Below are 230686 nucleotides of genomic sequence, written 5' to 3' on the forward strand. Positions count from 1 at the left end.
AGTATCTTTTCAAATAACTCTTTTACAGGAATAAGTGGTTTGAAAATACTATGTGAGTAACTGGCCAGGATATGGTTACCTTCCAAAGAATCGACCAATGTACAAACCAATTTAAACAGACCATTGTTTTCCGAAAAATGTGCCATGGTTTTCCTACCTGGAGGTACCCGATACCATGCAAATGGAGCCCCTGCATATTTATAGTTGGTTTTTGCAAAACGTACATCACGGGCAATAAGCACATTCCCTGAATATTCGGGGTCGTTGTGGTCATTAGGTCCCGCATGGCCTCCTGCAAAAGTATTATCGTCTGCCTCAATATGGAAGGGTTCTATAAAATTTACCTGTTTTTCACTCAATATTTTCATAATGAATGTGATAACACAAGCTCCGGTATCAGCTTCGGGTACTAATACGGATTTATTTTTATTTATTGAAGGGTGATAAAACCCTGGGCGTAATCCAATCAACTTGAACATTGCCGGGTCGAGGTCGTTGAACACCATTGCATCAATTTCGTTTTTTTCAATAATCCGGGCAAGCCCAATTGAAGCCCTTACTGATTCAAAGAATTTGTTTTTATCAACATCATCGCCTACACGGTAGATAGAAGTCAGCTCGTCTTGATAGCTTTTTACATCGGCATCGGTTACAGCGGCAATCTCGTCCGCAAGAGTGGTATAAGCTAAAAACTTCATTTCCGGTCCAACTCGTGTAAACAGGTTGAATGGGTCGATATAAGTGGACCACATCAGGGGATTGTAATTTGCTAGTAACCCAAAGGTTGATTGTCGTAATACACTCCTGACTTTTGCTGCTCTGGAGAAAACTAAAACTTCTTCCAGTAACTCGTCCCTGGTTCCCATTACTATTTTGATATCCTTCCTTCCTAAACGTGGAATAGAACCTGATGCCTCCAATGAACCCACAAGAGTACCGGAGCAAAGGAAATCGACAAAATCATCTTCGTTAATAGTATTTTTAAACGTCATTTTACCCTTCATGGGATTTACAAAAATCATTGGAATTGTAGGCATATCTCGCAAAAAACGAATCCAGGCAAAGTCCTCAGACCATGAAAGAAATTCAATGATTAAAAAATCTACTTTTCCAACAAAAAAAAGATTAATCGCATCTTCCATTTCTTCACGGCTATACACAATTCCTGGATTAACTAAATCCAAAGATTCTTGAAGTGATTCAGTGATATTTTCCACATCACCTTTTTTACGGTCTCCATATGTGCCACGACTCAATCCTTCTCCTAAATTTTTAAATCGAGGAGAAGCTATCAGCAATAAACCAGCTTTTGTTTTTTCGAATTTTTTATTTTTGTAATCCATCTGTTTTTATTTATTCATGACCGTGAAGCTTATTGTAATCTATATGATAAGAATATTTGTAGGCGCAAATCAGTAAACCTATAACTTCCTATTTGTATTTTGGATATGTCTTCATATGTTTTTTATCGCGTGTACATAAAATAGTACTGGTTTTAATGTGGAATAATTTTTTAATCACGCTATTTTAAATTACCGGCACGTAATGTATGGTGTAGTGTGGTGTAAACATATTTATATTTAATTATATATGCAACAAAATAATTTTTAATTTTATATGTGAATATATTACATAAATCTTCTTAAGAACAAACAAGTATTCTCATGAAACACACAATTAAGCTGATATAAATTCTCGGATACTGCGCAATCCATTTAAATACATAAGTTTAGCTACTCAGCTTGACGAGACAGTATTATTTTTTCTAAAGCTTTAGCTACTCTTAAGCTACGTTAGCTTTTTTGGCTTGCTTCAAACTCTTGTACTATTAATTGGGTAAATTGTTGGTTCTCTAAGTAAGGTTAATTGTAAATCAGAGGGAATAACAACTTCTACTTACTTTTAATATTTTGCACAATCTCTAGATAGGATATAATTCTTTATGATTGGCTATAATTAGCAATACTCCCAACATTTTGGAGAAGATATGAAATTCCCAGTTCTTCAGCTAGATTTCTTTTATCCTCTCGTTGATAACTTAAACGAACAGCTTAGGATTTAAATTATGGTTGATAAATTCGTTTTTTTTAATACTTCAAGGTATTTATTATGCCTTAAAATCTGTATGACCTGTCCTTTTATAAACATGTATTCCAGCGAGGCTAATGTCGAATTAGGTTATTTTAAGGATTGTTTTTTTGTAATTTATAAACAATTGACAAATTAATTGTACAAATATAAATTATTATTATATTTGACATCACACCACACAACAGTATTGCATGTTGTTTGATTGTCATGTGGTGCACCATTCAATCATAGAGTTGAGATATAGGTTCGGAAGGTTGATAAAGAATTTGGTACATGAAAAATTTGGGATAGGAATAATAGGAGTGATTTTACCTTATTTGATAATTGGCTAAATGATAGTAGAGCTACAACATAGATTTAAGAAACAAACAGGTTCTTTCCCTCAAGTAGATATTAATTCAAACGAAATTATTTCTATACAAGATTAGAATCCTGGATACTAAAATTTTTTAAAATATGTATAGAGGGAGATTTATAACTCCCTTTGTTTTGAAATTGATAGTGATTGATGGTATAGGTGTTTCCGTAACACAATGGAGTTTAAAAGAAAATAACAAGTATGATAATTAAAAAAGAGATTAATAGCCAAATAGTATATATTTTTTCGCTCGGAATATTTCGGAGGCTCCTAGGTGTTATTATCACAAGGAGATATTTTTCTTTAAAGTGTTTTTTATTCTTAATCCTTTCCCATGCAACTTTTACACCAAGTTTTGCACACACGAATGATTCACTCAGGTATGTTAGTGCTGATGAGTTTTTGTTGATAGGTAAAGGGTTTAATGATACAAAAACTCGGTATGAAAGGCTTCCTGCGTATCTTGAAGACAAGACAAGACCAGCCGTTTGGGACAGATCCAAATATTGTAGCGGACTTGCAATTCGTTTTCATACCAACGCTACTATAATCAGTGTTAAATGGGAGGTCACAGAAAATATCCATAAAGCCTATTTTGCCGAGACTGGATTCAAAGGCATTGATTTGTATAGCTTGGAAGACGGGGAATGGATTTTTGCGGGAATAGGGATTCCTGGAGGTGATAAATTTACTACCAATACAATTGTAAAAAATATGGATGGTAGGGACAGAGAATTTATGTTGTATCTGCCACTTTATGATGGTATATCAAATCTTGAAATAGGGGTTAATTCAGATGCCATACTTGAAAATCCAAGGATTAATTCACCGAAAAGAGAAAAACCTGTTGTTTTTTATGGAACTAGTATTACTCAGGGTGGATGTGTAATGCGTGCAGGAATGTCTTATCCAAATCGTTTGTCTCGCATGCTTAATAAGGAGATAATCAACCTAGGGTTTACAGGTAATGCTAGACTGGATTATGAAATCGCTGAAGCAATGACCCAAATCGACGCTTCTTGTCTTGTAATAGATTGTTTGCCTAATGTAACTTCAGCAGAGATGAGAGAACGATATGTCAACTTTTTGGCAATTCTACGTAAGAAAAAACCTTCAATTCCTATCCTCTTAGTTGAAAATATCCTTTACCCTCACATGGTTTTCGATCAGGTACAAGCGGCAATGGTAACCGAGGAGAACACTATCTTAAGAAAAGAAATTTATGAAGTCTTGAAAAAGAAGGGTGATAAAAATTTACACTACATTAAAGCAAAAGGATTGATAGGCGACGATGGAGAGGGGACAGTTGAAGGTATTCACCCCACTGATTTAGGGCATTACAGAATTTCAGAAAAATTATTTCCGGTAATTAGAAAATTAATAAAATAACTATCAAAATGAACAAATTAAGAATTCCAGTATTTTTTAGTTTTATATTTTTCATTAAAATATTTTGTATTTATGCCCAAAATGATACAAAAGAAATTGAAAGTAATTTACCAAAAGACAAGAAATGGAAACTTGTTTGGAATGATGAGTTTAATGGCCATGAGCTTGATTCAACGAAATGGGGATTCCGTTTGCATATTATGCAAAACCGATATAATACTTATACTACAGAAGGTGTTGAAGTGAAAGAAGGGTTGTTATATCTCAATTTAATTGAAAAAGACGGCCAATATTATTCATCTCAACTGCAAACAGGACAGAACTTTTTAGACAGACCAGGTTCACCATATACAGATGGTTTAACCTGGCCAATTGCGGATTTGCAACCTCCCAAGTTTGTCCATAAGTACGGTTATTACGAAATAAGATGTAAACAACAGGAGCAACCCGGATGGGGGGCAGCTTTTTGGTTACAATCACCTGTGATTGGTTCCAGTTTGGATCCATCAAAAGCAGGAGTAGAATTAGATATCATGGAAGACTATTCCCGTGATGGAAAATTTGATCAAAATGTTCATTGGGGTGGATACGGAAAAAACCATGAGACCGTAGCTTCTGGACCAATTAAGTTGCCAGAGAGCGAAGATGGTTTCCATACTTTTGGAATGCATTGGAGTAAATCCGGTTACATTTTTTATGTAGATGGAAAAGAAACTTGGCGTGTAGATGGCCCCGTTTCTGATGCCGAACAATTTATTTTAGTTTCAACAGAATGTAAGGGGTATAGACATGGTTCTCGTGACCAACCTTCCCCCGAACTTAAAAAGGCCATATTACCAGATGCATTCATAGTTGATTATGTAAGGGTTTTTGACGAAGTAGAATAATTCGGAATCATTTAATTAATGACAGGACAGGGAAGGTAAACAAGCGTTTCGATTTATTAAAGTACGACATATGAAATAAACTTTCATTGATTGTCATATTAGGTTGTTTTACCTAGTATTACTATGTTAAAAGTGTTAACACAAGGCGTAATAATTATGAATTAATAGTTTACAGTTTTAAAAGCAATTCTACTATTTTTTCATCCGTAATGGTGATGTCACATTGGTTTCGAGCCTTAACATTAGGGGCGGGGACTTGGGCGAGATTACAAGAAAATCAAAACAATTTGTCGAAGAAATAAAACAGTGTAAAACATGAAAATGGGATTGGGAATAAAGTCACATCAATGGAGTGTTGATAAACTAAAATTTGCTAGGCAGCTCGGTTGTGAGAGTATTGTGGCATGGGTTCCACTACCAGAAGGAGATGGGGTATGGCATAGGAAGGACATGGAAAACCTTAAAAAACAGGTCAATAAATATGACATGGAGTTGACTGCTATCGAAAATTTCCATCCCGCACATTGGGACCATATTGTGCTAGATGAAGAGGGTAAAGAAGAACAAATGGAAAACATTTGCAGGACAATAAGAAATGCTGGGGAAGTAGGAATAGAATGTTTTGGATATAGTTTTAGTGCATGCGGAGTTCAGGGTTATTTCAGTGAAGAAGGAAATACAGATGGACGCGGTAATTCGAGTATCAAGAAATTCAAGACCTCCTATATCAACAATAGTCCTCCCGCAAACCAAGAGTTTTGGTTCAATACAATAATAGAACGACGCAGTCCCAAGGGATTTTTACCTCCAGTTAATAAACAGGAAATGTGGTCACGGTTCCATTGGTTTTTATCTAATGCGCTGCCTGTTGCTGAGAAAGCTGGAGTTAAATTATGTGCCCACCCTGATGATCCACCTTTACCTTATTTGCGGGGAATTTATCGGCCTCTTCATAATGTTGAGGGCTTAAGAAAACTTGTCAACCTATTCGATAGTCCCTCAAACTGCCTAGAATTTTGCCAGGGTACTATTTCCACGATGAATAATGTTAACGTTTACCAAGTCATTGAAGAGTTTGCTTCAAAACAGAAAATCGGCTATATCCATTTTCGAAATACAAGCGGGACATTACCTGAATATTCGGAAGTGTTTATTGATGACGGTTATGTTGATATGACAAAAGCAATGGGGCTATTTATGAAACACGGATATAATGGGACCATTATCCCTGACCATACGCCCATAGTTTCATCGCAGGAGCCATGGGATGCTGGTATGGCATTTGCCCTAGGGTTTATCCGAGGTTTAATTAAATCAAAAAAACACTAAAAAGAAAGTATTAAAGAAGAATACAATTGTTGAATGGTCAACATGTGGGATGTTATTCCTTGGAAGTTCCGTACATCTAATACGGAGATTAAAATAATGAAAGATTTTTTATTGGCTCAATATCATCTATGCTTCTTGTATTGTCAAAAACAATGATTGGATTAAGCTAAGAAAATTATATGCTTTCAAAAATTTGGCTTTTATGCATGATACAATTAATTATTGCATCACGGTTTACTTATGTTAGGGATTCATTAAAATCAAATAAAAAATAATTTGATAAACAAAAAAATAACATAGCGATGAAGAATTTAAAAATATTAATTTGGTGTTTATCATTAATTGCAGTCACATCACTATTGTTCTTATTGTTAAAGAATACTTTCTCGAATGAGGCTAAATCTCCCGAAAATCATACAGAAAGTGCTAATAAGAGTATTGTACGATATCATACAAGGCATATCCCTGAAGAACACCTCAATTTAGGCACTCCTATGGGTAAGGGGGTAAAAGAAAATGGCCTCTGCGATGTGCTGGAAGAGCCATACCTTAGCGCAATGAAGGATTACGGTATTGATGTAATTGAAACAAGGCTTGTTTGGTGGGAACTTGAAAAAAATAAAGAAACTTATGATTTTAGTCGATTAGAGCGGGATATGGATTTAATTGAGAGCAATGGCTTTGAGGTAGGAGTTTTCCCCTGGTTCCAACATCCGCCCAAATGGGAAAATAGTATGACAAGAGCTGCCTGCCTGGAACATAATATTAAATCTTCGATACCAAGTTTATGGGACGAAAAATTATTAGCGCAATACAATTTGTTGTACAGAAAGCTAGCAGAGAATTATGGAAGCAGGATAAAGTTTCTGTATGTTGGGGTTTATGGGGATTATGGTGAAACTGCATATCCGGGTGGGGTTGAACATTATAAGTTTTCTTCTCCACACAGACATCATGGATATTGGAGTGGAGATAATTTAGCGCGGGAAAATTTCAGGAAATACTTGACTAGGAAGTATAATAATATTGAGCATATGAACAATGCTTGGAAAACAGATTTTAATTCTTTCGATGAAGATCTTATGCCACTCTTGCCCTTTAAGTTCAATACTTTTAGCAGGCGACTCGATTATATGAATTGGTACACAGAATCATTAATGAGTTTTACTGATAAAGTTTGTAAAATTGCTAGAGAATACTTTCCTGATACAAAATTGGGACTACCGGTAGGTTTTGTTCATGAAGATTTGGAAACTGGCCAGATCAAGAGTTCTGTAGCCAAAATCGCTACTAGATATGACATGGTGACAAGATGGACGGGGCTTGCTCACCAGAAAAATTATCCATTGTCTAACGTTAGTGCACGCCGATTGTCGTCATCAGTTAGGTTTTATGGTGGAAATTTTGGAGTTGAGGCCGCCTTAAAATTAAATGAAGATAATGCAACAAACGCCATATATGAGGCATTGTCGAATTCAACAAGTATTTTTCATAATGATCCGGGTAATATTTTAAGAGCCAAAGATATTATGAAAAAATACAGAAACATACCAATTAATTTGCCCAAAAAATTTAGTGATGTAGCTGTTTACTATCCTGTTGAGGCTGAAATGTGCCTGGCTGCTGATATAGAATCAGTTTTTAATGAGTTTGCAAAATTGAGAGAACATTGTGATTACGAAATAGCAGATAGTAATATGATAAAAGATGGGGTACTTGATTGTGTTAAAGAAGTCGTTCTTCCGAGTGATTGTCTCATTCCTGGCGACATCGTTGATGTTTTGTCGGAATGGAGTGAGAAAGGTGGTCTTCTATGGTATCCCGAGGGTCATGTCCCAAGAATTTTAGAAACGAATCAAGTTTTAGAAATCGGACAGGGTCTTACTAACTGGGCACAATTCGGAATAGACGATGGCTTTTTTTATACAGATCATATTGATAGTATTTCAAAATATTATCCCAAAGATAATTCCATTAAAATAAGTAAAAAGTAAAATATAATATTTGAATTATATAAAGGATAATGCATAGTACAAAGCTATTTCGCTACTTTTTTAGAATCTTATTATTCTTGTCAGAAAATTTATAAGTTTAGGATTTTAATGAATATTTGTAAAACAATCTTAAGAAGAATATCACTCATCCAATCTAGCTAATAGATACTATATTTTTTCTCTTGATTATTTAGGCCTTAAATTTTGGGTAATTTATGTGCTTTAAGACAAGCGCTTTCTGATTATCCTCAAAAGAATCACTGAAATGATAAAAACCATTCTCCTCACGAACAGACAAAAGGAGCTTTAGATTTATAATTTTATCTTCACTGTTGATTTGAATTTCCTTGGTGGGATTGGATTTTTCAAAGAGTAATAGTGTCCACTTTGCATTAATTTTGAAAAGAATCATGGTAGACCCGAATTATTTGAATTCAGTTTTATATTCCCTTTATTACTTATTTGAAAATAGGAATACGCAGTTACAAGGCAGAAATAATTAGGCTCACAAATTTTTTACTGTATTGATGAATATAAATTAGTAGTAGTAAAAAACAATAAAATAATATATCCTTTAAACCATTTTAAGGTATTCAATCCTATTAAATTACGATGATTTATTTTTCTCATAATTGTACGGTTCATAAAAAGATTAGAATATGAGTAGGATTATGAATAAGGTCTAATTCAAATCCATCTTATGATTAATACTGTCAACCATATTTTTATGGTTTTCGAAGATTTTTAAGTTCCCATGGATCTCGCGTGCTCTCCTGAAATCTGTTTAGTTTGATCACTAATGAATCAAAAATTTGTTTGTAGTTAGGATTTTCGTATATATTATTGATTTCATCAGGTTCGTTAATTAAATCATACAATTCATATTCATTATGATATACTATATCCTCCATTTTACGCTTCCCGTACATTATTCCACCATCTTTAATCGCGCCTAACCAAGTAGAATGATATTGTCTTGCTGCTGGGTCATCCAGTTGGAAAGTAATATTTCTTATTAGCTTATATTTATCCGTTCTAATCATCCTTCTAGGGTAATACCAAGTTTCTAAGTGAAATGTTTGGGAACCGTATACTTCGTTCCATCCACTTGGATTCTCAATTTCCAGAATTTTATTAAAAGATTTTCCATGTAAGTTTAGTGTATCAACATTCAATCCTGCCATTTCCATAATTGTTGGTGCCAAATCCACGAATGAGACCATAGCGTTGTTTTTAATTCCTTTTTTCTTTAAAAATGGGCTCCGTACAATTAAAGGTAGATGTATGCCACTGTCGTACAGTGTAGCTTTTGCACCAGGCATGGCATGTCCATTGTCAGAGAGAAAAAAAATGATGGTATTCCCGTATTGACCAGTTTCTTTCAGCATTTTCACCAGCATGCCTAGGCCTTGATCTAATCGGCTCACGGATTGATAATACTCTACTAGTTCCGCTCTGGTTTCAGGAACATCTGGTAAATATGATGGTACTATTACTTCATCTTTGGAATATTTGATGGTTTCAATACCGGGATACCCTTCGTCCCTATTACCAAATCTATCTGGCATGTATAATGAGTTCTTAACTTTCCCTCCACCAACATGAGGATCTGCAGTATTATAAAAAACTAGAAAAGGATCATCGGATTTTTCAATAAACTGCCTAACGTTTTTCGTTAATTCTTGATGATTCCTGCCTTTTTCTTCGTTTAGTTCATCGAATTGGTAAACATCTTTAGGGCCAACATGATATTTTCCAAAAAGACCAGTTTTATATCCACTTTTCTTTAAATATGTTGGGAAGGCAATGACATCATCAAAGGTACTGAAATTGTGGGGCTTAGGATTTAAGCCGTACATTCCATTAGTGTGGTTTTGTAACCCTGTCAATATTACAGATCTATTCGGACTACAACTGGAACTATTCGAGAAATTATTAGTAAACATTACGCCTTCAGCGGCTAATGCATCAATATTTGGTGTTTTTATTACATCATTTCCATAGCAACCGATAGATTCTATACTTTGATCATCAGTAATAAATAAAATTATATTAGGTTTTGTAATATTAATGGATTCGTCCTTTCGCAAATTTTTGTTTTCCTTTGAGCAGGAAAGGACGAATGTTCCTGTTATAAGTTAAAAAAGTATATTCTTAAACATAATTAAAAAATAATCTGTTAGATTTTTAGAATCCCTGATTTTGATCTCCTTTACATAAGGAAGGATTCGTATCAATTTCCGATGCTGGAATGGAAATTGAATAATTACCATCAAAATAGGATACAGAACCGTTGTTGGTTCCTTTGACAACTATTGTAGCTCCTGCCGACGGTATTCCAGTATTATCCTTGATAAATCCAAATATTTTTGTGTTTTGCGAATAGCCATATTGAATGCCTAGTACAAATACAAACAATACTAAAATAATCGTCCAATAAATCTGATGCTGTAGGAATGAATTTGTTTTCTTCATTTTTAAGGTAGTTTATATTCGATTTTTATTTCACACACTCAAGTGTTGTGTAGTTTAGATATAATTATTTTTACATTTACAAATAAGTGTAAGTTCACATATAGCCAATTGGTGCAAATTAATTACTTTTTTCAAATATTAGAAATCGTATGGAATTAGGCTCAAGTAGAGAATTTTTCTTTACCTTTTGTTTTGAAGGATGATGCGAACTTTTATGCTTGTAACCCGATACCTGTATTTCAAAATTCCGGTTTTCAATCTCATTTTTATTCCATACAACCACTCCTAATTCATCATCATTAGTAAAACCCCTTGCTATGACATCTTTGCCTTTAATTGTAATGCCTTCATCGCTTATAAATTTGCCGCGTTTTAGAAAATTTCCATGCGTATTTTTAAATTCTATCAAACTGTGCACATAATTAGCGGACTCCTCCATTGACATTGACTGCATTTTACTTATATCTGGAGGATAGTTCACATTCCAATAACTATCTTCATTAGGTGTCTTTCCCTTAATAATATATTGGACATCGGCGGTATACCTTATTTCCACTTCATATTTCAAACCATATAACAGGGCAAAGTTGGCATCCGTCTTGGTAAGAAGGGGGTTAGGGTTGCGCTGTGTAGCCATCAACTCGGGGAAAGTGTATCTATACAAATCAGGGAATACATTGTTCGAGGGGGCATAACCAGCACCTACACCATGTGTATAGTCAATTTCGCGTAATACGCTATTATTGCTTGCTTCCGTCATCACGACAAAATCGGGATTTCTTGCCTTCAGATCTTCTCTTATCTCCCTCATCATTTGTAGTCTAAATGGTGAATCACTTTGGCCGGGTTTATGGTCATGATAGGTTGAATAGCAAAGTTCTGGGGAATACACCCCTATCTGATCATATAAAATTCCATCGGCCCCCAAAGAATGGGCTTGAAGTGCCAAATCATGCATGGTTTCCCTCCACAATTCGGATCCTGCACATGCCAAGGTGAAAATCACAGGTGATAAATTATTGTGTTTCACATAAAATGACATTCTTGGTTTTTTATCAGCTCCAAAAGCGATAGTCTCAATTCCTCTGTACTTGTAATAGTCAGTGGAGGTGTCGATAAGCTTTCCATTAGCATATATTACAATTTTAATACCTCTAGCATGAGCTCTTTTTATAGCTTCTTTTAATTCCCTTTCTCCACCCATTAATGGATCTGGCAAATAATTGGGATACAAACGGTCATGTCCACCAATGGCCCATCCGAATAGCCCTATAGTGGTTAAATTAAACCTTTCGGCTATATCACACAGTTTGTCTATATCCCTGTACGGCCACATAACATTGCCGTTCTGCTGTTTAAGAATCGCTAATAGCCAACCTGTATCGTTAATGACCCAATCGGGGCCATTAGCTACTTCGAAATTTTCATCGTACCAAGACCTATAGAATTGGGCTGCATTGTGCCATGAACCTTCATATAATTTAACCACAAATTCTGGCATTATATATTCCTTTTCATTGATAGGAGTATTTATTACGGTTTCAAAATCATTAGTATTCTCAATTCGGGACAAGGTGATATTTGTAGTATGCTGAGTTGAATCATGAGCACCAACGTAAATACCGATATCATCAGAGTTAATTGTGTACCATGGCATGGTAGCGCTCCTACTTGGGTAATCTAAAGTTCTTGATTCACCAAACTCTACAGCACTATTGAATTGTAGGCCCAAACCATCTGACCAATAGATGTTTGATTTATTTCCTCCTAATTTAATGTTAGGTAGTTTTGGGTATTCTAACGACTTGATAATCCAGTCTTCAGAGCTACTGCTCAAGTTCCCATAAAAATAAAATGCATCATTTTTCACCTCAATAACGAACTCAGCACTTACAGAAGTCGGAATGTCGACCAATTTTATTTCATTGGCATAAAATTTTATCTTTTGATGTGACTTTTCCGTCCGAAATGAAGACTTATTATCTAGAACAAGTTCATTTCGTCTATTTGACTTATTGACCAGTGTTATAGTCCATAAATCCTGAACATTAAGTTCTAGATGAACTAAATTTTTATTGTCTGATATGCTTATATTATTTCTATCATTAAGTGTAAGTGTTGCTTTGGATGTTTTAATCACAAAATCACTTCCTGCTTGAGAATACAAATTAGCATTTAGAAAAAGTAAAAAAATAACTATGAATTTATTCATGCAAAAAAAATTAGAATGGTTTGTAATATTTTTAATTAAATTATGTGGGATTCGATTTTTAAACAATGACTTTTTAAGATAAACATTCAGCATAGGTAATCATTCTGACATAGTTTAGTTCATTAAAAAAGTAGCTGATTTATTAAAATTTAGTTGATTTTTTTAAATAATAGAAACCGTATAGAATTAGGTGCTAATAGTGAGTTTTGTCTTACATTTTGATTTAATGGATCATCGGCTCTTATATACTTATAATCAGGTACACTTAATTTAAAGCTTCGTTCTTCAGTTTCATTTTGATTCCAAACAACCACACCCATTTCATCATCATTATCATTAGTAAAACCCCTTGCTATGACATCTTTGCCTGTAATTGTGATGCCTTCATCGCTTATAAATTTCCCTCGTTTTAGAAAATTTCCATGCGTATTTTCAAAATCTATCAAACTGTGCACATATTTTGCGGACTCCTCCATTGTTAAGGATTTCATTTTATTTATGTCAGGGGGATAGTTCACATTCCAATAGCTATCTGCATCAGGTGTTTTGCCTTTAAGGAGGTATTCTACATCGGCGGTATATCTAGTTTCCACTTCGTACTTCAAGCCATACAACAGCGCAAAATTGGCATCTGTCTTGGTCAGCAAGGGATTGCCATTGCGCTGAGTAGTCATAAATTCTGGAAAGGTATATTTATATAGATCTGGAAAAGCATTGTCCGATGGAGCGTAAGCTTTCCCCCAGCCATGTGTATAGTCTATTTCTTGTAGTACACTAGTATTGCTAGCCTCGGTCATAACAACAAAGTTGGAGTTCTTTTCTTTGAGATCTTCCCTTATTTCCCTTATCAATTGCAACCTATATTTGGAATCACCATGGCCAGGTTTATGGTCATGATAGGTTGAATAACAAAGTTCAGGGCGAAGCACGCCTAGTTGGTCAAACAAAATACCATCAGCTCCTAACGAATTGGCTTGTAATGCCAAATCGTGCATGGTTTTTCTCCAATAGCCTGACCCAGTACACGCCCAGCAAAAAATCTCGGGTGATTTGTTGTTGTGCTTTACATAAAAATCCATTCTTGGTTTCTTATCGTTACCAAACATCATGGTCTCCATTCCCCTGTACCTGTAATAATCTGTGGATGTATCTATAAGTTTTCCATTGGCATATAATATTATTTTGATGCCCCTGTCCTGGGCCCTTTTAATGGCATCCTTCAATTCCTTTTCACCTCCCATCAAGGGGTCTGGCAAATAATTTGGGTAAAGATGGTCATGCCCCCCAACAGCCCATCCGAATAAACCAATAGTGGTTAAATTGAACTTTTTGGCAATGTCGCATAGTTGGTCGATATCCCTGTACGGCCACATAACATTGCCGTTCTGTTGCTTAAGAATAGCTAATAGCCAACCGGTATCGTTAATGACCCAATCGGGGGAGGAGGCAATTTTGAAATTTTCGTTGTACCATGACCTATAATATTTGGCAGCATGGTGCCAAGTGCCTTTATAGGGTTTTACAACAAATTCCGGCATAGTGTAATCCGCTTCATAAATAGGGGTATGGATATTGGAAATAAAATCAAATGTTCCGTCCATGGCGCCCAAAGTAATATTTGCATTATGTTGTAGTGGATTATGTACCCCAACATATACACCATAATTTCCCGAATTTAAAGTGAACCAGGGCATGGTTCCCCATCCACTAGGGTAGTCCAAAGATTTTTTTGTCCCGAATTCAGTGGGGCTATTGAAAAGTTGACCCAATCCATCCGGCCAATAAATCTTTGTGTTTTCCTTTCCGACTTCCATTTTAGAGAGTCTGGGATAGTCCAATGATTTGATAATCCATTCTCCAGTGGTACAGCTAATATTTCCAGAAAAAAGAAATGAATCATTTTTCACCTCAATGGTGAATTCAGCGTTGACAGTAGTCGATATGTCATCTATATACAGCTCCTTCGCATAAAATCGTAACTTTTGTGGGGAAGTTTCGGTCCGAAATGCCGATATATCGGTTAGGGCGCGTTCTTTTCTTAAATTATGCTTGTTTACCAAGGTTATGTCCCATAATTCATTAACACGCAGTCCTATTTTAGCTTCGTCTTCTGCCTTGGAGGTTATCAGTATTTCACCTTCATCGTTCAGCTCTAGTGTTGCCACTGAGGTTTCCATTTGGAATTTATCAGTACTTTGGGAATGAATTCCAGTGACTAGAAAAAAGAGAATCAAGAAAAAATTTAGTAGCTTCATATGTGTCAATTTTAAAATTGTTTAAAGATTTTATCTATATATTTAGATTATGCGTAACTCTTAATAAATTGAATAATCCTATTGATTTCTTTATAAGGTTCATTCAAGTTACGCTCAAATACCGTTTACTTTCAATATACCAGCCATTACTTCTTCGAAGTATATTAGGTATTGTGCTTTACTTTTTCTTAAATACTATAAGTCTTACAGAATTGGGTTTTAGTTTCAAATTATTATTTACGATTGATTCGGACGGTTCGTGGGAACTCACATATTTGTAACCCGTTGTACTTATTTCGTAACTTCGGTTTTGAGTTTCATTTTTGTTCCATACAACCACACCCATTTCATCACCATTGGTAAAACCCCTTGCTATGACATCTTTGCCTATAATTGTGATGCCTTCATCGCTAATAAATTTCCCTCGTTTTAGAAAATTTCCATGCTTATTTTCAAAATTTATCAAACTGTGCATATATTTTGCAGACTCCTCCATTGTTAAGGATTTCATTTTATTTATATCAGGAGGAGAGTTCACATCCCAATAGCTATCTGCATCTGGTGTTTTGCCATTAACCAGATATTTTACATCTGCAGTATACCTAGTTTCCACTTCGTGCTTTAAACCATACAACAGCGCAAAATTGGCATCGGTCTTGGTCAGCATTGGATTGGGGTTACGCTGAGTAGTTATGTATTCAGGAAAAGTATATCTATATAAATCGGGGAATCCATTGAGCTCAGGTGCATATCCAGCACCTATGCCATGTGTATAATCTATTTCTTGTAGAACACTAGTATTGCTACCTTCTGTCATAATTATAAAACTAGAGTTCCTTGTCTTCAAATCTTTCCTTATCTCCTTTATCATTTGCAACCGATATTTAGAATCACCATGTCCAGGGTTATGGTCATGATTAGGGGAAAAGCAAAGTTCAGGGGGTAAAATTCCCAACTGGTCATACAAAATTCCATCAGCCCCCAACGAATTGGCCTGTAATGCCAAATCATGCATGGTAGTTCTCCAATACTCAGACCCAGTGCATGCCCAACAAAATATTACTGGCGATTTGTTGTTGTGCTTTACATAAAAATCCATTCTTGGTTTCTTATCGTTACCAAACATCATGGTCTCCATTCCCCTGTACCTGTAATAATCTGTGGATGTATCTATAAGTTTTCCATTGGCATATAATATTATTTTGATGCCCCTGTCCTGCGCCCTTTTAATGGCATCCTTCAATTCCTTTTCACCTCCCATCAAGGGGTCTGGCAAATAATTTGGATAAAGATAGTCGTGTCCCCCAATAGCCCATCCAAATAACCCAATAGTGGTTAAATTGAACTTTTCGGCTATATCACACAGTTTGTCTATATCCCTGTACGGCCACATAACATTACCGTTCTGCTGTTTAAGAATAGCTAATAGCCAACCGGTATCGTTAATGACCCAATCGGGTGAGGAAGCTATTTTGAAATTTTCATCATACCATGATCTATAATATTTTGCCGCTTGATGCCAAGTACCTTTATAGGGTTTTACAACAAATTCCGGCGTAGTGTAAGCTGCATCGTATATATTGGTATTGATACTGGAAATATAATCATTAGTACCATCTATTTGGGTCATGGTAATATTTGTTGTATGTTGCAAAGTGTCATGTACTCCTATATATACTCCATAATCTTCTGCATTTAAAGAGAACCACGGCATGGTCCCCCAATGACTTGGGGTGTTTAAAGATCTTTTAGAACCAAATTCAGAAGGGCCATTGAAAAGGCGACCCAATCCATCCGGCCAATAAATCTTTGTATTTTCCTTTCCGACTTCCATTTTAGAGAGTCTGGGATAGTCCAATGATTTGATTATCCATTCTCCTGCGGAAAAGCTCATATTACCAGAAAAAAGGAACGCATCATTTTTCGCCTCAATGGTAAATTCGGCGTTGACAGTTGTCGATATGTCATCCAGATATAGATCCTTCGCATAAAACCGTAACTTTTTAGGGGAAGTTTCGGTCCGAAATGCCGATATCTCGTCTAAGGTGCGTTCTTGTCTTAAATTATGTTTGTTTACCAAGGTTATGCCCCATAATTCATTCACTCTTAGTCCTATTTTAGCTCCGTTTTCTTCCTTGGAGGTTATAAGTATTTTATCCTTATCATTCAGAACGAGTGTTGCTACCGAGGTTTCCATTCGGAATTTATCGGTACTTTGAGAGTGAATTCCAGTGACTATAAAAAAGAGGAAAAGGAATAAAGTTTGATTTTTCATATGTTAATATTGTTTTTAATTATTGTTGTTATTTTGAATAGTGCAAATACTGATATAAAATTTAATAGACTAAGGTCTATATTTTAATTCTCCATTTTAAAATCTTTAATCTTGATTTCAAAGTACCCTATAAATCTAATTTACATTCAATGTGCTAATATCTAACATCACCATTTGCCGACCACTCTCTCCTACTACTATGTCAATGATTATTTTTTTGCCATCTCGTGTTTGACGCGGATGCATATCTACTCGCCATTCACCCTTATACTCCACAGGAAGGTAAAAATTGCCTAAAACTATTTTCTTCTCTGTTGTTGTATTGAAAAGATAGAGTTCCATCTCACGATTTGCATTCGGATAGGAATCGTTCAATATCCAATCCTGGTTTTGTAAATAACTACAGTGACCATCTTTAGTCATTATTTCTTGGCCTATAATATTATACTGTCTCTCAGAGGCCTGGACATCATCAAATAAATAGAAATGATTACCGGAATTAAAATTATCGCCATTTTCCGGCCGATTGGCATATGCCAAAATCTGATTCGAATTTTTCCACCAAAAATGAGAGGTCATCCGTGAATCGTTGACCACAGTGAGGTTTCCGCCATCGGTAGAAGCGGTAATCATACGTGTGCCCAATGGGGCTATACGTGCACCTTCGGTAGGGTTTACCCAACGGTTAAGGAATACAAATCGACTTCCATCCTCATTGATATCCAAATGGTTAAAATAATGTTTAAATGGCTTAAGGTCCTTAAGGAGATAAGGAATATCCACTACTTCATCCATAGAAACCAATAATTTTTTAGTCCCATCCTCCAACGAAACCCTAAATATTCCAATGTCTTCAGGAGCCAAGACGTCTTTATGGGAATCAGGTAACCCGGGATAACCATATCCTGCGCGTAAGTCCTGAATTCTTTCAAAACTTGTGGAAAGCCCAAACATTCCATCCGAACTCACTGTATAGATTGGAACGGGAAGCTTCCGATTTTCCATCGTTTTAATGTTTAAAATATGGCACACAAAACGGTCGTCTTCCCTGTCATTCCATAATACTTCTTCATCGCTCCCCGGTCGCCATTGTAGCATACAACCCTGTTGCCAGTTCCAAGCCCTTGTAGTTCCTAGTTCAATCCATTTATTTCCATTATGCAAATCGATCATCCCTATTTTAATTACATCTTCTGGTCCCGGGGAACGATTCTCGAAATCAGATTTCATAGAAAGTACATATCTATCCGAAGGGTCGGTCTGTAACTTGTCATAGTAACCAAACCAATGGTAACTGGGGCCTTGTGTCAATACCTCGTAGGGAACATTGATTTTCGATTTTTCGATGAATTGTTTCTGAGAAGGGCTAATTTTAGTTGATAGGTCTTCCTTTTTCTTCGAATTGCATGAAAAAAGTAAATTAAAGGTCAAGGATAAGGTTACTATTTGTTTAGTTAGATGAGTGATTCTTTTGATTTTATCAGTCATAATTACTTTCTGTGTTAATTCAATTATAAACTTTCTGTACTTGTTTACTTTTTGGAACAGGTTTGCCAAATACAATTAATCATTAATTTATTATAAATGCATTAAGATGTTTATTTGCTAAAAATCAAATCATGTTTTCGACATTTTCGTAAATATTTGTAAATATATATAATTATTATATATTTGAACCACACCACACAACACATCATATAGTTATTTTTGGTTATAAAGTCTTAAAACTTTGTTCAGGCTAATAGATATAAATTTTAATATGAAAATTAAAAACACCAAATCAGATTCTTTGACTCGTCGATCCGTTTTAAAGACAATTAGTGGGTCGGTAATTTTTTCAGTCTTGCCAATTTCTGTTGCGATAGCCAATGAAACAAGGAGAATTGTTAATTCCGAACAAAACAAGATGTGTAATTCATTAGGTTATATAAGTATTTATCCCGAAGATACAGGTGAAGCACTTATAAACCCTGGAATGGGATGGGTTACGCATTATTATTCAGGAAGGACAGGTAATTACGGATATAAATTGGAACCGTCAGATTCATTGGACTGGTTCCCAGGTTGCTCTGTAATATATATGCGTATTCCCTGGGCATATATTGAACCGGAGGAAGGTTTTTTTAATTGGACTGTACTTGATACTCCGGCACAAAGATTTATTGCAAAAGATAAAAAAATGGCACTTAGAATCAATCCATGTGAACACTGGCTTGCATTCGCCACACCAAAATGGGTTAAGGAAGCAGGTGCTAAAGGTGTAAATTTCACACATGGGGAAGGACCGTCTGAAAAAGGGCAATTATGGGATCCAGATTATTTAGATCCGATATTTCTAAAAAAATTCGAGAATCTTATTAAGGCATTGGCTAATCGTTATGACGGCAACCCTAACGTGGCCTGGGTAGAATTAGGTATAGGTCTTTGGGGAGAAGGGTGGAAAATCTATTCAAGCCCATCACGTGAAGTAAATGATCAAATTGTGCGAATACAAATTGATTTATATGTAAAGTATTTTAAAAAAACTTTGATTTGTATAAACGATGATATGCTTGGTTCAAAGCCGTCAAAAAGAAATATATCATTAATAGATTATGCCTTAACCAAAGGATTAATATTTCGGGATGATAGTATTTTAGTGAATAAATATCCAAAAGCCTGGTATTCAGAGGATCTTGCGGCTATGTTTAGTGAAAAAGAAAGACCTATAATTCTTGAAACAGGACATTATGGTATGTTAAAAGAAAAAGGTACATGGGAAGAAAATAGATTAATGGAAGCAGTTGAAACTTTTCGCTGTAGTTACCTTTCTCTTCATTGGTGGCCTCATGAGTTCTACAAAGATAACAAGCGTATAATTGAAAAAATTAATAAAAGACTTGGCTACCGCATACTTCTTTTGGAATTGAAATATCCAAAAGAAGTAGGAATTGGGGAAAGGTTTATGATCAATTGGAAATGGGCAAATGCCGGAGTTGCTCCATGCTATCATGGTGGGTTTCCAGCCTTAACTATAAAAGATAAAAAGGGTGGAATTGTTTCTCTTCTAGTTGATGATAGAATAGATTTAAGATTATTACAATCAGGAACTTCCGATAATATACCAGAAAAGGAATTTACTAGCAATTTTAGTATTGGTTTTTTGAATCCGAAAGAATTTTTTAATGATTTTACATCCGAAATGGAACAACGCCCTGGAAGCGAATTTTATGCTGCTCCTGTAATTCCAAGAACTGAACCTGGTACATATGAAATATTTGTTTCTGTGGGAACTAAAGATGGAACACCGGTAATTGCCCTTCCTTTAATAGGGAATGATGGTCAGCGTAGGTATAAACTCGGAGAATTAATAGTTAAGAAACCTTTGCTGCCAGGTTTTATTTTAGGCGATAGATACAAAGATCATTAAACTTTTGAATTCCAGGGAAGTAAACGGTAGTTGCAGGCATTAGTCAAAGTTTAATAAGATTTATAAATAGTCAATAAAACCCAAAAAATGGAACGAAGAAAATTTTTCTTGATGGCATCTACAGGAGCTGTAGGGATAACCCTGGCCCCTTCTTGCCAAAGATCAAAAAAAGAGATTGACCTATCCAGTTCAAAAGAACCTGCAGGCATAGTATCAGGTGAGGAACCTCCCTACCGAAAAGTTATCAAACCGTCTTTTAGTAGTGGAAAAATTATAAGTGCCAACGATACAATAGTCGTGGCCCTTATCGGAGCAGGCTCCTGGGGGTCACATTTGATTTTACAGGCAGCCGAAACAGGCGAAAATTTCAAGGTCAAGTATGTCTGCGATGTAGACGATACCAGGGGGGGGCATGCGATTTCAGAGCTTGAAAAGAAGCAGGGGTTTAAGCCTACAAGGGTCAGGGATATGCGTAAAGTATTTGATGACCAAGAAGTTGATGCGGTATTTATTGGAACACCTGAGCATTGGCATGCGTTGGCCACCATCTGGGCCTGCCAAGCCGGGAAAGATGTTTATGTGGAAAAATGCATCTCGCACAATATTTATGAAGGGCAAAAGATGATCGAGGCTGCCATGAAATATGAGCGGATTGTACAATGCGGGACGCATAACCGAAGTGAAACGGGGGCCTTTTCGGCCAGGGATTACATTGATAGCGGGGAACTTGGGGATCTTGTTGCCGTCCATGTAAAAAGTATGTTGCCCGGGCCGATCCCTTTTAATGAAAAAGAAGACTCGGATGCACCGGATACCATAGATTGGGATATGTGGCTGGGACCGGCCCCAAAGGTCCCGTACAATATTTCAAGGAACAAGTCATGGCATTATTACTGGGACTACGGAGGGGGAAATGCGATGAGCAATGAAGTGATCCACCAACTGGACATGGCAAGACTTATATTGGGCAATCCCGGTTTGCCGTCTTCGGTATATAGTACCGGGGGCAGGTACTTTTTTAACGATAACAGGGATTTTCCGGATTACCAAATGGTCACGTATGATTTTGGTAAATATGTAATGACCGTTGAGGCCGGGGATTGTGCACCCTATCTGGGGAAGTCAGGTGACGATATCCGTTTTGGCAGCGATTTTCCCAAATGGAGCCATAACGGTACCCGTGTGGAAATACTCGGAACAAAGCGAATGATGTACATCGGGCGCATGGGGGGTGGTTGGCAAGTCTTCGATAAGGGAGGGGAGATTGTCGCACAACAACCAGGACTATATAATCTTAAAGGGCACATTCAGAATTTCTTCGATTGTGTCCGTTCCAGGAAACAGCCGAATGCCGGTATAGTTGAAGGCCATAAAAGCTCGATATTTATTCAACTTGCAAATCTGTCATACAGGGCCGGCTGCAAACAATTACTTTTTTCCCCTGAGTATGAAACAATATTAAACGACCCTAAGGCGCAGGAAATGATTAACGGCCAATACCGTAAAGGGTTTGAAATTCCGGGGAAGGTCTAATAAAAACTATACAAAGAGATGAGATTGAAAAAGTTTAGAGCCAAGTTAGCGGTTATTTTGCTTTCCGTATTATTTGTTGCAGGTTGTTTTATATTTGTTGCCTATGCCCAGACCTGGGGCAAAACCGATTTAGAGTTCAAAATACATATTAATGAACAACTGATATTACAGTCGGTTTTTGGGGAATCGCCAACATTCGCTATATGGATCGAAAACCCTGAAACGAGAGAGATCCAAACAATATTTGTTACCAACCGGGCCGGATTGGATGACTGGGAAGGGAAGGCCGATGTTCCTTCCGCCCTTCCCCAATGGGATAAAGAAAGCAAGAAGGAAAAGCAATTAGTTAATGAGGCAATGGATATTGACGCAGTTTCGGGGGCCACCCCGCTACCGGGATATTTCACGACCAGGGTTCGGGTAGAACCAGGGAGCAATTGGGTCTGCTGGATAGAAATGAACCTTTCCGGAGATTATAATGAGCATTATCCGGAATACGATGAGCAAATTAAAAAGACAGATGAATATGGCACAGGACAGCCTGCATTAGTTTACAAAGCTAATATTAAGGCCGTAGAGGGCAATATTGTTGTCCCCAGACCTGTTGGCATGAGCATTTTGAACAAGGACGGAGAGATTCGGCCATTGGAAGGCATTACAACGGCACTGGATGTTTTTGACGAGATAACGATTTCAGTAGTAAAACCTAATCCTAAAATACTATAGGGTCGTCACTTAGGTTGGATACCTTATCACAAGCCTTGTTTTTCAATGAACCAATGTATCACGATTGCAAATAAGATATTTTGAATATATGAGAATCATTATCATGGCGAACGACATCGAATACCTTAAAAAACAATAAATAATGATGATATGAAAAGAAAGACCTTTATCAAAACAACGGTTTTGGGCAATGCAGGGGTCATTCTGGCCCCAGCCAATCTTCTGGGAACAGAATGGAACGGTGCTAACGGGAGCGTTAAAAAAATCAAAATAGGGCAGATTGGAATTAGCCATGAGCATGCTTCAAAAATTACATCTTTGAAAAAATTGCCGGAGTTATTTGAGATTGTCGGAGTAGTTGACGACCGGAATTCAACAGCGGCAAGATTTGCAGGAAATAACCTGGAACCGTTTAAAGGTATTAAATGGATGACTGAAGAAGAACTATTTAGGACCCCAGGTCTTCAGGCTGTTACAGTTGAAACCGCGAACACCGATCTGGTCCCCACTGCAATGCGTTGCATGGAGCACAACCTGGCGATGCATATGGATAAACCGGGGGGCGAAGACCTTGAACTGTTCGGTAAGCTGCTCAATGGGTGCAAAGAAAAAAACTTGCCATTTCAGATGGGCTACATGTTCCGCAACAATCCGGCGATGCTGTTTTGCCAGAAAGCGGTCCGCAAGGGATGGCTTGGCGATATATTTGAAGTCCATGCGGATATGAGCCATGATTACGGCGGTGAAGACTATCAACGGTACCTTAGTAATTTTAAAGGCGGTATAATGTTCAACCTGGGCTGCCACCATATTGATATAATCGTTTCGATCCTGGGAAGGCCCGAAAAGGTTACTCCGTTTTTGAAGTCTACACCTGGAGCGGTAAACGGGGCCAAAAATAATTGTTTGGCAATATTGGAATATCCTCACAGCATTGTGTCCATATCGGCATGTGGTCTCAAACCTGAAGGCCTGAAAAGCCGGCGTTTTAAAATTAGTGGTTCCAAAGGCACGATTGAATTTAGCCCGCTGGAACGTTTCGATGGCGAACCTTTGCAAATGGAATTAATTTTGCTTGAAGGCAATGAAGAATATACCGCCGGATCCCATATCGTTGATTTCGCCGTTAAGTATGACCGTTATGAAGCCCAGTTCATCGAACTGGCAAAAATCATCAGGGGAGAAATGGTGAATCCGTATACTTACGAGCACGATTATCTAACTCAGGAAGTTCATATGGCCGCCTCTGGATATTTGAAATGGCGTAATTAAACTATGCTGGATTAAAATGCAAACTAACTAATTAATCAATACCAATGCAAGTTAACAGAATCGTCATTTCTGCACTTTTAATATTGTTTGTGTCGGCACTCGGTATTATGTCATGCAAACGCAGTTCTTCGGGAGATAATAACCTAACAGATGTAATTACTGCTAATGATTTTGGTAAAGGAGCTTACAAAGACTTTGTAGAAGGAGAATTCCCATTTATTACTACCGTACTGGATGCCAGGAAACTTGGAAATGGTTTTTCCGACTTTAACGTTGTAGCGCGAGGATTGGCAATTCAACTTGGAAATGATTCTTACTCCTGTTTTGATATGGATTTGTTGCGTTGGTCAGTAGCATGGTCCGGGGAGTTTATGTCGATGGTACTCCCGGCACAGGTCTCATATAAGGATTACTTCAAAAGAAATAGTAATGAGCTGCCGATAATATTGGGAGATCCAAAAATCGCAAATGGAATGTATGCAGGTTGGTCTGTTGAAAATCCAAATTTTATGGAAGTTAGACCAGAAACCCAGCAGGTGGAAGGAATGTATTGGGGGCCGGTACCGGAAGAGTTGGGAAGGTGGAGCGGCACCTATATTTATGGTAATTCGGTTATACTCTCTTATTCCATAAACGGAAGCCAAATATTAGAATTGCCAGGTAGTAAAATTATCAATGATCAACTTGTATTCAACAGAACTTTTAAAGTTGGTAGAACCTCCAAGAATCTTATTTTAAATGTAGCAGAAGTTTTACAAGCGGTTGGCGGTACAGTAGACCAATATTCTGGGTATTTGATACATCCTAATCGCGACAGTATAACAGCTGTGGTATTAAATGGAAAGGAAGGTCAGGTCAAAATAGTGGACAATCGGTACCTTACCGTTGAAATTGAACCATCCAATAAGGAAAGAGAATTTACAGTGTCCATTTGGACTGGTAAAGCTTCGGAATTGGAGAAGGTAACAGGGCAGGCCAGATCGATAGTAATAAAAATCCCGGACATCAACAGACCTCCATCGAATTGGGAGGAAAAGATTCTCACAAAGGGGAGAATGTCCCCGGATACGGCAGCCTTTGTTACAGATATGCTCACATTGCCTGTTCCTAATCCATGGGGAAGAAATGTAAGGGTGGCGGATGTAAGTTTCTTTTCAAATAGCAAAGCGGCCGTTTCTACATATGAGGGGGACATCTGGCTGGTGGAAGGAATCAATAAAGAGTTAGAATGTATGACTTGGAAAAGATATGCTTCGGGACTGTATGAACCGATGAGTATAGAAATTCATAACGATCAGCTTTATGCCTTTGGGAGAGAAGGGGTTGTTCGTTTTCATGACGTGAATGATGATGATGAGGCAGATTTTTATGAAAATTTCTGTAATAAAATGCAACAATCCACAGGTACCAGGGAGTGGGCTTCGGATATGGTTTTTGATCATAAAGGGAATATCTATATAGCAAAGGGCGGCCATGTAACGAACTATTCTGGTGTGTTGCCCCTATTGTCTAATGTCGAGGATGGTACAAAATGGAGGGCAAGTACAAATCAAAGTGGATCGGTGCTTAAAATAGACCCAACGGGTAGAGAATTAAAGGTAATTGCTACAGGTCTCAGAATGCCTTATTTAGGTATCAATAAAGAGACAGGTGAAGTATCAGCTTCTGATCAGGAGGGAAATTATGTTCCTTCCTCGCCCGTGTACCTAGTTGAAGAAGGGGATTACTTCGGAGTACCTTTAACCAAGCATAGAAATGATAATCCTGAAATCAAAAAAGCACATACCTGGATTCCACATGGCGTTGACAGAAGCTCCTCTGGGCAGGCATGGATCAATAGTAATGAAATGGGTCCACTGAACAACCAAATGGTTCATTTTTCATTTGGTAGGCCGGGAATATTTAAGGTGTTGTTTGATACTGTTCAGAACAAAACCAATGGAGGAGCAGTACTACTAGATGCCAATTATCCTGCTCCAGTTCTCAAAGGAGAAGTAAACCCTACTGATGGTCTGTTGTACTTTACCGGATTTAACAACTATGCTTCTAACTCAAACGGCATAAGTGCATTGATGAGGCTGAGATACACAGGGAACCCAAGTTATACCGTAAAAAATTTCCATGCCGATTCAAAAGGACTGCTGATCTCATTTGATGAACCTGTTCTGGTCAAAGATGGAGCGAGTAACTTTACAGTAAGAGCCTGGAATTACAAGCGTACGGAAAAATACGGATCTGGTTATTATAAATCTGATGGAAGTGCCGGTCATGAAGAGCTTCATGTAGCAAAGGTCTACCAACCTTCGCATAGAGGCAGTGTTTTCCTTTATATTCCCGAGATGATGGAAGCTGATCAAATCGAGGTCAACTATCAGGTAGGTACGATTGAAGGAGAAGTGATCCAGGGAAGTCTTTGGTTGACCGTTCATGAATTGAAAGAACTGGATTTAGCGGAATTGGGATATTCAAATATTGATTTTAATAAGGCATATGCAGAAAAGCAAGAACCTAGGAATGAGTCCAATAGTCTAATCTCCGTTGAGAAAGGTAAGCAGTTATTCAATAGTGCTGGATGTTTTGGATGCCATGCAGTCCGTGGAGTAGGTGAAGGAATGTATGGTCCTTCCTTTGAAGGGGTTTTTGGAGCCAAAAGAAAACTAGTTGATGGAGGTGAAATAGTTGTGAATGAAGATTATTTAAGAGAATCGATCTTAGACCCTGGAGCAAAAGTCGCAGTTGGAAATAATCCCGAAATGCCCTCTTTTGAAGGGATACTTACAGAGGAAGATATGGCCTCTCTGATCCTTTATTTAAAGACATTATAAATCAAAAATAGTAAGGATGAAAATTTCATCGTCAAAGGAGTAAAAATTTAAGCAATATCCATAAAATTTATAATTATTATGATTCCATGGTACTTTATCAGTTAATTGTTATTTGAAAACTTTAGGACAGATTATAAATATATGAATTACGTTTTATGGAACAGTTCCCGTACAGGGAATCTTGCCGTACTGATTTAAGGAAGGTCAGGGAAATGCAGGGCGCAGTTTGTAAGAAGTGTACCAGTAAAAAAACGACATCCAAGACCCTGAAAGGGGTGTTTATTGTCATTGTGAACGCCAAAAGGACTTGGCGAGGAATGTACCATAAGATAAAAGGCAATTACCTTGACGAATTCTGCTACAAATTCAACATAATGTACTTTGGGGAAAGGCTTTTCGATTGGCTGGCAATCGTAGCTGGAATCTCTACTTACATTTGAAGGGATAAGTAAAAAATTTTCTTGTTTATCATACTTTACATATTTAATTATACAAATTTTTATACTCAGGTGTAGTGTAGTTCAATATTTAAGTATATTTACGTCATAATATAATTTTTTTAGAAAAAAGTAATCTTGGAATTAGGGATGGAGGAACCAAAAATTGAAGTGAATTTAGAATCTAAACAACCTATTTACAAACAAATTGTTAATAGTATTCAGCAGCATATTGAGACTGGGGAACTTAAGGAAGGTGACTATATCCCTTCGTTAAATGATTTGTCTGCTGATTTAGGAATCTCTAAGGAAACTGTAAAAAAAGCGTATTCTATTCTTCGGAAAAATGCATTCATCGAGTCCTCTCAGGGAAAAGGATACTTTGTTTCTATGAATAGAAATAGCAAAATAAGAATACTTTTGTTATTTGACAAACTGAGCACATACAAACAAGTCATTTTCAATGCCTTTGTTACAGGTTTAGAAGATTCCTCTGAAATAACAATTAGGTTGCACAATCAGGATATCGACGTTTTTGAGAGTTTTATTGAAAATGGACTAGATAAATACGACCATTATGTAATTACTTCTCATTTTCCATTAATTCCAAAAATACAGGCTCGAGCTTTACTGGCGCTGGGTAAAATTCCGAATAGGAAATTATTAATATTGGACCATAATGTAAAGGATTTACCAGGCAATTTTTGCGCAGTATATCAAGATCCTGAAAAGGATGTTTATAATGGATTATTACAGGGTTTACACAGGTTACGTGAATTTGATAAATTAAACATAATGTCATCACCTGGCAGCCTTTACTCTAAATTTCTCATAAAAGGAATAGACAAGTTTTGCGTCGAACATAATATCAATTATGAAATACATTATATTATAAAGAAGGAAAAAATAAAGAAACGAGAAGTCTACTTAATTCTAAATGGTCAATTAGATATTGAACTAATAAATCTTATCAAAGTTGCAAAACTAAAAAATTATATAATCGGGACAGATATTGGGATCATCTCCTACAATGAATCGCCAATTAATGAAATCATATTAAATGGTTTAACCGTTCTTTCTACCGATTTTGAACAAATGGGGAGAATAGCGGCCAAAATGATATTGAAAAAAACTATTAAAAAGGTGCAATGTAAATTTAATTTAATAAGAAGAAGTACTTTTTAATCTGCTGTGAATCAATATTTTTAATGTAATGTTTTTGGAGACAATGTACAATTCCCGAATGTGCAACAATCTGCATCAATCTCCACAGGGTTAGTTGATTATTACTGATAATAAAGGTATTTGTACTCCAATAACATGTAGATTTATCAATTTGGTGTTGTATAGTTTATCAAAGAACCTTGTTGTATGGGCTAAATATTTGCTGGTATTAAAACTCATTCACTTCTTATAAAATTTCCAACTATTGTTTTGTGCATATTAGAATTCTCATATCGGACATAACCTTAACTAAATTATTAGAATAAATGTGTGGGGTTTTAGTAACAGAATCATAGAAAATTTTCTTGATAAATCAAATCTATTTGTAAAAAATAAAGTACATTTAACACCACACCACACAACACTTAATTCATGTGAAAATTAGATGATGTACTTGCAAGGTTATTAAAGAGTACTAGCTAACTAATTGTGAAGGTTGCCATGTCGTCCTTAGGAGGTGTCTACATAGAGGTTATAAATTATGGTAATATGTAATCAATTAGTAATTAAAGAAAATCATTTGTAAGATCAAGCGAATAAATTAAAGTAGAGTAAAATTGGTGAAATTGAAATGAATAGGAAAAAGTTTTTAACATCTGCATCAATATTTACTATCGCTTCACTCACTGGTAGCCATTTATTAAATGCAGAGATACTTGAAAGTAAGAAACTACTACCAATAATTGATACCCATCAGCATCTTTGGGATGTCAAACGTTTTAAAGAGGACTGGTCTAAACCTCCAATCCCAGGGAATTATAGTATGGAGGAATATCTCGCTGCAACGATAGGATTGAATGTAGTAAAGACTGTTTACATGGAAGTGGCCGTTCCTCCTAATCAACGTCACAAAGAAGCTCTTTATGCGATAGAACTTTGTAAGGACAAATTGAATCCCATGGCGGCTGCGGTTATAGCCGTTGATCCAAATAGGGATGACTTTGCCGAATATATGTCTGAATTTGAAGACTCACCCTACATTAAGGGCATTCGATATTTCTTTAAATCTCAGGAGGAAATTTTAAAGGAACAGATTATTAATAATATTCGCGTATTAGGCCAAATGGGAAAACATTTTGAATTTTCAATACCCGTGAAATGGCTCCCTTCTATGACTGAATTGGTAAATCTATGTCCAGATACTCTGTTTTTTGTACAGCATTGTGGAAATGTAGACCCAAAAGCGTTTTTCAAGCCCAATGAATTGTTGGATAAGCCTGATCACGAAGCGGAACAATGGATTATCGATATGAAAGTTATCGCGTCTAAAGTTAATGTTGTATGTAAAATTTCAGGCGTCATAACCCATGCGCCCGGCTATTCTTTGACCGCGGAAAATCTTGCTCCCTCGATCAATCAGTGCATTGATATTTTTGGCCCAGACAGGGTCATGTTTGCGAGCGATTGGCCTGTTTGTCTGAAAAGCATGGAAATGGAAAACTGGGTAAATATTTTAAAAAGAATAGTTTGGAAGAGATCATATGTCGATCAAAAGAAATTGTTTTACGATAATGCTGTAAATTATTATAATATTTAGGTATGCTTTTTATTAACCGTTTTTTATATACACTTATTTTGTTTACCACATATATAGCTAGCGTATTCGCTCAGGAAAAGAGATCGTTTAAAGTATTTCAATTTCCATCGGACCTGATTCCTACAATTGATGGAAGAATGGACGATTGGGCTATAGTTCCCGAAGATTACTGTGTAGGTATGAATCAACTATTTGATGATAGAATTGATAGTAACAGGCACCTTGCTGCTGATCCAAAAAACTTGGACGTAAAAGTAAAAGTTGGGTGGGTAAAAGGCATGAATAGATTGTATTTTCTTTATCAGGCTAATGATGATTATTGGGACTTTTCATTGCCTGATTTGCATAATGATATTTTTGAAGTCGTTGTTGATGGTGACCAGTCAGGTGGTCCTTTTATCAGTCCCTTTCATCCGAATAAAGATTTAGATCCAATGGAAGCTTTTCTTTCTTTCCAAGGAGTTCATGCGCAAAATTATCACATTTTTACTCCACCGGAGGGTAAGGAGTGGGCTTATGTATGGGGCAATCAACAATGGATTAAGAAGCTGCCTTATGCCAATGCTGCCTATAATTATAATTTTAATCCAGGGGAATCCGGGGTTTTAACATTGGAATTTTGGATAACAGCATTTGATTATGCTGGCGCTGAAGGTTCTAGTAAAGCAGTTGAATCTAAATTCTTTGAAAATAAATTCATTGGTCTTAGCTGGGCAATTCTTGATTATGACGATGTTGATGCCCAAAAATATAATGGTTTTTGGAATCTTAGTAAAGAGCGGACAATGTATGGAAATGCGTCCTATCTCCTTCCATTCCGTTTAATGCCATTAGAAAGTCGATTTATAAATTCTATCGAAGCAAAATGGACGTTTGAAATTGCAGACGCGAATCGCCGAATGGTCTGTTTTGTTGATAAATCAAATGGAGTTATTTCCTCTTGGAAATGGGATTTTGGGGATGGCCAATTTTCCACCCAACAACATCCTGTTCATTTTTATGAAAATAGTGGCCTGTATTCTGTTGTTTTATGGATAGAAGGCCCTTCTGGTATTTCACGTATGGCCAAAGTATGGGAAGTTGTTGTTAAATAGAAGTTGTATATAATAAGGAAATATGATACTTATTTAATTTCAGCATCTTGAAATTTGAATAATTATTTTATAAAATAAATTGATGTAAGCAATAAAGGACAGTATGAATTTTTATAACCTAAAAAATTTAGTCAATGATCAAACGGAACAAGAAAGCACCTTCGTTATTGGATGAAAATTTATCTGGTGAGACTTCTAAACATCAAGAAAAGGATAATATGTATCGTCCAAATAAAACATTAAGAAAAAAGATATCGTCCATGGAAGAAAATCAGAACCGAATTAAGCGTCGGAGGTTTCTAGGTATCAGCTTGTTCGGATTTGTTGGGGCAACGATACCATCATTATCTGCGATAACCCATACAACCAAGAATAAGCTAATTAATACAAAAGTAGGCGATTTTGTAAATAGGTTAGAAAAAAAATATTGGAATCGCACTGAAAGGTTTGAAGAGAAGATGAACTTACTTCAATCCGCATGGGAAGCGAAAAACTATCGTGTGGTAAGAGCGTTGACGAATTCCTTAAGGATTTCTTGCATGCAGGCCCAAGTGGAGGAAGAAAACCCGGGAGTCCCACTTTTAGGATCATCTCAATTCGACGAGGTAGAATTACTTCCAGACCTATTGAAGATTTGGGCCAAAGGGTGGCGGTATTATAAAACTATCGACATTGAAGTGACAGGCAATGAACAAAAGCCAAGTAGAGAAACATCAATGCTTGGATATCCTTTGAGATCAACTCCTAATGGTGATTTTATTAGCATGGAGCCAATTGAGGTTTTACTGGCATTTCCAAGCAATCAAATTAACTCTCCTAACCGGGAAATTCGTGTTGCTCGGTTGGAGAATGGTATTTTAAAAGAAGTTACTTCCCAAGTATTTGACGAAATGCGACGTGGTGAAGAATGGTTTTGTAAATTAATTTTCCTTGCTCAGAGTAGAAAAAATCAAACTTTCCTTGTGTTTTATGGAAACCCTGACGCTGAATTACCAGAGTATTCGAGTGATTTGGTGACAACAGGGGAGGGGTTTGGACTGGATATTGAAAATGATTTTTTTAAAGCATCGTTATCAAGACAACATGGGCAACTTGAAAAGATGACTTTAAAGCGAGAGCATGGGACACATCTTTATGCCGGAGGTGAAGGACATGGTGAACCTGCTGGTATTGATTGGTCTCATGACTACGTAACTGAAGGATCATATCAGAAAATGAGGACTACATTATGGGATGAATGTCCTGATTTTGAGGTAGTCAAAGGTCCTGTATGCACTATCGTTAGGCGATGGGGGTTCCCTTACTCGCCTGTTCATCCATTATTTTCACCAAGTAGACTTAATATGGATATCGAATACCGATTCTATGCAGGATTACCATATTTTAATAAGTCCGCTCAGATGACTGCACTAAAAGATTTCGAGGCAGAAGCCCTTCGGGATGATGAATGGGTATTCACAGGTCAAAGTTTTAACGATATAGTTTGGATGGGACCTGACGGTAAGGTCAGAATAGGTGAAGTGGACCCAGAATTTAAAGATGACATATGGGGTGTTGGATTTTATCATAAAGACACAAAGGATTCATTTATCGGACTATTTCTTGAACATTCAGCTGAAGGAATCCCTGAACTGCGGCATTCGGCACGAAGCTGGACTAATTACAAATGGCATGGTGCTGTATGGGCACGTTACCCGTTATATGCCAAATTAGTGCCTGCTGGCACGGTATTGCATCAAAAGAACGCATACGTCGCGCTTCCTTTTACTAAAATAGACGGACCGCCCATGATTGAAGAATTACATCGTCGGTTTAAGAGTCCATTAGTTGCAAAATCTGGTACTAGGATAACTAAAAATTTTGCAACAAAGAAACCTGCAACCCAATTGGCACGACGGGGAGAAGGAGGAGACAGTACAATATCGAAAAAGCTGTTATGGGAAGCGCTGCAAAATGTAAAGGATCCCCAATTGTATACTGCTGATATAAGCATTGTGGATCTTGGATTAGTTTATGATATAAGGGTCCAAGGTGATTTAGTAAAAGTAGTTCTGTCGATGCCACATCGCGGTCGGCCGGTTAGTACCTATTTTGAATATGGTTCAAATGCAGCGCATGCTAAAGTTTCCATGAGTATACCTGACGCATTACGAAGAGTGCCCGGAGTGCGTGAAGTGAAAGTGGATCAGACTTGGTATCCCTTATGGGATTCGAACCGCATCACAGCTGAAGGAAGACAAAAATTGGAACTATTATAAGACTTTTTAATTTGTTGATACAACATTGTTTAAACTAAAATGCTATATCCAATTTTAAAAGAATTTCGAAGTAATGATAATTAATTATCATGTAAAGTATTTAATTATGCGAGAAACAATAGTCAAAATGATTCTTTGGTATAAATATGTAACTATTACAACAAGTGTTTGTGTATTCCTTATTTCATGTAGTGAAAAGGTGCGAGACAAAGATTGGAGTGTTTATGGAGGGGATAAAGAACAAATAAAATATTCCCAATTAAATCAAATTGATACTAGTAATGTTAAAAACTTAAAAGTAGCATGGACTTATAAAACGCTAGATGCTGATGCATCTAGTCAAATACAGGTAAACCCGATCATTGTTGACAATATACTTTACGGTGTTTCACCTCAATTGAAGCTTTTTGCAATAGATGCCGCAACAGGAAAAGAGAAATGGGTTTTTAATCCATCAAAATTTGATGAAAGTTTAAATCTTCCTGATACTCTGGCAAACCGATCTGGAGGTCACTTAAACTACGGAATCAATGCATGCCGGGGAGTTACTATGTATAAAGGTAAGAATGATGAAAGCAGGATTTTTTATACAGTAGCCTCCTTTCTGTATTGTATAAACGCTTATACAGGGAAACCCATGTTATCTTTTGGGAAAAACGGGAGGCTGTCCCTATACGACCATCTGGAATCAAATAGGGATATCCAAAATCTACGTGTTACATCAACAACACCAGGTATTATTTATAACGACTTGATAATTGTCGGTACAAGCCTTTCCGAAGGCGAAGAAGCCGCGCCAGGGCATATTAGAGCGTATAATTTACATACGGGCGATCCTGTGTGGATTTTCCACACGGTACCAAAACCTGGTGAGGAAGGCCATGAAACATGGGAAGATACTGAAGCTTACAAATATGTTGGTGGCGCAAACGCATGGGGTGGTTTCAGCTTGGATGAAGAAAGGGGAATCGTGTTTGCTGCAACTGGCACTTCGAATCCAGATTTTTATGGAGGTAAACGTAAAGGCGATAACCTCTTCGCTAACACTATTTTAGCGCTGGATGCAGCTACAGGTAAAAGAATATGGCATTTTCAAACAATACATCATGATCTTTGGGATTGGGATTTGCCCACGGCTCCTATTTTAGTGTCTGTTAAAAAGGAAGGAAAGAGGATTGATGCAGTAGTACAAGTTTCAAAACAAGGATTCATATATATGCTTGATAGAGTAAATGGCGAGCCCGTTTATCCTATAGAAGAAAGAGCAGTTCCGGCAGAAAGTGAGCTTCTAGGCGAACAAGTCTCGCCAACGCAACCGTTTCCAACATTTTTCGAACCATTTGTGAGGCAGGGTATTACAGAAGCTGATCTTAACAAAAATCTTCCAGATTCATCCTATCAAGATATTAAACGAAGGTTTTCAACATATAAATCTGGAGAAATATTTACCCCTCCAACTTTAAGAGGAACTGTTACTTTACCAGGCTTTGATGGAGGCGCAAATTGGGGGGGACCCTCGTTCGATCCAGTTACAGGAACATTATATATTAATGCAGCTGAAATGCCTTGGATAGTGACTATGGAGGAAACTAAGGAAAAAAATGAACTAGCATATACTCAGAATCAGACTAATTTACAAATAGGGAAGGCCTTATATAGAACTAATTGCGTGGGGTGCCATGGTTCGGAACTAAAAGGCGTGGGGGATTTCCCATCGTTGGTTTCCCTGAAAAGTAAATATACAGAGATAGAGTTTAAAAGTATACTTACCTATGGAAGAAGAATGATGCCATCTTTCAAATATTTAAGTGAGGAAGAAAAAACGGCTTTGGGGTCATATATTTTGAACATAGAAACCAAACAAAGTGAAAAATTTACAAAGGTTGCCCAAAAAAAGCATCCCTTTTACAAAGCACCTTATAAGCTAAAGGGTATTGAACAATTTCTTTCCAAAGAGGGATATCCGGCAATATCACCTCCATGGGGTACTCTAAGCGCTATAAATTTGAACACAGGAAAAATAGTTTGGAAAAATACTTTAGGGGATTATCCTGAATTGAAGGCAAAAGGTATTCATTCTGGAACACCAAATTTTGGCGGATCAGTTGTAACCGCTGGGGGATTAATATTTATAGCAGCAACAAGGGATGAGAAATTTCGAGCTTTTAATAATAAAACTGGTGAATTATTATTTGAAACAACATTGCCATACGCCGGTTACGCAACTCCCTCAATTTATAGTGTATCTGGGAAACAATATGTAGTCATAGCTTGTGGAGGTGGTAAGATGAAAACTAAGTCAGGAGATGCTTATGTAGCTTTTACTGTGCCCGACAATATCAGTGAATAATCAAATTTACCTAAAAATTTATTGTTAAAAAATTATTATATATGAATCAGAGAAAAATAAAAAATTACCGGTGGGTCATTTTAACCTTATTAGTTACGGCCACCATAATAAATTATCTTGATCGCCAGTTAATTGGGTTACTAAAGCCGATACTTGAGGTTGAATTCGATTGGTCCGAAACGGATTATGGCTATATAATAATGGCTTTTACAGGTGCCTACGCTATTGGTTTAGTTTCGTGGGGCTGGCTTACGGATAGAATAGGTGCTAAATTAGGTTATACCCTTTCTGTTGCATCCTGGAGTATTATGGGAATACTTCATTCACTTGCAAGAAGTACTGTGGGGTTTGGTTTAGCCAGAATTGGTTTAGGTATTACAGAGGGTGGAAACACCCCTGCAGGTATGAAAACAATAGCTGAATGGTTTCCTAAAAAAGAGCGGGGTTTGGCTGCTGGTATGTTCAATGCAGGAACGAGTGCGGGGACAATTCTCGCCTTACTTTTAGTGCCATGGATTTTAAGTGTGTATGGCTGGCATGAGGTCTTTATAATTACAGGATCATTGGGATTTATCTGGCTCATATTTTGGTTGTTCTTTTATGATACCCCCGCTAAGCAAAAACGCTTAACCACCGAAGAATATTCCTTAATTCATGAAGGTCAACCACTTGAACCAGACGCCAGTCAAGAGGCGAGTTCCACGAGATGGTTAAAACTATTTACCTTCCCTCAAACGTGGGCATTTATTACTGGTAAAATTTTGATTGATCCAATTTATTGGTTTTTCATGTTCTGGTTGCCTTCTTATTTTTCTTCTATTTTTAACTTGGACATGTCAAAGTTAAGTCTTGAGTTAATAATCATTTATACAGCAACTATAATTGGAAGTGTTGGTGGCGGATATTTTTCATCATGGCTAATAAAAAGGGGTTGGTCGACAATAAAGGCAAGGAAAACAGCCCTATTAATTTTTGCTGTTTTGGCATTAACACTCTTTTTTACACCTTTCGCCACAAACGTATGGATAGTAGTTGGTATTATCAGTTTTGTGTTGGCAGTACACCAGGCTTGGAGCGCCAATATGTTCACCCTTGTCACTGACATGTTTCCCAAGCAGGCCGTCAGTTCGGTAACAGGTATAGGTGCCATGTCCGGTGCTATAGGAGGAATGTTTTTTCCGATCTTGGTTGGTTATGTATTGGACATTTACAAAGAATCTGGAAATTTAGCTGGAGGCTATAGTATATTGTTCTTCGGTTGCGGACTAACTTATCTAATGGCTTGGATAATTATTCAATTATTAACCCGGAAATCAAGTGTAGTAGAATTAAGTGATTTGACTTGAAAAATAAAAAAAAACGATATATCAATGGGCAAAGAAATCAGAAATCAAATTGGGATTATTACGGGAGCTGCATCTGGCATAGGCTCAGCAATAGCGCTTAGACTATCTGAAAAGGGAGTAAAATTAGCGCTATTTGACTGCGATAAAAGCGGGTTGAAAAAGATAAAATCATTATTAAGCACTGAATGTGAGACATATATCGTAGACATTACCGACGAAAAAGAGGTTGCAAAGTGGATTAATAAAGTAGGAGAACGATTTGGTAAAATTGATATATTGATAAATAGTGCTGGAATTACAGGTGAGACGAATATTAAAAGCCATGAAGTCAATTCGGATGACCTTCGCCGTGTATTTGAAGTAAATTTTATGGGTTCGTACTATACATCAAAGTATGTGCTGCCCTGGATGCTTAAAAATAATTATGGACGGATACTGCACATTGCATCTATTTCAGGCAAAGAGGGAAATGCAGGTATGCTGGCTTATTCTGCGTCCAAGGCTGCTGTAATTGGTATGGCAAAAGTACAGGGCAAGGAATATGCCGAAAAAGGTATAACGATAAATACGCTTGCTCCTGCTGTTATAAAAACGGCTATGGTGGATGCTTTGCCCAATGAACAAGTGAATTACATGACAGATAAGATACCCATGAAACGATGTGGTACCTTAACTGAAGTAGCGGATATAGCTACTTTTATTGTTTCCCCTGAATGTAGTTTCACATCGGGTTTCACATTTGACCTTTCTGGAGGAAGAGCTACGTATTAGTTTCACATTTATTCATAAAGTATGGTTAAATATATTTTACAAAATTAAAATTCTTATAATTATGATTTGGGATCAACTCACAACGAAACAGTTAGCGAAGCTGAATAGAAATATTCCGGTTCTGCTTAATATAGCGGCTACTGAGCAGCATGGCCCTCACCTTCCATTAGCAACGGATAGAATTATCGGTGAACATTTTGCAGCTTTGCTTAATAAAGAAATGAATGATAATATTTTAATACTCCCTTCAGTTCAGGTGGGATGTTCGGATCATCATATGGGGTTTGTAGGAAGCTTAAGTTTAAGCCATTGTACGTTTTCTGCGGTTGTAAAAGATATAATCACATCAGTTTTAAAACATGGATTCCGAAAAATTATACTTCTAAATAGTCATGGAGGCAACCAAGGTATAATGCAGGTGATTACAGAAGAACTTGGGTATGCAAACCCGAACGCAAACATCATAGGAATAACCTGGTGGAATCTTGTCAAAGATGAACTAAGAAATATAACAGAAACAGGTCCTGGTGGTACAGGCCATGCTTGTGAATTTGAGACATCCCTTTTATTAGTAATAGCCCCAGATTTAGTGGGTAAAACCCAAATAGAAAATGGAGCTAATGTTGCTACCTTTGATTGGGCTGAGGGAGATATGTTGCACGCTGGTAAGGCCTCTTATTATCGCACTATGAAATCAATGACTTCAAATGGTGTATTTGGTGACCCGACTTTGGCTTCGGCTGAAAAAGGTGTCAAAATATCGGAATGCGTTATCTTAGCTTTAAAGCAATTAGCGATGGATGTTTATAAAATGGAAGGAAATTCTTACTGATAATTATTGGATGGAATAGGATTTTAAGCTTGGTTTCTCTGGTTCTGTTCGGGCTATTTAAAGGTAGCAGTAAAATACTTTGTCGAGAAGGTAGTGAGCGGTGCATTTGGACGAAATATTCAAACAAGATAATCGTTGTGATCGAGTAAAATAATAAAATTTTAATGAGAAATCATTAAATAAGTCAAAATCGTTTTGGGAAGAATGATATGGTGGCCGAAGGAGAATCGCTTGTTTATTGTTTTCTGATATTCAAAAAAGCAATTAGAATATAGAAGGTCATCTTAATATATATGTTTATTTGCCGGATATAAGTAAAGAAGTCTTGTTTGGTACAGAAAGATTTGGCTAGGATGAAGTTTATTAATTTATAAATAATGTTATGAAACGGAGAGACATCTTTAAAATATTACCGGCCTTGCCTCTTTTAGGAGGCTTGACTGCACATGCAATTCCTCTAGAAGCAAATCTAGTTTCTTCCTTCTCGAAACAGGACTTAATCAAAGATCTAGGTCTGCGTCCGTTTATAAATGCTGCAGGCAACTATACCTTTATGACTGGGTCAATAATGCCTGAAGATGTGATGGAAGCTATTAAGGTTTCTTCTAGTAAATATTTGATGCTAGATGAGGTACAAGATAAAGTGGGTGATAGAATTGCCTCTTTGTGTCGCGCAGAGGCAGCGACGGTGACTGCAGGGTGTTGGTCGGCGATGGTGCTAGGTATGGCAGGAGTATTAACAGGAATGGATAGTAGTAAAGTAGGACTTTTGCCTCATTTGGAAGGAACCGATATGAAATCAGAGGTCATCCTTCAAAAGAGTCATTCCGAAGTGGAACTTGCGCTTAAACAGGCTGGGGCAAAACTTATCCTGGTAGAAACAAGGAAGGAACTGGAGGATGCAATCAATGAAAGAACGGCCATGTTGTATTTTCTTAACAAGAAAAGCCCGAAAGGGCTAATTAAAGATGAAGAATGGGTTGCGATTGGGCAGAAATATAATTTGCCAACTATGATAAATATAGCAGCCGATGTGCCTCCGGTTGAAAATCTTTGGAAGTTTAACGATATGGGATTTGACTTAGTAGTTATTTCTGGGGGAAAAGCCATGTGTGGACCGCAAAGTACAGGGATACTGATGGGGAGGAAAGATTTAATTGCCGCAGCACGTTTGAGTGCGAACCCAAGAGGCGGAGTAGGTCGGGGCCAAAAGGTAAATAAGGAAGAAATTCTGGGAATGTATGTTGCTCTTGATCGATTTATCCATCTCGATCATGCCAAACAATGGGCGCAGTGGGAGGATGCAATAGCCTATATTGATTACCAGATCAAATCCATTAATGGGGTCACGACAGAGGTAGTGATACCTCCAACGGACAATAATATGCCTTTCTTAAAAGTTTCCTGGGATCCGCACAAAATAGATTTAACCAGCGCTCAAATGGATGAGAACCTTACTCTTGGTACGCCATCTATTAAAGTAATATCGTGGGAGTTGGAAAACCATATACGGATAGGAGTGCATACTCTTTTTAAAGGGGAAGAAAAAGAGGTAGCCAAGCGTGTAAAGGAAGAATTGTTGAAAGCTTCTTAAAAAAATGATCAAGGAGAATTAATTTCTTATTCTAAAATTCTTTCTGCTGTTGGACATTTTTTTAGGCTATATTTTATTACCATCTTTAAGAGGCGGACACCTAATCGATTCGAGCTCAGCCTAAATGCCGTAGCCGGGATATGGGAAATCTTATCCAGTGCTTTTACGAGGAAGTTAGGTCTAGAGGGTCTCGTAAAATTGCTATAAATCATAACTATTAAAGACTCCTGATGGTCGGCAACATTAAAATATGAAAAACCTATGATGAATTTAGGACTACGCAAGAATCATTATTTGCTAAATTACTTTTTAAAATAGTTGACTAGTAAAAAATAATTTTATAATCATCCTGAAACATCATTATATGAAATAGAACTAAACTTTTAGGCAGGTTTTGTAGGAACTTTTTATAGTCATACATCTGTTCAAGATCTTTAAAGGCAATTAGTTTCCGAAGCTTTTTGATTGTTTTAAATAGTGCACAATTTGGATTGAAATTAAGTCCTTCTTTAATACTTTACAAGAGGCTTACCTTCGCTTATACAGGTAACCTGTACACGAGGATTTACTTCTTTTGGCCCATCACAATTGAACGATACCTTATTTTTTCCTGACTTGAGCAGTACACTTCCTATGGGCACAACATCTCTGAGAAATTCTCCTTTTGGTCCATATAATTTGCAATCCTTAGCAGACTTGTATTCTAGGTACATTCCAGATTCCATGCTTACGGGAAAAACAATTTGTTCTCCTCCAATAGTTATGGAAGGGTTTCTGATAGTGGTAGAAACTAACGGTATAGCTTTTATTGGCCCAATCATGACATTTACTTTTATTCCGATTGGTAGGTTGTTGTACCATATTTGCAGTTTATCTATTTTATTAAACGATACCACATTCCGATAAGTATTGTAAACATAAGAACCCGGGTTAGAGTAAGAAGGGAGCGGCCAGATGTATTTGCTGAATTCAGAAGATTCAATTTCGATTAATTCAAAATATTTCCATCCTAAAAAGTCGATTTTGATAAAATGGTCGCCCCAGGCACCATGTGAAATATTATAGGGACTTTCCAGTCTTAAATTAAGTAATTGTCCGTTTCCGTCACCTTTTACCCAGACGCCAAGACCCTGATTTTTTTCAAGATTGAGTATCGGATCAAACTTTTTTTCCATTTTTTTCCATGATGCGTCCTGTGGTGAATCACCGTTGCTGGTAGCATGAAAACTGACAGAAGGTAATCCTGAAGTTGTTTTTTCCGAAGATGTGGCCAATCCGCCCGAAACGCCATTTGCCGCTTCCTGTGTAAAATCCATGGGCATGGTGAAATCAGTCAGTGTTACATTGGAGGGGTCATCAAAAGCCTTTACTGACATCAATGGTTCGATCCGTAGTTTTACATGTTGGGTACCATATTCATTAAGTACCGTCCAGTTGGCAGATTGGTGTGAGAGCCCTGCTACTTTGTGCTTATGATATGTAGCGGGGCGAAAATTCCAATTTTCATCCTCATCTTGAAAAAGTGTAAATTCTTTACCTGTTTCACGGAGTTGTTTACGTATAGATTCGTCAAAATAATCCGATTGGCGTAAATTTTCATACTGCCGAATTATACTGTTCAACCTTTGGAAAGCAGGTATTTCTTCTAGGGTTTTTTGATCGAAACCACCTATCATGGAAAGCCCAGCATTATTCCCAATCATTTTTGCTCCCAGATACTCTATGTCATCTGGAAAAGTGGGTTCAACTTGGGGTGGATTCCAGCTTTGATGTGCCCACCAGCCAAGTTCGAGGGGAAGCAGAAGCCCGCCATTTTTGGAAGCAGCTAACTTATTGATTTGAGCCGTGTTACCTCTCCATAGGCTATGCTTATTACGTCTGTCCTTCATCGATGCCAGATGAATATCAATGAACCGCTTATATCCCCTAGTTGGACGATCCCAAGCCTGCCAGCTAGAACGGTAATGCCACCAGTGATGGGTCATTGTACTCATCCACATTCTTACAGGCCGCTTTAAATGCTTTGCAACTTCCAGGACGAATTTCCCTCCATAGTACCAAGAATTTTCTTGGCCGGCCACTAGATCGCTTCCATCTATTGCATCAAAATAGATACCGTCAAAATCAACCTGATCTACAATTTCGGCGGTTCGTTTGGCAATTTCAGTAAACAGAGGAGTGTCTGGCCCAGGTAGAAAAAGACCAAACAATTCACGGAGATGATAAGCCTTTTCACCGGGCATGTAACTGGATGTTGTTGTCCCATGCATTCCTCGCTTACAGCCAGTAAACTTATAAGGCGGTGTTTTGGTAACTCCACTAAATTCAATAAGCTCTTTGCCTATCCTGATAGTGCGGCTATTCCTTACAGCAAAACCTGTTGTCATCGTGATATCTGCTGTGGATTCCTTTATGGTAATTTCCGTTCCTTTGGTATTAATTGGTTCTTCTAATGTAAATTGGTTGAAATAGCCAAGGTCTTCCCGCGGAACCGGTGTTACGTAGCGTGATTGCTTGTCTATAAAAAAAGCGTAGGTATGAAAAATGGAAGATATGCCCTCATCATGCAATTGCTTATTTATCTGTTTGAAATTATCCCAACCGCCGGGCCATTTTATAGAATCCAATTCAAACCCTCCAAACTTAAAAAATTTTTGGCCTCCATGGTTATATATTTGATTGAACCCAAGGTCTTTACACATTTGTACCCACTCTGGCACTGTTTCTTTAGTTAGGGTTCCAAAATTCATTAAGTAGGACCCATAGTTCTCTTTTGAAAGCTTTGCCCATGCGCCACCCTTAGAAGATAAGGGAAGGTCCTCTGCATTGCTCATAACATTACGGATTGCGGGCAATATTTCTTTTTGGGGAACGCCTAACATGGTCACCTCGGACTTTTCAATTCCAAAACGCTGGTATGACGTAGCTTTTAAGTGAGTTTGTAAAGCCGGCAGCTGAAAAACATGGGTGCGAAGGTTCATGGATAGTACACAGGCAGCGAATTGATCGGAGGGCAGTCCTTCTATGGTCAGGGGAACGTTGATAAATGTAAAGTTTTCAACTTCGCTCTTCATTGCAATGACGGTGAAAACAATATGGTCTTCAGCTATGGTGAGCCTAAGGTCTGCCGTGATGGAGGGATCCCCGAACTCGTAATGTAGCAAACCATTATCCAAGGTGGCCTTTGTAACTTGAATCTCTTTTCCTTCTTTCATGACCGATGCGGAAAAGGAATGTTCTTCCATATCAAGATAATCAATACCGTTTATTTTATCTGTAAAATAAAGGTTTTTGCCGGTCGAGCCGATTCCATATTTGAAACTATTATTCTCGATTATGATGTTCTCATCTGGGATCTGGCAGGAAGCAAACTGAATAAATAGTAAAAAAAGCATTGTCAGCCTAGAGGTAGCTGTTATAGAGTACATTCTTAAGAGTATCATGAATAACATGTAAAATTTTAAATCATGCTGTAGTGTGGTGTAATATAAGTATTTAATTATCTCGTAACAAATTTTTTATCATACTATAAGAAATATGAGAATTAGTGATATAGATATCAAATTGTGAAATATATTTAGAATCTCGATACCTTACTTTACAAATAAATCTTCAAAATTATTCATTACTTGATCGATATAGTGGGATTTAGTAAAGGGGATAACCCTTCTTTAAATGATTTAGCTTTGCATTTAATACATCTAAAGAAATCATAAGGAGAGTATTTCGTTCTTTGGAGAAATGCTTTCAATGGGTTCATAAATGACAAATTAAAAACATAGCTAAAAGAGTACATCCTACACCTATAGTTTTTGGCAATTTAATACCGATTTAGTTGATAGTTTTATCGCATATTCCTTTCAAAAAATTAAGCATAGAATCAAGTTTGTGAGAAAAAATACTATACAATTAGCTCCATTTTGCTTCATCCTTAAGTCGAACACAGGTTAATAGTTAATGTAAATGACAATAGCTGTTTTGACCCCGTAGGCAGAAATCTAACATATCCTACAATTGCTTTTACGGAAAAATAAAATAATGTTATGAACTAATACCCTGAATTGGGTATTAAATTCTCCAACTTGAATGTTCCCAATTTAGCTAACAACTAGATATTTATAATTTTAATTAAGGTTATTTTTATATAAAAACTCTTTTCCTTGGGTTTATTTTACGACAATTTTTTCCTTAGAATAGTATAACTTTATTTTAAAATCTTCTCTGAAATGTTCAACTCTGCTGCAATATAATTGAAAGATGGAAAAAGGTCCCTAGGCTTATAAATCAGATTCTATTGGCCAACAAGCGGAGTTTCTCCATGGACTCAAGAATGATATCAATTCTCATCATCATACTTCTAATTATTATGATTTGATGTACTAATTATAATTAATTGTTGAAATAAAATATAAAACCTTGCAGGATTATTATTTTGTTATATATTTGAAACCACACCACACCACACTATAAATAAGGATTGTTTTAAAATTAAAATTGCGATTACCAAATTAATAACTAAAAAACAGTAAGTTAAAACTAATACCAATAAATCAATTTTATATGAAAATCATAAATATTTTTTCAGTCTCATGTTTGTTTTTGCCTCTTTTACTTCTAAAACCAGTAGTATTGGATGTTTCGAAATCAGATGTTAATGAAAGAGAGTCACCTGTAATAACGAGGGATATTGATGTTGCCAAAACCTTTCGTGAGTTTCCAAATCTTACTGGGTATTGGAATACATCAATTCAAAAGACACCAGCACCTATACTCGCTAAAGTTGCTGAGGAAACCCTTGGTAAAGCTAAAATAACGAAGTGTTGGCTTAACTTAGATGAGATGTGGGATTATAGGGACAAAGAATTCGAATATAACCATAAACTTGGTGTTGACAAGTATAAAAAGGTCGAAGAAAAGTGGCGAGAATCATGGGATTGGCAAGAGGAATCGCCATCTACCTTTTATCAGTATATGGACGCCTTTTCTAATAGCAGTGAAGAAATAATGCTTACTATCCGTAGGTATGAAAGAGATGTGTTAGATGGGAAATTACCTATTTCTTTAGAAGATTGGAAGATGGTTTTTAAAGCAGGATTAAAGCATTATAAGCAAAAGTATCCCAAGATTCGATATGTTGAAGTAGGAAACGAATATGCTGTAGGGGCCTTTATGGATGGAACTGCAGAGGAATATTTTACATTCTATCGTTTAGGTAGTCAAGCTGTCGTAGAAATCAATGAAGAACTGGGACTCCAAGAAGAAAATAAGATTTTGGTGGGAGGTCCTGTTGTTACAGGTCACATTTTGGACAAGATAGATAAGTTTCTCCAGTTTTATTCTGAAGAACCTACTTCAAAAAGACGTTTGGATTTTGTTGCCTGGCACGATTACGATAAGAGTATTGAAACATCTTCAAATCGTCAGGAAGAAATTATTGAATTACTCAAGAAGTATGACATACCCCATAATTTGCCGCTTTTTATGACTGAGCACGATCCGTATCATTTCAGGGAAGATAAGCCAGAGTATCATTTTATGAACGCTGCTTATTTGCCGAAATCATTGTATTTCAGTAGCATTAAGAGTCCTAGGGTTCGAATTTTCCCATGGGTGCTTTTTCATAACAGTGAAATTCAAACTAAGTTCATGTGGTTTGATGGTCCAAATGAGGTCGATACCAAAGCAAGTGAGATTCGCACATTGCCAATTGGGTTTTCCATGAAACTTTTAAGTATGTTGAGAGGAAGGGAAGCAGTTGTAAATAATATAGTTGATGGAAAAGATTTGGTACTAGCTACTACAGAAGGAAACAGGCTGGTTGTTGAAGCCATAAACTACTCAGGAGAACGACAGGTGAAATTGAACATTGAAAATTTACTGAGTATTTTTCCTGGAATGAAAGGAAAGAAAGTGCAATTAAAAAAGTATGTGATTGACAGTAGACATAATAATAGCCTTTCTAAGGAATATAACAGCAAGAGCCTTTTTAAACCAACGGAGGTCCAAGAAATTGAACTGACTGATAAATTGGTTTTAGTTCATGACAAGCTGGAGGATAAAGGAATAGTACTTTGGGAACTAGTAAAATAATTACCCATTTAATCATAAAAGGCTTTCTTCTTAGCGGAAAGACCACCATTAATTAATCAATTTAAAGGTAGTTTTTGGATGGAAACTGACTTACTGACAAGGTCTTAATTATAGTATATTCAGAACCTTGTTTGGTGCTTTATCATATTTTTGTGCCCAAAATAGTTGATTTTCAATCTATTTTGGGCACAAAAATAAAATTACAATGCACCCGCGATAGAGTCTCAGATAATTCTATTGATTTTAATTTTAGATGAAAATTTCATAAATGAGCTTTAATTTGTCCCATAAACCCTAGTGCATATTGGGCTATAACACGATAAGATCCCCTCTGTAAAAGATTTATATCACCAGCATTATGTTGTGTAACATTTTTCAAAAATCCATCTGGTGTAGTACTATTTAACAGCCTCATGTAAACATGATTTAAATCTGATTTTGAAAATTCTGGAAGCCAACCTATTCTATTTCCATTAGCAAATGCAGCAGCAATGCCTGCGGTGGCGGTACTTTCAAATCCAGTCGAAGGCTGATCTAAATATGCACCCCAACTATAATCTGGTCTTTGAAAGCTCAATGCAAGCTCCGAATAATGCCTGAATGTTTCTTTCATTTTGTTAACTTTAGAATGGTTTTTAAATAGGCTTTGACTTTGTAATATTTCCGCAGATTTTACGATTCCAAGTAAAAACCATGCATATCCTCTTCCCCAATTTCGACGCTCGATTGTTTTACCTTTTGTAATACTTCCTATATTATAAACACCAGTTTCATCAGCTAGGTAATTTATACGTTTTTCTAATTCTATGATTGCTAGTTCAAATAGTTCTGGTTTATTTAGAATCTTTCCTAATTGGACCAAAGGATATGCAAGAGTATAACATCCTTCCGTACTTAAACCATCAGGAATATAGTTTCCCTCCGCATCGAAATTGTTTTTACAGTAGTCTACAAACAGATTAATTGAAGGGTGTTGAGGTCGGTGTTGCGCAATTGTAGCAAAGGGTAGCCCTGCCTCTAGATTAGTAAACGTATTGTCTTTTGGCCGAGCAAATAGGTCTGAATAAACAAGTTGTTTTTCATCAATAAGATATTTGTCAAGATGACTTTGAATCGCTTGAAGAGCCTGTTTGTTATTCTGACGTAAATATAATTCTTGTAAACCATCTAATGTACACCCTTCGGTCCATCCAAAAGGTTGAAGTGAACGATCCGAACAGAGCATTTGCATCCAATTTGAATCATCGGTTTTTTGTGTTTGTTCTGCTAACAATAAATGAGATCCATTATCATCCATAGTGGAATAGAAATACATTGTATTTTTACCATGATACTGTTTTAAACGAAGTCCTTCAGCTTTAAGCAAAGTTGGGTCACAATCAAGTAAAGTTTGAAAAACCTGAAGCCCAGTTGGATACCATATTGATAGATGACCAATTTTTTTATTAGACCTGCCTAAATAAACCTCAACTTCATCCTCCATCCTAGTGTCAATAGCAACCTGTAATCTTAAATAAATATCTCCTTTGTAATTTGAAGGTAAGTTGTTGCAATTTAGATGCAGGCCATCCGGTGATGCATCCAGCGAAAAATAAGTGTAGTTAAAAGCAGTGCGATGTCCTTTGGGCACAGGGAGTTTAGATTTATTGCTTTCGCTTGGATCAATCGGGACATATTGTAAATGAACTTTATCAAAATTTGGTATTTCTATAAAATCATTTGCTAAAAGCAAAGATGAGGTTCCTAAAAGGGCTGTCGAGCAAAAATTTCTACGATTTAGCATTATTTATAAAATTTTAGTTAAACAAGACAATTAGTTAATCCGCTGTGTATTTAGTGTTTAAATTGAAAAAGTACTACAAACTTCTAAAAAAAAGTAATTTATTTTAATTTAGTACAATTTTATATGAACAGTGGGTGATTTAACAATTAAACATTATCGAGCCTAGAAGGAACTATGGTTGGTGCCATAGGGAAGGCGACCATCAAATTGAACTATCTTCTTTCAATACGGTACTTCTAATTGCTAATTAAGGAGAACAATATGAGGGGCCCCTCGTTCAATTTCATTATTATGCTGTATCTGCAATCTGTGGGGCTTATCAATTTATGGGGTCTATTGAAGCACTAAGGCATAAATATATAATTGGAAACAAGTTATTGGAGAAATATTCTAAACAGGGCTTCCTTTCGAAAAGCAAGATTTAAATACAATTTATAGTATTGGTTTATAAAGGCAAAACTATAAAAAGGAAGGAAGTAATTATAAATATCTTTAAACTGTCCTACAGATGGGGAGTAGTGTAAGAATAAGTTGGATGTAATTATTAGAGTAGTAAATGGTGTAAGTAATCAATAAAATTTAAGTTCCATATGAATGCTATTTTAATTGAATCAGATAAATCCCTAGTTTGGAGTGAAGTCCCAGACCCTATTAGAAGGAATAATGAAATTATTATGGAGGTTCATGCGGCGGCGCTGAATCGAGCAGATTTGTTGCAAAGAGAAGGGAATTATCCTTCGCCAAAAGATTGGCCTGAATGGATGGGACTCGAGGTTTCAGGTATAGTCCTTGAAGCACCCGAGAGTGGTCGCTGGAAAAAAGGAGATAAAGTTTGCGCCCTTCTAGGTGGGGGTGGCTATGCCGAAAAAGTAGCTGTTCCGGTTAATCTGGTTTTGCCAGTTCCAGAAGGATTATCTATGGTTGAAGCAGCGGCTATTCCGGAAGTATTTATGACTGCATACTTGAATTTATTCATTGAAGGAGATTTGAAATCAGGGGAAACTGTTTTTGTACAGGCAGGGGCAAGTGGACTTGGTACCGCGGTCATACAATTGGCAAAATTAATTGGGGCGAAAGTTATTACCACAGTGGGTTCGGATAAAAAAGCAGATTTCGTTCAAGGATTAGGCGCAGATGTGGTGATTAATCGGAAAAAGGAAGATGTAGCCAGTATCCTGAACCAATATAGGGTCAATTTAGCTATTGATTGTGTTGCAGGGCCAGCTCTTGGGGATTATTTAAAATCAATGGAGAGAGGGGGGCGATGGATAGTTCTTGCAACTTTAGGTGGAGATATTAGCAAAATAGATATGACAGATTTTTTTAAGAGGGGTGTAAGGTTAATAGGTAGTACCTTAAGAAGTCGATCATTGTCCATGAAAGCTAATATTTTGTCAAGATTGGAAAATGAACTATGGCCAAAATTTAGCTCAAGAGATCTTCGTGTAATCATTCATGAAGTACATCCGATTCAAAATGCTGAAGAGGCACAAAACAATTTGAAACAAAACAAGAATATAGGGAAAGTGGTTCTAGTAAATAATGGTTATATAATATGATTTCGGATAAAGGTCATTGAATATAAACTATGCGCATTTCTGATGTCGTAAAGTGGTATTTTGCATGGAGCAACCAAACATTGCCACTGTTGTACCTTGGTTAATAACAACCAATATGATATTTGCTTAAAAAGCTATATTGGTTGACCTTAATTCCAGAATTCTTATGTCCTTGGTATGTAGAATTGTATTTTTATTGGCATCATATTTTAAATCGATATAAATCTTTTTGAGTAACATGACTAGGTCAAAAACACGAACATTTACTAACCAATTAATTTTTATTCGCACCCTCTTTAGTAAAGTAATTACCAATGGTGAAGTGGATAGGAAATATTATTCATTTGTTGGAGAGTGGGAAAAAATAAAATAACATCCGTCCATAAAATCGGATTGACTAGAATTGAAATTTTAAAGATAGAAGATTTGAAATAGGAATAACAAACAAGTATATGGAATACTAGTATTTTGTGGCTATTATCTCTTTATTTTGCTTGAATCAGAATTTCTGATGTGTTAGAAGTGAAATGGTCTGACTTTAAAGATGGCCGTTTCTTGTATTCGATTTACAATAATGAAAAACCTGTTAGTCTTAAGATACCTTAAAAGGCCAAAAGGATCCTTAATATATGAAGCGGAGTAGGTCCACAGATTATATCTTTATGTTTTTGAATGATTCAAAATCCAAAAAGTGAGTTTGAGAAATTTACAAACACTAATAGTCTGTTTGATAAGTATCTAAAACGAATTGTAAAGAAGTGTAATATGGAAAAGAACTAGTCTAACCATATTACCCGTCACTGTTTTGAAAAATATCGCAAGAGATTCTATTAACCTTCATGTGCTTCAAAAGACGTTCCGTCAGAATGATCTCAAAACCACCATTGGAAATTAAACCAACCATATTCATAGGGAAAAATATGACGCATTGAATGCTGTCATTAAATGTCAAAAATCTTGATTTTGCGTCGAAGGTTAGTAGATTATTATCAAAAACTTTTGCAGCTCACGGGTTTATAGTTACATTTTATTTTTTTAAGGATTTTTCAAGAATCATTGGTCCAGCCAGTTTTCCCATTTGAGCAAAATTGATAGAAAGTGCTTTCAAGCCCTCGAGTATAATCTCATTAATATATCAATCATTGAAAGACATGATTCCTTTATCATTTTCCAATGAAATGGTTCATATGCTTGGTTACCATTGCAAGCTCTTTTAATTGCTCACCTAAGTAATCATTTGGAATTAGAAATATTTCATTTCATCTAATCCCGTCATATCTAATTTCATTATGGAATTCGGAGCCTATGCAATAATATAAACAAAACTTTTTTATTGCTTTATGTATGGGATCTAAAGACTACAAGCCATAGATAAAACATTCTATTTTTTTATTACTCTGAAAGTATCCTTCACCTTGTGTAGATTCTAATTCAACTTTTTCCCTTAAAATGACAAAAGCATTTTCTTACATTCTTCTATGAAGTGTTCAAATCTTCCGCTAAGTCATTTTAAGAGGGCTATAGGTCCCCAAGTTTATATATGTCAATTCTATTAAGGGTAATATGTTACCAGCAAAGGGTTTATTAAAAGCGCCTTGGATTCAAGATTAATATCAATTCTAGATTTCATATTGCTAATTATCCTAATTTATTGGCCGATTACAATTTATTTTTAAAAAACAATAAAAAAGTTTGCGGAATTCATAATTTAATATATATATTTGACACCACACCACACCACAACCTAGGTCATGTAAGTTATTTTTGGCATCAATCGTATGATTACAATATTAAAAACTAAAAAAATATAAAAAGTAAATAGTAATGCCATTAAGTCAATTATATATGAAAACCCTTAATTTTATTTCAGTCTCATGTTTGTTTTTGCCTCCTTGATTTCTAAAATCGGTAACATTGAATTTTCCAAATCGGGTTATAATAATTTTACACCACACCACACTATAATTATTAAATTAAAATCGTTTTAAACCAAAATTTGCCAATTATGAAAAAAATCAATCTTTACTTGCTTTACGACAAGTTTCATTATAATCGCAAAACATCAATTGCTCTAGTTTTATTTGGGCTCTTATTTTGCATAAATACGTCTGCACAACATTTGGTAAATGGCAATGTGGTTGACTTAAATGGAACACCTCTTCCTGGTGCGAATGTTGTTGAAAAGGGAACTGTTAATGGTGTTACCGCTGACTTTGATGGCCAATTTAGCATTGAGGTAGCAGATAAAAATGCCATACTTATTATTTCTTATGTAGGATTTTCAACAAATGAAATGCCATTGATGGGAAAATCCAGCATTTCCGTAAATATGGTGGAGGATGCTGACGGCCTTGATGAAGTGGTGGTAGTTGGATATGGAACGGTAAAAAAGGCTGATTTAACTGGTTCAGTTTCTTCTGTTGATGGAGATGATCTTTCACGCAATAAGTCATCGTTAAAAATAACGGATGCTATGCAAGGGTCTATGGCAGGGGTTACAGTTTCCAATGACAATGCTGTTCCTGGATCTGTTGGCTCTATTAGGGTAAGAGGGGTAACAACTATAGGTGATAGTAATCCTTTGATAATTATTGACGGTGTTCCAGGAAGTCTTTCTAATATACGATCGACTGATATTGAAAGCATTTCTGTTTTGAAGGATGCGGCCGCTGCCTCCATTTATGGTTCAAAAGCTGCAGCTGGGGTTGTTGTAATTACGACCAAAAGGGCAAAATCTGGGGAGCTAAGCTTTTCCTATGATGCTGTATCTGGTTATAGTAGGCCAACAAGATTACCTACATATTCAGGTGCAACAAGGTATATGGAAATGGTCAATGAATTAATTTGGAATGATGCCGGTAATGTAGGGACAGAATATCCCAGATTTGCTCAAGAATATATTGAGAATTATGAATCACTAAATGCTTCTAATCCAAATTTATATCCAGATTCGGATTGGAATGATTATGTAAATGACTTTGCCCTTCGTCAAAGTCATACAATAAGTTTTTCGGCAGGCCAGAATAAGGTTTCTACACGAGGTTCAGTGTCCTATGACTCTGAAGAGCCTGTTATGGGTAGTAACCCGTATAAACAAATTACTGCGAGAGTTAATAATGATATAGTTTTTAATAAGAAATTGACGGCTCACCTTGATATTCAATACATGAATTCTAATGTCAAACGTCCGCAGAATACTATTACTGCATCTCTTTTGGCGAATGAGCCAACGGAGATTGCATATTGGTCCGATGGAAGAGTGGCCAATTACAGAAATGGGGAGAATTATATAGCAAGAGCATTAAGCGGTGGTACAAATGAAATTTGGACTAATGAAGTTAGTGGAAGACTTGCCCTTGATTTTACTCCTATTGATGGGTTGAAAATTTCTGGGATAGTCGCTCCTAACTTAGATTTTTATAAGAGTAAGGATCATTTTTTGGCACTTCCAATGACCACTTGGGAAGATCCAAGTATAATTACGGGATATGTTAATGGTGTTCAAAAAACAAGTCTTAGTGAGCAGAGAAATGATAGTTATAGATTAACTACGCAGTTATTGATCAATTATTCCAAAGCATTTGGAAATCATTCGTTGAATGCACTGGGAGGTTATGAAAATTTCACTTCATTTAACGAGCAGCTTAGTGCTTCTAGGCAGCAATACGATCTTGATAATTTTCCGTATTTAGATCTAGGTCCTATCGATTTAAGAGATAATTCGGGAACTGCTTGGGAATATGCCAGTAGATCGTATTTTGGAAGGATTGATTATAACTACAAATCTAAATACCTAATTCAGGCGAATGCCCGATATGATGGATCTGCCCGTTTTGGTAAGGGGCATAGATGGGGTTTATTTCCATCTCTTTCAGCTGGCTGGGTAGTTTCGGAAGAATCTTTCTTGAAAGACTTTACACCTATATCATTTTTAAAGTTTAGGGCATCCTGGGGAACCTTGGGAAATGAAAGAATTGGGAATTATCCTTATCAGGCAACCCTTGCATTTACCAATGCCTTATTCTATAATGGATCAAATGTATCAGCGAGCCAAGCGGCTTATGTCCCAAGATTTGTTGTTCCGGATATTTCATGGGAAACAACTCGTACAGTTAATTTTGGTATTGACGCTAGTTTTTTAGATAACAAATTGTCTATAGTCGCTGATTATTATAAGAAAAAAACGAGTGACATGTTACTACCCTTAGAGATACCCGATTATATTGGGTTGGATAATCCTAATCAGAATACTGGTTTAATGGATACAAAAGGATGGGATTTGGCTATAAGTTATAATAATAATATTGGTGATTTTTATTATAAATTTTCTGGTAATGTTTCTGATTCTAGAACCAGAATGGGAGATTTGGGTGGGACCCAATTCCTTGGAGATCTGGTGAAATATGAAGGAAGTGAATTTGATGAATGGTTCGGGTATAAAGCTGAAGGCCTGTACCAAACAGCGGATGAAGTGGCCAATTCGGCAACAATTAATAATAGAGTTCAACCTGGTGATGTCAAATATACCGATATTAGTGGTCCAGATGGCATACCAGATGGAGTTATATCACCAGAATATGATAAAGTATTATTAGGTGGTTCCTTACCTCGATTTGAATATGGTGGAAATCTTTTTTTAAGATATAAAAATTTTGATTTTAATTTGGTTGTCTATGGCATTGGACAACAAAACAAATATTTGAACACTTTGGTAGTTGAAGGTGTTAGGGGTGGAGCATTGGGATCACCTGCTTTTGTTGACGGAAATTATTGGAGTACATATAACTCACCTGAGGAGAATGCAAATGCTTTTTATCCAAGATTATCTTCGGTAGCTGCGGGAGGAACAAATAGGAATAATGGGAATAATTATGTTACATCTGATTACTGGTTGATCAATGGCGGTTTTCTTCGAGTGAAAAACCTCGTTTTAGGTTGGTCATTACCTGATTCAATTATTGAAAAGCTGAAGATTCAAGATTTCAGAATTTATGGAAACGTAACTAATCCTTTTTCCATTGATAAATTCCCCGAGGGTTGGGATCCTCAGTTTTCGTCATCTGGATATTTTGTTACAAAATCTTTTGCATTGGGTATTTCTATAAAACTTTAAATATAAAAATTTTGCGATATGAAAAGTATAATTAATAAAATAAATGGAGCTTTATTAATAGTTTTTCTATTAATGGGGTGCGATGATAGTTCTCTTGATCTAAATCCTTTGGCGGAGGTTTCAAGTGAAACTTGGTTTTTAAGTGATCAGGAAGTTGAAACATCATTGAATTATTTGTTCGATATTAGATTTTGGAATCCCAATCCAGACCCCCTATATTTCGAAGGAGGTGGTTGGCTAGATAGTTTTTCGGATGATTGGGCCAATAGAAACACAGTAACCTCTGTTACCGGGGGTACCATCAATGGTCAAACTTCTTATGTGGAAGATTGGTGGTCTTTTTACTATAAAGGCATTTCCGCTGCGAATCGGTTATTGGAAAACTTAGATTCCCCGAAGTACGAGATTACGGAAGACAAGTTAAACCTTTATAAGGCCAATGCCAGGTTTGTAAGGGCTAGTATGTACTCAAAATTAATATTCTATTGGGGAGATGTTCCCTACATAGATAGTACATTGAGTATTGATGAAGCCTTCGCTATTGGCAGAATTGACAAAATGGATGTTTTGAAAAATATATACGCCGACTACGATTATGCGGTGTCGATATTGCCTGAAACCTATTCTGGCACACAATATGCCACCAAAGGTGCTGCTCTTGCTATGAAATCGCGTATTGCCCTTTACATGGAGGATTGGGTGGCGGCCCGGGATGCAGCAAAGGCATGCATGGATTTAAGCCAGTATGGTCTTTATCCCGATTTCGAAGAACTTTTCCAATCCAAAACCCAAAATTCCATTGAATCCGTTTTTTCTATTGCACAATCGGTGTCTTTGGGTAGTTGGCAAGAAGGAGATTATATGAGACCGGAGAATGCAAGACATGTTTCTCCGCGTAGTAATGGGGGCAATATGTTCGTATGGCCCTCTTGGGATTTGTTTAACTCTTTTCTGTGTGAGGACGGTTTGCCGATTGATGAATCCCCTCTGTACAACCCTCAGAGACCATTTGACAATCGGGACCCTAGATGTACCGCAACGATTATAGAATTTGGAACCCAACATGGAGGGACAATCTATCAACCTCATCCCGATTCACTTCAAACAACAAATTACCTTACCGGGGAACGTGTTCTCAATTCTGATTCTAGAGGAGTTATTCAATGGGCATCGTTCAATGGTATAGGATGGAAAAAAGGATATGATTCAGATTGGTTCGATGATTTTAACGTGGCACCGGAACATCATGTAATACGCTATGCCGATGTTCTGCTTATCTACGCCGAAGCTATGATCGAATTAAATGAAATAGACGCGTCGGTACTTGAGGCGATCAACCGAGTTCGGGCTCGTGCCTATAAAGTAGACTATACCCAAACATCAGATTATCCTGCACTTACTTCTACGGACCAATCACAATTGAGGAGGTCGCTAAGAATTGAAAGGCGGATGGAGTTTGCATGGGAAGGGTTAAGACATGCGGACATTGTTAGGTGGAGATTGGCTGAAAAGGTACTTAATACCAAAAATTATGGTATGATCGATCCACCTGAACAAAGAATAAAAATAATTGAACCAGGGTTATGGTTTTTTCCTGAAACTCCCCCTATTGATGAAGATGGCGTAACCGATTTTACATCGATGTTCAACAAAGGCTATATTAAAATTCTTACCGAAAGGTATTTTGATAAGAATGTCCATTATTTATGGCCAATTCCTTCAAAGGAAATCCTAATTAACCCGAATATGAAACAGAACCCGGGATACTAAGTAAAAAAAGGAGTGCATCTGGTTAAAAATTGCCAGATGCAATCCATTATTAATTTTCTGTCTGAAGATGGTTTTTAGGGTCTAGTGGTAATTCTTTTTTTATATAATAAATTGGTGGTGCTAAATAAATCCGACGTTAAATTTTAATAAAGGCGAGACCTGTAAATTTTCATTGTAGTAATTATTAATATAATTATTTAACTTTTAATTTTTCAAGAATTAATCAGCTCTATTCTTAGTTGCATAATTACAGGTTTTTTAGAGGAAGTTAGAGCAATAGTTTTATCTCCTCCATATTAATGAAAAACGGACTTTAAATAGTTATCCATTTTTAGTAAATGCCTAAGCAAACTTATCAATGCTGTTCGTATGCAAGATATACTAGTGTTAATAATCTAAAAATATTAATTATGCGCATCGGAATTTATATTAACATTCTGATTTTGATAGGTGTTTTATGTACTACAACTTATAATTTATATGCATCTTCCCAAGTACATGAATTGAAAACAACTAATGCCACACTGAGCATTGACCAACAAGGGAACCTCAAGATTTTTGAAACAAAAAGTAAGACCATTATAGTAAATAGCTCTATTTATGATCTGTGGAAAGTCACAATCAAGAATAGTGAGACAGGGGTGGAAAATGAGTTAATACCTGATGAAAGTGTACAGGTAAAAATTATTGAAGGAGTAATACATTTAGTCAAAAATAATTTTTCAATTGATAATAATCAATTGCCTATAAATGTTGATTTCACGATTTCCGTTAAGAACGATGCGTTTAGTTTTTCAGGCTCTTTGAAAAGTAGCCATAAAGATTTCGTAATCAAAGAATTAGCGTATCCGAATCTTGCTGGTTTGAAAACTGGGAATAAGGATTGTGCAATTTATTGGCCGGTAGGCCAAGGTCAACGTTATAAAAGTGCTACTGAGTTTGGTAGTAAAACTTTGAATTATCCCGGTTCAAAGGGAGGGGCTATGCCGTGGTTTTCTATCAATTCCGATGAATCGGCAATATATGTAGGGGGTCACGATTCTGAATTTAAAATGAAAGATATTAATTTAAGCTATTCAAGTGTTGATGAGACTTACATGACATCGTGGCTTTTTCCTATTAATACTACCCAGTATACCGTTCCTGATGTTGTTGTAAAGCCATACAAGGGTAATTGGTATGAGGCGGCCAAGTTTTATAGGGCATGGTATGATCGGAATTTTAACCTAGCAACGGTTTCAAATTGGACAAAAGAAGTGTCTGGTCTTATGCTTACCATTTTGAAGCAGCAAAATGGTAAGGTAATGTGGGAATATAAAGATATGAACGAACTCTGTGATATTGCTGAAAAGAGAAATATTGATTTAATAGGATTGTGGGGCTGGGGAGTAGGAGGACATGATCGTTTGTACCCAGATTACATGCCCGATAATTTACTTGGTGGAGTTCAAGATGTTAAAAAAGCGATTGAAGTAGCCCAAAAGAGAGGGTTTAAAGTAATAGTTTACTCGAATGGAACACTCATTGATTCATCTACCGATTATTATCTTAATAACGGCATTGAGACGATAAAATTGGAAGAAACGAAGAGAGGTCCCAAGGTAGAGACATACCTCAAATATTCAAATACTACACCAGTAATTCATGTGCAAGCTTGTTATGGCTCTTCTTTATGGAGAAAAACAATGTTAGACCTAGCTTTGAACGCTCAATCTCTCGGTGTTGATGCTTTTTACATTGACCAAGTGGCGGTTCGTAGCGCCTCAATGTGCTACTCTACGCATCATGATCATAAATTACCTCAGGAGGCAGATGCTCAATATAAGGTTAAAATGATGAGCGATATTCGAAATAAATTAAAAGAAATAGACCCCGAGTTTAGCATTATTACAGAAGGAATTTCAGATCATTTACTAGGTGATGTTGATGTATTTCATTCGTTAAGCCTTCACAGTCAGCCTAATGGATTTCCCGAATTATTAAGGTATACATTTCCCGAAGTTAAAGTGTTAAATGTAAATTCAAGTCCTGCGCTGAGTAGAACTGTTGCAAACTACGATGCTTTATATGGTTTTATGCACGAGATAATGATTAGATATATGCCAGATGTTGAATATTTGAAATCTGGAGCTATACCAAGTAAGGAAAGTTATACAAGCAACCATGTTAATTACTACCCACAAATTAATACGATGACCGAGGATTCAGCTGAAGAAACTGCATCCTATGCTCATGATTTAATAAAATTCCAAAAGGACAACGCTTCATTTCTTAAGGAAGGTAAGTTTATTGACGAAGATGGTATAAAATTTTCGGGTAAGGATATTTTGGCCAAAGGGTTTTTAAGTGAAAATAAAGTGGGTGTTATAGTTTGGAACCAGAATATAGAAAATACTAATAAATTTTCGGTTGAGGTTCCGGGTTATCGTTTCGTTAAAGCCACGGCACCTAGAAATTTAAAAGTAAAATTATCGTCTCCTTTAGAATCAAACTCTATTCGACTTCTCATTTACGAAAAAAACTAATAAATGATTTTCTCAATAATTGAAGAAGGCTCTGCGAAGAAAATTATTTCAAGGATAAAGTTCATATTTATCAAATTGTTTTAACTATAAATTAAATTCATATGCTTATTTCAAAAAAAATATATACGAAAAAAAAATTAAGGAGTTTTCTAGAATTTTTTTCAATTATTATTTTGTTGTGCGGTGTGTCATGTGTTGAGATAAATCAAAAAAATGAAATCGAACCTGAAATATCCAAAGTAAATATAATTCCAAAGCCTGTATTATTAAAGAATGAACCAGGTTCTTTTAGGTTGACCTCAGATGTTAATATTTCAGGGAACCCCGAAGTGGATGATATAGTAATAATGTTGTCGGAACAATTATCTGCGGTTGGGCTAAAATTAGATGTAAATAAGTCTAGTTCAGATGGAGTTAGCGAAATTCAGCTAGTTATGAATAAAACGTATGATAGTAAGTTGGGGGATGAAGGCTATAATCTTCAAGTTAAATCAACCGGAATAATTGTTAATGGCAATACACCAGGTGGTATTTTTTATGGTGTACAGTCTTTAATCCAACTTTTGCCTATTGAAATAGATAACAGGGAAATTTCAATACCCTGCGTAAATATAGAGGATTACCCCCGTTTTGCTTGGAGAGGGTTATTATTCGATGCTGCACATTGGTGGTACGAGATGGAAGATCTTAAGAAGTTCATTGACGAAATGGCCAAATACAAATATAATAAATTAACACTTCATCTGACTAACGATCAGGCATGGCGAATAGAGATTAAAGCATTTCCTAAACTGAACGAAATTGGAAGTTGGAGAGTTCCACGAACAGGACGATATCACTCCTTTGAACCGCCTCAAATAGGGGAGAAAGCTACATACGGGGGGTACTATACTCAGGAAGAATTAAAAGAATTGGTAAAATATGCCCAGATAAGGAATGTGACAATTATTCCAAAAATCGAATTACCTGGCCATATGGGAGCACTAATCGCTTCTTATCCTTCAGCATCCTGCACAGGTCTTAAGTATGATGTAAATCCAGGCAGTCCACGAAAATACGGGGAGATACCCTATGAAATGTGTGCTGGTAACGAAAGTAACTTTGAGATGCTTGATAAAATTCTAGACGAGTATGTAGAAATGTTCCCAAGTGAGTACATTCATATCGGTGGTGACGAAGTGAATAAAAGTTTTTGGAAAACATGTTCTAAATGTCATAAAAGGATGGCTGAAGAAAATTTGGAAAATACGGACGAGTTGCAAAGTTATTTTATCCATAGGGTTGAAAAGATGTTAACGGATAAGGGAAGAAAGCTCGTAGGTTGGGATGAAATATTAGAAGGAGGGCTTGCTCCGAGTGCAACTGTAATGAGCTGGAGAGGAGTTAAGGGTGGAATTAAGGCCGCCCAAATGAAGCACGATGTTGTAATGGCACCCAATACGTTCACCTATTTCGATTATAAGCAAACTGATCCTAATATTATTCCGGAGACTTATTCTCGAAGCTTATTGCGTTTGAGTCAAACTTATAACTGGGAACCAGTACCGGAAAGCGTAGATCCTCAATATATTATCGGAGGTCAGGGTCAGCTTTGGACTGAATATATGCCTCATATCAGAGAGATTGAATATATGACCTGGCCAAGAGGGTTAGCTCTTTCAGAAGTACTTTGGTCGCCCAAAATTGAGCGTAATACAGATGAATTTTTAGAACGAGTTGAAGAGCATTTTCCTCGATTTGAGAAGGCACAAGTAAAATATGCCAAAAGTATATATGACCCAATTGTTACACGTTTAAAAACAGAAGAGGGCTCGGTACAACTTCAGTTTTCAACCGAAGTTAAGGATCTTGACATTTATTATACATTCGACGGCACAATTCCTGATAATTTTTCACCAAAATATGAGGGCCAAGCTATTGATATCCCTAAGGGGGCAACCTTATTGGGGGCTGTTACCTTTCGTAACGGTGACCGGGTTGGTAAATGGCTGTCAATTAGTATTAAGGAGCTTCAAAGCCGATTGCCAGTAGATTACACAATTTCTCCTCCGAAATACTAAATATAAATATGGATAATCACTATAAATAAAATGCACATGCTTCTTTTAAACAATTTATATTCTAAAAGGAATTTATGGCAGCTTTTTAAAATATTTTTATTTACTATTTCACTATGTGTAGTATCATGTGCGGAGGTAAATCAAAAAAGTGCAGAAGAATCTGAGTTAATATCTAAATTAAATATAATCCCAAATCCTGCAATAATAAAGAGTGAGCCAGGTTCCTTTAAATTGACCTCGGATGTTAAGATTGTTGCTCTGCCAAGGAATACCGAGATGGATAATAATGTAGTGACGTTATTGCACCAATTATCTGCGGTTGGTGTAAAATTAGATGTAAACAATTTAAGTTCAGACAAAGTAAATGAGATTCAACTTGTTTTGAATAAGGTGTATGATAGTGTGCTTGGAGCTGAAGGTTATGTTCTCGATATTAAACCTTCGAAGGTTAATATCCAAGCCAACAAACCAGCAGGTGTTTTTTATGGTATACAATCATTGATACAACTTTTGCCTAATGGAATTGAGAATAAGGAAGTCTTAATACCCTGTGTTTATATTGAGGACTTTCCAAGGTTTGCTTGGCGTGGATTGCTCATAGACCCTGCACATTATTTTTTGCCTAAAGATGTAGTAATGGAATACATAGATCAGATGGCGAAGTACAAGTACAACATATTGCAATTACACCTAGCCAATGATAATGCATGGCGGATAGAGATTAAAGCATTTCCAAAACTAACGGAAATCGGAAGTTGGAGAGTGCCACGGACCGGTGAATGGCGGACCTTTGAAGAACCTCAGCCTGGAGAAAAGTCTACATACGGTGGTTATTATACCCAGGAAGAATTGAAAGAACTGGTAAAATATGCCCACAAAAGGAATGTTACTATTGTTCCTGGTATTGAAATTCCTGGGCATAGCCTTGCGATGATTGCCTCATATCCGTCGACTTCATGCACAGGAGTTCAATATGATGTTAATCCTGGTAGCCCGATACCAAATGATATGACTACTGCATTATGCGCTGGAAATGAAAGTAACTTTGAAATGCTTGATAAAATTTTAGACGAATATGTGGAGATATTCCCGAGTGAGTATATCCATATTGGAGGGGATGAAGTGAATAAGAAATTCTGGAAAACCTGTCCGAAATGCCAAAAGAGGATGAAGGATGAAAATTTAAGCAATGAAGACGAATTACAAAGTTATTTTATCCATAGGGTTGAAAAGATGTTAACGGATAAGGGAAGAAAGCTCGTAGGTTGGGACGAAATATTGGAAGGAGGGCTTACCCCTGACGCAACAGTAATGAATTGGAGAGGTATGGAAGGCGGAATAAAGGCTGCTCAAATGAAACATGATGTTGTTGTGGCTGATAAATTTTATACATATTTTGATAAAAGGCAAACGGATCCGAAAATAATGCCTATTCCCGCCAACGGTCTAGTTCGTTTGAGCCAGGTATATAAGTTTGAACCTGTACCGGATAATGTAGACCCCAAATATATCCTCGGCGGCCAAGGATGCCTTTGGGGAGAATATATAAGTACCAAAGGCAGGCTGGAATATATGACCTGGCCAAGAGGTTTTGCACTCTCCGAAGTTTTATGGTCGCCAAAAGGTAAACGTGATTTGGATGAATTTATAACACGTGTGGAAGCTCAATTTCCCTCACTTGAGCGTTATCCTATCAATTATAGCAAAAGTATTTATGACCCAATAATTACTCCTGTTAAAAATAAGGATGGTATTATGAAAATAACGTTTTCATCGGATGTCAAAGGTCTTGATTTCTTTTATACGTTAAATGGTACAAGACCTGACGATTTCTCGAATCGGTATAAGCAACAGCCCGTTGATATTCCTAAGGGAGCTTCTCAGGTCTGGGTTGTAAGTTACCGTGATGGAAAACCTTGCGGCGAATCACTTTCAATAAGTATTGACGAATTGCGACGACGTTTAAATACACGTCAATTTATAGATCCCTCCTGAAGTAAGAATACTTAAGTCAAGAGTAAATCATATTTCTCCAATTAGAAAGACGGAACGCCATAATTTAAATAGAAAAGATGAAGATTAAACGAAGAAGCTTTATACATAAAACAGTTACAGGTTCGACTGGTATTTTATTAGGTGGGATGGGAATGTATGCTGGAAGTTGTAGTAATAGTTTTATAGAAAATAACAATATAAACTGTAGTATAATCAATGAAAACGGGGAAGCCAAAGTAAAGATTGAGAATAAAGTCTTTGATCCAATGGCCTTTAGATCTTTCAGTCCAGAACCCTATAATATAAAGGATTTCTATAATTCGGGGGTACGTCTAATGGGCATTCTTCATTCGGGTATGCCCTGTACTTTGGGAGTGCCCTATTCCCAGTATGGCGAGCATTGGATTGGTCCAGGGAAATATGATTTTTCAAAAATCGATGACCAAATGAAGGTTTTCCTTGACAATGCTCCTGAAGCGTATTTTAATATTAAGTTGATGTTAGATACCCGCCCTTGGTATTTGAATGAGAATCCAGGATGCCGCAATAGTTATCGAGAATTAAGCTCAATGGCTGGTAATGAAAATTGGAGAAAGGATGTTGCCAAATATCTCAAGGACGTTATTGGTTATCTAGAGAAAAATTACGGAGATAGAATATATGCATATACACTTATGGCGGGGAGTTCCACGGAATGGTATACCGAGCATAATTACGCTGCTAAATCAAATATATATTACGAATCAGATGGCAGCAAACCACCTCTATTAAAAATTGATATAGACCGAAATTCTTTGAAGGAGGAGGCATATGGAAAATGGTTAAATAAACCAGATGTTAAACTACCCCCACTCGATTCCCTTGAACATACATCTCATGGGGTGTTTAGGGATATTTCTGTACAGAAGGATAAGGAGGGTTTTGATTATTGGCAATTTCAAAGTAAGATTGTTGGTGACGCCGCCTGTTATTTTGCGGAAATTGTTAAGAATATAACTCAGGGTAGAAAACTAACTGGGTTGTTTTATGGATACCTCACCCTATTAACAGGAAGAAGGTCGTTATGTAATGGTCATCTTGGTTTTGAACAGGTTTGGAATTCCCCGCATTTTGATATGATTTATGGTCCATGCCGATACGAGACACGTCAATTGACAGATGCAAGCGGTTATCTTGTTCCTGTAGATTCTGTGACCTTAAGGGGGAAATTGTACTTTCAGGAGATAGACTATCGTTTTGCCGTTGGGGATAAACGGATTCTTGAAAATGGACATGACCTTGGTCGCACCCACACTCCCGAGACACCCATCAATGTATCCAAGAATTGTATCAGACGAGAGTTTGTAAATACACTTGAAAAAAGGACAGGCATGTGGTGGTTCGATTTTTTCGGGTACAATTATATCGATCCGACTTTAATAAATGAAGTAGTGGATACAATGTCCGTGAGAGAAAGGTTAAAGGAGATTGATATAGATAAAATAGCCGAAATAGCCATATTCACGGACACCGAATCACAATTTTACCTGAATCAGGATTCAGATGTCGACGATAAAAATATAGCTAGGCAAATAACTGAATTCTCCTTTTTGGGTGCGCCACATGACTCTTTTACTTTCAGTGACCTTGAAAGAGCTTGTGATAAAAAAAAATACAAACTTATTTTTTTTCTGAACACCTTTAAAATCCCTGAAGATAAGTTGACTTACATTGAAACAAAGCTAAAAAAGGACGGAAGGACTTTAGTGTTTCTATATGCTCCTGGTTATATAACGGATGATGCATTTTCTGTGGATAGAATGGCATCTGTCCTTGAGATGGAAGTAAAATGCGAGATGAAACCAACTAGAAATATTATCATGGGCAAATCACTTAATCAGGAATTGACCGGAACCGCTTTTGGTTATAAAACGGAAGTATCACCTAAATTTAGTGTGGATGATGATAACCTAACCGTTTTTGGGGAGTATGAAGATGGAGGAAATGCATTTGCCCTAAAGCAATTTGAAAACTACAACATGTGTTATGCAGGTTCAGGCACTATTCCTTTCAGAGTATTGCGTGAGTTAGCAAGAAATGCAGGCGTCCATATCTATTATGAAGGTAATGATCCAATATATGTTAATTCGCGTCTGGTTGGAATTCACCATGTGAATGACAAAGATGCAGTTATTCACATGCCATCCGATTGCGGTGGAGAAGTATTATTTGGTGGAGAAAGGATCGTTAGTGCCAACAAAAAATTTCATTTAAATCTTGAATATGGAGAAATGAACGCTATTCTTCTTGATGAAGCTATACGGGTATAATTTATAAAATATGAATGTTATAAAAAATTTAAGAAAATGAAGCTGCATATTAAATTTACATATGTGCTGCCGATAATATTATCGTTGTTTTTGAGCTCAAGTTGCAAAGACAAACCGGCTAGGACCTTTAAGTTACCGGGTTATATAATATCTGAAGATTTTTATAAGAATATTCCACTAGAATCACAAAGGAAGATTAGTGCTTTCAGCCAAAAGATGGATATTGGGGAAGAGCCATCTTTTGAAAACGTTTCCGCTATTTTTCCTAAGATGCAATATCCCCCAACTTTAGTGGGGGTTAAAGAACATATGGGGAAGTACCTTGTTAATTGGGATGGCGGTATCGTTTGTTCCCCAGTGTATATTTCTTTCGAAGTAGGGAATGATTCAATACCCTTTGGAAGAGTTCGAGAGAAAAATGTTAGTAGATCCCTTTTAGATGGCTATCTGCCCGTTGTGACAACAAATTACACACTGGATGGGATTAACTATGAACAAACTGTTTTTGGATATTCTAAAGAACTTTCTACGGAAAATCTACAGATTTCCTTTGTTAGAATGAAAATACGGAACTCGACCGAGAATAAGAAAGATACTAAATTATCAGTTTACCTAAGACAGGTTGAAGAAGAGATTAAGGATATACCTTTTAAGGAAAAGCTCACATTAAAGGGCAATGGAATACAAAATGAAAACAGAAATATTATTTTTTGGGCAGAGCAAAATGGGGGAGCCTTTCAGAACGATAAACTTACCTACGACCTATCACTTAATCGCTTGGAGGAAAAAGAACTTTACTTTCGTTTTCCACATCTTCCAGTAACACAAGATAATGCGGATATTTTAGAATTAACAACCTTTCAGGAAGCACTGAAAGAAGTTAAGGTGTTCTGGAGAAATTTAGTAGAACGCGGGATGCAGGTGAATGTTCCTGAAGAGATCGTAGAAAAAGCCTATAAGACGTGGCTTATTAACAATTTTTTATTGGTTGAAGAAGATAAAAGTAGGGAGTATTTCGAGGTACACGATGCACCCTTCGTATATGAAAGAGTTTATGGTTTTGCTTCTGCCATGTACATGTATACTCTCACAACCAGAGGATATTTCGAAGAGGCGAAGAAGGTCGCTGATTTATTGATTAAACTGCAAAGGCCAAACGGTGGATTTTCTGGAGTAAAAGCATTCATACCACATCAAAATGGAAGTATTTTATATGCAATTTCGCAACTTTATAGGAAGACTAATGATGCCAAATGGTTCAAAACGGTTGTCCCCAATATCATTGCCGCTTGTGATATGATTCTTCAAGATCGAGCATTAAGTCAGGAATTGATCGATGGTGAGAAACTAGTTAGTTATGGCCTCCTTTCCAAATATAAATACTGTGAAGATGAGGTAGGAGGCTCAACATTATCAAGGGAGTATTTAGCCAATGCTTGGTGTTGGGCCGGATTAAATCAGGCATCGATTGCGATTGGAGAATTAGGCGATGAATACCAAAATGAGAGTTTAAGGTTGAGAAAGGCTGCGGATGACTTTAGAAGTGACATTTTTGCTTCGATGGAGAAGGCAATGATTAAGGTGGATAGTCTTAATTTTCTTCCGATGGTTGTTGACAATACAGAACCATTCAACAATTTACATGAAAGTCGTCTATCACTTTATTATAATATTCTTGCCCCTAGAATGTTGGAATCCGAGATATTTGATATTGATGACGAAAAGATAGATTGGGTACCAAATTTTCTCGAACAAAGAGATGGGTTAGTTTTAGGTTTGGCTCGATTTCAAACGGAGCCCTATGGCGATATTGATCCCCACTTTATTGCCGGTTATGCCATAACAAATCTTAGACGCGATAAAATTGACAAGTTCCTACTTTCGTACTATGGTTTATTGTCTTATGGAATGGCTCGAGAAACTTTTTCTACACAAGAATGTAGTTATATTGTAGACGGAACTGCAGATTACTTTAAAGAGAATGGGGAGAAACATTGGTCAGCTTCTAGACAACCCCATCTTCATTCTTCATCAGAGCTCATACGGCTAACAAATATGATGCTAATTAAGGAGGAGAAAGCAGAAATTTGGCTGACTCACGGCGTGCCACGAGCCTGGCTTGAAGATGGGAAGGTTATAGAGGTGAAAAAAGCTCAGACTAGCTATGGACAGTTCAATTTTTCTATTAAATCTCAAGTATCGCAAGGATTCATAAAGACGAATATTTCAGCACCCAATAGTAAACAACCTACTGTCATCCGGTTAAAGTTGCGTCATCCAGAAGGAAAGCAGATAAAAAAAGTGGAATTAAACGGGAAAGCGTGGAATAATTTTGGAGGCGAAGTAGTAAATATACATGACCAAATAACCGAAATTTCAGTTGTGGCTTATTATTAAAAGTATATCCGATTAATTTCAGCAATCGATGAAAAGCATTCGGTGTTGTATTAAGTAACATTAACAAATTATAGAATTATGAAAAAAGACAACTCTGGCAAAATATCAAGAAGACAAGCAGCGAAAATTATCGGTGGGGCAAGTTTAGGCATTTCTATGAACACATCTTTAATTGCTCGGACACCATTTTTTTCTTCTGATATGCCAATGAAAAGCAAAGTAAATTCCTCTAAGAATATTTACCACGCTTATCGCTCATTCTGGCCAGAGCTTGAAGCAACAAAAGAATTCAAAAATCTAGGAATAAACACACGTTGTTTCTTCGCATCAAATACCATTAATTCTGCGGGTTTCGAGTATTGTAAATATCCTAAAATTTGGAAAGGTATTAAGGAGTATGATTTTACAGCTTATGATGCACAGGTAGAAGACCTATTGTCTGCGAATAATGACGCTAATTTTATGTGTATCATAGATTTAAATATGCCTGATTGGCTAGCACGCAAATTTGCCTATGACAGTTTTTCAGAGATTTCTCATGCGGCCAGCGATAAGGATTGGATTGAAATAACAACGGAATGGATGCTCGACTTTATAGCATATTCCGAGAAAAAGTATGGTGACAAAATATTGACATATATACTCTCAGGGGGTGGTACTTCAGAATGGTACGAATATGATCGAGGTAGAAGCAGTAGGGTAAAAAATAAGGCTTGGAAGGAGTGGACAAACAAAAACGACTTCTCTTATGGTGACGATGTTCCAAGTGCAAGTTCATTAGGCACTGCCGCCCATGAGAATTTGGTCTATAATCCGGAAACTGAAATGGAAAAAATTCAGTATTGGAGATTTCACAATGAGGTAATAGCGGATGCAATTCTTCATTTTTCAAAAGTAGCGAGAGCCAATATAGGTGAAGGTAAGGAAATCGGCGTTTTTTATGGGTATTACCTAGTAAGTCCGAAAAAAATCGTTTCGTTTGGACATCTTGACTATGAAAAGGTTTTTGCAAGTCCTGATATTGATTTTTTTATTAGCCCTGGAAGTTATAATGACAGACAGATTGGAGGGGGAAGTGGTTCGCAATTGATACATGGAACACTACTACGTCATAATAAACAGTATTTGCATGAAATAGACCATCGAACACATGTAATCGAGAAAAATGCGGGAAGTGGATGGAAAACTCAATCTGATGATGTCGCAGGTTTAAAACGAGAAGCTTTTTTCGCTTTGATTAATAATTCTTCACTTTGGTGGTTCGATATGTGGGGTGGATGGTATCAAAAGAAAGAAACACAACAGTTAATACAGCGATTAAAAGTGATTTCAGATGAATATATTAATGACAAACCTGGTTCAATAGCAGAAGTCCTAATGATTGCAGACCCTCAAAGTGCCCATTATATTATAGATAAAATGCCTTTGGGTTATGATATGGCCCAAAATTTCCGAAATAAGCTTAACAAAACAGGCACCCCCTTTGATGTTTACTCGTTTAATGATATTCCTGAAATTGATCTTTCGCGCTATAAAGTGATTTTTCTACCGGCAATGTTGCTTATAACAAATGACCGAGAAAAAATTTTGAAGAATTATATTTTGAACGAAAACCGAACTATCGTATGGACATATGCGCCTGGCATATGTGATGGCAGATCTCTCGACATATCTCGAATAAAGGAGTGGACAGGTGTGGATTATAAAACAACAGGGCCAGTTACTGTAGACATGAAAGGATGGAAGTCTGTGTATGCATTTAAATTTGAAACCTTGACTTCCACAGCGATGAAAAAAATAATGCGAGATGCTGGGGTTCATTTGTATACTGATGAGGAAAATCCTGTCTATGCCAATGAACGCTTACTTGCAGTTCATTTTAAGGAAGGTGGGAAAAGAAAAATTTCCCTACCAAAGTCATGCAAAAAGGTAATTAATGTGTACGATAATAAAGTAGTTGGAAGGAATTGCAGTGACTTTATTTATGATTTTTCTTCACCGGATACTGTATTGTTTGAGATTTTAATCAATTGATTCTTCAACATAAGTCAATGTCATTGTTATTATAAAGGGGCGGTAATTCCGTACAAAAAATACAGTATTAATTTAGCTAAAGTGTTATTATGATAAATATTAAAAGAAATGATTTGTACAAATGGGAACTTATAGCTTGGTTATGGTTAGCTTTCTTTTTTAATCAAGCCGATAGGCAGGTATTTAACGTCCTATTACCTCTTATCAAAGAAGATCTGGGACTCACTGACACTCAGATCGGTATCATTTCCTCTCTATTTGTTCTTTGTGTTGGCGTATGTATTCCAATCGCTGGTTTTGTAGGTGACCTCTATAGTAGAAAAAAAATCATAATAATTAGTTTGTTCTTTTGGAGTGTAGCTACATTTTTTACGGGTATGAGTTATACCGTTATTCAATTAATATTACTTAGAAGTCTAGCAGTGGGAGGAGGTGAGGCTTTTTATGCTCCTTCGGCAAATGCCATTATTAGTGAATATCATAATAAAACTAGGGCAATGGCAATGTCAATTCACCAAACCTCTTTATATATAGGTGTGATTTTAAGTGGAGTTATAGGTGGTATAATTGCTGAGCATTTCGGTTGGAGGAGTGCATTTTACATTTTTGGTGGTTTTGGAATTCTGCTGTCAGCCCTTTTGTTATGGCGTTTAAAACCTTCAAAAAACATAATACCTTCATCCAATTCTAGTGAAAGGAAAAAATTTATAAAAGAAGCATTCTTTATTCTATTCAAAAAACCTTCTATTGTACTGCTCGGAGGATCTTTTGTCTGCTTGGTATTTGTCAATGTTGGCTATTTGACTTGGATGCCCTTGTTTCTTCACGAAAAATTCAACTTATCAATAACTGATTCGGGCTTTTCATCTATGTTCTATCATCATATTTTCGCCTTTGTGGGCATAATAGGGGGAGGAATATTGTCTGATAAGTTAGCTGTTAAATCAAAAAATTATAGACTAGTAATCCAGGGCATAGGGTTATTGCTAGGGGCACCTTTCATTTTTGGCATGGGGCAAGCTACTGAACTTGTTTGGGTATATATTTACCTAGCTGGCTTTGGATTATTTAGAGGAATATATGAAGCAAATTTTGTAACAACCATATTTGCAGTGATTGAGCCAAAGTATCGAGCCTCCGTTATTGGACTTGTATATCTATTTGTGTTTTCTATTGGCTCCATATCTCCATTTTTACTGGGATACTATAAACAATCTTTTGGTCTTTCAAACGGAGTTTCTGCACTAGGCTTTGCTTATATACTAGGTGGAATACTTGTTTTAATAGCCATGAAGTGGTTTTTTAAAAAAGACTCTATACTTCAAACAGCAGAGTTGTAATCAAATTTTTGACGCAAAAAGAAGCTATTGATAATCAGATTGATGCAGTATAAAAAGGGTAATAATCATTATTCAAAATACAGGAATAAAATTTAAACAAATAGAAATTAATTAAACACAACTCAATACTAATTGAGTATATAAATTTATAAGGTATGAATAGTAATGCGAAAAAAGAGTCAGATAATTTTTTATATAATGAAAAGCAATTTCATTTAGGAGTATTACCTACTGAACAATCAAATCCGAAAACATATAATTTGGATTTAACGTTTGCTTCAAATCCATCTGAAGGAGTAAAGATGTTGTTATCTGTGGACAGGGATGTTCAGGAAATGGCGGAGAGGGTAATTGCAGGAGGGGAATTTGAAAAAATGGTTAAATCAGGAGTTAACGCAATTTTGAAAGGTAAAAAAATTGTTTTTTCAGGATGTGGGGCAACTGGGCGTTTGAGTATTCTATTAGAATCGATGTGGAGATGTTTTTTCAGAGACCTAAAGCAGAAACATCCGGAAATATATGAACAGACAAAAAAATATCACAATTCGGTATTTAGCATTATGACAGGGGGGGATTATGCGCTTATTAGATCTGTTGAATATTTTGAGGACTATCATGAATTTGGAAGGCAACAGGTTAAGGAAATGGATATTGTCTCGGGTGATGTTCTAATAGCAATTACTGAAGGAGGGGAGACATCATCTGTAATTGGTACCATTGAAGAAGCTGCAGATAGGGGCGCAGATATTTTTCTTTTGTTTAATAATCCAACTAGTATTCTTGCTAAGCATATTGAACGTTCAAGAAAGGTAATAGAGGACACTAGGGTGACAGTTGTAGACCTTTATTGTGGACCAATGGCACTTGCAGGTTCAACAAGAATGCAGGCCACGACGTCTGAACAGTTGATAGCAGGTGTTGCCTTAGAAAAGATATTAGGCGAGTTGTTTAAGGGAGTTCTAAATGCCAATCAGTTGGAGATGTTAAATATTCGTGAGATTGATTATGCCCAATCTTTTAATTCGCTTTTGGATGAATTACTTGTTGATACAAACCTTGATACGTTGGCACAATATATTTCTTTGGAGAAAAATATTTATGATCAAAATGGTTTGGTAACATATTTTGCTCAGGAGTTTCTGTTGGATATTTTTACGGACACAACGGAGCGGGCACCAACATTTATGTTGCCCCCGTTCAAAAAAATTGATGATCTCGTTTCTCCCCCTTCATGGGCTTTTGTAAAGAATCCGGTTATGCCGACAAATCTTGCATGGGAATATGTATTTGGTCGCCCCGTTCGATGTTTGGAATGGGATAGTAATCTTTATCGTCAAATGGGCACTACTGATTCACTTGCTAGTGCACCTCCTCAATTAGATAAATCGCAGATTGTGAAATTCCAAATTGGAAACGAAGAAGATGATTCGCGGTTATCAAAAATTCCGAATGTTGCCGTAAATGTGATGAGCTCAAGAGAAATGAATAAACCTGAATATTCCACCTATCAAACTGCTTTTCAGAAAAGTACCGCTAATTTCCAGCGGACTTTGGACTTGATTATAGGTGATGGCAAGAATAATTCTGATTTCAATATATTATGCTCGCCAGAAGTTTCTGTGTTTAATATCATGGAGCATATGGCCGTAAAACTTGTTCTCAATACTATTTCAACAGGAACCATGGTTCTGATGGGTAGAGTGACAGGTAATTGGATGAGCTGGGTTGAAGTTTCAAATAAAAAACTTAGGGATAGAGGAATCCGGTTAATCTCAGAAATATGTAATGTGTCTTATGAAGACGCCTGTTATGCTTTGCATGAAACACTTGAAGAATTCAAAATAACAAATACTGAGGGTAAAGAAAAACTATCTCCCGTTCAATATACTATAAAAAAAATAGGTATAAGGAGCAATATAAGGCCTTCCAGTAAATAGGGTATTACAGGTAAGAGATACTTAGTTTAATTTTGGGATGTGAGTTTCGAGTTGTCTATATATTATCTCAGGTTCCAGTGACATCCATTAATTTCAATTGGCCAATGAAACCACTTTTATAAGACAAGGTTGACCGCTAGTTGTATTAACTAGGAAGGTCACCTCGTGAAAAAATATTAGTTTGTGTATAGACGCAGTAGGTGTATTTAAACCTTAAAATACTATACGATAAGTTGAGTTGTGAGTTAGTTTAGTTGGAGATAGGGACGTTAGTAAAATTTCGTTCCTATTTTTTGGTTAAAAACTGCTAGCAACCATAATTACCAGGTCGGATATTATTCTAAATTAAGTAATAGATTTATCGCGGACGCAATTCTTGATTATTAGCACATATCTTCATCATGATTAACTTCAAAGGGTAAACGATGATAAACAAGCAAACAATCATAACATGCGAATGAATCAACTTTTAGAAGTTTATTTACTCTTTACATGTTCATTTGCTCTAGGTAAAATACTTTTTTACGTACCCTATCAGGTCATACCCTATTATTAAAAAATATCCGTATTTATGGTTTAACCATAAAACATTGAATCGGTATATGGCATGTGTTTTTCTGTCCAGGTCTATGACTTGTTACATAATAAATATAGCCATATATTTTTAAAAATAGAATTTCGCATTATCAGGTCGTATATCCGTTAGATCACCACTATAGTGTCTTAATTCCTTTTTTTTATAAGGATGCTTTTCAATTTCCTTTTCATTAATATCAATTCCTAAACCTGGTTTATCTGGAATGGTCATTTGCCCATTTTTAAAAGTAATTTCCTCATTGCAAATTTCCGATCGCCAAGGCACATCACTGCTCATAGTTTCCAACAAATAAAAATTAGGTACACAGGCGGCCAACTGTAATGTGGCTGAATTGGCTATAGGGCCACTGGGATTGTGGGGACAAAAAGGAATATGATATGCTTCGGCCATAGCGGCAATCTTTTTCAACTCCATAATACCACCGGCATGACTTACATCAGGCTGGATATAGTCCACTGCTTTGAGTTCGAATAGACTTCGATATTCCCATCTATTATATAATCGTTCCCCTCCGGAAACCGGAACCTTGATCCTTCGCTTTACCTCGGCCAAACCCTCAAGATTCTGGGGAGGAATAGGTTCTTCATACCAAAGAATATCAAAATCGGACAGGGCATGTCCAATTCTAACGGCAGTAGGTATATCAAATCTCCCATGCGCTTCTATGATAATATCAGCCTCATCCTTTACTGCCTCATATACGGCCCCAATGCAATCCATGGCATCGTTCAACTCCTTACGGCCGATCTGTAAATAGGCCGAACCAAAGGGGTCCCATTTTAATGCATGAAAACTATTTTTAATGGCCAATTTAGCCTTATCAGCAAATTCCTGCGGTGTTTTGGCCGGAGCAAACCAACCATTGGCATAACATGGAACGGACTCCCTAACTTTACCTCCTAACAACTGGTACACGGGCACTCCCAAATCCTTTCCTTTTATATCCCATAGTGCCATCTCAATGGAAGAAAGCGCGCTCATTAGAACCGCACCACCTCGCCAATAAGCATTGCGGTAGGCTAGATGCCAAAATTCCTCTATTCGATGTGGGTCGTGCCCTATTAACAAACTTTCAAGTTCGTGACATGCTTTTGCTACAGTATGTTCCTTGTACTCCAAAGTGGCCTCTCCTACACCATAGAGGCCATCGATATCGGTATATACTTTCACAAACACCCAATTGGTTCTGTAGGCATGGCAGATGTACGTTTTTATCGCAGTTATCTTCATGTTTTTTTATATTAAATGAATTAATTTTCTAATTCCTGGGATGAGCTCAAACGCATCAACATTCAAGGCTTCACACTCTTTAATAAAAGGCTTTGGGTTTTCGGTATTTTCCGCAAACATGCCATAATGCATGGGAATGGCCCTTTGAGGACCTATTTTACCGACCAAGGAAACTGCTTCCTGCCAATTCATATTTCCTAATTTACCATTGATACAGACCAGAACTAAATCAATCTTGCCCTTGGCAAGAGCTTTAACTTCCTGTACTAGATTTTCCGAAAAGGTAGTATCCGCACTTAAATAGATCTGCATATTGTTCATCATTAGGATAACCCCTACGGAATAGGGATCTGAATGATAAGCTGGTGTAACCACCAATGTAAAATCCCTAAATTCATATGATTTGTTTTTAGACACAACGTTCATAATGGACTGGTCAAAATCCATTGTTTGGGCTTTGTCTATAACACTTTGCGGCCCATAAATTGGAGCCTTGGGATATTTTTTATGTATTTGGGGAAGGGCAATTGGGTCAAAATGGTCCAAATGATCATGGGTTATAAAAATGTAATCGGGATCAAGCTCATTTAAGTTAAGTGGAGAGTCAATAAGTCGCTTGTATCCCTGACGCTGCTCCACGATGTCACTAATAAATGGATCAATTAATAAACGTGATCCATTTATTTCAAACAAAAAACCACCCTGTCCTAACCAAGTGATGTATATTGGGTTATAATCCATAATAAGTTCTCTATTGATCGACATCCATGGGTAAATGCTGTGCGGAACAACCGCCATCTACTACTAGTCGTTCTCCATTAATGTTTTTAGCTACATCCGAAGCCAAAAAAGCCACAGCTTGGGCGATATCATCTATTGTAGCTTCAATACCAATTGGGATATTTGACCTTCTACGAGTAACATGGTCAACTGTAAGTTTATCCCATCTATCCGTGAAGATATATCCTGGTGCAACCATATTTACTCGAATCCCTTTAGGGCCTAAATCTATTGACATTGAGCGGGTAAGGGCATCAATTCCACCCTTGCTGGTCACATATGCAGTTCGATCGTGTATAGCGCGCGTGGAAACATTAGAACCCAAATTAACAATGACGCCTTTTGATTCTTGGTTGAGCATTAATTTAACGGCTTGTTGTGAAACTTGAAATGTGCCAAATAAATTAGTTTTTAAAACTTTTAGAAAATGTTCTGGTTCCATGGTATCGAACTTCATACCAATTCCCTGATCGACAGCATTATTAACTAAAATGTCAATTTGCCCGAACTTTTTGTGAATTAATTTGAACATCTCTTTTACTTGTTGTGTATTAGTTATATCAGCTTTAAATTCATGAAAATTTACTAAGCCCATTGAGTTTAACTTCATTGCGCCGTTTTTTACACCTTTTACGGTACTACCATTAATGCATACTTTTGCACCCTCCTTAATGAATAGTGCTGCAATGCCTACTCCTGTATTTCTGGTGGCACCAGTCACTAGAACAACTTTGTCTTTGAATCTCATTATTAGTTATAATTTGAATTTTGAATTATTTAACAGCAATTTTGTACATTAATTTCATCGATTGTTCCTATGTAATTATTTTTCAGATCATATAGATTTGCCGATATTATGTGGTTGGTATTGAGAAGTGGTATGGTTTTTTTTATTGCTAGCTTTATTGTGGTACCTTTCAAGGGAGATACCTGAGTTTTATATAAATCTCTTAATTTTGAAGTATCAATCTTATCTGCATCGTTAATTTGTATTTTTAAAATACCTTTATAAAAAAAACCATAATTTCCTATAATTTCGTAACTATTTTTTTGATTGGTTGCATACATATTACTGACAATTATACCTAACTTATTTACATCCATTATCTCTTGTCCTTTGCCGATTGTAGATAGCGCAATTTGATATTGAAAATCTATTTTTTTTCCTGGAAGTATATTTACAAGAGGAGACAAAATTTCAATTTCCATATAAGGAGGGGTTAATGATGGGTCATTTTCGAATATTGTTAGTTTATTTCTTGAATAGATAGTCCCGATGCCATTTGTCCATATTTGGACGGACGTGTTGTCAGGATATTCCAGATGCTTCTGAACACTAAATTTATATATAAGGACTTTTCCTGTCGTTTTATCCAAAAAAGCGACCCAATCAGAATCTGTATCCAAGCCAACTTTTCCAATCATATATTTATAATCAACTACTAGTTGTTTTTTATCGTTTAAGCTATATTGTGGATTATTGACAACCCCATGCATTACCTTGTAACCGCTATTGTATTTACTGTCAGTTGCTGTTGGACAAATGATTTGAAATTGTCCTTCTGAAATTAATTTTCCAGTTTGTACCTGACATACCGGCCAGATAGCCCATTTTTGAGAAACATTCTTAGTATTATGAAGTGAAGCTTTAATTACTACTTCTGCCTTTTTTTTGGATAACATAATATCCCTTTCCATTTGTAAGCCTCTAGAAAAGTCTATAGGGCTTTTTAAAGTTAGGACAATGTTGTTTCCATCCCCATCTTTCTTTGTCAGAGTATAAACACCACTATCTAAGATAGGGTCTGGTGGTCCTGGCCATTGACTGTCATTGTCCCAGCCTTGGGGGGCTGGCCATATCTTTTCACCTCCAAAATTCAACCATGACCCTTCTTTGCCTAACCTAGAATCATTAACATGTTTTCCTACGAACTCTGGGTTCACAAAAAGGAACTCATGGTCATGCATCGCTAATTGCATTATGCGACCACCTAGTTGAGGAGCTAAATAAAGTTTAATCCAATCACTTTGAAGCAAATGGGCATCCCATCCTAAATATTTAGTAGTAGAAAATTTTATCATTTATAAAGGATTTATACATAAGCATAAGAATTTCAGAAACTTAGTTTTAACTACAAAATATTATTGAATATTTTATATGAATTCAGACCAGGCCTTAATTCTCAATTTGTTGTATGGAACAATACATTGTTTTATTAATTATAGCTTTATCGGTATTGGAACATTAAATTTTAGTTCTTTCCATACGCCAATAGTATGGAGGAAATTAACAGGTTACTCTATTCAATCTAAAAACCTGGACGCCACAATTATACTTGTGTGGTGTGGTGTGGTGTCAAATATATGAAATTTTATTTATATAATTCGTTGAGTTTTTTAAATAATATTAATTTTAGGAAAAGAGCGGCAAATGATTGCTAGACCTAAATCCTTATCGGCAATATTCGATTCAGCCATAATGACAGAACGGAAATCCATGACTTAGCAAAGAAATACCCGGAAATAGTCAAGGAGTTATCGAGAAAATAGCATAATTGGGCAAAAAGAACCAATACAATTCCCAAGCCCATATAAATTACAATTTTTTATTAATACTGACTGCCGTAGTACATTCGAGAATCAAAGCGAATAGTTCATAGATGCTTTGCCATAGATAATTTCATTATTAAAATGAGTAATAAAAGATATTTACTTACAAGTTACAGGGTAGGTTGTCGAAGGTTAATATGATAGTAAATCGAACTCGAATGATTGAAATTCAGAGGAGGGGGTTAAGGAAAGGTTATAACCGCTTGTTCTGGGTTTCGGTAAAATGAAAGAATTGGTAAATAGTTTTACTAATAGTTATTTTAATCGTTGGTCGTAGTATTTGTGTAATTCTTGGCCTCTGTAAAAAAAAATCAGGTATCAATCGGTGATTTTATTGGTCACTATTGGCAGTCCAATTATTGATCGAAAAATAATCTAAGAAACCACCATCTCATTAGTCTCATCCAGAACATGGTTGGTAAAGCTTTTTAAATAAATTTCAGTAGTCCTAAGGGAATTATGGTCCAGACCTTTACTGATCATCTCCGTTGGGGTCCCCATAAACTTGGCGATGGTGGCCCAGGAATGGCGGATGGTGTAAGTGGTGAATTCCTCTTCAATTCCTGCATCCGATGCAATGGATTTGAGATGGCCGTTCATCCTTCAGCGTAAGGATTTATATTTTTCATAACATTTTGAATTCCCACCATAATTGCCAGGCAATTGATAATGAAGGATCACCGCAGTTAATCCTTCAGCCATCGCGATAGATGAAATTGGGGATTTCATCTTAAAACTTCTAAACAGTCCTGGGGTATCAGCTTTATTTTTAAATTAGATGATTAATGATATAAACGATTAATAAAAATATAATCCGGTCAATAGCCTTTGTATTATTCTTGAGTATATGCTCTTGTAAAGAAGTTCCAAAAAATACCGAAACTTTACGGGTAATCAAGGACGGTAGCGCTAAGAATTTATGTAACTTTTTTAAGTTCACTGGAAATGATATTCCAATAATTAGTGGCCATAGAGGTCAAAGGGCAACTCGGTATGCCGAAAATAGTATAGAGGCTTTTGAAAATGTTCTTAAATATGCACCTGCATTTTTTGAAATTGATCAAAGGCTTACAAAGACAGCATTATAGTGCTAATGCACAATGCCTCCCTGGAAAGGATCACCAATGGTAGAGGTAAGGTGATTACTAATCATATTAGACGTATTACATTTTAAAATTTAGTAATGATTAAAAATATTTTTGACTGGTATTATCCAAATTGGTCATAATAAAATAGCTTTTGTCTTATTTTCGTAATTAAAACCGGCTCAAAAAAGTCAATTTGGATTTTGAATCTGCTTCGTTACAAACTAATGAACTTAGAATTTATAATATGAGATTAAAATGCACCCACAGAATTCACTTGCTAGTATTAGTTATCCTATTAGCATCCTGCAATTCCAAATCCACGCCTCTGCAGGGACCACTTGGCTTTAAACAAAACGAAAAAGTTATCTTTCTGGGGAATGCTTTCTTTGAAAATGCAATCGCTAACGGAGAAATTGAAACGACATTCTCACTTTGCTTCCCTAAAAAAAATATCACTTTCCGCAACATTGGTTGGAGCGGGGATAATGTTTACGCACACGCACGCACACGGGCACGTGACGGACAACGATTTGGGAGCCCCGAGGAAGGCTTCGGAATATTGGCGGAACAAATAACCGACCTTAAACCGGACAAAATATTCATTGCATATGGTTTTAATGAATCCTTTGACGATGACGCTGGTATTGAAGCTTACCGCAAGGGCCTAAACCGCCTTTTGGAAATGCTCGGTCAGCATTGCCCAGAACTTATTCTTATTTCTACCCTACCTATGGAAAAAGGTTTCGGTATACCCGAAGAGCACATAGAAGCACGAAATAAGGAGCTTAAAAAGTATGCGGAAACAACCAAAGAGGTAGCCGTTGAAGGGGAGTACCGTTTCATTGATCTATTTGCCCCGTTCAGCAAAGTGAATAAATACACAACAAACGGCGTACATCTTTCGTCAACTGGATACCGCAAAGCTGGAGATCTGATTGCAGAAGCATTAAAATTCCCCCAACTAGCGATAAAAATTGACGCTAAAAAAGCCGACGATATCCGCAATGCTATTATCAAAAAGAACACACTTTTCTTTCACCGTTGGCGACCACAGAATGATGCATATGTCTACGGACTTCGTAAACACGAACAACGCATTGCTCAGGAAGAACCTGCACAGATCGAGCCATTTATTGCAAAACAGGAATTAGCAATTACATCCTTACTTGAGAACTTATGATTAATAATATAAAACGAGCATTACAGTTATTTCTCTGCATCGGTCTATTGAACCAGACCCTACAAGCACAAAATGATCTGCAGTACATACCAAAACCAGACCTAAAAGAGGAGCTAGCCTCCTTTTCCCTTGTTGATGGTTTCGAAATAAATCTTTTTGCCGCAACCCCTATGATGGAAAAACCTACCCAAATTAATTTTGACAACGAGGGCAGACTCTGGGTTTGTGGTAGCCATTTGTACCCTCAATTAAACGTAAATGAGGAACCAAGTGACCGGATCGTAATACTTGAAGATACTGATAATGATGGGGTGGCCGATAAGTCTACCATTTTCTATGATAAGTTTATTATGCCTAATGGGATACTTCCAGATAACCAAGGTGGGGCCTATGTTGCAAGCAGCGACAAACTTATTCATCTTAGTGATACAGATGGAGATGGGAAAGCAGATAAATCAGAAGTCTTACTCACTGGGTTTGGAACAGAAGATACACACCATACCCTCCATCGCTTTGGTTGGGGTCCTGGAGGGAAAATATATATGCAGCAAGGCTTTTACGTTTCTTCAAATGTAGAAACAGCCTATGGACCACGTCATCTCAATGGTTCGGGTATCTGGTCTTATGACACGGAGACGCGACGATTGGAAATTTTCTCAAAGGGATATATAAATCCTTGGGGACATTCAGTCAATTATTGGGGTCAGTCCTTTGAGGCTGATGGTGCAGGTACTGGTTTTGGGCACAGTTTTCCAAACGCTGTTCTTTTAACTTCTCCCGGCGAATCCCAAGCCTTGCCCTCACTCACCCCTAACAGTCCCAAAGCCAGTGGTATTGAAATTATTAGTGGGAAACATTTTCCACCATCATGGACGGGTAATGTCATTACCAACGATTTCCGTGCGCACATAACAGACCGCTACTCCCTTGAAGCAGATGGTAGCTCCTATATCGCAAAACTTGAGCATACTTTTCTAAAATCAAAGCACATATCCTTCCGTCCTGTAGATGTCACAATGGGTCCGGATGGAGCCCTGTATGTGGCAGATTGGTATAGCCCCATTATACAACACGGGGAAGTTGATTTTCGCGATCAGCGAAGAGATCACGTGAATGGTCGAGTCTGGCGAATTACTGCAAAGGGAAGGCCTCTACTTCAAAAGCCCAACTATAATGAGTCTAGCATACCTGAATTGTTAGACCTCCTGAAGGCAGATGAAAACTGGGTGAGACTACTAGCGAAACAAACGTTAAAGACAAGGGAAGCTAACCAGGTTATTAATGCTATTGACAAGTGGTTAGGAAACCTCAACTCTCAAGGTTCTGACTACGACCATCACAGACTCGAAGCGCTATGGACAGTGCAGACTCTCAACTTAATGGATATAGACTTACTGAAATCTGTATTGAAATCGAAAACAGCAAGTGCTCGATCAGCTGCTGTAAGGGTTCTCTACTATTGGAATGAAAAAGTGCCCGATGCACTTGTCTTACTTGAAACTGCCGTTCAAGACTCAGATCCCAGTGTCAGACGTGAAGCGATTACTGCGCTGAGCAAATTCAGGTCAGTTGAGGCCTTCAATACTGCCCTGCTTGCCTATAATCCCAATATGGATCAATCCTATTCGTTTGCATTACGTCAAACCTGCCGCATATTATCTAAATATTGGCTCCCTTCCGTCCACAATGGAAATCAAAAACGTCAAGCAGAAGATGCCGCACTCATCTTTGCTCTTAAAGCAACAGAAGACCCTAGTGCAACCCAGCCGTTAATTGATTTTTATAAGAATAGTAAAAATCCCGATGCAGGCATCTTGACTGTAATAGGAAAAATGGGTGAACCTGCGCAATTAAATTTTCTTACGGAAATTATTGCTAGTGTAAAGGGCCACCCTCACAAAAGAGATGCGGCCAACAGCCTATTAATTGCTGCAAAAAATAGAGGTATTTTTCCCACTAAGAATAAAGATAAGGTACTCCAAGACCTTTTTACATTCGGCGATGAGCATATCCAAGAAACTGCCTGTTCGCTTACAGGTTATTGGAAAAGCACAAAATTTATCGATATACTAAAACAAAAACTGAGTAAGCCGAACACAAGCTATGCTATCCAAGAAAGTGCCGCTCAAGCTCTGGCGATGTTTAATACGGATGACATTGGTGAATTCTTTGTGCAGATTATTAGTGAAGACCGTTCCATTACCACAACTAAGTTAGCAGTAGCTGCATTGGTCCAAGTTGACCTGGATGAGGGGGTAGAAACAATAACCCAACTGTTAAATAAAGAACTTGACGAAGAAACAATCGATTACTTAATCAAGACGGTCATAAAGAAAGAAGGAGCCTTTACGGCCTTTAGTTCAGCATTGGAAGGAAAAACTTTAGCTGCCAAAACCGCTGCACAAGCCTCTCGTTTTGTACAGGCATCCGGACGTGAGGGAGCAGAGGAATTAATGGCTGCCCTAGCTAAAGCAGGTTCTATAAAAACCGCCTCTGGTGATGCGAATTATGACCGAAGTACTCAGGATCTCATGACAAAATTAAAATACGGAGACGCAAAGAAAGGAAAGGAAATATATCTAAGGCCTCAAATGGCTTGTACCACATGCCACAAACTCAAGGGAGTTGGCTCTAGTGATGTGGGACCTGATTTAGGTAGTATTGGTGCTAGTGCTCCAGCAGACTACATCATCGAGTCATTGATTGAACCAAACAAAAAGATAAAAGAAGGTTATAAATCGTCTGCAATCACAACAATAAATGGGGACTTTTATGCAGGCTCAATAATTTTTGAAGATGCGAACATGATTAAAATTAAAACTTCTGCAGGAACAGAAGTTTCCCTGCAAAAAAGTAAAATTGAATCTCGTGAGGCAAGTAAGGTTTCAATGATGCCCGCCGGGCTGACAGATTCCTTAAGTGAGAGTGAATTTATTGACCTCTTGAAATATCTCACCGAACTAGGGAAAAGCCATTAATTGGGATAAACTTCAAATCAAGCAATAATGCATACCTTCTTAATGGTAAAGAGTGATTATTAGTAATAAATGCAAACATGGAATATAAAGAATTGGACCTATTCCTAGCGTGTTATGAAAGACAAACTTGACCGGGCTTTGAAGTAAATAAAAAAACTCGCAGTGCTAGCTGCGTGGTTTTGAATTTGCAACATTATTTAAGAAGTTTTGAAAGAACCACGTCCAGTTTTCTTACCATATTATGATCAAGTCTCTTTTATTAAGCATTTAATAGTTATCACTAGGATTTAACGGGAAGAAGTCAATAAAGCATCCTTAATTTATCACTTATTACCGTTTTGATATTCTTTCTATTTATTGCACTTTTGCGTTTTATTTTACACTAAAAACTTGGCAAGTCGCTAATCATCTAATTAAAGGTTACATAGAATGGATTACAAATTGCAAATCCCGAAAGGATATCATCCGCAATTAAATATGCAAGAGACAGAACAAGCAATTAAGTTGATTAAAGACTTTTTTGAGCTTAGTTTGTCGTCCGAATTGAGATTGAGAAGAATCACCGCTCCTTTGTTCGTAAAAAAAGGATCTGGAATTAATGATGACCTTAGTGGCGTAGAACGTCCTGTTACCTTTCCAATAAAAAGTATGGATGATGCCGAAGCTGAAATTGTCCATTCGCTTGCCAAATGGAAAAGACTTGCTCTGGCCGAGTTGGGAATTGAGTCAGGTTACGGAGTGTATACAGATATGAACGCATTACGACCAGACGAAGTTTTTTCAAATATACATTCCATATATGTAGATCAGTGGGATTGGGAAAGAGTGGTCTCCAAAGAAGAAAGAACTATCGATTTCCTAAAATATATTGTAAGAAAAATTTACAGCATTTTTAGAAGGGTAGAATATGTTGTTTACGAGCGTTATTCTCATATAAAACCTGTACTTCCAGAAGAAATTACTTTTATTCATACAGAGGAATTGGCAGAACAGTATCCCAATCTTTCCTGCAAGGAAAGGGAAACAGAAGCTGCTAAAAAGTATGGTGCAGTATTTATTATAGGAATTGGGGGGCTACTCCCAGAAGGGATAAAGCATGATGGTAGAGCTCCGGATTATGACGACTGGAGTACCGAAACCGAAAATGGTCTTAAGGGTCTAAATGGAGATATCCTTCTGTGGAACCCTGTACTTGAAGATGCCTTGGAGCTTTCGTCTATGGGAATCCGCGTTGATAAAGAAGCACTTAATAGGCAACTGGCGATTGAAGGTAAGGAAGATAGAAAAGAATTAATGTGGCATAAGATGCTTCTTAATGATGAACTTCCATTATCCATTGGAGGTGGTATAGGTCAGTCCCGTCTCTGTATGTTCTTCCTGAAAAAAGCGCATATTGGAGAGATTCAGACCAGTATCTGGCCCGAAGAAATGATTGAAGAATGTAAGCAAGGGAATATTCCCATTCTTTTCTAGGAACCCCACGCTTTAACATACTTTTAAAATGGCTGCCAATACTTTTTGGCGGCCATTTTTATTTTAATCATTATTCGTAATTGACGGCACATTTATGTGTAGTAGATTTGTTTGGGTACTTAGGTTCTTTTTGGAAAAGTGGTCCGAGCAATTTGTATATTGCATTCTATGAGACTATTTCTATTGCTTGCTTTTTTTGTTTTATGTGTTGGTTGTACTGACAAATACGATAAATATAAAAATCCACCAGAATATATTACAACCCCATCTGCTTCAAATGCTGCTTATTTTGAAGCTTATGACGAGACTTTAAAATTGTGGAATGTCCCTTATGAGGAATTGTATATTCCTACCACTAACGGAATTGCCCATGTTATTGTAAGTGGCCTTAAAAATGCAGATCCTGTGGTATTGCTCCACGGAATGAATGCCAGTTCTACCATGTGGTATCCAAATATCGAATCCCTTACCAAAAGCCATTGTGTGTTTGCGATCGACTTTATTTTGGAAGCAGGGAAATCTTATTTGTCTAATGATATTGAAAGTGTTGAAAAAGTTACCGATTGGTATAAGGAAGTTTTATTTGCCCTGGAGTTGGATAGCTTTCATCTCATTGGTGCTTCCCGGGGTGGTTGGTTGGCTGTTAACCTTGCACTGGACGATCAGAAAAAAATAAAAAGCCTAGTATTATTAAGTCCGGCACAAACTTTTACATGGATCAAGCCAAGTACGGATTTATTAAAGAATATAGTTAGGATATTTTCTTCAAAGGAAAAACAAATGGAGCAGAGCCTGGAAAGCATGTCCAGTAATGTAGCCAATATTAACGATGTTTACTTAAATCAATATAAACTGGGTACGGAATTGGAGTCTGAGAACAAATTTATAACCAGCATGCAACCTTTTTCCAATGACGAACTAAAATCATTACAAATGCCCGTTTTGGTTTTAATTGGTGATGACGATATGATCAATGAAAAAAGAACGGTCGCTATAGCCAATATGCTGCCGAAAGGGAAAGGTGAAGTAATACAAAATGCAGGACATTTTTTATCTATCGATCAGGCGGAAACAGTGAATGAAAAAATGCAGGACTTTTTAAAATAAGAACCCTGTCCGTTCTGAGAGTGCACTGTTTTTTTGACAAGGGAAGTTGGCCTTCAATAGATCCAAAAGTAGCATTTGGCAAATTAAAACTGCTTCCTAGCCTTTTTATTTCTGCTGCTTCGGAAATTCCTACTACCTTTTGTTAGGTAATGTACCACAACCAGCGCTATACTGATTATAACCACAGGAATAAGTATCTCGTAAGCCTCAATTGGTAAATCCATAGTCATAATATACAAAAAATCTAAATATAAAGGCTTTACGGACTATATTCAGCGGTATTCACTAGCAGATAAGGATTTTTCTATACTTTATATGTTGACGGAACAAAGAAACGGCCTATTTTTATTTTAGTAGTAAATCAAGGGGTTTTCACACCGGGTTTAGGAAGGCGTCCATAGAGCATTTCACCATAGTGAAAGCGGCCTGGGCGCTGCGGCCGTGGAAAGTCCGTAGATTTCAAGAAAAGAAAAATCAGCCTAGCGTTTTTTGGTTCGTTTTTTGGGCGATGCAAAAAATGAACAGAATACTAATAGTGAGATAGTTTGTTCTTATTAATTCTAATGCACACTAAACTTTTCAGATTTATCCATTTCTTAACTGTCCAATGAAACCGACGCAGGGGGGGCATGAAATCCCAAGATTTTATGTTCCATGCCATGTCCTAAATTATTTCCAAGGCTTCAATGATTCTTTATGGCCATGCCATCTCTATCAGGAAAGAAGATCGACCTAACAATTGACTTTGTAGCCAATGTCCAACTGTATTAACAACGATCAAATATTTTTCGTTAATAGTGTTTTTTTTTTTTTGGTATTGAACTGTTGGCATCTATGGAGTTACCTATAACTTATCACCAATCAGGATCATAAACTAATACAGGGTGAAGCTGTGGAAAAAGAATGGAACTATTTAGTCCATAGTACCATAAAATTTTGCAACACAATCTGTATACATTTATCCTATTCTTTTTAAAAGCGAATGCAACCTACTTACCAAATTAAAGGAATACCATTCCATGGCTATTATCGACCTTTATAAATATAGCGGATACTAAATTCAATATTTACTAACTTAGGACCAAATACCTGGTTGTATTGTTTCCCCTCATTACAGCAGCGATAATTTTATTGGAATTAGAATAATTATAAGACGCTAAAATGTATTTAGAGATGTCCCTTGGAATGGAATTATTTGTACCGCTACATAGGTCCATAGGTTGGGATTCATTTAATAATATGTTGAAAAATCAGCTAACATAACTTCAGTAATGAAAGCAATAGTATACAATAAGAAAGATCCATCCGATAAGTTAATATATTGCGATGTTGAAAAGCCTAGGCCAAACAACAACGAAGTATTGATAAAAATTGTTTGTGCCTCATTAAATGCAGCGGATTACCGTTCTATGAAAATGGGAATTACACCGAAGAAAAAAATCTTCGGATCTGCAATAGCGGGTAGGATAGAATCTGTGGGAAAAAATATCCGACAGTTCAAGCCTGGGGATGAAGTACTCGGAGACCTTTCGGATTTTGGATTTGGTGGATTGGCAGAATACGCCGTGGCACCTGAAAAGGCCTTAGCGCTAAAACCTGCGAAAATTTCGTTTGAAGAAGCTGTTACTTTACCTGTTGCAGCTACAACAGCCTTAAAAGCATTACGTGACAAAGGTAATATCCAAAAAGAACAGAAGGTGTTAATTGTTGGTGCCGCTGGCGGAGTTGGAACCTTTGCTGTGCAACTTGCCAAGTATTACGGGACGATTATAACAGCCGTATGCGGTCCCAAAAATATGGAGCAAGCAAGAGCCTTGGGCGCAGATCATGTAATTGATTATACAAAGGAGGATTTCACCAAAAGTAATGAACGTTATGATCTAATTGTGGCTATCAATGGCAATTATCCACTTTTGGGCTATAGAAAAATCTTAAGTTCGAACGGTACATATGTCATGGTAGGTGGGGGGTTATTACAAATAATGAAGTCTATTTTTTTCGGTTGGCTGTTGTCGTTCGGAAAAAAGAAAATGCGATATCTTTCGGCCAAGTCAGACCAAAAGGATTTGGATTTTGTAGTAAAGCTCTTAGAGTATCACAAAATAAAGCCGGTGATAGAAAGAAGATATTCACTTGACAGGACAGCGGAAGCCATGCAATATTTAAGTGAAGGTCACGCACAAGGCAAAGTAATTATAATGTTGGAGGGATAAATTAACGAACAAATGAATTCGAAAGCAAAACGGAACAATGAAACCATAAGATAATGACGGCAAAAGAATTCATTGACACTTTAAAAGACATTGGCCAGCAATATTCGAGAGGTATTCCTAAAAGGGAGGTGTTTTATTTAGCGAAAGATTTTCAGTGCATGCCGGTTGCTGAGGTGGTTAAATTACTAAGGGACGAAAATTACGATCACCGACTTGGTGCAGTATCCATCTTGGACTGGAAAGCACGCAATAAGAAAACCTCAGAAGGGGAGAGGCGGGATGTATACCTGGCGTATATAGAAAATCATAAATATATAGACGATTGGGGTCTGGTAGATAGGGCCGCACCCTATGTAGTGGGTGGGTATTTGTTTGATAAGGACAGAACGCCCTTATACAATTTGGCAAAATCCCCAAACCCTATGGAAAGAAGGACAGCCATAGTAAGTACCTACTATTTTATAAGAAAGAATGAATTGAATGACACCTTTAAAATTGCCGAAATCCTTGCAAATGATACAAATGAATTAGTCCAAAAAGCAGTGGGTAGCTGGATCAGGGAAGCAGGCAAGAGGGACGAAAATAAATTGAAAGTCTTTCTGGATGAATATGCTCCAACCCTAGCTAGGGTTACCCTAAGATACGCCATTGAGAAGTTCAGCCCTGAGACGCGAAAACATTATTTGGGATTGGGCAAAAAGAATACCTAAAAACTACCGTCAACAAAGTATATTGCATGTCTTATAGAACACGAATCATAAACTAAACCAAACCAACAATAACCACAGTATGATAAAAACAATTATAAGAACCCTTCTGATCGCCACCCTAATTACCTCCTGCCAACCCATGGTTCAGGACATCTATCTTGGACAAGGAATTATGGCTGGTGAAGCCACTTCAACATCCGTCATCCTACAATCCAGATTAACGGTTTCCGACAGCTTGATCAAGGGGGATCTGACCGGTATAGAAGGTGTCGCCAGATTTGAAATTGATAAGGATGCTACTTTTGATAATCCCTTGTATTCTGACTTTGTAGAGGCTACATCAGAGAACGACTATATTATAAAAAAGAAAATTGAAGGTCTGGAGCCAGGAAATAAATACTTCTATCGTCTCCAATTCGGAAAGGACGAGAATACCCTTTTTGAAAGTGAAATAGCAACTTTTAAAACCTTGCCCGGACCCAATAGCAGTGAAAAGTTATCAATGGTGGTGGTAACGGGTATGAACCACTATTTTTTCCATTACGGAAAATATGAGGAAGGAACGGCCTATTCCGGAGAAGACAAGCTTCAAGGGTATCCGGCATTGCAGGCTATCCAAAACTTGAACCCGGATTACTTTATTGGTACTGGTGATAACGTTTACTTTGACCATCCCCACAAGACCAACTTCGATAGGGCCGTCAAAGCAGGGAAGAACCCTCACCCAGGAGGATATAAGGGCATGGAAGTGGTGGATGAAGCAGGGATGCGCAGGAAATACCATGAACAATTTGCCCAACCAAGGTTTCGGGAACTTTTTAGCAAGCTGGGAACCTACTGGGAAAAGGATGATCATGATTATAGATTCAACGATGCCGATCCCTATCAGGAATTTCCTATATCCCATGAATTGGGGATCAAGAATTTTAAGGAGCAATTACCTGTGGTGGATCTAGAGGACATAAATGCTAAAACCTATCGTACCCATCGCATGAACCAAGATCTTCAGCTTTGGTTTTTGGAAGGGAGGGACTATAGAAGTCCCAATGAAATGAAAGACGGACCCGACAAAACGCTGTTGGGACCTGAGCAATTAGATTGGCTTAAGGAGACATTAATGGAGAGCGATGCCAGTTTTAAGCTCATAATTTCGCCAACGCCAATGGTGGGCCCAGATGATGCCTACAAAACAGATAATCATGTAAATCATGACGGTTTCAGGCAGGAGGGAGAAGCAATTTTCAAATGGTTGGCTGATAATGGTTTTCTCGATAAAAATCTATATATCATATGTGGAGACAGGCATTGGCAATACCACGCCATGCACCCGAGTGGGTTTGAGGAATTCTCTACAGGTTCCTTGGTCGATAACAATTCGCGCGCTGGACGCTTGGCAGGAGATCCCGAATCTACCGATCCCGATAGTTTGATCAAACAATTCTATATTCAAGGGGATAAGGAGTCCGCAAGTGGTGGATTTTTGTCGGTTACCGTGCAAAGAAAGGATAGTATTCCAGTAGCAAGCTTTCAACACTTTGATGAGAAGGGAAATTTACTTTACGAGACCGAAAAAACTGGCCGAAATTAATTGAGAAGGAAGTTGGTTTCAATAATGTGCGGGAAAGAAGCAATACAAAGGAAATGAGGAAGGTTCTAAAAATAGTGATCATCGCAACTGGCATATTCAGTTTGGGGCTAACCAGATCGGTCTCCCAGACCAAGGAGACGAAAATGGCTGAATTGTTCAATGGGAGAACCCATGTGAACATGCAAAAGGATACGCTGCAGTATCGATTGCTTATGCCTTTGGATTACGATCCCAATAAACAGTACCCCTTGGTGGTATGTCTGTCAGGAGGAGCTGGCAGGGGTACGGATAATATCCAGCAGATTGCAGGTTCCAAGGCAGCTCAGGTACTATCCACTTTAGAAAATAGAAAAAAATATCCTGCTTTTATTTTTGTGCCCCAATGCCCACCTGGTGCTGATTGGGGGAGGTCTCTGGGAAAGATGGAAAGAGAAGGCCTGATTGCGCGGGGAAGGTATAATCAACCCAATGTGGAATCTTTAGTTTTTGAAACCATAGCTGCCTTGGAAGAAGAATTTAATATACATACCACTAGACGCTATATTACCGGTCAGTCCATGGGCGGATTTGGAACTTGGCATTACATTCTGACCCACCCTCAAATGTTTACCGCCGCCATACCGATCTGTGGGGGAGCTAATCCTGATCTTGCAAAAAAGATTACTGATTTACCCCTATGGGTTTTTCATGGTGACAATGACAAAACCGTTCCTGTTGACTTTTCGCGAAGAATGGTTGCCGCAATTAAAAAGGCGGGTGGAAATCCAAAATATACTGAGTTTCCCGGTGTTGGTCATGGGAGCTGGCATGAGGCTTTTGATACCCCGGAATTGCTGGATTGGTTTTTTGCTCAGGTCAAGGAAGTAGAACATCAAGAAAATACTATAAAATACTGATATTGATTTTTTAGATCTGGGTAAGCGGGGAAGAATGGGATAGTTCACATAACTCTTGTTCTTGGCAACCAACAGGTATAAAATAATTCAAGTTAAATAAAGTGGAAATATAATTATGATGAAACGTAAAGTAAAAACATTCAGCTTATTAGGTTTGTTTCTTATTGTTGCCGTGCAATGTACAGATAGGAATTCAACCAAATCGAATCCAGCAGTAAAACCCGAAAGCACTCTCTTGGCAATAAATGAAAGGCCGCAACATTTGGGAGATAGTACACCAGGTGTTCGTAAAATAAAGGATATCGTAATTTATAAGGATTCTATGTTTTTCTCTACATTTCCGTCTGTAATAACACGACCTGATGGAGAGATATTGGTGGCATTTCGCAGGGCACCAGATCGTAAAATATTCGGAGAGAGTAAAACAAATCACGTTGATCCCAACAGCTATTTGGTATCGGTGCAATCAAGTGATAACGGAGAAACATGGACAAAAACCCCGAAATTAATTTATGCACATCCTTTTGGGGGTTCCCAAGATCCGTGTTTATTACAATTGAAGGACGGAACTCTTCTTTGTGCCAGTTATGGTTGGGCTTTTGTTAGGCCAGATGGTTTGTCTAACTTAAAGGAACCGAGTTTTATCAACTCTGGAAATGCCGTTTTTTTAGGAGGTTATCTGGTGCGTTCCCATGATGGTGGAAAAACCTGGGGTGATGCTATATATCCTCCACATATAGGACCAGAAGTTTTAAATGATGCATTAGGCAATCCAGTGGCTGCATATAATAGAGGAGCCTTATACGAGGCAAATGATGGGAGGATTTTATGGATAGTAGCAGCGCATGATACCCCTACCAAGACTTCCAATCATCTTATCACATCAAAGGATAAGGGGTTGACCTGGGATTATGTTTCCCCGGTAGCTGTTGATAGCAAAATTTCATTTAATGAGGCATCAATAATTGAAACCCCTAAAGGCGATCTTGTGGGTTTTTTAAGAACAGCTCATTTTGAAGACCAAGCTGTTATTTCCCGTTCAACAGATGGAGGTAAAACTTTTAAATGGGAGTCAATGGGTTTCCAGGGACATCCTTTAAATGCTTTGCGATTAAAAGATAACAGCGTTTTACTTACCTATGGATACCGCCATGAACCATACGGAATACGAGCCCGTATTCTAAACGCAGAATGCACCGATTTTGCGACAGCTCCCGAGATCGTACTTCGTGCTGATGGCGGCAGTAGTGATATTGGTTATACCTGGGCAACCCAACTCCAGGATAATAAAATTTTGGTAATCTACTATTTCAATCAAGATAATGGCACCCGTTATATTGCAGGTACTATTTTGGAATTTGATAATAAATAGTATATGGATAAATTCCTGACCAACCCAAAAACGCCATATTATCAGACTTTATCGATTAAGCAATTACAAGACCTAATATTTGCTAACTTAGAAGGTTTATAACAAACACATGGTTGTAGTATTCCCCCTTCTTTTATGCCATCGAAAATTTCATGAGATTTATAAGGTTTATAAGACCTTAAAATGGTTATTTAGTAAAAAGTTAATATATCAATATGACTCGCGTCAAGATATAGCCATCCCAAATCCACCGCTAATACAACACATTTTTTTTTCAATCGCAACGGCCAAGCTTAAAAAATAAAATAGCCGTTACTGCCTTTCCGATAAACCAACTTTATCGTCAAAAGAATATGAACAAATATTTATATATTGCTTACAAAGCGCACATATTTTTTTAACTTGTTGAACTGAATAATCAAGGGAGTGATAAAAGTAAAATTGATTTTGAAAACATTGATAGAAAGCTATTTGAATTGAAGTTGGTTGAGCCACAAAATTCTAAGCCGGCTTCTTTTATGCATTATCTTCATACCCACTAGAACTGAGTTTCCAAATTCTATATCTAACCCAAAAACTTGTTGCATAATGAAAGAGACATCTAATAAAATAAACAGAGAAGATTTTATGAGGTTTTTTCGAGATGATGAAAAATTGAATACATTATCGACAGATGATAGAATTGAAATTTTCTTACAAATTCTTCAAGGTAATTCAGATATTACAAAAGAACTTTTAAACGAATTAATTTTTGATTATGAGGTTCATAATTTAAGAATAAGCCAGATAAAGTAATGGCTAAATCTAAAAATTGGACAAGAGAGCAAAGTATTGTAGCATTTAACGTATACTGTAAAATACCTTTTAAAGATAGCAGTAAAACGCATCCTACTATAATTAAATATGCTAATATAATTGGTCGTTCGCCTTCTGCTCTAAATATGAAAGTGGGCAATTTTGGAAGATTAGACCCTGAACTTCAAAAAAGAGGTATAACTGGTCTAGCAAATGGGAGTACGTTAGAAGAAGTAATATGGAATGAGTTTCACGGTAACTGGGATGATTTAGCGTATGAAAGTGAAAAGTTAATATCCTCATTTCAAAACAAAAGCCTGATTGAGACTACGGAAATAGATTTATCAGATTTACCAGAAGGAAAAGATGTTGAGCGAATTGTTAAAATGAGAGTAAATCAAAGCTTTTTCCGTTCTTCAGTATTGTCTTCATATTATCAAAAATGTTGTATTACGGGTATTGCAATACCAGAATTTTTGATTGCAAGTCATATTATTCCGTGGCGTACTAATATAGGACAAAGAATGAACCCTAGGAATAGCTTGTGCCTAAACTCAATTCACGACCAGGCATTTGATAAAGGTTTCCTAACTGTTGATACTGATTATAAAGTTAAAGTCTCTGATGCTATTTTTGAGCATAAAGAAAATCAATCGATAGCTGATTTTTTTTTAAAATACAATGCTAAAAAAATTTCACTTCCAGATAAATTTTTTCCTTCACAAGAATTTCTTGAATATCATAACGAAAATATCTTTCGTGGATAAGTTGCGTGAGGGATAAAAGATAGGAAAGCCCAGAGCGAGGCACGAGTGAGGACTGGAAACGGATAGTTCGACCCTTAAGGTCACGACCAAAGAACTAATCAACAACCGAAACTCGGTTTTAGTATTAAATCGCAACTTGGAAGTCCCTCTACTCTGCTCAACGCAGGAAAGACAACCAATTTCATATATAGAATAAAGGGAACTGACCTTACAGAAAATGAAATCGAACAAATCAATTCCATTTCCACACGCAGTAAAATAATGGACAGAATTGGTCAAATCCGAAAAAGAAATGGTGGATTTGAATTTGTAAAAACCGAAAGACAAATTTTTTCAAATAACCTCGTTCTTATCGACAGTTTATTACCAGAAATATTATCTCAAATAGTTTTTGATTTCTATTCGAGTGAGTATTCGCATTTGACAGATTTAGTCAACTTGACATCAGAGAATAATCCGCTGAAGTTCGATGTTGAAAACGATCATAAATTTTACGAATACAAATTAAAACGTTTCCTGACCGATGTAGCACTTGGAATGATGCCTTCGGTAGTTTGGACAGGGAAATATGACGCAACTGGTGGTTATTTGAAAGTGAAAGAAGATGGTGAAGTTCTTTGCTATCATATTTACAATAGAAATGAGTTTGAGGATTATTTGCTAAATAACACCAAACTTGATACAGCAAGTTCTTCTCGACACGGATTTGGTGAAATATATAAAGAAAATGGCGAGTTATATTTCAACTTGAATTTGCAAATTAGATTTTTGAAATAATGTTGAATCAATCACAATTTAGAATAAGTTCAGCTTTATAAAGCATAAATGGACTTTTTTGAATTAGCCCTGTTGGCTATTTTATTAAGTTTCAATTCATGGGTCAATTAATATCATTCAAACTTTTCAAAAACCAGCTCCTTATTCACCATCATTCCGGCCGCAGTGCCCATGGCCACCGCATTGGCTACGGTGCGCAAGCGCGACACATTATCGCCACAGGCATAAATTCCTTTAATGTTAGTTTGTAAAAAGGCGTCGGTTTTTAGGTAGCCTTCTTCGTTCAACTCGCACCCCATGGCCTCTGGTATAGCACTATGCTGTTCAAAGGCTGTTTTGGTATACATGGCGGTAACGGCAGCTTTGGAACCATTTTTAAAAATGATATTTTGCAGCTGCCCTTTGTGGTGTTCCAAACGTGCAATTTCAGTTTCCACTATGGTAATATTATGCGCTCCGAGTGTGGCTGTTTGTTCCGCAGTCAAGGTGGATCTGCCATTGGTGTAAATGGTTAAATGTGGGGTCCAGTTGGAGATGAGTTTTCCAAATTCGAAGGCATACTCCCCATTGCCCAAAATACCTGTTGTTTCATTTTTTACCTCATAGCCATGGCAATAGGGGCAATGCAACACGGAGATGCCCCAGCATTCCGAAAATCCATCCATATTGGGCATGATATCCTTAATGCCCGTGGCAAAAATTAATTTGTCGCCGCTAAAAGTTTCACCAGTAGATACTTGGATTTTAAAGGCATTGTTGGTGCCGGATCCTTGTATGGCAAGTCCGTTAAAAAATTTCACCGTAGGGTAAGCTGCCACCTGTTGTTTTGCCGAAGAGGCTATCTCAGCAGGGGTTTTACCATCATTGGTTATGAAGTTGTGCGAGTAGGGGGTTTGTCTGTTACAGGGGGTATTGCTATCAATGATCAAGACCCGTTTTAAGGACCTTCCCAAAGCCATCCCTGCTGCAAGACCGGAATAGCTTCCTCCAATAATGATGACATCAAAATGTTGTTCCTTTTTCATGGTGTCGTATTTTTAAAATGGTGATTAACTAATTCCTTTTTTGCATTTTCTTCATCAAGGTATCTATAAATGGCACGCCTACAAATACGATCCATGGCACCAATACTATAGTAAGCACCAAGGTTCTAAGGTAGAGGGGAAGGGTGGCCAGTTGGTTGCCAAAAAGGAAAAGAAAGGCCGTGATGGAGGGATAAATGGCAATCCATATTTTTAAGGATGCCAAGAGTTTTACTTTTGTTTTCATGCTTATGTCGTTAATTTCACATTGAATTATTTTCAGATGTAAAAGTAATTTCAACTGCGGAATCCATTATAGGACAAAACTGAAGTTGAATGGTACTTAATTAAAATTTTGTCTATAAGCATCGGGAGTGTAGCCCGTGTGTTTTTTAAAGAACCTAATAAAATAGGAAACATCCTCATACCCTAAATGATAAGCAATCTGACTCACTTGGTTCACGGTGGCCAATAAATTTCTTTTGGCCTCCAGAATACTATATTCGTTTATGAGTTGTGAGGCATTCTTACTTAATAATGCTTTGGTTATGGCATTAAGCTGATACACGCTGAGGTGCAATAAGTCCGCATATTGGGAAACTTGCTTGTATTGGGTAATATTCCCTTCCAATAGTTCCAAAAACTTCTCTAGTTTCTCCTGCTGATATGGGGGATGGGTATGGTCTGGATCGGTATCTTCCCGCTGCCTTAAAAGTTGAATAAACAAAATACTCAAATTGGCTTTGATGACCTCATGATATTCTTCCTTCTTTTCATCATACTCCAATAAAATGGATGATAATAAGGGATCCATTTTTTTAAAGTGATCGGCATTTAATGGATAGTGGTTCTGGTTGCCCACCTTGCGCAACAACTGTGGGGAAGATTTATTGTGGGAGAGGAAATAGTCCGTTTTAAATTGTACCAAATAACCAGTGCTGCCATGTTTAAGGTGTAGTTTGTGCACCTGCCCGGGCCTTAATAAAAAGACGGAATAATGGCCGACTTCATAGGAGACAAAATCTATTTCATGTAGGCCATTAGCTTTTATGAGTATGAGCATTAGAAAAAAATCATGTCGGTGAAGTTCTTCCACCAACTCCTTTCCGTCCAGGATGGCTTCGAGACTTCTAATACTAAAACTTCCCACTAAGGTTGGCTCTTGATTGCTTTCTGGAAGTTGCCTTATGGGGATGTGTTGCATTGTATTTAAATGTTATCGACCATGGAGTTATATACCTGGGGGAAATGCTAATTGCTCACATAAAATTAAGTCAAACTCTTTAATTCTTCCTATTTTTTAGGATAAATGCAGCTAGACTTTTTTTAAAAAAAACATTCCTTTGGTAGTGCTTGCCAAAAGACTTTCCTTACTCTTTTAACAAAAAATTAACGCGCTGGAAAAACACATTTAATATTGTTTCAATACGTTTGATAGCGGGGCCTTGGAGCCGTTTAAAAATGATAATATTCCATCTTAAAATGAGAACTTAAACGAAAGTGGGGGCCACATAGGTTGAAAATGTACCTCCATAGCGTTGTCTCTCTTTTAAATTTTATGGTATGGAGGAAGTTCAGAAAAAAGGAAATTATATTAACCATTGGCAATGACTTTTAATACGAAGGGGTATCTACAGTACATGATGAAAAGAACGCTACTAGTGGTGCTGTTTTTTTCCTTGTCCATGTCCATGTTTGCCCATGGGGATTTAAGCATGCGGATAGCGGAAAAAACGGTGGCCATATCCGAAGATCCCAACAATTCTGCACTGTACTTTGAAAGAGGACTCTTGTACCAACAACATATGGAATACGACAGTGCTTTGGAAGATTACTATAAATCCCAATCCTTGGGAAATACAACCAAAGAACTACATTATCAAATTGCCGAGGTGAACTATATCACCGAAGCCTACCAGGAGGCCCTGCAAAGTATAGCCTCCTATTTGGAATTGGATAGCAAGGACCTAAGCGCAAAAAAACTGCAGGCCCAAATACTGTTCCAGCTGCAATCCTATAAAAAATCCTTGGAGGGGTACCGTTATGTTATCCATCATATGAAGGACATTCGGCCCGAGGATGTATTGGAATACTGCAACATCATACTTGCCGAAAACAACAAAAACTATAAAGGGGCTTTGGAGGCGCTGGAATATGGCCTGGACCAACTTGGCCCGCACACCATATCGCTTCAACTTAAAAAATTGGACTACTTAAAGGAGTCCGGTCAAACCGAAAGAGCCTTGGAACAGTACAATTATTTTATCCTGGAATACAACAGAAACGAATTCTGGTATTATAAAAAAGCGAAGTATTTAACGGAAATAAAGAGACCACATGAGGCCTTTATATCCTTAAAATTGGCTTCGGTTGCCATTGAGCAATTGGATACCAAGTTTAGGAATATGAGTCCCGTAATACAATTAAAAGAACAAATAAAAAGCTTGGAAAGCTCCATTAACAACCAAAAATCATGATCAAAAAAAGTACCTTTTTGCTAGCCGCCCTATGTTCGGTGGTTTCAATTGCCCAAACCTCCCATGTAGATCTTCCCAATGTAAGTGCTGTTGCGGTAACCAACGCTGTAGGTCTTCCACAGCATTCCTCAGCGGTAAGTGTAGTAAGGGGACCTTATTTACAGAGCGGCACCCCAACCTCTGTAGTGGTAAAATGGAGAACGGATATAGCAACCCAATCCGTGGTGCATTACGGAAAATCATTAAAATCGTTATCCAAGAAAGCATCTAACACTGCCTTGACCACGGAACATGAGGTTAGGCTTTCCGGTCTAAGCCCCAACACCAAATATTATTTCAATATAGGTAATAAAGCAGGAGTGTTGTCCGAAAGTACTTCTGGCGATATGTACATTATAACGGCCCCTAAAGCAGGTACCAAACAATTTGTACGGGCATGGATTCTGGGTGATGCGGGTACGGCCAATAACAACCAACGAAATGTACGGGATGCCTATTACGATTATGTGGACGCTGCTCCCAAAAATACCGGTAAGACCGATATGATGTTGTTCTTAGGGGATAACGCCTATGGCAGTGGTACGGATGAGCAATATCAAAATGCCCTGTTCGACATTTATGACGATATGTTGAAAAAATCAGTGGCATGGTCCTGCTTGGGAAACCACGATGGGAAGTCGGCCGATTCGGCTACACAATCCGGTCCTTACTATGATATATTTACCTTCCCAACGGCTGCCCAGGCCGGCGGTACTGCCTCGGGGACGGAGGCCTATTATTCCTTTGATTATGCCAACATCCACTTTATCATATTGGATTCCCATCATACGAGTCGCGAAGTTGGGGGCGCCATGTACAACTGGACCTTGGCCGATATACAGAACACCAAACAAGATTGGATAGTGACCCTTTTTCATCATCCGGTATACACCAAAGGGTCCCATGACTCCGATACCGAAGATCGACTTATTGAAATGCGGGAAAACTTTATGCCCATGATGGAGGCTAACGGAGTGGACCTTATCTTAAACGGGCATAGCCATTCTTATGAGCGCTCCTACTTCTTGAACGGACATTATGGGTTTGCCAACACTTTTAACCCGGCTGAAATTACGAAGGGTGGCCATACCGTTGGATCCAATGGCTTTGGGGACGGAAAAGTGGATAGCAACGGGGCCTACCAAAAAGCCAGTGCCGCTGCGGAGGGTGCCGTTTATATCACTACGGGCTCTGCCGGAAAAATATCTGGGGGCGACCTAAACCACCAGGCCATGTCCGTGTCCTTGAACCAACTGGGCTCCTGTGTTATGGAAGTGGAAGATGACGGTAGGGGAGGACAGAACCTGACCGTGAAGTTTATCAGGGAAAATGATGACATTGAGGATTACTTTACCATCAACAAATCAGGGGTGTCGTTGAAGTCGGATGGCACTGCTTCTGGACATAAAAGCGATGGTCTAGTCTATGATGCCGACAAGGATGTGGTAAAGCTTACGGTGGATAAGGATGACAAGCTTAAAAAAGTCAAATTCTTTAATAACATAGGGAAATTGGTGAAGAAAACCAGAAAGAAAACCATCAATGTGGGCAAGCTGCCAAAAGGCATTTATGTAATTGAAGTCATTACAAGCAAAAAGGCGTATACCGAGTCGATTACCATAGAATAGTTGGGCCAAAAGGGTTATATTTAAAATGACCTTTCCATTGTAAGCCTTAAGCAAGGGTAGCGGTATTAAAAAGCCTATAAAATGGTAAAAAGCGGTTGTTGAAAATGAGGAAGACAAGCATTTTATTGGGATCTTTTTTTATTTGCCTGCTGATGTTGTCCGGGAGGCAAATGGTCATTCCGTATCCAAAGGATATTGTTCCGGAGAAAGTCGCGGCTTTATATATGGCCAATTTTATCAAGTTTCAAAATGAAGTCGATTCATTGGCCGCCCTAGCCAATAAGGCAAGTTCTGTTAACGAATGGGAGAGGCTGAAAGAGCAGGTTGAAAAAACCAGGTTGGCTTATAAGGAGATCGAGTTTATTTTTGATTATTACCAAACTTACTACAATGGTACTTATATCAATGGTGCCCCTTTGCCCAAGGTAAGCGAGTATTTTGAAGCCGAAAAAGTGATTCCACCTGGTGGCTTACAGGCATTGGATGAAGCTGTTTATGAAGAGGCCTCGATTGAAAATTTGCAGCACATACAATTATTGGCCAACGGACTCAAAGAGCGGGTAGATTTTATAGCGAATATACATTTACCGGTTCATTTAAAGTCGAGCCAAATTATTGAATGTATCCGCTCCGGTATTGTCAGGATCTTTACCTTGGGACTAACAGGTTATGATACCCCAGGGTCTGTAAATGGGTTGAAGGAAAGTGCCGAGAGCTGGCAAAGTATGGAAACTACATTTCTATATTTTGAATCGGGGATGGCCCCAGAAGCCAAGACCCAATTCGAGACCATTAAAAAACACTTTACCAAGGGCAGGAACATATTAAAAGCCAATATCCATTTTAACGATTTTGATAGGTTGGCCTTTTTAAAGGAGGTTGTAAACCCCTTGTATGCGGCCTTGTTGGAATTTCAAAATGCAAACAAGATTGCCCTAGAGCCCTATAAAAAGCACGCCCAAAACTATAAGGCCAGGAATATATTCGACATAGATTTTCTCAACACGGATTTTTATTCGGAACTGGTTTATCTGCCTTTGGACAATCCCAAGACCATAGCCTTGGGGAAACTGTTGTTCGGGGATCCCCAGCTTTCCAAGGACAATGTCATGTCCTGTGCCAGCTGCCATAACCCTAACAAGGGTTTTTCGGATGGTTTGCCCAAAAGTGTCTCCAATCAAAAAGGGGTTTTTACCGATAGGAATGCCCCAACCTTGATGGATGCGGGCTATTCCGCACGTTATTTTTGGGACATGCGCGCCTTGGATCTTGAAAAACAAGTGGTACATGTCATAGATAACGATCTGGAGTTCAATACCGATTTTGATGCGATTGTTAATAAACTCAATAAAAGTGACCGTTATAACCAATTGTTTAAAGAGGCTTATGGAGGTATTGCCAAAGAGGATATCAATCAGCGTTCCATTAGCAATGCCATTGCGGCCTATGTAAACTCTTTAAAATCCTTCAATAGTCCGTTCGATAAATATGTGCGAAACGAAACCAAGGAGTATCCCGAGAATGCCAAGCGGGGATTTAATTTGTTTATGGGAAAAGCGGCCTGCGGAAGTTGTCATTTTGCCCCGGTCTTCAATGGTGCCGTTCCTCCGTTTTATCTGGAATCGGAATCGGAGGTGTTGGGCATTACCCAGGGTTTTGATTCCATTGCCCCCAAGTTGGATACTGATTTGGGACGCATGGGCAATGGTCTAAAAATGGACAATCATCCTTTTCTTAAAAATTCGTTCAAAACGGTTACCGTCAGAAATATAGCCTTGACAGCACCTTATATGCACAACGGTTTGTTTGATACCCTGGAAGAGGTTCTGGCGTTCTACAACCTGGGCGGAGGCGCAGGAATGGGCTTGGAGGTGGAAAACCAAACCTTGTCCGATGCGCCATTGAATCTGTCCCAGCAGGAAATTGAGGATATCATTGCCTTTATGGAAACACTAACGGATGTATCCGGGTATGGGGATTAATAGGTTTATGTTCAATGTTTAAAAGTTGAAAGTTGAAAGTCCTTGCGGAGATTGAGCCTGCCTTTCGTCAGACAGGCCTGCCCGGCCGTCAGGTGGGCGAAGCGCGGCAATTTGTTACTTACAATGAACAATGTTTATGTTCAATTAAATCGACGAAAGAGGTACGTGAATATCATCAAGTTCTTTCATTTTACTCAATTGGTTGTTATTGTTTTTTATGGGATTTCGTGAATCTTCGATTTCTTTGCTATCCAATGAAACCGACGCAGGAGGTTCATGAATACCTTATTATAAATTAGAAAGGCAATGAATAAAACGAAACAAAAGAAAAGACCCTTCTTCACTAGGTGGTCCCTAAAATCTCGGGATTTTATAGACCGATGCCATGGCCTAAATTATTTCCAAGGCTTCAATAATTCTTAACGGCCATGTCATCTCCACTACGGAAGAAGATCTGCCTGACAATTGACTTCTAGGACAAAATTGAAGGGTATCCAATAGCGAACAATGATTTATCTACACTATAAATGTTGATGGAACAAAGAATTGGCCTATTTTTATTTTAGTAATAAATCAAGGAGTTTTCACACCGGGCAGTAGTTGTGTGCAACAAGGTGGCCTTGGCTACGGCTGGCTCCTCCAAACCAAGGTACACTGTACCTTCGTTTATCGGCCCTGGTCGTTTTTTGGGCGATGCAAAAAATGAACAGAACAAGAATTGTGAGTTAGATGGTTCATGGCAATTTCGATCCAAACAAATTTTTTCGGATTTATCCATTTCTTAATTGTCCGATGAAACCGATATAGAAGATCTACCTATACCCCTAAAATAGAATTGTCATGAGCTAAATCACACAAGCTGCTCTGACCACATATGTGTGACTTCTCAATCGCCCGAAAAAGGGCTCATGTCGAAGTGACTGCCTTGTCCGGTTGAGCCTCTCTACCGACAAGGCAGCCTGTCTTCCGATAGGCAGGCTCAGGGATCGGCCATATATCTCCACTGGGGAAGAATATCTGCTTAGCAATTAACTTTTAGGACAAAGTTGAAGGGTATCTAATAGCGAACAATGATTTATCTACACTATAAATGTTGATGGAACAAAGAAATGGCCTATTTTTATTTTAGTAGTAAATCAAGGAGTTTTCACACCGGGCGAGGGAAGGCGTCCATAGAGCATTTCACCCTAGTGAAAGCGGCCTGGGCGCTGTGGCTGTGGAAAGTCCGTAGATTTCAATAAAAGAAAAATCAGCCTAGCCTCTGCTATAGCTGGCTCCTCTTAACCAAGGTACACCGTACCTTGGTTATTCAGCCCTGGTCGTTTTTTGGGCGATGCAAAAAATGAACAGAACAAGAATTGTGAGTTAGATGGTTCATGGCAATTTCGATCCAAACAAATTTTTTCGGATTTATCCATTTCTTAATTGTCCGATGAAACCGATATAGAAGATCTACCTATACCCCTAAAATAGAATTGTCATGAGCTAAATCACACAAGTGGCTCTGACCAAAAATGTGTGACTTCTCAATCGCCCGAAAAAGGGCTCATGTCGAAGTGACTGCCTTGTCCGGTCGAGCCTGCCGCAGATTGACGGAATCATGAACTATTGGGAAAGAACTCCTTTTGTATGCTAAAACTAACGGCTCCCCTCTTGGAACGAAGAGGGGAATGAATTTTGCGCCATTTGGCGTGAAAGAAAGGGGAGTTAGAAGCCCTGAGGTTTACTTATTCTCCGTCTTCTGTCTATTTCGCCAAAGCTTGGGATTTCAGAACCCTCTGTCTTCGCTTGTGGCGAAGCCACATTGTCCTCCCGCGGAAAACGCGGGACAGGCTTATCTGAAGGGAAGGAGCCCGTGGTGTCGTCATTGCGGGTTTACCTACCGCAGGTAGACTCAGGGTGCGGCCATGATATCTTCACAACAGACGAAGATCTGCCCAGCATCTCAGTGAATAATATGTTCCGCGTTAGGGACCGCGGCGGCATCCCCGCAGCAGCGCAAGGGATATAGCCAAGGGCCCGCCCGACCTAGGAGGGAACGCCCAAAATATAAGCTTTGAATTTAATTTTAAATCGTTGTTTCGCTTTTTGTGAATCTTCGATTTAGTTCATTGATTTGTGCTTGTTATTATAAGGTATTCATGAACCTTCGGTTTCTTTGCTTGTCTAACCCTTCGGCTACGCTCAGGGTACGGCCATGTCATCTTCAATTCGGAAGAAGACTAACCAGATCATAAGCTTGGAAGACAATTTTGAAATACTTCCCAAATCTGGACCTAGTTAATTACTGTAAGCCCTTCCGGGGCGTCTATTTCTGTTTTTATAGTGCCATCCGCATTCTTCTTGTGGCTTACTTTTAACACTCCGTATTTTGTAGGGAAACTGCCTTTTGCCCACTCCAGATCTCCGAGGTGTGGTTCAATTTTAATCTTTTCGCCCCCTTCCAAAACGTTTATGCCCAAAACGTGTTGACTCAGCCAAGAGGTAGGTCCACTGGCCCAACCATGACATAGGCTATGGCGGTAACCAACATAGCAGTATTCTCCGAAGTCGCCATGGATATCAAAATTGTTGGCAGGTATCAATTCATCTATTCTGCCACTATTGGCAACATCCAGGACATCGAAATCTTCCCAAAAAGTGGTGGCGCCCAAATCTAACATTCCGCCCCAATAATCTCGAATTACTCGTAGTGCTCCATTATAATCCTTGGCCTTGGCCATGGCTTCCAAAATATAATACCCATAAAAAGTGGACATGCGCTGTACACCATCTTTGGTCAATATCTCCTTATTGACCTTTTCGGCATCATGAAGGTTGGCCAATGCCATCAACGAAGCGGCCTGTTTGGTGGTAATATCCTTTGGTCTATGTTTTTTAAGTTGTTTGGCCACCTTTTCGTATTTCAATTTCAGGTCGTTCTTGCCCAAATTTGCCATCATCTCGGAACCGGCCTCAAAGGTCATTACCATCATGGCCTGAAGTCCTGCATGTATGGCTTCGGGTTTTTCGCTGGTCGGCCAATCCAAGAACCGATGTCCGTTTAAAATCTCTTTGTTGTCCTTGTCAATGAATGTGCTCAATTGATCCAATAAACCGATCATATAGGTTTCCTGTTCCTTTAGATAGGCAAGGTCCCCATGGTAATCATAGATGTTCTTGTGGATAAGCAGCCACCACATGGAGTAGGAGCTAATGCCGTTCATCCATTGGGGTAGTGGATGTTGGTCACGGGCCAGGTCCAAACTTTTGTTGACGATTTCATGGTTTCCGAAAACGGTATTGATCGTCATTACTTCCGGATGCATATCGCCCACCCAAACCAAGCGGTCGCGCTTTATGCCGTCCCATAGGAAATTCTGCATATTGAGTTGTACGGTATAGGCCCCTGTAATCCAGATTTCGTTCAAACGCTCATCATTACTTTCAAAACTGCCCAAATAGGGTATATCCCTGTACACAAAGGCGGCCTCTATAGATTTTATGGGAAGGTCTATCCCGGCGTCCACCACATCTACGCGCAAAAACCGAAACCCGGTTTCACCCACTTCCACGCTTCCCAACCAAGGCACTTCAATAATAAAATCGCGCAGGGAATGCTCGTTGGTCGCATTTTGTTTTCCCCCAATGTCGGACATTGCTTCCCCGACCGATTCGCCAAATCGCAATCGCAACCTTACCGGTGTTTTATCTGCACGTATGCCCGCGGAAATTTTTATTCCTCCATGGATCTGCTTGCCATAATCCAATAGTATGGCAGGTTTTTTATCCGCTGTGCTTATCAATCTAAATAGGTTTTCCTCGTTCACGGCCACCTGCCCGTTTCCCTTTTTCAAGAGGCTTTCGACATTTTGCATGGATTCATTGGAGTCATCTGACTGCCAAACAATCCTTTGGGGCGTTAAATAGGTTTTGATCATTTCCGAATGTTGCACCTTGTCGTTATATTCCTCTCCAAATACAGGGGGCAATTGTCCAAAGCCAAATTGTAGGTACAACAGTGCAATCAATAATGGTAGTACGTTTTTCATTTCTTTAATTGGGTTAACACAAAGTCAATAAATCCTATTTTTCGTAAAAATAGGATTTGAAAAAGGTCTATCTATCCTGTACCGTGCTGCTATTGATTATGGATCACGGCACCAAGGTTATAGGGGGAAGTTAAAACAGCACAGTACAGGATGGGTTTAATTCCAATGGGTGTTAATATTGTAGTTTAAGACCATATTTTAATTTTTATAATTCTTAAGGTAAATAATCGATGAAGAACAGACTTGCGCTCCTTTTTATTACCCTCTTAACAGTTGGCAGTTCCTATGGCCAAAATAAGGATTCAAAATCCCTTGCCATACTTGAACCTAGGGTAGAGTATCACCAAAACCCTGAAGGCCTCGATGTACTTCAGCCTCGATTTAGTTGGATTTTAAAAGGGGAAGGTAGAAATAGGGCACAAACGGCCTATCAAATTACAGTGGCTTCCTCCATGGAAAAACTTTCGCAAGATCAAGCTGATATTTGGGATAGCGGAAAGGTGGTTTCCAACCAGACCAATCAAATCGTATATGAGGGGATTCCGTTGGTGTCCGGCACCAAATATTATTGGAAAGTGCGTGTTTGGGACGAATCGGATATGGTATCCACCTGGAGTACACCCGCCTATTGGTCCATGGGGCTTTTGAAATTTGCCAATTGGCAAGGACTCTTTATAGGTCATGATGTAGGATATAATAAGGCCGATAAATACGATAGTCTGTACCTTCCACCTGCCCGCTACCTGCGCAAATCCTTTAGCTTGAACAAGAAAATAAAAAAGGCAACGGCCTATACAACGGCCTTGGGTCTTTATGAACTGAGCTTGAACGGCAACAAGGTAGGGGAGGCTAATTTTTTACCGGGATGGACAGACTATGACAAACGGTTATACTACCAGACTTTCGACATTACCAATAACTTAAGGGAAGGGGAGAACGTCATAGGGGCAGTCATTGCCGATGGTTGGTATGCCGGCTATATTGGGTATGCCCTATTGGTACGTTTGGATAAGGTGCGTGAGTTCTATGGGGTAAATCCGTCCTTTATGGGGCAAATACAAATTGAATACGAAGATGGAAGCATGGAGACCATTGCTTCGGACCAAACGTGGAAATCCAACGAAGGCGCTATCCGTGAGGCGGATATCATTATGGGCGAGACCTATGATGCCCGCTTGGAAAATGTAGGTTGGGACGCTCCCAATTATGACGATAGCCAATGGAAAAAGCCTAAAGTCTACACTTATCCCAATGGAAAACTGCAAGCCTATCCGGGAACCCAGGTCAAGAATACGGAGATACTGAAGCCCATAGCAATGACAGAGCCTAGTCCGGGAACCTATGTCTTTAATCTTGGAAAGAACATTGCCGGTATTGCCGAACTTAAAGTACAGGGACCTAAAGGCACGAAAGTCCAACTCCGGTTCGGGGAAATCTTAAAGAACGATGGCCAGATACAGACAGAAAACCTACGAAAAGCACGGGCAACGGACACCTATATTTTAAAAGGGGAAGGCTTGGAAACATGGAAGCCAAAATTCACCTATCATGGGTTTCAATATGTTGAAGTCACAGGTTTTCCAGGAAAACCTACACTGGAGACCATTACAGGACACGTATTAAGTTCCATAGAAACCGATGCCGGTACCTTCGGTTCTTCAAATGCCATGAACAATACACTTTTCAAGAATATCAAAACCACCCAAAGTGCCAATTTTTTTGAAATACCTACAGATTGTCCACAACGGGATGAGCGTTTGGGATGGACGGGAGATGCCGAGATCTACATGCGTTCTGCCACCTATAATTCCGATGTCGCTGCCTTTATGACCAAGTTTTTGGTCGATTTGGATGACGCCCAACGATGGTATGGGGCCTATCCCAACTTTGCGCCATTTCCATACTCTAGGCCAAATCAATATGCCCCTGCTTGGATGGATGCCGGCGTTATAATACCCTATAATATGTACAAGGTCTATAATGATACCCGTATTGTGGAATACATGTACAAGGGAATGGAAAAATTCATGCAGTTTCAGGAAGATGCCAGCACGGATTATCTAAGGCCTGGCGGAGGAAACAATTGGGGGGATTGGCTTGCTGTCAACGAAGAGACCAGCCACGATTTTGTAGGAGCTTCTTTTTATGGGTATGATGCAAAACTAATGGCTGAAATGGCAGAAGCATTGGGAAAAACGGAAGATGCTGCAAAGTACGCCAACCTTTTTGAAAACATTAAAAAGGCCTTTGCCCAAAAGTATATTTTAGATAACGGTCGCACTACAGAGGATACCCAAACCAGTTATGCCCTGGCCCTATATTTCGATTTGTACCCCAACGATTTGGCAGAAAAAGGCGCTGCTAGGCTAGCGGAAAAAATAGAGAAAAACGGCTTTAAATTTTCAACTGGATTTTTGGGGACAAAACATGTAATGTTGGCCTTGTCCAAATATGGCTATGACGATATCTCTTATAAGATTTTCCAACAGACCGAATACCCCAGTTGGGGATATTCCGTAGAAAACGGAAGTACATCTATATGGGAGCGATGGAACAGTTATACCAAAGATGATGCAGAGAACTCGGACCTGAATGCCAAGATGAATTCCTTTAGCCACTATGCTTTTGGCTCGGTGGCAGAATGGATGTTTCAACATGCCGTAGGTATAGATACCGAAGATGCGGGCTATCGCAATATCATTATAAAACCTGCCATTAGTAAGGAGATGGATTATATAAATGGGAGCTATAAAAGTATTAACGGCAACATATCTTCGGCCTGGAATTGGAAAGGGAGGGAAGTACAGATGAATATCGAAATCCCTGTGAACACTGCCGCCAAAGTTCATATTCCTACAGCGGAAATATCCAATATTAAGGAAGGAAACAAAGCAATATCCAAGGTGTCCTCCATTAAAATTTTGGAATCCAATGGAGAAGAAACCATTCTTGAAATAGGTTCCGGGACATATTCCTTTAGGGTTAAGGGGGTAAGGTAGTTATTGAATCAATTTTGTTCCTGACTAATGCTTAGGGTATAAAGCCATGAATGGACCTGATCTGGTCGGTTCATGGCTTCTGTATTTAAGGGATGCCTAGTTTGGAAATAGTATCCTGGAAGTTATGGTGATTATAAAAAAAGTGCATCGGTCTGTATAACCTGCAACACAAGCTTGCAGCACAGTACAGGATACTCCCATTAATATTTTTTTATAAACTTGTTGTAATACTAAAGAAAACATATCATCTCTTAATTGTTAAATCGGTGATAGTTTTCATATAATAGGAACTATTGGAAGTGGGTATAATTGCATTTAATTGTCCGTTTCTCAAGAGTTGTTTGGTATTAAATTCATTTCTGTAGCAATATTAATAGATCATTTTGGACTCAAAAGTAATCTTAGCGGAAATACAAAAGAAGAACCATTTTGTGTTTAGAAGACTATTCGATGGCTTGTACCATGAATTGGTCGTTTATGCCAATGGTTATCTATTTGACAAAGATTCTAGTGAAGATGTGGTACAGGAAGTATTTGTTTGTCTTTGGGAAAAATCCAACAAAATTGACATTGAAACCAACCTGAAGTCCTACTTGTACGCCATGGTGCGCAATAGATGCTTTAATATTTTAAAAGCTATAAAGATCACTCATGTTTCAAAAATTACGGAGGCGGAAACTAATATAGATGTAGGTTACAGTCCTGACTGGTTTCCAGAAGACGAAAAGCATCTGCTCTATGAACAAGTTTTAAAGGTGATAGACAATTTTCCTTTAAAGATGCGCAACATCGCCAAGCTACGCTTTGTGGATAACTATCGTTTTAACGAAATAGCAGATGAACTGGATGTTTCCGTAAATACGGTAAAGACCCAACTTAGAAGAGCCAAATTGAAGTTGGGAAAACTAGTGATCTATATTGCAGTTCTATTTTCAATAGTACAATAAAACCTCCTTTCAAATATTATTTTCTTATTTATTATCCATTATTTTTCTATTTCTACATTTTTTTGTCACCCATTTTAGGAATTTGATTGTCTTATTAATATAGACAAACAAAATCCCAATGGATTTCAGACTTATTATAAAGAAAATCAACAATACCTTAACCGAAGAGGAGGGGCATATTTTCGATTCTTGGTACAAGGAATCCAAAGATCACCGTAGCTATTTCCATAAGGTTGAGAATAACTATCAAAAAGGAATTGATCTTGTAGACATCAAGAAAGGCTGGTCTGGGGTTTCATCCAAAATCAATAAAAAGCAAAAACGGCATTCTATTTATAAATATGCAGCAGCAATCGTCCTTCTAATTACTGCAGGCACTCTCTGGTTTGGGAATAAAGAAAATATCCAGGTAAATCCTCCAATGGAGGCAGTAGTGATCCAAAAGGATTCCATTAAGATCGGTACCGATAAGGCAACGCTTACCTTGGACGATGGTTCGGAAATTGTTCTGGAGAAAGGAGAAAGTGTTGAAACGGATAAAGCCTCTAGTAATGGGGAACAATTGGTGTATGCCGATGGTCAGGAATCAGCTGAAAAAATTATTGTAAAAAATATTCTTACCATACCACGGGGAGGACAGTTTGTATTGGTTCTTGCCGACGGGACCAAAGTGTGGGTCAATTCCGAAACACGGTTGAGGTATCCCGTGGCATTTGTGGCCAATAAAACTCGTGAAGTGGAACTGGTATATGGGGAAGCCTATTTTGACGTATCCCCGAGTACTGAGCATAACGGTTCCCATTTTGTGGTACATACGGCAGGGCAGCGAGTAGAAGTGTTGGGTACGGAATTCAACATAAAAGCATATAACGAGGATAAAAACGTCTCTACAACATTGGTGGAAGGTAAGGTCATTGTTGAAAATGGAAGTGAATCTAAAAATCTTAGCCCTGGACACCAATCTACCATGGATCGGGATTCTAAAAAAATAGGCATTTCCAAAGTAGATGTTTATAACGAGGTATCCTGGAAAAACGGACTGTTCAGTTTTAAAAATAGGTCTTTGGAAGACATTATGCAGGTACTTGCGCGTTGGTACGATGTTGATGTAGTTTTTCACGAGAAAGCTACGGAGGAATTGACTTTCAATGGTGTTTTTAGAAAAACGCTAAGCCTCAAAGAAATTTTGGACATAATACAGAACACTAACGAGGTTAAATATGAAATAAACGGTAAAACAATTAATATGAAGTAAAGCTTTTAAAAAAAAAAGGGGAATGGAGTCTAAATCTGGACAATTGAAATCTCCATCCCCTAGTACATTAATTAATCAAAAATTAACTAACATTCAAATTTATGAAAACTAAACCAAATAGGGGTAGTCTTGCCTATGTCAAGACGTCCCTAATCATCACTATGAAAATCTTCATTTTTTTCTTTTCGATTCTTTCGTTCGGATTTAGCGTAGAAAATGGATTTTCCCAAGACAAGAAAATTACGTTTACAGAAGACGCCAACCTTTCTATAGAACAAGTGTTGGAGGTTGTTAAAAAACAGACCGATTACAACTTTATCTATAGATCGGATCTTTTTGTTGGAAGTCCCCTTGTCGAAATAAAAAAGGGTACGGTAAAGGTAGGTGTCCTGCTGAACAAATGTGCCATGCTTACCGACATTGATTTTCAGTTTACGGACAACGGAGCAATTTTCTTGAAGAAAAATCCTAAAGTAGTTGAGTCCAAAAAGATGCAACAAACCATTAGTGGGGTGGTTACCGACAATGACGGCAACCCTTTGCCTGGGGCCAATATTGTAGAAAAGGGTACTACCAACGGAGTAACTGCAGATTTTGATGGAAACTACACTATTGCAGTTTCCGATGAAAATGCCACCTTGGTAGTTTCCTATATTGGATTTGCGACCACTGAAGTTCCTGTTAACGGTCAAAGTTCCATTAATGTTACCTTAGAAGAAAGTGCGGCTGGTTTGGACGAAGTGGTTGTAGTAGGATATGGTTCTCAAAGTAAGAAAAAGATAACTTCAGCGGTTTCTGAAGTGGATATGAAAGGTGTACAGGATATGCCCAATTCAACTTCGGGCCAAGTCCTTCAGGGTAGGGTGTCCGGTGTTACAATTACCGAAAGTAATGGTTCTCCAGGACAGGCTCCTAGTATACAAGTAAGGGGGATCAGCTCTATTAATGCAGGAATTGAACCACTGGTGGTTATTGACGGATTTCCAGTAGGCAATGGTATTCCCCAGAGTCTTAACCCCAATGATATTGAAAAAATTACCGTTTTAAAGGATGCGGCGTCCACTTCCATCTACGGAGCAAGGGGAACCAACGGGGTTATCTTGATACAGACCCTAAAGGCAACAGAATCCAGAAGCGAACTTACTTATAATGGTTCCAGTGGATTTCAAATGGTACCGAATAACTGGCGTCCGCAAACCCTTGATGCACCACAATATGCCCAATACAATTTGGAAAGGGTCCAGGAAGTAAATGCACGTAGCGGGAGCAATACTCCAGTGCCAGATATTTATTTGGATGCACTGAACAGCGCTCCAGGCAGTGGTACGGATTGGCAAAGTCTATTGATGCGAAGTGCGGTATTTCAGAACCACAACCTTACCTATAGAGGTGGTAACAGTAAATTTAAGGGTGTAGTCTCTGCTGGATATTTAAATCAGGAAGGTGTGCTTCTAAACACTGACTTTTCAAGATTGTCCCTCCGATCCAATCTGGACGCCACTATCAGCGATTGGCTTAGTGTTGGCTCCAATATGTTTGTTGCCTTTTCGGACAACAATTCCATACCGGAGGATGGCTCCAGGGGTATTATCATGAAGGCGGTAACGGCTAGTCCCTTACAGTCCCCTTATGATGAAAACGGCGATCTTAAGCCTTATATTCCCGCTGATTCCCCAGGATATTTTGCCTATGCCAACCCTATATTTGAAGCGAATTCGCTTACCAATAATAGAATAGAAAGAGATATCAATGCCAGTATTAATCTGGACATGCAAATTCTTCCCGGCCTACATTACAAACCACAACTTTATGGACGCTTGTTGACAAGGGAGATAAATACGTTTACACCAAGTACCATTGGACGGTTTGCCATTGGAAACGCCTCCAATCTTTCACCTGGAGCGCCTCCGTTCGTAAATTCAGGTACCAATCAAAAGAGTGATATTACTAATTGGGGCATCGATAATCTCCTTACCTATGATACTACCATTGGACAACATTCCATTAGTGCCCTATTGGGTTATACCGCCCAAAAACAAACAGGGGAATTGTCAACAATCAATGCCACTGGTTTTCCTAGTGATAATACCTTGAATTTTCTGGAGGCTTCTGAAGTTTCAGCTGCGGTAACAGATTTGACCAACTGGTCCTTGGCGGCATATTTTGCCCGTCTTAGTTATGACTATAAATCCAAGTATCTGGCGGAAGTGAATTTTAGGAGGGAAGGATCCTCTAGATTTGGAGACGATAACAAGTATGGTAATTTCCCTTCGGCATCGGTTGGATGGAGAGTCTCGGAAGAAAGCTTTTACCCGGAGGATTTCTTTATGAACGAGTTAAAGCTTAGGTCTAGCTATGGTATCACAGGTAATTCCGCTATCGGTGATTTTGATAGATTCGGGACCATACTTTCTATCCCCAACTTGAATAACCTGAACAATAACTTTAATTATGTACTCAACGACAATATCCAGGTAGGGAAATCACTTACTTCCTTGGGCTCTAGCAATTTAAAATGGGAAACAAGTAAGCAATTGGACTTGGGGCTTTCCATGGGATTCCTTAGGGATGCCATTACTTTAAACGCAAGCTATTTTGAGAAAACGACAGAAGATATGCTCTTCAACCTTTCCATACCAAGGGCTTCTGGATTTGCCTCCACAAGGACCAACATAGGGGAGATGGTAAATAAGGGTGTTGATATTGAGTTGGCTGCCCGTGTAAACAATGATAATTTTTCATGGAACAGTAATTTAAATTTATCGTTCATTAAAAATGAAGTAACCTATCTTCCTAAAGAAATATCACAAATTATCTCTACATGGAACGTTACTCAAGTAGGTCTACCTGTAGGATCGTTACGAGGTTATATTATTGACGGGATTTTTAATACCCAAGAACAATTGGACGACCCTAACCTTCATGGGTGGCCAGGCTCCAAACAACTTGGGGCCTATATTTACAGGGATGTAGATGGAGATGGTTCAATTACTGGTTTGGACAGAGATTATATTGGCAATCCACATCCTAAAGTTAATTTAGGCTTTAATAATGTAATCAATTACAAAAATTTATCCCTTTCCATATTGACTACGGGTGCATTCGGCTATCAAATTATTCCACAGCTGAACGAAGTGCTCTATAATGAAAAAGGTAGATGGAATGTTAGTACGGAATTTTTGGATAGATGGAAGTCTACGGAAAATCCAGGCAAGGGTTTGATTCCTTCCCTTCATTATGCAAATCAACATGCTGCATCCAATCTTTGGGTGGAAGATGGGGACCATATATGGATAAAGAATGTTACCCTAGGATACCAAGTACCCGTTTCGGTATTGGATAAAACCTTTATATCCAGTCTGCGGTTCCATTTTAGCGTACAGAATCTGGCGAAATTCACCAGTTACTCTGGCTGGAACCCCCAAGTAAGTAATTTTGGGAACAATCCGCAGGCATTAGGTGTGGATGACTTTTCATATCCTATAAACAGAACATACACCCTTGGTGTCAATATTAATTTTTAAAATATCCGCGATGAAAAAATATAGCTCAATATTAGGGTCAAAAAGGATACTATTTATAGTTTCAATATTAGTATTCCTAGGTTGTAATGAAGAATTTTTAGATGTTACTCCAGACCATTATTTAACTGAAGGCAATTTTTACCAAACAGAGGAAGATTTTGATCAAGCGTTGCTTGGCGTTTATGGAGGTATGCAAGATTATGTATTAAGCGCTCATTTTCTAGAGGAAGGCAGATCGGATAATACTACTTATGATAACCTTTTGGATCAAGGTTCATTGGGAGGAGGAAGGCAATATGGCTTTTTGGACCAATTCAAAATGACATCGGTTGCAGGTCCCATTTCGGATGCTTGGAACAATATTTATGGTGGAATAAAGGATTGTAATGTAACCTTGTTTTATCTTAACAGTGCTGAAATAGATCAGGATTCGGCCAAAATGTTGGAAGCCCAACTACGTTTTTTTAGGGCGTTTTACCACTTTGTTGCAGTGCGTTATTGGGGAGATGTACCCCTGCTTATAGAGCCGGTAAGTTCGGCGGAAGATGCGTTTGCCCTAAAAAGAAATCCTACTTCCGAAGTTTATCAGGCTATAGTGGATGATGCTGAATTTGCTATTTCCAATTTGCCCTTGGCCTATACCGGTAATGATGTGGGTAGAATTACCCAAGGAGCCGCGAGAATGCTTTTGGCCAAAGTTTATTTAACAAGAGGAGAGTATGGCAATGCCCAAATTCAACTAAATAGTATTATCGGATCAGATCAGTACGATTTGTTGGACGATTATGCAGATATCTTTGATCCGGCAAATAAGAACCACCAAGAATCTATTTTTGAAGTTCAGTTTAAAGAGGGACAGGAGGGTGAATCCAGCAATTTTATATACCAATTTGCACCCGTAGGGTCTAGGGGTGTCGTAGTTCTAGGTCCTGAAAATTCTCCAGGAAGGAATATACCAACAAAGGATATGGTGGAAGCCTATGAAGCCAATGATAAAAGAAAGGACATATCGGTAGCTTACTTTGACAGGAATCCCAGTCCTCTGTACTATGTTAACAAGTATAATCACGATACAGATCCCGATTTTTCAAGATCTCCGGACAACTGGCCGGTGTATAGATATGCCGATGCAATGTTAATGCTTGCAGAGGCCATTAATGAACAAAGTTATCAAACCGGTGTACCCTTTACTATGCTAAATAGGGTAAGGGTCCGTGCCGGATTGCCCGAATTGACAACAACCGATTTGCCAGATCAAGTATCCTTTAGGAATGCCATAGCCCAGGAGAGAAGGGTTGAACTGGCCTTTGAAAATCACCGCTGGTTCGATTTGGTAAGGACTGGTAAGGCCATTGAGGTTATCACTGCTTTCGGTATAAAGGAAAAAGCGGACCCTACGCTGGTTCCGCCAGATTTCATTGCCTACGGTCCAGAATCCTTTGCTATAACCCAAGATAAGTTGGTATACCCGATTCCAAATAATGAGTTGGATCTAAATCCCAACATGACACAAAATCCTGGGTATTAAAAAGAGGTTCCTGATCTATGTAAATCTATTGCCCTTGATCTTTTTATCTTAGTTGAAAATTAGTAGACTATGATAATGAAGTGTCAAGGGCAATCAGAAATAGTGAAATGGCGAAAGAACTAAGAATGTAAAAGGGGGAAAGGACTATGTTACTTGCCCTTTTGTAATGAAGGTAAGGATTGGGGAGTACAAATAGCTACACCCACAGGAATTGAAATTTTAAAAAAGGATATGGTATGAAAAATTTATCATTAGTAGTATTAACGCTAGGGATAGCCATCTATTTCACCTCTTGCAAAGAGGTTAAGCAGGAGATAGCAGAGAAGCAAAAGGAGGAGCTTCCGAATATTGTCTTTATAATTTCGGATGATCAAGCTTGGACAGATTATGGTTTTATGGGCCATGAACATATTGAAACGCCAAATTTGGATAGATTGGCCAATGAGAGCCTAACGTTTTCAAGAGGGTATGTTCCAACCTCACTCTGTGCCCCTTCCTTGGCATCCATGATTACCGGGGTTTATCCACGTAATCATATGGTATTGGGAAATGATAGGGTACTTCCGAGCGATGATTTGGGAAACAAACCTGCTTGGTTATCAACTTGGAGGGCCAAAAATTATGAGCCGGTAATAGAAAACTTTAAAAACCTGAACACTTTGCCCAAAATGTTGCAGAAAAAAGGCTATCTCTCCTTTCAAACCGGTAAGTGGTGGCTTGGAAATTATTCCAATGGAGGTTTCGATTACGGTATGACGCACGGTGATCCTGACCGAGGGGGTAGGCATGGAGATTATGGCCTCGAAATTGGTCGTAAAGGTATGGATACCCTCTATAATTACATAGATTTGGCCTTGGAAAAGAAGAAGCCCTTTTTTATGTGGTATGCTCCCTTTTTACCGCATTCGCCCCATAATCCACCGGACAGTCTTTTGCAGAAATACCTGCCCAAGGCACCTACGGAGTTTGTAGCCAAGTATTGGGCCATGTGCGAATGGTTCGATATCACATGTGGGGATCTTATGGATTATATTGAAAAGAAGGGTCAAACAGAAAATACCCTGTTCGTATATGTCTGCGATAATGGTTGGGTACAGAATGAAAACAATGGAGCATACAATCCAATCTCTAAACAAGCGCCTTATGACTATGGATTGAGGACCCCTATCATGTATAAATGGAAAGGCAAAATTACGCCCAGACTGGATACACTATCTTTGGTAAGTAGCTTGGATATGGTGCCAACGGTACTAGATCTTTTGGGGCTGGAGTCCCCCGAGGAATTGGACGGAATCAATGTATTGGATGAAACTGAACTCAATAATCGAGAGGCCGTTTTTGGGGAAATTTATAACCATGACTTTAATACTATTGAGGAAGGACTTAAATATAGAATGGTGATGACCAATCCTTATAAGCTTATAGTTCCCGACCCAAAGAACAGGCCAAATGAAAAAATCCAGTTGTACAATATTTTTAAAGATCCTTTTGAACAAGTAAACCTGGTAGATGAAAAACCAGAAGTAGTAAACGATTTAAGGAATAAGTTGGAAGCCTCTTGGAATCCTAAACTATAAATAAGAAAAATAAGTATGAAAAAAAGTAGTTATTTAATCATTTTATTGGGTGTAATCCTTCTTGGAAGTTGTGCTGAGAAAAAGAAAACGGAAGAACCCCAAACCCCCACCAAGCCTAACGTTTTGGTACTTTTAACAGACCAATGGCGGGCCCAGGCTACGGGTTATGCAGGTGATCCCAATGTGGACACCCCGCATCTGGATAGTTTGGCAGCCATAAGCGTCAATTTCAAAAATGCGGTTTCCGGGATGCCCGTATGTTCTCCGTTTAGGGCATCGCTCTTGACCGGGCAACGCCCATTGACCCATGGGGTCTTTATGAACGATGTACAGCTGGATACCAATGCGGTAACCATTGCAAAGGTGTTCAACAAGGAAGGATACGATACCGGCTATATCGGTAAATGGCATTTGGACGGACATGGACGTTTGCAGAATGTGGCCCCTGGCCAAAGAAGACAGGGTTTCCAGTTCTGGAAAGGCAACGAATGTACCCACGATTACAATGAATCTGTGTACTATGACAACGATGATCCCAAAAGAAAAATTTGGGACGGCTATGACACCTTTGAACAGACCGATGCTGCCATAGACTATATCAAGGAAAGGAAGTCTGCTGAGAATCCATTTATGATGATCCTTTCCTATGGTACACCCCACGCACCATACCATACTGCCCCATTGGAATATAGGAACCGATTTGATCCGGCAAAGATCCAACTCCGTAGAAATGTGCCGGATAGCCTTAAAGAACGGGCGAAAAAGGATCTGGCAGGTTATTATGCCCATATAGCGGCATTGGATGATATGATAGGCAAGGTGATAAAAAATCTAAAGGATTCCGGTCAATTTGATAATACCATCATAGTGTTTACTGCAGATCATGGGGATCTATTGGGATCCCATGGAGCCTATAAAAAGCAACAACCTTATGAGGAATCCGCAAGGGTGCCCATGCTGTACTATATTCCTGAAAAATTAAAAATCGCTGCAGGAGAACGGGAGGCTTTAATGAATTCCGAAGATATCATGCCCACCCTTTTAAGTCTCTGTGATATTTCCATCCCAAACACCGTGGAAGGATTGGATTATAGGCCTTATATGGAAGGGGCAGCGGAAATAGGACATGCTACCTTGTTAACCTGTGTACAACCTTTTGGGCAATGGAACAAAGTACAACATGGGGCAAGGGAGTACAGGGCCATAAAGACCTTACAGTATACCTATGCCCGCGATTTGAATGGCCCCTGGCTGCTGTTCGATAACATCAATGACCCATACCAATTGTTCAACCTTGTGGGCAATGAGGGCTATACCACCCTTCAGGACGAATTGGAAAAACAGTTATCCCAACGCTTGAAAGAAACTGGGGATGAATTTCTTCCGGGAATGGAATACATTAAAAAGTGGGGGTACCCGGTTGATGAAACAGGTACAGTGCCCTACACCAACTAAAATATATAATCATGGTAATTTGAAAAATGCAGGTCCTTGGACCTGCATTTTTTGTTTATAGTAAAAGGAAATCTTTATCTATTCGGAGTGCCAAAATATTTGGCGGAAAGCAAGATTTGATAACCAGAATTGTCTCCAATATTATTTTCACAAATGCCCTATAATTAAGCGCTTTAAATAAACTTAATCTTTTAGATTATAAATTCATTTTTTTCAGCTCTGCAACCGCATGATTTGCCGCTCTTGCCGTTATGGCCATATAGGTCAAGGAAGGGTTTTGGCAGCCTGCAGAGGTCATACAAGCACCGTCAGTTACATATACATTGGGTACTTCATGAAGTTGATTATATTTATTTAAGACCGAAGTCTTAGGGTCTCTGCCCATCCTAGCAGTCCCCATCTCGTGAATACCTCCACCCATATAGGACTCTCTATGATTGGCCCTTACCTCTTTAAAACCGGCATTTTCCAGCATTTCCTGCGCTTGTTCTATCCAATCTTTTTTCATACGCTTCTCATTTTCCTTAAACTCGGCATCAAATACAATAGTGGGCAGGCCAAATTTATCCATTTTGTCATAATCCAGATACATATGGTTCTCATGGTACGGCAATACTTCACCGAAGCCCCCGAGATTAATTCGCCATTCTCCTGGTTGAAACACGGCCTCCTTAAATTCCTTTCCATAGGCATACTCCGGGATGAACGTACTAAAATCACTACGGCCGGCACTACCTTGATAACCATATCCCCGTATAAAATCCAATTTTTTGGAAGAATTATTTACGTTTCTAAACCTAGGAATATAAAATCCGTTAGGTCTTCGTCCTTTGTAATACTTATCATCGTATCCGTCAATTTTTCCATTGGCGCCCCCTCCCAGTTGATGGTCCATAATGTTGTGGCCCAATTCCCCACTCGCATTGCCCATTCCGTTCGGGAAAGCCTCTGATTTGGATTGCATTAATATGGCCGTAGAGGCCATGGATGAGGCACAGAGAAATACAATTTTAGATCTAAATTCCAACACTTCCTTAGTGTTGGCATCGATTATTCTAACCCCTGTAGCTCTCTTTTTATCCTTATCATAGAGTACCTCGGATACAATGGAATCTGGCCTTATGGTCATATTTCCAGTGGCTTCTGCCATGGGTATTGTTGACGAATTTGAACTGAAGTAGGCACCATAAGGGCAGCCGCGCTTACATCGGTTTCTATACTGACAGCTAATCCTTCCTGCCCCGGGTTTTGTGCCTTCGGTAATATGTGCCACTCTCCCGATAGTTAAAACCCGATCATCATAATTTTCTGAAATGCCTTTTTTCAAATGTTCTTCCACACAGTTCAACTCCATAGGCTTTAAGAACACACTATCGGGCAAATGAGGTAGCCCTAAAGCTTCGCCACTAACACCAATATGTTTTTCTACATGGGCATACCAAGGCTCAATATCTTTGTAACGTATGGGCCAATCAACCCCAATGCCGTCCTTGGCATTGGCTTCAAAATCCAAATCTGACCAACGATAGGTTTGTTTTCCCCATATCAGGGATCGGCCACCTACCTGTGTACCTCTAATCCAATCGAAACGTTTTGCTTCGGCATAATCATATTCCGAATCGTCATTAAAGAAATGCCGGGTAGTCTCATCAAAGCCCCAACGGGATTGTTTGGGATATTTTGCCTTTATTTTTGCAGGGGTCTCCCCGGCATTGGGCAGATCCCAAGGATCAAGGTTCATAGTGGGATAGTCCTGCACGTGTTTTACCATTCTTCCACGTTCCAAAACCAAGGTTTTAAGACCGTTCTCGCATAGCTCCTTTGCCGCCCAGCCGCCACTTATTCCTGTTCCTACTACAATGGCGTCAAAAGTATTGTTGTTAGATTCTACTGACATTCTATTTAATTAAGTATTAAAAGTTAGCCCGGTCATAGGCCCAAAAGGCACTATGAATGGGCAATCCAATCATTGTTTCAATTGTTTTTTCATAATTGTATAGCAATCAAGAATGAAAAGATATTTAAAATTAGTATTTAGAATAAAAGAACGTATCCTGCACTGTACTGCTATGAGGTGTTGAACTTAATACATTGGATGTGCAATCCTTTACCAAATTGGAATTATAGAAATATGATTTATTTGTTTTCTGGACGAATGCAGAATTATGTAAACCCTATAATCCAATACGTTATTCTGCTCTAGTTTCCACTATTTCACTGGGCACAAATCCAATCCTATAGGCTTGAACAATTAGCCCACTTCCCGCTGGAACTTCAAATGGTTTTTGATATACGGACCATACTTTTGGGGTAGTGCCGTTCTTATCTATTATTTTATACCCTATAGAAGCTCCTTCAGTAGCACATTCAAGTGTTATTTTATTGTTGGAGGAGGTTATGTTGGGTGCTGAGGTTATGGGTTGGGTTTTGGCACCATTCCAAAGATTGGATATCAATTCTTTTTCAGGAAGGTTGGGCACATCCCCAATTTCTTTTAGCCAACGATCCATTTCGGCTCGTAATTCTTCCATTTTTTCCCTGTAATCCGGGTTTTGTGCCAAGTTTTGCAATTCATAGGGATCGGTTAGACAATCATACAATTCTTCCGGATCCTTCTGTTCCCTAAACCAAAGTGCTTGTGTGCTATCCAAATTCCCTTCATCACGCAAACGCAACAATTCCTGCATGGCAGGAATCCTTTCCCTGTAATCCACTGGTAAATAATATCCTTGTTCCGGTCTGTAATTTCTTATATACTTAAATTGGTTATCGCGAACGGCACGGATGGCATCGGTAAATCCATCAAAACGATCTGCGGCACCATGAATATATTTGCGCTCGTTTTCGGCCTTATATTTCCCTAAAAACGCCTGTCCTTGCATATAGGAGGGAGGCTCAATTCCTATGAGGGATAAAAGGGTAGGGGCAAAATCTACAAAACTGAGCAGTTGGGTATCTTTGGTTCCGGCAAGTTGTTTTTTTGGAAACCTTATGATCATTGGGGTGTTTAAACCGGAATCATAGATCAACCGCTTTTCCCTGGGCAGGGGTCCGCCATGGTCACCATAGAAAAAGATGATAGTATTTTCCAATAGCCCCTCCTCCTCCAACTGCTTTAATACGGCCCCGACCTGCTTGTCCATTTCCGCCACATTATTGTATAGCTTCCACATATCCCTCCGTACTTTGGGAGTATCCGGAAGGTATGGGGGAATATCAAACTCTGTATCTTTTGGCAAATGTATTGGCGTTTCCTCTTCTGCCATACGATTTCCATCCCATTTGTAAGATCTATCCCCCTCGTGATAATGCCTTGTTTCTATATTCCTAAAACCATAGGGCTCAAAAAGTCCCGACTCATGTGTTTCCGTAAAATTGAACACTGAAAAGAAGGGTTGATTTTCATCACGATTGCGCCAATGGGCATAGGGACTACTTTCGTCCCAGGCTGTTTTAGGGGCTTCAAATTGATAATCTTCCTTATAATTATTGGAGCAGTAATAACCGTTCATACGAAGTAGTTCACTAACCATACGGGCTTGAGGTGGGGGTACTGCCCCGTATGAGGGCAACCCGGTAACCTCGGTATAGGACGTGGTGCGCATATGGTTTGCCCCAATACTGGAAGGGTACATCCCCATTATAATGGCAGCCCTACTGGGAGCGCAAACTCCTGAAGTTGAATACAAATTTGGATATACCACACCTTCTGCGGCCAAGCGACTTAAATTAGGTGTCACAATAGTGGAATCACCAAAAGACGGAATGTAGGGTCCCATATCTTCTGTTACCAACCACAAAATATTGGGTTGCTCCCCCAATTGGATCGTGCTTGTTATTGCAATTTCTTTTTCACTATTCTTGGGGCCAGTTTGGCAACCGACCATCAGTATTCCTACCAAGTAAATAATTACTGAAGGCCTAGTATTTGTTTTGAGTAAATTCATCTTATCCGTCTGTATTAAGTTCTCAGTTAATTGTTGTTTTAAGTACTATTGGAGCCCAGCTTCGTTTTTAATCCAATCATGAAATTCCAAAATAGGACGAATATTAATGTCCTACATAAAGCAATCCCCATCCACTTTGGCCACTTTAAATATACCCATTGAATCTCAATGTCCTATGGAGGCTTTATTTTTACCACGTTCATCCTGTTTATAGTTCTGTGGAAGGCTTTTTACTGAAGGTTCATTTATGCCGGTCCACACTATCCATTGCGATAGGGTTCGGCCCAAAAGGGGTATCCATTCATTATATTTCAATTTTTTTATGGGGAGGTCGATATCAATTTGTCCAAAAGGATTAGGACTGGTATTGGAGATTAAAAAAGCTACATCTATAGTTGTTGTTAAATACTGCACAGCATACTCGTTTAATGGTTGGCAAGCTTAAATGTTCGTTGCCTAGGTTCTTGTGCTGTTGGAAAATCGATTGGGATGATTTGCGTTACCTTACCCGATGCAGCCCATTCCGTTCCCCGCAAAAAGGAAACGATAAACCCAACATTTTCGAAAGAATCGGTATCGTGGCCCAAAGCGTTGTGAAATATACGTCCTTTGCCATATTCTATGGTCATAAGCACAGGTTCTTGACGGTCCGTAGGGGCATTTTCACTTAAGTCCTTACCGGTGGCCAATACCGTCATATTTTCGGCCGGACCGCGTAATTTGGCATAACATTCATCAATACCGGTCATCCACACCTTGGGCATACCCTTGGTTATTGGATGGTCTATATGTTGAACGGTAACTGGAAAATGGTGTCTGTCCCCATGGGCACCGGCCGCTCCCTCGCTTGTGTCGATCACCTTATTGCCCACATTGTCATAATAAACATAAGGGCCGTCTTTTTCGGTCCTATCTCCCCAACCCCCTAAGCCTATCATCTTATTATAGGCTTCCCATTCTGGAAAGGAGTTGTTGGCAGCATGAATACTTACAAATCCGCCTCCATTTTGTATATAGACTTCGAACGATTTTTGGGTTTCTATGGGCCATGGAGCTGCCTTCCATCCGAAGTTGGATATAACCACATCATACTTTTCAAAATCAGGACTAAATGCCGGGTCTGTTTTGGGTTGTTCCAATATTTCACTTTTTCCAGTTTTTGCAAGGGGTAAATAATCCGTTTCCCGTTCTGCCTTCCACAGGTATTGGGTACGTTGGATATCAATTTCAAAAAGGCCTGTTTCTTCTAGATATTGCTTCATCATAATGGTAGATTTGGGCCAAACTAGATGATTGTTTTGACCGTCAACGATAAGCACTTTCATTTTACTTTGTGCGGTAATCGATAGAGATAATAGCAGTAGGAGGTAAGTGAGGTATAATTTCATGGCATTGCTAATATATTAGGGTTATAAGGTAATGTTTGTTCAACGATCTTTGGAATTTTCAATAAAGTACAACAATATTTTTTTAATATCATTAACGGTGCCCAAAGTAAGACCGCCATTGGTGGCCCCTGTAATCCAATACAATACCATACCGGCATCTGAACAGTCCCACTTTCCTTTTTGAAATGTAACGACATCGTCAACCTCTGCAATTTTTCCTTGAATCCAGACCCATTGCACTCTAGGATCCGGGTGGTTTTTTGCCCAATCCCATTCCGGTAATGCTACTTTTAAGTTGGTGTTTTGGTCCGGGATGCGAACTTCTTCAACCCCAAAATCCAATATTTGCTGCCACGTATAAAAATCACCGGCATCATCATTTGCCGGGTGATGTGTTATCACTTTTACATATTTGTGTTTGGATTTTTTCGATGCTGCCAATGCCATTCCAATAATATCCGGCTCACCAGCTTCAATAATCCATAAGGGATCTTCTTTGGAAGAAGCATTAATGGCTGCACTCAGATCCTTAACGGTTTTCTCTTTTTGCCATTTTGCATCCAAGAAAGTTAGTCCATCAAAACCACCCCAGCGTCTAGCGGTTACATCACAGGCAGCTTGCATCAATGCATGTCTTTCCTTTTCAGCCGCTTCTGAAATCCTGTTGTCACGTACCAGATCACAACTGTGTGAATAATGAACCAATCTATTTTCCAGCCCCGAAGCCCGTAGTAAAGCAATTGAAACTGCAGTTCCGCCAAGGTCATCCGGGTCTGGCGAGTTGCCATCGGCGACAATGGCCACTCTCCCACCTGGTGGATTAATTGTTGGGATACCTAATTCTATAGAGCTATATCCATTTTCAATTTCTGAGGTATATTGCTTGGAATTATAGTCGGTTTCAGAGACTACGAGCGCAATTTCTTCATTAGAAATTGATATGTAAGGATCGGCAGCCGGTGCATATAACGTAGATCCACTAATGGCAAACAGAACAAAAAGATATAATACTATATTAAACTTCATGGTTCTTTGTAATTCCAAGTAGAATTGATCATTTGTCTAAAATGAATTGATCACCAATTTTATCTCATGTTTACCAGGCTCCAGCCTAACCGAACCAAAGGCCGACGCAACTTTCTTCCCGTTGTGCATTAACTCTTTTCCTGGTGCGGGGGCCATTTCAAATTCCGCGACCATATTGGCGGGGATTTCAATGGTATACAATTGCAATCTAGGATTCGCGTAGGTATAGCTTGCTTTAATGGTTCCTTTAATGGTGGGGACCTCAATACTGCTATTCTTTAAATCGCCCATCTGTGGTTTAATGGACGCTATGCCAAAACCTGGGGTTTTGGGTTGAATTCCCCAAAGTCCACGCGGAATGGCGTTGGCAGGGACCGCCCCCCATGCATGGTTCCAATCCAGATTATTCTTATACTTTAAATCCCAGGCTTCCAAGGTGATGGTAGAGCCGATACGAATCATATTGTACCAACTTCTGTCACTGGTATCGGTCAATAGATCTAGGGCATAATCTTCCGCGCCCGCGTTGTATAGGCCATCCATTAAATATTGGGAACCATATACACTACAGGCCATTCCCCTCGATTTTACAAACTCAACTACCGAGCCTATATGTTCCTCGGGAACCATATTGAATGCCAAGGGCATCATGTTGGCATGTAAGGAGGCGTGGTCCGTACCGATCCCATCAATGTAAATTCCCCTTTTGGCATCGAACATCTTTTCATTGAATGCCTTCTTCGCCTTCAATGCCCTTAATTTAAAATCCAATGCTTCTTGTGTTTTGCCCAGAACCTTGGCAAATTCGGCCATTATTTTCATGTTCTGGTAGTAAAATGCATTCACTACGGTATTGAAATCCTTAAATACGTAACCGTCGCGTTCTCCTTTGTTGTTGGGATCTCCGCCCCAGCCTGCAGAGGGCCAATCCACTATATCCCTAAAGGTTTCCTTCATGGTCTTTGGAAATCCAAGATTGGCCATTAATTCCGGGGTCATCTTGGTAGAGGTTATCAGGCCATCTTCGTTGGCGAGCTCATAAAGGGTTTTATATTTTAATTGATCGTAGTATTTCTGTATGAGTTCAATATTGCCCGTATACATATAATCGGCATAAAACATTAGTGCCACATGCTGTTGCCATTCGGTAGGCCATGTAGGATGTTCCATAAAATATTCAATGGTCTGTCTGGCTATGGCATATTCTCTATCGGTAGTATAATGGCTCAATTGGTTCAAATAGGCGTCGGCCTCATATGGAATCCGCTCACGGTCCCCATCTACGTATAGTCCGTTAAAAGTAGTGGCCTTGATGGAGTACTTACATAAATCCCAAACTTGATTCAAAATATCATTGGAACTGCTAAAACTACTGGAACCTTCCTCCCAATAACTGTGATAGGCAAGTTGTGTAAAATTTTCAGAGGTCAAGGGTTCTTGTGCCCCTTCCACTTCTGCGTATCGGAAAGGCATTAAGACCGGGAAGCCTTCTGGTAAAGGAAGTGCTTTGCCCGGCAGGGTGTTTCTTTTGTCCGGTTTAATCTGAAGTTGATATTGGGTTTGTTTGGGCGTCACCGCTACCTTGATTTCTTGATACCTGATATGGCTTTTTTCAAAAGGTTTCCTGTTAATGTTAGCTCCCTCCAACTGTTCTCCGATTCGGAAAGTAAGGGTATGATCGGTTTTGGCCTTATAGGTAAAATCAATGGTTGCGAAAGCCGCTTTTCCAAAATCTACAAAATAGGTGTCACCTCTTTTTTCGAATAGGACCGGTTTTATTTTATCTATTTGAAATCCGTTCGGTGTTGTTATTGTTGCTTTGGGACTGCCCATAGTAAACGGTTGTGTTTTGGAATATCTTGAAAGTCGATTGTCCTGGTCCCAAATACGTACTTTCCAGTAGTAGGTCTCCCCACTTTTTAGTTGGGTTCCTTCGTGTTCTATTTCGGTAGAGGCATTGGTCCTTATTTGTCCACTGTTCCAAATATCACCTATGTTGTTATTTATTTTTTCTTCGGATGAGGCTACCAATATCTGATAGGCGGATTGGGTAACAGCGCCTTCCGGTACCACCCAGCCGTATTCCGGCTTGGGATCAATAATGCTAACCCCAGCTGTGTTTCTTATCCATTCAACAATTAAATTGGAGGGTCCTTTGGAATAATCGTCGGAAAGTTCAAGTATAAGGCTGTTCGTTTTCTTACGAAAGGATTCAAGTTTAGAGGCATATTTTGGATCTTTCGCCAGGTTGTTGATCTCCTTTGGGTCGTCTTTTAAGTTATAGAGTTCCTCATAGGACTGATCGTTTACATAGCGGAAGTATTTCCAATCTTGGGTCCGTACCCCTTCACTAGGGGGAATATTTTCAAATTCCCATAGATGTTCTATCAAAATGGTATCGCGCTCAAAATCGGTTTTGGGATTTTTAATGATCGGCATTAGGCTTTTGCCCTGCCATCCCTTGGGTTGTTCCAAACCTGCCAAATCTAGAATGGTGGATGGAACATCAACGTTCAATGCCAAGGCATCGTTGTCCTTCTGTTTTTTTAAGCGTGGGTCGAATACAATTAAGGGCACCCGTATGGAATTGTCATATAACAACCATTTTCCGGCAAGCTGACGCTCTCCCAGGAAATAACCATTATCCCCCATTAAAATGATTACCGTGTTCTTATCGAGCCCTTTTTTCCTTAGTTCTTCCCTGATCTTGGCAATTTCACGGTCAATACCCGAAATCATCCTGTAATAGCCCTTTACGCTATGTTGGTATTTTTCAGGAGTGTCGTAACGCCATGTCCAGCGTAAACGATTAAATCCGTCACGAACAAACTTCGGTTGGGCTTCAAAGTATTTGTCTTCCCCCAGTTCTGGTCCGGGCATATCCATGTTCTGAAGTAACGCATCGGATTCAGGTTGCCAAAAATATTGATCTACAGCATTGTCATGGGCATGGGGCGCACTAAAGCTCAACGAGAGGCAAAATGGTTTGTCAGTATTGGCATCGGCAATAAAATCTATAGCTTGTTGACCCGTATATCGTGTAAGGTGCACCGTATCTTTGCCCAAGGTCTTATAATAATATCCTCTTCTATCAGGATAGGCACCATTCCGGTCATAGGATTCATAAACATCGAACTGCTGGTCCAGCTGGTCATACCGAACACCGTACTTGCCATAAAAGCCGGTGTAGTATCCGTTTTTTTTCAAGATGGTCGGATAGGAGTCTGCCATGTAGGAATCTCGAATATTTCCCGTCTGGAAATTAAAGCTATGGGTACGCTCATATAGGCCGGTCAATATGCTTGCCCTACTGGCGGCACAGATAGGGGTGGTTACAATGGCATTCTTGAAATAAGTACCTTCCTCGGCCAACTTGTCCATTTCCGGTGTGGATATGAGTTTGTTGCCTGCATAGCCCAAGGCATCAAAACGTTGGTCATCCGTTAAAATGAAGATGATGTTGGGTTTTTTGGTTTGCTGTTCTTGTGTTGTTTTTTGCGCTTTTAACGGAAGAGCGCAAACGAAAAGGAGTATTACAACAATAATTCTTATTTTCATCAATCCGTGTTTTTTGTTGTTAATCGGCAGATATGATTTGCCCATAGTTATTTGGTTCATAAATTAAGATTTATCAAGTCTAACTTCAAAAGAAAAAGTAGTTTTTCAATGGATTGGAAATGATACTCCAGTTTTTAAAAAAAAATGGAATTACTCCAATTGAAATAGACTTTATCAAACTTAATCTTTATATGTCCATTACCTATCCTGTTCTGTCCTGTCCGCAGCGAAAATTAATTTTAATTTGAGGTTGGAGTGGGGGAGTTGATTGCCTATAGACCATAAAAAAGGGGTGAAAATTTTGATTTTCACCCCTTTTTCCAAGAGTTAACTTTTTATGCTTAAACACTACCCAACAATTGACGGTCAGGCATCGATCTTCTTAAAAGAAGAAATTTTAAATGTTATAAGTTCTTCAATTTTATATTTCTATATTCCACCTTCATTGGTGGCCCTACATGCACCTGAACCCCTAAATACCCTGAGGATGTTCTGTTAACGGTATCATCGTCGATTACCTCGCTCATTAGGACGCCATTAATGTAATGCTGTAATTTGTTCCCTTTGATGATAAGGTGGGCTTCGTTCCAATCTTCACTTTTGATCTTGGTCTTTAGTTCGTCCGAATCTCCAAGTGATTCCAAAATCTCCCTACTCTGCCAGGCATTCTTTGCTACATTGGCCCGTAAAGAACCTGGAGTATCAGGATTTTCTTGGGACCTTATTCTGGCCTTTTCGCCTCTATAGGCCAAAGTAGTACGCTTTTTCTCTTCATAGTTCTGCCCGGTATACCTTATTTTTCCATCTATATCGGCTTGATAACCACGTAACGCAAAAGGAATGGTATCCACTTTTTCACTGCGGTAATTTATACCACTGTTCCCTGCTTCCGCTATGCGGAATTCTAGCTTCAGTTCAAAATCTGCCGGTTGTCCGCCTTGATAAATAATAAAGGTATTGTTCTTCAATAAGGTTGTGGGGGTTACTTCACCCACAAGATTACCGTTCTCTACCCTCCAATAATTGGGATCTCCTTCCCAGTTGTCAAGTGTCTTGCCGTCAAATATTTGTACAAATCCGTCCTGTTCTGTTGTGGCCGCTGCCACTTCCTGCTGTGGTTTATCTTCTTTTTTTTCCTTGCAGGACTGTAGGCCTACAATGGCAAGCAGCACTAATATATGTGGCTTAAAAGTTCTTTTCAAATTCATGATTTATTGTTTATTAGGTTCGTTGTAATAAATGTTAAGGCCATCTTTTCCGGCCACTATAATATCTTTCATTCCGTTATTGTCCACATCCGAAACACTGAAATAGACTCCGGTTCCCTTTCCATGGCCATAGGGGCCATAATCAATAACTTGTTTACTAAAATTCTCCCCGTTCCACTTGAAATAATAAAGTCCAAGGTCATCGTTACCGCCTGGGTCTTTTCCATTATGGGCACGGTAACGCTTACCTGTTACCAGCTCATTTTCCCCATCCTGATCAATATCGGTCCATTCCATACTGTGGTACTGTGAATTATAGGGGTCAATGGCATGCTTTGTCCATTTGGATTTTTGTTTTTTGGTTGCGGGTTTTTGTTCGTACCAAAATAGGCCGTAATCATGTCCTTGGCCAACAATAAGGTCCGAAAGGCCATCCTTGTTCACATCGGCAACAATCATTGGAACGCTTGCCGTCCCCAATTCAAATTCCTGATGTAATTTCCATTCCCCTGTAAAGGTATTCTCGGGTGCTTGCAACCAACCTTTGGATACAATAATATCTGTAAGTCCGTCGCCGTTTATATCACCAAACCCAAGGCCATGTCCGTGCGGACCTAAAATGGAGTGTTTGCTGAATATTCCTGTGCCTTTTTTGTTGCCATCCAACAGCAATCTATAAATTACCAAAGAGTCATTGGGAGTATTGGGAATTATTTCCACGATACCGTCTCCATCCAAATCCCAAGAACGGCTGCTCTCTATGTTACCCGCTTCGGCTATCAGATGTTCCTGCCATTCACCACCATCACCAGGGTTTTGTTTCCAAACTAATTGTTTCCCGAACCAGCCACCGGTTACGAAGTCCTTAAGGCCGTCTCCATTCGCATCGATCGGAATGGTAGAAAAATCGTCATAGTATTCCCCGTATCTTTTTGCCGAACCAATGTAATGCCTTGTTTTAAAATCGGGTCCCTTGTACCAATAGGCCCCGGAAACAATATCGACAAGCTTGTCATTGTCCACATCGAACACGCTTACTGTTTCGTAGCTTTCGGAAGCAACCTGTTGTTTGGTAAATTTTAAATGTTTCGGTTGTGCAAATAGTAAGGCACTTATCAATAAAAAGACCGCGTTTATCAAAAACGATGCACCGTTTATGTTAAATAAACTTAACATAAACGGTGCAGGTCTTTTTAACCTGAATAGGTCAATTCCTTTAATTGTTTTGGCCATTCTTAATTATTGGCTTCCTTTTCTGCATATATGGGATTTTCTGGATTTCCTCCAGATACCAAATAGGCCAAAAGGTCTTTAACTTCATCAGCATTTAGTCTATTGATGGTTCCCGGGGGCATCCATGAAATGCTGGACAGCTTGGCGTTCACCACTTGGTCCTTAGGGATCTCACGCGTTTGATCCGGTGCATATGGGTTTTGCGAGACGATATAATTTTGCTCGGTCTCGTTCATCAATCGTCCAGCGATTGATTTTCCGTCCTTCAAGGTGTACACCGTGGTGTTATATTGGTCCGAAATTACATCGTTCGGTTCAATAATGGCCTTGAGTATATCCTGGGGTGAAAAACGGGTCCCCAATTGCGTAAGGTCCGGGCCAATATTCTCTCCTTCTCCCTGCATGGAATGACAAGTGATACAAGTTGTAGCTGCAAACATGCTTTTACCGTACTCAAAATCCCTCCCTTTAAGGCCATCGGCCAATAATGGTTCTATGTCCTCTACTTTCCAATTGTGACGTGGACCTTTGGGCTGTACGGTTGAAACGGCCAAATCGTTCCCTGAGCTGGACAACAGTTCGGCGCCCGACATTTTATCGTAAAAATCATACTGATCTTTAGGTACATGGGTCAGCGCTTTTTTCCTGGCCTTGTCTATGAAACCGATATAGCTTCTTCCTGCCTTAAAGGAAAAGGCCTTGTTGAACCACTTGAAATACTTTTCACGAAGTTCTTGGGTCCATCCCTTGTCTACATCCTCCAACACCATGCCGTAATAAGTGTGCTGCGCAGGAGGCATATTTTTCAAAGTAAGGGCTATATCCATTCCATATTGTGGATTTCTTAAAATAAGATCCGAAGCCTCTGTGGCCGTATTGGCCATCACATCCACATTTTCTCCTGTTTTCGATTCCAATAGTGCCAATGTTTTGCTTGCCACGGTTGGGTCGTCCAGGTATGCCAAGGTTTTGCTGAGCATTTGGTTCAAGACATCTGTAGTTGCCGGATATTGTGGCGAAAGATAACCGATGACCTTGTTCTTGACAGATGCCGCAGGTACCCCAAATCGGGACAAAGTAAGCTCAAAAGCGCGTAACTGGTCCACTTGTTGTTGGGGTGTAAGCTTGGAGTAATCAACTCCCAAAAGGGCATTGAGCATCTGGTCTTGCTGTGATTTATTCCCATGTCTGGCTAGGGCTATAATTCCCTGCGCCAAGGTAATTGGGTCCTTTTCGGAAAGCACCTTGCCCTGCCATTCCTTGACTGGTTGGTGCTCCACAGCAATACGCGCCGCATATTGGATAAACCGGTCCGAGTTGTTCAGATACGGCCATGCAAAGTCGACCGCGCCACTCTTAGGACCTGTATGATATTCTTCTAACTGTCTTCTTATCTTATTCCCTTCGGTAAGTTCGGATGCCTTGTTGGCAGCTGTTACAGCTTCGTTTCCGGTATAGTGTACTCTGTAAAGATCGGAATCCAATCTACGCCCTCCGGTCATGAAATACATGGCACCATCAGGACCTATAACCCCATCCGTTAAAGGAAGCGGGATCCCTGATAAAAATTCCTCCCTCTCCCCATCATAGGAAGATCCATTGGCCTTTAGGTGAATGGCATAAATGATACCAAAACTCCAATCGAAGGCATAAATGCTCTTTTGGTATTTTTCCGGAAACTTCGCCCCTCTTCCGTAAACCACATTGGTAGGAGATCCCTGTCCAATATTTACGATAGGAGGAAGGTTGTCGGGATAAGCCGGGGACCATTTTCCGTTCCCCGTTCTCCAACCAAATTCGCTACCACTGGTAACATGGCAGATACGGGTAGGACGGTACCATGGCATGCCCAAATCCCATTCCATATCGGAATCGTATACGAACATGTCCCCTTCATCGTTAAAGTCCAGGTCAAATGGATTTCTGAAACCGGCACTGATCAATTCCCAGTTCTTTCCTTCCGGGTCTATTTTTGCTATCCAGCCCCCTGGAGCACCGCGGTCATTGGCATGGCCGCGGGGATCCTTTACTTGGGGGAAAAGGTTGTCGTCCTGCCAAACCTTTGGCAGACGATAAGTATCCATTTCAGGAAGATCGGTATGATTTCCAGCAATAACGTATAAAGACTCTCCGTCAGGACTCAGAACAATACTATGTGGGCCGTGCTCACCTGCACCGTTCAATGCCTTTAACTGGGTGATCTTGTCATATTGGTCATCGTTATCCGTATCCTGCAAACGATAGAGTCCACTGCTCTTCTCGAATTCATCATCACCGCGATGATTCACCATTACATATAGACTATTGAAAGCGTAGAGCAATCCCTGGGCATAACCCATTTGAATGATAGAATCGGCCACGGCCTCCCCTGTTTGTATTCTCAGTTTTTCAATCTTTGGAGTCAGCACATCAGACCCAATCGCAGGAAGCTCCAGACGATATAGTGCACCGTATTGATCCGCAGTGATCAGTCGATCCTTGTTGTCGAAGGCCATGGCCACCCATGAACCCTGATCGTTATCGGCGGGACTATAAAGGTGTTCCGCCTCAAAGCCGGGCTGTAATTTGAGCTTCGCCAATTTTGGTGGAAGCTCTGGGCCACTTGCGTTTTCCATTTTCTTGGTATCATCGCAAGAAACGGACAAAAGCATTGAAAAAATAAGTACGGCAATTAGTCTGGTCATTATCTTTATTTTTTTAATTATGTGCCTAATATAATTAGAAATTAGGATTTAATGACGATTCTGAGGCCGGAAGTGCATATCGTACAGAAATGTTGGTAAAAGCATTACCTCTTGGTTCTGCACCCACAGGGTAGTAATAGTCAATTGGATTGGCCTTTATTCTATTTCCATGAGCGGTTATGACGTCTATGGCGCGACCAGTTCTTACCAAATCGAACCATCTTTTGTTCTCAAAAGCAAGTTCTACCCTTCTTTCGTTAAATATAGCTTCTCCTAAATCCCCGGTATAATCCTCTAATCCGGCACGGTCACGCACCTCCTTTAAGTAGGTATCGGCACCGGCCTTGCTCTGTTCTTCGAGTGCTTCGGCCAATAATAATAATACTTCCGAATAACGATACACTGGCCAGTTCATTCCATGGTTTCCATTTAAAGCGTGTGGCTCCACATACTTCTTAATAATCGGATAATTACCATCTTCCCAAAAACTTTCGCTGGCGGTGATGTACATTATTGAAGCATCTTTCCTTAAATCCCCAGCTTCATAAGCCTCAATAATATCAGGAGTAGGTATATTGTTACCTTCCCCGTTAAGTGGCTGTGGATTGGAGGTCCCTGTTATTAAACCAACTTCTTCCGCAGTAAGTGGTCTTGGTAGAAAGTTGTATAAAAAACTTCCGTTAAGTCCGTCTGCACCCTCACGATATTGGATTTCAAATACAGACTCCATATTGTTTTTATTGTCGCTATTCCCGGAAAAGGCATCTTCATAATTGGGCATTAGCATGTATTCCTCACTGTCTACAACTGCTTGTAGGACCGTTTCGGCCTCTAGCCATTGCTTGCGCACTACATAAACATTTCCTAAAAGTGTTTGAGCGGCACCAGAGGTTGCCCTACCAGGCTGTTGTTGGGATTTAAGGGGCAATAAGGGAATGGCCGCTTTGGCATCCTCTATAATCTGTCCATAAAGCTCATCTTCCGAAGCAAGCGGTAAGGCTGCTCCTTCACGGTCTACTACCGGTTCAAGATGCATAGGTACGCTACCAAAAAACTGCGCCAAGTCAAAATAGGAATAGGCTCTTAAAAAAAGTGCTTGTCCCTTTACGTTTGCTTTCACAGCTTCATCGATTTCAGCCTCATCTATGGTTGCCAAAATCTGATTTGCCCTAGCAATAACTTCAAAATAACCAACATATACATTGTTTACATGGGAGTTTGCAGTTATACCTCCATCGCTTGGTATGGAATGGTCGGCAATATCCTCTTGGTTGTCCGTAGCCCCGAATGCGGTGTTACGTGCATAATAGGTATTGTCCGAGTGCATCTCGGCCAAATAGGGTTTGGATGCATTGTTGATGTTTCGTAGGGGAACATAGGTCCCATTGATAGCTTGTGTAAAATCCTCTTCCGTTTTAAAGAAAGTGGGTACACTTAACGAGTCTTCTGGGAAAATCGTTAATTCCTTGTCACAACTGCTTGCCAGAAAACCTAACATTGCTGCGATTAAATAGAATATTTTTTTCATTTTTTCAGTTTTAAAATTTGTCGAAAGTGAAATAATTTTTGACATAATAGTTTTCGATTTAGAAGTTTAAATTTAAACCTAAACTAAATATACGTGGTACTGGATATCCTGAAATATCTACCCCGGAGGCAAGGTTTCCACCATCTCCCTCTCCATTGTTCTGTACACTAATTTCTGGGTTTGGTCCACCCCAATATTTAGTGAATATGTGTACGTTTTGAATTGATCCATATACTCGGGCAGACTTGAAATACTTGTCCATTTTTGGAATAGTATACCCTAAAGTTATATTACGGATATTGAAGTAGGAGGCATCCGCTACAAAACGGTCATTTATCCAGTCTCTTTCAATACCGGTAACATTACCACCACCTACAGTAGTTCCATAAAAGCCATCACCAGGATTCTCAACTGATCTAAAACGGTTTTCAACATCTTTTAAAAGATTGAATACCCCATCCAAGTTGGTTGTACTGTACAAATGTCTAACAAGCAATTCATTGCCATAAGATCCTGTACCTACAACAGAGAAATCTATATTACCATAGTTAATGGTATTGGTTATACCATAGTTGAAATCGGGAAATGGACTACCCATAATGGCACGGTCGTCGAAATCTCCTCCATTTGTGATTATGCCATCACCATTAACATCCAATAATTTAATACTTCCCACCGTAGAACGTCCCGGAACTTGGGGCGAGCTGTCCAAGTCTTGCTGGTTTAGGTAAACCCCATCGGATAGATGCCCATAAAATTGGCCAAAAGGTTCTCCTACTTTGGTAATGTGCCATCCACCTGGACCATAGACCCTGTCAATACCGTCAGCCAGTGCTACTACCTCATTTCGGTTGAAGGATATATTGGCGTTGGTGGTCCATCTGAATTTACCTGTGGTATTAACAGTGTTTATACCAAATTCATGACCCCAGAACTTTATTTCACCAATGTTGTCACTAAAGTTGGTAAAGCCTGATTCCCTTGGAACCTGCACATTGTACAATAGATTTGTCGTGTTCTTGGTATAATAGTCATAAACTAAGGATACCCTGTCACCAAATAAGCTTAAGTCCAATCCAATATCGAACTGTTTTGTGGTTTCCCATCCCAAATTGGAATTGGAGAGTGAATTAACAGCAGAACCTGGTGCAAAATCGTTTCCAAATACAGCGTTCACAGTATTGTCGATCAAAGCGTATTGGGTATAGTTACCTATATTATTGTTCCCGGTAACACCATAACTTGCCCGAAGTTTGAGAAGTGAAATGGATTCCACATTTTCTAGAAAAGCTTCGTCGGAAGCGATCCAACCAGCGGATACTGATGGAAAGGTACCCCATCTATTATCGGAACCGAATCTTGACGATCCATCACTACGAATAGAGCCTGTCAATAGATATTTCCCTTTGTAATTGTACGTAAGCCTAGAAAGAAAGGACACTAAGCTCCATTCCTGTACCTGGTCAAAAGTGCCACCTCTATTAATGTTTGCGGCTCCCTGAATATTGGGTAATCTATCATCTGCAAAATCACTTGCCGCAACCCTATTGCGGTCCATTCGATATTTTTGGTAAGTAAAACCTCCCAATAGAGAGAAAGTATGGTCACCAATGCTTTTGTTATAATTGACCGTGTTTTCGTTCAACCAAGAAAAAGTTGTCCTATCGTCCCAAACTGCCTCATTATTCGTCGGTATAGGACGGTTAATGGCATAGGTGGCATTGGTTGGACTGAAGTATTCATATTGTTCATTGTACAATTCAGCATTTAAACTGGATTTAATGGTAAGCCCTTCTATTGGTTCATATTCAATATACGCATTGGACAATAGGTTGACCTCTTTAGTGCCGTCCTGAATCCTTTCGGCAGAATTGAGCCAGTTGGCATAAGAGAAGATGTTACCAGTATTAGCCGGAAAACGGTTGAATTCCGTTCTGGTACCGTCCTCATTATAAATAGGCATGATGGGCCAAGTGTGCAAGGCATTGAAAAGAAGTCCTGTACCCCTGCTACCATCTGTTCTTGGAATATTGTCTATAATGTAATTTGGTGCTATATTCACTCCAATCCGGACCTTGTCCGATAAGCTGTAATCTAAATTTGCCCTTAATGAATATCGCTTATAATCTGAACTTAAGACCACACCTTCCTGGTCAAAAAAGCCTAGAATCACAGAGGTTCGCAACTTTTCTTTGTTGGAAGTAATGGTAAGATTGTAATTGGTCATTGGAGCAGTTCTGAGCATAGCATCATACCAATCATTGGTCTGGCCTTCATATTGGGAAGGGTTCTGGAAGATATCGGGCACAGGGTCGCCTTGATCCTCATAGTACTCCTTTTTAAATTGGGCGAATTCAACTGCATCCATCATTTCTATCCTTCCTCTATCAGGAACGCTCTGCATACCGGTGGAAACATTTAAACTTACACTTGTTTCACCGGCTTTTCCACTTTTGGTGGTAATCAAAACAACACCATTGGCTGCCCTTGAACCATAAAGAGAAGTGGAAGCGGCATCTTTCAAAATAGAAATATCCTGAATTTCATCCGGATTTATATTGTTGATCCCTCCGGAAATAGGGAAACCATCAACCACATACAATGGGTCGCTACCTCCAGAAACGGATAGTTGCCCACGAATACGTACGGACATGCCCTGTCCTGGTTTTCCCGTACTCTGATTAATCTGAACCCCTGGAATCCTACCCTGTATTTTTTGGGTAATCTGGGAGACCGGAATATCGGCAAGTTCATCGGCCTGTATAGTAGACACCGAACCTGTTACCTGTCTTTTAATCTGGGTACCGTAACCAACAACAACTACTTCATCAAGTGCAGCAGCATCTTCGGCCATGGTTACGTCTAATTGGCTTTTTCCGTTAATCGGAATTTCTTGGGCTGTAAAACCAATGTAAGTGAAAACCAAAGTGCTGTTCGCGCTGGGGGCAACAATACTGTAGTTTCCGTCAAAATCTGTTACTGTTCCCGTCGTTGTTCCCTTTACAACAACATTTACTCCCGGCAAGCCCATCGAATCGTCTGCCGATACCACAGTACCGCTTACCGTTACATCTTGTGCCAGCATTGTAATGCCATAAAGCATAGTTAAAAGGAATAGGAATTTCCGGGGAATCCTGTAAATTCTTCTTTTCATAATCTTGTATTATTTAGTTTAGTTTAATTAGTAATCCGTAATTATTTAAGAAATAACTAGGGATTATTCAAATATATACTTGTAAGTAGCCATAACTGTCCTGTACTATGCTGGTTTGTCCTGTTAAAATTTTAACATTGGGCGTATAATCCAATTTGTTAAAATTTTAACATGGTACATTAAATGTGTCAGCGGGTATATTTTATATTGAAAGGATTGATTTTTTTTACTGATAATGTTGGTATTGTTCAAGGGATATGTATTAGTTGAACTGGTGTTTGTGAAGGAGGCTTTGGACTCCAACCTAGGACTTTTAGTGAATAAATAATTCAATAACCCTAATCTTTTACCGACACTTGGGTTTATATACAAAGTGATCAATTCTTTGCAATGGAAAATACCTGGTCTTTTTCCAAGATATATCCAATGATTTATTGGTGCCATTACATGTGCGGCAGTGGAACTGGAGTAGGGAAGGAACCATATAATTGTGGTCAAAGGTTCCCAAAGAGTATTGATATATCTTTTAGAATTTATCAATAATGGCATTTGTCCTGTTACTGGTTAGAATACCGCCAAGAACTTACTGCTCTTTGTAATGGGTGAACAAATCATGGAAAGGCTCTTTCCTGACCTCATTGACCGGATTGTAATCTGGATTAACCGTTGGCCAGTACCTTTCGTCGATATTGATTTTTAGCCAGTCCATCAGTTTTTTGAACAAGGCTTCCCGCAATACAGTCTTGGTAGAAGCCAAATCGTTCTTTTCAAAGGGGTCTTCTTTAATATTGTAGAGATGAAACCGACCATACCAATCGAATATTAATTTATAATCTCCATCCCGAATTGCAGAATGTGGTGTTAGGGCATATGGCTCGTAAGGACTATTATAAATTACATTAAAAGGGTAGTGCCAGTAGTGGGTTTCCTTGCTATACGCCTTCTTACTGTTTTCGGGGTCTGAAAGTAGGGGCAGGACACTTTCCCCATCAAGCTTGTTGGTCTTGGCAATAGTTTTTGCATCATAACCCGTAGCTTCTAAAATTGTGGGATAAATATCGGTGCAATCTACGGGTACGTCTACCCATTGCCCTTCTTTGATCTTTCCTTTCCATCGAAAGACAAGGGGTACGCGGATTCCACCTTCGGTTACGCAGGCCTTTCCTCCTAAAAACGGACTGTTGTCCGTGCCTTCACCATTTGGGGTGATTTTAGAATCGATACCTCCGTTATCAGACATGAATACCACCAAAGTATTTTCGTCCAGACCGGTTTCTTGAAGTTTTTTTAGAATTTCACCTACTGATCTATCCAAACTTTTTATCATGGAAGCGTAGACTGGATCTTTATGACCATTCCATCCTTTGGTAGGCTTGTTCTCAAAATAAGCAACTTCATTTTCTTTGCCCTGATAGGGGGAGTGGATGGCAAAATGTGAAAAATAAAGGAAAAAGGGCTGCTCTTTAAGTTTTGATCTTTTGTCTATGTAATTTAGGGCCTGAACCGTCAAGTCGTCCGTTAGGTAATCCTCATTGGTCTCCTGACCGGAATCGCCTATTTCCGAATGTTCCTGTGGCATTTTTGGAAAGCGGTTCTTTTCTTTATTATCCCAGCTTTTTTTCCAATCATAATATACCGAGCCACCAGCGTCGAACCAGGCCAAGGGTTCAAACCCTTGGTCCGCAGGCTGGTATCCCTGTGCTCCGAAACCACCTATGTGCCATTTGCCAATAAAGGCAGAGTGGTAGTCCTTTAATGCCTCGGCTATTGAAAGTTCGTCCTTACCTTTATCATAAGAATTTCCGGTAGGTACTGCGGAATTGGAGGTGCCATTGTTCAATGCCTGCTCTATCAAAATATTATCTTTATGTTCCAATACATCATGGGCATAATATCCGTCAGGGACCGGTAAATTTTGATTGTAATAGGTTTCACGCGGGGGCATGGCGGTTGTAAAACCAAGTCTACCTGCATATTTTCCCGTCATGATACTTGCTCGGGTCGGAGAACATAACTGGTTGGCATAGCCCTGCGAGAAGGCAGTGCCTTCTTGGACCAATCGGTCAATGTTGGGTGTTTCATAATACATTTTGGAGGCGTCTTCTCCAGAAAATTTTTGGGCATAGGCCTGATTGTCCATAATACCATAATCATCCGCCAATATTAAAATTATGTTGGGTCTGGTAGAAGTCGCTTTTAGCTTGGACTTATCTTCCATTTTGGATTTGCACCCCATAAAAAGGATTGATAAAAAGCAAAAGACTAAGGTTTTGAAATGTGTCATATTGGTTGATTTGGAATAGTTTTAAAATATATATCCTACATTTAGTTTTTGGGCCCTGCTTTAGTTAGCCTTACCGGAACCGCCAAAAAAAAACTGAATACCCATAAGAGACCTACTCTTTGTTGGTCAGTTCTAATTAAAGGTTAAACTTACGTTGGTTATTTTAGGGAACTATCCTGTTGTATGCTGTTAAAAGGCAATAAGAAGTAACTTCATAGCTTATAAGGACCAATTGTGGTTCAAGACAATCGGTGTCCATTGGAAAGTTTAGTTGTTGATTTTGATAAGGGAGTTTCCTTAAAGGTCTTAAATGGAATTCCGGTCTATAAAATTAAACGGGTTTTTAATCTTTCCTTTTTCCTTGTTCAAGATCATTCTGGAGGCGGTTTCCCCCATTACCTTAAAATCTGTAGAAATAACGGTAATTCCGAGCAGTTCTTTTAAGGGCGTGTCGTTGTAGGAAATAACCCCTATCTCAACGCCTAAAATAAACTCTTTGTCCCGGATCTGGTTCACCAAACTTACCAAGTCGTTTTCTTCTATGGTAATAAAGAGATCTCCCTTTCTGAGGATGATGTCATCAAAAATTTCATCTAGAACCTCGAAATCTATTTTGTGCTCCACGCAAAATTTACGAAAGCCGTGCAAAATTCTTCTGGGATAAGGATAAACAGCATTTTCGGGATAGACCAGAATCAATTTTCCATATCGCGAGATCTTTGGCAACCCTTCTTTTAGGGCATTATAGATATCATTCTCAAAATCTTGATAGATTTCAATAAAATCCCCTTCAATTTCAAGTTTATTATTGTCCATCAAAACTAGTTTGTTCTTGGGAATCATATTGATGGCCTTAATGGCTTCATCGGTAGAACTAATGTGTTTAAGATCGTCTGTCTTAAAATGTGGCATAATGACGTAATAATCGTATGCGTTGATGTTCTTCTCTATTAAATTTACAAACAGGGAGTTGTCACAATGGTAAATGTGAAGATCCGTATGGGAGTTGCCCCCTATGGTATTTATAAACGAATTGTAAATGCGCATTTTATAGGCGCTCAACTTATTGATGAGGAAAAGAATATTGACCTTGGATATAAGTTTTGTTCTGGTTATGTAATAGCCTTTTCCCCTAATAGAGGTAATTATCTTACGTTCCTTTAATATCTGATATGCTTTTTCAACCGTATCACGTGAAAGCAGAAATTCCTCACTAAGGCTATTGATGGAAGGAATTTTATCATCGATCTTTAGGTTGCCATTGGAAATGTTGTTGATTACGGAATCTACTAGCTGCCTATATTTAGGGATCCTGGAATTTTCATCTATTTTGAGGTATTTGAACATATCTAAGCTAATCTATAATAATGGTAATATAAAATAATAAGTCTGCCGCTTTTGTTTATTCTTCAATAATAAGCTATTTAATTTTAAATTTATTAATAAAATAAAGCTCTTTTGGTTTCAGGAAGGTTGAAAAAATTAAAAAAAAATACTGGTTGCAGTACAGTACAGGATGCATACAGGAGAACTGTGCAATACTTTAGCAATCATAAAACTTTTGAAGCTATTAAATTATGAATCATTCCGTAAAGAATTTTAAATACGTTAATTATCTCTGGGAAGAGAGCAAGGCGGAGGCGCTGGGCGACGATCAGGTAGAACTGTTTCTTTATAGGTCCAATATTTTAGGGGCCGATCTTCGAATCACCAATTATGGTGGAGGTAATACCAGTTGTAAGACCGTTGAAAAGGATCCTCTGACCAATGAAGAGGTAGAGGTAATGTGGATCAAGGGTTCCGGTGGGGATATAGGTACTTTGAACAAGGCCGGTATCGCGGGATTATATACAGAACGATTAAGAAACTTGAAAAACGTTTATGGAGGTCTTGCGGATGAGGATAGAATGGTAGGTCTTTTTGATCATTGTATCTACGATCTGGAAAGTAAAGCTCCGTCCATAGATACTCCCTTGCACGGCCTACTTCCCTTTAAACATATAGATCATTTGCATCCCGATGCCTTGATAGCGGTAGCCGCGGCCAAGGATAGTGAAAAGGTGACCAAGGAAATTTGGGGAGATACCATGGGCTGGGTGCCATGGCAAAGACCAGGATTTGATCTAGGCCTGCAATTGGAAAAATGTTTGAACGACAATCCCGGTATAAGGGGAATTGTTTTGGGAAGCCACGGACTTTTCACCTGGGGGGATACCTCTTATGAGTGCTATATGAACAGCTTGGAGGTCATAGAAATGGCTTCAGAGTACATAGCTAAAAAGATTAAAGAAAAAGGCAGCATTTTTGGAGGACAAAAAGTTAAAAGCCTGCCCCAAAAGGAACGCGCTGAAAAAGCTTCTCAATTAATACCATTGCTAAGGGGACTTTGTTCTTCCGAAAATAGAATGATAGGACATTTTTCGGATAGTGATGTGGTCTTGGAGTATATCAATAGCAATGACTTGGCGCGCTTGGCGCCAATGGGTACTTCCTGTCCCGATCACTTTCTTAGGACCAAAATACAGCCTTTGGTATTGGATCTGGATCCTAATGAGGATCTTAGCGATGACAAAGCCGTATTGAAAAAACTGGAACCGGCCTTTGAGGCTTACAGACAAGGGTACAAAGACTATTATGATACCTGTAAAAAGGACAATAGCCCGGCCATGCGCGACCCTAACCCGGTTATTATAATTTACCCGGGTATAGGAATGTTCAGTTTTGCAAAGAACAAGCAGACTACGAGGGTTGCCAGTGAGTTTTATATTAATGCAATAAACGTAATGAGGGGCGCGGAGGCCATAACGGAATACACCTCTTTGCCAAGACAGGAAGCCTTTGATATTGAATATTGGTTACTAGAGGAGGCTAAATTGCAACGTATGCCGAAAGAACAGCCCCTTTCCAGAAAAGTAGCGTTAGTTACCGGAGCAGGTGGCGGAATAGGAAAGGCCATTGCTGATAAATTGGCAAAGGAAGGAGCTAACGTGGTATTGACAGATATAGCCGAAGATCGATTGAAGGAGGCCGTGGGTACCTATAAGTCGGATACTGCCAGTTATGCGGTTTGCGATGTTACCAAAAGTGAATCTATTGCGGAGGCTTATAAGAAAGCTTGTTTGGAGTTTGGCGGTGTGGATATTGTAGTGCATAGTGCAGGACTTGCCATTTCCAAGCCATTGGACGAGACCACCGAAAAGGATTGGGATATTTTACAGAATGTTCTAGTGAAAGGTCAGTTTGAACTTGCCAAACAGGCAGTTGCCATAATGCGCAAACAAGGTTTGGGAGGAGATTTTATAAGTATAGCCAGTAAGAACGGTCTGGTTTCCGGTCCAAACAATGTGGGATACGGGACCGCCAAGGCAGCACAACAACATATGGCCCGCTTATTGGCCGCAGAATTGGGCGGGGACAAAATCCGTGTCAACACAGTAAACCCGGACGGGGTTATCGTGGGCAGTAAGATTTGGGAAGGCGATTGGGCCGAAGGTAGGGCCAAAGCCTACGGTATTACCGTGGATGAACTTCCTGCACATTACGCCAAAAGAAATTTATTGAACGAAATTATTTACCCAGAGGATATTGCCAACGGTGTTTTCGCCTGTGTTGCAATCCTGGATAAGACTACGGGCAATATAATAAATGTTGATGGCGGTATGGCCAATGCATTTGTAAGATAGTTAGTAAGTTAGTTTGAGTTAGTTTTTTTTAAGACCTGTCAGGGTAGAGTACCAATTTCTGACAGGTCTAATTCTAATTGGGAATATAATGAGAATAGATAAAGAAAAAATACAGGAAAAGAACCAAAAGGATTTAAAATCGCACCAGGAAAAATTCGATTTCTTGTCGAATGTCCTTGTAAAGGATGGTTGTAATGTCCATGATATTATCAATAAATTAGCGGAATTTCAAGTAGCAATTCCAAGTTGGGCCCTGGGCGCAGGTGGAACCAGATTTGGGAGGTTTTCTTTTCAGGGGGAACCGTCCACATTGGAGCAAAAAATAGATGACGTGGGTATTTTACATGCCCTCACCCAGACGGCCGGTGCCATTTCCCTGCATATTCCTTGGGACATACCTCAAGATTATGAAGCCATAAAGCAGTTGGCCACTTCGCACAACATCGTTTTTGATGCGGTAAACTCCAACACCTTTCAAGATCAAAAAAACGCAAAGGAAAGCTATAGGTTCGGTTCGCTGAGCAATAGGGAGAAGGCGATAAGGGAACAGGCGGTCCGGCACAATTTGGATGTTATTGATATAGGCAACAAATTGGGTTCTAAAAGTCTTACGGTATGGTTGGCCGATGGATCCAATTTTCCGGGACAGAACAATTTTCAAAATGCTTTGCAAAATACCCAGGACAGTCTAAAGGATATCTATAGGGCCTTGCCGGAGGATTGGAAGTTGTTCATTGAATACAAACCCTATGAGCCAAATTTTTACAGTACCGTAATCCAGGATTGGGGAACCTCCTTCATGTTGGCCAACGAATGTGGCGATAAGGCATATACCTTGGTCGATTTGGGACATCATTTGCCCAATACCAACATTGAGCAGATCGTTGCCACTTTGATGATGAAGGGCAAATTGGGCGGTTTTCATTTTAATGATAGTAAATACGGGGATGATGATATTACCGTAGGCAGTATTAAACCTTATGCCCTCTTTTTAATTTTTAACGAATTGGTCTATGGGATGAACAATAATCCCCAAAATCCATACCCGGCATGGATGATAGATGCCAGTCATAATATAAAAGACCCCTTGGAGGATCTGATCCAATCTTTGGAAGCCATCCAGGAAGCATATGCCAAGGCACTTTTGATAGATCAGGACCAATTGAGAACGGCACAAATGGAAAATGACGTAGTTCGCTGTCAGGAGATACTTCAGAATGCCTATCGTACAGATGTAAGACCTTTGTTGCAGGAAGCAAGACGTAAGAGCGGTGGGGCACTTTCTCCCATAAATGCCTATCGTTCACTTAAGGTGAGGGAAAATTTGATCAACGTAAGAGGTAAAAACAGCATAGCTTCCGGATTATAATACAATCAAATGAAAGAGAAAGTAACGGCTGTATTCGATATAGGAAAGACCAATAAAAAATTCTTTCTATTCGATAAGGATTTTCAGGAAGTGTATAGGGAATATACGCGTTTTGAGAATATTAATGATGAGGATGGTTACCCAACTGAGGATTTGGAGCGATTAAAAACATGGTTGAAGGAGGTTTTTGACAGGATATTGGATGCCCAAAAGTATGATATTACCTCCATAAATTTTTCGACCTATGGTGCCAGCTTGGTGCATTTGGATGAAAATGATGAGGTGTTAACACCACTTTATAATTATACCAAGGAGATTCCTCATGATATTATAGACTCATTTAATGAAAAATATGGTCCGGAACTGGATTTTGCCGTAGCTACGGGTTCCCCAGTTTCCGGACTGTTGAATTCGGGAATTCAGCTGTACTGGCTGAAACATACAAAACCCGAAATCTATAAAAGAATCAAGTACTCCCTACATTTGCCCCAATATTTAAGTTTTGTCTTCACGGGTATACCGGTAAGTGAACATACCAGCATTGGCTGCCACACGGCGCTATGGGATTATACTAAAAAAGATTATCACGATTGGGTCTATCAAGAAGGGATTGACAAAATATTACCCAGGATCGTTTCTACCGAGACCAGTATCAATATGAACTATAACGGCAAACGAATTAAGATAGGTGTGGGGATACATGATAGCTCTGCGGCATTATTGCCCTATATACGCAGTGTTAAAAAGAAGTTTATATTGGTTTCCACAGGCACCTGGAGCATTGCTATGAACCCCTTTTCGGAAGAAGCGCTGAAAGATTCGGATATTGATAAAAATTGTATCAATTATATGCGGATCAATGGTAAGGCAGTGAAAGCCTCAAGTTTGTTTCTTGGTAATGAATACAAGGAGCAAGTTAAAAAGCTGTCCGAACATTTTCAGGTTCCAGTGGATTTTCATAAAACTGTCCCTTTTGATCACGATATATACCTGGAGATCCTTGAAAACTTTGAGCATATGTTCAAATGGACTAGCATTGTGGATAGGAATATGCCGCCAAAGACCAAAATACCATACGAAAACTATGCACACGCCTATCATCAACTAATGGTGGAACTTGTTTTGCTACAAGTGGAATGTATTAAAACAGTTAGTGGGAAGGATAACATTGAGAAGTTATATATAGATGGAGGGTTTTCGGATAATGACGTTTACATTCAACTTATATCTCACTATCTAAGAAATATGAAGCTAAGCACCACGGATTCCTCCTTGGGGTCGGCTCTGGGTGCGGCACTATGTATATCGGACGTAAGATTGAACTCCAAATTCCTTAGAAAGAACTACGCATTAAAGAAACATGTGCCCTTTATAATTCAATAATTAGTAGCATAAAGAAATTCAAACATTGATGAACCTACTCATTTTTTTTGACCTTAAGAAGTTAATCATAATAGTATATTTAACCAACCACCATAACCTAAAATAATAACCAACCACTATGAGCCAATTTAATATAGAAGAAGAAATAGAGGATATAGCAGGCGGAGAATTTGAGCGCGTACCAGTACCCACATCCAAACTGAAAAGTTGGAAGAGTTTTCTTGGGATGTATGCAGGGGAACATGCCGCAGGAACCGAATTTGTAATTGGACCTTTGTTCCTGACAACAGGGGTAAGTGCCTTCGATCTTATTGTAGGACTTCTGTTAGGGAATCTCTTGGCCGTACTCAGTTGGCGTTTTCTGACAGCAGAAATTGCCGTAAAGTACAGGTTGACCTTGTATTACCAATTGGAAAAGATCTGTGGCAAAAATTTGGTTACGGGCTATAATTTGGCCAATGGAGTGCTTTTCTGTTTTTTGGCAGGTTCCATGATCACGGTTTCGGCTACAGCGGTGGGAATTCCCTTTAATATGGAAATGCCCAAGCTTACGGATACCATGCCCAATGGTATGACGTGGGTTATTATTGTTATTGCCCTTGGTGCGGTAATTTCATTGATAGCCTCCAAAGGCTACGAAACTGTTTCCAAAGCCGCAAACTGGATGTCCCCTGTGATAGTGCTGGCCTTTTTGGCCTGTGGAATAGTAGCCTTAAATCAGTTGGGGGTAGGTAGTATATCGGAATTTTGGAATATATGGGGTGAGGGTTCCGATCCTTTTCCAGGGCAGATCAAATATACCTTCTGGCATGTTGTTATTTGGTCCTGGTTCGCCAATGCGGCCATGCACGTGGGAATGTCCGACCTATCGGTATTCAGGTTTGCGAAAAAGGCAAGTAGTGGATGGACCACGGCAGCGGGTATGTATGTAGGGCATTATATGGCTTGGATAGCAGCAGCGCTGTTATATGCCGTTTATTTAAAATCACCAGAAGCCCAGGGACTCCTGGCAAATGGAGAGGCACCCACGGTTGCGCCGGGACCATTGGCTTACAATGCCATAGGTGTCTTTGGAATAATTGCTGTGGTCTTGGCAGGATGGACTACAGCCAACCCAACTATATACAGGGCAGGACTGGCATTTCAGGCCATAGTACCTAAACTATCCACTTTTTGGGTTACCATAATTGCCGGGACCTTGGCTACAGTAGCTGGCCTTTTTCCGGCCTTTGCAATGAAATTACTTGGTTTTGTAGCCCTATACGGGTTTATATTGGCTCCTTTCGGTGCCATTATCGTGTTCGAACATTTTTTCCATAAGCAGGCAGGAATCGTTAAGAATTATGCCGAAGTGGCAAATTTAAAATTTAATAAGGCCGTGTTTTTTGCGTGGGCTATAAGCTTTGGACTGTTCTATTTTATATCCGTTCAATTTGATGTATTTCTATCCTTTGTTACCTTACCGGCATGGCTCCTTTGCGGTGTGCTGTTTTTGGTCTTTAGCAAAAGGATGCAAAAGAGTTGAATTAATGCTATAGGGGTTCCAAATAACTTGGGGAGCCTAGTCGAGGAATTCGATTATAAATTTAAATCTCCCTCTTAAGGCATTACCAAGATGTTTGCTTGAAGTGGTGTTTGTATAAAAAAAAGCTATTGGCTAAGAGTGTTGTTTCACACCTTGACCAATAGCTTTTCTATAGTTTCTTAATGATTTCCGAAGCTCCGGACAGTTTTATTTTATGGATGACGGGACTCCCTTTATATCTCAATTTGCTGGCACCTGAAGCATCGATATCTATGGTTTCGGAAACCGAAAGATAAGCATCACTTGCCCCGGATAATCGGATATCCAATGCCTTGACCAATAAATCGTAGTTCTTGAGTGTGCTTGCCCCCGATAGGGAAACGTCCAGTTTGTCAACTTTTCCAAAGAGGTCTATATCGGCTGCTCCACCTGCTTCCAATTCCAGTTGTTCCGAATCCAATTCCCCGGTAAATTCGGAAGCCCCCGTTAGTTCAATGGAGACGTCTGAAGCCACCAATTCAGATTCCAAGCTAACCTTGGAAGCACCGGATAAATCAAAATCGGTAATCCTTTTGGTAACAATGTACGCATTCAAGGTTGGGTTTCCCCTTATGCTTGTTAGGTTCCTTAACCTGATACCTAAGGTACCATTTGTCATTTCAACTACAATCTTATCATGTAGATTCTCATTTGCCTCAATCTCTATCTTTTCTTCCGTATCCGAAAATCGGACATAAATGCTGAAGGCATCCGAGACTTTTAAAGCGGAGTAGCCGGTAATATTCACTTCCCTAGTGGTAATTTCTCCCCGTGCCCTAATTATTTCATGGTCACAGGATGAAATAAGACCGAATAATAAAATAAGACTTATGTAAAAAGATTTTGTTTTCATTTACTCAAGATTTTATGATTGATGTTTTAAAGACAACCAAACAGATAAAAGGTTGCATTTTTTAGATTATTTATTTTTTGATAGGAGGCACTTTTTTTCCTATGAGGGAAATCTTGAAGTTTTGTTTTGTGTAAATAAGTACTGGAACAATTGTTTATATATGCCATTCATCTGTTAAAATTATCTACTTCTTGTTGTTGGTATTTTTTTACTTTGGCAACAATATTGTCGACCTTAAGGTGTATCCGGATAGAATTCTAAAATCACCTAAAAAGATTCTTTTGTAAGGTTGGGTTGTGGAGATTTTTATGGTTATCAACGGCGACTGTAGGAAATCCAGATAACTCCTTTTGTTGTGGCTGACGGAAAACTGGCAAAAGTGATTGATACGTGATAAAGAAATTATAATATATTAAATCCCTAAAATGAACTGTACTGTATGTAGCCCCTCTTTTTTTTGGAAAGCTTTTAAACTGACCGTAGCTGTATTTGTTTTTTTAATAGTTGGCTGTAAGAATGATGAAAAGGATAAAGAAAAGGAATTGGTAGCCCACCCCAACGTGCTGTTTATTTCCCTGGATGACATGAACGATTGGATACGGCCACTTGCCGGCAGTTCCCAGACCATAACCCCCAATCTGGACAAATTTGCCAAGAACTCGGTGAATTTTACCAAGAATTACTGCCCAAGTCCCGGTTGCAACCCTTCAAGATCGGCCGTTCTTACAGGGGTGCATACCTATAATTCGGGCATGTATTCCAATTATCAGGACTGGCGGAAGGTTCCCAGGCTTTCCAATACACTTACTATAGGACAACATTTTAAGAATAACGGCTACCTTACGGTAGGGGCCGGAAAAATATTCCACTATCAGCAAGTGGACACCCTGGGGTGGGATGACTACTATCCGTCCATAAAAAAGCCCATGCCAGACGATCCTTTTCCGGAGAAGACTCCGGCAAATATGAAGCCTTTTAAACATATGTACAGTATGTTCGACTGGAGTGGGCTTTCCGTTGAAGATAAAGAAATGGGCGATTATAAGACCGTAGATTTTATTTCCGATCAATTGCGAAAGGAACATGACAAGCCTTTCTTTTTTGCAGCAGGAATCTATCGGCCGCACCTTCCTTGGTACGTTCCCCAAAAGTATTTTGATATGTTTCCTTTGGATGAGATAGAGTTGCCAAACCTTATGGAAGGCGATATCACAGATTTGGGTCCCTTTGCAAAGGAATTGATTTCCCGTGGAGGAAATTATCATAAACATGTAACAGAGGCGGACCAATGGAAAAAGGCCATCCAAGGTTACCTTGCTTCCATTGCTTTTTCAGATGCCATGGTAGGGCGACTTTTGGAAGCCTTGGAACAAAGTCCATACGCAGATAACACCATAGTGGTCCTGTGGTCCGATCATGGGTGGCAATTGGGAGAAAAAAACCATTGGCGAAAATTTGCTTTGTGGGAAAACGTTATCCGTTCTGTCCTGATGGTAAAGGTGCCCAAGAATCTTGAAAAGATGCCAAACGGATCCAAGAATGGTATAGCCACCACCAATCTTACCTCCCTTATGGATATTTACCCTACATTGGTAGATCTCTGTAATCTGCCGGAAAAGGAGGATATGGATGGGGTGAGCCTGCGGCCAATTCTGCAAGATCCCGAAAAGGAGGTAATAAGACCCATTATCACCACCTATGATTACGGCAGTTATTCCGTACGCTACCAAAATTGGCATTTGATAGATTATATTGATGGGTACAGTGAACTTTACAACCTTGAGAATGATCCGGAAGAATGGTACAATTTGGATAAGGTGGATAGCCTACAGTCGGTAAAGTCGAAGTTGAGGTCCCATATCCCGTCCAACCCTGTTTCATTTCCAGAGAGTTCGCTGATCCCACTAGGAGAACACCACATACCACCTATCAGGTCCAAAGAACATTATGAAAGTGCGGATAGGAAACAGCGGATGGAGCGATTTAACAGTTCTAAGTAAGTGTTTGGGATGGGGATGTTTGGATGCTTTGGGGTAAATATCCTAATCGTTTAGTGTGGTTTCCAATTTATAGCCCGGACCTAGGGCTTAAGTACTTTTAAATAGGGCTTTTGCAATCCCAAAGGGGTCTTTGAATTTGTTGGATTATTCACAAAGTGCGAATTATTTTGTGTACTTTGATTTGAAAACCAAGTATTGATATATTTTAGAACTGATAATTAAAAGTAGAATTAAATGGAAATCAAGGCATTATTCAAAGTAGCGTTCATAGGATTGTTGTTCAGCAGTAATGTTTTTGCACAGAACAGAATAACCGAATTAAATGCGTATTGGAATGTAGTAAAGGAAAAAGTGGAAGCCGGTGATGTTGCGGGATATGGGGCAACATTCCATGAAGATGGAATATTGGTCTCGGATAGGGGCAAGGTATGTTATTCCTTACGGGAGGCATTGGAAAAATGGAAAGACGGACTGGAAAAAACTAATAAGGGTATAACCAAGGTAAATTTGGATTTTCGATTTTCAGAGCGGACAGGTGATATTACTACGGCTTTTGAAAGGGGCATATTTAGGCATGATTTACTGGATGAAAATGGGGAACGAGCTGAAAGGTTTATCCACTTTGATGCACTCTTGACGAAGAAGAATGGAAAATGGCTGTTAATGCTCGAGCATCAAAAATTACCTGCAACCAAAGAAGAATGGCTAAGCATGCCTAAAATGTAATCGTGTATTTGTTTTTATTTCTACTCAATCTGTTTGTGGTTTCGCCTTTTGTTAGCAAGGATTTGGCAAGATTGTAATGATTTATATTCGAATTTAAAAGCGATTAAAAAGCAAACAGTAGTCTTGTTTTATTAGCCACCATGGACTTCTGTTTTGAGATTTATTGGCATGCACGGCTAGTGCATTCTTATGGCTGAAGTTGCCAAGAAATCCGGATTGACTTTTTTCTAATTACAACTAAGGTTGCCAAGTGCTCTAAATAGATTGTTCCAAATAATTTGCCATACACCAAGCTCGAATTCCTTCATCATCCCACTATGGTCTACCTTAACATTCTTTTTAATACATATATCATAAGTTTGTTTTTTTAGTGAAAATTTACACACATTGGATTGTTAATGGGTTTATTTATAATTAACTAGTCTATATGTTGTATTTGCTATTTAAAATGGATATAATCTTTTAAAAATTTTTCATGAAAAACCATTTATGAAAGGTATTTTAATATCTTTGGTTTAGACAATCTTCAATTGAATGAAAAAAGAATATACAAAAATGGATGCAGCCTCTTTGCATCTGGCCAATAAAAAAGTTGTTTTAAAACTTATTAAGCATAATAGTCAAATTAGTCGCTCTGCCTTAGCCAAGGAGTCTGGACTAACCCCTCCATCCATAACTCGTATAGTGGATGAATTGATAAACGTGGACGGTTTGGTTGAAAGTCTTGGAGTAGGTAGCTCCAGTGGTGGTAGGCCTCCCATGATAGTTAAGTTTAAGAACGACAACAACTATATAATCGGTATAGATTTGGGTGCCACCTATATTAGAGGGTGCATGGTTGATCTTAATGCAAATTTTATTTCCGAGATACAGGTCCCTACCGAATTGGAAAAGGGATTTTCCAGTATTGTTGATAAGGTGATCAAGATGATCCATAAACTTCAAAGCAGAAAAGAAGCCACTGCCAAAATATGGGGAGTTGGGATTGGAGTTGCCGGTTTGGTCAACAGTGAAACGGGAATTATTGAATCCTCCCCGGATTTCGGTTGGACAAACATTGATTTGAGGAAGGAGTTGGAAAAGCATTTGGATTTGCCTTTTTTCTATGATAATTCCACGCGATTGATGGCTTTGGGAGAGTTGAAGATGGGAGTGAAGGAAAATCAGAAAAATTTTGCCGTAATAAATATTGGTTACGGAATAGCTTCCGGTTTGGTGGTTGAAGGTAATCTTTTAAAGGGCTTTTCCGGATTTGCTGGGGAGTTTGGACATATTTCGGTAGATACGGACAGCGCTGTGCAATGTAAATGCGGCATGTACGGTTGTCTCGAAGCTTTGGCTTCGGGTCATAGAATAGCTTCCCTGGGCCAACAGGTCTTGGCAGAGAATAAATCGGAAATGTTGAAGGAGTTATGTAATGGTAATGAAGACTTGATTACCGCCGAGTTGGTAGCACGGGCCGCAAAAAAGGGTGACCCTGCATCTATGAAGATATATGATGATGTGGCCGAGTATCTCTGTAAGGGAATAGGAACCATTGCAAATTTATTAAATCCGGAAACCGTGTATATAGGAGGAGGAATTTCCTTGAACGGTGATCTGCTTTTCGATTTAATAGAAAAGAAAAGGGACAAATATTTGTTGCCTGGAAACGCCAGGGTTAAAATTAGACCTTCCACCTTTGGTGATCAGGCAACTTCCATTGGTGCGGTTTCCGTGGTCTTGGAGAAAATTTTAAACTTGGAATTGTCCGGGATCAAGCATAATAATTAAAAATGTAATTAGCCAGATCTCACTTGTTGGTAGGTTCGACTTATCTTTTTTCTGCTTCTGGCACACAATCAATAAAAATTTAAATGGGGAAATTAAAACGTATTCTTATAGTCCTGTCATTTGGGCTAGTTGTATTTAGTTGTAAGGAGGTCGCGAAAAGTGATGTAACAAAATCAGGACATAAGAAACCCAATGTTATTCTTATTATGACCGATGACCAGGGATATGGTGATTTGGCCAGTCTTGGAAGTCCATATGTTAAAACTCCTAATTTAGATAAATTCTATAATGAGAGTGTGCGTTTTACCGACTTTCATGTAGACCCTTCCTGTTCTCCTACAAGATCGGCCCTGCTGACTGGTAATTACTCTGCCCGGGCAGGAGTGTGGCATACTATAGGAGGGAGGTCCCTGTTGAAGGAGGGGATGACTACCATGGCAGATGTTTTTACTGATAATGGTTATAAGACAGGCGTCTTTGGAAAATGGCACCTTGGGGAAAATTATCCCTTTAGACCTAACGATCGGGGATTTCAGGAAGCCTTGGTGCATGGGGGAGGAGGAATAGGTCAATCTCCGGATTTTTGGGGAAACGACTATTATGATGATACCTATAAGCACAATGGTAAATTTGAGAAATATGAGGGCTATTGTAATACGGTTTGGTTTAACGAGGCTATTGATTATATAGAAAAAAATAAGGACGAACCATTTTTTTGCTATATACCCACCAACTTGCCCCATGCGCCCTTGAACGTGGACGAAAAATATGTAGCGCCTTTTAGGGGTAAGGTTTCGGAACGTTTGGCAAAGTATTACGGGATGGTGGAAAAAATAGATGAAGATGTTGCTACCTTATTTCAAAAGATCACCGAGCTTGGATTGGACGATAATACCATAGTTATTTTTATGACGGATAATGGTCCATGTCCATGGTTTGGAGGGGTTGAGATGGATTTTGAAACAGGTTTTGTGGAGGAAGGCTATACTGCAGGTATGCGAGGGGCGAAAATATGGGGTTATGAGAATGCCCACCGAGTGCCGTTTTTTATTCGTTGGCCACAAGGAGGAATTCAGGGTGGAAAGGATATAGATGCACTTTCTGCACATATAGACGTACTTCCCACGCTTATAGAACTTTGCGGGCTTAAGGCCGCGGATAGTTTAAAGTTTGATGGTAGGAGTTTAACGCCACTATTAAACGGGGAAATTAATACATGGAAAGACGATAGAGCGGTTATCGTCCACAACCAACGTGTGGAATACCCTGTAAAGGATAAGGAATACCAGGTAATAACCAAAGATTGGAGGTTGGTGAATAGGGAGGAAAAGGAATTGTACAATATCAAGAAAGATGGGGGGCAAAAGAATAATGTGGTGGAACAAAACCCCGAAGTAGTTGAAGAGCTTTACAAAAGATATGAGGATTGGTGGCAGGATGTTTCTGTAGGTTTTGATCAATATGCCACAATGTATGTAGGGTCTGAGCATGAGAATCCGGTTACGCTGTATTCCCATGATGCACATACAAGGAATGGGGAAAAGATATGGACGGTAAACGTAGCTCGAGACGGTAGGTACGAGGTGTCAGTAAACAGGTGGCCCAATGAGTCGGGCAAAAGAATTGGGGAGAACAGTAAGGGTGCTTTGGAGGATAGGATAGAAAGTGCTTCCCTGAAAGTTGGTAATATAGAACAAACGGTGCAAGTGGATAGTAAAATGACATCTGCTAAGTTTGTAGTGGACCTTAAAGCAGGGGTTACCTGTTTTCAGTCGTCATTTAAGTTTAAAGGGAATGATAAGGTTAGTGGTGCAGGCTTTGTCTATGTGGATTATGTAGGCGCCGGAGATGCCCAAAAAATCAGTGAATATGTGCCTTCTGTTCCCGATGACCTCTTAAGGAAGGGGTATGAGCAGAAAGTGGTGCTTTTCGATTAAAATGAATGTTTAAGGTAGTTGGATTTTATTGTAGTAAAATGAGAAAATTAATAAAAGTGGTTTCTGTAGTTCTATTGTTGGTACTTGTATCGTCATGTAAAGAAGGGTCGCAGAAGCAAGAAGTAGTTGTAAAGAAAAAGCCAAATATTATTTTTATCCTTACCGATGATCAGCGTTGGGATGCCATTGGGTTTGCTGGAAATAAAATAATAAAGACTCCGAATATGGATGAATTGGCCAGTGCGGGTCTCTATTTTAAAAATGCCTTTGTAACCACCCCTATCTGTGCAGCAAGTAGGGCTACTATTCTTACGGGTCTGTATGAGAGAACCCATGACTTTAATTTCGGAAAACCCAAATTGAACAATGAGTATATGTATGATAGTTATCCCTATCTGCTAAAAAAAGCAGGTTATAGAACCGGACTTATAGGTAAGTTTGGTGTAAAGGTTAACGAGGGTGTAGAGGATTCTATTTTCGACACCAGTATTAAGACCTTTTGGCCATATCTGAAAATGGTAGATGGTAAGGAGAAGCATCTTGCTGATATCAACGGGGATCATGCGATCGACTTTATTAAGTCGGACAAGGATAAGCCTTTTTGTCTTTCGTTGTCCTTTTGGTCGCCCCATGCCGATGACGGTGCCGAAGAACAGTATTTCTGGCCAAAATATGCAGACAGTTTATATGTGGAAAATGAAATTCCGGTGCCAGGAACAGCCGATCCTGCATTTTTTGAAGCTTTGCCTGAATTTATGAAGCATTCAATGAATCGAAAAAGATGGTACTGGCGATATGATACCCCAGAGAAGTTCCAAAAAATGGTGAAGGGATATTACAAGATGATCAGTACCGTGGATAGTGTTATAGGTAGATTAAGGACTACTTTGGAAGAAGAAGGTTTGGCGGACAATACCGTAATTATATTTATGGGTGATAACGGTTACTATTTGGGCGAACGTGGATTTGCAGGTAAATGGTTGATGCACGAACAGTCACTTCGTGTGCCCATGATGATTTATGACCCTAGGGAAGCTGAGTCGGACAGGGGGAAAACCTTTGAAGAAATGGTGTTGAACCTGGATATTGCACCAACTATATTGGATTTGGCGGGCGTGGAGATCCCTAAATCCTATCAAGGAGAAAGTTTAATCTCATTTTATACGGACAATACGGAAAATTGGCGGTCTTCAGCATTTTTTGAACATCAACGGGAAGGGGAGTCCTTGCTTCCCAAGACGGAATGTTATAGGGACGATGAATGGAAGTACATTAGGTATGAGGCTAATCCGGAATTCATTGAGCTATACAACCTTAAAGAGGATGTGAACGAGGTGACCAATTTGGCCTATGAGGATAAATATAAGAATCTGGTAGATCTCTATTCCAAGAAATGTGATTCTGCAGTAGCTAAGTTAATGAAACAGCGAAGGGTGAATTAATACGCTTTTTTCTATTGACCTGTATTCTTTTTCACAGCACAAATCTTATTATCGGTAAAAAAAGGCCTTTTTTAATTGCATCTTTTTAGGATAATTGTGGTTATTTTATTGGACGTACCTTAATATTTCGCCACTGCATTGTGAATTGACGTTCACCATTAATTCCATGAATCTGCAAAGCGATAAAGCCCTTAGGATGGGTTTTGTATACTTCATCGTTTACTAAATCTTCTATTAAGTGACCATTTACAAAAGTTTGAATTCTAGGGCCATTAGCAACAATCCTAATTTTGTTCCATCCTTCAGAAATAAAATAATCATGTCCTGTTTCTACTTTTTCTTTTGAAGAAAGCCATCCGGTTCCAAGTGCTTCACCATAAAGAAGTCCTGTGGTAATTGAATTTTCACCCATCTTTCTACGAATTTCCAGTTGTGGTCCCCAAACCCTTCCTGCTCTCCAAGCATCTTGATCCTTTTCGGTAACTGGTCGAACCGAGGAGCGGAACTGAATGCCTTGGTTTGTAACGTCATCAACGGTAACTTCGCATTCCAATTCAAAATTTTCAAACTCTTGAAGGGAGCATAAAAAAGAATTAGGACTTTTTTCCGTGGTTCTTCCTATAATTGCATTATCCTCGACCGCATAGGTGTGAGAACCGTTCATATGTACCCATCCATCCAACGTTTCACCATTAAAAAGAGAAATCCACCCATCGGAGTCCGCCTTACTGTTCTTTAAAGATTCATCGGTATTATCATTACTTTCAGGTAAAGCAAATACCATTACATAATCCCCCGAAGGTGTATTGTTCTTGCCTCCACCTCCAGCTACTATGGCTACATACTGGCGTCCATTTTGCATATAAACACTAGGTGTAGCGTATCCACCCACGGGTAAATCGTACTCCCAAAGAATATTACCGCGATTTTTTTCAAAGGCCCTGAATTTTTCGTCTGCCGTAGCAGCTATAAAAACAACACCCCCAGCTGTTGCCACGGCCCCACCATAATTTAAGGTTCCCGTATTGCGAATATTTTGTTTTACTAGTTCCGGATATTCCCCTAGAGGTTTTTTCCAAACATAATCACCGGTACCCATATCAATGGCACTTAATGTTCCCCAAGGCGGGCTAGTAGCAGGATATCCATTTTGGTCTAAAAAGAGATTATATCCCGTATGCGTGTACCTTGTTTTCTTTTCCAAAATATCTTTTTCATTATTGGAAACGGTATCATTACTCATAATAAAATCGGTAATGGCATTAAGATCTTTAGTGGTAAATTGAGAAAAAGCTGGCATTATGTTTTTGCCATTTTTAATAATTGATGCTATCTCTTCCTTGGTTTGGTTCAAATGAATTACTGAAGGGTATGTTGGAGGAACACCACCACGGTTTAGACCATGGCAAGAGGCACAGTTTTTAATATATATTTCGTTCCCCAATTGCAAATTTGTTAAGTTGGAGCTATCCGTAGATTCGTAAACTTTTTTTAGTTTGGATATGCTGGCTACATTGTTGGAATTAACATAAAGGATATTGGTATATGGATCATAAGACCCGCCTTGCCACTCTACGCCCCCTAATACACTAGGACTTGTTATTGTTCCTCTTTCCGAAGGTGGGGCATACAAACTTGCTGACATATAGTTATTGAACTTTTTTCTTGCATATTCATTGGACTCTGGAGAAATAGTGGTCAAGTCGGCTTCTGTAATGCCTTGGCGGCTTAAAGGAAGTGGCTTGGTTGGGATGGGTTGTGTGGGCCATGCTTCTTCGCCCTCAACCTGCGATTTTGGAACGGGTGTTTCCAAAGTGGGAAAAAGCGGTTCTCCCGTTTCTCTATCCAGAACAAATACTAGTCCCATTTTTGTAAGCTGTACTACGGCATCCTTTTTCTCTTTGCCATGACTAATTGTTATTAAGATAGGAGCTGATGGATTATCATAATCCCAAATATCATGATGAACAGTTTGGTAATGCCAAATACGATCACCGGTTTTTGCATTGAGGGCCAACACACAATTGCCAAAAAGGTTTTCACCTTTTCTGTTTCCCCCGTAAAAATCATAAGCTGGCGAGCCGGTAGCTAAAAATACCCAACCACGTTTTTCGTCAACAGTAAAACCACTCCACGTATTGGCACCTCCATAGGTTTCCCCTTCTTTAAACTGCCAGGTGTCAAATCCAAAATCACCTTCTTTGGGAATAGTACGGAAAACCCATTTAAAATCTCCTGTTACAGCATCATAAGCTCTAATATTACCGGGAGTTGAATCATAACCTTCGGGAACACGGGAACCTATAATTAGGAAGTTTTCATAAACAATGCCAGGCGACGTTACTTCAATGGATGCTTTATTAATATCCATCTCTAAATTTTCCCTTAAATCAATATGTCCGTTTGTGCCAAATGAGGTAATTAGTTTTCCTGTTTTCGCCTCCAAGGCATAAACCCTATTTTTCACAAAAAGAAAAATACGTTGGTCTTTACCGTCTTTGGAACTCCAATAAGTAACACCTCTTGTTCTGCCCTTAAAAACAGTTTGATTTTCATTGAATTTTGAAGAATTAAAAACCCAGACTTCTTTTCCTGTTGCGGCATCCAAAGCTACCGCATTTAAGCTAGGAGTAGATATATACATGAGCCCCTCAACAATAATCGGATTAACTTGTAGGGACGAGTTTTTTGTGGCATCACCTGTTCTGTACTGCCATGCCAACTCTAACTTATGTACATTGGCAGCATGTATTTGTGCTAATTCTGAATATTGATTGCCCTTTTTGTCACCTCTATAAATTGACCAATCTGTGTAATTATCAAGCGGGTCTGTATCTTTTTCAATAGTTGAATCTATTTTTCCTTCTTCTCTGCCGCACGACAAGAAGGAAAGTAAGATAGAAGCGAATAGCAATAAATAGATATTGAAGGTTTTAGTAGAAAAAGAGATTTTTGGGTTACACATCATAATTTATTATAGTTTAATCTAAAATAGGTGGTCTCAAAACGGTACTTTCAGAAGTTGGAAAATCAGGTTCAACATAATTGTCTACCACATTCCCGCTTAACCATTGTAGCGCTCTTGTCATGGACTGTTGAAATGCGGTACAACGGATATTTGGTGGCCATTCTTGATCTTTCCACAAATGGCCATAGGTAGAGCAATAAATCTTGCCTTTCCCAAATTTAACCGTCCATTCCATTGGGAAGTTTAACTCCGTTTTTGGGTCTTTGGCATACGACAATACTTCTAGGTTTTCGGTAGTGCCCCTTCCGTAACGGTAAATCTCTACATCGGCTGCTATCCAAGATTTTGGCATACCAATATGAATGGGATGACCAGCTATTCGGGTTACCAAGGCATCTGTTCGTGCACCATGCCCTGTGTTTTCACCTTCTCCTTTTGGGATAATCTCCAGTTCTTCTTTGTCATTGATGGTTACGGCTACGCCAAAATCCTTATCTCGCCATCCTAAAGCTAACATTTTATTATATGCAGGCCATCCTTTAAAGGCATTGGTCGCACCGTGATACATGTAAACCCCACCGCCTTCTGTTACATATTTTTCAAAAGCTTGTTTTACATGATTGGGCCATTGCAAAGTATCTTCTTTAAAAATATTATTGCACGTCTGTATAACTACAGGATATGAATTAAAATCAGGATTCCAATTTTTCCAGTCCGATTCATTTTCTTTTTGATTTGGACAAGTGCTAACCGATACTGTAAACTTCCCTGTGGACTCCAGTATTTTTTGTAAATATTCAGTATTCAATTCCCAATTGTGATTGCTAAAACCATCAATAATCAATACGGGTATTTTTTTTGGTTCAACAATATCACTGACCTTTTCAATCTTAATATCGTCATATAAAATTCCACCACCTACTTTTAATGCTGTTGAAAACAATGAGAGTGTTATTTCTCCATCTGATGGCGCTATAAAATCGTGCGCTATTCTTTCCCAACGGGGTGCTTTTGCCAATTTGTCCCTGTTTAAACTTAAAACCAACTCATCATCAATAAAGATTTCACCGGTAAGTGGATCTTGTTGATCCCATGATTGATGACGGGAATATAATGCCGACAAACGATATTTAACCCCTGGTGTTAAGTTGGTTATGGTTTGTGCTATGCCGCCTGGCCCATGGCCACCCAGATCAATAACCCATTTTCCACTTGGTGAACCAAAGCGGTCAATGGCAATAAGGTCTATATTCTCTTGCATGATCAACCATCCCGGCAGCTGGTCTCCATATAAATGTGGGTTTCCACTTTCACTAATCACTTTCATTTCAAATCCACCATTTACTAAATGGTCATTTACCGGAGGTTTTGAAGGCTGTCCCTCTATTATTCTAAGGTTGTCAATTACCAACCCCATATCCCCTTTTGTGGTTGAAACAAATTCAATAGTTGCGGTACCCTTGGCTGTTGATTTAAAGCCGAAACCAATGCCTCCAATATAATTGGGTGCTGGTGATAGGTTTCGGAGTGTTGCCACCGTTATACCGTTAATAACAACATTAGCAGTTGCCAACAACGTTTGATCATCGCGCTGTCTCCCTTTTTGGTCTGCGTATTCAAATTTTAAAGCATAATCAGTAGATTTTTTAAGCCCTTTTATGGTCTGTACAATACTCCCAGGTTGGTTTCCATTTAAATCCAGTACTTGATTTCCTTCAACGGCCGAAAATACATTACTAGCAATCAATTCGACATTGCCGCTGCTAATGGTCCAGCCTTTGAGTTTTTTTACTATCTGGCTCTCACCAGTTATTTGATTTTTTTCAAAAGAGGCATTTTTTATTTGAGCTTTAACTATTGATATATTACAGCATAAAATTGAAACTATAATGATGAATTTCTTATAGAAATTATTTTTCATAACCTTTAATTTTATTATCCTTCTACAATCAAATGAAGGGATTATTCATTTACAGCTTAAAAATATACATTACCGGTAATACCTACACTATAAAGAATGAATTCTTAAAACTGGTTTGCACTTGTACGTCTTCCCGTCTTCCCGAAAAGGGACTCTTTCGAAGTGACTGCCTTTGTCTATTCGAGCCAGCCCAGCCCTCAAGCGTACGTAGCGCGGCAATCTGCTTCTAGCAGTGAACAATGTTCTATGTTAAAAAGTTGAAAGTCGTCACTTCGAGTGGTTTTGCATAACGAAATGGAGCTAAATTTTATCGAGAAGTGGACGGCGTACACTTAACCTGTTCTCGATACAAAATGGCTATCGCCATTTCACTCGAACTGACGACAGAACTTAACGCGTCCTTCCATTTCCACATTAACCCAAAAACCCATTTCCACATTGATCCATTTCTCTTTTCTCTAGATTGTGTCTTTTTCATTTTCACTCTTGGCAATTTCGTCATTGCGAGCGTAGCGCGGCAATCTGCTTCTAGCAGTGTACAATGTTCTATGTTCAATGTTTAAAAGTTGAAAGTCGTCACTTCGAGTGGTTTTGCATAACGAAGTGGAGCTAAATTTTATCGAGAAGTGGACGCCGTACACTTAACCTGTTCTCGATACAAAATGGCTATCGCCATTTCACTCGAACTGACGACAGAACTTAACGCGTCCTTCCATTTCCACATTAAATCATTACCCCATTGGTACATTTTCCCATCTTCAAATTACCACATTTCCTCATTATCAAATTTATCCATTACCCCATTGGTACATTGTCTCATTAGTACATTTTCACATTAACTCATTACCCATAGGTACATTTCTACATTAACCCATCTTCAAATTACCAAATCAACTAATTATCAAATTAACCACCCATTGTTACATGGGTACATTTCCACATTGACTCATTTCCACATTAAATCATTGCTTCATTTCCAATTATTCCTTCGCTCTGGTCTGCAAATTACAACATAAAGTGACTTATTAAAGATTATTTAATAATTGACTTTGAAATAATATTTTTCTTAAAATTTTATTAAATTTTTATGTTTTTGTAATAGGTTGATGTGATCTATCTTTTTACTTTTGTGGTTTATTATTGAGTTTATTGCTAATTATATTGCTAATTTGGTCAAAATAGTATTGTAATCGGCTAATATTGCAATTAAAAGTTAATAGTTTACATGATATTTTTGTTGAATTGTTAATATGAGTTGAGTATTGATAATAAGTTTCTTAACTTTTTATTAATAAATTAAAATATGATTGTTTAATCCATCTGATGGACTTTGGGAGTTTCAAGGTTGATCAATTAAGGATATTAAAGATTTAAGTTCCCCCAGCTATGAAGAAATGCTTTGCGTTTGTTTGTTTTGCTTTATTATCAATTTTTCAGGGTTATTCCCAAGAAGAGGAAGGAGCCTATGGAAAATGGACAGAGAAGCAGATAGATGGGTTTATAGCAAAATCAGAATTAATCCCTATTCAGGTAACTGGTGATAAAAACAATAGGATCAATGTTGTAATAGTAAACCAGTGGACCTCTAGGGACGAGGAGCCTTATAATTCCCCCGAAATGAGGGGCGAATTTGTAAAAGATATAGAGGAATCCTTGGTAGCTGCACTTACGTATGGGGATGAAAGGGCCCAAACGGCCTATGCCAATTACAAAGAGTTTTTTAATGTTTATGGCCTGTGGATGCCCGATACTCCTGAGTGGAAAAAGGGAATTGATCTTGAGGCTATGGATGCTATCCGTGATAAATTATTTTTACCATGGACGAATGAATATACAGGCTGGGTTACTTTTCTAATAATGCCCAATAGGGAAAATGGTGGTGGCGGAGCGGCCAGGAATCTGGAGAAAAGGGTTGGCAATGCCGTAATAGCCGGTAATGGAATTGGTAAAATGTTGCATGAAATTTCCCATACTTGTATGAGTATAGGGGATGAATATACTACGGCCGCAACAGGTACCAGTGCATTTCCTACTTATTCCGCTGATCTGCAATATGAAAGGGATAAGATTAAATGGAGGAAATGGATAGAGCCCACTACGCCCTTACCAACCCCATATGAGGCAGAGTACCTTGATAAAATAGGGGCTTTTGAAGGAAATCAATATCACCTTGTAGATTATTATAGGTCCACCGCCCAAGGCTGTATTATGGGGGCAGGTGTATTTGATAATACCGAGGAAATGTGCCCAGTGTGCAACCAAAGGGTTTCTATGAGGGTGTATGACCTGGTGGATATCATAAAAAGTAGTACCCCGGAAAATAAATCGATTGAAATAAAGGGAAATAAAAAGATTCGTTTTGCAGTAGACCATATTGTTCCTGAACCCAATACCCAAGTGGTAAGATGGTTTCTAAATGGACAATTGATTGCAACTGGGCCAGATGAAATTGAAGTTGAATTTGGAGCCATTGCCAAATATGAACTGATTTGTTCTATTACCGAGGAAACAACAAATATTAGACCTGATCCCCCCTTTGCCAAATTCCCTGAAGTTGAGGTAAAATGGACCATCAGTAATGAAGCTCGAACCTCGGATGCAAAGAAAATTGCGGTCAATATTCAATCTAAGAAGGTGGATAAGCAATCTGAACTCTTCACTCTTGAGCCTGCCATTGCGGGAGGGCTGCCACCTTTTACCTATCAATGGTCTACTGGAAGTAGCTCTGAAACTCTAAAAGATGTAGGGGTGGGTATTTATGATCTAGTGGTAATTGATAGTCAATTTAGAACGGAAACTGCCCGTATTTCTATTTATGAAAGTAGTTTGGGCGGTGGAAAATCGATTAAAAAATCCAAGAAAAACAAAAAGAATAAACCTGCAATAGAGGTTGTGGCAGATGTAAAAGCTTCTGAAATCCATGAGGACAATGGTTCCATATCGTTGAGTTTTATAGGAGGACAGTCTCCTTATAAGGTACAATGGTTGAATGCGGAATATGTATACGGGGATAATTTACTTTATGAACCTGAAAACGCTGACATTCAACTTCCAGATTACGAGATTAAAACAGTTTTTAGTGCAAGTGACAATTCTTATCTGGATTGCAAGGGAAGTGAAGGTTCCATTTCTTGGGAGGTAGAGGTCGCCAATAGTGGTGTCTACCCGATCGATGTAGTCTATGGAGGTGTCAACATGAAGGGGTCGGAGGCTCAGATTTCCATCAATGGAAAGACGGAAGCGAAGACCATGCACTTTAATCAGACACGTCCATTATATACAGGTTGGGATGTGGCCACCGCACAGGTGTATCTAAATGAAGGACTAAATAAGGTCGCTGTTATTTCCAATGGGCAATCTATTCCCAATATTGATTATTTAAGGGTTCCTACAAGTGTCAAGCCTAAGTCGGCCGTGCAGAATGAAAGAATAAATCTTGCTCCCGGAAATTACGAATATGTGGTAAGTGACAGTGGTGAAAATGTAATACGGGGAACCGTATCCGTACCTGAGGTATATCCTTTTGAGATTGGCAATATAGAATTGGAAAATAGGGAAGGGGCTGTGGCAGTGGTAGGTCCACTTCCGGGTTATACCTACAAATGGTATGCAGAGGACGTAACCGGCACAAAAGGTGAAATTTTTGAAAAGCCTTTGGCTATAGGGGATTCCTTTGTTCCTAATGGGCCAGGAAATTATTACCTAGGCGCACAGAACAATCTTTCTAGGGCAGAGAGCAAAAATAGGATCGGTTTCAGGGTGGATGACTTAGCGAACAAAAGAGCAATTGCAATAGATCCATCAGAATTGGGATACGAAAGTATTAAGATGTGGTTTGACGCCAGCGATGTGGATGGTAATGGAAAACAGGATGAGATTCTTCCGCAACGGGGACCTGTAACGGATTGGAAGGATAGGTCTTCCAGGCGAAGCCCCAATGAATTGTTCATGAAATATGAGCCAAATCAATTAAATGGAAAAGGTGTTGCGGCCTTTGATCATGTGTGGGTGTCCTTTATGCAAAAAGAAGTGAAGGATTATCAGACCATTATAATGGTGTATAAGGAAAGTAGTATGTCCTTTCCGGGAACAAGTCTTTTTAGAGGGTCCAATAGTTTGTTGGGGAAAAGCAAGAATCCGGGGAAATCTATTTTCGATATGGACAATATAGATTCAAAGACCAAAAATGGAAAGGTTTACCTGAACGGTAATCAAGTAGATCCGTTCAATACTCCAAATCCTATGGACTTTTCTATTCTCACTGTACAACTGGAATCCAAATCAGATTCTGGACTAGCAAGGACAGAAGGCCTATGGGAAGGATCTATAGCCGAAATGATATTTATAGATAGAGAGTTGGAGGAATGGGAAAGAAAGGGTGTTGAAGAATACCTGAGAAGAAAATGGTTTTCAACCGTTGATATCAAGTTTTAACAAGTTGCCAATAATTACGAAACAATTTATATAACACTTAAATATTTTAAATGTCGAACAGAAAATCACCTTTTGCATTATTTCATATTTGTTTAATTCTGATTGGTTTAATTATGATTGTAGGTCTTTCTTCCTGTAAGGATGAAAAGGTAGCCGTAGCAACCAAAAAGCCCAATATTATTTACATTATGACAGATGATCATGGCTACCAGGCTATGAGCGCTTACAATGGGGGATTGAATGAAACTCCCAATATTGATAGGATAGCGGATGAGGGTGTAAAGTTTACAAGAAGTTTTGTGACCAATTCCATATGTTCCCCGAGTAGGGCGGTAATGCTTACTGGTAAATTTTCCCATTTAAATGGGCAACAGATCAATAGCCAAAAATTTGATGGAAGTCAGATGACATTTCCCAAGTTGTTACAAGGCGAAGGCTATCAGACCGCTATGATCGGAAAATGGCATTTGGGAAGTGATCCTACAGGGTTCGATTACTGGAATATTTTACCTGGACAGGGGGATTACTATAACCCTGATTTTAATGAAATGGGTGAAAAATCTAGGGTAGAAGGCTATGTAACCGGTCTTATTACCAAGTTCAGTCTGGATTGGTTAAAAAATAGGGATCAAGAAAAGCCCTTTGCGATGTTGATGCACCATAAGGCCCCTCATAGATGTTGGATGCCCGATACTACTTATTTGGAGAAATACAATGATGTTAAGTTTCCCCTGCCAGATAATTTCTACGATAATTACGATAGCAGGACGGCGGCAGCAAGCCAGAAGATGCACATAAAAGACTTCTGTCCTGTGAACGATTTAAAAATGTATGATAAGGAGGGGGAAATAGATGGTCCCTTACGCAAGTATTTCGAGGTCCAAATTAATCGTATGAACCCGGAGCAACGTGCAGCTTGGGATAAGGCATATGATAAGGAGATAAAGTATTACAAAGAAGCCAACCTTAGTGGTAAGGAATTGATGGAGTGGAGATATCAAAGATATCTTGAAGATTATCTAAGATGTATTGCTTCTGTGGATGATAGTGTTGGTGAGATATTGGATTATTTGGAAGAAAATGGTTTGGCTGAAAATACCCTTGTCGTTTACACATCGGACCAAGGATTTTATTTGGGAGAGCACGGTTGGTTCGATAAAAGGTTTATGTACGAAGAATCTTTCCGTACCCCTCTGCTGATGAAATTGCCATCCAGGTTCAAAAAAGGTACTGTAGACGAATTGGTTCAAAATATAGATTATGCACCTACATTTTTGGAATTGGCCGGAGTGGAAGTGCCAGAGGATATGCAGGGAGAATCTTTGTTGCCAATTTTGGAAGGTAAGGAGATACCTGAATGGAGAGAGGCCCTGTATTATCACTACTACGAATACCCTGGTCCACACTCCGTAAAAAGACATTATGGGGTAAGGACAGATAGGTATAAGTTAATCCATTTTTATAACAATATAGATCAATGGGAGCTATATGACCTAAAGGAGGATCCTACAGAGATGCACAATTTATATGGAGAAGAAGGTTATGGTGATATAACCGAGGATCTTCATGCAAAATTGGAAGGTCTACGAGAACAATATAAAGACACTGTTGCTTTGGAGACAAATTAATTCGATGATAAAAGGGAGGGCAAATGCCGTGATTCCCTTAAGAAATTATTTAAAAATGAGTATAAAAGTTCCCCCAATATTAATACTTCTATTTCTCTTCACCACAATAAGTGGTGTGGGGCAAATGGATACATCACGTCCCGTCAAGGTCTTTATTCTTGGGGGGCAGTCCAATATGGATGGTACCGGGAAATCGGAAGAGCTGCCCGAGGAGTATACCGTACACCCGGAAAATAGCATGACCTGGGACAATAAAAAGAAAATATGGGTACCATTAGGAACCGACTCCTTCGCCGAAAGGAGAAAATTCAAGTTCGGTCCAGAAATTGCGTTTACCCATCTGCTTGCCAAAAAATATCCCAAACATACCATAGCTGTAGTTAAGACTTCAGGGGGCGGTACCAAACTATGGAAACATTGGCTTCCGGGACAGCCCATGTATGTTAGATTTCTTCAGAATATGGAGAATGCCCTAGAGAATTTAAAGGGCAAGGGAACACCCTATGAAATATGTGGCATGTTGTGGATGCAAGGGGAATCTGATGCAGAATTTTTGGAATGGGCAAACGCTTATGAAGAGAACCTCAAAACCCTCTATACCGATGTGAGGCTGCAAACGGGTAAAAAAGACCTGCCCATTGTTATGGGGCGCATTTCCATAGGTCTCTTAAGAAAGACACCTTGGAATTTTGATTTTACCGAAGTGGTCCAAGCCGCCCAAGATAGGGTAGCTGCAGCAGATAAAAATGTGCTTATCATCAATACCGATAAACTGGAAACATTGAAGGATAATACCCATTTTAATTCTGAGTCCAATATTTGGTTGGGTAAAAAGATGGGCAAATCAATGTTAAAACTTATTAGATAGAAAATCACCAAAACATGAAGAAATCAGTTCAAATTACGATCTACTTTTTAAAATTATATTAATAATCAATATTTTGTTAATAGTAGAAAGTAAGGATTCAAGATAGTATTGCCAATATTAATATAAACAACAACTCAAATGAAAGTAAAACAGAAATTTAAAAGCAAAATTAGACTTTGCAATGCAGTGCTTTTATTCCTTTTTAGTACGATGGGAATAATGGCTCAGACGGTAACTGGAACGGTAACCAGTAACGATGGACCCTTGCCCGGAGCAAGTGTTATCCAAAAAGGAACCTCAAATGGTGCAATCGCCGATTTTGACGGGGTGTATGAACTAAACTTAGTGGCCGGGGAGAAAACATTGGTGTTTTCTTACTTGGGTTACCAAACTTTGGAAGTAGCGGTAGGTAACAAAACCGTAGTTGATGGGTTTTTGCAGGAAGATGCCCAGGCTCTTGATGAGGCGGTAGTAGTAGGTTATGGAGTACAGAAAAAGGAAAATTTAACTGGATCCGTTTCAATTGTTGGAGAAGATACGTTCAACAATAGGCCAGTGGCCAATGCCCAACAAGCTTTACAAGGGGCTTCCCCAGGTTTGCAGATTTCTACTTCCAGTGCTACAGGTGAGCCAGGAGCTGAAATGAATATGAGCATTAGGGGATTAACATCTCTTGAAGGAGGGAACGCTCCATTGGTTTTAGTGGATAATATCCCCATGGGAATAAATGACATTGACCCTAGCGATATTGCAAACATTTCTATTTTAAAGGATGTGGCCGCCTCCGCTATATATGGAGCAAGGGCAGCCTTTGGGGTTATTTTGATAACTACCAAAAGTGGAAAGAAAAGCGGTGGCGTCAATATTTCTTATTCTACGAATTATGCGGTCACTTCCCCAATGAATATGCCTCAAAATGCAGATGCATTATCTTTTGCCTATACAATGAACCAGGCCAGTGAAAATGCCGGAGGGAGTCCGTATTACAGTGAGACTAGATTGGAATGGATAGCTCAGAATTTGGCCAATCCGGGTAGTGCTCCAGAAGTTGAAGAGACAGCAAATGGTTTGGCATGGGATCTTGGTGTAGACGGATTAAATGCTTCTGCAGCTACGGACTGGGAGTCTCTGCTTATTAAAGAAACCAGTTCTCGAATTAAGCATAACCTGAGTTTTTCTGGGGGTACTGATAAAACGTCCTATTATGTGTCCGGTGGCTATTATGACGAAGAAGGTCTGTTAAAAGTGGGGAAGGATTATTTTACCCGTTATAATATTGATGCAAAAATTAGCACAAAAGCCACTCCTTGGATGGATATCTCTCTTCTAACTAAATACAAATATGAAGAACAGGAATATCCAGCACATGCTACTTCTGGATCAGGTAGGTCATTCGTTACATTGCTAATGACAAGACTAAAACCTACCAAGCCGGCGTTTTACCCAGGGACAGATGTTTGGACAGGTAGAATTGGTGAGCAGGAATTGCAAAAATCCCTTGAGACAAAAAGACAATTGATACTTTCTCCTAGGGTAACCCTTGAACCAATAAAGGATTGGGTAACTAATATTGAGTTTAACTACCGTACTAATGATAATAGTCAACAATCTAGATTCCCAACAGTGCCCAGCGCTGTGCCAGATGGCAATGGAGGGTCAATTATAACTTCCTCTAACCAGGAAAGCACCCGCTACTATTCTAGTCTATGGACCAATACTTATTTGTCGCCAAACATTTACTCGGCCTATACCAAAAGTTTTGGGAATCATAATTTTCATGCAATGGCAGGGTATCAGCAGGAAAAGTACAGCTATTCCAATTTGTTCGCACAATCTGCTTATTTGTTGACCGATGCCATTCCTTCCATTAATACATCAGTTGGTGAAAAAACCATAAGCGATGATAAAGGACATTGGTCTACTCAAGGCGTTTTTGGAAGATTCAACTATAATTATGCCGAAAAATACTTATTTGAGATGAACGTGAGAAGAGATGGTTCATCAAGGTTCGATTCAGATAACAGGTGGGGTACCTTCCCTTCTTTTTCTGGTGGTTGGGTGCTTTCCAAAGAGAACTTTTATCCTCTAAAGGATCAAATAGAATTCTTGAAGTTTAGAGGTTCCTATGGTTCCATCGGAAACCAAAATGTAAGTAATTATTTGTATGTTCCTTCCTTGCCAATTAGTCAATCATCTTGGTTGTTTGGCGGAGAACAATTATGGACTGTAGGGATACCAAATCTTTCCAGTGTTAATTTGACTTGGGAAAAAGTGAATACGGTCGATTTTGGGTTGGACCTTAGAACCCTGAATAATAGACTTGGTCTTACTTTTGACTGGTACCAATCAAAAATAGATAATCTTGTTGGGCCAGGAGAATCTGTGCCAGAAGTTTTGGGTACTAGTGTGCCAAAAATAAATAGTGGTGAAGTAACTACTACTGGATGGGAGCTTGAGCTTTCTTGGAGAAACACCTCCAATGATTTTTCTTATGGTGTAAGAGGTGTTTTATCCGATTATAAAAGTGAGATAACTAAATATAACAACCCTACGAAATTATTGAACAATTATTACGAAGGGATGCAACTCAATGAGATCTGGGGAATGGAAACAGCCGGTCTTTTTCAAACTGCTGATGATGTTGCTGGTTGGGAGAACGACCAATCCTTCATTTATTCTGGAGCTTGGTTTCCTGGAGACGTAAAATATATGGATTTGAACGGTGATAATGTTATTGATATAGGGGACAATACTAAAGACAATTCAGGTGATAGAAAAGTAATAGGGAATAGTACTCCTCGTTTTCAATTTGGTTTAAGTGCCGATGCTTCCTGGAAAGGATTTGATGCCTCTTTTGTTATACAGGGTGTAGGTAAAAGGGATTTGGATCTTAGAGGATTGGGAACCTTTAGAGGGCCAGCCAATGGACCCCTACATGCTAATGTATATACAGAACATTTAGATTATTTTAGAGCCGAGGACACTACAAACCCGTTGGGACCAAATACCGATGGCTATTTTCCAAATGCATATAACCAATTTACAGGACAGAACAATAAGAACTATGGTTATACTACTACAAGGTATCTGCAAAATGGAGCCTACATGCGTCTAAAGAATGTTCAAGTTGGGTATACAATTCCAAAAGAGATAACCAGCAAGGCTAAAATGTCCAGTGTCAGAATATATGTATCTGGAGAAAACCTGCTCACATTTACAGATTTAATGATCTATGACCCTGAAGCATTTGATGGGAGGGACGGACGCATAGGTGACCAATATCCTATAAGTAAAATGGTTTCATTAGGACTAAACATTAACTTCTAAAATTAAAACAATGAAAAGGATAATATATATAATCACAATATTGTTTGCGGGAATGACATTTAATTCCTGTGACAGCGAGTTGTTGGACAAAACACCGCTAGATCAGATTTCTGATGCAGATTTCTGGAAGACTGAAGGAGATTTACAATTGTACCTAAATCAGCTGTATAACACTTTGCCAGGTTGGCCTAGTGCCGGTGCATCGCCTTCCTTAGATGTTGGAACGGACATTATTGCCCAATCCAGTACCTGGTTTGGGGCATCAAATGCCGGTAGATTGGATGGAACTGTATCTGTACCTGCCTCCGGTGGTGGTTGGAGTTGGACGAATATTCGTAGAGCAAACTATTTTCTTGAAAATGCGTCCCGTGCAGAAACCGGAAATTTGATAGAACATTATGTTGGTGAGGGACATTTCTTTAGGGCTTGGTTCTATTTTGAACTGTTCAAGGATTTTGGTGACCTACCTATAATAACAGAGGTGTTGGACTTGGAGGATGAAGCTATATTATATGGAGCGCGTAGTCCTAGAACTGAAGTGGCCAATTTTATCCTTGATGAACTTGATTTGGCAATAGCTAAGTTGGAATATGCATCTGAAGTAGGGCCATCTAGAATAAATAAGGATATCGCTGCACAGTTTAAAGCTAGGGTAGCCTTGTACGAAGGTACCTGGGAGAAATATCATCAAGGAACCGATTTTGCAGGTAGCACCGATGGATCTGGATTTTTACAAATAGCTGCAGATGCTGCTAAGACCGTAATAGATGCAGGTAATTATTCCATCTCTACCGGGGATGTGGATATGGCCTACTATGATCTATTCGTTCAGACAGATTATAGTGGTAACCCAGAAGTTATGTTGTACAAACATTATGATTACCTAACCTACAACATACAGAATTCCTTATGGAACCAACCTAATTTGTCAGGGATGACCAGGGAAATGACCAAGTATTACCTTGCATCTGATGGTGACCCTATTTCTGTGAGCGACGATTTTGTCGGAGATGCTACCTTGGATGAAATTGAGGTAAACCGTGACCCGAGATTGGCACAATCAGTAATGGCACCCGGGGATTTGGATATTGTAGCGTTAAATGGCGATGAGTCTTTTTTTACTATACCTGATATGACCCGTAACCCTACAGGTTATTCCATAGAAAAATGGAGATCCAAGGAAATAGTAGAGAATAATCAGAGAACACGCGATATTGGCTATATTTTGTTCAGATATGCGGAGGCCCTTCTAATTTATGCCGAGGCCAAGGCAGAATTGGGAACTGTAACCCAAACCGATCTTGACTTATCTATCAATCAGTTGAGGGATAGAGTGGGTATGCCACATCTAATATTAAATGCCATTACACCAGACCCAGAGTGGCCAGATTATGGTTACACTTTGCCAGATTATGTTCAAGAGGTGAGAAGGGAACGTGTGGTTGAGTTATTCGGAGAAGGGAACCGTTTGGATGATTTAATGCGATGGAGAGCACACAATTTATTTGTAGGTACCAGACCTTTAGGGACCACTTACACAGCTGAGATTGAGGCGAAATATCCTAATTTAACTGTTGATGGGGATGGATTTTTGGATCCTTATGTGAATTTCTTAAGTGGAGGTGCTTATGGTTTTGACCCTAACAGGGATTACCTACTGCCTTTACCTATTGATGAACTTACATTAAATAATAATTTGACCCAGAATCCTAACTGGTAATAATATAGTATAGTGTTTATTTAAAAAGAGCTGGCTACATAACTGTGCCAGCTTTTTTTTTAATATTGTTCATTCTTACTGTGCAATAAATATAGCTGATAAGGGAGCTTTTAATATTGGGTGTATATGAACTCTTTTAATAAGAAAATATGACAAAGATTGGATTACTGTTAATGACCTTGAGTTTTATTATTGTGCCTATGGGATCCATGGCACAAGAACGGCCCAATATCATCATTATTTATGCTGATGACATGGGATATGGAGACCTTCATATCCAAAATCCGGATTCAAAGATACCAACCCCAAATCTGGATCAATTGGCCTCTGAAGGCATGCGCTTTACAGATGCGCACAGCTCTTCTGGGATTTGTTCCCCCAGTAGGTATGCTCTTCTTACGGGGACCTATCATTGGAGGAGGCAATTCGGCATTGTAGGCGCTTTTGGGAAACCTTTTTTTGATGATAGTGATGTTACCTTGCCCCAGTTACTTAAAAACAATGGATATAAAACCGCTTGTATAGGTAAATGGCATTTGGGATGGAATTGGAAATTTAAGAATGAACCTTCGGGGGAGGTAATGCAATGGGGAAGAATGAGAAAATTTTACCAACCAGAGGACGTGGACTGGAGTCAGCCTATTAGCGGTGGGCCCTTGGACAGGGGATTTGATTATTATTTTGGTGATGGAACCATTAACTTTCCTCCCTATGCCTGGATGGAAAATGACCGTTTTGTACAATTGCCGGAAAGTGTTATGGATGTTCACAATGTGGGCTTTGATATAGAGGAAGGGGAATGGGAATTTAGACCTGGCCCCAAGGTGGAAGGTTGGAACCCTTATGAGGTTTTGCCCACGCTGACCAAAAAAACGGTGGAATGGATAGGGAAACAGGATAGCAAAGAGCCTTTCTTTTTATATTTCGCCCTTCCGTCCCCGCATGCTCCCATAATTCCCAATGATGAGTTTAAGGGTAAGTCTACGGCAGGACCTTATGGGGATTTTGTTTATCAAACGGATTGGGTGGCCGGTCAAGTCCTAAAAGCATTAAAAGAAAAAGGATTGGAAGAGAATACAATAGTTATTTTCAGTGCCGATAACGGACCGGAACATTACGCCTTTGAAAGGGCTCAAAAATATGGACATTTCAGTATGGGCGAATTTAGGGGCCTAAAACGCGATGTCTGGGAAGGGGGGCACCATGTTCCCTTTATTGTAAAATGGCCAAATCACATTAAGGCAGGATCCATTTCCAAGGAAGTGATATCCCAAGTAGATATCATGGCAACATTGGCATCCATTACCAACTCAAGCATACCCACAAATGCGGCACCTGACAGTTATAATTTAACGCCACTTTTAAAAGGCAAGACCTATAGTTCCCCTTTGCGAGAGGCTACTGTACAGAACACCAACGAAAAAATATGGGCACTGCGGCAGGGAAAATGGCTTTATATAGATGGACCTTCGGGAGAGCATTCCAAAATGCCGGAAAGTTTTAAGGAACTTAGAGGGTATAAGGATTTTGAATCGGCCGGATTACTATTTAACATGGAAATCGATGCCGAACAGAAAAATAACCTCTATAATGAATATCCTGAAATTATTAAGGGCATGCAGGGCATCTTGGAAAGGTATCAACAGCAGGGGTATTCTGTTGAACGTCCAGCTAAGTAAAATAAGATAAGGAGGCAAGCTTTTATAAAAGTATGATCAGTTGATATCAACAAGCCCACAGAGTTGCATATATCCCTAAAATAGGAAAGAAGGAATTTAGAAAATAGATAGTTATAGAAACATCAGTTATGAAAAGAACAAGTAGCATAGTAATGTGTTTAATAATTTGCATTGGTGTCTTATCATCTTGCAAAAACAAAAACTCTAAAGAAACGGTTACCACCAAGGCCAAGAAACCAAATATAGTCTATGTGCTTGCCGATCAATGGAGGGCCCAGGCCACTGGCTATAACGGTGACCCCAATCTTATAGGTAAGATGCCTAATCTGGACCGATTGGCTGCACAGGGTGTAAACTTTAAAAATGCCATTTCGGTCACACCCGTTTGTACACCTTATAGGGCAGCGCTTTTGACAGGGCAGTATCCAACTACTACGGGCATGATCTTTAATGACCTGCACCTACCGGAGGAGTCCGTAACGCTGGCGGAACTATTCAAAGATTCAGGTTATAAGACAGGCTATATAGGAAAATGGCATCTAGATGGCATGGGAAGGTTTGACTATACCCCGCCTGAAAGAAGACAAGGTTTTGATTATTGGAAGGCCCTGGAGTGTTCCCATGACTACAATAACCTTATTTATTATGAAGGGGACGATAGTGAAAAGAAAAAATGGGAAGGCTATGGTCCATATGCCGAGACCCAGGATGCCATCTCTTATATCCAGAAAAATGCAGGGGATGACGAACCTTTTCTTATGGTTCTCGCATGGGGCGCACCACACTTTCCGCATGCCAGTGCTCCCAAAGAATTTCAAGAGCAGTTCAATGAAGAGGATATAATCCTTAGAGGCAATGTTGCAGATGACATGAAGGCGATAGCCAAAAAGGAAGCAGTGGGGTACTATGCTCATATGCTGGCCTTGGACAAGTGCATTGGCGACTTGGAAAAGGCGATAGACGCTGCTGGAATTTCCGAAAACACCATTATTGTCTTCACTTCCGACCATGGTGAAATGTTGGGTTCACATAGTGTTAAACCCAAACAAAAGCAAGTGCCCTGGGCAGAATCGGTAAGAGTGCCTTTCCTCCTCAAATATCCGGCTCGTTTTGGAAATAAGAAGATTGAAATTGAAGCCCCTATCAACGTTCCGGACATTCTTCCAACGCTTTTGTCGCTTGCAGACTTGCCAGTGCCAGAATTTGTTGATGGGGAGAGTATGGCCGAAGTAATTACAAACCCCGAACTTAAAAAGGATAAGGCAACACTTGTCATGAACGTCTCCCCCTTTGCAGGTAAGTCGGACGAATACAGGGGTGTTTACACTAGTCGTTATGCCTATGTGAAAACCCTTGACGGGCCATTATTCCTGTTCGACAATGAGAAGGATACACTCCAAATGAACAATTTGATCAATAAGCCTGAGTATAAGGAATTGCAGGAGGAAATGGAAGTGGTACTTCAAAAGGAATTAAGTAAAATAGGAGATGAATTCAGGCCAAGGCAGTATTATATTGATAAGTGGAACTATAATTTAAACGCTGCAGGGTATATCGATTATGGCAAAGATTCCAAACCCCAAGGACCAAAACTGAATAAATAGAAGGGCTTTATTGGAATCCTAAAAGGCATGTTTAAGTGTAATGTTGTTTGGTCGATACGGCCTTTCGTAGGGAGGCGTATTCCAAAGTCTAACGGGACAGAAGTCGCACATGTCAGGCTGGAGCTACTTGTGCGATTTCTCATATGCATTCGAAATGACTATTACAGCAATTTGCGACCTTGAATTTGAAATTGTTTATTGTTAATTGAAAGAAGAAGATTGCCACGCTGCACCTGCCGGCTAGGCAGGCCTCCCTATCGGCAGGTAAACTCGCCATGACGACACCAAGGGCTCCTTCCCTTGGACCCCTCCCTAACCCTCCCCAAAGGGGAGGGAATTGGCAAATATAAAATTGACCTGGAATTTTTCCCCCTCCTCGGGAGGGGGCTAGGGGGAGGACTTTTGGTCACTTCGACAGAGTCCCTTTTCGGGACGACGAGAAGTCGCACATATTAGGCTGGAGTCACTTGTGTGATTTAGCTCATGACATTTCTATTTTACGGGTGTTCGTGAACCTTCGCTCAAGCTTAGGTTTCTCCTCACTATCATTCGTTCGAAATGACTGGTTCGGCAACTTTTAAACTTTCAATATAAGCCTTATGTCTAGGCTCTAGCATCTAGGCTCTAGATTCTCAATACTGAATATTCAATACTCCTTTACCTCTTCGGTTTCGTCTCCGCCGTTTAATCAGCATTATTAAATTTATAGATGTTTAACTTGATTAAAGCTACTTAATAACCACAGGTAAGTATATGCCCAATATAAAAATAGCAACGCTTTCCTAAGTAAACGGAAATCCTGCCAGGAGCTGGGCACGGCATTAGCTAATCTATTTTAGTCATCACCACATAAAAAGGTTTGATATATCCGATATTTTTACCGGTTATGATGGGGGTCAATTTTGTTGCTCCCTTCTGTAGTTGAATATTTTTAATGTCTATTATTCCGTCGGAAAGCTCATTATAGTCTCTTTTTATTTTCAAATCACCCACATATAAATTTAAATGGACTTCCGATACACTTTTCCTGCCCAAATTAATTCTAATATCGTAATTTCCGGCCTCTGCTGCCACTATTTCCCAGCCAGCTATATCTTGGGCCATAGCTTCATTTCTCTCAAATACGGCATCATTTAAGTTAAGTACTGAGGGATTTTCATGAACTGTTCCAACAACAGCTGGTTGTGCATTTATAAAATTGGGAGAATTGGTCATTTCATCAAACCAAATATCCATTTCATCTTTTAGTTTTTGGGACTCCAAAGTGTTGGTGCCAATAATATTATTTTGCTCATATGGGTCATCCAGAATGTTGAATAGTTCAAACGCCTCTATTCCTGCTGTATCCTCGGTATTACCAACTAGTTTATATTGCTCTTTTCTTATAGAGATATTATTATACTTTTCCGGTCCGCCCCTTACCCAACTGCGTAAAATGGTACGATTGTCCAATGTAGAATTTTCATTGAATAATAACGGGACAAGACTTTTTCCGTCAATAATTCTATCGGTGGGCAATTGACGATTGCATAGATCTGCAAGGGTAGGCAGTACATCATAATGGGCAGCAGGGGTTTTAATATCCCTATCGCCTTTAAACTTGGAAGGAAGTCTCCAGAAACTTGGAACCCTAACCCCACCTTCGTAAACAAATGACTTTCTACCCCGCATGCCTGCGGCATAACGATCATGTTGATGACCATTATCCGTCATAAATATGACCAAGGTATTGTCTTCCAACTTTAAATCTTCCAATTGCTTAAATAGCTTTTTTAGGTTGTCGTCTATATTGCTTACCATGGCATACACCTTTCTGGCATTTTCTTTCATGCGTTCGTCCATTTCCGGAAAAGGTCTTCCGTCATTTTCAAAACCTGAGGTAGGATCAATGTCCTTATATCTGTCATAGTACTCCTGGGGTACCTGTAAAGGGGCATGTGGCGCGTTGTAGGATAGGTATAGGAAAAAAGGTTGTTCTTTATTATCCTCTACAAAGTCCATGGCTGCCTCAGTAAAAACATCGGTACAATAACCTTTACTTTGGAACATTTCCTCGTTTTTCCAAAGAATGGGGTCAAAATAGCTACGCTGTCCTTTTTTGGTATTGGGCCAATCGCCTGGCTGGCCTATTCCTCCTGATAAATGTCGTAGGGTGTAATCAAAGCCTTGGTCTTGTGGTCTGGAAGGATAGTTGTCCCCCAAGTGCCATTTGCCTACCATGCCAGTGGTATAGCCCGCCTCCTTAAGCATTTCTGCTATGGTTATTTCTTCTGTGGCCATAATAGCTCCTCCTCTATAGGTGTCCCTAACCCCTGTCCTTAAAGAGTATCTTCCGGTCATCAATGAGGCACGTGTAGGCGCACAAACTGGGGATACTATAAACTGGTCAAATCGTACACTTTCTTTTGCAAAACTATTCAGGGTAGGGGTTTGTACATGTGGATTACCATAATATCCCAAATCGCCAAAACCTTGGTCGTCCGTTACCACAATGATAACATTAGGTCTTTTTGTTTTATTGGAATCTTGTGAGCATCCTATTAAAATTAAATTAGCTAGCAGGACAAAAAGAATTTTTTTCAACTTTTTCATTTGTGTGTGATTGATAGTATTGCTATGAAAAGGTATAAGGTGTTCTTTTTGATCATTTTAAGGGACTACTTTTTATTTAAGGTAATTTTTACCTTTTCCCAAGGGTGTGGATAGGCTGTAATCCACAATTCTGGATCAAAATTCAGGTTGTCCTTATCGTAGCCCATAACAAAAACTTCTATTTCCTTACCTATCATACTTTTGTCCAAAGGAATAAAATAGGTGTAGTTCTTGTCTCTTCGGGAGGTCATAAATTCCCAATTGTTGGCAGGGTATGACGAAGCTCTATCCGGAGAGCCTATATATTTATCACCCATTTTGGCAGCGGCATAGGCACCTTCAATACCATGTTTGCCATTTAAGGCCACGGAGAGATAACTGCCCTCGGTTATTTCATCCAATACTATTCTGGACTTCCATACTTTTTGCGCTTTTTTCGTACTAGGATAGGCAAATAGGTTGGAGGCCTTCCATAAACTTCTATCCAATTTTTGTCCTTTGGCCCAACCTTCAATCTCTACGATTTGCTGGGGGGAAGTTTTAAATCTGAGATAGCGTACTTTTTTTCCAATGCTTATTTCGGATTGCTTGGCAGCCAGGTAAGTTAGTTCTTCCCAATGTACCAGATCGGTAGAGATTTCAACGATGTTACCTTCTCCAACAAGTTGGGGTTGTAAGGAAAATTCATTGGGAACAGTGATTATAAGTTTGTCCAAATAGGTGGTTTCCCCTAAATCCAATCTAAAAGTACCTCCTTCGATACGTGTATCCAATCGATATTTCTTTTGTGGCCAAAATCCGGTTTCCAGATTGCCGTCGAATAAATTTTTGTCCCAAACACCTCTATTGACAAAAGCTTCTTGATTAAAAAATGCATCCCGGGCAGCTTTCACCTCGGGAATGTTGGTTTCTCCCGATCGCAGCAAGGAGCGTACTTCCAAAGCATTGTTATCGGCGGCAAAAACAGTAGCTTCGTATAGGGTTTCTACATCTTCCGGAATAGCTATTTCTGTGAACGGATTTAGTTTACGATGAAAGTTTTGTTTTAATTCCTTTCCGGGAAATTTCAGTTTTAATTTTTTTGCTTTTAGTAATTGTTGAACACTTTTACCATTGATTTCCGCTGAGGTGTATTGTTCCCCACCTAAGAGTTGTATGTTGGCTGTAGTTCCCGGCATTCCTAAAACCTCTATTTCAGTTGGGGCGCCGGAAACATTTTTAATGGTTTGAAAGTTTGCCCCGACTATAAGGGGAGCTTCGTATTCTTCAGTCGTAGCCAAAAGCAATGAAGCTCTAAAGGGGAGCACTTCAACAGGAATGGTTTCTCCTTTTGAAAATGTCCCTATCAATTTTTCTGTAGGATGTAATTGAATCAGGGTTATATCCCTTTCAGCCTTAAGGCCAATTTCTTCGTTTAGTGTTATGGAATATGTTGCCGTTTCCCAATTTAAATTTCTAAGGCTTAATATTTGAGTTTTGCCATCCCCTCTAGAAACGGCATTGGGACCATAGGAATCACCAAGGATTTTTCCATCAACTAGAATATCCCTGTATTTTTTATGAAGGTTGTAGATATGGGCCAATTTAGAAAATTCATCGTCATTCAAAAGCCAAGGATTTCCGTAAATTTCTGGAGAGAGAATTAAGCTCCTATTGAAGGATTGCAATATCAAATCGTCTTCCCAATAATCCAAACATGATGAAATACAAACACCATGGTCTTCCGTTAGGCGTTGTAAGTCGGGAACAAGTCCTCTGGACATTGCCTGTGCTCTATGGTGTGGCGCTGTCATAGTATTTGCCATATGAACATCAATATAGGTTTCATTGCCTCCCCATAGAAAAGTAGTGGCATAGGGTTTGGCTTTATCAAGACCCAGGCGGTGGTTTAACAATATTAAATCAGGACTATGATCACGGGCTTCTTCCATCATAGTAATAAAGGCATCTTCTTTTTCTGGGCGTAGGGGACCACAAACAGCATCAAATTTGAACAGGGCAAAATCATAATCCCTACATAGTTTTACCATTTGATCTATTCTCGCCTTTTCTTCCTCGGGTGTATCCCCAAATCCGTCAGGTCCTCCCCAAACCCCTAATCTTATGTCCAAGGTTTTAGCTTGTTCGTAAATAGGGTCAAAGCCATCGGGAAATTGTTTTTTAAACCTATCGGAATAAATACTGCCATAAAAATTCTTGCCATCTATGGCCCCGGCATCCAAGGCATAAATGTCCAGTTGCATCCCATATTCTTCTTTAAGCCAACCAAAAAAATCTAAATTGATCTTGGTATGTTCCGCTGTGGCCCCTTCATTGGTATTGTTGATCCAACTAAAATATTGCGCCTTGGAAGGCGTGCGCTCGTCTGCTCCCGCAGAAATATTGTTTTGGGCCATTATGGTCCAAAATGGCACTAATAGTAGGCAGTAAAAAATATGCTTTTTAATGGTGTAAGTTTGTGAATTCATGGGAGTTATAGGTGTCAAACCATTACTTAAATACATGAGCAGAAATTGGGGCCTGTAATAAAGTAATGGCGTTTTATGGTTATTATTTAGGTGATACAACAATGGAGTAAACCCCTTCATTGAGTTCAAACTTTCCTGTTTCCAGATTTTTTATGCTGCTGTTTTTAAGTAATACCCCGTTTTTAGTGATACTTATTTTTTGGGATGGAACCTCCTTTAAATTAACCATACCCATACTGTTTTTTGGGATGGTCATCTCATAGCGGTAGTTGCCCAGTGATTCCTTCTTCCAATTGGATACTATTGTACCAAAGGGGGACTCATATTTGGTGTTCACAAACTCTAAGCCGGCAGGGGTAGAGGGCGATAGTACAAATTTTTTGAATCCTGGATTCTCAGGGTCTGGCTGTATGCCTCCAAGCCAGCGGTAAAACCATTCGGAAACAGATCCGAACATGGGGTGGCTGTTGGAAAAGACACCATCACTTTCCTTCCAGGTCTCCCAAATGGTGGTGGCTCCGTTGTCTACCATAAAGCCCCAACCTGGATATTCCTTACTGTTTACCACCTCGTAAACCGCTTCTGGGGAAATATTTTTGGAGATGGTCTCAAGGGCGTATTTGGTCCCAAATATACCAGTATTCAGGTGGCCGTTAGGGCCATTTTTCAAAGCCTTTTGTAAGGAGTCCTTGGCAGCTTCAAGTTCGTTCTTTGGGACTACGTTGTGATATAGCAATGTAGAAAACAGGGTCTGGCGATTTATCTTCACGTTTACCGGTTTGTCCCAGAATTCGGCCTTTATTAGCCCACGAAGTTTTTTTGCGAGACTGTTGTATTTGTTTTCATTGTCCTTGTCGCCCATCACCTTGGCAAATGTTTCCATTATTTCGGCACACTGCAGATAATGAGAAGTTCCCGTTAATTGCACAGGGACAGGTTCTAAGGATTCATGGTCACTAAGGCCATTGTTCACCATACCCTCAGGGTGGATTCTTGCTACTTTATCCATCCATTTTATATTCTCCTCATAAAGTTCCTTAACAAAATCCGTGTCGTTATAATAGAGATATAGGTAATATTGTGTGGTAAGATAGGCGGATTCCCAGCTAATACCACAATATTCCACACCTGCAAAAGGGGCGGTGTCCACAAAAGTGGAATCTTTCATGGCGTCTACCCAGTCGTATACCGTTTTGCGGTAGATACCTTGCATATCATAATTGGTGATATAAGATTCACTGGTAGCGTTCAAATCGCCACCGTAACCGAATTTCTCCCGTGCGGCGCAATCTGATTGTACGCTTACCAGGTTGGCCAAAAAGGTTCTTTCGGTGATCTCTTGAATTTTATTGAATAGTTCGGAAGAACTGTTAAAATCCCCTGCGTCATCCACATTGGTATGTATGGCCAACCCCTGAATGTCGGAAATTTGGGGAGCTTTATTGAGCCCCTTGATTTCCATATATCTATAAACATGATAGGTGAATTCCGGTTCAAACCAGGCAGAACCATCCTTCCCAATTACATAAGTGTCCGTTTGCCAAGCAATATCTGGAGCTCCCGGTCCGCCAACACCTTTCCTTTTTATTTGGCCGATTACTGTGGTCATTGGGTTTAGGCTGCCATCATCATAAATGCGCTCTCCAAACCTGAAGTTGATGGTATCTCCTATTTTTCCAGATAATTTAATTTTATAAGTACCTGTAAAATTAACACCCATGTCCACCAAGTAAACTCCATTTTTAGGGGAAGTAACGGCTGTGGGAGTTATGGTCTTGGTAACTTGGACAGGAGGAAAAAATGCCTTTTGTAGATCCCCACCGGGGCTATTGCCTACAATAGCGTATCTCCAAGAGGTATCTTTAAAACCAGGGAGTTGCCATCCTTTTACTTCCTGCCTTGCATCGTAGACCGTACCCAAATAAACGCTGTTCCTTATAATTGGTCCATAAGAATATTTCCACGAACTGTCGGTGATAATACTTTGACTGTCACCGTTCTGGTATTGCAATACAAGATTGGCGATAAAAGTTGGTTTACCAACACTGAGGTCTTTCCTTAAATTTCGTCTTCCCCATTTTCTTAAGGGAAGCGGATTGTAGAAACCATTGCCCAAACTGACACCAAGACTGTTATTTCCTTTTTTGATCTGAGAGGTGATATCATATTCAGTGTAGTACGTTCTTTTGCTATAGTCCGTCCAAGCAGGATCCAGCACGTTTTTACCAATGGGTTCGCCATTTATGCTTCCTTTGTAGTAACCGGCAGAGGTAATATAAAGAGTTGCCTTTTTTATTTTGCTTTGGGCTTTAAATTCCTTTCTGAAAATTGGAGCGGGGTGGTCCAGGTAGAAAAGCGAATCTTTTTTCGGCAGACTGCGGTTATCCGTAATCCAAAGGGCATTGTCAAAATCCTTCGAGATTGGAGATGGAAATTCATTCTCCTGGAGTTGGTGATTGTTTTCGATACCCTTATAATCCGTTGTAGCCAACTCCCCTTTGTAATTGCTGTTTTGGTCAGAGGAATTGTAAAGGCCGAATAAGGCAATTTGACACCCTACCAAGATGGTTATCATTAGGATCAGGTTGTATCTTAGATCCTTGATTTTCGATTTTAGGTTGTTTTTGATCATAATATGGATTCAATAATAATTTTAGCTTCTAAATTTTTACCTGGAAGGGTTACCATCTAGGTTTACATGTTTTTATAGTTGTTTATTCGGATATAACCTTTGCATCGCCCCAATTGCCAAATACTTTTTTTCCTGAAAAATCCAATAAAATAAAGTCTAGGCCACTTACGTCTATATCAATATTTACTTTCCCTTTTTTGATGTTGCCACTATCAAATAGTATCCGTCCACCAAATTTTTCCTCTACCATTACTTGAAACCTACCTGTGGCTCCTTTTGGTGAGCTTTTATCCAATGAGACTACCGCCTGAAAACGTTGGGCTTTTCCATTGAGTCTATACATTACTTCAGAATTGCTTTTTACCCCTAGTCCTTTTTCGTATTTCTTGCCACCAACTTTTAAAGGTTTTCCATGAAAATTTTTGTTTTCCACAGGGGCATTTCCTTTTTTAAGCATATAGTAAATATCGCTCAGATATGTGGTTCCATTTTTGGTTACGGTGTACTTTTCTTCCGGTACCGGTGTAGGTCCGGCAACAGGGGCACTGCCTACAGTCCCTATTTTAAGCAATAGGTGTTTGTGTTTTCCAAGATTTTTTGCGGTAAATGAACCATTAAATTTACCTAAGTCTTTTTGAAGCCAAAGGTCCCTAATATTTTGTGTCCCCGACACTCCAATTTGGTCCCATTGCACGGTGATGTCCGATCTTTTTTCACCTTTATTGAGCATTAATACGGCCGTAGTTCCATCCGATAATGGCTTGTTATATATTTCAAGGCTATCCTTGTCATACACTTTAAACCCTTGGTGTGCCCTTGGATCTTGATTAATGGCGATTACTTCAGATGCCAAAAGAATGTTTTTAACCTCGTCGGACATGGTGCGTAAATCATTTCCTGCCATAATGGGTGCGGCCAAAATACTCCACAGACTAAAATGCGCCTTGTCTTCTACGGTACTCTTTAGATTGCCCACCTGAAGCATATCTGGATCGTTCCAACTGTCGGGTCCGGCAAACTGCCATAAACCTTTGAAGGCGGGATGGATAGCTCCATCACCTCCGGAGGTTTCCGCACAACGGTAGACCGATTGTATTCTTGGATAGATATCCATAGAGGTGCGCCAAAGCTGTCCATAATTTTTCCCTCCCCAGGCCCAGGCACCACTGCCAAAGTCTGAAATACTCAAAACCATTGGCCTTCCGGTATTAAGGATGGCCTTATGGTAAACGTCGAAATCTTCCGTAGATAACCTTCCATTTTTCCTGGCGAAACAGGCATCCAATTTAATGTAATCCACACCCCATTCCGCAAAGGAATCCATATCTATTTGTTCGTGCTCAAAACTACCCGGCAAGTTCTGACAGGTCTTATCGCCCCTACATTCGTAAATACCATACTTAAGTCCCTTACTATGGATATAATCCCCAACGGCCTTCATACCTCCTGGGAACTTAATGGAATCGGCAACCAATTGTCTCTTTTCGTTTCTTTCAGGGGCCATCCAAGCATCATCCAAAACCAGGTATTTATAACCTGCATCCCGCATTCCGGAACTTACCATGTAATCCGCGATTTCCTTTATTTTCTTTTCATCGATATCCTTTTCAAAGGCATTCCAACTGTTCCAGCCCATAGGTGGAGTAGGGGTTAGGAACTTACTATCATAGCTGGGGACATTTCTAATTTCCTGATGTATGTTATAGGCAGTTTGTTGTTCCTTTAAAGCTATCATAGCCTTCCCCAACGCTTCTCCTATAAGAAGGTAAGATTTTGCATTTCTATTCCAGTGATAAAATTGTTTTGATGGGGAATCTTCAGTCTCTATATAAAAATCCCTAGTATCAACAACCGATATATTATCCTTAAATTCTGGATAGCTCGTCATGGCCATTTGTGCGTTCATAAGGGAAAGTGCTCTAGGATCCTTGTCTTCCCATCCCTTCATACCAGTGGTGGCAATTACAAATGGTAAGGTAGGGGTTCCCAAATCTTTGCGTATATCTTTTATGAAATGAATTAAATTCTCTTCGTAGTATTTGTTTGCTGTCTTGGTGACCCGATCATTCCAGCCCTGATGCCATCCAAAGCCGGCAAGTTCATAACCTTCACCTTGATAATCGGGAACATATTCCTGCAAATTGTCCAATACCTTATGGATAGTAGATAGCATTTGTACATAATAGTATCCGGTATCCTTGGGTTGGGAGGGGATGCGTTTGTATCCAGATTCGCCTACCGCTGAGGGCGGACGAAAATCAACGGCCAGACTCTTGCCGCCCCAAGACGTTTTTATAAGGAGTATCTTGTTTTCATAATGGTCCCCAATAACATGGCCAAAACCAAGTTCAGGACCAATGGTAGTATCAAACGCACCATAACCGGCACTTAATTTTCCGCTTTTTATAGAATCGAATTTATCCCAGGTATATATAAACACATCATCCCGTTCCGACCATTTTCCATTTTCGTCCACCAGGTGTTGGTAAACGCCTTTTTTGTCGTTTTCAATTACCCACTTCAAGTTGCCCTTTTCCCCTTTTTCCATCTCTCCATGGCCTTGCATATTGGACTGTCCGGCCAGTATAATTATTTTAATAGGTTGTTGGGCCGTAGCCTTTAGACCTAGGCAGAGTACCAGCAGTAGGAGTAGGGGGAGTCTATTGGAATATTTGCTTTTGGATTGCTTGATCATTGGGTAATCTTAATTTTAGGGGGGTTATTTGTTGATGTAGAAATATCGTATCCTACAAGTGTTTCCAATTCTCTTTGGGTCTTCTTTTTCCGCTATTTTTATCTGTAGAGTGTGTTTCTTATTTTCCAGTCCGTTTGCCAATGTAAAGAACCAAGGCAAGTGTAGGCTTCGGCTCCAATTGGTCAGTAAATCCAATTTTTGCCATTCTCCTTTGTCTATCCGGTAATGGATAATTCCGGCATCGGGGCCAGCTGCTACAGCAATCCCTACAGTGTTGCCAACGAATGTAAGGCTTGCTTTTCCCTTATTGGCCTTCTCGCCGATCAGCATGGGTACATTGGTGTAATTGTTTCGGGTTCCTTTTCCATCTTGTGGTTCCCAGTTGGGTACCAATTTCCAATCTCCACTGATTTTGGCATCAGAAATATCAATTAGCACCCCATTATCATAGTTTAGTTCGTCCAAAGGCTCCGGCAAATTGTGACTTTTTATTTTATCATCTTCTGCAGCAGGGCCGGTCCATGAGTTTTTTAAAAGGGCAATCATGGAGCGCGCATATACACCTTGCCCAAAAGGGGATGGATGTAGGTTTTTAAAATCATCTTTCCAGGTAAATTCCCCGGCGTCAATCCGCTCTGTTACTTCCTTGGCCAGATTAATAGTGGGAATGCCGTAATGCTCGGCCACTTTTTCATGGTTAAGAATAACCTTTGGGGTTTGGCCTTGACGGTATAATTTCATCTTGCCGGGGTCCACAAAATGCATGATAACTATATCTGTTGCCGGATTTTGGTATCTCGCATGGCGTACAATACCTTCCATTGCCCTTATCTGCTCTTCATCTGTCCTGCCATTTGTGGCATCGTTTACGGCGGCTTCCTCAAATAATAGGTCTACCGGCCCATCGCTAAAAAGATCGCGCTCCATACGGAAGGCGCCCGGAGTTGAACCTGTAGAAGGGATGCCCGCAGCAATGAACTCGAACTGGGTGTCCGGAAATCTATCTTTTAAATAATTGGTGATGCTATCGCGCCAGCCACCGTTATAGGTAATAGATCCACCTAAAAAGGCTACCCTGCCTTTTTTTTCATGTTCAAATTTAATCTGACTGTTTTTAAGTCCTCCCCTTAAGTTGTGATAAGCTGAAGGGTCAAGCGATTTAGCTTCCGGTTTGCTGTAATATTTAATGAAATCGGCACCCAATCTCGGCGTCTCAATAGGGAAATGATGCCCGTGAAGGGTTTGTTTCCCCTCGGTACAGGTGACCACTGTGGCTATACCACCTAGGGCTAAATATTTATTTATTAAAGGAAAGGTGTTTTCCTTAGGGGGAACTACGGAATCCGTAAGGCTAATCATGTGTAATACAGGAACTTTGGCCTTGGCTAGATTCTCAAGGTTATCTATGGGATTATCGGCGTACTTTTTGGCTTCGGCATCCGATTTAAATCCATATTCCTCCTTTAATATTTTCCAGGCTTTTTCCGAACCCATACCTGTTCCAAATCCACCAGGCCAACTTTTAAAGTCGCATACTGGGGCTTCTGTATAGATACAACTAACCAGTTCTGGATGCATTTTTGCCCAATTGTAGACAAATAACCCCCCTCTACTCACACCTTCCAGAGCTACTTTTTTATCAAAATCATGAGACCTGATCAGGTACTTGTAAAATCTATCCCAAGATTTCATAGCTTTTGGACTGCCAAACTGGTCGTTGGTGTTTAGGTAGGCAAGGTGAAAACCTTCGGAAAGTAAAATGCTGTCCATTTCGGAATGCCATCCCGGGAAGCGAGCCCTCCATACCCAGGGCTTGCCCGGTGTGGTTTTGGTAGGTTCTATTACAAAGGCATTTTTTCCATCAAACTCAAAATCATATCGACTAAATCCTTTCCAATCTGATTTTTTGCCAGGAAAAGTCTGATCTACCAAAACAGCCTCTTTACCGCTAAGGTTCTCGAAGATAATTTTTGCAATTTCTCCAGCACCTTCTCCATTGGGATGTATAGCGTCTGGAAATAATTTGCCTTTTCCGAGCATAGGCGTATAAAGGTCTATTAATTTTAAACCTTGCTCTTTGGCAATTTCCCTTATTTTGGGATTCACCTCATTGGTTACGATTTCGGCACTGATCTTTCTGCCCTTTTCGTAAACGGGAACGGCCAAACACGGATATATGGTTGGCTTGGATGCTAAATTTTGAAAAGATTTAAGGAGTTGAAGATAATCGGCTTCAAACTCATCCTTGTACACCCAGTTAAAATCCTTGCTATCATTGGTTCCCAGCTTTATAATAACTATATCCGGATTATAGGCCAGGGCGTCTTTATAGGCTTGGGTTTCTATATAGGGTGAATTCCCTTTTGATAAAAGGGTGCGGCCGCTAATTCCAAAGTTTTTTACTTCATATCCTTCTCCCAGCATACGGGCCAATTGTTCGGGATAGGCATCCTTGATTCGGTCCTTTATTCCATACCCAAAGGTGATGCTGTTTCCAATACAGGCTACTTTTATCTCTTTGGTTTCTTGCGCGTTGGCATTGGCAAATGAAATTAAGAAGAGGAATAGTAGTATAAATTTTAATTGCTTCATTTGAGCTTTAATTTTTCTAAGGTATTATTGATTTAATTCGTCGGTGCTTTTTTTGTAAATTCCATTGGAAATTTGGCATCTACCTCATCCCACCATTTATATAATTTCTTGTATAAATGTTCCCTTAATTCCGGTAATTCGGAAGCTAGATCGTCCCTTTCCCCTATGTCATTTTTAATATTGTAAAGTTCCATCCTGTAATCATTGAGAAATACGATCAATTTGTAATCCCCATCCCTGATGGCACTGCTGGGACTTCCCTTTTGGTTGGATATATGTGGATAGTGGAAATAGGTGTATTCGTGTATATTCTTGGACTCTCCTTTTAATATTGGGACTATACTTTTTCCATCCACATGTAAATCCGGTCTTAAGGGTTGCCCGGTCATTTCCAAAATGGTAGGATAAAAGTCATTACTGGTTATAATGGCATCGGAAACGGTTCCCGGCTCTATAATTCCGGGCCATTTAATTATGGCCGGTTCCCTGATACCCCCTTCATATAACCAACCTTTTCCTGCTCTTAAAGGAGTGTTTGCCGTAGGAGTGCCTTCCGAAGTGGAAAGTCCGCCATTGTCCGAAAAGAAAACAACCACAGTATTATCTGCAATACCTTTGTCCTTTATTTTATTGAGAATTTTGCCTACGGCCATGTCCATGGATGCTACCATAGCTGCATAAGTAGGGTGGTCTTGTGTTTTTCTATAGGTAAAGGTTTTATCACCTGTGGTTTCTTCAGCAAATCTGTCCGCATCGGTCAGGTCCAATTTTTCCTTCTTTTTATTGTATTTCTCAACCCTATCGGCAGGGGCATCAAATGGGGCGTGGACGGAATAGAGTGAGAAATACAGCAGAAATGGGTCGTTTGCATTTTTTTCGATGAAATTCACGGCTTCTTTCGCCAATCTGTCCGTCATATATTCCCCTTCAGGACCATTTTCCAAATTGGGAATATTCCAAGGTGAGAAATATTTGTTCTTAATATATAGGCCACCTCTAAAATGACCAGCTACATTAACATCAAATCCCTGTTTATCAGGCCAAAAGGTTTCTTCACCCTCTACATTGTTAAGGTGCCATTTTCCCATAAAGGCCGTTTTATATCCAGCTTCTTGAAGCAGTTCAGGAAACAATACTTCTTCCAAGGGTAGATTTCTTTTATAGTCCGGATTCCCTGGACCCCCTATCCATTGGGTCAAGTCTATTCGCGCTGGGTTTTTTCCCGTTAGAATGGAAGCCCTGGTGGGGGAGCATATAGGAGATGCGGCATAGGCCTGGGTAAAGCGTATTCCTTCCTTTGCCAATTGGTCTATATTGGGTGTTTCGTAAAAAGTACTGCCATTGGCGGAAATGTCCATCCATCCCAGATCATCAACTAGGATAAACACTATGTTAGGTTTTTTGTTTTGGGCGTGAATATTAAAGGAGAGGAAAATCGGAAGTAATAATAAAAATCTTCTTTTTAATAGGTCTGATATCATGGTCAATGCTGTTGAATTTTTTAAAAGTAAAGCGTACTTCTCTAATAAAGTTGACGAATTTGGAAGGGGCCTACCCTATGTTTTTATTAGGGAAAGTTAAATTTAATGTGAATAAGGCATTTTTCATTTTAAAGTGATATTATTTTTTTGTCTATTCATGGTCTCCGTCTAATTATTCCCCTAATTGTGGTTTAAGTAAATTGCCCTAAACTTTCGGTAAGGGGAAAAGGTCTTGTTTATATTTTTTGAGTTCTATATTTGACCACCCACTTGATTAAGAATGGTTTAAGAGGTTTTTATTTAAATTGATTTTGTAGTTGTTCTGCCAAGAGCGCTACTTCCTCCTTTAGACCAGCCATGTCCGCAATATTGACGTTTTCCTTGGGGTCGGCAAAATGGTCGAATAGTTCATGGTCCAAAAATTTACCCTTCTTGTTTAATGTTTTGTCCCAGCTATACCATCTTATGTATCTATACTGATCTGTCCTTATAGAGTAGCCCATGCGTTCTTGGTCCCTGGTTTCCATGGGGCCAAACCTGCCGAGTAGAAATTGACTATAGGCAGCGGTATTCCATGCTGTTTCTGGTTCGTTTAATAGTGGGGTTAGACTCTTGCCTTGTAAATGGGAAGGAACAGGGAGTCCGGCCAATTCGCATAATGTGGGATAGATATCCACCAGTTCTGTAAGTGCTTTGCTTTTTTCACCTTTGGCTTTTATCTTGGCTCCCCCAATTATCATAGGTACATGGGCATCTATGTCATAATTGGACATTTTTCCCCAACCATTGTGTTCTCCTAGCTTCCATCCGTGGTCTCCCCAAAGTACTACAATAGTATTTTTTAAAAGGTCCAATCTTTTTAATTCATCCATGATTCGCCCTATCTGTGCATCGGTGTAAGAGACACTGGCATAGTATCCATGTTTTACTTCCCGTTGCCTGTCCAAATCCCATGCTTGTTCTGTTGGTTTGGGTAATTCGTGGTTGTCGTCATAATATCTTAATTCCTGGTCACCGTGAACCGTATAGTCCGGACTTCCCTTTGGAGGATATTGGTTGTCGGCCAATGGTATGGAATCCCTTTGGTATAGATCCCAATATTTCTTTGGGGCATTAAATGGCAGATGGGGTTTGTAATACCCTACGGAAAGAAAAAATGGTTTTTTCTCAATGGCCAGTTCCTGTAATCTATGAATGGCATAGGTCGTCTGAGCCCCGTCATAATAAGCGTCGTCTTCTACATCGGCACTCTCGGTGGAATTTGCTTTAAGGTACCAATGGCCTAATGGATCCAATCTGTTTTTTCCTTCGGCGATCAACTTTTGTTTTTTTGCTTCCTGTATGTCCAAGTTTAATTTGGAGGCGTATACAGCATCGGGATCAAAAGGGAACCCTTTTAAATGAGGTCTTTCTGTCCAGGATATAGAATCCGGTATGTCATTATGGAAGGTTTTTCCCAGGCCAATAGTGGTATAGCCGTTTTGTTTAAAGTATTGGGGTAGGGTAACCACGGTTGGTAGAATATCCCGGAATTTTGTTGACAGATCCCATACTTGTATGGAGTCGGGACGTAAGCCCGTTAGCAAACTTGCCCTGGAAGGATTACAGACCGCCTGTTGGCAATACGTCCTGGTAAAAACCACGCCCTCTTCTGCCAACTTATCAATATTGGGGGTTTTAATATATGGGTTGCCATAACACCCCAGTTCCGGCCTTAGGTCATCTACGGGTATAAAAAGAATATTGGGTGCTATGTCCTCCGTTGTCCCACTTTTCTCTGCGCAAGAATATAAAATAGAACAGAGTGCGGTTAAACCAATTATTGTTAATTGACTAATATGTTTCATTTCTATGCAGTTTGGTATTGAATATTTTTTTCGATGAAGTTGAAATTTGCGAAAAAGCTTAAACGATTCACTTCTTTTTTTGTTAGATATAAAATAGGTTTTTTGAATTTTCTAAGTACTAAAGCATCTTGTCGGCAAACTTTATAAAACATGTTTTAAAAGTAGACTAATATGGTGATTTGACAAATTTTAAATTGATTTTTGTGTAAAATTTCATATTTGATTTGTGATTATCATTAAAGCAAATTTCACATAAGTAATTGTTTTTCAGGTAAATATGTGATATTTGTGATTTAACTTAAATTTAAAGTTTATTGTTTTGTGGATATTTTTCTATATTTATAAAATTATTCCGGCGGATTGATGCTTTGTTATTTTTTGATATTCTTAATTTATCATTAATAAGTGATTAAATTGAATATTTCGGAATTTGGGCCAAGTAATTTTGTGGCTTGTTAAGCAGGATGTTGGTTTTATGAATGTTTAATTGATTTTTGAAAGAGATATGGGTTTTAGGAACTCGATTGGTTTGTTTACTGCAATTTTGATCATTGCGGGTTGTTCGGAAGCGAAAAAAGAAAAGGGTGTTGTAAGTACCAAACCTAATGTTATCCTTATATATGCCGATGATCTGGGAAGGGGATTACTTTCAGTGGAGGGGCAGCGCATTATTAAAACACCAAATATAGACGGCTTGGCCAGTGAGGGCATGCGTTTTGAAAATGCCTATGGTGCTATGTTCTGTGCCCCGGCAAGGGCCAGTCTTATTACAGGCTATCACGATGCCCAAAAAGATCGGTGGAAAATAACTGCAGGGGGGCTGTACCTAAATATTTCCAGAGGCACTATGGATCAAGAGGAAATTGAACAGAAGCTGAACGATCAGTTGGGTGAAATTCCAGAAGATGAAGTGTTTTTGGCAGAAGTATTTAAGTCTTCAGGATATGTTACGGGAGAAGTTGGTAAACTGGAATGGGGTTTTTCAACTACAGACAAGCAGATGAAAAGACATGGTTGGGATTACTATTATGGATATTTGGACCATGTGCGTTGTCATGGATTTTATCCGCCTTTCCTGTTTGAGAATGGAAATTTGATCAATATTGAAGGCAACACTTTGGCAAACTGTGGTAAGACCATGGAAAAGGAAACGGAAAAAGCCTATGAAGAACGATGGAATATGGAAGGAAAGACTAACTATTCCCAAGACCTATTTCTAGAAAAAATATTGACTTTTATAAGGGGTAATAAGGATAAGCCATTTTTTCTTTATCACCCTACCCAATTGCCGCACGGTCCTGTAGCAATTCCCAAGGTGCATGAAGACTTTGTCAATGATGATAGGCTTACGCAAATTGAAAAAGAGTATGCGTCTATGGTGAAAATGTTGGATGACCATGTAGGTATCATTATGAATGAGCTGAAGACTCTTGGGATTGATGATAATACCATGGTGGTCTTTACCTCCGATAATGGACATGAAATATATTATTCCAAGGAAGGCAGAATATTAAAACCGGTAAGGAACATGAAAACCGGGGAGTTTTTTGACGATTTAAATACCAAGTATTATAGTGAATTGGCAGGGGATGTGTTTGATGGTAATGATGGTATGGCAGGAATTAAAAGAAGTAATTGGGAAGGTGGGGTTAGAGTACCCTTAATAGCCAGATGGCCGGGTAAGATAAAGCCAGGAACAACATCGGATGCCTTGGTTTCCAACTATGACTTTATGGCTACAATGGCAGATTTGGTGGATTTTGACATCCCTGAGAGCAAGGACGGGGTTTCCTACCTTCCAGAGTTATTGGGAGAAAAAGGACAAGAACATGATTATGTGGTGTATTCTTCGTTTTTGGGACCGGCCATAGTATCCAAAGAAGGTTGGAAACTACGATATTTTGCAGCTGATGATATTTTTCAATTATACTATCTGCCAGATGATTATAGGGAGGAAAAAAATCTTTATGAGGGTAATGAGGAGAAAGCTGAAAAGTTGAAAAAAATATTGATAGAGGAATGTGACGGTGATTTGAACAATGGATGGTTCAAAGTAAGAAGTAGTATTTTACCTTATATAAGGTCTTGATTATGGCGCATAAGTTTAAATGTAGTCCAATGTAATTGTCTTAGGTTTTATGTCAGAGGAGTATGGGATAAAGAAATAATTTTTTGTAATGAGATTTAAGGAGCAAACCCCCGACGAATTCTTAATATCTGAATTAAAAAATAACAAAGAGGAGGCTTTTGATTGTATTTTTCGAAGGTACTACAAAGGGCTTTGTGCTTATGCCACCAATTATGTTTATGATCTGGACCAGGCTCAAAGTCTTGTTCAGGATTGCTTCGTGAAGCTATGGGCCAACCGTGATAGGGCGGATAGTATAGAAAGTTTACCGGCATATCTGTCGCGCATGGTAAGGAACAGATGTATAGATCATATTAGGCAGGTTAAGTCGTTGGAGAAGCTACACGAAAAATTGGAATTGGAGGAGTTCGTAATCAACGCAGAGAATTCTTTGTTGTCCCGTGAGTTCGAGGAACTTCTTGTCAAAGCAATTTCCGCCCTTCCCAAAAAGAGTAAAATGGCCTTTGAGTACAGTAGGTTCGAGAATCTTACCTATAAGGAAATTGGGGTTAAAATGAACATTTCAAGTAAGGCGGTCGAAGCCCTACTGAGTAGGGCCTTAAAACTGTTGCGTAAAGATTTGCAGCCTTATTTTACTACGGTTGTACTTGCCATTTTGATTTGGATGTCAAAATTGTAGCAGAATCAACATATTTGACTGCAGGTTTATGTTATTTCACTGTATTGAATGTGGATCTATATAAGGTTGGTAAATAGCAAGGCTTGTCTCATCTTCTTCTTTCCACAACGGCATTTTCCATTCTTTTTTGGAATCTTATCTGCCTATTTTCCTAGAACAAAATTTATGCAATTTGAAAAAAAATGATGGGTTGGCAACATTTTTTTTATATTATATATTAATGATGTAGATATTCTTAATTTACGTCTTAAGCCTTGTTTTTATTGGGGTGGAATGGTTTGTGTGTCATTCCTTTCTTGATGTTCTCACTTCATTTACAGCATTAATTTAACTTTTTTTTTACATAAACGTAGGGTGTACTCTATTATGGCTCGTCATTTAACTGAACCATATCTATAAAGCAATTGGAAAAAAAAGAAAATAAGATTGAACGTATCATAGCCAAGTCCTTTAAAGGTGAGCTGGATTCTAAAGAACAGATTTTCTTGGATCAATGGATTTCCTTGTCGCAAGAGAACAAAAAGAAATTCGAGATTTACGAAAAATTGTGGAAAAGATCTGGAGAGTTGTTGTTGTCCAATACTATAGATGTAGAAGCATCACTCCTAAAAACCAAAAAACGTATACCGGATTTTCGATTTAAAAGAAGATTCAGTTTTGGCAATCTTCGGGTTGCTGCAGCATTGATTCTTGCCATGGGGCTTGGATTCCTGTTCAATTACCTTCTAGGGGCCAACGATTTAATTGATGGTACATCCGGAACAGTGTACCAAGAGGTAAGGGCGTCCTATGGTACCCGTACCAAGCTACTTTTAGCGGACGGAACCAATGTTTGGCTTAATTCAGGGAGTACACTTAAGTTCCCTGTTATTTTTGATAATACGGAGGAAAGGGTAGTAGAGTTAAATGGCGAAGGCTATTTTGATGTAACCAAGAATGAATCAAAGCCATTTATTGTCAATACGGCCGGGTTGGATGTAAAGGTGTACGGTACCTCCTTCAATGTTTCCGCTTATGATGAATATGACTCTATGGAAGTAGCCTTGGTGGAAGGGAAAGTGAGTTTGGTGCAAGGAGATAAAGGAAATAGAAAAGAGTATATGGTTTTGAACCCCAATGATGTGGTGGAGTGTAATATCAGCGAGAAAAGATTATCCCGTATCAGCGATTCCAAGATGAGTAGGTATACCGCATGGAAAGATGGCCAAATGGTTTTTTATGGGGATCCAATAGATAAGGTTGTCAGTAGATTGGAAAAATGGTACAACGTGGATATTGAAATAAGTGACAAGGCCCTTGAAAATTATAGGTTCACAGCAACTTTTAATGATGAAACCTTGGAGCAGGTTCTTAAACTGTTAAGTCTGTCTTCGCCTATGGAATATGAAATTTTGGCATCAAAAAAAATGAATGACGATAGCTTCAGTAGGAGGCAGGTAATATTGTCGATTAAAAAATAATAGCATTAACGAAAACTCTAACAAAAACAACTTAAACTTTCTTGCCTATGATAAGATGATTGAAAAAAACAGGAAAGTGTTGACGCACTTCCCTGTCTAAAATTTCCCTGAACTGAGAATTCAGGTAGTTAAATAGTATCAATTTAATACCAATCCAAAATTATGAAAAAAAAGTTAATGGTTGGGAAAGCCTTTAAGGTGTTTCCGCCTTCCAAAATGTTCCTCATTATGAAATTATTTGTTCTAATTATTTGTTTGTCGTCATTCGCGGCTGTTCCTGTCTCTACTTATTCGCAGGATACAAAGCTTTCACTTAGTGTAGCGAATACTTCCATTAAGCAAGTGTTGACGGAAATAGAAGAAAACAGTGAGTTTTATTTCGTGTACAACAATAACCTGGTTAATGTTGAGAGAAAAGTAAGTCTTGAGGTAAACAAATGGAAGATTTCCAAAATCCTGGATGCGATTTTTGAAAATGATGAAGTGGTTTTTTCCCTTATGGACAGGCAGATAATAATTTCTCCAAAGAGCATGGCGGGTGTAAAGAATGCTGAGCAGAATATCGTAGAGGGTGTTGTTGTAGATGAATTTAATATTCCTTTGCCAGGGGTTTCTGTGGTCGTAAAAGGTACAAGTACTGGAGTGGTTACGGATTTTGATGGAAATTATTCTATTGCTGCTGCTACCAATGATGTCTTGGTTTTCTCATACTTGGGTATGAAAACCCAAGAGGTTACCGTGACAGGCAGTTCTATGAATGTTAGCATGGAGTCTGATATTATTGGTTTGGAAGAATTTGTGGCCATTGGTTATGGAGTCGCAAAGAAAAGTGACCTAACCGGGGCTGTTGTAAGTGTAGATGTGGAAAGAATGGCGGAAGTTCCCAATGTTTCTATTTTATCTGCTATGCAAGGTTCTGTCGCAGGATTGAATATCGGCGCTACAGATGCAGCTGGTGAAGATCCAACCATCTCTATTAGGGGGCAGAATTCGCTTTCAAGCGGTGCTGCGGCAAATCAACCTCTAATTGTAGTGGATGGAATAATTTATAGGGGAAATCTTGTTGATTTGAACAAGGCCGATATTGAATCTGTGGATGTTTTAAAGGATGCCAGTTCTGCCGCTATATACGGTTCTCAGGCTGCCAATGGTGTTATAATTATTACCACTAAAAAAGGTAAGACAATAGGGAAGCCGGTAATTAACTATTCTGCTAGTTATACAATTCAGACGCCTACCAATACGGCTTTGGAGCCAATGCATACTGCCGAGCTTAAGGAATTTTTACCAGACGCATATTGGGCCGAAGGTTCCAGAACCGAAGAGTCAGGTTATTTGGATTCCGATCCTAGCTTTGATGTTACTAAGTATTTCGGTACTAATGAAATGATACAAGGTTATAATAATGGTACTGATAGTCTCTTGTATGATATTCTTACAGGTGATGGCTATATCAATAACCATAATTTAAGTGTGACCGGGAGGTCCGAAAACTTTGGATACTTCTTTTCTGGAGGTTTAACGGATGTTAAAGGATTTGTGGTGAACGATACCTACAAGAAAGTAAATTATCGTATGAACTTGGATGCTACAATTAATGATTGGTTAAAGGTGGGTACGGAAACATTTGTTACCACCAGTGACTATGATGGCGAGACTCCACGTTATGCTACGGCCTCATTGGTGATGCCATTTACGCCATTGTATGAGGATGATGGTGTTACGCCCAGGCAAACACTAGAGGGGACATGGACCAATCCTTTGTTGGATCTTGAAACTGATGATGAGGAAAAACATTTAAATCTTTTTGCCAATATTCATGCCGATGTAAAATTGCCAATAGATGGTTTAAATTATCGAATCAACTTTTCGCAAAATTACAGAACTGTAGATCATAACAATTTTGACCCGACCGAATCCAATTTTACGGGCTATGGTTATAAAAATGCCTCTAAATATTATGATTGGACATTGGATAATATACTTAGCTATAACAAGACTTTTAATAGGGTGCATAATGTTAGTGCTACACTTCTTTATGGGGTGGAAGAACGAAATTATTCCTTTACAAATGTAAATGCTTCAAATTTTACCAATGATATATTAGGATATAATTCCCTAGAGGCCGGTGATGCAAGTTTGTATGGTGTAAATACAGGTGCTGAAAGGGAGCAGAGCTTGTATACTATGGGGCGCTTACAGTATAGCTATGACAGTAAATATTTATTAACAGGTACAGTTAGAAGAGATGGTTTCTCAGGTTTTGGAACCGAGGATAAAATTGGTGTCTTCCCGTCCATGGCATTTGGCTGGGTAGTTAGTAAGGAGAATTTTATCAATCAAGATTCTAAATGGTTGAATTATTTAAAACTTAGGGGTTCTTATGGTACTACAGGTCGTAGAGGTGTCGGTAGGTATGATACCCAGGCAGTTGTAAATGCAACGGTAGATGGTAATTATGGTTATATTTTTGGAGATGGCGGGTCTACCACTATTACACAGTCAATCTCATCTTTGGCCAATAATGAATTGGGTTGGGAGACTACTACAGGATTGAACTTAGGAGTTGATTTTGCCTTTTTAAATTCTAGATTAAGTGGTAATGTGGAATATTACAACAATTCTACAAAAGACATTCTTTATGCAATTGATTTGCCCACCACTTCCGGTTTTAGCAGTATCAACACCAATATTGGTGAAGTGGCAAACCACGGACTTGAATTTTCGTTGACCAGTAAATGGATCAATAATAGCGATTTTAAATGGGAAACAACCTTTAACTATTCCAGAAACAGAAATGAAATTGTTTCTGTTTTGGGAGCAGATGATGATGGTGATGGGATAGAGGATGATTTGGTTTCGGATCAACTATTCATAGGGGAACCTACGAATGTTATTTATGATTATGAAATTACTGGTATGTGGCAATTGGCCGACGAAGCAGCAGGAGATGTTCCTGATGGTTTTTATGCAGGTACTTATAAAATTGCAGATTTAAATGACGATGGCGCATATTCTTCCCTTGATGATAAAAAGATTTTAGGATATAGTGATCCTGGATATCGATTTGGTATCGCCAACACGGTTCGTTACAAGAATTTTAGTTTGTACGCTTTTGTTAATTCGGTTCAAGGTGGTAAAGATTATTATTATGGAGAGGATTCCTTAATTTTTGGTTCGGCAAACACTGTTCTTGAACGATATGATTCACAAAATGTACCTACTGGAGGTTGGGATTATTGGATGCCGGAGAATACGGATGCTAGGTTTAGAAGATTGGATGTTTCCGCTTCCTATGAGGCCAAAAGATATATGCAAAGAAATTTTGTGCGTATTCAGGATGTTTCCCTTACCTATGATTTTGATAGGAGCATACTTGAGAAACTTGGCTTTAGTAGCTTAAAGCTTTTTGTGAGCGGGAAAAACCTTCATACGTTTACAAAATGGCGCGGATGGGACCCAGAGATAGGGTCAACCTATACATGGGGTTATAGTCCGGTTATGGCAAATTATTCAGTGGGCTTAAATGTTGAATTTTAAAAATATTAAGATGAAAAAAAATAGATATACAATAGTTTTTATATTCCTATTTCTTAGTTTCTTTTCATGTAAGGAAGATGAATGGTTGGAAGAGGAAGTTTTGGACTTCTACAGTGCAAATAATTCGTATCAGACTTTTGATCAGTTCAACCAGGCTGTGGCAAGTTTGTACAACTTGACTGATTTATATCATGTCTGGGCGGCATCATATGGCCCATTTGTTTGGAATTTTTCAACTGATATGGCTTATGCAGCAATTAATGCTACTTCAGGATTGAATTCTTATTCGGCTTCCCTAACAGCAGATAATACTTATGTAATAAATCTTTGGACGCGTTATTATTCAATAGTTTTTGATGCCAATGTTGTTTTGGGAAGAATTGATGGGGAAGACACCGAGTTCGATACTGAAGAGCAACGTACTGTTCTGAAGGCAGAAGCAAGTTTCTTGAGGGCCTTTTCCTATAGGAATTTGGCTCATTTATATGGAGGTGTGCCTCTTGTGTTGGAAGAGACTACCGAAGCTAAAAGAGATTATGTTAGGGCTAGCCTCGATGAGGTGTATGCTCAAATTATTAGTGATTTGGAGTATGCCGCTGCCAATTTGCCCGATGTAGGTGACATATGGGAGGAAGGTAGGTTGACCAATGCTGCTGCATATCATATGTTAGCTGAATTGTATATAAGTACGGGAGAGTATGATAAGGCCATTGCCAGTGCTACGGCAGTAATAGATAATCCTGATTATGCCTTAATGACATCTCGTTTTGGAAGTAAGGTGGATGAGGATGGAGATGTATATGGTGATCTTTTTAGAAGAGGTAACCAAAACCGTAATTCAGGTAATACCGAAGGTATTTGGGTTGCGCAGTACGAATACAATGTTACTGGTGGTGGCCGTGGTAGTATTTTGACTCAATATCTTTGTCCCGGATATTACAACTTAACTGGATTGGATGGAAATCCGCTATTTTTTGCTCCTACAACCCAGAATGGGGGTAGGGGTATAGGATGGTTTGCCCCTTCAGATTATGTTTTGGAGGATATCTGGGAGGGTGATCCCAATGATATGCGTAATTCTGAATATAACATTATTCGGGACCTGGTGGCCGATAATCCGGAGTCTGCATATTATGGGAAAAATATTGTTGCTGACAATGCATTTGATCAGAGTGGTAATACAACATATAATAGGTATTGGAATGCTATTTTCGCCAAAGCGACCCCGATTAACGATTTTCCAGATGAAGTGATGGTTGATTATGAAACAGGTGAGGTAACGAGAAATGCTTCTCAAACTTTTAGGGACCATTATAATATTCGTTTGGCAGAAACCTATCTTTTAAGGGCAGAAGCCTACCTAAACAACGGTGACCTGGCCAATGCTGCCGAGGATATTAATGCTGTTAGGGCAAGATCCAATGCGATCCCAGTGGAAGAAGGAGATGTGGATATAGATTATATTCTTGACGAAAGGGCTAGGGAATTAACTTGGGAAGAATCTAGATTAATGACCTTGAATAGATTAGGGCTAATAGATGAAAGAAGAAACTTACATCATCCATTTAACAATGGTAAGTATGAAAGTTTCCTTATAGAGGATTTCCATAATCTTTGGCCAATACCCAATCGGGAGATCGAAAGGAATACAGAGGCTGTATTGGAGCAGAATCCAGGTTATTAAATTTAGTATAATAAGCTGATAATATTCGTAAATTCTTAATAAAAAGGGGTGAGTTCGTTAGAATTTCACCCCTTTTTAAATAAAGGTTACAAATTCTTTTGTTACTAAATAAAGTAGGGATAATTTAGAGCCTTGATCTTTAAGGAATCAATTAAGAAGTAATATCAAAACGTAGCAAATCTAACGATGAAACAATCTAAACAGAGGAATTTTTTTAAGGACATTTTATTTACTGTAGGTCTGTCCCTATTTGTACTTAATTTTTACAGTTGTAATAGTGCAGATGCACCGACAAAAGCACCAAGGGAAAAAATTAAATTCGATTTTGATTGGAAATTTACAAAGGGCGATTTTCCAGAAGCTTCACAACTATCTTTTAACGATAGTAAATGGGAATCCGTAGATGTGCCTCATGATTGGAGCATAGCAGGGCCTTTTTTAAAGGAAAACCCGGCAGGGAATGTAGGGGCATATGCTCCTGGAGGTATTGGATGGTATAGAAAAAATTTCACTTTGGATAAATCCGACAAGGACTCCAAGGTCACCATCGAGTTTGGCGGTGTCTATATGAACAGTGAGGTCTGGATAAATGGAAATTATTTAGGAAAGAGACCTTTTGGTTACATTAGTTTTAATTATGATCTAACTCCCTATCTTAATTTTGGGGAAGAAAATGTACTATCCGTAAGGGTGGATAATTCCAAGGAACCCAGTGCAAGGTGGTTTACGGGTTCCGGTATCTACAGACATGTTTGGCTGGTAAAGACAAATAAGCTTCATATTGATAGATATGGGGTGTATGTAACAACTTCTTCCATTACCGAGGACAATGCTGCGGTAGAGATAAATACGCAGGTTCTAAATGGATTGGAAGATTCCAAGGAATTTACCTTGGTCAATAAAGTATATGATGCCAATAATCAATTGGTAGCCGAGCACCAATCCCAAGCCAACATCTTAGGGAACCAAGAAGAGAAAATCCGTCAGAACTTAACCGTGAGCAAGCCCAATTTATGGTCTCCGGAGAATCCATATCTCTACACCCTGAAAACAGAGGTTAGGCTAAATGATGAAGTAGTGGATGAGGTGTCTACCAATATGGGAATACGCAGTATTAAGTTTACAGCAGATAATGGTTTTTTCCTAAACGGTGTAAATACAAAATTGAAAGGGGTTAACAACCATAGTGATTTGGGAGCCTTGGGTGCGGCGATGAACGATAAGGTTCTGGAAAGAAGACTTAAAATATTAAAGGAGATGGGTTGTAATGCCATCCGTACTGCACATAATCCTCCTAGTGAAGTGCTATTGGATCTATGTGATAAAATGGGCTTTATGGTGATGGACGAGGCCTTTGATGAATGGATCGAATCCTGGCCATTTGGAAATAAAAAGAAAGAAGGCAAGGCAAAATACGGTTACCACCTCTACTTTGAGGATTGGGCGGAAAAGGACCTTACGGAATTAATTAGAAGAGATCGTAACCATCCGTCCATAGTCCTTTGGAGTGTGGGTAATGAAATACCCGATGCCTGCTTTGTAGAAGGAACGGAACGTTTGAAAGTACTTATGGATGTGGTTAGGCGTGAAGACGCTACAAGACCCATCACTTGCGGTATAACACACATGCATTTGGCCAATGAAAGTGGATTCGCCAGTATTTTGGATGTTACCGGTTATAATGGAGGCGGAGGCTCTGCTTTTATGTATGAACAAGACCGTGAAACTTACCCCGAAAGAAAATTTGTAGCTACCGAGGTGCCACATACTTTTCAGACGCGTGGTGTTTACCAAAGTAAATCATGGGTCCGTGGAAAAAACCCATTGGGAGGTATTATGGAAGTTCCGGACCTAACAGATGAGGAAGTATTTGGTGAGGTCAGTAAGTATTACAGTTCCTCTTATGACAATTCCATGGTACGTATTTCTGCCAGGGATTCCTGGAGGCGAACAAGGGATTTTCCTTATATGGCAGGGGAATTTAGATGGACAGGTTTCGACTATTTGGGAGAGTCCATGTTTGGATGGCCGGCAAAACTTTGGAATTTTGGTATAATAGATATGTGTGGCTTTCCTAAGGATACCTATTATTTTTATCAAAGTCAATGGACAGAGGAGCCTATGGTGCATATTCTTCCGCATTGGAATTGGGAAGGTAAGGAAGGTGTAGAAATTCCTGTTGTGGCTTACTCCAATTGTGATAGTGTTGAATTGTTACTTAATGGCAAATCGCTTGGCAAAAAGGAAATGGGAGATCTTATGGATTTAATGTGGAAAGTTCCTTATGAAGCAGGAACCTTAATTGCAAGGGGTTATAAAGACGGCAAGATGGTTTGTGAGAAAGTAATTACTACTGCTGACGCCCCTGCTAAAATTGAATTATTGGCAGATGCCAAGGTCATAGATGCCAACGGACAGGATGTGGTTCATGTAGAGGTAAATATATTGGACGCCAACAACAATTTTGTTCCGGATGCTTCCAATAATATAAAATTCACAGTAGAAGGGGAGGCAACTATTTTGGCCGTGGATAACGGTGACCCAAAAAGTGAGGAAAGTTTTGTGGGAGATACAAGAAAGGCCTTTAATGGTAAATGTATAATAATAGTAAAGGCCACAAAAAAGAGTGGACAGATTACCATAACGGCCGAAGGAGAAGGCCTGGAAGGAGCCAAAGTTGTAGCGAAATCAATTTAAATGATTTGTCCACAAAAAAGAATAATGAAAGAAGCTTTTCAATTTCAAGGTAGAAAAATATACAGTTTAGTTATGAAGACAAATAGCGCTGCCAAGGCCAAGGCAATAGTTTTGGGTTTTTGTTTTATGTTCTTTTTCCATTACAGTGCAATAGCCCAGACGTCAAATTCGGGAATTGCGGGCAGCGAGGGGAATAACAATAAATTATGGTACCTGGAGCCTGCGGCCAATTGGATGGAGGCCCTTCCCATTGGTAATGGTAAACTTGGAGCCATGGTTTTTGGCGGCGTTGAACAGGAAAAACTTCAGCTAAATGAGGAGTCCGTTTGGGCAGGTCCACCAATTCCTGAAAATAGGGTAGGAGCCTATAAATCCGTTGAAAAGGCCAGGGAGTTAATTTTCCAGGGTGATTATGCGGAAGCCAATAAACTGGTACAGGATGATGTAATGGGACCACGGATAGCCCCTAGAAGTTATCAGACATTGGGCGATCTCATCCTGAATTTTGAATTGAAAGGTACTCCTTCAAATTATAGGAGGGAACTGGACATCAATAACGCCATTGCAAAAACAAGCTTTACTGCAGACGGTGTAAACTACACTAGGGAATATTTTAGCAGTGCTATAGATGATGCCATAGTTGTGGTGATAACGGCAGACCGGCCCAAATCCATTTCTTTGGAACTGGAAATGCAGCGCAAGGCCGATTTTGAAGTGGCCAATATAGGAAAGAATAGGTTAAAAATGTGGGGCCAGGTAAGTCAGAAAGGCAAGCATTTGGGAGTGAAATATGAAACCCAGATTATGGCCTTGCCTAAAGGAGGGGGTGTAAAATCGGGCAATGGCACCCTTTCCATAAGCAAGGCCAATTCGGTTGTACTTATAATTTCGGCTGCTACGGATTATAATGCAGCATCACCTTTTTCCCCATTGACCCAAAATTTAAGCACAGTTTGTGCTACTAAATTGAAGAAGGCGGCAAAAAGGTCCCTCAAAAAACTGAAAGAAGATCACATTGCGGATTATCAAAAGTTTTTTAATAGGGTTGCTATTGATCTTGGTGAAATTAAGGGCGAGGAAAGACCTACCAATGAGAGATTGGAAGCGGTTGCCAAGGGAGCCGATGATCCTGGTTTAATGGCCTTATATTTTCAATATGGACGTTATTTGTTAATTTCTTCCTCTAGGCCTGGAAGCTTGCCTGCAAACTTGCAAGGTATTTGGAACGATCATTTGGCTGCACCGTGGAATAGTGACTACCACACCAATATAAATATGCAGATGAATTATTGGCCAGCAGAGGTGACCAACCTTTCGGAGTGCCATGAACCTTTTTTCGATTTTATTGAAAGTTTGGTGCCAGCCGGTAAAAAGACGGCCAAAGAAGTATATAATAGTGATGGCTTTGTGGTACATCATACCACAGATGTATGGCATTGGACCTCACCAATTGGAAAGGTGCAATACGGAATGTGGCCCATGGGTGGTGCCTGGTGTACGCGTCACTTTATGGAGCACTATAATTTTAACGGGGATACAGCATTCTTAAAAGATCACGCTTACCCCATTATGAAGGAGTCGGCTAAATTTCTTTTGGATTGGTTAACTAAGGATCCTAGATCCGGTAAATTGGTTTCAGGTCCGTCCACATCTCCGGAGAATAAATTCTATACCCCAAAGGATCCAGAGGTGTTCGCCAATTTGGACATGGGCAATGCCATGGATCAGGAAATAATCTGGGACAATTTCACCAATGTTCTGGAAGCTGCGGAAATACTTAAAATAGAGGATGAATTTGTGGAAAGGGTAAAAGATGCCCTTGCCAATCTTTCCTTGCCTAAAATTGGCTCGGACGGCCGTCTCATGGAGTGGTCCCAAGAGTTCGAGGAAGTGGATAAGGGGCATCGACATTTGAGTCATTTGTACGGTCTTTACCCAGGAAATCAGTTTACAGAGAACAAGACCCCTTATTATATAGATGCTATAAACAGGAGTATAGAACACCGTATTTCCAACGGTGGTGGGCATACCGGATGGAGTAGGGCGTGGATAATCAATTTTTATGCACGCTTGGGCAACTCCGAAAAGGCCTATGAAAATATTAAGGCCCTTTTGGCTAAATCCACGGCCAATAACTTGTTCGATTACCACCCTCCATTTCAGATTGATGGAAATTTTGGGGGAACGGCAGGTATTGCAGAGATGCTGATGCAGAGCCATGAAACAGATCAAAGTGGTACTACTATTATTAACCTATTGCCTGCATTGCCATCGGAATGGTCCACAGGTAGTGTTTCCGGTTTAAAGGCCAGGGGAGGTTATGAAGTGGATATTGTATGGAGCAATGGAGCTTTGGAGTCCGTATCGCTAGTGTCCAAAGAGGCTAAAGTGTGTAAGCTGCGAATTGGGGATAAGATCATTGATGTTGAATTGACGGCTGGGGCAAAACAAACAATAACTGAATTTAAATAATATTTACAAGGATGAACGGCAATCATATTGGGAAGGTGTTGGCTCTTTTTTTTCTATTGTCCCTAGTAGGATGCGATCAAAAGGAAAAGAAAGTTGAAAACAATAAATTGGTGCTATGGTATAAATCCCCTGCAAAGAAATGGACAGATGCCTTTCCATTGGGTAATGGTCAATTAGGGGCAATGTGCTACGGAGGTACCGATGTGGAACGCTATCAGCTTAACGAAAAAACGTTGTGGGCCGGTAGTCCCAGCAATCCCTATGCGGAGGACTATTATGGCAAATTGCAAAAGATCCAAGGGTTGATATTGGCCGGAGATAAAATGGAGGCCAATAACTATGGATTGGAAAATATGGGGGCAGCCCCTGCCTCCTTCAGATCATATGAGCCTTTGGCCGATTTACTGATAAGTTTTGAGGCACATGATTCCGTTCAGAATTATAAGCGGGAATTGGATTTGACCCGTGGAATACACAAGGTATCCTATAAGACGCCCGACTCAGAAATAATACGGGAATCCTTTATTTCTGCGGTAGACAACGCATTATATGTTCGAATAGTAGCCAAAGGTAAGACGAAGATAAATTGTAGTATTGGATTGGAACGTGCTAAAGATGCAATCATTAAGGCGTTGCCAGATGGATTGCTACACATGGATGGGCAAATAGTGGATATTGAAGCCCCTATGGCCCATGATGAAAATGCCGGTGGATCGGGTGAAGGTGGAGAGCATATGCGTTTTGCAGCTCGAGTGAAAACTGAAGTTGTAGGAGGTAGTGTTGTGCCCAATGAAGATAGGTTGATAGTGAAGAATGCTGATGAACTTATTATAAAATTGACTGCTGCGACCGATTATAATTTGTCCAAGTTGAATTTTGACGACACTATAGATCCAGCTGTATTGGCCAATGAAAATCTTAATAAAGTGATTGCTACCTCTTGGGAACATTCGAAAAAGGCGCATGTGAAAGACCATAGCAGTATGTTTGGTCGTGTTGCGCTGGACTTGGGTAGTTCCACTAAAGATTCACTCCCTACAGACGAGCGATTATTGGCTTATAAGGAGGAAGCTCAAGATCCAGGACTGGAGGCACAATTGTTTCAGTTTGGAAGGTACTTGCTTATGGGGAGTTCGCGTTCCAATGCTGTACTTCCAGCAAACCTACAGGGTGTATGGAGTGAGAGAATGTGGGCGCCATGGGAAGCGGATTATCATTTAAATGTAAACCTGCAGATGAATTATTGGCCTGCAGATGTGACCAATATTTCGGAAACTTTGGATCCCTTGGTCAATTGGTTCGAGCTAATTGCCGAAACTAGTAAGCCTTTGGCAAAAGAAATGTACGGTTCCGATGGTTGGTTTTCTCATCATGCCTCAAATCCGTTCGGGAGGGTAACCCCTTCTGCATCTACTTTTGCCTCCCAATTTAACAATGGCGTTTTGGATGCGCTTCCAGGAGCCTGGATGGTAATGAATTTGTGGGACCACTATGAATTTACCCAGGATAAGGAGTTTCTTAAAAATAGACTTTATCCCTTGCTATCGGGAGCCAGTGAATTTATTCTGGATGTTTTGGTTGAAGATTCAGAAGGAGTGCTGCATTTTATGCCATCTTCATCCCCAGAGAACCAATACAGGGATCCAGCCACAGGGGAAATGTTGCGAATTACTTCCACTTCTACCTATCACTTATCAATAATTAAAGCGGTATTTAATGCCACCTTGGAAGCGGCATCTATTTTAGGGGAGAAGAATGATATGTCTGACCGTTTAGTTAAAGCACAAAACGCATTGCCAGATTTTCCTGTTGATCCAGAGAATGGTAGACTTATGGAATGGCGTCAGCCTTTGGAAGAAAAGGAGCCAGGCCACAGACACCTTTCCCATTTGTTAGGGTTGCATCCATTTTCATTGATTACAAACGAAACGCCGGAGCTTTATAAAGCTGCCCGTAAAAGTTTGGAATGGAGAGAGCAAAACGGTCAAGGAGGAATGGGATGGGCCTATGCCCATGGCTTGTTGATGCACGCCAGATTGTTGGAAGGGGAAAAGGCCCATAAGAGTGTGGTGACCTTACTTTCAAAAGGTAAAAAGTCCAGCTTGATGAATACGATAGGACCTTTTCAAATTGATGGTAATTTAGGAGCTACTGCAGGAATTGCCGAAATGCTGATTCAAAGCCATATGAAAGATGAAAATGGTGATTTTGTTATTCATTTATTGCCCGCGATACCTACAGATTGGTCCAATGGCAAGGTTTCTGGGTTAAAAGCGCGAGGTAATTTTGAGGTAGATATGGAGTGGAGTTATGGAAAATTGACTTCGGTATTGTTGTATTCAAAGAATGGAGGCTCTTGCAGTGTAAAAGCCGGAGATAAGATGTTGAAGATAACATTGAAAGCGGGAGAGAAAAAGGAATTGACCCTCGAAACAATAAGTAAATAGTGGGGTATATGTTTTAAAAGCCTTGGAAAGGGCTTTCTTATAAAGTGTTTAAACAAAAAAGGGACTGTCTTTTAAGGCAGTCCCCTTTTTTTTGTTCAATTAATTTTTACGGTTTAGGTAAAAACTTGAGTTCGATCAATTTTTAATTGTTAATCAGTTGTTTAGGGTAATGTTGTCTGGTCGAGCAGTCGAGACCTCATTTTAACATTATAAGTGTCCAACACCTCTCGACTGCGCCTGTCTGTCGACAAGGCAGGCTCGAGGAGACAGAAATATTGACTATAACTAATTGATAATAGGTTATTTATGATTTATTTTAAATCGAGCTTATGTATAATGACCAAAAGTGGAATTCCTGCTGGATTCGACTTTTAGGACGGTATCCCACAGGTATTCTGGTTTTGCTGGTAGACGATAAATCTTTATTGGGTATTTTTTACCGTTAGGTTAAGTTGTTTTCCAGTTTCATCTATGGTCTCGAAAATAAGCTGTGCCGATTTGCCATTTTCAGGTGGTGTTACCTTCACCAAGATGAAGCCACCCGTAGGCTCTACCTGAATATAAGGTTGTTTTATTAGCCCTAAGGGGTCGGTAGAATTAGGGTCGCCAGGTTTTCTGCCATGTCTGGAATTCTGTCCATTTATAGATCCCGTACCAAATTCTTCAAAACCAGCTGGATGGATGGAGTGATACTGCCAATGACGATCGCCGGTTATAATATAAAAATTCTTATCAAGATTATTTTTCTTTAGCCAGTGGAAAAAGGCGTCACGCTCGTTTTGAAAACCACCATAGCTTACATGATTATCGTGTTTGGAGGCATCATCGGGCCCAACGAGGGGTGAGGCTACAATAAAGAGCTTAAAGGTGGCGTCGCTCGCTATTAGCGATTCCTTGATCCACTCTAGCTGTTCCTTGCCCCAGATAGATTTGTGGGGACCATCTGGTTTATCATTGGGATCCCTATAATCCCTCCCTTCAGGCATCCAGATCTGTAGGTGTTTGTTTACTTGTCGGGTACGGTATGTAACTGGCTTTTCGTCCTCAGGGGCAGCAATAGGAGCTTGTTCCAAAAAAGTGGCCCTGGCCGTCTGTGGGGAAGGCTCCTTACCATTCTCTACATTGTCGCTATCATTGTATCTATATTCGTGGTCGTCCTTCATTAAATAGACGGGCACATGTCGCAAAAAACTTTCCATACGTGGCATACCCAACTGTCTGTGCCACTTGGACCGCAATTCGGGAAGTGTTTTTGCAATGCCTTTATTTGGGTAATCGTAATAGACCGTATCACCTGTCTGTACCCAGAAGGCCGGTTTTAGATTTTTCATGACTTCCAAGGCAGGATATCCCAGTTTTCGGTCTTCACCTTCAGCGGCCCTACTCTTACTTCCCGCTCTTTGTACTCCTCCTCCCAAGAAAAATTTGCCCAGATTTAAACATGAAGTCACCACAAAAGAGGTAGGCTTTTCCGAACCCAAGGATTGGAGGGTGCTAAATTCACTTACAGGACCTTTCTTGGTACGGGACGCATTGGGACCGTAGTGTACACGAACATAATATTGGGTGTCCGCCTTAAGCCCATCGATCCGAAACTTGATTATAAAATCCCGGTCCGAAGTGGCCTGCAACCATGGTGATACATCTGAATTCTTAAACTTGGGGTTATCTGCGATTTCAAATTTGGCCGTTCCCTCTGCTCCCGGAATGTCGAACGATAAAAGCGCCTCTGCCGTATCAAAACCATTTTCGGGCATCTTGTTGGTAACCGTTAATCTGGTCTGTAAAATGGCAGAGGTTTGGGTAACTTCTCCTATCATTTGAGGAAAACTGTACATTGAGGGTTTGGCATCCATAAATTCCCAGGAGGGCTTAAACGACAGAGCCGTGACTCCAGCTCCGGATAATTTTATAAAATTTCGACGTCTCATAGATTTAAATTTCAACTTTGTTGAGTGATTGCACTGGACCCTGAATTTTTTCTTACTTAATAAGTGGCCCAAGGAAGAGAAATGTGGGTGTGAAATAGATTTTAAGGGTCCTATTTCAAATTCTCCCAAATGGGACCTTCATCCCTAATTTCCTTCCATTGTTCCATCATAAGAGGTTGTAATTTACTTATGATTTCGGGTTCAAGATCTGCTAGATCATTTTTTTGCTCTGGATCTGTGGATAGGTCATATAAGGAAAATTTTACAGGAACGGAGGTTTTCATCCATTCCATTAATGTATCGCTATCCGATTTCTCAGGTAACCAACCCAATAGGGTATAATCGTTATAGCGCAAGGCCATATGGGGCATTCTAAAATAGGTGTCCTCATGGGTGGGAAATATCCATAAATAGGGCTTGTTTCTTTCTGTCTTTTGGCCTAAAAAGGCAGGAAATGCATTTGTGCCGTCCAAATTTACACCGCTAGGTACATTTACTTGAGCTAGTTCGGATATCGTGGTCAAGAAATCAGTTGCCACCACCAATTCGTTACTGGTAGTTCCTGCAGGAATTTTTCCTGGATAGCGCACAATACCGGGAACCCTATGGCCTCCTTCATAAGGGTATCTTTTCATGCCCCTGAAATTACCAGGAGTTCCAAAACAAAAATCCCTAGTAGGTGCTTCCCATTCTCCTTTGGATTCTTCAAAGTTTACCGGATGTTCCGGACCGTTGTCACTGGTAAAAATAACCATTGTGTTATCCTTCAAGTTTTCCTGATCTACCGTTTTCATTAAATTGGCAAAGGCATTATCCAATTGAGAAATGGTACCGTAATACTCTTTTTTGTTCTGGCTAATATCATACTCAGGTCTATCAACATCTCCGTATTTAATTGTGTGTTCCAAGGAGTCGACTGTGCTGTTGTTGTAAACGTTACTGTATTCTTCAGGAGGCGACAACGGAGCGTGTGGCTCGTGGGTAGAAACTATAAGGAGGAAAGGTTTGTCCTTGTCCCTTTTGTTGGTAAGCCAGTCTGTGGCTTCCTCTGTAAGTACGTCACAATACCAACCATCAACCTCACCCACCGCTTCGCCGTTTCTAATGAATTTGGTGAAATTTTTAGGACCTTCATAAGCATTATGGGTAGAGGCAAACCAATAGTCAAAGCCTTGATCCCCTGGACTGGGTTCTTTTATCTTTTCTGATTCCTCTAATCTTGATAAGTGCCATTTCCCCATAAAGGCTGTTTCATAGCCTCCAGATTTTAGCATTTCGGCAATGGTGGTTTCGCTATCCCTTAGATGTGCTCCCTTGTAACCCTGTAGGTAATAAATTCCACTTCTATAGGGGTGTCTACCTGTTAAAAGTCCGGCTCTTGACGGTGAGCACACAGTTCCGGCAGAATGGCAATCGGTTAGCAAAACTCCTTCCGAGGCAAACTGGTCTATTGCAGGAGTCTTGGTAATGGGGTTGCCGTAGCAGCCCAAATCCCCGTAACCCATGTCATCGGTTAAATAAATAATGATATTGGGTTTTAAGACCTTCTTGTCGGTAGTATTGTCATTTTTAGATTTGCAACCCATCATTGCAGTCGCACAAAGAAATATGTAGCTAATTAATTTTATTCTTTTCATCATCAATTTGGAGGGGTTCTGTATTAAGGCGATTTTGTACAAATTACTTGGACTTTCCCCAATCTGGTCCCTCATCCCTAATGTCTTTCCATTGTTCCAACATCAAAGGCTTTAATTTGTTTACCACTTTCGGCTGTGATTCGGCCAAGTCATTTTTTTGTTCGGGATCGGTAGATAGATCGTAGAGTGCGAATTTTTCGGGAACGGACGACTTCATCCAATCAATGAGGTTGCTACCGTCTTTGTTTTCAGGAAACCAACCTAGAAGGGTGTAATTGTTATAGCGCATGGCCATATGTGGCATTCTGAAATAGGTGTCTTCATGAGTTGGAAAAAGAAATAAATAGGGCTTGTCCCGCTTCGTTTTTTCACCGAGAAATGCTGGAAAGGCATCTATGGCGTCTAAAGTTATATCGCTAGAGGTATTTACATTGGCTAGTTTGGCGGCGGTAGTAATAAAATCTGTCCCTACTACAAATTCATCGCTAGTGGTTCCGGCGGGAATTTTACCGGGATAGCGTACTATACCAGGTACCCGGTGTCCACCTTCATAAGGATATCGTTTCATGCCTTTATAAATTCCGGGAGTTCCAAAGGACATATCGCGAATCGGGTCTTCCCATTCTCCTTTTGATTCTTCCAAGTTTACGGGGTGTTCAGGGCCATTGTCGCTGGTAAAAATGACCATAGTATTGTCGGTCAGGTTTTCTTTGTCCACCGTCTTCATTAAATTACCAAAGGCGTCATCCAATTGTGAAACGGTGCCGTAATATTCTTTTTTATTTTGGGTAATATCATATTCTGGTCGCGCTACCCCGCCATAACTGATCGATTTTTCTAAACTGTCCACCTCGGCATTGTTGTACATCTCGCTGTATTTTTCGGGAGGTGCAATTGGAGTGTGGGGTTCGTGGGTAGAAACAATGAGTAGGAACGGTTTGGATTTGTCCCTGATATTGCTAAGCCAATTGGTGGCCTCCTCGGTAAGTACATCACAATACCAACCATCTACTTCCCCTACAGCTTCCCCGTTCCTGATAAATTTCCCAAAATTTTTGGGACCTCCAAAAGCATTATGGGTAGAGGCGAACCAATAATCAAACCCTTGGTCGCTTGGACTCGGCTCATCGTATTTTTCGCTTTTTTCCAATCTGGATAGGTGCCATTTCCCCATAAAGGCGGTTTCATAGCCACCGGACTTTAGCAGTTCGGCTATGGTAACTTCATCTTTCTTCAAATAAGCTCCATAAGCTCCCTGAATATAATAAAAACCACTTCTATAAGGGTTTCTGCCCGTTAATAGGCCGGCTCTTGAAGGGGAACATACGGTTCCAGCAGAATGGCAATCGGTCAACAAAACCCCTTCCGAGGCAAATTTATCTATTTCGGGTGTTTTTATAATGGGGCTTCCATAACAACCTAAATCCCCATACCCTAGATCATCCGTTAAGTAAATAATGATATTGGGTTTCTTTTCTTCTTCTTTTTGAGGTGACTTCTCTTTACAGGAAGAAAAAAGAACAAGCAATGTAAATGTAAAGGTGAAAATTTGTAAAATCTGTATACTTGATTTTCTCATAATGGGGACTATTTTAGGAGTATATTTTTGGAACATCAATTTTTTTAGAGCTATTATTTTGGGAATTGTAAATACTAAAAGTGATTATTGAAAAATGGTATAAAGGATGATTAGGGTAAAAAGCAATAAACCGGCATAAAGTCGGACATCCTTAGCACCTTTGAACTCTTTGTCCGTTAGAAATTGCCATGGGTTGTCCCATGTATATTGCAATTGCTCCACGCTGGGTTTGGGAGTAAGGTAACTAACTATAAAATATACTACGGAACATATACAGAACAACCACCATGCCTGCATCATAAAGGGTATTCCCCAATTATCTGTTATAATACTTGGTTTCCCGTAGAGAGTTGGGATGAAATCGGCAGCAAACGCACTGATTCCCAGTAGAAATCCAAATATCAAAGTAATCAATGAGGCTTCCTTTGTCCCCCTTTTACTGAATACCCCAAATAGAAATACCGTAGCAATTGGCGGGGCCAATGCGGCGGCAATCTTGTTGATGGCCTCAAATATACTATTGAATCTTCCTCCTTGGGTAGACCAGGCAATGGCTAAAATCATTACAACAACCGCTACATATTTTCCTATTTGTACTTGTTTTTTATCGGAAAGTGATGGTTTAAGCCTTTTGGCTATGTCTATGGCCACTAGGGTAGAACAGCTGTTGAGTGCGGCGGCAATGGTACTCATTAGTGCAGAAAGTAAGGCCGCGGCAAAAATGCCCTTTATTCCGATGGGTAAAAGTTCATTGATAAGTACGGGTAAAGTTTCATTGCTCGTGGCTATTTTATCTTTAAACAATACATAGCCAATAACCCCTGGCAATACCATAATAAATACGGGAAGGATTTTTAGAAAACCTGCGAAAATGGGTCCCTTTTGGGCATCATCCTCACTTTTGGCAGCCAGTACGCGTTGTACTATAGTCTGGTCCGAACACCAGTACCAAAGACCCAATATTGGATAGCCTAAGAATATAGCATACCATGAAAGTCCCGAATTTCCGGCATTATCGCCGCTTCTAAGCATGCTCAGTTGGTCGGGTTTTATTCTGTCTTTAAAATCGGCTAGGGTGTTCACCCCAATTTCTGGCAGTGCGTTAATGGCAAATATGGTTAGTATCACTGCACCAATGATCAAGACAACCGTTTGGACTGTTTCGGTTATTACTACAGCTTTTAATCCACCTAGGATGGTATAGGTGGCGGTTATGACCGATATTATTATAATGGAAACAAATACATCGATCCCAAAAAAGGATTTGAATACTATGGCCCCTGCATAGAGGCTCATCCCTATGTGCACAAACAATGCACCTAATATGGCCATAAAGGCCAAGAAGGACCTTGAGGGGGAACCGTATCTTCTTTCCAGGAATTCCGGCAGTGTGGAAATTTGGCTTTTGAAGTAAAAAGGAGCGAAAATAAGTCCAAGAAATATCAGGACCACTGAGGCCATCCATTCAAAATTACCCCAGACCAATCCGTCCTCAAAGCCCGAAGCCGCCAAACCAACCAAATGTATGGTAGAAATATTACTCGCAAAAAGAGCAGCACCAATTATAACCCAATTTAGACTACGCCCGGCCAGAAAATAGTTGTCCGAAGTCATTTTAGTCTTTCCTGTGGACATTATACCCAGCACTAGAATTCCAACTAGGTATAACAGAATTATAATTAGGTCAATTGTGCTCATATTAGTCGTTATATTCTCCAAAATCGAAATCCTTGTTCCTTATTGGTTCAAGAAATTGTTTTATGTTTTCAATCATAGCTTGATCTATCGGTTCTTCAATCCAATCAACATTTTTATTTAAGATACTTCTTTCTGTACAACTAAATAAAGTAGTTGGAATCTCAGGGTTACTTAGGGCATATTGAACAGCTAATTTTTCAATAGGAACATTGTTTTCCCTGCAAAAATTAAGTGTTTTGTTTATCACACACAAATCTTTATTGTTAATTGGATACCAGTCAGGAGGACCTTGGTGGGTCAACAATCCACTTGCAAATGGAGAAGCACTTACCAAGCCCATTCCCTTGGCCTTAATTTTTGGTATTAAATCCAATAGCTCATCGTTGATTAGGGTGTAATGATTGTGCACCAGTACGGTGTCCAGATCATAATTGGGGATAACCTTGTTGAGCACTTCAATAGAATAACAAGAGACTCCAACAGCCCTAATTTTCCCCGCCTTTTTTAAATCCCTTAGTGCAGCAAGGCCTTCGTTTAAAGCCATTTCCAAATGAGTGCCTTTATTATATTCAATATCATGTAAAAAAAGCATGTCTATATAATCGGTTTGAAGCCGCTTAAGGCTACCTTCTACCGATTTCAATATTGCTTGGTAACTGAAATTTAACTCTGGAGGTAAAGATGCGATTTTTCCAGCTTTGGTAGAAAGGATTATTTCTGAACGTTTTAAATCTTTTAGGCCCTGGCCTAATAATGTTTCGGAAGTAACCGGACCATAGGTAGAAGTGCTTCTACCATATGCAGGGGAAGTGTCAAAGTAATTAATACCTCGGTCAAATGCGTTATGCACTGTTTTTATGGCTTCATCCTTTTCTACGTTATTGAACATACCGCCTATTGCTGAAGCACCAAAGCCTAATTCGCTTATTTTAATATTGGTTTCACCTAGGGTATTGTATTTCATACTTTTTTAATTTTTTACTACAATCTTAATATCATCTATGGAATCTGAAGCTTTTTGCAAGGCTTCAGGTATTTCGTCAAAAGGAAATCGATTTGTAATTATTTTGGTAAGGTCTATTTTTTGTTGCTCCAAAAGCTCAATGGCCAATGAATATTCCTGGTTAAAACGAAAGGAAGATTGAAAGGTGAGTTCATTTTTCATAAAAGCCGAAAATGGGAACTGGGCATTGTCGTGATGCATACCCAATTGAACTACTTTACCTCCCTTTTTAATGAACTTGATCGTATTGGTAAGAATACTGCTGGCTCCTGATGCTTCCAATAAAATATCAAATCCATCTGGGGCTATGGCAAATAAATCTTCCTCAAAATCTGGCTCCTTTGGATTTAAGGCTGCTGTTACCCCTATTTCCATTGCTTTTTGCAGGGCAGCCGTTCTTATATCCGTAATTACAATTGGTTGGGATGTATATAGGGCGGCTGCCATATGGCAAAGTTGGCCAATGGTACCTGCCCCGGTAATAAGAACCGATTTTCCTTTTAGATCGCCAGCTATGGTAAGGGCATGCAGAACAACCGAGAGTGGTTCCAATAATGCAGCCATTTCAAAACTTATAAAATCCTTTAAGGGTACACAGTTTTCGGCAGGGATCTTAATATACTCTGAAAAGCCACCATTAAGATGGGGAAAAACACTTGCCGATCCCAAGTACTTCATGGAAGGACATAAGTTTTGTTTTCCTGCTTTACAATGAATACAGGTTTTACAAGGTCTGGATGGGTTAATGCTTACCCTGGTTCCATTTTTTAGCATGGGAAACAAAGAAGATTCTTTTTCTATTTCTCCTGAAAGTTCATGACCAAGGGCAAAGGGTGCTTTGGGAATGAAATCGCCAATTTTACCATCTTTATAATAATGGATATCCGAACCACAGATACCCACCGACCTTACCTTTACGATAACTTCATTCTCGGCAGTATCCTCCGGGTAGGGGATATCGGAATACCTTACATCCTTTTTTCCGTACAACAAATATGATTTCATATCTCCTTTATGGTGTAAGTTTTACCCTTTACAGTGCTAAATTCTATTATTTTATTAGGACGTTTTTTAACACTGATAGGTTTTCCGTCCAAGAATACTTTTACCTTGTTATTGGTTTTTAATCTAAACCGTTCACCAGCTTTGGAAAGTACTTTGGTAGAGGTAAGTTCTTTGTTTTTCCAACTGAAATCCAGTTCAAATCCTCCTCTGGCGCATACTCCCTTAAATTCACCATCTGACCATTCGGTAGGAAGTGCAGGTAGTAATTCTATATAGCCTTCATGGGATTGGATAAGCATTTCGGTAATTCCGGCTGTGACACCAAATGAACCATCTACTTGTAAGGGTTTGCCACATTTTGCAAAAAGTGAAGCATAACATTGCTCCTTTAAATATCCTTTGAAAATAGAGTTGGCCCTATCCCCGTCATTTAAACGGGCCCAAAGCGACATTTTCCAGCCTCTTGAAAAACCGGTACCACCGTCACCTCGCTGTTCCAATACCTTTTTAACGGGTTCAATAAAATCGGGCGTACGGACAGGGGAAATAACATTCCCGGGATAAAGGCCATAAAGGTGGGAGAAATGACGATGCTTGTCTTCCATTTGTTCATAATCCTCTGTCCATTCTTGAAGCATGCCGTCCCTGCCTACTTGAGAGGGTGGGAAGCGGTCTCTGGCTGCAAGTACGGCTTTGGCATACTCACCGTCTTTTTTCAATATTTTGGAGGCTTCTCCGTAATAGGCGAATAAATCTTTAAGTATTTGCATATCCATGGTGGCACCTGCTACTATGGTGGTGAAATAGTACATTCCGGTCACTTCATCATAGAAGTATTCATAACCCTTTCCTTTTGGGGGATTCTCTGGGGAATTGGATGGATTGGTAACCAACCAGTCCTTCCCTGGATATTCCACTAGGAAATCCATAAAAAAATCGACCGACCCTTTAATAATGGGATATACCTCTTTTAAATATTCTTTGTCCTGGGTAAACAGATAATGCTCCCACAGGTGGGTAGTTAACCATGCACCGCCCACGGTATAAGTACCCCAGGTTGGTCCGTCCATAGGGGCAGCAACCCTCCATAGATCGGTGTTTTGATGAAAGACCCAGCCACCGGCTCCGTAGTGCTCCTTGGCTACTTCAGCTCCTTGGTCTGTAAGTTCTTTTACCATAGTAATTAAAGGCTCTGAAAACTCGGATAAATTGGCGGTTTCAACAGGCCAGTAATTCATTTCGGTATTTATGTTGGTAGTGTATTTTGAATCCCAGGCCGGGTTCATGTCATTGTTCCATATGCCCTGAAGGTTGGCGGGCTGGGTTCCAGGTCTGGAAGAGGCTATTAGAAGATATCTACCAAAATTATAACAAAGGGTAGCCAATTGTGGATCCGGATCAGTTTGTATCTTGGACATACGCTCGTCCGTTGTCAAATACGAATTATCAGTAGTAGGAAGTGTCAGGGAAACCCTGTCATAATATTCTTTGTGGTCCTCAACGGCACTTTGTTTAATGTTTGTAAAGGAACTACCTTCCAAATCGGCCATCATTTTCTCTACTCTGGCATGTTCGTCGGCACTGACATCCTTATAATTGATGAAGTTTGTAGCGGCTACAAAATAAAGGGTAACGGCATTGGCGTTTTCAATCTTTAGTCTACTACCTTTTAGAGTCATACTGCCTCCTTCGGGAAGGGCTTTTATTCTTGCCTCGTATTTTAATTGACCATCAACTCCCAGGTAATCGGCAGACTTACCGGTTAGCTTCAATTGGTTATTTCCTAAGCCGTCCATTCGAAAGTAGTCGGTGGCATAGTTGGAGTGGGAGTTGTTTCTGACCCCTCTCAATTCGGCATCCAATGAAATGCTTCCTGCTTTGTCAGCGGATATACGTACCGCAATGGTCTGGTCAATGGCGGAAGCAATTATTTCCCGCGTGTAGTTGATACCGTTGGCCTTATATTTAACCGTAGCGATTCCTGTTTTCAGGTCAAGGGACCTACTGTAGTTGGTTACGCTGTCTTGGCCGAAAAAAAGATGCAGGTTGGCCATGGACTGATACTTCTGTTGCTCCACAGGGTATCCCATAAGAGCACGACCAAATAGCTTATGGGCCTCTATAGGTTTACCTTCAAAAATGTATTTTTGAATTTTGGGCAGTTCTTTGTATCCTCCTTTTACTACAGTTGAATAAGGGCCTCCCGTCCAATAGGTCTCCTCATTGAACTGAATTTTTTCCTCTCCATATTTTCCATAAACCATAGCGCCCAACCGACCATTGCCAACAGGAAGTGCTTCCTCCCAAATAGCAGCAGGTTCATCGAACCACAACGTATTGGCGGGATCAATTTTTTGGCCGCTCGCTGGTAGGTTTGTCGTCGAATTCCCGGGAGATTGGCCAAAAAGCTGAGCTCCCACAAAAACAATCGAAAATAATAGTTTGGATTTTAAGTGCATATGGATAAAATTTTAAATAGTGTTTCTGTTTTATATTTCTCCCAACGGATTCAAATATCATTAATACTTATGCTTCTTGTAAAAGCATGAATTTTTATTATTGGTTGAATAGCTAAATTGAGGGATTGTGACGAATTCCTATTTTTATTTAAATACTTGAAGCAAGAGCAAGATTAAAAAAAGGAGTAGCAGTGTATGGTATACTGCTACTCCCGGACTAACTCAAACTAACTTAATAAACAATATATTTAAATGTTCCTGCAGTAATCAGTCTTGGTAAACCTCATTAATGCTATCATTTTTTATTTCAAAGTAACTTTTGTTTTATCTGTTATTAATATAGGTTTAATAACTTTTGTAAAGTTAGGAATTTTTAAAAGATTAATTGCAATTAATATTAGCTTTAAACTGTACTATATTAACAATATTTGCAATTTATACAAAGTGAAATGATTAAAAAGTAATTGTAATATTGATGTAAAATACTTATAATAAATAGTTTGTGTAAATTGCTGATTACAAATCCCAGTTCTTGTTTGTTGTGTAAAAGTCTTATTAATATAATATAAATAAGTAGTTGTGTGTGATGTAAATTATTGAGGTGTTACCGTTTTATATTTCTTTATAAAGTATCAGATCTATTTATTAAGTGGTTGGCTTAGGTGAGGTCGTGCATGGAATATGCTTAAATCTAAAGGATGCCTTAGGTCTAACCGTGAAAAGGGCTATTTTTCTTGGAATGTGGGGTATGTAGTAATATTCTGGAGCGATTATTATAGGGATAATAATATCTTATGATATTGTATTTAATAAGTGTTGATGAAACTGGCCATTGACTTACAAAGGATTTGGTCAAATGAGGTAAGTTTGGAATAGTATATACTACTCCGTTGTCCTTGCTTCTTTTAAATGGTGAATGGTGTTTTGGATTTTTCCTTTTAATTCATTGCCATCTGAATCGGTAACCTTGTATGTAATTTTCATGATATCTATCGGGGCAATGTCGGGTAACATAAGTTTTACTTTTTTCCCATCCTCAGCTACCCGTACCTTTGAAATATCCAGCGTTTTTGTATTGTATCGCTTGGAGCCATATTTATGACTGCGGAGTAATTCCCAAGTTTGTACTTCAAAATTAGAACTGTCTTCGGTTTTGGCGGCATCTAATTTGGAAGCGAACGTTAATACCATACCATCCTTTTCGGCACTTAGGGCAATGGGTACCGACAGTGGTTTTCCAGTATAACGAAGTCTATAAAATTCTCCGCCTTTCATGTTTTGGGAGGTGCCCCAGGCCGACATTCCGCACGCATATAAATCCCCGTCTTTAGGATTGTACCTTCCCCGCATGATCCCAGTTAGAAACTTAACGCCAGGAAGGTCCACTACTCCTGCCTGTCTTTGGTTCTGAACTTTTTCGTGTAAAACAAGTTGGATCTTGCCATAGCCATATGAAAAGCTCAGCAATCCTTTATCCAAGGGCCCCCATTTTTTGCTGTTTACCCACAATAGTTCCGAGGGGGACCGGTCAAACTCCATATCTATCCAGGCCATTGGCTGTTCCATTCCCAATCGTGTGGTGTCCTTGGGTGGATTGTATCCCCAGATATTGCCATAAAACTTTCCTTTGCCCTCTACCCAGTTTATGCGGTTCATAGGATTCCAGAAACCCTGTTGATCTGTGACTATAAAACTGCCGTCCGGATTGATGCATACACCGTTTGCCGCTCTAAAACCAGTGGCTATAATGTCCGTCTTAGCACCGTCCTTACTAACCTTTAACAAAGTGCCGTGTTGTGGAATCAGGGCCTCTCTTGCATGACGACCACTTTTGGCGTAATAGAAATTACCTTGTTGGTCTGTCTGTAAGCCCATGGCGAACTCATGAAAATGATCTGTCACCTGGTGATCGTTATTGAAACTCTCGTAAAAATCTGTTTCCCCATCGCCGTTAAGATCGTTTAGCTTCACAAGTTGGTCCCTACAGATAACATAGATTTCATCTTTAACGACTTTGATACCCAGAGGTTGAAAAAGGCCGGAAGCAATTCTTTTCCAATGTAGTTTGTCGGTATTGTCCGTAAGTCCTTTTACGGACCATATGTCGCCATCTGTGGTACACAAAACTCCAATATTGGCGTCCTCTAGAAAATCAATTCCACTTAATTTTAAGCGGCTGTCCCATGGGTTTTCGTAGGGAGGTGTAAGTTGGTCCATGGCTATGGGACCATCTTCTTTTCCCTTGACAATTGTCGTGACAACTTCTTGGTTGTATTGTGGTTCCCCACCTTGAAGGTATTTATCCAGATTTTCAGGGCCTGGGGCATTCTGAACTAGCTTGGCCAAATCACTTGTATCGGCTCCTGCTATGAACAATTTGATAGAGGCTGCTTTCCCTTTTGCAATTTCCAGCACAACAAACCCATTAGAATTCGTCAAAGAAGCACCTTCCCCTTTTATTTCAACTTTTACGCCTTGCGGGGCCACCCTCATTCGCAATGGCTTGTCCGAGGGCTCAATGTTCAAGGTTCTGGTAAAGATTATTTGCTTTCCGGATTTCTCCATGCCTAGACGTTCCAGAATGTTTGCTTTCCCTACGGTGTAGGAGATAATGATATTTTTACCACTGTGATAAATCCCTTTAAAATGTGACCATGTTTTGGGCAATGGGCCAAATCTTCGGCCATCGCGAGCCTTGAATCGGGTGTCTAGAAATGATCCGGTATCTGGATCTGCCCATGCCGGCCCCACCGGGGTTTCGAAATGTAGTTTGCCAATAGTTCTCGGGTAGGTTTCATGTTTGTCGTTCAATAGAATTCCTTCCCAGTCTATAAATCCTTCACCAGTCCAGCCGCCTGCCACGCGCATCAAGTCGTGGTCGAATATCATCCATGCATTTCCTTTGGAAACTCCGCCAGGACCTTCGTCCAATCGGACTGCTATTCCTTTATAGGCAAAGTTGTTCTTTAAATAATTTTCGTCAGGGTAGGGTCGGGGTCCTGGCGAATGAAATCGTTTAATTCCGGTTTCAGAATCCACCAGTTCATAGGTGTTGATTGAAAAATTTCCGTAATCCATATCGGACCAGGGATGATATGGTTTGGACTCGGGACCTTTTGAGGATCCTTTGGGCAAGTTGACCAAATACTCGGAATCAACATTGAAATAAGCGGTCTTGTTTTGGTCCTTGATATAAGTTTCCCTGATATAAGTAATTACATCATACTTCTCCTGAGGAGTTAAAGCCATTTGAGGCGGCATTAACCCAGCGCCCTTGGTTATTGTTTGGTACATTGAATAGGGGTCGTTGCCGAACTTGAATGGTTGTGCCCAAAATTTAAGGGAGTTGGGAATAGATCCTTCCACCTCTGGTACGCCATGACAATTTATACAGTTCGAGTTGTAAATTAGACTTCCACGCTTAAGGGCATTTTTGTCGAAGGCTTCGATCATTCCTTGGTGATCAATGTCTTTTTCATAGTCGTTTAAATCGGAATCATTTAAAACATAAGTTATCTTGGAGTGATCTATTGGGCCTTCTTGGTCAATAGGCCTTGATGCCGTTAGCGTAACTTCTTCTCCATTATATGAACCAGTACCTGTAAACAAGTCATCCTTAAATTTACCGCTAATCGTTATTATTTTATGGTTAAGTACAATGTCCATGGTCATGGAGTTGCCTTCAATGGTTAAATTATGGATATTGGTTTCCTCTAAATCCTTAGACACCATAATTCCTGTATAGCTATCGCCGTTTTTTTTAAGTTTAAAGGTTCCAGAGTGCAGATCCTGTTGTGATATGAAAATTTCATAATCCCAAATACCCTGATATACCTTTTCGGATGAACAGTTAAAACAAGTACTGAAGGCAATGAACAACGAAATAATAGGTAGAATTTTACTTTTCATATCAAAATCAATGAGAGTTGTTTTATGCACTTATACCTTATAGAAAACCCAAGTTGTCTTTGTACTTCGGATGATCAATAACATTTTAATTTCTTCAAATGTTATGATTATAGTTAAGGTAGGTTTGATAATATGCTCAAATTATCAAATTTTAATCGAGTATTAGCTATGAATATTAGCCTTAAACTATATCTTTTCAACAAGTTGCAAAAATTTAAAACATGAGAATAAAGTTAATCTATCGTTAAGCCATTGGTTACCAATATTTTAATTACTTGGGGAAGTTAGATAGGTCAATACAGTTATTAATTCCAAAGGCTTATCAACCTATAGTATATAAGTATAGGTTTTTGTTCTGTAATAAATATGAAAATCGATTTTGATTCGCTTTGTTAAGAGTGTGCAATTGTTTCTCCCCTGTGGTTTTAATGGGTAATTGATGATATATTTTTTCTTTTGCTAATTAGGGTCTTGTATGTATTTTTAAAATAAAAATGGTCCTTTGGTGATAACTTCCCAAAGGACCATTAATTTTTGTATTCGGATTTTTATCCTAAACCAAACAAGTACTTGCTGTCTATAGTCCTGCTATTGTATAGGTTTTTCCTTTTGTGGTTTTGAATTCCACAATACCGTTCTTAAGTTTTTTTACCTTGATTTGCTGGCCATCCGAATATACTTTTATTTTTTTGTCCGTTTTTAGGTTGCATGGCATACCTGCTTTGGATAAAATCTCCAAGGATGTCAGAGCTTTGTTCTTCCAGCTAAAATCGAGTTCAAAACCTCCTCTGGCACAAACACCATCAAAATGTCCATCGGCCCATTCGGAGGGTAGTGCGGGTAACAGGTCTATATACCCCTCATGTGATTGAAGCAGCATTTCGGTAATTCCCGCTGCTACACCTAAAGAACCGTCCACTTGAAACTGTCTTGCACATATGGCAAATAGTGAAGGAAAACATTGCTCCTTTAGATAGCCTTTAAAAACTTTATTGGCTCTGTCGCCATCTCCTAAGCGTGCCCATAGGTTGGTTTTCCATGCTCTTGACCATCCTGAGGCTCCATCACCCCTTAGTTCCAATACTTTTTTAACTGGTTCTATTAATTCGGGAGTCTTGTTTACGGAAATTACCTTTCCGGGATATAGCCCATACAAATGCGAAGCATGCCTATGGTTTTTCTCCATTTGACCATAATCTTCCGTCCATTCCTGAAGGGTTCCGTCTTTACCAATTTGAGAGGGTACCAGGCGTTTTCTTGCTTCAAGAACCTTTTTTGCAAAGTCAGCATCCTTGCCCAGGATTTCCGAAGCAGATCCGTAATAGCTAAACAGGTCTTTTAAAACTTGCATGTCTATAGTAGATCCTGCGGCAATGGTAGTAAAGTAATACATTCCTGTTATTTCATCATAGAAATATTTATATCCTTTTCCCTCTGGTGGGTTTTCCGGGGAATTTGACGGATTGGTTACCAGCCAGTCTTTTCCAGGGTATTGTACTAAGAAATCCATAAAAAATTCAACTGAACCTTTCATGACCGGGTATATTTCTTTCAAATATTCCTCATCTTGCGTAAAGAGGTAGTGTTCCCACATGTGGGTGGTAAGCCAAGCTCCCCCAACCGTAAAAGTACCCCATGTTGGGCCATCCATTGGCGCGGCAGTTCTCCATAGATCGGTGTTCTGATGAAAGACCCAGCCGCTGGCACCGTAATGTTCCTTAGCAACCTGGGAACCTTGATCCGTTAGTTCCTTTATCATAGTGGTCAAAGGCTCTGAAAGTTCCGAAAGGTTCCCCGATTCAACCGCCCAATAGTTCATTTGGATGTTGATGTTGGTGGTGTACTTTGAATCCCAAGCCGGATTCATATCATTGTTCCATATCCCCTGTAAGTTGGCAGGTTGGGTACCTGGTCTGGAAGAGGAGATCAAAAGATACCTTCCAAAATTATAGCATAGTGAAGCCAACTGTGGGTCTGGGTTGCTTTGGGAATTGGTCAAACGTTCATCTGTTGGTAAAAAAGAACTTGAAGTGGTTGGCAAGTTTAAGGTAACCCTGTCAAAGAAATTCTTGTAATCGGTTAAGGCATCTTCCTTGATTTTGGTAAAGGTGTTTTTCTCCAATTTCGCCAGCATTTCTGCAACTCGAGCCTGTTGGTCGGCACTTACGTCCTTATAATTCACAAAATTAGTGGCAGCTACAAAATAGAGGGTTACGGCATCCGCATTCTTTATACTTAGAATAGTGTCGTCCATATCCATGCTACCACCCTCTGGATAGGCTTTGATCTGTGCCTCGTACTTTAATTTTCCTTCAATGCCAAGATAATCGGCCGATTTCCCTGTGAGTCTTAATTGACCGTTTCCAATACCGTCCATTTGAAAATAGTCTGTGGCATAGTTGGAGTGGGCGGAATTTCTGACTCCACGTAGTTCGGCATCAAATGAAATACTACCAGGTTTATCTGCTGTAATGCGGATGGCGATGGTTTGGTCTATGGCAGAGGCAAATACCTCTTTGGTGTAGTTTACATTGTTCACGGCATAGGTGTCCGTAACAATACCAGTTTTTAGGTCCAGAGATCTTTTGTAATTTTCCACACTATCATTGCCAAAGAACAAATGTAAATTGGCCATGGATTGGTACTTCATTTGTTCCACGGGGTATCCCATCATGGTGCGCCCAAAGAGCTTATGGGCTTTGATAGGTTCCCCGTTAAATATTAGTTTCTGAATCTCAGGAAGATGCTTGTAACCTCCTTTAACCACGCTATTGTATGGGCCTCCTGTATAATAGGTATCTTCATTGAATTGTATAATTTCTTCTCCATATTTACCGTATACCATGGCGCCTAGGCGTCCGTTTCCCACAGGAAGGGCCTCTTCCCATTTGCTTGCAGGTTGATTGTACCAAAGTACTGTGGCAGGATCAAAAGAAGCCTGGCCGGTTTTGGACAGCTGGTCTTGATTTGTGTTGTTTTGGGCAATCAAAAAATTCCCCATAAGGAAGATTGCACAGAGTGTTAGTTTTTTTAAATTCATAATGTGTGTTTGTTAATTGATGCTGTTTTTAAATTTTTATTTTATTAATGCGTTGAATCTTCCAGACCCCTTCCAACGATCCAATTGTTTGGAAGCATTTTGGTTTTTAATTATTCTAGGGGTTATTTACTTGTTTAAAATAGAATTTTA

127 protein-coding genes and 2 pseudogenes (2 of these 129 only partly in view) are annotated in these 230686 nt (G+C 39.2%); 77 read left to right on the forward strand and 52 right to left on the reverse strand.

Features of this window, described 5'->3' with window-relative positions:
• Positions 1-1343, reverse strand: partial view of a hypothetical protein gene (locus KO529_RS04650; RefSeq protein WP_215946732.1) — the 5' portion only. It extends 103 nt beyond the left edge of the window; 1343 of the gene's 1446 nt are visible here — the first part of the coding sequence; the start codon lies at positions 1341-1343; the stop codon falls past the left edge of the window.
• 1307 nt (positions 1344-2650) lie between these two features.
• On the opposite strand from KO529_RS04650, the gene KO529_RS04655 reads away from it, so the two are divergent.
• The 4 genes from KO529_RS04655 to KO529_RS04670 all read left to right on the forward strand — a co-directional run bounded on the left by KO529_RS04655 (position 2651) and on the right by KO529_RS04670 (position 8048).
• The gene (locus KO529_RS04655; protein WP_215946733.1) at positions 2651-3838 is read left to right on the forward strand and encodes an SGNH/GDSL hydrolase family protein; all 1188 of its coding nucleotides are present in this window, start codon (positions 2651-2653) and stop codon (positions 3836-3838) included.
• Between the two features lie 8 nt (positions 3839-3846).
• Positions 3847-4725, forward strand: coding sequence for a glycoside hydrolase family 16 protein (locus KO529_RS04660; protein WP_215946734.1), 879 nt, complete (start codon positions 3847-3849; stop codon positions 4723-4725).
• Between the two features lie 315 nt (positions 4726-5040).
• Positions 5041-6054: a mannonate dehydratase gene (locus KO529_RS04665; protein WP_215946735.1), complete on the forward strand. Its 1014-nt coding sequence runs from the start codon at positions 5041-5043 to the stop codon at positions 6052-6054.
• A 302-nt stretch (positions 6055-6356) separates the two neighbouring features.
• Entirely contained in the window at positions 6357-8048 is a 1692-nt protein-coding gene (locus tag KO529_RS04670) for a beta-galactosidase (protein ID WP_215946736.1), read from the forward strand.
• A 190-nt stretch (positions 8049-8238) separates the two neighbouring features.
• On the opposite strand, the gene KO529_RS04675 is transcribed toward KO529_RS04670, so the two are convergent.
• The 7 genes from KO529_RS04675 to KO529_RS04705 form a co-directional block, all read right to left on the reverse strand.
• Entirely contained in the window at positions 8239-8460 is a 222-nt protein-coding gene (locus tag KO529_RS04675; protein WP_215946737.1) for a hypothetical protein, read from the reverse strand.
• A 313-nt stretch (positions 8461-8773) separates the two neighbouring features.
• Positions 8774-10138, reverse strand: a complete 1365-nt coding sequence (locus tag KO529_RS04680) for a sulfatase family protein (RefSeq protein ID WP_215946738.1) — start codon at positions 10136-10138, stop codon at positions 8774-8776.
• Between the two features lie 97 nt (positions 10139-10235).
• On the reverse strand, positions 10236-10523 hold the full coding sequence (locus tag KO529_RS04685) for a carboxypeptidase-like regulatory domain-containing protein (protein ID WP_215946739.1): 288 nt from the start codon (positions 10521-10523) through the stop codon (positions 10236-10238).
• Positions 10524-10641: 118 nt separating this feature from the next.
• On the reverse strand, positions 10642-12828 hold the full coding sequence (locus KO529_RS04690; RefSeq protein ID WP_215946740.1) for a DUF6259 domain-containing protein: 2187 nt from the start codon (positions 12826-12828) through the stop codon (positions 10642-10644).
• A 56-nt stretch (positions 12829-12884) separates the two neighbouring features.
• Entirely contained in the window at positions 12885-14990 is a 2106-nt protein-coding gene (locus KO529_RS04695) for a DUF6259 domain-containing protein (RefSeq protein WP_215946741.1), read from the reverse strand.
• 178 nt (positions 14991-15168) lie between these two features.
• Entirely contained in the window at positions 15169-17265 is a 2097-nt protein-coding gene (locus KO529_RS04700; protein ID WP_215946742.1) for a DUF6259 domain-containing protein, read from the reverse strand.
• A 135-nt stretch (positions 17266-17400) separates the two neighbouring features.
• Complete coding sequence (locus KO529_RS04705; protein WP_215946743.1) at positions 17401-18753, reverse strand: hypothetical protein; 1353 nt, start codon at positions 18751-18753, stop codon at positions 17401-17403.
• Between the two features lie 271 nt (positions 18754-19024).
• On the opposite strand from KO529_RS04705, the gene KO529_RS04710 reads away from it, so the two are divergent.
• From KO529_RS04710 to KO529_RS04780, 15 genes and pseudogenes are all read left to right on the forward strand, one after another.
• Complete coding sequence (locus tag KO529_RS04710; RefSeq protein WP_215946744.1) at positions 19025-20674, forward strand: DUF4832 domain-containing protein; 1650 nt, start codon at positions 19025-19027, stop codon at positions 20672-20674.
• Positions 20675-20761: 87 nt separating this feature from the next.
• Positions 20762-22207, forward strand: a complete 1446-nt coding sequence (locus tag KO529_RS04715) for a Gfo/Idh/MocA family protein (RefSeq protein ID WP_215946745.1) — start codon at positions 20762-20764, stop codon at positions 22205-22207.
• A gap of 18 nt (positions 22208-22225) precedes the next feature.
• Positions 22226-22933 carry a DUF2271 domain-containing protein gene (locus KO529_RS04720; protein ID WP_215946746.1) on the forward strand — a complete coding sequence of 236 codons (708 nt, stop codon included), beginning with the start codon at positions 22226-22228 and terminating at the stop codon, positions 22931-22933.
• Between the two features lie 150 nt (positions 22934-23083).
• The gene (locus KO529_RS04725; protein WP_215946747.1) at positions 23084-24205 is read left to right on the forward strand and encodes a Gfo/Idh/MocA family protein; all 1122 of its coding nucleotides are present in this window, start codon (positions 23084-23086) and stop codon (positions 24203-24205) included.
• A gap of 44 nt (positions 24206-24249) precedes the next feature.
• Positions 24250-27030: a DUF6797 domain-containing protein gene (locus KO529_RS04730; protein ID WP_215946748.1), complete on the forward strand. Its 2781-nt coding sequence runs from the start codon at positions 24250-24252 to the stop codon at positions 27028-27030.
• Positions 27031-27281: 251 nt separating this feature from the next.
• Positions 27282-27470 (forward strand): annotated as a pseudogene (locus KO529_RS23695) (IS1595 family transposase); the annotation flags it as partial.
• Positions 27471-27605: 135 nt separating this feature from the next.
• A complete protein-coding gene (locus KO529_RS04740) occupies positions 27606-28652 on the forward strand; it encodes a GntR family transcriptional regulator (protein ID WP_215946749.1) in 1047 nt (348 codons plus the stop codon).
• A gap of 610 nt (positions 28653-29262) precedes the next feature.
• Positions 29263-30228 carry an amidohydrolase family protein gene (locus tag KO529_RS04745; RefSeq protein WP_215946750.1) on the forward strand — a complete coding sequence of 322 codons (966 nt, stop codon included), beginning with the start codon at positions 29263-29265 and terminating at the stop codon, positions 30226-30228.
• Positions 30229-30230: 2 nt separating this feature from the next.
• Positions 30231-31322, forward strand: coding sequence for a PKD domain-containing protein (locus tag KO529_RS04750; protein ID WP_252734301.1), 1092 nt, complete (start codon positions 30231-30233; stop codon positions 31320-31322).
• A gap of 134 nt (positions 31323-31456) precedes the next feature.
• Positions 31457-33580, forward strand: a complete 2124-nt coding sequence (locus KO529_RS04755; protein WP_215946751.1) for a metal-sulfur cluster assembly factor — start codon at positions 31457-31459, stop codon at positions 33578-33580.
• A gap of 106 nt (positions 33581-33686) precedes the next feature.
• Positions 33687-35930, forward strand: a complete 2244-nt coding sequence (locus KO529_RS04760) for an outer membrane protein assembly factor BamB family protein (protein ID WP_215946752.1) — start codon at positions 33687-33689, stop codon at positions 35928-35930.
• A 41-nt stretch (positions 35931-35971) separates the two neighbouring features.
• On the forward strand, positions 35972-37276 hold the full coding sequence (locus KO529_RS04765) for an MFS transporter (RefSeq protein WP_215946753.1): 1305 nt from the start codon (positions 35972-35974) through the stop codon (positions 37274-37276).
• 24 nt (positions 37277-37300) lie between these two features.
• Positions 37301-38047, forward strand: a complete 747-nt coding sequence (locus KO529_RS04770) for an SDR family NAD(P)-dependent oxidoreductase (protein ID WP_215946754.1) — start codon at positions 37301-37303, stop codon at positions 38045-38047.
• A 61-nt stretch (positions 38048-38108) separates the two neighbouring features.
• Positions 38109-38879, forward strand: coding sequence for a creatininase family protein (locus KO529_RS04775; protein WP_215946755.1), 771 nt, complete (start codon positions 38109-38111; stop codon positions 38877-38879).
• A 382-nt stretch (positions 38880-39261) separates the two neighbouring features.
• On the forward strand, positions 39262-40473 hold the full coding sequence (locus KO529_RS04780; RefSeq protein ID WP_215946756.1) for an aminotransferase class V-fold PLP-dependent enzyme: 1212 nt from the start codon (positions 39262-39264) through the stop codon (positions 40471-40473).
• A gap of 509 nt (positions 40474-40982) precedes the next feature.
• On the opposite strand, the gene KO529_RS04785 is transcribed toward KO529_RS04780, so the two are convergent.
• Positions 40983-43916 (reverse strand): hypothetical protein, encoded by a 2934-nt coding sequence (locus tag KO529_RS04785; protein WP_215946757.1) that lies wholly within the window; start codon positions 43914-43916, stop codon positions 40983-40985.
• Positions 43917-45033: 1117 nt separating this feature from the next.
• On the opposite strand from KO529_RS04785, the gene KO529_RS04790 reads away from it, so the two are divergent.
• The gene (locus KO529_RS04790) at positions 45034-46563 is read left to right on the forward strand and encodes a GH39 family glycosyl hydrolase (RefSeq protein ID WP_215946758.1); all 1530 of its coding nucleotides are present in this window, start codon (positions 45034-45036) and stop codon (positions 46561-46563) included.
• A 262-nt stretch (positions 46564-46825) separates the two neighbouring features.
• Here the strand turns inward: KO529_RS04790 and KO529_RS04795 are convergent, their stop codons facing one another.
• Positions 46826-48346: a glycoside hydrolase family 88 protein gene (locus KO529_RS04795; protein ID WP_215946759.1), complete on the reverse strand. Its 1521-nt coding sequence runs from the start codon at positions 48344-48346 to the stop codon at positions 46826-46828.
• A gap of 590 nt (positions 48347-48936) precedes the next feature.
• On the opposite strand from KO529_RS04795, the gene KO529_RS04800 reads away from it, so the two are divergent.
• The 11 genes from KO529_RS04800 to KO529_RS04850 all read left to right on the forward strand — a co-directional run bounded on the left by KO529_RS04800 (position 48937) and on the right by KO529_RS04850 (position 73385).
• A complete protein-coding gene (locus tag KO529_RS04800) occupies positions 48937-49905 on the forward strand; it encodes an NAD(P)H-quinone oxidoreductase (protein WP_215946760.1) in 969 nt (322 codons plus the stop codon).
• A gap of 2005 nt (positions 49906-51910) precedes the next feature.
• A complete protein-coding gene (locus KO529_RS04805) occupies positions 51911-55018 on the forward strand; it encodes a SusC/RagA family TonB-linked outer membrane protein (RefSeq protein WP_215946761.1) in 3108 nt (1035 codons plus the stop codon).
• 18 nt (positions 55019-55036) lie between these two features.
• Positions 55037-56788: a RagB/SusD family nutrient uptake outer membrane protein gene (locus KO529_RS04810; protein WP_215946762.1), complete on the forward strand. Its 1752-nt coding sequence runs from the start codon at positions 55037-55039 to the stop codon at positions 56786-56788.
• Between the two features lie 410 nt (positions 56789-57198).
• On the forward strand, positions 57199-59313 hold the full coding sequence (locus KO529_RS04815; protein ID WP_215946763.1) for a DUF6259 domain-containing protein: 2115 nt from the start codon (positions 57199-57201) through the stop codon (positions 59311-59313).
• A gap of 101 nt (positions 59314-59414) precedes the next feature.
• On the forward strand, positions 59415-61373 hold the full coding sequence (locus KO529_RS04820) for a beta-N-acetylhexosaminidase (protein ID WP_215946764.1): 1959 nt from the start codon (positions 59415-59417) through the stop codon (positions 61371-61373).
• Positions 61374-61409: 36 nt separating this feature from the next.
• Complete coding sequence (locus KO529_RS04825) at positions 61410-63368, forward strand: beta-N-acetylhexosaminidase (RefSeq protein WP_215946765.1); 1959 nt, start codon at positions 61410-61412, stop codon at positions 63366-63368.
• Positions 63369-63445: 77 nt separating this feature from the next.
• Complete coding sequence (locus KO529_RS04830) at positions 63446-65677, forward strand: hypothetical protein (RefSeq protein WP_215946766.1); 2232 nt, start codon at positions 63446-63448, stop codon at positions 65675-65677.
• 36 nt (positions 65678-65713) lie between these two features.
• Positions 65714-68074 (forward strand): hypothetical protein, encoded by a 2361-nt coding sequence (locus KO529_RS04835; protein WP_215946767.1) that lies wholly within the window; start codon positions 65714-65716, stop codon positions 68072-68074.
• Between the two features lie 78 nt (positions 68075-68152).
• A complete protein-coding gene (locus tag KO529_RS04840) occupies positions 68153-70108 on the forward strand; it encodes a hypothetical protein (RefSeq protein ID WP_215946768.1) in 1956 nt (651 codons plus the stop codon).
• 89 nt (positions 70109-70197) lie between these two features.
• A complete protein-coding gene (locus tag KO529_RS04845) occupies positions 70198-71448 on the forward strand; it encodes an MFS transporter (RefSeq protein ID WP_215946769.1) in 1251 nt (416 codons plus the stop codon).
• Between the two features lie 155 nt (positions 71449-71603).
• Positions 71604-73385 carry a hypothetical protein gene (locus KO529_RS04850; protein WP_215946770.1) on the forward strand — a complete coding sequence of 594 codons (1782 nt, stop codon included), beginning with the start codon at positions 71604-71606 and terminating at the stop codon, positions 73383-73385.
• A 664-nt stretch (positions 73386-74049) separates the two neighbouring features.
• Here KO529_RS04850 and dgoD read toward each other — a convergent pair.
• From dgoD to KO529_RS04875, 5 genes are all read right to left on the reverse strand, one after another.
• Positions 74050-75213, reverse strand: a complete 1164-nt coding sequence (dgoD, locus tag KO529_RS04855) for a galactonate dehydratase (protein ID WP_215946771.1) — start codon at positions 75211-75213, stop codon at positions 74050-74052.
• A 6-nt stretch (positions 75214-75219) separates the two neighbouring features.
• Entirely contained in the window at positions 75220-75978 is a 759-nt protein-coding gene (locus tag KO529_RS04860) for an MBL fold metallo-hydrolase (protein ID WP_215946772.1), read from the reverse strand.
• Positions 75965-76741, reverse strand: coding sequence for an SDR family NAD(P)-dependent oxidoreductase (locus KO529_RS04865; protein ID WP_215946773.1), 777 nt, complete (start codon positions 76739-76741; stop codon positions 75965-75967). Before KO529_RS04865 ends, KO529_RS04860 begins: the two co-directional genes overlap by 14 nt.
• A gap of 29 nt (positions 76742-76770) precedes the next feature.
• The gene (locus KO529_RS04870; protein ID WP_215946774.1) at positions 76771-78075 is read right to left on the reverse strand and encodes a DUF4380 domain-containing protein; all 1305 of its coding nucleotides are present in this window, start codon (positions 78073-78075) and stop codon (positions 76771-76773) included.
• 903 nt (positions 78076-78978) lie between these two features.
• A complete protein-coding gene (locus KO529_RS04875; RefSeq protein WP_215946775.1) occupies positions 78979-79203 on the reverse strand; it encodes a tyrosine-type recombinase/integrase in 225 nt (74 codons plus the stop codon).
• 681 nt (positions 79204-79884) lie between these two features.
• Here KO529_RS04875 and KO529_RS04880 point away from each other — a divergent pair.
• The 12 genes and pseudogenes from KO529_RS04880 to KO529_RS04935 form a co-directional block, all read left to right on the forward strand.
• On the forward strand, positions 79885-80871 hold the full coding sequence (locus KO529_RS04880; RefSeq protein ID WP_215946776.1) for an SGNH/GDSL hydrolase family protein: 987 nt from the start codon (positions 79885-79887) through the stop codon (positions 80869-80871).
• The gene (locus KO529_RS04885) at positions 80868-83849 is read left to right on the forward strand and encodes a PVC-type heme-binding CxxCH protein (RefSeq protein ID WP_215946777.1); all 2982 of its coding nucleotides are present in this window, start codon (positions 80868-80870) and stop codon (positions 83847-83849) included. The genes KO529_RS04880 and KO529_RS04885 overlap by 4 nt, the downstream gene beginning before the upstream one ends.
• A gap of 429 nt (positions 83850-84278) precedes the next feature.
• Positions 84279-85322 (forward strand): aspartate--ammonia ligase, encoded by a 1044-nt coding sequence (asnA, locus tag KO529_RS04890; RefSeq protein WP_215946778.1) that lies wholly within the window; start codon positions 84279-84281, stop codon positions 85320-85322.
• A gap of 168 nt (positions 85323-85490) precedes the next feature.
• Positions 85491-86429: an alpha/beta fold hydrolase gene (locus KO529_RS04895; RefSeq protein WP_215946779.1), complete on the forward strand. Its 939-nt coding sequence runs from the start codon at positions 85491-85493 to the stop codon at positions 86427-86429.
• 1271 nt (positions 86430-87700) lie between these two features.
• Positions 87701-88642 (forward strand): NAD(P)-dependent alcohol dehydrogenase, encoded by a 942-nt coding sequence (locus KO529_RS04900; protein WP_215946780.1) that lies wholly within the window; start codon positions 87701-87703, stop codon positions 88640-88642.
• A 53-nt stretch (positions 88643-88695) separates the two neighbouring features.
• On the forward strand, positions 88696-89352 hold the full coding sequence (locus KO529_RS04905) for a DNA alkylation repair protein (protein ID WP_215946781.1): 657 nt from the start codon (positions 88696-88698) through the stop codon (positions 89350-89352).
• Between the two features lie 79 nt (positions 89353-89431).
• A complete protein-coding gene (locus KO529_RS04910; protein WP_215946782.1) occupies positions 89432-90940 on the forward strand; it encodes an alkaline phosphatase D family protein in 1509 nt (502 codons plus the stop codon).
• 53 nt (positions 90941-90993) lie between these two features.
• On the forward strand, positions 90994-91836 hold the full coding sequence (locus tag KO529_RS04915) for an alpha/beta hydrolase-fold protein (protein ID WP_215946783.1): 843 nt from the start codon (positions 90994-90996) through the stop codon (positions 91834-91836).
• A gap of 115 nt (positions 91837-91951) precedes the next feature.
• Complete coding sequence (locus KO529_RS04920; RefSeq protein ID WP_215946784.1) at positions 91952-93208, forward strand: sialidase family protein; 1257 nt, start codon at positions 91952-91954, stop codon at positions 93206-93208.
• A 588-nt stretch (positions 93209-93796) separates the two neighbouring features.
• Positions 93797-94003 carry a hypothetical protein gene (locus KO529_RS04925; RefSeq protein WP_215946785.1) on the forward strand — a complete coding sequence of 69 codons (207 nt, stop codon included), beginning with the start codon at positions 93797-93799 and terminating at the stop codon, positions 94001-94003.
• Positions 94003-94770 (forward strand): HNH endonuclease, encoded by a 768-nt coding sequence (locus tag KO529_RS04930; protein ID WP_215946786.1) that lies wholly within the window; start codon positions 94003-94005, stop codon positions 94768-94770. The genes KO529_RS04925 and KO529_RS04930 overlap by 1 nt, the downstream gene beginning before the upstream one ends.
• A gap of 93 nt (positions 94771-94863) precedes the next feature.
• Positions 94864-95547: pseudogene (locus KO529_RS04935) on the forward strand (HpaII family restriction endonuclease); the annotation flags it as partial.
• 113 nt (positions 95548-95660) lie between these two features.
• Here KO529_RS04935 and KO529_RS04940 read toward each other — a convergent pair.
• From KO529_RS04940 to KO529_RS04950, 3 genes are all read right to left on the reverse strand, one after another.
• Positions 95661-96572: an NAD(P)/FAD-dependent oxidoreductase gene (locus KO529_RS04940; protein ID WP_215946787.1), complete on the reverse strand. Its 912-nt coding sequence runs from the start codon at positions 96570-96572 to the stop codon at positions 95661-95663.
• A gap of 28 nt (positions 96573-96600) precedes the next feature.
• On the reverse strand, positions 96601-96816 hold the full coding sequence (locus KO529_RS04945; protein ID WP_215946788.1) for a hypothetical protein: 216 nt from the start codon (positions 96814-96816) through the stop codon (positions 96601-96603).
• A 96-nt stretch (positions 96817-96912) separates the two neighbouring features.
• A complete protein-coding gene (locus KO529_RS04950) occupies positions 96913-97773 on the reverse strand; it encodes a helix-turn-helix domain-containing protein (protein ID WP_215946789.1) in 861 nt (286 codons plus the stop codon).
• A 403-nt stretch (positions 97774-98176) separates the two neighbouring features.
• Here KO529_RS04950 and KO529_RS04955 point away from each other — a divergent pair, with 403 nt between their 5' ends.
• The 3 genes from KO529_RS04955 to KO529_RS04965 all read left to right on the forward strand — a co-directional run bounded on the left by KO529_RS04955 (position 98177) and on the right by KO529_RS04965 (position 102695).
• On the forward strand, positions 98177-99046 hold the full coding sequence (locus KO529_RS04955; RefSeq protein WP_215946790.1) for a tetratricopeptide repeat protein: 870 nt from the start codon (positions 98177-98179) through the stop codon (positions 99044-99046).
• Positions 99043-100713, forward strand: a complete 1671-nt coding sequence (locus KO529_RS04960) for a metallophosphoesterase (RefSeq protein WP_215946791.1) — start codon at positions 99043-99045, stop codon at positions 100711-100713. Before KO529_RS04955 ends, KO529_RS04960 begins: the two co-directional genes overlap by 4 nt.
• A gap of 104 nt (positions 100714-100817) precedes the next feature.
• Entirely contained in the window at positions 100818-102695 is a 1878-nt protein-coding gene (locus KO529_RS04965; RefSeq protein WP_215946792.1) for a cytochrome-c peroxidase, read from the forward strand.
• Positions 102696-104971: 2276 nt separating this feature from the next.
• Here the strand turns inward: KO529_RS04965 and KO529_RS04970 are convergent.
• On the reverse strand, positions 104972-106726 hold the full coding sequence (locus tag KO529_RS04970) for an alpha-L-rhamnosidase C-terminal domain-containing protein (RefSeq protein WP_215946793.1): 1755 nt from the start codon (positions 106724-106726) through the stop codon (positions 104972-104974).
• Positions 106727-106956: 230 nt separating this feature from the next.
• Here KO529_RS04970 and KO529_RS04975 point away from each other — a divergent pair, with 230 nt between their 5' ends.
• The 7 genes from KO529_RS04975 to KO529_RS05005 all read left to right on the forward strand — a co-directional run bounded on the left by KO529_RS04975 (position 106957) and on the right by KO529_RS05005 (position 120011).
• A complete protein-coding gene (locus KO529_RS04975; RefSeq protein WP_215946794.1) occupies positions 106957-109725 on the forward strand; it encodes an alpha-L-rhamnosidase in 2769 nt (922 codons plus the stop codon).
• Positions 109726-110108: 383 nt separating this feature from the next.
• Positions 110109-110672 (forward strand): RNA polymerase sigma factor, encoded by a 564-nt coding sequence (locus KO529_RS04980; protein ID WP_215946795.1) that lies wholly within the window; start codon positions 110109-110111, stop codon positions 110670-110672.
• A gap of 118 nt (positions 110673-110790) precedes the next feature.
• Positions 110791-111927 (forward strand): FecR family protein, encoded by a 1137-nt coding sequence (locus KO529_RS04985; protein WP_215946796.1) that lies wholly within the window; start codon positions 110791-110793, stop codon positions 111925-111927.
• Between the two features lie 101 nt (positions 111928-112028).
• Positions 112029-115451, forward strand: coding sequence for a SusC/RagA family TonB-linked outer membrane protein (locus KO529_RS04990; protein ID WP_215946797.1), 3423 nt, complete (start codon positions 112029-112031; stop codon positions 115449-115451).
• A gap of 10 nt (positions 115452-115461) precedes the next feature.
• The gene (locus KO529_RS04995) at positions 115462-116979 is read left to right on the forward strand and encodes a RagB/SusD family nutrient uptake outer membrane protein (RefSeq protein WP_215946798.1); all 1518 of its coding nucleotides are present in this window, start codon (positions 115462-115464) and stop codon (positions 116977-116979) included.
• 236 nt (positions 116980-117215) lie between these two features.
• Positions 117216-118556 carry a sulfatase family protein gene (locus KO529_RS05000; RefSeq protein WP_215946799.1) on the forward strand — a complete coding sequence of 447 codons (1341 nt, stop codon included), beginning with the start codon at positions 117216-117218 and terminating at the stop codon, positions 118554-118556.
• Between the two features lie 15 nt (positions 118557-118571).
• Positions 118572-120011 (forward strand): sulfatase family protein, encoded by a 1440-nt coding sequence (locus KO529_RS05005; RefSeq protein WP_215946800.1) that lies wholly within the window; start codon positions 118572-118574, stop codon positions 120009-120011.
• Between the two features lie 196 nt (positions 120012-120207).
• On the opposite strand, the gene KO529_RS05010 is transcribed toward KO529_RS05005, so the two are convergent.
• From KO529_RS05010 to KO529_RS05070, 13 genes are all read right to left on the reverse strand, one after another.
• Positions 120208-121908, reverse strand: coding sequence for a GMC oxidoreductase (locus KO529_RS05010; protein WP_215946801.1), 1701 nt, complete (start codon positions 121906-121908; stop codon positions 120208-120210).
• 292 nt (positions 121909-122200) lie between these two features.
• The gene (locus tag KO529_RS05015) at positions 122201-123958 is read right to left on the reverse strand and encodes a sulfatase-like hydrolase/transferase (protein WP_215946802.1); all 1758 of its coding nucleotides are present in this window, start codon (positions 123956-123958) and stop codon (positions 122201-122203) included.
• 165 nt (positions 123959-124123) lie between these two features.
• Positions 124124-124372, reverse strand: coding sequence for a hypothetical protein (locus tag KO529_RS05020; RefSeq protein WP_215946803.1), 249 nt, complete (start codon positions 124370-124372; stop codon positions 124124-124126).
• A gap of 11 nt (positions 124373-124383) precedes the next feature.
• Positions 124384-125346, reverse strand: coding sequence for a ThuA domain-containing protein (locus tag KO529_RS05025; protein WP_215946804.1), 963 nt, complete (start codon positions 125344-125346; stop codon positions 124384-124386).
• A gap of 39 nt (positions 125347-125385) precedes the next feature.
• Positions 125386-126372, reverse strand: coding sequence for a hypothetical protein (locus KO529_RS05030; protein WP_215946805.1), 987 nt, complete (start codon positions 126370-126372; stop codon positions 125386-125388).
• A 36-nt stretch (positions 126373-126408) separates the two neighbouring features.
• Entirely contained in the window at positions 126409-129990 is a 3582-nt protein-coding gene (locus tag KO529_RS05035) for a sulfatase-like hydrolase/transferase (protein WP_252734302.1), read from the reverse strand.
• 344 nt (positions 129991-130334) lie between these two features.
• Positions 130335-131138, reverse strand: a complete 804-nt coding sequence (locus tag KO529_RS05040) for a 3-keto-disaccharide hydrolase (protein WP_215946806.1) — start codon at positions 131136-131138, stop codon at positions 130335-130337.
• Between the two features lie 3 nt (positions 131139-131141).
• The gene (locus tag KO529_RS05045; RefSeq protein WP_215946807.1) at positions 131142-132371 is read right to left on the reverse strand and encodes an FG-GAP repeat domain-containing protein; all 1230 of its coding nucleotides are present in this window, start codon (positions 132369-132371) and stop codon (positions 131142-131144) included.
• Positions 132372-132373: 2 nt separating this feature from the next.
• Positions 132374-135055: a c-type cytochrome gene (locus tag KO529_RS05050; protein WP_215946808.1), complete on the reverse strand. Its 2682-nt coding sequence runs from the start codon at positions 135053-135055 to the stop codon at positions 132374-132376.
• A 34-nt stretch (positions 135056-135089) separates the two neighbouring features.
• Positions 135090-136583 carry a RagB/SusD family nutrient uptake outer membrane protein gene (locus KO529_RS05055; RefSeq protein WP_252734303.1) on the reverse strand — a complete coding sequence of 498 codons (1494 nt, stop codon included), beginning with the start codon at positions 136581-136583 and terminating at the stop codon, positions 135090-135092.
• A gap of 58 nt (positions 136584-136641) precedes the next feature.
• Positions 136642-139737 carry a SusC/RagA family TonB-linked outer membrane protein gene (locus tag KO529_RS05060; protein WP_252734304.1) on the reverse strand — a complete coding sequence of 1032 codons (3096 nt, stop codon included), beginning with the start codon at positions 139735-139737 and terminating at the stop codon, positions 136642-136644.
• Positions 139738-140320: 583 nt separating this feature from the next.
• Entirely contained in the window at positions 140321-142021 is a 1701-nt protein-coding gene (locus tag KO529_RS05065) for a sulfatase (protein ID WP_215946809.1), read from the reverse strand.
• A gap of 306 nt (positions 142022-142327) precedes the next feature.
• The gene (locus tag KO529_RS05070; protein WP_215946810.1) at positions 142328-143368 is read right to left on the reverse strand and encodes a GntR family transcriptional regulator; all 1041 of its coding nucleotides are present in this window, start codon (positions 143366-143368) and stop codon (positions 142328-142330) included.
• A gap of 230 nt (positions 143369-143598) precedes the next feature.
• Between KO529_RS05070 and KO529_RS05075 the strand changes: the two genes are divergently transcribed.
• The 4 genes from KO529_RS05075 (at position 143599) to KO529_RS05090 (ending at position 149981) form a co-directional block, all read left to right on the forward strand.
• Positions 143599-145704, forward strand: coding sequence for a bifunctional aldolase/short-chain dehydrogenase (locus tag KO529_RS05075; RefSeq protein ID WP_215946811.1), 2106 nt, complete (start codon positions 143599-143601; stop codon positions 145702-145704).
• Between the two features lie 88 nt (positions 145705-145792).
• Positions 145793-147073, forward strand: a complete 1281-nt coding sequence (locus tag KO529_RS05080; protein WP_215946812.1) for a TIM barrel protein — start codon at positions 145793-145795, stop codon at positions 147071-147073.
• A 9-nt stretch (positions 147074-147082) separates the two neighbouring features.
• Positions 147083-148456: an FGGY-family carbohydrate kinase gene (locus KO529_RS05085; protein ID WP_215946813.1), complete on the forward strand. Its 1374-nt coding sequence runs from the start codon at positions 147083-147085 to the stop codon at positions 148454-148456.
• Between the two features lie 118 nt (positions 148457-148574).
• Positions 148575-149981 (forward strand): purine-cytosine permease family protein, encoded by a 1407-nt coding sequence (locus tag KO529_RS05090; protein ID WP_215946814.1) that lies wholly within the window; start codon positions 148575-148577, stop codon positions 149979-149981.
• A gap of 169 nt (positions 149982-150150) precedes the next feature.
• Here the strand turns inward: KO529_RS05090 and KO529_RS05095 are convergent, their stop codons facing one another.
• The gene (locus tag KO529_RS05095; RefSeq protein ID WP_215946815.1) at positions 150151-150873 is read right to left on the reverse strand and encodes a head GIN domain-containing protein; all 723 of its coding nucleotides are present in this window, start codon (positions 150871-150873) and stop codon (positions 150151-150153) included.
• A gap of 425 nt (positions 150874-151298) precedes the next feature.
• Between KO529_RS05095 and KO529_RS05100 the strand changes: the two genes are divergently transcribed.
• The 5 genes from KO529_RS05100 to KO529_RS05120 all read left to right on the forward strand — a co-directional run bounded on the left by KO529_RS05100 (position 151299) and on the right by KO529_RS05120 (position 158751).
• A complete protein-coding gene (locus KO529_RS05100) occupies positions 151299-152873 on the forward strand; it encodes a sulfatase (protein WP_215946816.1) in 1575 nt (524 codons plus the stop codon).
• 234 nt (positions 152874-153107) lie between these two features.
• A complete protein-coding gene (locus KO529_RS05105) occupies positions 153108-153599 on the forward strand; it encodes a DUF4440 domain-containing protein (RefSeq protein ID WP_215946817.1) in 492 nt (163 codons plus the stop codon).
• Between the two features lie 534 nt (positions 153600-154133).
• Complete coding sequence (locus KO529_RS05110) at positions 154134-155372, forward strand: ROK family transcriptional regulator (protein ID WP_215946818.1); 1239 nt, start codon at positions 154134-154136, stop codon at positions 155370-155372.
• A gap of 83 nt (positions 155373-155455) precedes the next feature.
• Positions 155456-157309 (forward strand): arylsulfatase, encoded by a 1854-nt coding sequence (locus KO529_RS05115; RefSeq protein WP_215946819.1) that lies wholly within the window; start codon positions 155456-155458, stop codon positions 157307-157309.
• Between the two features lie 38 nt (positions 157310-157347).
• Positions 157348-158751, forward strand: a complete 1404-nt coding sequence (locus tag KO529_RS05120) for a sulfatase family protein (protein WP_215946820.1) — start codon at positions 157348-157350, stop codon at positions 158749-158751.
• Between the two features lie 100 nt (positions 158752-158851).
• Here KO529_RS05120 and KO529_RS05125 read toward each other — a convergent pair whose 3' ends face one another.
• Both KO529_RS05125 and KO529_RS05130 read right to left on the reverse strand, forming a co-directional pair.
• Positions 158852-161635, reverse strand: a complete 2784-nt coding sequence (locus tag KO529_RS05125; RefSeq protein WP_215946821.1) for a family 16 glycoside hydrolase — start codon at positions 161633-161635, stop codon at positions 158852-158854.
• Positions 161636-161732: 97 nt separating this feature from the next.
• Positions 161733-163640 carry a ThuA domain-containing protein gene (locus KO529_RS05130; RefSeq protein ID WP_215946822.1) on the reverse strand — a complete coding sequence of 636 codons (1908 nt, stop codon included), beginning with the start codon at positions 163638-163640 and terminating at the stop codon, positions 161733-161735.
• A gap of 1386 nt (positions 163641-165026) precedes the next feature.
• On the opposite strand from KO529_RS05130, the gene KO529_RS05135 reads away from it, so the two are divergent.
• The 7 genes from KO529_RS05135 to KO529_RS05165 all read left to right on the forward strand — a co-directional run bounded on the left by KO529_RS05135 (position 165027) and on the right by KO529_RS05165 (position 178900).
• Positions 165027-168074 carry a M64 family metallopeptidase gene (locus KO529_RS05135; RefSeq protein ID WP_215946823.1) on the forward strand — a complete coding sequence of 1016 codons (3048 nt, stop codon included), beginning with the start codon at positions 165027-165029 and terminating at the stop codon, positions 168072-168074.
• A 50-nt stretch (positions 168075-168124) separates the two neighbouring features.
• Positions 168125-169702: a sulfatase family protein gene (locus KO529_RS05140; RefSeq protein WP_252734305.1), complete on the forward strand. Its 1578-nt coding sequence runs from the start codon at positions 168125-168127 to the stop codon at positions 169700-169702.
• A gap of 55 nt (positions 169703-169757) precedes the next feature.
• A complete protein-coding gene (locus KO529_RS05145; protein WP_215946824.1) occupies positions 169758-170570 on the forward strand; it encodes a sialate O-acetylesterase in 813 nt (270 codons plus the stop codon).
• A 138-nt stretch (positions 170571-170708) separates the two neighbouring features.
• Positions 170709-173897, forward strand: coding sequence for a SusC/RagA family TonB-linked outer membrane protein (locus tag KO529_RS05150; protein WP_215946825.1), 3189 nt, complete (start codon positions 170709-170711; stop codon positions 173895-173897).
• 10 nt (positions 173898-173907) lie between these two features.
• The gene (locus KO529_RS05155) at positions 173908-175617 is read left to right on the forward strand and encodes a RagB/SusD family nutrient uptake outer membrane protein (protein WP_215946826.1); all 1710 of its coding nucleotides are present in this window, start codon (positions 173908-173910) and stop codon (positions 175615-175617) included.
• Between the two features lie 149 nt (positions 175618-175766).
• A complete protein-coding gene (locus KO529_RS05160) occupies positions 175767-177296 on the forward strand; it encodes a sulfatase family protein (RefSeq protein WP_215946827.1) in 1530 nt (509 codons plus the stop codon).
• Positions 177297-177424: 128 nt separating this feature from the next.
• On the forward strand, positions 177425-178900 hold the full coding sequence (locus KO529_RS05165; protein WP_215946828.1) for a sulfatase family protein: 1476 nt from the start codon (positions 177425-177427) through the stop codon (positions 178898-178900).
• Positions 178901-179725: 825 nt separating this feature from the next.
• On the opposite strand, the gene KO529_RS05170 is transcribed toward KO529_RS05165, so the two are convergent.
• The 7 genes from KO529_RS05170 to KO529_RS05200 form a co-directional block, all read right to left on the reverse strand.
• Positions 179726-181492, reverse strand: coding sequence for an arylsulfatase (locus KO529_RS05170; RefSeq protein WP_215946829.1), 1767 nt, complete (start codon positions 181490-181492; stop codon positions 179726-179728).
• 65 nt (positions 181493-181557) lie between these two features.
• Positions 181558-183960, reverse strand: a complete 2403-nt coding sequence (locus KO529_RS05175) for a hypothetical protein (protein WP_215946830.1) — start codon at positions 183958-183960, stop codon at positions 181558-181560.
• Between the two features lie 82 nt (positions 183961-184042).
• A complete protein-coding gene (locus KO529_RS05180) occupies positions 184043-186592 on the reverse strand; it encodes a family 78 glycoside hydrolase catalytic domain (RefSeq protein ID WP_215946831.1) in 2550 nt (849 codons plus the stop codon).
• 82 nt (positions 186593-186674) lie between these two features.
• A complete protein-coding gene (locus KO529_RS05185) occupies positions 186675-189287 on the reverse strand; it encodes a sialate O-acetylesterase (RefSeq protein ID WP_215946832.1) in 2613 nt (870 codons plus the stop codon).
• A 24-nt stretch (positions 189288-189311) separates the two neighbouring features.
• Positions 189312-191879 (reverse strand): SGNH/GDSL hydrolase family protein, encoded by a 2568-nt coding sequence (locus KO529_RS05190; RefSeq protein WP_215946833.1) that lies wholly within the window; start codon positions 191877-191879, stop codon positions 189312-189314.
• Positions 191880-191911: 32 nt separating this feature from the next.
• The gene (locus KO529_RS05195) at positions 191912-193360 is read right to left on the reverse strand and encodes a sulfatase (protein WP_215946834.1); all 1449 of its coding nucleotides are present in this window, start codon (positions 193358-193360) and stop codon (positions 191912-191914) included.
• A 296-nt stretch (positions 193361-193656) separates the two neighbouring features.
• Positions 193657-195207, reverse strand: coding sequence for a sulfatase (locus tag KO529_RS05200; protein WP_215946835.1), 1551 nt, complete (start codon positions 195205-195207; stop codon positions 193657-193659).
• A 505-nt stretch (positions 195208-195712) separates the two neighbouring features.
• On the opposite strand from KO529_RS05200, the gene KO529_RS05205 reads away from it, so the two are divergent.
• The 8 genes from KO529_RS05205 (at position 195713) to KO529_RS05240 (ending at position 212275) form a co-directional block, all read left to right on the forward strand.
• Positions 195713-197296 (forward strand): arylsulfatase, encoded by a 1584-nt coding sequence (locus KO529_RS05205; protein ID WP_215946836.1) that lies wholly within the window; start codon positions 195713-195715, stop codon positions 197294-197296.
• Positions 197297-197384: 88 nt separating this feature from the next.
• Positions 197385-197975: an RNA polymerase sigma-70 factor gene (locus KO529_RS05210; protein WP_215946837.1), complete on the forward strand. Its 591-nt coding sequence runs from the start codon at positions 197385-197387 to the stop codon at positions 197973-197975.
• A gap of 404 nt (positions 197976-198379) precedes the next feature.
• Positions 198380-199435: a FecR family protein gene (locus KO529_RS05215; protein ID WP_215946838.1), complete on the forward strand. Its 1056-nt coding sequence runs from the start codon at positions 198380-198382 to the stop codon at positions 199433-199435.
• A 162-nt stretch (positions 199436-199597) separates the two neighbouring features.
• Positions 199598-202975, forward strand: coding sequence for a TonB-dependent receptor (locus tag KO529_RS05220; protein WP_215946839.1), 3378 nt, complete (start codon positions 199598-199600; stop codon positions 202973-202975).
• 10 nt (positions 202976-202985) lie between these two features.
• On the forward strand, positions 202986-204659 hold the full coding sequence (locus KO529_RS05225; RefSeq protein WP_215946840.1) for a RagB/SusD family nutrient uptake outer membrane protein: 1674 nt from the start codon (positions 202986-202988) through the stop codon (positions 204657-204659).
• Positions 204660-204845: 186 nt separating this feature from the next.
• On the forward strand, positions 204846-207356 hold the full coding sequence (locus KO529_RS05230; RefSeq protein WP_215946841.1) for a glycoside hydrolase family 2 TIM barrel-domain containing protein: 2511 nt from the start codon (positions 204846-204848) through the stop codon (positions 207354-207356).
• A gap of 72 nt (positions 207357-207428) precedes the next feature.
• Entirely contained in the window at positions 207429-209828 is a 2400-nt protein-coding gene (locus KO529_RS05235) for a glycoside hydrolase family 95 protein (protein ID WP_215946842.1), read from the forward strand.
• 11 nt (positions 209829-209839) lie between these two features.
• Complete coding sequence (locus KO529_RS05240; RefSeq protein WP_215946843.1) at positions 209840-212275, forward strand: glycoside hydrolase family 95 protein; 2436 nt, start codon at positions 209840-209842, stop codon at positions 212273-212275.
• Between the two features lie 422 nt (positions 212276-212697).
• Here the strand turns inward: KO529_RS05240 and KO529_RS05245 are convergent, their stop codons facing one another.
• The 10 genes from KO529_RS05245 to KO529_RS05290 form a co-directional block, all read right to left on the reverse strand.
• Positions 212698-214206 (reverse strand): alkaline phosphatase D family protein, encoded by a 1509-nt coding sequence (locus KO529_RS05245; protein WP_215946844.1) that lies wholly within the window; start codon positions 214204-214206, stop codon positions 212698-212700.
• 110 nt (positions 214207-214316) lie between these two features.
• Entirely contained in the window at positions 214317-215846 is a 1530-nt protein-coding gene (locus KO529_RS05250; protein WP_215946845.1) for a sulfatase family protein, read from the reverse strand.
• Between the two features lie 40 nt (positions 215847-215886).
• Complete coding sequence (locus KO529_RS05255) at positions 215887-217422, reverse strand: sulfatase family protein (RefSeq protein ID WP_215946846.1); 1536 nt, start codon at positions 217420-217422, stop codon at positions 215887-215889.
• Positions 217423-217506: 84 nt separating this feature from the next.
• On the reverse strand, positions 217507-219120 hold the full coding sequence (locus KO529_RS05260; RefSeq protein ID WP_215946847.1) for a sodium:solute symporter: 1614 nt from the start codon (positions 219118-219120) through the stop codon (positions 217507-217509).
• A gap of 1 nt (position 219121) precedes the next feature.
• Positions 219122-220084 carry an aldo/keto reductase gene (locus KO529_RS05265; RefSeq protein WP_215946848.1) on the reverse strand — a complete coding sequence of 321 codons (963 nt, stop codon included), beginning with the start codon at positions 220082-220084 and terminating at the stop codon, positions 219122-219124.
• Between the two features lie 6 nt (positions 220085-220090).
• Positions 220091-221128: an L-idonate 5-dehydrogenase gene (locus KO529_RS05270; protein WP_215946849.1), complete on the reverse strand. Its 1038-nt coding sequence runs from the start codon at positions 221126-221128 to the stop codon at positions 220091-220093.
• Positions 221125-223587, reverse strand: a complete 2463-nt coding sequence (locus tag KO529_RS05275) for a glycoside hydrolase family 95 protein (RefSeq protein ID WP_215946850.1) — start codon at positions 223585-223587, stop codon at positions 221125-221127. Before KO529_RS05275 ends, KO529_RS05270 begins: the two co-directional genes overlap by 4 nt.
• A gap of 882 nt (positions 223588-224469) precedes the next feature.
• Entirely contained in the window at positions 224470-227496 is a 3027-nt protein-coding gene (locus tag KO529_RS05280) for a DUF6797 domain-containing protein (protein ID WP_215946851.1), read from the reverse strand.
• 577 nt (positions 227497-228073) lie between these two features.
• Positions 228074-230536: a glycosyl hydrolase family 95 catalytic domain-containing protein gene (locus KO529_RS05285; protein ID WP_215946852.1), complete on the reverse strand. Its 2463-nt coding sequence runs from the start codon at positions 230534-230536 to the stop codon at positions 228074-228076.
• A gap of 115 nt (positions 230537-230651) precedes the next feature.
• A protein-coding gene (locus KO529_RS05290) for a M60 family peptidase N-terminal accessory domain-containing protein (protein ID WP_215946853.1) crosses the window boundary here: on the reverse strand, positions 230652-230686 show its 3' portion. It continues 2608 nt past the right edge of the window; 35 of the gene's 2643 nt are visible here — the last part of the coding sequence; its start codon lies off the right edge, out of view — the gene reads right to left on this strand; it ends in the stop codon at positions 230652-230654.

It is taken from the genome of Arenibacter algicola, assembly GCF_018860365.1.
Taxonomy (GTDB): Bacteria; Bacteroidota; Bacteroidia; order Flavobacteriales; family Flavobacteriaceae; genus Arenibacter; species Arenibacter algicola_B.

Excerpts from the sequence above, each read along its gene's own strand:
- KO529_RS04990 (WP_215946797.1), top strand. The coding sequence starts at position 112,029 with ATGAAAACTAAACCAAATAGGGGTAGTCTTGCCTATGTCAAGACGTCC.
- KO529_RS05245 (WP_215946844.1), bottom strand. The coding sequence starts at position 214,206 with ATGAGACGTCGAAATTTTATAAAATTATCCGGAGCTGGAGTCACGGCT.
- KO529_RS04875 (WP_215946775.1), bottom strand. The coding sequence starts at position 79,203 with ATGAACGGCCATCTCAAATCCATTGCATCGGATGCAGGAATTGAAGAG.
- KO529_RS05280 (WP_215946851.1), bottom strand. The coding sequence starts at position 227,496 with ATGAAAAGTAAAATTCTACCTATTATTTCGTTGTTCATTGCCTTCAGT.
- KO529_RS05175 (WP_215946830.1), bottom strand. The coding sequence starts at position 183,960 with ATGAATTCACAAACTTACACCATTAAAAAGCATATTTTTTACTGCCTA.
- KO529_RS04755 (WP_215946751.1), top strand. The coding sequence starts at position 31,457 with ATGATCAAACGGAACAAGAAAGCACCTTCGTTATTGGATGAAAATTTA.
- KO529_RS04695 (WP_215946741.1), bottom strand. The coding sequence starts at position 14,990 with ATGAAGCTACTAAATTTTTTCTTGATTCTCTTTTTTCTAGTCACTGGA.
- KO529_RS04675 (WP_215946737.1), bottom strand. The coding sequence starts at position 8,460 with ATGATTCTTTTCAAAATTAATGCAAAGTGGACACTATTACTCTTTGAA.
- KO529_RS04720 (WP_215946746.1), top strand. The coding sequence starts at position 22,226 with ATGAGATTGAAAAAGTTTAGAGCCAAGTTAGCGGTTATTTTGCTTTCC.
- KO529_RS05055 (WP_252734303.1), bottom strand. The coding sequence starts at position 136,583 with ATGAAAAAAATATTCTATTTAATCGCAGCAATGTTAGGTTTTCTGGCA.
- KO529_RS05165 (WP_215946828.1), top strand. The coding sequence starts at position 177,425 with ATGAAAAGAACAAGTAGCATAGTAATGTGTTTAATAATTTGCATTGGT.
- KO529_RS05250 (WP_215946845.1), bottom strand. The coding sequence starts at position 215,846 with ATGATGAAAAGAATAAAATTAATTAGCTACATATTTCTTTGTGCGACT.
- KO529_RS04840 (WP_215946768.1), top strand. The coding sequence starts at position 68,153 with ATGAAAAAAGACAACTCTGGCAAAATATCAAGAAGACAAGCAGCGAAA.
- KO529_RS05200 (WP_215946835.1), bottom strand. The coding sequence starts at position 195,207 with ATGAAACATATTAGTCAATTAACAATAATTGGTTTAACCGCACTCTGT.
- KO529_RS05230 (WP_215946841.1), top strand. The coding sequence starts at position 204,846 with ATGAAACAATCTAAACAGAGGAATTTTTTTAAGGACATTTTATTTACT.
- KO529_RS04895 (WP_215946779.1), top strand. The coding sequence starts at position 85,491 with ATGAGACTATTTCTATTGCTTGCTTTTTTTGTTTTATGTGTTGGTTGT.
- KO529_RS05190 (WP_215946833.1), bottom strand. The coding sequence starts at position 191,879 with ATGAAGCAATTAAAATTTATACTACTATTCCTCTTCTTAATTTCATTT.
- KO529_RS05150 (WP_215946825.1), top strand. The coding sequence starts at position 170,709 with ATGAAAGTAAAACAGAAATTTAAAAGCAAAATTAGACTTTGCAATGCA.
- KO529_RS05255 (WP_215946846.1), bottom strand. The coding sequence starts at position 217,422 with ATGAGAAAATCAAGTATACAGATTTTACAAATTTTCACCTTTACATTT.
- KO529_RS05235 (WP_215946842.1), top strand. The coding sequence starts at position 207,429 with ATGAAGACAAATAGCGCTGCCAAGGCCAAGGCAATAGTTTTGGGTTTT.
- KO529_RS04685 (WP_215946739.1), bottom strand. The coding sequence starts at position 10,523 with ATGAAGAAAACAAATTCATTCCTACAGCATCAGATTTATTGGACGATT.
- KO529_RS04800 (WP_215946760.1), top strand. The coding sequence starts at position 48,937 with ATGAATGCTATTTTAATTGAATCAGATAAATCCCTAGTTTGGAGTGAA.
- KO529_RS05015 (WP_215946802.1), bottom strand. The coding sequence starts at position 123,958 with ATGAATTTACTCAAAACAAATACTAGGCCTTCAGTAATTATTTACTTG.
- KO529_RS04670 (WP_215946736.1), top strand. The coding sequence starts at position 6,357 with ATGAAGAATTTAAAAATATTAATTTGGTGTTTATCATTAATTGCAGTC.
- KO529_RS04845 (WP_215946769.1), top strand. The coding sequence starts at position 70,198 with ATGATAAATATTAAAAGAAATGATTTGTACAAATGGGAACTTATAGCT.
- KO529_RS05170 (WP_215946829.1), bottom strand. The coding sequence starts at position 181,492 with ATGAAAAAGTTGAAAAAAATTCTTTTTGTCCTGCTAGCTAATTTAATT.
- KO529_RS05180 (WP_215946831.1), bottom strand. The coding sequence starts at position 186,592 with ATGATCAAAAACAACCTAAAATCGAAAATCAAGGATCTAAGATACAAC.
- KO529_RS05040 (WP_215946806.1), bottom strand. The coding sequence starts at position 131,138 with ATGAATTTGAAAAGAACTTTTAAGCCACATATATTAGTGCTGCTTGCC.
- KO529_RS04730 (WP_215946748.1), top strand. The coding sequence starts at position 24,250 with ATGCAAGTTAACAGAATCGTCATTTCTGCACTTTTAATATTGTTTGTG.
- KO529_RS05220 (WP_215946839.1), top strand. The coding sequence starts at position 199,598 with ATGAAAAAAAAGTTAATGGTTGGGAAAGCCTTTAAGGTGTTTCCGCCT.
- KO529_RS04665 (WP_215946735.1), top strand. The coding sequence starts at position 5,041 with ATGAAAATGGGATTGGGAATAAAGTCACATCAATGGAGTGTTGATAAA.
- KO529_RS04705 (WP_215946743.1), bottom strand. The coding sequence starts at position 18,753 with ATGACTGATAAAATCAAAAGAATCACTCATCTAACTAAACAAATAGTA.
- KO529_RS04725 (WP_215946747.1), top strand. The coding sequence starts at position 23,084 with ATGAAAAGAAAGACCTTTATCAAAACAACGGTTTTGGGCAATGCAGGG.
- KO529_RS05080 (WP_215946812.1), top strand. The coding sequence starts at position 145,793 with ATGAGAATAGATAAAGAAAAAATACAGGAAAAGAACCAAAAGGATTTA.
- KO529_RS05035 (WP_252734302.1), bottom strand. The coding sequence starts at position 129,990 with ATGAACCAAATAACTATGGGCAAATCATATCTGCCGATTAACAACAAA.
- KO529_RS04975 (WP_215946794.1), top strand. The coding sequence starts at position 106,957 with ATGAAGAACAGACTTGCGCTCCTTTTTATTACCCTCTTAACAGTTGGC.
- KO529_RS05065 (WP_215946809.1), bottom strand. The coding sequence starts at position 142,021 with ATGACACATTTCAAAACCTTAGTCTTTTGCTTTTTATCAATCCTTTTT.
- KO529_RS05130 (WP_215946822.1), bottom strand. The coding sequence starts at position 163,640 with ATGAAAAATAATTTCTATAAGAAATTCATCATTATAGTTTCAATTTTA.
- KO529_RS05010 (WP_215946801.1), bottom strand. The coding sequence starts at position 121,908 with ATGTCAGTAGAATCTAACAACAATACTTTTGACGCCATTGTAGTAGGA.
- KO529_RS04815 (WP_215946763.1), top strand. The coding sequence starts at position 57,199 with ATGCGCATCGGAATTTATATTAACATTCTGATTTTGATAGGTGTTTTA.
- KO529_RS05005 (WP_215946800.1), top strand. The coding sequence starts at position 118,572 with ATGAAAAAAAGTAGTTATTTAATCATTTTATTGGGTGTAATCCTTCTT.
- KO529_RS04775 (WP_215946755.1), top strand. The coding sequence starts at position 38,109 with ATGATTTGGGATCAACTCACAACGAAACAGTTAGCGAAGCTGAATAGA.
- KO529_RS04750 (WP_252734301.1), top strand. The coding sequence starts at position 30,231 with ATGCTTTTTATTAACCGTTTTTTATATACACTTATTTTGTTTACCACA.
- dgoD (WP_215946771.1), bottom strand. The coding sequence starts at position 75,213 with ATGAAGATAACTGCGATAAAAACGTACATCTGCCATGCCTACAGAACC.
- KO529_RS05155 (WP_215946826.1), top strand. The coding sequence starts at position 173,908 with ATGAAAAGGATAATATATATAATCACAATATTGTTTGCGGGAATGACA.
- KO529_RS05140 (WP_252734305.1), top strand. The coding sequence starts at position 168,125 with ATGTCGAACAGAAAATCACCTTTTGCATTATTTCATATTTGTTTAATT.
- KO529_RS04835 (WP_215946767.1), top strand. The coding sequence starts at position 65,714 with ATGAAGCTGCATATTAAATTTACATATGTGCTGCCGATAATATTATCG.
- KO529_RS04780 (WP_215946756.1), top strand. The coding sequence starts at position 39,262 with ATGAAACGGAGAGACATCTTTAAAATATTACCGGCCTTGCCTCTTTTA.
- KO529_RS04905 (WP_215946781.1), top strand. The coding sequence starts at position 88,696 with ATGACGGCAAAAGAATTCATTGACACTTTAAAAGACATTGGCCAGCAA.
- KO529_RS04830 (WP_215946766.1), top strand. The coding sequence starts at position 63,446 with ATGAAGATTAAACGAAGAAGCTTTATACATAAAACAGTTACAGGTTCG.
- KO529_RS04805 (WP_215946761.1), top strand. The coding sequence starts at position 51,911 with ATGAAAAAAATCAATCTTTACTTGCTTTACGACAAGTTTCATTATAAT.
- KO529_RS04915 (WP_215946783.1), top strand. The coding sequence starts at position 90,994 with ATGAGGAAGGTTCTAAAAATAGTGATCATCGCAACTGGCATATTCAGT.
- KO529_RS05030 (WP_215946805.1), bottom strand. The coding sequence starts at position 126,372 with ATGAAGTTTAATATAGTATTATATCTTTTTGTTCTGTTTGCCATTAGT.
- KO529_RS04920 (WP_215946784.1), top strand. The coding sequence starts at position 91,952 with ATGATGAAACGTAAAGTAAAAACATTCAGCTTATTAGGTTTGTTTCTT.
- KO529_RS04860 (WP_215946772.1), bottom strand. The coding sequence starts at position 75,978 with ATGTCGATCAATAGAGAACTTATTATGGATTATAACCCAATATACATC.
- KO529_RS05050 (WP_215946808.1), bottom strand. The coding sequence starts at position 135,055 with ATGACCAGACTAATTGCCGTACTTATTTTTTCAATGCTTTTGTCCGTT.
- KO529_RS05195 (WP_215946834.1), bottom strand. The coding sequence starts at position 193,360 with ATGATATCAGACCTATTAAAAAGAAGATTTTTATTATTACTTCCGATT.
- KO529_RS04900 (WP_215946780.1), top strand. The coding sequence starts at position 87,701 with ATGAAAGCAATAGTATACAATAAGAAAGATCCATCCGATAAGTTAATA.
- KO529_RS04950 (WP_215946789.1), bottom strand. The coding sequence starts at position 97,773 with ATGCAACACATCCCCATAAGGCAACTTCCAGAAAGCAATCAAGAGCCA.
- KO529_RS05115 (WP_215946819.1), top strand. The coding sequence starts at position 155,456 with ATGGGGAAATTAAAACGTATTCTTATAGTCCTGTCATTTGGGCTAGTT.
- KO529_RS04870 (WP_215946774.1), bottom strand. The coding sequence starts at position 78,075 with ATGATAAAATTTTCTACTACTAAATATTTAGGATGGGATGCCCATTTG.
- KO529_RS05205 (WP_215946836.1), top strand. The coding sequence starts at position 195,713 with ATGGGTTTTAGGAACTCGATTGGTTTGTTTACTGCAATTTTGATCATT.
- KO529_RS05225 (WP_215946840.1), top strand. The coding sequence starts at position 202,986 with ATGAAAAAAAATAGATATACAATAGTTTTTATATTCCTATTTCTTAGT.
- KO529_RS05075 (WP_215946811.1), top strand. The coding sequence starts at position 143,599 with ATGAATCATTCCGTAAAGAATTTTAAATACGTTAATTATCTCTGGGAA.
- KO529_RS04745 (WP_215946750.1), top strand. The coding sequence starts at position 29,263 with ATGAATAGGAAAAAGTTTTTAACATCTGCATCAATATTTACTATCGCT.
- KO529_RS05095 (WP_215946815.1), bottom strand. The coding sequence starts at position 150,873 with ATGAAAACAAAATCTTTTTACATAAGTCTTATTTTATTATTCGGTCTT.
- KO529_RS05275 (WP_215946850.1), bottom strand. The coding sequence starts at position 223,587 with ATGCACTTAAAATCCAAACTATTATTTTCGATTGTTTTTGTGGGAGCT.
- KO529_RS05185 (WP_215946832.1), bottom strand. The coding sequence starts at position 189,287 with ATGATCAAGCAATCCAAAAGCAAATATTCCAATAGACTCCCCCTACTC.
- KO529_RS04660 (WP_215946734.1), top strand. The coding sequence starts at position 3,847 with ATGAACAAATTAAGAATTCCAGTATTTTTTAGTTTTATATTTTTCATT.
- KO529_RS05025 (WP_215946804.1), bottom strand. The coding sequence starts at position 125,346 with ATGAAATTATACCTCACTTACCTCCTACTGCTATTATCTCTATCGATT.
- KO529_RS04715 (WP_215946745.1), top strand. The coding sequence starts at position 20,762 with ATGGAACGAAGAAAATTTTTCTTGATGGCATCTACAGGAGCTGTAGGG.
- KO529_RS04945 (WP_215946788.1), bottom strand. The coding sequence starts at position 96,816 with ATGAAAACAAAAGTAAAACTCTTGGCATCCTTAAAAATATGGATTGCC.
- KO529_RS04700 (WP_215946742.1), bottom strand. The coding sequence starts at position 17,265 with ATGAAAAATCAAACTTTATTCCTTTTCCTCTTTTTTATAGTCACTGGA.
- KO529_RS04655 (WP_215946733.1), top strand. The coding sequence starts at position 2,651 with ATGATAATTAAAAAAGAGATTAATAGCCAAATAGTATATATTTTTTCG.
- KO529_RS05000 (WP_215946799.1), top strand. The coding sequence starts at position 117,216 with ATGAAAAATTTATCATTAGTAGTATTAACGCTAGGGATAGCCATCTAT.
- KO529_RS04885 (WP_215946777.1), top strand. The coding sequence starts at position 80,868 with ATGATTAATAATATAAAACGAGCATTACAGTTATTTCTCTGCATCGGT.
- KO529_RS04760 (WP_215946752.1), top strand. The coding sequence starts at position 33,687 with ATGCGAGAAACAATAGTCAAAATGATTCTTTGGTATAAATATGTAACT.
- KO529_RS05110 (WP_215946818.1), top strand. The coding sequence starts at position 154,134 with ATGAAAAAAGAATATACAAAAATGGATGCAGCCTCTTTGCATCTGGCC.
- KO529_RS04910 (WP_215946782.1), top strand. The coding sequence starts at position 89,432 with ATGATAAAAACAATTATAAGAACCCTTCTGATCGCCACCCTAATTACC.
- KO529_RS05265 (WP_215946848.1), bottom strand. The coding sequence starts at position 220,084 with ATGAAATACAATACCCTAGGTGAAACCAATATTAAAATAAGCGAATTA.
- KO529_RS05060 (WP_252734304.1), bottom strand. The coding sequence starts at position 139,737 with ATGAAAAGAAGAATTTACAGGATTCCCCGGAAATTCCTATTCCTTTTA.
- KO529_RS05085 (WP_215946813.1), top strand. The coding sequence starts at position 147,083 with ATGAAAGAGAAAGTAACGGCTGTATTCGATATAGGAAAGACCAATAAA.
- KO529_RS05145 (WP_215946824.1), top strand. The coding sequence starts at position 169,758 with ATGAGTATAAAAGTTCCCCCAATATTAATACTTCTATTTCTCTTCACC.
- KO529_RS05270 (WP_215946849.1), bottom strand. The coding sequence starts at position 221,128 with ATGAAATCATATTTGTTGTACGGAAAAAAGGATGTAAGGTATTCCGAT.
- KO529_RS04965 (WP_215946792.1), top strand. The coding sequence starts at position 100,818 with ATGAGGAAGACAAGCATTTTATTGGGATCTTTTTTTATTTGCCTGCTG.
- KO529_RS05210 (WP_215946837.1), top strand. The coding sequence starts at position 197,385 with ATGAGATTTAAGGAGCAAACCCCCGACGAATTCTTAATATCTGAATTA.
- KO529_RS04795 (WP_215946759.1), bottom strand. The coding sequence starts at position 48,346 with ATGCTAAATCGTAGAAATTTTTGCTCGACAGCCCTTTTAGGAACCTCA.
- KO529_RS05135 (WP_215946823.1), top strand. The coding sequence starts at position 165,027 with ATGAAGAAATGCTTTGCGTTTGTTTGTTTTGCTTTATTATCAATTTTT.
- KO529_RS04850 (WP_215946770.1), top strand. The coding sequence starts at position 71,604 with ATGAATAGTAATGCGAAAAAAGAGTCAGATAATTTTTTATATAATGAA.
- KO529_RS05160 (WP_215946827.1), top strand. The coding sequence starts at position 175,767 with ATGACAAAGATTGGATTACTGTTAATGACCTTGAGTTTTATTATTGTG.
- KO529_RS04710 (WP_215946744.1), top strand. The coding sequence starts at position 19,025 with ATGAAAATTAAAAACACCAAATCAGATTCTTTGACTCGTCGATCCGTT.
- KO529_RS04925 (WP_215946785.1), top strand. The coding sequence starts at position 93,797 with ATGAAAGAGACATCTAATAAAATAAACAGAGAAGATTTTATGAGGTTT.
- KO529_RS04820 (WP_215946764.1), top strand. The coding sequence starts at position 59,415 with ATGCTTATTTCAAAAAAAATATATACGAAAAAAAAATTAAGGAGTTTT.
- KO529_RS05120 (WP_215946820.1), top strand. The coding sequence starts at position 157,348 with ATGAGAAAATTAATAAAAGTGGTTTCTGTAGTTCTATTGTTGGTACTT.
- KO529_RS04790 (WP_215946758.1), top strand. The coding sequence starts at position 45,034 with ATGAAAATCATAAATATTTTTTCAGTCTCATGTTTGTTTTTGCCTCTT.
- KO529_RS05090 (WP_215946814.1), top strand. The coding sequence starts at position 148,575 with ATGAGCCAATTTAATATAGAAGAAGAAATAGAGGATATAGCAGGCGGA.
- asnA (WP_215946778.1), top strand. The coding sequence starts at position 84,279 with ATGGATTACAAATTGCAAATCCCGAAAGGATATCATCCGCAATTAAAT.
- KO529_RS05240 (WP_215946843.1), top strand. The coding sequence starts at position 209,840 with ATGAACGGCAATCATATTGGGAAGGTGTTGGCTCTTTTTTTTCTATTG.
- KO529_RS04865 (WP_215946773.1), bottom strand. The coding sequence starts at position 76,741 with ATGAGATTCAAAGACAAAGTTGTTCTAGTGACTGGTGCCACCAGAAAT.
- KO529_RS04765 (WP_215946753.1), top strand. The coding sequence starts at position 35,972 with ATGAATCAGAGAAAAATAAAAAATTACCGGTGGGTCATTTTAACCTTA.
- KO529_RS04995 (WP_215946798.1), top strand. The coding sequence starts at position 115,462 with ATGAAAAAATATAGCTCAATATTAGGGTCAAAAAGGATACTATTTATA.
- KO529_RS04785 (WP_215946757.1), bottom strand. The coding sequence starts at position 43,916 with ATGATACTCTTAAGAATGTACTCTATAACAGCTACCTCTAGGCTGACA.
- KO529_RS05285 (WP_215946852.1), bottom strand. The coding sequence starts at position 230,536 with ATGAATTTAAAAAAACTAACACTCTGTGCAATCTTCCTTATGGGGAAT.
- KO529_RS05045 (WP_215946807.1), bottom strand. The coding sequence starts at position 132,371 with ATGGCCAAAACAATTAAAGGAATTGACCTATTCAGGTTAAAAAGACCT.
- KO529_RS04810 (WP_215946762.1), top strand. The coding sequence starts at position 55,037 with ATGAAAAGTATAATTAATAAAATAAATGGAGCTTTATTAATAGTTTTT.
- KO529_RS04930 (WP_215946786.1), top strand. The coding sequence starts at position 94,003 with ATGGCTAAATCTAAAAATTGGACAAGAGAGCAAAGTATTGTAGCATTT.
- KO529_RS04690 (WP_215946740.1), bottom strand. The coding sequence starts at position 12,828 with ATGCTGAATGTTTATCTTAAAAAGTCATTGTTTAAAAATCGAATCCCA.
- KO529_RS05260 (WP_215946847.1), bottom strand. The coding sequence starts at position 219,120 with ATGAGCACAATTGACCTAATTATAATTCTGTTATACCTAGTTGGAATT.
- KO529_RS04955 (WP_215946790.1), top strand. The coding sequence starts at position 98,177 with ATGACTTTTAATACGAAGGGGTATCTACAGTACATGATGAAAAGAACG.
- KO529_RS04970 (WP_215946793.1), bottom strand. The coding sequence starts at position 106,726 with ATGAAAAACGTACTACCATTATTGATTGCACTGTTGTACCTACAATTT.
- KO529_RS04825 (WP_215946765.1), top strand. The coding sequence starts at position 61,410 with ATGCTTCTTTTAAACAATTTATATTCTAAAAGGAATTTATGGCAGCTT.
- KO529_RS04985 (WP_215946796.1), top strand. The coding sequence starts at position 110,791 with ATGGATTTCAGACTTATTATAAAGAAAATCAACAATACCTTAACCGAA.
- KO529_RS04960 (WP_215946791.1), top strand. The coding sequence starts at position 99,043 with ATGATCAAAAAAAGTACCTTTTTGCTAGCCGCCCTATGTTCGGTGGTT.
- KO529_RS05070 (WP_215946810.1), bottom strand. The coding sequence starts at position 143,368 with ATGTTCAAATACCTCAAAATAGATGAAAATTCCAGGATCCCTAAATAT.
- KO529_RS05100 (WP_215946816.1), top strand. The coding sequence starts at position 151,299 with ATGAACTGTACTGTATGTAGCCCCTCTTTTTTTTGGAAAGCTTTTAAA.
- KO529_RS04770 (WP_215946754.1), top strand. The coding sequence starts at position 37,301 with ATGGGCAAAGAAATCAGAAATCAAATTGGGATTATTACGGGAGCTGCA.
- KO529_RS05105 (WP_215946817.1), top strand. The coding sequence starts at position 153,108 with ATGGAAATCAAGGCATTATTCAAAGTAGCGTTCATAGGATTGTTGTTC.
- KO529_RS04940 (WP_215946787.1), bottom strand. The coding sequence starts at position 96,572 with ATGAAAAAGGAACAACATTTTGATGTCATCATTATTGGAGGAAGCTAT.